At 61.4% G+C, this 165,779-nt stretch carries 160 protein-coding genes and 1 other RNA gene; 88 read left to right on the top strand and 73 right to left on the bottom strand.

Annotation, left to right across the window (positions count from 1 at the left end; genetic code table 11):
* Positions 1-14 precede the first annotated feature (14 nt).
* Genes HX807_RS14760 through HX807_RS14745 form a run of 4 tightly spaced genes read right to left on the bottom strand, consistent with a single transcriptional unit; the run spans position 15 to position 3,164 of the window.
* Positions 15-758: a penicillin-binding protein activator LpoB gene (locus HX807_RS14760; RefSeq protein ID WP_087693297.1), complete on the bottom strand. Its 744-nt coding sequence runs from the start codon at positions 756-758 to the stop codon at positions 15-17.
* A gap of 3 nt (positions 759-761) precedes the next feature.
* Positions 762-1,349: a penicillin-binding protein activator LpoB gene (lpoB, locus tag HX807_RS14755; protein WP_003214026.1), complete on the bottom strand. Its 588-nt coding sequence runs from the start codon at positions 1,347-1,349 to the stop codon at positions 762-764.
* 35 nt (positions 1,350-1,384) lie between these two features.
* Positions 1,385-1,756 carry a YcfL family protein gene (locus HX807_RS14750; RefSeq protein ID WP_003214024.1) on the bottom strand — a complete coding sequence of 124 codons (372 nt, stop codon included), beginning with the start codon at positions 1,754-1,756 and terminating at the stop codon, positions 1,385-1,387.
* Between the two features lie 10 nt (positions 1,757-1,766).
* Positions 1,767-3,164 carry a COG3014 family protein gene (locus HX807_RS14745; RefSeq protein ID WP_177050316.1) on the bottom strand — a complete coding sequence of 466 codons (1,398 nt, stop codon included), beginning with the start codon at positions 3,162-3,164 and terminating at the stop codon, positions 1,767-1,769.
* 307 nt (positions 3,165-3,471) lie between these two features.
* Between HX807_RS14745 and HX807_RS14740 the strand changes: the two genes are divergently transcribed.
* Positions 3,472-5,367 (top strand): cytochrome c/FTR1 family iron permease, encoded by a 1,896-nt coding sequence (locus tag HX807_RS14740; RefSeq protein WP_008439302.1) that lies wholly within the window; start codon positions 3,472-3,474, stop codon positions 5,365-5,367.
* Between the two features lie 2 nt (positions 5,368-5,369).
* A complete protein-coding gene (locus HX807_RS14735; protein WP_003214020.1) occupies positions 5,370-5,822 on the top strand; it encodes a YaiI/YqxD family protein in 453 nt (150 codons plus the stop codon).
* On the opposite strand, the gene elbB is transcribed toward HX807_RS14735, so the two are convergent.
* Entirely contained in the window at positions 5,819-6,484 is a 666-nt protein-coding gene (gene elbB / locus HX807_RS14730) for an isoprenoid biosynthesis glyoxalase ElbB (RefSeq protein WP_177050315.1), read from the bottom strand. The two genes, HX807_RS14735 and elbB, sit on opposite strands and share 4 nt — an antisense overlap.
* 115 nt (positions 6,485-6,599) lie before the next feature.
* Here elbB and HX807_RS14725 point away from each other — a divergent pair, with 115 nt between their 5' ends.
* On the top strand, positions 6,600-7,835 hold the full coding sequence (locus HX807_RS14725; protein ID WP_003214017.1) for a sterol desaturase family protein: 1,236 nt from the start codon (positions 6,600-6,602) through the stop codon (positions 7,833-7,835).
* On the opposite strand, the gene HX807_RS14720 is transcribed toward HX807_RS14725, so the two are convergent.
* Positions 7,816-8,454, bottom strand: coding sequence for a DedA family protein (locus tag HX807_RS14720; protein ID WP_003214015.1), 639 nt, complete (start codon positions 8,452-8,454; stop codon positions 7,816-7,818). The two genes, HX807_RS14725 and HX807_RS14720, sit on opposite strands and share 20 nt — an antisense overlap.
* 229 nt (positions 8,455-8,683) lie before the next feature.
* Between HX807_RS14720 and hemB the strand changes: the two genes are divergently transcribed.
* Entirely contained in the window at positions 8,684-9,697 is a 1,014-nt protein-coding gene (hemB, locus tag HX807_RS14715; RefSeq protein WP_003214011.1) for a porphobilinogen synthase, read from the top strand.
* Between the two features lie 18 nt (positions 9,698-9,715).
* Positions 9,716-11,944, top strand: coding sequence for a polyphosphate kinase 1 (ppk1, locus tag HX807_RS14710; RefSeq protein WP_003214009.1), 2,229 nt, complete (start codon positions 9,716-9,718; stop codon positions 11,942-11,944).
* Positions 11,945-12,130: 186 nt separating this feature from the next.
* On the opposite strand, the gene ppx is transcribed toward ppk1, so the two are convergent.
* The gene (ppx, locus tag HX807_RS14705; RefSeq protein WP_102370143.1) at positions 12,131-13,633 is read right to left on the bottom strand and encodes an exopolyphosphatase; all 1,503 of its coding nucleotides are present in this window, start codon (positions 13,631-13,633) and stop codon (positions 12,131-12,133) included.
* Positions 13,634-14,105: 472 nt separating this feature from the next.
* On the opposite strand from ppx, the gene HX807_RS14700 reads away from it, so the two are divergent.
* The 4 genes from HX807_RS14700 to HX807_RS14685 all read left to right on the top strand — a co-directional run bounded on the left by HX807_RS14700 (position 14,106) and on the right by HX807_RS14685 (position 18,673).
* The gene (locus tag HX807_RS14700) at positions 14,106-14,765 is read left to right on the top strand and encodes a DUF1120 domain-containing protein (protein ID WP_008438866.1); all 660 of its coding nucleotides are present in this window, start codon (positions 14,106-14,108) and stop codon (positions 14,763-14,765) included.
* A 123-nt stretch (positions 14,766-14,888) separates the two neighbouring features.
* The gene (locus HX807_RS14695; protein ID WP_207241471.1) at positions 14,889-15,605 is read left to right on the top strand and encodes a fimbria/pilus chaperone family protein; all 717 of its coding nucleotides are present in this window, start codon (positions 14,889-14,891) and stop codon (positions 15,603-15,605) included.
* Between the two features lie 7 nt (positions 15,606-15,612).
* On the top strand, positions 15,613-18,117 hold the full coding sequence (locus HX807_RS14690; RefSeq protein WP_256349469.1) for a fimbria/pilus outer membrane usher protein: 2,505 nt from the start codon (positions 15,613-15,615) through the stop codon (positions 18,115-18,117).
* On the top strand, positions 18,083-18,673 hold the full coding sequence (locus HX807_RS14685) for a hypothetical protein (protein WP_134327511.1): 591 nt from the start codon (positions 18,083-18,085) through the stop codon (positions 18,671-18,673). Before HX807_RS14690 ends, HX807_RS14685 begins: the two co-directional genes overlap by 35 nt.
* A 4-nt stretch (positions 18,674-18,677) precedes the next feature.
* On the opposite strand, the gene HX807_RS14680 is transcribed toward HX807_RS14685, so the two are convergent.
* Genes HX807_RS14680 through HX807_RS14665 form a run of 4 tightly spaced genes read right to left on the bottom strand, consistent with a single transcriptional unit; the run spans position 18,678 to position 21,525 of the window.
* Entirely contained in the window at positions 18,678-19,415 is a 738-nt protein-coding gene (locus HX807_RS14680; protein ID WP_003213999.1) for an amino acid ABC transporter ATP-binding protein, read from the bottom strand.
* The gene (locus HX807_RS14675) at positions 19,402-20,052 is read right to left on the bottom strand and encodes an amino acid ABC transporter permease (protein ID WP_003213996.1); all 651 of its coding nucleotides are present in this window, start codon (positions 20,050-20,052) and stop codon (positions 19,402-19,404) included. The genes HX807_RS14680 and HX807_RS14675 overlap by 14 nt, the downstream gene beginning before the upstream one ends.
* Positions 20,049-20,717 carry an amino acid ABC transporter permease gene (locus HX807_RS14670; RefSeq protein ID WP_003213995.1) on the bottom strand — a complete coding sequence of 223 codons (669 nt, stop codon included), beginning with the start codon at positions 20,715-20,717 and terminating at the stop codon, positions 20,049-20,051. Before HX807_RS14670 ends, HX807_RS14675 begins: the two co-directional genes overlap by 4 nt.
* A gap of 22 nt (positions 20,718-20,739) precedes the next feature.
* Positions 20,740-21,525, bottom strand: coding sequence for a transporter substrate-binding domain-containing protein (locus HX807_RS14665; protein ID WP_003213993.1), 786 nt, complete (start codon positions 21,523-21,525; stop codon positions 20,740-20,742).
* A 255-nt stretch (positions 21,526-21,780) separates the two neighbouring features.
* Here HX807_RS14665 and HX807_RS14660 point away from each other — a divergent pair, with 255 nt between their 5' ends.
* From HX807_RS14660 to HX807_RS14635, 6 genes are all read left to right on the top strand, one after another.
* Positions 21,781-22,476 (top strand): FadR/GntR family transcriptional regulator, encoded by a 696-nt coding sequence (locus HX807_RS14660; RefSeq protein ID WP_003213991.1) that lies wholly within the window; start codon positions 21,781-21,783, stop codon positions 22,474-22,476.
* Between the two features lie 121 nt (positions 22,477-22,597).
* Complete coding sequence (trxA, locus tag HX807_RS14655) at positions 22,598-22,927, top strand: thioredoxin TrxA (RefSeq protein WP_003213989.1); 330 nt, start codon at positions 22,598-22,600, stop codon at positions 22,925-22,927.
* 234 nt (positions 22,928-23,161) lie between these two features.
* Positions 23,162-24,421: a transcription termination factor Rho gene (rho, locus tag HX807_RS14650; protein WP_008438874.1), complete on the top strand. Its 1,260-nt coding sequence runs from the start codon at positions 23,162-23,164 to the stop codon at positions 24,419-24,421.
* A 156-nt stretch (positions 24,422-24,577) separates the two neighbouring features.
* A complete protein-coding gene (locus HX807_RS14645) occupies positions 24,578-26,563 on the top strand; it encodes an acyltransferase family protein (RefSeq protein ID WP_177050313.1) in 1,986 nt (661 codons plus the stop codon).
* Between the two features lie 89 nt (positions 26,564-26,652).
* The gene (ubiD, locus tag HX807_RS14640; RefSeq protein ID WP_008438879.1) at positions 26,653-28,119 is read left to right on the top strand and encodes a 4-hydroxy-3-polyprenylbenzoate decarboxylase; all 1,467 of its coding nucleotides are present in this window, start codon (positions 26,653-26,655) and stop codon (positions 28,117-28,119) included.
* Positions 28,119-29,087 carry a CDP-6-deoxy-delta-3,4-glucoseen reductase gene (locus tag HX807_RS14635; protein ID WP_003213981.1) on the top strand — a complete coding sequence of 323 codons (969 nt, stop codon included), beginning with the start codon at positions 28,119-28,121 and terminating at the stop codon, positions 29,085-29,087. The genes ubiD and HX807_RS14635 overlap by 1 nt, the downstream gene beginning before the upstream one ends.
* 151 nt (positions 29,088-29,238) lie before the next feature.
* On the opposite strand, the gene HX807_RS14630 is transcribed toward HX807_RS14635, so the two are convergent.
* Entirely contained in the window at positions 29,239-29,715 is a 477-nt protein-coding gene (locus tag HX807_RS14630) for a sn-glycerol-3-phosphate transporter (protein WP_177009072.1), read from the bottom strand.
* Positions 29,716-30,044: 329 nt separating this feature from the next.
* Between HX807_RS14630 and HX807_RS14625 the strand changes: the two genes are divergently transcribed.
* Entirely contained in the window at positions 30,045-32,438 is a 2,394-nt protein-coding gene (locus tag HX807_RS14625; protein ID WP_177050311.1) for a TonB-dependent siderophore receptor, read from the top strand.
* 40 nt (positions 32,439-32,478) lie between these two features.
* A complete protein-coding gene (locus tag HX807_RS14620; protein ID WP_003213974.1) occupies positions 32,479-33,132 on the top strand; it encodes a gamma-glutamylcyclotransferase in 654 nt (217 codons plus the stop codon).
* Here the strand turns inward: HX807_RS14620 and glpT are convergent.
* From glpT to HX807_RS14605, 3 genes are all read right to left on the bottom strand, one after another.
* On the bottom strand, positions 33,129-34,466 hold the full coding sequence (glpT, locus tag HX807_RS14615; RefSeq protein ID WP_003213972.1) for a glycerol-3-phosphate transporter: 1,338 nt from the start codon (positions 34,464-34,466) through the stop codon (positions 33,129-33,131). The two genes, HX807_RS14620 and glpT, sit on opposite strands and share 4 nt — an antisense overlap.
* A 220-nt stretch (positions 34,467-34,686) precedes the next feature.
* Complete coding sequence (locus HX807_RS14610) at positions 34,687-35,304, bottom strand: flagellar basal body-associated protein FliL (RefSeq protein ID WP_008438881.1); 618 nt, start codon at positions 35,302-35,304, stop codon at positions 34,687-34,689.
* Between the two features lie 76 nt (positions 35,305-35,380).
* A complete protein-coding gene (locus HX807_RS14605) occupies positions 35,381-36,358 on the bottom strand; it encodes an NADPH:quinone oxidoreductase family protein (protein ID WP_087693288.1) in 978 nt (325 codons plus the stop codon).
* Between the two features lie 149 nt (positions 36,359-36,507).
* On the opposite strand from HX807_RS14605, the gene HX807_RS14600 reads away from it, so the two are divergent.
* Positions 36,508-36,915 carry a flagellar basal body-associated protein FliL gene (locus HX807_RS14600; RefSeq protein ID WP_003213967.1) on the top strand — a complete coding sequence of 136 codons (408 nt, stop codon included), beginning with the start codon at positions 36,508-36,510 and terminating at the stop codon, positions 36,913-36,915.
* Positions 36,916-37,033: 118 nt separating this feature from the next.
* Here the strand turns inward: HX807_RS14600 and HX807_RS14595 are convergent, their stop codons facing one another.
* The 4 genes from HX807_RS14595 to HX807_RS14580 form a co-directional block, all read right to left on the bottom strand.
* On the bottom strand, positions 37,034-38,152 hold the full coding sequence (locus HX807_RS14595) for an ABC transporter permease (protein WP_003213965.1): 1,119 nt from the start codon (positions 38,150-38,152) through the stop codon (positions 37,034-37,036).
* A 1-nt stretch (position 38,153) separates the two neighbouring features.
* A complete protein-coding gene (gene rbbA, locus HX807_RS14590) occupies positions 38,154-40,874 on the bottom strand; it encodes a ribosome-associated ATPase/putative transporter RbbA (RefSeq protein WP_177050309.1) in 2,721 nt (906 codons plus the stop codon).
* Positions 40,871-41,836, bottom strand: a complete 966-nt coding sequence (locus tag HX807_RS14585) for an HlyD family secretion protein (protein ID WP_003213963.1) — start codon at positions 41,834-41,836, stop codon at positions 40,871-40,873. Before HX807_RS14585 ends, rbbA begins: the two co-directional genes overlap by 4 nt.
* A gap of 140 nt (positions 41,837-41,976) precedes the next feature.
* Complete coding sequence (locus HX807_RS14580; RefSeq protein ID WP_003213961.1) at positions 41,977-42,426, bottom strand: EVE domain-containing protein; 450 nt, start codon at positions 42,424-42,426, stop codon at positions 41,977-41,979.
* Between the two features lie 196 nt (positions 42,427-42,622).
* On the opposite strand from HX807_RS14580, the gene HX807_RS14575 reads away from it, so the two are divergent.
* The gene (locus tag HX807_RS14575; protein ID WP_003213959.1) at positions 42,623-42,772 is read left to right on the top strand and encodes a hypothetical protein; all 150 of its coding nucleotides are present in this window, start codon (positions 42,623-42,625) and stop codon (positions 42,770-42,772) included.
* 7 nt (positions 42,773-42,779) lie between these two features.
* Here the strand turns inward: HX807_RS14575 and HX807_RS14570 are convergent, their stop codons facing one another.
* The 4 genes from HX807_RS14570 to HX807_RS14555 all read right to left on the bottom strand — a co-directional run bounded on the left by HX807_RS14570 (position 42,780) and on the right by HX807_RS14555 (position 44,198).
* A complete protein-coding gene (locus HX807_RS14570; RefSeq protein ID WP_102370312.1) occupies positions 42,780-43,409 on the bottom strand; it encodes a 5-formyltetrahydrofolate cyclo-ligase in 630 nt (209 codons plus the stop codon).
* Positions 43,410-43,465: 56 nt separating this feature from the next.
* Positions 43,466-43,644, bottom strand: a non-coding RNA gene (gene ssrS / locus HX807_RS14565) — 6S RNA.
* A 30-nt stretch (positions 43,645-43,674) separates the two neighbouring features.
* On the bottom strand, positions 43,675-43,992 hold the full coding sequence (locus HX807_RS14560) for a cell division protein ZapA (protein WP_003213956.1): 318 nt from the start codon (positions 43,990-43,992) through the stop codon (positions 43,675-43,677).
* On the bottom strand, positions 43,989-44,198 hold the full coding sequence (locus tag HX807_RS14555) for a TIGR02449 family protein (RefSeq protein ID WP_003213954.1): 210 nt from the start codon (positions 44,196-44,198) through the stop codon (positions 43,989-43,991). Before HX807_RS14555 ends, HX807_RS14560 begins: the two co-directional genes overlap by 4 nt.
* Positions 44,199-44,337: 139 nt before the next feature.
* Between HX807_RS14555 and HX807_RS14550 the strand changes: the two genes are divergently transcribed.
* The 9 genes from HX807_RS14550 to gcvH all read left to right on the top strand — a co-directional run bounded on the left by HX807_RS14550 (position 44,338) and on the right by gcvH (position 53,715).
* Entirely contained in the window at positions 44,338-44,895 is a 558-nt protein-coding gene (locus tag HX807_RS14550; protein WP_003213952.1) for a YecA family protein, read from the top strand.
* Positions 44,896-44,915: 20 nt separating this feature from the next.
* Positions 44,916-46,238, top strand: coding sequence for a Xaa-Pro aminopeptidase (pepP, locus tag HX807_RS14545; protein ID WP_102370134.1), 1,323 nt, complete (start codon positions 44,916-44,918; stop codon positions 46,236-46,238).
* A complete protein-coding gene (gene ubiH / locus HX807_RS14540) occupies positions 46,235-47,422 on the top strand; it encodes a 2-octaprenyl-6-methoxyphenyl hydroxylase (protein WP_102370133.1) in 1,188 nt (395 codons plus the stop codon). The genes pepP and ubiH overlap by 4 nt, the downstream gene beginning before the upstream one ends.
* A complete protein-coding gene (locus tag HX807_RS14535) occupies positions 47,415-47,900 on the top strand; it encodes a DUF4442 domain-containing protein (RefSeq protein WP_003213946.1) in 486 nt (161 codons plus the stop codon). The genes ubiH and HX807_RS14535 overlap by 8 nt, the downstream gene beginning before the upstream one ends.
* A gap of 9 nt (positions 47,901-47,909) precedes the next feature.
* The gene (locus HX807_RS14530) at positions 47,910-49,127 is read left to right on the top strand and encodes a 2-octaprenyl-3-methyl-6-methoxy-1,4-benzoquinol hydroxylase (RefSeq protein WP_162835188.1); all 1,218 of its coding nucleotides are present in this window, start codon (positions 47,910-47,912) and stop codon (positions 49,125-49,127) included.
* A 95-nt stretch (positions 49,128-49,222) separates the two neighbouring features.
* A complete protein-coding gene (locus HX807_RS14525; protein WP_003213942.1) occupies positions 49,223-50,227 on the top strand; it encodes an extracellular solute-binding protein in 1,005 nt (334 codons plus the stop codon).
* Positions 50,228-50,424: 197 nt separating this feature from the next.
* Positions 50,425-52,041, top strand: a complete 1,617-nt coding sequence (locus HX807_RS14520; protein ID WP_177050307.1) for an iron ABC transporter permease — start codon at positions 50,425-50,427, stop codon at positions 52,039-52,041.
* Positions 52,042-52,197: 156 nt separating this feature from the next.
* Positions 52,198-53,280 (top strand): glycine cleavage system aminomethyltransferase GcvT, encoded by a 1,083-nt coding sequence (gcvT, locus tag HX807_RS14515; RefSeq protein ID WP_003213938.1) that lies wholly within the window; start codon positions 52,198-52,200, stop codon positions 53,278-53,280.
* 51 nt (positions 53,281-53,331) lie between these two features.
* Positions 53,332-53,715, top strand: coding sequence for a glycine cleavage system protein GcvH (gene gcvH / locus HX807_RS14510; RefSeq protein WP_087693282.1), 384 nt, complete (start codon positions 53,332-53,334; stop codon positions 53,713-53,715).
* A gap of 39 nt (positions 53,716-53,754) precedes the next feature.
* On the opposite strand, the gene HX807_RS14505 is transcribed toward gcvH, so the two are convergent.
* The 7 genes from HX807_RS14505 to HX807_RS14475 form a co-directional block, all read right to left on the bottom strand.
* Complete coding sequence (locus tag HX807_RS14505) at positions 53,755-54,897, bottom strand: DegT/DnrJ/EryC1/StrS aminotransferase family protein (protein WP_177050305.1); 1,143 nt, start codon at positions 54,895-54,897, stop codon at positions 53,755-53,757.
* A gap of 158 nt (positions 54,898-55,055) precedes the next feature.
* Positions 55,056-55,727, bottom strand: coding sequence for an outer membrane protein (locus HX807_RS14500; RefSeq protein WP_008438895.1), 672 nt, complete (start codon positions 55,725-55,727; stop codon positions 55,056-55,058).
* 160 nt (positions 55,728-55,887) lie between these two features.
* Positions 55,888-56,205: a DUF2388 domain-containing protein gene (locus tag HX807_RS14495; RefSeq protein WP_008438896.1), complete on the bottom strand. Its 318-nt coding sequence runs from the start codon at positions 56,203-56,205 to the stop codon at positions 55,888-55,890.
* Positions 56,206-56,274: 69 nt separating this feature from the next.
* Positions 56,275-56,721, bottom strand: coding sequence for an NfeD family protein (locus tag HX807_RS14490; RefSeq protein WP_008438897.1), 447 nt, complete (start codon positions 56,719-56,721; stop codon positions 56,275-56,277).
* Positions 56,722-56,731: 10 nt separating this feature from the next.
* Entirely contained in the window at positions 56,732-57,652 is a 921-nt protein-coding gene (locus tag HX807_RS14485) for an SPFH domain-containing protein (RefSeq protein ID WP_003213925.1), read from the bottom strand.
* A gap of 56 nt (positions 57,653-57,708) precedes the next feature.
* Positions 57,709-59,412 carry a GspE/PulE family protein gene (locus HX807_RS14480; RefSeq protein WP_177050303.1) on the bottom strand — a complete coding sequence of 568 codons (1,704 nt, stop codon included), beginning with the start codon at positions 59,410-59,412 and terminating at the stop codon, positions 57,709-57,711.
* Positions 59,413-59,496: 84 nt separating this feature from the next.
* Positions 59,497-59,835, bottom strand: coding sequence for a hypothetical protein (locus HX807_RS14475; RefSeq protein ID WP_102604088.1), 339 nt, complete (start codon positions 59,833-59,835; stop codon positions 59,497-59,499).
* A 127-nt stretch (positions 59,836-59,962) separates the two neighbouring features.
* Here HX807_RS14475 and HX807_RS14470 point away from each other — a divergent pair, with 127 nt between their 5' ends.
* Positions 59,963-60,433 (top strand): Lrp/AsnC family transcriptional regulator, encoded by a 471-nt coding sequence (locus HX807_RS14470; protein ID WP_008438902.1) that lies wholly within the window; start codon positions 59,963-59,965, stop codon positions 60,431-60,433.
* Positions 60,434-60,489: 56 nt separating this feature from the next.
* Here the strand turns inward: HX807_RS14470 and HX807_RS14465 are convergent, their stop codons facing one another.
* Complete coding sequence (locus HX807_RS14465; protein WP_177050301.1) at positions 60,490-61,857, bottom strand: inorganic triphosphatase; 1,368 nt, start codon at positions 61,855-61,857, stop codon at positions 60,490-60,492.
* Between the two features lie 158 nt (positions 61,858-62,015).
* Here HX807_RS14465 and argE point away from each other — a divergent pair, with 158 nt between their 5' ends.
* The 10 genes from argE (at position 62,016) to HX807_RS14415 (ending at position 72,456) form a co-directional block, all read left to right on the top strand.
* On the top strand, positions 62,016-63,164 hold the full coding sequence (argE, locus tag HX807_RS14460) for an acetylornithine deacetylase (protein ID WP_003213916.1): 1,149 nt from the start codon (positions 62,016-62,018) through the stop codon (positions 63,162-63,164).
* Positions 63,165-63,300: 136 nt separating this feature from the next.
* The gene (gene argA / locus HX807_RS14455; RefSeq protein WP_003213914.1) at positions 63,301-64,599 is read left to right on the top strand and encodes an amino-acid N-acetyltransferase; all 1,299 of its coding nucleotides are present in this window, start codon (positions 63,301-63,303) and stop codon (positions 64,597-64,599) included.
* Between the two features lie 593 nt (positions 64,600-65,192).
* Entirely contained in the window at positions 65,193-66,536 is a 1,344-nt protein-coding gene (locus HX807_RS14450) for an OprD family porin (RefSeq protein WP_134327499.1), read from the top strand.
* 273 nt (positions 66,537-66,809) lie between these two features.
* Positions 66,810-67,448, top strand: a complete 639-nt coding sequence (locus tag HX807_RS14445; RefSeq protein ID WP_003213910.1) for a peroxiredoxin — start codon at positions 66,810-66,812, stop codon at positions 67,446-67,448.
* Between the two features lie 317 nt (positions 67,449-67,765).
* Positions 67,766-68,359, top strand: coding sequence for an NADPH-dependent FMN reductase (gene ssuE / locus HX807_RS14440; RefSeq protein ID WP_003213909.1), 594 nt, complete (start codon positions 67,766-67,768; stop codon positions 68,357-68,359).
* 108 nt (positions 68,360-68,467) lie between these two features.
* Positions 68,468-69,436 (top strand): sulfonate ABC transporter substrate-binding protein, encoded by a 969-nt coding sequence (locus tag HX807_RS14435; RefSeq protein ID WP_177050299.1) that lies wholly within the window; start codon positions 68,468-68,470, stop codon positions 69,434-69,436.
* A gap of 25 nt (positions 69,437-69,461) precedes the next feature.
* Positions 69,462-70,610, top strand: coding sequence for an FMNH2-dependent alkanesulfonate monooxygenase (gene ssuD, locus HX807_RS14430; protein WP_003213905.1), 1,149 nt, complete (start codon positions 69,462-69,464; stop codon positions 70,608-70,610).
* 9 nt (positions 70,611-70,619) lie between these two features.
* Positions 70,620-71,408 carry an aliphatic sulfonate ABC transporter permease SsuC gene (gene ssuC / locus HX807_RS14425; RefSeq protein WP_008438905.1) on the top strand — a complete coding sequence of 263 codons (789 nt, stop codon included), beginning with the start codon at positions 70,620-70,622 and terminating at the stop codon, positions 71,406-71,408.
* Complete coding sequence (gene ssuB / locus HX807_RS14420) at positions 71,405-72,211, top strand: aliphatic sulfonates ABC transporter ATP-binding protein (RefSeq protein ID WP_008438906.1); 807 nt, start codon at positions 71,405-71,407, stop codon at positions 72,209-72,211. The genes ssuC and ssuB overlap by 4 nt, the downstream gene beginning before the upstream one ends.
* A 29-nt stretch (positions 72,212-72,240) precedes the next feature.
* Positions 72,241-72,456, top strand: a complete 216-nt coding sequence (locus HX807_RS14415; protein ID WP_003213899.1) for a molybdopterin-binding protein — start codon at positions 72,241-72,243, stop codon at positions 72,454-72,456.
* Positions 72,457-72,627: 171 nt separating this feature from the next.
* On the opposite strand, the gene HX807_RS14410 is transcribed toward HX807_RS14415, so the two are convergent.
* Positions 72,628-73,266, bottom strand: a complete 639-nt coding sequence (locus tag HX807_RS14410) for a TetR/AcrR family transcriptional regulator (protein WP_003213896.1) — start codon at positions 73,264-73,266, stop codon at positions 72,628-72,630.
* 252 nt (positions 73,267-73,518) lie between these two features.
* Positions 73,519-74,895: a glutamine synthetase family protein gene (locus HX807_RS14405; protein WP_003213894.1), complete on the bottom strand. Its 1,377-nt coding sequence runs from the start codon at positions 74,893-74,895 to the stop codon at positions 73,519-73,521.
* Positions 74,896-75,173: 278 nt separating this feature from the next.
* Between HX807_RS14405 and HX807_RS14400 the strand changes: the two genes are divergently transcribed.
* The 8 genes from HX807_RS14400 (at position 75,174) to HX807_RS14365 (ending at position 84,355) form a co-directional block, all read left to right on the top strand.
* On the top strand, positions 75,174-75,953 hold the full coding sequence (locus HX807_RS14400; RefSeq protein WP_003213893.1) for a gamma-glutamyl-gamma-aminobutyrate hydrolase family protein: 780 nt from the start codon (positions 75,174-75,176) through the stop codon (positions 75,951-75,953).
* 39 nt (positions 75,954-75,992) lie between these two features.
* Positions 75,993-77,351 carry a glutamine synthetase family protein gene (locus tag HX807_RS14395; RefSeq protein ID WP_003213891.1) on the top strand — a complete coding sequence of 453 codons (1,359 nt, stop codon included), beginning with the start codon at positions 75,993-75,995 and terminating at the stop codon, positions 77,349-77,351.
* A gap of 58 nt (positions 77,352-77,409) precedes the next feature.
* The gene (locus HX807_RS14390) at positions 77,410-78,774 is read left to right on the top strand and encodes an aspartate aminotransferase family protein (RefSeq protein ID WP_003213889.1); all 1,365 of its coding nucleotides are present in this window, start codon (positions 77,410-77,412) and stop codon (positions 78,772-78,774) included.
* A 207-nt stretch (positions 78,775-78,981) separates the two neighbouring features.
* Positions 78,982-80,076: a polyamine ABC transporter substrate-binding protein gene (locus tag HX807_RS14385; RefSeq protein ID WP_003213887.1), complete on the top strand. Its 1,095-nt coding sequence runs from the start codon at positions 78,982-78,984 to the stop codon at positions 80,074-80,076.
* A gap of 165 nt (positions 80,077-80,241) precedes the next feature.
* Positions 80,242-81,336: a polyamine ABC transporter substrate-binding protein gene (locus HX807_RS14380; RefSeq protein ID WP_177050297.1), complete on the top strand. Its 1,095-nt coding sequence runs from the start codon at positions 80,242-80,244 to the stop codon at positions 81,334-81,336.
* 75 nt (positions 81,337-81,411) lie between these two features.
* The gene (locus HX807_RS14375) at positions 81,412-82,554 is read left to right on the top strand and encodes an ABC transporter ATP-binding protein (protein ID WP_003195240.1); all 1,143 of its coding nucleotides are present in this window, start codon (positions 81,412-81,414) and stop codon (positions 82,552-82,554) included.
* Entirely contained in the window at positions 82,551-83,471 is a 921-nt protein-coding gene (locus HX807_RS14370; protein ID WP_003213882.1) for an ABC transporter permease subunit, read from the top strand. The genes HX807_RS14375 and HX807_RS14370 overlap by 4 nt, the downstream gene beginning before the upstream one ends.
* A complete protein-coding gene (locus HX807_RS14365) occupies positions 83,468-84,355 on the top strand; it encodes an ABC transporter permease subunit (RefSeq protein ID WP_008438909.1) in 888 nt (295 codons plus the stop codon). The genes HX807_RS14370 and HX807_RS14365 overlap by 4 nt, the downstream gene beginning before the upstream one ends.
* A gap of 144 nt (positions 84,356-84,499) precedes the next feature.
* On the opposite strand, the gene HX807_RS14360 is transcribed toward HX807_RS14365, so the two are convergent.
* The gene (locus HX807_RS14360) at positions 84,500-85,141 is read right to left on the bottom strand and encodes an HD domain-containing protein (RefSeq protein ID WP_003213877.1); all 642 of its coding nucleotides are present in this window, start codon (positions 85,139-85,141) and stop codon (positions 84,500-84,502) included.
* A 264-nt stretch (positions 85,142-85,405) separates the two neighbouring features.
* Between HX807_RS14360 and HX807_RS14355 the strand changes: the two genes are divergently transcribed.
* On the top strand, positions 85,406-86,371 hold the full coding sequence (locus HX807_RS14355) for a GlxA family transcriptional regulator (protein ID WP_003213876.1): 966 nt from the start codon (positions 85,406-85,408) through the stop codon (positions 86,369-86,371).
* Here HX807_RS14355 and HX807_RS14350 read toward each other — a convergent pair.
* Positions 86,349-86,702, bottom strand: coding sequence for a carboxymuconolactone decarboxylase family protein (locus HX807_RS14350; protein WP_134327497.1), 354 nt, complete (start codon positions 86,700-86,702; stop codon positions 86,349-86,351). The genes HX807_RS14355 and HX807_RS14350 overlap by 23 nt on opposite strands.
* A gap of 99 nt (positions 86,703-86,801) precedes the next feature.
* On the opposite strand from HX807_RS14350, the gene HX807_RS14345 reads away from it, so the two are divergent.
* Positions 86,802-87,704 (top strand): AraC family transcriptional regulator, encoded by a 903-nt coding sequence (locus tag HX807_RS14345; protein WP_177050295.1) that lies wholly within the window; start codon positions 86,802-86,804, stop codon positions 87,702-87,704.
* Positions 87,705-87,835: 131 nt separating this feature from the next.
* Here the strand turns inward: HX807_RS14345 and HX807_RS14340 are convergent, their stop codons facing one another.
* The gene (locus HX807_RS14340) at positions 87,836-90,199 is read right to left on the bottom strand and encodes a penicillin acylase family protein (protein ID WP_177050293.1); all 2,364 of its coding nucleotides are present in this window, start codon (positions 90,197-90,199) and stop codon (positions 87,836-87,838) included.
* A 239-nt stretch (positions 90,200-90,438) separates the two neighbouring features.
* Here HX807_RS14340 and HX807_RS14335 point away from each other — a divergent pair, with 239 nt between their 5' ends.
* Positions 90,439-91,524 carry a GNAT family N-acetyltransferase gene (locus tag HX807_RS14335; RefSeq protein WP_177050291.1) on the top strand — a complete coding sequence of 362 codons (1,086 nt, stop codon included), beginning with the start codon at positions 90,439-90,441 and terminating at the stop codon, positions 91,522-91,524.
* Positions 91,521-92,396 (top strand): hypothetical protein, encoded by an 876-nt coding sequence (locus HX807_RS14330; protein ID WP_003213870.1) that lies wholly within the window; start codon positions 91,521-91,523, stop codon positions 92,394-92,396. Before HX807_RS14335 ends, HX807_RS14330 begins: the two co-directional genes overlap by 4 nt.
* Here HX807_RS14330 and HX807_RS14325 read toward each other — a convergent pair.
* From HX807_RS14325 to HX807_RS14310, 4 genes are all read right to left on the bottom strand, one after another.
* Entirely contained in the window at positions 92,393-93,619 is a 1,227-nt protein-coding gene (locus HX807_RS14325) for a DegT/DnrJ/EryC1/StrS family aminotransferase (protein ID WP_177050289.1), read from the bottom strand. The two genes, HX807_RS14330 and HX807_RS14325, sit on opposite strands and share 4 nt — an antisense overlap.
* Positions 93,616-94,029: a multidrug efflux SMR transporter gene (locus HX807_RS14320; protein ID WP_008438917.1), complete on the bottom strand. Its 414-nt coding sequence runs from the start codon at positions 94,027-94,029 to the stop codon at positions 93,616-93,618. The genes HX807_RS14325 and HX807_RS14320 overlap by 4 nt, the downstream gene beginning before the upstream one ends.
* Positions 94,029-94,385, bottom strand: a complete 357-nt coding sequence (locus tag HX807_RS14315; RefSeq protein ID WP_003213864.1) for an EamA family transporter — start codon at positions 94,383-94,385, stop codon at positions 94,029-94,031. Before HX807_RS14315 ends, HX807_RS14320 begins: the two co-directional genes overlap by 1 nt.
* 107 nt (positions 94,386-94,492) lie before the next feature.
* Positions 94,493-95,077, bottom strand: a complete 585-nt coding sequence (locus HX807_RS14310) for a DUF6436 domain-containing protein (RefSeq protein ID WP_003213861.1) — start codon at positions 95,075-95,077, stop codon at positions 94,493-94,495.
* A gap of 111 nt (positions 95,078-95,188) precedes the next feature.
* Between HX807_RS14310 and HX807_RS14305 the strand changes: the two genes are divergently transcribed.
* A complete protein-coding gene (locus HX807_RS14305; protein WP_008438921.1) occupies positions 95,189-96,130 on the top strand; it encodes an alpha/beta hydrolase in 942 nt (313 codons plus the stop codon).
* A gap of 104 nt (positions 96,131-96,234) precedes the next feature.
* On the opposite strand, the gene HX807_RS14300 is transcribed toward HX807_RS14305, so the two are convergent.
* Positions 96,235-96,987: a DUF2059 domain-containing protein gene (locus HX807_RS14300; RefSeq protein ID WP_008438922.1), complete on the bottom strand. Its 753-nt coding sequence runs from the start codon at positions 96,985-96,987 to the stop codon at positions 96,235-96,237.
* Positions 96,988-97,118: 131 nt separating this feature from the next.
* On the opposite strand from HX807_RS14300, the gene HX807_RS14295 reads away from it, so the two are divergent.
* Positions 97,119-97,751 carry a 2OG-Fe(II) oxygenase gene (locus HX807_RS14295; protein ID WP_003213854.1) on the top strand — a complete coding sequence of 211 codons (633 nt, stop codon included), beginning with the start codon at positions 97,119-97,121 and terminating at the stop codon, positions 97,749-97,751.
* A gap of 2 nt (positions 97,752-97,753) precedes the next feature.
* Positions 97,754-98,248 (top strand): DUF523 domain-containing protein, encoded by a 495-nt coding sequence (locus HX807_RS14290; RefSeq protein ID WP_043226180.1) that lies wholly within the window; start codon positions 97,754-97,756, stop codon positions 98,246-98,248.
* 109 nt (positions 98,249-98,357) lie between these two features.
* On the opposite strand, the gene HX807_RS14285 is transcribed toward HX807_RS14290, so the two are convergent.
* Positions 98,358-99,137 carry a transporter substrate-binding domain-containing protein gene (locus HX807_RS14285; protein ID WP_003213851.1) on the bottom strand — a complete coding sequence of 260 codons (780 nt, stop codon included), beginning with the start codon at positions 99,135-99,137 and terminating at the stop codon, positions 98,358-98,360.
* 134 nt (positions 99,138-99,271) lie between these two features.
* Between HX807_RS14285 and HX807_RS14280 the strand changes: the two genes are divergently transcribed.
* Positions 99,272-99,712: a DUF4399 domain-containing protein gene (locus HX807_RS14280; protein ID WP_003213848.1), complete on the top strand. Its 441-nt coding sequence runs from the start codon at positions 99,272-99,274 to the stop codon at positions 99,710-99,712.
* Positions 99,713-99,773: 61 nt separating this feature from the next.
* On the opposite strand, the gene serA is transcribed toward HX807_RS14280, so the two are convergent.
* Positions 99,774-101,003, bottom strand: a complete 1,230-nt coding sequence (serA, locus tag HX807_RS14275; protein ID WP_003213846.1) for a phosphoglycerate dehydrogenase — start codon at positions 101,001-101,003, stop codon at positions 99,774-99,776.
* Between the two features lie 204 nt (positions 101,004-101,207).
* Between serA and HX807_RS14270 the strand changes: the two genes are divergently transcribed.
* From HX807_RS14270 to HX807_RS14255, 4 genes are all read left to right on the top strand, one after another.
* Complete coding sequence (locus HX807_RS14270; protein ID WP_102604101.1) at positions 101,208-102,602, top strand: FAD-binding oxidoreductase; 1,395 nt, start codon at positions 101,208-101,210, stop codon at positions 102,600-102,602.
* Positions 102,603-102,624: 22 nt separating this feature from the next.
* Positions 102,625-103,290, top strand: coding sequence for a fumarylacetoacetate hydrolase family protein (locus HX807_RS14265; RefSeq protein WP_003213842.1), 666 nt, complete (start codon positions 102,625-102,627; stop codon positions 103,288-103,290).
* 246 nt (positions 103,291-103,536) lie between these two features.
* Positions 103,537-104,466: an SdiA-regulated domain-containing protein gene (locus HX807_RS14260; protein WP_177050287.1), complete on the top strand. Its 930-nt coding sequence runs from the start codon at positions 103,537-103,539 to the stop codon at positions 104,464-104,466.
* Between the two features lie 117 nt (positions 104,467-104,583).
* Positions 104,584-105,498 carry an SdiA-regulated domain-containing protein gene (locus tag HX807_RS14255; protein ID WP_177050284.1) on the top strand — a complete coding sequence of 305 codons (915 nt, stop codon included), beginning with the start codon at positions 104,584-104,586 and terminating at the stop codon, positions 105,496-105,498.
* A gap of 118 nt (positions 105,499-105,616) precedes the next feature.
* Here the strand turns inward: HX807_RS14255 and rpiA are convergent, their stop codons facing one another.
* A complete protein-coding gene (gene rpiA, locus HX807_RS14250) occupies positions 105,617-106,288 on the bottom strand; it encodes a ribose-5-phosphate isomerase RpiA (RefSeq protein ID WP_008438935.1) in 672 nt (223 codons plus the stop codon).
* A 136-nt stretch (positions 106,289-106,424) separates the two neighbouring features.
* Here rpiA and ilvA point away from each other — a divergent pair, with 136 nt between their 5' ends.
* Positions 106,425-107,939: a threonine ammonia-lyase, biosynthetic gene (gene ilvA / locus HX807_RS14245; RefSeq protein WP_003213834.1), complete on the top strand. Its 1,515-nt coding sequence runs from the start codon at positions 106,425-106,427 to the stop codon at positions 107,937-107,939.
* A 40-nt stretch (positions 107,940-107,979) separates the two neighbouring features.
* Positions 107,980-108,393: a DUF2269 family protein gene (locus HX807_RS14240; RefSeq protein WP_102370118.1), complete on the top strand. Its 414-nt coding sequence runs from the start codon at positions 107,980-107,982 to the stop codon at positions 108,391-108,393.
* Positions 108,394-108,505: 112 nt separating this feature from the next.
* On the opposite strand, the gene HX807_RS14235 is transcribed toward HX807_RS14240, so the two are convergent.
* Entirely contained in the window at positions 108,506-109,162 is a 657-nt protein-coding gene (locus HX807_RS14235; protein ID WP_177050282.1) for an HAD family phosphatase, read from the bottom strand.
* Positions 109,163-109,305: 143 nt separating this feature from the next.
* Here HX807_RS14235 and HX807_RS14230 point away from each other — a divergent pair, with 143 nt between their 5' ends.
* Together HX807_RS14230 and ptsP are read left to right on the top strand one after the other, a co-directional pair.
* Entirely contained in the window at positions 109,306-109,785 is a 480-nt protein-coding gene (locus tag HX807_RS14230; RefSeq protein WP_003176750.1) for an RNA pyrophosphohydrolase, read from the top strand.
* A 22-nt stretch (positions 109,786-109,807) separates the two neighbouring features.
* Positions 109,808-112,087 carry a phosphoenolpyruvate--protein phosphotransferase gene (gene ptsP / locus HX807_RS14225; protein ID WP_003213828.1) on the top strand — a complete coding sequence of 760 codons (2,280 nt, stop codon included), beginning with the start codon at positions 109,808-109,810 and terminating at the stop codon, positions 112,085-112,087.
* A gap of 137 nt (positions 112,088-112,224) precedes the next feature.
* Here the strand turns inward: ptsP and HX807_RS14220 are convergent, their stop codons facing one another.
* A complete protein-coding gene (locus tag HX807_RS14220) occupies positions 112,225-112,971 on the bottom strand; it encodes an NRDE family protein (protein WP_003213826.1) in 747 nt (248 codons plus the stop codon).
* 89 nt (positions 112,972-113,060) lie between these two features.
* On the opposite strand from HX807_RS14220, the gene HX807_RS14215 reads away from it, so the two are divergent.
* From HX807_RS14215 to HX807_RS14205, 3 genes are all read left to right on the top strand, one after another.
* Positions 113,061-113,843, top strand: a complete 783-nt coding sequence (locus HX807_RS14215) for a sulfite exporter TauE/SafE family protein (RefSeq protein WP_003213825.1) — start codon at positions 113,061-113,063, stop codon at positions 113,841-113,843.
* A gap of 66 nt (positions 113,844-113,909) precedes the next feature.
* On the top strand, positions 113,910-114,722 hold the full coding sequence (gene lgt, locus HX807_RS14210) for a prolipoprotein diacylglyceryl transferase (protein ID WP_003213823.1): 813 nt from the start codon (positions 113,910-113,912) through the stop codon (positions 114,720-114,722).
* 51 nt (positions 114,723-114,773) lie between these two features.
* Positions 114,774-115,607 carry a thymidylate synthase gene (locus tag HX807_RS14205; RefSeq protein WP_003213821.1) on the top strand — a complete coding sequence of 278 codons (834 nt, stop codon included), beginning with the start codon at positions 114,774-114,776 and terminating at the stop codon, positions 115,605-115,607.
* Positions 115,608-115,731: 124 nt separating this feature from the next.
* Here HX807_RS14205 and cadR read toward each other — a convergent pair whose 3' ends face one another.
* Entirely contained in the window at positions 115,732-116,181 is a 450-nt protein-coding gene (gene cadR, locus HX807_RS14200) for a Cd(II)/Pb(II)-responsive transcriptional regulator (protein ID WP_017476559.1), read from the bottom strand.
* Positions 116,182-116,266: 85 nt separating this feature from the next.
* On the opposite strand from cadR, the gene HX807_RS14195 reads away from it, so the two are divergent.
* From HX807_RS14195 to HX807_RS14165, 7 genes are all read left to right on the top strand, one after another.
* Positions 116,267-118,537: a heavy metal translocating P-type ATPase gene (locus HX807_RS14195; protein WP_177050280.1), complete on the top strand. Its 2,271-nt coding sequence runs from the start codon at positions 116,267-116,269 to the stop codon at positions 118,535-118,537.
* A 16-nt stretch (positions 118,538-118,553) separates the two neighbouring features.
* A complete protein-coding gene (locus HX807_RS14190) occupies positions 118,554-119,417 on the top strand; it encodes a LysR family transcriptional regulator (RefSeq protein WP_177050278.1) in 864 nt (287 codons plus the stop codon).
* A gap of 212 nt (positions 119,418-119,629) precedes the next feature.
* Positions 119,630-120,706: a putative 2-aminoethylphosphonate ABC transporter ATP-binding protein gene (locus tag HX807_RS14185; RefSeq protein ID WP_177050337.1), complete on the top strand. Its 1,077-nt coding sequence runs from the start codon at positions 119,630-119,632 to the stop codon at positions 120,704-120,706.
* Between the two features lies 1 nt (position 120,707).
* Positions 120,708-122,432, top strand: a complete 1,725-nt coding sequence (locus HX807_RS14180; RefSeq protein WP_177050276.1) for a putative 2-aminoethylphosphonate ABC transporter permease subunit — start codon at positions 120,708-120,710, stop codon at positions 122,430-122,432.
* A 23-nt stretch (positions 122,433-122,455) separates the two neighbouring features.
* Positions 122,456-123,472 carry a putative 2-aminoethylphosphonate ABC transporter substrate-binding protein gene (locus HX807_RS14175; protein WP_102604111.1) on the top strand — a complete coding sequence of 339 codons (1,017 nt, stop codon included), beginning with the start codon at positions 122,456-122,458 and terminating at the stop codon, positions 123,470-123,472.
* A gap of 125 nt (positions 123,473-123,597) precedes the next feature.
* Positions 123,598-124,722, top strand: coding sequence for a TIGR03364 family FAD-dependent oxidoreductase (locus HX807_RS14170; protein WP_177050274.1), 1,125 nt, complete (start codon positions 123,598-123,600; stop codon positions 124,720-124,722).
* A complete protein-coding gene (locus HX807_RS14165) occupies positions 124,722-125,276 on the top strand; it encodes a phosphonate degradation HD-domain oxygenase (protein WP_177050272.1) in 555 nt (184 codons plus the stop codon). The genes HX807_RS14170 and HX807_RS14165 overlap by 1 nt, the downstream gene beginning before the upstream one ends.
* On the opposite strand, the gene HX807_RS14160 is transcribed toward HX807_RS14165, so the two are convergent.
* Positions 125,273-126,646 (bottom strand): DUF3482 domain-containing protein, encoded by a 1,374-nt coding sequence (locus HX807_RS14160; RefSeq protein ID WP_134327481.1) that lies wholly within the window; start codon positions 126,644-126,646, stop codon positions 125,273-125,275. The two genes, HX807_RS14165 and HX807_RS14160, sit on opposite strands and share 4 nt — an antisense overlap.
* On the bottom strand, positions 126,639-128,018 hold the full coding sequence (locus HX807_RS14155) for a DUF2868 domain-containing protein (RefSeq protein WP_177020253.1): 1,380 nt from the start codon (positions 128,016-128,018) through the stop codon (positions 126,639-126,641). The genes HX807_RS14160 and HX807_RS14155 overlap by 8 nt, the downstream gene beginning before the upstream one ends.
* A 90-nt stretch (positions 128,019-128,108) precedes the next feature.
* Here HX807_RS14155 and HX807_RS14150 point away from each other — a divergent pair, with 90 nt between their 5' ends.
* Positions 128,109-128,621 (top strand): dihydrofolate reductase, encoded by a 513-nt coding sequence (locus HX807_RS14150; protein ID WP_008438965.1) that lies wholly within the window; start codon positions 128,109-128,111, stop codon positions 128,619-128,621.
* 149 nt (positions 128,622-128,770) lie between these two features.
* Here the strand turns inward: HX807_RS14150 and HX807_RS14145 are convergent, their stop codons facing one another.
* Positions 128,771-130,162 (bottom strand): L-cystine transporter, encoded by a 1,392-nt coding sequence (locus HX807_RS14145; RefSeq protein WP_003213804.1) that lies wholly within the window; start codon positions 130,160-130,162, stop codon positions 128,771-128,773.
* A 241-nt stretch (positions 130,163-130,403) separates the two neighbouring features.
* On the opposite strand from HX807_RS14145, the gene HX807_RS14140 reads away from it, so the two are divergent.
* Positions 130,404-131,462, top strand: coding sequence for a phosphorylcholine phosphatase (locus tag HX807_RS14140; RefSeq protein ID WP_003213803.1), 1,059 nt, complete (start codon positions 130,404-130,406; stop codon positions 131,460-131,462).
* Positions 131,463-131,655: 193 nt separating this feature from the next.
* Here the strand turns inward: HX807_RS14140 and ilvD are convergent, their stop codons facing one another.
* The 4 genes from ilvD to HX807_RS14120 form a co-directional block, all read right to left on the bottom strand.
* A complete protein-coding gene (ilvD, locus tag HX807_RS14135; protein WP_003213802.1) occupies positions 131,656-133,497 on the bottom strand; it encodes a dihydroxy-acid dehydratase in 1,842 nt (613 codons plus the stop codon).
* 330 nt (positions 133,498-133,827) lie between these two features.
* Complete coding sequence (locus HX807_RS14130) at positions 133,828-134,286, bottom strand: transposase (RefSeq protein ID WP_003213801.1); 459 nt, start codon at positions 134,284-134,286, stop codon at positions 133,828-133,830.
* A gap of 212 nt (positions 134,287-134,498) precedes the next feature.
* Positions 134,499-135,695 carry an MFS transporter gene (locus HX807_RS14125; protein WP_003213800.1) on the bottom strand — a complete coding sequence of 399 codons (1,197 nt, stop codon included), beginning with the start codon at positions 135,693-135,695 and terminating at the stop codon, positions 134,499-134,501.
* Positions 135,696-135,927: 232 nt separating this feature from the next.
* Positions 135,928-137,124: a class I SAM-dependent rRNA methyltransferase gene (locus HX807_RS14120; RefSeq protein ID WP_003213799.1), complete on the bottom strand. Its 1,197-nt coding sequence runs from the start codon at positions 137,122-137,124 to the stop codon at positions 135,928-135,930.
* A 299-nt stretch (positions 137,125-137,423) separates the two neighbouring features.
* Between HX807_RS14120 and HX807_RS14115 the strand changes: the two genes are divergently transcribed.
* Together HX807_RS14115 and mutM are read left to right on the top strand one after the other, a co-directional pair.
* Positions 137,424-138,236 carry an HDOD domain-containing protein gene (locus HX807_RS14115; protein WP_173882995.1) on the top strand — a complete coding sequence of 271 codons (813 nt, stop codon included), beginning with the start codon at positions 137,424-137,426 and terminating at the stop codon, positions 138,234-138,236.
* Positions 138,237-138,257: 21 nt separating this feature from the next.
* The gene (gene mutM, locus HX807_RS14110) at positions 138,258-139,070 is read left to right on the top strand and encodes a bifunctional DNA-formamidopyrimidine glycosylase/DNA-(apurinic or apyrimidinic site) lyase (RefSeq protein ID WP_008438968.1); all 813 of its coding nucleotides are present in this window, start codon (positions 138,258-138,260) and stop codon (positions 139,068-139,070) included.
* Between the two features lie 133 nt (positions 139,071-139,203).
* On the opposite strand, the gene HX807_RS14105 is transcribed toward mutM, so the two are convergent.
* From HX807_RS14105 to HX807_RS14085, 5 genes are all read right to left on the bottom strand, one after another.
* The gene (locus HX807_RS14105) at positions 139,204-139,455 is read right to left on the bottom strand and encodes a YfhL family 4Fe-4S dicluster ferredoxin (RefSeq protein ID WP_003213796.1); all 252 of its coding nucleotides are present in this window, start codon (positions 139,453-139,455) and stop codon (positions 139,204-139,206) included.
* Between the two features lie 263 nt (positions 139,456-139,718).
* Positions 139,719-140,198, bottom strand: coding sequence for a pantetheine-phosphate adenylyltransferase (gene coaD / locus HX807_RS14100; protein WP_003176711.1), 480 nt, complete (start codon positions 140,196-140,198; stop codon positions 139,719-139,721).
* Positions 140,199-140,312: 114 nt separating this feature from the next.
* Positions 140,313-141,908: a GMC family oxidoreductase gene (locus HX807_RS14095; protein WP_177035302.1), complete on the bottom strand. Its 1,596-nt coding sequence runs from the start codon at positions 141,906-141,908 to the stop codon at positions 140,313-140,315.
* A 33-nt stretch (positions 141,909-141,941) separates the two neighbouring features.
* Positions 141,942-142,487 carry a twin-arginine translocation pathway signal protein gene (locus tag HX807_RS14090; protein WP_087693254.1) on the bottom strand — a complete coding sequence of 182 codons (546 nt, stop codon included), beginning with the start codon at positions 142,485-142,487 and terminating at the stop codon, positions 141,942-141,944.
* 28 nt (positions 142,488-142,515) lie between these two features.
* Positions 142,516-143,943 (bottom strand): coniferyl aldehyde dehydrogenase, encoded by a 1,428-nt coding sequence (locus HX807_RS14085; RefSeq protein WP_177050270.1) that lies wholly within the window; start codon positions 143,941-143,943, stop codon positions 142,516-142,518.
* A gap of 146 nt (positions 143,944-144,089) precedes the next feature.
* Between HX807_RS14085 and HX807_RS14080 the strand changes: the two genes are divergently transcribed.
* Both HX807_RS14080 and HX807_RS14075 read left to right on the top strand, forming a co-directional pair.
* Complete coding sequence (locus HX807_RS14080; RefSeq protein WP_003213791.1) at positions 144,090-144,761, top strand: TetR/AcrR family transcriptional regulator; 672 nt, start codon at positions 144,090-144,092, stop codon at positions 144,759-144,761.
* A 39-nt stretch (positions 144,762-144,800) separates the two neighbouring features.
* Positions 144,801-145,655, top strand: a complete 855-nt coding sequence (locus HX807_RS14075; protein ID WP_087693253.1) for a sulfurtransferase — start codon at positions 144,801-144,803, stop codon at positions 145,653-145,655.
* A 47-nt stretch (positions 145,656-145,702) separates the two neighbouring features.
* Here HX807_RS14075 and HX807_RS14070 read toward each other — a convergent pair whose 3' ends face one another.
* The 4 genes from HX807_RS14070 to HX807_RS14055 all read right to left on the bottom strand — a co-directional run bounded on the left by HX807_RS14070 (position 145,703) and on the right by HX807_RS14055 (position 150,272).
* Positions 145,703-146,698 (bottom strand): hydrolase, encoded by a 996-nt coding sequence (locus HX807_RS14070; RefSeq protein ID WP_087693252.1) that lies wholly within the window; start codon positions 146,696-146,698, stop codon positions 145,703-145,705.
* A 130-nt stretch (positions 146,699-146,828) separates the two neighbouring features.
* A complete protein-coding gene (gene rsmD, locus HX807_RS14065) occupies positions 146,829-147,434 on the bottom strand; it encodes a 16S rRNA (guanine(966)-N(2))-methyltransferase RsmD (protein WP_003213788.1) in 606 nt (201 codons plus the stop codon).
* The gene (locus HX807_RS14060; protein WP_003213787.1) at positions 147,434-148,924 is read right to left on the bottom strand and encodes a pitrilysin family protein; all 1,491 of its coding nucleotides are present in this window, start codon (positions 148,922-148,924) and stop codon (positions 147,434-147,436) included. The genes rsmD and HX807_RS14060 overlap by 1 nt, the downstream gene beginning before the upstream one ends.
* A complete protein-coding gene (locus HX807_RS14055; protein WP_003213786.1) occupies positions 148,917-150,272 on the bottom strand; it encodes a pitrilysin family protein in 1,356 nt (451 codons plus the stop codon). Before HX807_RS14055 ends, HX807_RS14060 begins: the two co-directional genes overlap by 8 nt.
* A 232-nt stretch (positions 150,273-150,504) precedes the next feature.
* On the opposite strand from HX807_RS14055, the gene ftsY reads away from it, so the two are divergent.
* The 4 genes from ftsY (at position 150,505) to rpoH (ending at position 154,585) form a co-directional block, all read left to right on the top strand.
* Complete coding sequence (ftsY, locus tag HX807_RS14050) at positions 150,505-151,914, top strand: signal recognition particle-docking protein FtsY (RefSeq protein WP_177050268.1); 1,410 nt, start codon at positions 150,505-150,507, stop codon at positions 151,912-151,914.
* Entirely contained in the window at positions 151,911-152,582 is a 672-nt protein-coding gene (ftsE, locus tag HX807_RS14045) for a cell division ATP-binding protein FtsE (protein ID WP_003213784.1), read from the top strand. The genes ftsY and ftsE overlap by 4 nt, the downstream gene beginning before the upstream one ends.
* Positions 152,579-153,601, top strand: a complete 1,023-nt coding sequence (gene ftsX, locus HX807_RS14040; RefSeq protein WP_003213783.1) for a permease-like cell division protein FtsX — start codon at positions 152,579-152,581, stop codon at positions 153,599-153,601. The genes ftsE and ftsX overlap by 4 nt, the downstream gene beginning before the upstream one ends.
* 129 nt (positions 153,602-153,730) lie before the next feature.
* Positions 153,731-154,585, top strand: coding sequence for an RNA polymerase sigma factor RpoH (rpoH, locus tag HX807_RS14035; RefSeq protein WP_003176698.1), 855 nt, complete (start codon positions 153,731-153,733; stop codon positions 154,583-154,585).
* Between the two features lie 135 nt (positions 154,586-154,720).
* Here rpoH and mtgA read toward each other — a convergent pair whose 3' ends face one another.
* Complete coding sequence (mtgA, locus tag HX807_RS14030) at positions 154,721-155,443, bottom strand: monofunctional biosynthetic peptidoglycan transglycosylase (protein WP_087693250.1); 723 nt, start codon at positions 155,441-155,443, stop codon at positions 154,721-154,723.
* Positions 155,444-155,517: 74 nt separating this feature from the next.
* On the opposite strand from mtgA, the gene HX807_RS14025 reads away from it, so the two are divergent.
* The 4 genes from HX807_RS14025 to trmB all read left to right on the top strand — a co-directional run bounded on the left by HX807_RS14025 (position 155,518) and on the right by trmB (position 157,762).
* Positions 155,518-155,895, top strand: coding sequence for a DUF423 domain-containing protein (locus tag HX807_RS14025; RefSeq protein WP_003213781.1), 378 nt, complete (start codon positions 155,518-155,520; stop codon positions 155,893-155,895).
* A 71-nt stretch (positions 155,896-155,966) separates the two neighbouring features.
* Positions 155,967-156,167, top strand: a complete 201-nt coding sequence (gene thiS, locus HX807_RS14020) for a sulfur carrier protein ThiS (protein WP_008434168.1) — start codon at positions 155,967-155,969, stop codon at positions 156,165-156,167.
* 65 nt (positions 156,168-156,232) lie between these two features.
* Entirely contained in the window at positions 156,233-157,027 is a 795-nt protein-coding gene (locus tag HX807_RS14015) for a thiazole synthase (protein ID WP_102370101.1), read from the top strand.
* A 9-nt stretch (positions 157,028-157,036) separates the two neighbouring features.
* Entirely contained in the window at positions 157,037-157,762 is a 726-nt protein-coding gene (gene trmB, locus HX807_RS14010; protein ID WP_003213778.1) for a tRNA (guanosine(46)-N7)-methyltransferase TrmB, read from the top strand.
* Between the two features lie 143 nt (positions 157,763-157,905).
* Here trmB and HX807_RS14005 read toward each other — a convergent pair whose 3' ends face one another.
* The 9 genes from HX807_RS14005 to HX807_RS13965 all read right to left on the bottom strand — a co-directional run bounded on the left by HX807_RS14005 (position 157,906) and on the right by HX807_RS13965 (position 164,645).
* Positions 157,906-158,229: a DUF3392 domain-containing protein gene (locus HX807_RS14005; RefSeq protein WP_003213776.1), complete on the bottom strand. Its 324-nt coding sequence runs from the start codon at positions 158,227-158,229 to the stop codon at positions 157,906-157,908.
* A 19-nt stretch (positions 158,230-158,248) separates the two neighbouring features.
* Complete coding sequence (gene hemW / locus HX807_RS14000; RefSeq protein WP_256343980.1) at positions 158,249-159,451, bottom strand: radical SAM family heme chaperone HemW; 1,203 nt, start codon at positions 159,449-159,451, stop codon at positions 158,249-158,251.
* Positions 159,448-160,044: an RdgB/HAM1 family non-canonical purine NTP pyrophosphatase gene (gene rdgB / locus HX807_RS13995; RefSeq protein ID WP_177022331.1), complete on the bottom strand. Its 597-nt coding sequence runs from the start codon at positions 160,042-160,044 to the stop codon at positions 159,448-159,450. Before rdgB ends, hemW begins: the two co-directional genes overlap by 4 nt.
* Entirely contained in the window at positions 160,041-160,475 is a 435-nt protein-coding gene (locus HX807_RS13990; protein ID WP_003213770.1) for a DUF4426 domain-containing protein, read from the bottom strand. Before HX807_RS13990 ends, rdgB begins: the two co-directional genes overlap by 4 nt.
* 21 nt (positions 160,476-160,496) lie before the next feature.
* Entirely contained in the window at positions 160,497-161,117 is a 621-nt protein-coding gene (gene metW, locus HX807_RS13985; RefSeq protein WP_003213768.1) for a methionine biosynthesis protein MetW, read from the bottom strand.
* A gap of 7 nt (positions 161,118-161,124) precedes the next feature.
* Positions 161,125-162,264 (bottom strand): homoserine O-acetyltransferase, encoded by a 1,140-nt coding sequence (locus tag HX807_RS13980; protein WP_008434158.1) that lies wholly within the window; start codon positions 162,262-162,264, stop codon positions 161,125-161,127.
* A gap of 230 nt (positions 162,265-162,494) precedes the next feature.
* Positions 162,495-163,082, bottom strand: coding sequence for a YggT family protein (locus tag HX807_RS13975; protein WP_003213764.1), 588 nt, complete (start codon positions 163,080-163,082; stop codon positions 162,495-162,497).
* 24 nt (positions 163,083-163,106) lie between these two features.
* Positions 163,107-163,925, bottom strand: coding sequence for a pyrroline-5-carboxylate reductase (gene proC / locus HX807_RS13970; RefSeq protein ID WP_177050266.1), 819 nt, complete (start codon positions 163,923-163,925; stop codon positions 163,107-163,109).
* Between the two features lie 33 nt (positions 163,926-163,958).
* On the bottom strand, positions 163,959-164,645 hold the full coding sequence (locus HX807_RS13965) for a YggS family pyridoxal phosphate-dependent enzyme (protein WP_008434154.1): 687 nt from the start codon (positions 164,643-164,645) through the stop codon (positions 163,959-163,961).
* A gap of 57 nt (positions 164,646-164,702) precedes the next feature.
* Here HX807_RS13965 and HX807_RS13960 point away from each other — a divergent pair, with 57 nt between their 5' ends.
* A complete protein-coding gene (locus HX807_RS13960) occupies positions 164,703-165,737 on the top strand; it encodes a type IV pilus twitching motility protein PilT (protein WP_177050264.1) in 1,035 nt (344 codons plus the stop codon).
* The last annotated feature ends 42 nt before the right edge of the window (positions 165,738-165,779 follow it).

The raw sequence follows: 165,779 nt of genomic DNA, 5'->3' as shown, positions 1-165,779 counted from the left end.
AGCGGGATTTTCGTTCAGCGCAGGATCTTCGGCGCTTCATCCCGTGGCAGGTTATTGCGCAATGCAGGCTGTCCAGGTGCTTCCTGATAACCACCGCCGAGTTGTTCGGCCAACTGCCGCGCCACATCCTCGCCCAACGCCTTCGACACTTCCCGCACCACGCGAGGCCGGTTCAGGCTCACGCGCACGTCACGGTTGTTCACCAGCTTGGTGTCCTGGCCTTCGCCCATGGCGGTAAACGCCGAGGTGATCTCAAAGGTGCGGGTGTTGATCAGGCTGAAATCCGCCACCAGCGTCAGGCCCAGCACCGCCGAGTAGCTGTTGGTGTGGTCCAGCGCGTTGATGTCCTGGGTGAAGTCGATGTCCGACAAGGTGCCGAACAGCACGTAGTCCGCACCCTTGAAGTTACCGGCCTTGATCCGCTTGATCACGTCATACACATCGCCCTTGGCGTCCGCGGTGTAAGGCGTGCCCTGCACCAGCTGGAACTGCCGCGACTTGAGGATTTCCCCCTTGATGTCGCCGCTGAACTTGCGCAGCTCGGTCTGCTCGATGTAGCTGGTACGACTTTCGTATTCGCTGTAGCTCGAGGCGCCGCTGGCGTTGTAGGCGCTGGCCTGGAAATTATTGCTGGCCGCGACCTGGTGGATGTACTCCTCCACGCGAGCCTCGTAGGCCAGGTCGGTTACCGCGATCTTCGGTGCGGCCGAGGCGCCAAAGGCGCACAGCAGGCCGATCATGCCGATCCATGCACGCATTGCTTAGCGCTCCGTGGTCTTGCGGATTTCTTTTTCGTCCATCCATTCGGCCAGGCCGCTTTCGACGTCGACCAGTTGCAGGCTGAACTTGTAGAACACGTCCTTGTAGTCCGAGCTGCGCTTGACGATGGAGCTGATGGAGCCTTCCAGGCGGTACTTGGCGGCGACCATGTTGCCGGTCTTGCTGACGGTCGACTTCTTGTACAGGCCGCTCTGGTTCTGCAGCTTCAGCTGGTCGACCTGGCTTTGCATGTCAGTGTTGTCGCTGGCGAAGCGGGCGGTGCCGGTCTTCATCAGCTGGGTCTTGATCGACGTGGTGATCTCGCGGGTATCGATGTACTCGCTGGTCTTGTTCTTCACGTCATACACCTGCACCACCGGGCGGCCTTGCAGGATGCCGGACTGGGCCAGGGAGCGGGTCATGCTTTCGGCGATCATCTGCAGGTCGGTGGAGCCGAACTCGTTGGTCACCAGTTCCACGGCCTTGCTGTCGCCGTAGCTGATGTTTTTACCGCCCAGGACTGGCGAGGTGTTGGCGCAGCCGCTGGCCAGGACGGCCACCACGGCGAGGAACGAGAAGCGTGCAAACATGGGGATGTCTCTCTGAAACTGAATGAGTGGGTGGATCAAGGCGTCTTCACTTCAAGGCGGAAGTCGGCAGCCTGGGGCAGGTTGGCGATGGCCGGCAGGAAGGTCGCCTGGTTTGCGTAGAGGTTCAGCACCTTCCAGGTCTCTTCATCACCCACCGGGAAACCGTCGGCACCCAGCCACGCGAAGCGGTAATACATCATCTGGTTGCTGCTGGTGATGTTGCTCAACTGCACCTTGGCGGTCAGGAAGCCGTTTTCCCGGGCGACCCGGATGGCGCCGACGGCGATGCCCTTGAACTTGCCCATCACCACGATCTTGCTCGCGGCGCTTCCGGGTTCCGGCGGTGGCGGGGTGGCGCAACCGGCCAGCAGGATCAGCGCCAGGGCGCCGAGGATGAAATGACGCATAGCGTGCTCCTTAAGGTTGTTTGAGAGTGGCGACGGCCTGGGGCGGATTGTTCTGCACCACGTGGGTTGCAAGACCGCCGGCGAAGACCTGGTTGCCGACCACGCGCAGGGTGATCACCTGGTAGCGTTGATCGGCCTTGACCGTCACCAGCGTGCCGCCCAGGGCGTTGGGCAGGCTGACCTGATGCTCGCCGTGCTTGAGGCGCAGGCGTGTCACCTGGGTCATGTCCGGCAGGGTGCGCCAGGTGCGGGTGTCGGCGCCTTCGGTGACGGCCGAGGCAATACCGAGTACCAGGCCCGCCATCGGGTTGGTCTTGTTCAGGTTGTTCTGGGTGATGCCGCGAGTGACGGCGCGCACGGTGGTGCGCAGGATGATCCCCGGCATGTCATCCCGCAGGGCGCGGCGGGACATGGCGGTGGTGCTGTTGAGGGCAGTGAGGTTCTGTTGCCGGCCGTCGACACCGATCTGGGCGAAGGGCGCGGTCGAGGTGTCGGGCTTGATCACCGGGAACGACAGTGGCGTGATCACCAGGTGGCCGTCGATGGGGATCGGCAACGGCAGGCGAATCGAGTCGCGGGCCGGCGCCAGGCCGCTTTGCACCACGATCAGCACGTCAGTCTCGTCCGCACCGACCTTGGATTTGTCCAGGTCGAGCAGGGCCTGTTCCAGCAGCGGTGTGTTGGGGCGCAGTTCGGCGGCCTTGCGATAACCCGGTGCGGCCAGGTCTTTTTCGCCCAGGGCTTCGTAGACGAAGCCGGCCAGGTAGTGGCTGAAAGCGCTCTGGTAGCTGTTCTTCAGGCCTACCACTTCAGGGGCATTGAGGCTTTCCACCGGGTAGCCGCGCAGGTCCTTGAACTGGGTCGCGATGCCCTGGCGCTCGGCCTCGTTTTCGCTCTTGAGGTATTCCTTGTCCCGCAGGTCCGCAATCACCGCTTCGCGTTCGTGGGTCTTCTTGATCTCGGTGCGGGCACCGTCGAAGTCATTCAGCGCCAGCAGGTTCAGGGCCATCTGGGTGGTCAGCATGACCTTTTCGTAGTCGTAGCCTTCGTAACGGCGGACCTTGTCATTGACCAGGAAGGCGCCGAACTGCGCGAGGTACTTGTCGGTGTCGAACTTGACCGACTCTTCCCACTTGTAGACTTGCAGGTCGGCGCTGCGCCAGGCGACCTGGCTGCCGGTCAGGTCGCCCTTGGCGCGCAGCAACTCACCCTTTTCGAAGTAGTAAAGAAGGTCCTTGTCGTCGCCGGTGTTGTTCTTCTCAAGCAGGGTCAGCGCGGCGTCGACGTTGCCGGTGGCCAACTGCTGATTGGTGGCTTGCAGCTCGGTGTCGTAGCTGCGAAACATCGAACAACCGGACAGCAAGGTCACTGCCGCGAGCGCGAGCGAGGTAAAGGCGCGAGATGCCATCGAAGAGCTTCTTCCCTGAACGTAATCGGCCGAATGTGCTGGTCGGGCCGAATCACCAATGGCAGGAACGAGTTGCGATCCGGCCAATTCCTCATAAAAAGAGGAGCTGAAATGCCATTTCGAAATAACGAAGGCGCGGCATTATAAGCTGCATTACTGGCAAAACAATGGCCTTTTGGATCCGATTTTTAGCTCGGATGCCACTACCTCAGTGTCGTTATCCCCATCCCCGAATCACTAACGCCTTGAGTCAAACCCCTTAAGGTTTGACAATGTGTTACTTCGTATTTCCCTTTGAGATTCATTCATGATTGCCCCCTTCCGTTTTCTTGCCTGGCTGGTGCTGCCGGCGTTGATGTCGTGCAGCTTCAACCTGCTGGCTGCGACTGCCGAGGGCGCCCCGCAGGCCCTGCATTTACTGGATTACATCGGTGCGGACTACCCGCCGACGGTGGAGGCGGGCAAGGTTATCGATGATTCCGAATACCGTGAACAGGTAGAGTTTCTCGGGGTGTTGCAGGGGCTGGTGGCCGATCTGCCGGAAAAGCCCGAGCGTGCCGAACTGATCAAAGGCGTGGATGAACTGCTGGCCGCCGTAACGGCCCATCAGGACGGCGCGGTGGTTGCGCACCAGGCCCGGCAATTGGGCGCCAAGTTGGCAGTGGCCTATGAAGTCAGCCAGGCCCCGGCCATTACCCCCGATCCGACGCGCGGTGCGCCGCTGTACGCGCAGAACTGCTCGGTGTGCCACGGCGCCACAGGCGCCGGCGATGGCCCCGCAAGCGTGGGCATGACGCCGCCGCCCGCCAACCTGCGGGACGCTGCACGCCTCGATCGCTTGAGCCTCTACGCGATCTACAACACCCTGGGTCTGGGCGTGGAAGGCACCGACATGCCGTCGTTTGCCGATCAACTGGACGACCGCCAGCGCTGGGACCTGGCGACCTATATCGCCGGCTTCACCGCCGACCCGGCTGCCGCGAACAGTGAAAAGTCCTTCAACCTCGCCGACCTCGCGCGCCAGACCCCCAACGAAGTGCTGGCTGCCGAAGGTCCCGGCGCAGTTGCCACCTTCCGCGCCCAGCGCGCCCAACCGCCGCAGGTCAAGCGTGGCCCGGCGCAGTTGCTTGATTACACCGCGGCCACCCTCGACAAAAGCCTCGCCGCGTTCCGCAATGGCGAGCACGAGCAGGCCTACGACCTGTCGGTAGCCGCCTACCTGGAAGGTTTCGAGCTGGTTGAAAGCTCCCTCGATAACGTTGATGCCAACGTGCGCAAGGACACCGAAAAGGCCCTGATGGCCTACCGGCAGTCATTGCAGGACGGCTTGCCGATCGAGCAAGTGCAGCAGCGCCTGGATGTGGCCAAGGGCAAGCTCACCGAGTCGGCCGGCCTGCTGGGCAGCGATGGCTTGAGCTGGTCCCTGAGCTACATCTCCGGTTTGCTGATCCTGCTGCGCGAAGGCCTGGAAGCGATCCTGGTGTTGGCGGCGATTCTCGCGTTCCTGCGTAACACCGGCCAGCAATCGGCGGTGCGCAGCGTCAACGTCGGCTGGGGCCTGGCGCTGTTGGCCGGCTTGGCGACGTGGGCGTTGGCGGCTTATGTGATCGACGTCAGCGGCGCCCAGCGCGAGTTGCTGGAAGGCTGCACGGCGCTGTTTGCCAGCGTGATGGTGCTGTGGCTCGGGGTGTGGATGCACGACCGCCGTCACGCGGCCGCCTGGCAGGACTACATCAAGAGCAGCCTGGTAGGCGGTGGCGGGCGCTTCGGTTTTGCGATGCTGGCGTTCTTCTCGGTGTACCGCGAGCTGTTCGAAGTGATCCTGTTCTACGAAACCCTGTGGTTGCAGGCCGGCCCTGCCGGGCACAACGCGGTATTGGCCGGTGGCGCCACGGCGCTGGTGCTATTGGTGGGCCTGGCCTGGGTGATTCTGCGGGGCTCGGCGAAACTGCCGCTGGCGCTGTTCTTCGGCATAAACGCGGCGTTGCTGTGCGCGCTGTCGGTGGTATTCGCCGGGCATGGCGTCAAGGCGTTGCAGGAAGCCGGGATCTTCGGCACCCGGCCGGTCGCGTTCTTTGACTTCGACTGGCTGGGCATTCACGCCGATGCCTATTCCCTGAGCGCCCAGGCCGTGGCGATCCTGGCGATTGTGGTGCTGTACGGTCGCAGCCGGCTCGCTGAAAAGCGCCGGGTGGTGGCTTAACCATGCGCGTGTGGATCGATGCAGACGCCTGCCCCCGGGCGGCCAAGGATCAGGTGGTGAAGTTCGCCCTCAAGCGCCAGTTCGAAGTGGTGCTGGTGGCCGGGCAGAGCCAGATCAAGCCGAGCTTCTCGTGCGTGAAGTTGATCGTGGTGCCCAGCGGCCCGGACGCGGCCGATGACTACCTGGTGGAGCACGCCGTGCCCGGTGACCTGGTGATCTGCAGCGATGTGCCGTTGGCCGACCGCTTGGTGAAGAATGGCGTGGCTGCGCTCGACCCACGAGGCAAGGAGTTCAGCCCGCAGAACATGAGCGAGCGGCTGGCGGTGCGTAACCTGTTTACCGATCTGCGGGAACAGGGCCAGATGGGCGGTGGCCCGCCGCCCCATGGGGACAAGGACAAGCAGGCGTTTGCCAATTCGCTGGATCGGATTCTGACCCGGCTGATGAAGGCCTAATCGTTCTCGTGGGTCAGTTCCAGCACCCGGTCCACCAGCTTGTTGATGCCTGACGCCACTTCGCTGATACGTTTGCCCAGCATGTAGGCCGGGGTACTCACCAGCTTGCGCGCCTTGTCTTCGACGATGTCGTCGACCGCGCATTCCTGGTGGGTGGCGCCCATCTTGTCCATGGCGGCTGCGGTGTCGGCGTCATTGCCGATGGTGCAGGTCACGCCTGGGCCATAGATCTTCGCTGCCAGCGCCGGCGAGATGCAGATCAGCCCGACGGGCTTGCCCGCTTCGGCAAACGCCTCGGCCAGTTCCAGCACCTGCGGGTTGACGCTGCACCCGGCGCCTTCCACGGCAAAGTTCGACAGGTTCTTCGCCGCGCCAAACCCCCCGGGCACGATCAGTGCGTCGAAATCCTCGGCGTTGGCCTCACGAATATCCTTCACCTCGCCACGGGCAATGCGCGCCGACTCCACCAGCACATTGCGCGACTCGCGCATCTCCTCGCCCGTCAGGTGGTTGATCACATGCAACTGGGCAATGTTCGGCGCAAAACACTGCACCTCGGCGCCGCGCTGGTCCAGGCGCAGCAGGGTGATCACGCTTTCATGAACCTCGGCACCGTCGTACACGCCACAGCCGGAAAGGATCACTGCAATCTTTTTGCTCATGGGCATTTCTCCTGATTCATGGCGTTAAATGTCTACTCATTTGTCACTCATTGCCAATGGGATATCCAGCCGCTACACCTACTCTAGATGTAACAATAATTGACCGGACTTGCCCATGGACTTCGTCCCTTACGCGGTACCGTTTTTCATTGCCTTGATCGTGGTCGAGCTGCTGGCCGACTACCGGCGCGGCCAACGCAACTACCGGGTGGCCGACGCCATCAACAGCCTCAGCACCGGCGTGCTGTCCACCACCACGGGGCTGCTGACCAAAGGGGTGGGCATCCTCACCTATGCCTTCGCCCTCAAGCACCTGGCGATCATCGAGCTGTCGGCCCAGAGCGTCTGGACCTGGGTGTTCGCCTTTGTGTTCTATGACTTCTGCTACTACTGGCTGCATCGCATGGGCCATGAGCGCAACATCCTCTGGGCCGCGCATTCCGTGCACCACCAGAGCGAGGACTACAACCTCAGCACCGCCTTGCGCCAGACCAGCACCGGCTTCCTGCTGAGCTGGATCTTTTACCTGCCGCTGGCCGTGCTCGGCGTGCCGCTGGTGGTGTTTATCAGCGTGGCGTCCCTCAACCTGCTGTATCAATTCTGGGTGCATACGCGGCATGTGCCGAAGCTCGGCTGGTACGAGTGGTTCTTCGTCACGCCATCCAATCATCGGGCCCACCATGCACAGAACGCTCTCTACATGGATCGCAACTACGGCGGGGTGTTCATTATTTGGGACCGCCTGTTTGGCTCCTTCCAGGAAGAAGACGATAACGAGCCGGTAATCTTTGGCGTGACCACGCCCTTGGCCAGTTGGAACCCGCTGTGGGCCAACCTGCAGTTTTATGCGCAGCTGTGGAGTGATGCACGGCGCACCGAAAGTGGGTGGGACAAGCTGCGGATCTGGTTCATGCGCACCGGTTGGCGCCCGGCGGATGTGGCGGCAAAGTACCCGATGGCCAAGCCGGACTTGAGCCAGTTCCGCAAGTTCGAGGTGCCGCTGGATGGGCGCCAACAGATTTACATCGCGCTGCAGTTTGCCGCGTACGTGGGTTTTGGCAGCTACCTGATGAATTTCGGCGAGGGCTTGCCGACCGCTGCCCTGGTGTTGGGCTGGAGCGCGATGGCATTGGGGTTGTTCACCCTGGGGGTGGCGCTGGAGAATCGCCCGTGGGCGTTGAAGGCTGAGCTGGTGCGCCTGGCACTGAATGTGCCTTTGGTGTGGCTGGCGCCGCTGGTGGGGCTGTGGCCGGCCAGCGCGTTGGGCTGGCTGGGCCTGGTCAGTTACAGCTTGCTCAGCGGCATCGGCCTCTACTGTTGCAGAGACCGGCTTACTCGACTGGCGTCGTAGGCTTTTCGGCTTTTTCAGGTTCGCCGGCCGCCAGGCGAACCTTCTCGGCGGCACAGGCTTCGCGGGTCAGGCGGGCGTTCTTGACGCGCCGGCGAATCCACAAGCCCAGGCCCAGCACCAGCAGTGCGCCCAGCACCCACAGCTCGTATTTCTTGACGCTGCCCAGCATGCCTTCCAGTACCGCGCCGAAATGGTAAGCCGCAGCGCCCAGCGCAGCGGCCCACACGGCGGCGCCAATCCCGTTGAGCAACAAGTAGCGACCCGGCGGGTAGCCCGACAAACCAATGGCCACCGGCATCACCGTGCGCAAACCGTAGACAAACCGGAAGCTCAGCACCCAGATGTCCGGGTGCTTGCGAATATGCTCCAGGGCCTTGTCGCCCAGCAGTTGCCAGCGCGGCTTGCGCGCCAACAGTTTGCGGCCGTGCTTGCGTCCCAGGAAGTACCACAACTGGTCGCCGGCGTAGCTGCCGAAAAAGGCAACGACCACCACCAGGTTGATATCCATGTATCCACGGAACGCCAGGAAGCCTGCGAGAACCAGGATGGTTTCGCCTTCGAAGAAGGTGCCTAGGAACAGCGCAAAGTAGCCGAAGTCATGCAGAAATTGTTGAAGCATGGTCTGGGTGCTGGCGAAATGAACGCGCAGCCTACGCCTTCGTGAACATTCATGAAAGTATCGAGATGTGTCACGAAGTGAACAATTCCTACATAAACGACGAATGCGACTACAGGTCGCACGCCGGTTGCCTTACGGCGCATGAGCTAACCACAACTGTAATTCCTTCGTCATAATGGCCGCTTATAACTGTCACGCTCGCCCGTCAAGCCGGGCTCAGGAGTCTGCCGTGAGCTTTACCCCCGCCAACCGCCTGTTTCCCGCCACTCGTCTGCGTCGCAACCGTCGTGATGATTTTTCCCGGCGCCTGGTGCGTGAAAACGTGCTGACGGTGAATGATCTGATCCTGCCGGTGTTTGTGCTGGACGGTGAAAATCGTCGGGAAGCGGTGGCGTCGATGCCGGGCGTGGAGCGCTTGACCATTGATTTGCTGCTCGAAGAGGCCGCGAGCTGGGTTGAACTGGGGATTCCGGCGCTGGCGCTGTTCCCGGTCACGCCGTCCGGGCTCAAGTCCCTGGACGCCGCCGAAGCCTGGAACCCCGACGGCATCGCCCAGCGCGCCACCCGCGCCTTGCGTGAACGCTTTCCGGAGCTGGGGGTGATTACCGATGTGGCGCTGGACCCGTTCACCACCCACGGGCAGGATGGCATTCTCGACGAAGAAGGCTATGTTCAGAACGACATCACCGTTGATGCGCTGGTAAAACAGGCCTTGTCCCACGCCGCAGCGGGCGCCCAGGTGGTGGCCCCCTCGGACATGATGGACGGTCGCATCCAGGCGATTCGCGAAGCCCTGGAGCTGGCCGGTCACGTCAACGTGCGCATCATGGCCTACTCGGCCAAGTACGCCAGCGCCTATTACGGCCCGTTCCGCGATGCGGTGGGTTCGGCGCTGAACCTGGGCAAGGCCAACAAGGCCTCGTACCAGATGGACCCGGCCAACAGCCACGAAGCCCTGCACGAAGTGGCCGCGGACCTGGCCGAAGGCGCCGACATGGTGATGGTCAAGCCCGGGATGCCGTACCTCGACATCCTTTATCGGGTCAAAGAGGAATTCAAGGTGCCGACCTTTGTCTATCAGGTCAGCGGTGAATACGCCATGCACATGGCCGCGATCCAGAATGGTTGGTTGAGTGAAGGGGTGATCCTTGAATCCCTGACTGCCTTTAAACGCGCGGGTGCCGATGGCATCCTGACTTACTTCGCCGCCCGCGCTGCCCAATTGCTTAGAGAGCAACACTAGCCCTCACAGGAACACTCGATGAATACCGAAGGACTCACAGAAGTTGCCGTAAAAGACGCTCACCCGGTGGTCGAACAAGCTACCGAGACCCCGCCGGAGCTGGAGCCGGCCCCGCCTGCCGTGGTGGCCGAAGCGCCCGCTGCCGCGCCGGTACCGGTGGTTGCGGTTACCAACCTGGATGACAGCAGCCTGTACATCCATCGCGAGCTGTCACAACTGCAATTCAACATCCGCGTGCTGGAACAGGCACTGGATGAGTCCTATCCGTTGCTGGAGCGGCTGAAATTCCTGCTGATCTTCTCCAGCAACCTGGACGAGTTCTTCGAGATCCGTGTCGCCGGCCTGAAGAAGCAGATCACGTTCGCCCGTGAACAAGCCGGTGCCGACGGCCTGCAACCGCATCAGGCCCTGGCCCGCATCAGCGAGCTGGTACACGGCCACGTGGACCGCCAATACGCGATCCTCAATGACATCCTGCTGCCGGAACTGGAAAAGCATCACGTGCGCTTCATCCGGCGTCGTCACTGGACCACCAAGATCAAGACCTGGGTGCGCCGCTACTTCCGCGACGAAATCTCGCCGATCATCACCCCCATCGGTCTCGACCCGACGCACCCGTTCCCGTTGCTGGTGAACAAGAGCCTGAACTTCATCGTCGAGCTGGAAGGTATCGACGCCTTCGGTCGCGATTCCGGCCTTGCGATCATCCCGGCGCCGCGCTTGCTGCCACGGATCATCAAGGTACCGGAAGAGGTGGGGGGCGCTGGCGATAACTATGTATTCCTTTCGTCGATGATCCACGCCCACGCCGATGACCTGTTCCAGGGCATGAAGGTCAAGGGCTGCTACCAGTTCCGCCTGACCCGTAACGCCGACCTGGCGCTGGACTCCGAAGACGTCGAAGACCTGGCCCGCGCCCTGCGCGGCGAGCTGTTCTCCCGTCGCTACGGTGATGCGGTGCGCCTGGAAGTGGCGGACACCTGTCCGAAACACCTGTCCGACTACCTGCTCAAGCAGTTCAACCTGAGCGAGACCGAGCTGTACCAGGTCAATGGCCCGGTGAACCTGACGCGCCTGTTCAGCATTACTGGCCTGGACAGCCACCCGGAGCTGCAATACACGCCGTTCACCCCGCAGATCCCGAAACTGCTGCAAAACAGCGAGAACATCTTCAGTGTGGTGAGCAAGCAGGACATTCTGCTGCTGCACCCGTTCGAGTCCTTCACCCCGGTGGTCGACCTGCTGCGCCAGGCCGCCAAGGACCCGCACGTGCTGGCTGTGCGCCAAACCCTGTACCGCTCCGGCGCCAACTCCGAAATCGTCGATGCGCTGGTAGACGCCGCGCGTAACGGCAAGGAAGTGACGGCGGTGATCGAACTGCGGGCGCGGTTCGACGAAGAGTCCAACCTGCAACTGGCCAGCCGTCTGCAAGCCGCCGGTGCGGTGGTGATCTACGGCGTGGTCGGCTTCAAGACCCACGCCAAGATGATGCTGATCCTGCGCCGCGAAGCCGGTGAGATCGTGCGCTACGCCCACTTGGGCACCGGCAACTACCACGCCGGCAACGCCAAGCTCTACACCGACTACAGCCTCCTGACCTCCGACGACGCCTTGTGTGAAGACGTCGGCAAGCTGTTCAGCCAGTTGATCGGCATGGGCAAGACCTTGCGCATGAAGAAACTGCTGCACGCGCCGTTCACCCTGAAGAAGGGCATGCTCGACATGATTGCCCGCGAGACCCAGTTCGCCCTCGAAGGCAAGCCGGCGCACATCATCGCCAAGTTCAACTCGCTGACCGATCCGAAGATCATCCGCGCGCTGTACAAGGCCAGCCAGTCGGGTGTGCGTATCGATTTGGTGGTGCGTGGCATGTGCTGCCTGCGGCCGGGCATCGCCGGGGTATCCCATAACATCCACGTGCGTTCGATCATCGGGCGCTTCCTGGAGCACACGCGGGTGTTCTACTTCCTCAATGGCGGCGAGGAGCAGATGTTCCTCTCCAGTGCCGACTGGATGGAGCGCAACCTCGACAAGCGTGTGGAGACCTGCTTCCCGGTGGAAGGCAAGAAACTGATCATGCGGGTCAAGAAGGAGCTGGAAAGTTATCTCACCGATAACACCCACAGCTGGAGCCTGCAGTCGGACGGGCGCTACGTGCGCAACACCCCGACCGGCAACCAGAACCCGCGCAGCGCCCAGGCGACGTTGCTGGAGAAGCTGGGCAGCCCGATTCTGACGGTGAACTAAAAACCGACGCGGTCAAAAATGTGGGAGCGGGCTTGCTCGCGAAAGCGGTGGATCAGTCGATGAATCTGTTGACTGACACTCCGCCTTCGCGAGCAAGCCCGCTCCCACATTTGTTTTGTGGCGTTGGATTGTTCCCACGCTCTGCGTGGGAATACATCCTGTGACGCTCCGCGTCACTCACTCATATCAGCGCACGTTCAGCGTGAACCCAACCCGCGTCAGCCACTCGGCTTCCTGGGCGAAATCCGCCTGGGTCAGCTGGTTTTCATCCAGCCAGTTCTTCGGGAATACCACGTCCAGGCTGTCGGCATTGGCCCGCAGGACCACTTGCGGCATTTCCTGGGTACCACGGATGTGGTGGAACAGGATCGCAAACCGCAGCAGCGCGCACAGGCGAATCAGCTTGATGCCCTCGGCACCGAACTCGGCAAACTTGTCCCGGGGGATGTTGCGGCGGTGGCCGCGTACCAGCAGCGCGAGCATCTGCTGGTCTTCACGGGAGAAACCCGCCAGGTCCGAGTGCTCGATCAGGTAGGCGCCGTGCTTGTGGTAATGGTAGTGGGCGATGTCCAGCCCCACTTCATGGACCTTGGCCGCCCAGCCCAGCAGTTCACGCCACACGCCGTCTTCCAGGTCCCAGTCCGCTGCGACCTGGTCGAAAGCATGCAGCGCCTTGCGTTCAACCCGCGCTGCCTGTTCCAGGTCGACGTGGTAACGCTCCATCAACGAGCTGAGGGTGCGCTCACGGACGTCTTCATGATGATGACGGCCCAGCAGGTCGTAGAGCACCCCTTCACGCAGGGCGCCATCGCAGTGGTCCATGCGTTGCAGTTCAAGGGCGTCGAAAATCGCTTCGAGAATCGCCAGGCCCGCCGGGAAAATGGTGCGGCGATCAGGCTTGATGCCTTCGAAGTCGATCTTCTCGGCATCCCCCAGCTTGAACAGCTTGCGCTTGAGCCAGGCCAGGCCTTCGGCGTTGACCTCGCCAGCGCCATGGCCGCCGGCCTTGAGGGCCAGGCCGATGGCGCGGATGGTGCCGGACGAACCGATGGCCTCATCCCAGGTCAGGCGGTGCAGGGCGTGCTCGATGCTCATGATCTCCAGCCGCGCCGCCGTATAAGCCTGGGCGTAGCGGGCCGGGGTGATCTTGCCGTCCTTGAAATAGCGCTGGGTGTAGCTGACGCAGCCCATTTGCAGGCTTTCGCGCAGCAGCGGCTCGAAGCGCTGGCCAATAATGAATTCGGTACTGCCACCGCCGATGTCGGCCACCAGGCGCTTGCCCGGAGTGTCGGCCAGGGTGTGGGACACGCCGAGGTAGATCAGGCGTGCTTCCTCGCGGCCGGAGATGACCTCTACCGGGTGCCCGAGGATCTCCTCGGCGCGGCGGATGAACTCGCCCCGGTTGCGGGCTTCGCGCAGGGCGTTGGTGCCGACGATCCGCACGGCGCCCGGGGGCATGCCGTTGATCAGTTGGGCAAAGCGCTTCAGGCAATCGAGCCCGCGCTGCATGGATTCTTCATTGAGCTGACGCTCGTCGTCGATCCCGGCAGCCAGCTGCACTTTCTCGCCGAGCCGCTCAAGGATGCGGATTTCGCCGTTCTGGGCCTTGGCCACGACCATGTGAAAGCTGTTGGAGCCCAGGTCGATGGCGGCGATCAGGGACAGATTCTTGGCTTGGGATTGCGGCATGGTTAAGGGGTCTCGGTCGATAACCTCGCCATCGTGCCACGATCAACCGCTGACGCCAACGCGTAGTGCTTCCGGAATTCGCTCATCGGTGTCTTGGAGGAAAATCTGCAGGATATGTAGGGCGATTCTTGATGCGCCTGGCGATTGTTCCGTAGGGCAAGTGGAGTAACGGAAATCTCCAGCTTTAATAGGCTTCCTGAATATGCCTACATGGCTGGGTTATTTGTTCCAGTCGATAATTAAGTCAGGACTACTGCAAGGATGATCTAAGGGGACATTGTTTTTTTACCGCTCTGACACTAGTTCAGGCGTCGTCTCATTCTTTCTTCGGGTGTTTACGAGAGAGACTGTCACTCGGCAATTAGGCCGTGGTGTTAACTATTTGTAGTTTGCCTATCAAGGTTGATAGCAGTTGGGCATGGAATAGCCCGGCGAACCACATGCACCTGAGAACTTCAGTGACAGGATGAACATGAACAGAACATTTGGTTTGGCAATAGTTGTCGTTGGCCTGGCGGTAAGCATGGGTACTCAAGCAAATACAAGTGGTGCCGGGAACCTGAGAGTCACCGGAACCATTAAACCAGCTGCATGCACGGTAAACCTGGGCGCCACAGGCGGCACCGTTGATTACGGTACGATCAATGCGTCGAGCATTCCGCTGACCTCTTTCTATCCTCTGCCGGAAAAGTCGCTGCCGTTAAACGTCAACTGTGGTGCGGCGGCTGCCCAGATGGCACTGTCCGTTACTGACTCACAAACAAACAGTGTCGTAAGGGGGATCCTGGGAACCGGCTTCACCGACAACCACAACTTTGGCCTTGGCGCGGTCGGAACCAGGAATACCGGTGGCTATTCGATCAGGCTCGCCACCTTGACCACTGTCGGCGCTACGCTGTACCCGCTTAGAAGGACAAGCTCCGGCGGTGCCTGGAGCACCAGTGACGGCAAGGTCGAAAAATCTCCTTACCAGCACTCCTGGAGCCGTAATAACAACACAACTCCAGCCGCGGTCTCTTCCGTTACCGGCACTCTCGTAGTCAAGGCTGTGATCAATCGCGGCGATGCACTGGATCTCAGCAGGGATATTCAATTGAATGGAGCTGCCACTTTGGTAGTAACTCGAATCTAACTCTATAAACATGGCCAGCATTTAGCAGGCGGTCGCGCACCGTGGCTTCGTGCTGGCTCTTTATATGCGTATAGGTATTTCGTGATTGTCAACGGTGCGTTATCTGGTTGCGGGTAGAGTTCGATGAGTCGTCTTTTAAATACAGTTAATGCTCTGTTCTGGTGTGCGAATCTTTATTTTTTAGTTTCTGGCAGTGTAAGAGCGGATGGAATGGAGCCGGAAACATCCGTTGTTATTCTTTATGAAGAGAACGGTGAAGCGACGATCAACGTAAAAAATACGGACGCTGGCCCTGCTTTACTTCACACAGTCATTCAAAACGTCCCGGAAGATCCGGAGACACTCTTGATCGTTACGCCTCCTATCGCCCGTGTCGAACCGGGCGAAACACAACTTGTGCGGTTTATCAGTACCTTGAAGCAGCCGCTCAAGACCCAGCGATTGAAGCGTGTCACCTTTGAAGGTATTCCGCAGGCCCGCGCCGAAGGGCGCTCGACCATTGGAGTGACCATTCGACAGGACTTACCGCTGATCCTGCATCCCCAGGGCTTGCCGCGGCATCAGGAGCCATGGAAGTTGCTGAAGTGGAAGCTGCGGGGTAATCGGCTGACGGTTCATAACGACAGTGCCTACGTGGTCCGGATGGGGCTGGAGGTGCACCTGCTGCCGTCGAGGCACCCGGCGATATTGCCGCGCACCTATATCCTGCCTGGCGAAGTGTTATCAACCCGCATCGAAGAGGCGGTGGCCCAGGTCAGCGGTGTCGAGATTCAACCGGCGACGGTCTACGGGTATTCGGCAACCGCCTACGAAGCCTCCGTTGTTGTCGAGGCGGGTTGAGCGGTCTATGAGAAATGCTACCCATGCAAACGATTGGAGCCTCTCTGTACGACCCATTCGAACCTCGGTTTCCCGGACTTGTATCGGCCTGGCAACGCTGTGGAGCCTTCCCGCCTGCGCGCTGGAGCTCGGATCGGGTTTTGATCTGGCGGTCTTGTCGGCGAACGGGATCGACCCGAAGGTTGCCCATTATTTTCGCAGTGCTGCGCGATTCCGCGAGGGCGTGCACGTGGTGGGGCTGCAGGTCAACGGCACCTCATTGGGCCTGGTGGAGGCACGCTTCGACTACCAGGGGCAGTTGTGTTTTACCCCGGTCCTGCTGGACAAGGCCGGGTTGCGGTTGCCAGCCGCGATTATTCGGCCGGGTATCGCGCCCGACCAGGCGTGTCATGACTTTCTCGGTGCTTACCCCGCGACCATCGTCAAGTTGCGCCCCGGCAGCGATGAGGTATCGCTGGTGGTGCCTACTCAGTCAATGCGCGAGGCCGAATGGGATGTCGGCAGTTTCTCCCAGGGCGGTATGGCAGCCTTGTTCAATTACGATGTGCAGGGATTCGAAGAACGCTTCAACAGCGGCTCTTCCCGCTCGGTTTCGGCCTACACCGAGGCGGGATTCAATATCGGCAACTGGATCGTCCGAAGCCGCCAATTCTTTGTCTCCGATAACGGCAAGCGCAGCAGCGATCATGTGAATGCCTACGCCCAACGCGATTTCGCGCCCCTGAAGTCGACCTTCCAGGTCGGGCAGATTTCCAGCAACAACCCGGTGTTCGGTGGGTTACAGCTGTCGGGTTTCCAGCTCTCGCCGGATGGCCAATCGCGCAGCCCGGGTGGCAGCAGCGTGGTGGTCGAAGGTTTGGCCCAGAGCCCATCCCGGGTCGAGGTGCGCCAGGCCGGGGTGTTGATCCATACCACACTGGTACCGGAAGGCCCGTTCACGTTGACCGGATTACCCATACTCAATGGCACCAGCGATCTTGAGGTCAGTGTCATTGGCACTCGCGGTGGCAGGCATGGGTTCACCGTCCCTGCCGCGTCCTTTGCGGGGGCGGTACCGATAGAGCCCGGTTATTACTTCTCCCTGGGCAAGGTGCGCGGGGCAAATCCGGGTGCCGGGGAGCCTCCGGTCGTGGCGATGGGCAGTGGGACCTGGGGATTGGGGCGCAACTCGTCACTGGGATTCGGCCTGTTGAGTACCGACGAATACCAGGCGGCGGGTGGCGTGTGGAGCAGTGTTTTTTTCCAGCACCTTTCGGTTGGCGTGCGCCAGAACCTGTCTCGCGATGGCCGGGACGAAGTTACCGGGGCCCGCAGCTCCGTCACCGTGGGAAGTCCGCTGTTCGCCGGCATTGAAATGACGTCGAGTGCCACTACCCAGACGCGGGGTTATCGCGAAGTACTGGAAGTGGGGCAGTCGACGCGGCGTGACCAGCGGGATGCCCGCTTCAAGGACCAATACACGGTAGGTTTGAGTTGGGTCGACCCGTCCCTGGGAGGCTTTTCCGTCAGTTATTCCCGCAGCTCGCAATTTGATGATCGCTCCGCCGAACACGTCTTTGCCTCATGGAATCAGCAGTTCAATGGCACCCAGGTGGCTTTGATTGCGGATTCCCGGATGGGCGGCTCTCGACCGCGCAAGGTCAAGAACACCGTTCGAGACGAGCGCAGCGATGTGTCGGATAAGGGGCTTTCGCTTCGGTTGCAGGTCACCGTGCCGTTCGGTGGGGATCGCCGCGTCACCTCGTATGCCAGTCGGCGGGGCGACAGGTTCGATCTTGGGACCGCCTTCAGCGATCGGGTCAACGACTATGTGAACTATGAAGTGGGGGTTGCGCGTGAGCAGGCGAGCCGTACACAGGCTGTTCACGCCCGCGTGAATGCCATGCCGCGTTACACCCAGATAGGGTTGGGTGTGCGACATGATTCATTGAGCACCGGGTATACCGGCCAATTGCAGGGCGGCGTGGTGGCCCACGACAGAGGCATGACGTTCTCGCCCTATGCCGTCCAGGACACCTTTGGAATTGTCTCGGTGGGTAATGTCGGGGCAGCCAAGGTTTCGACGCCGCAGGGGCCGGTCTGGACTGACTACCGCGGGCAGGCGGTGATCGCCAGCCTGCCTGCCTACCGCAGCAGCAATGTCGAGGTGCAAACCCAATCCCTGCCCAAGCGCATCGATCTGAAAAACGGCACCAAGGTCCTTGCGGCCGGACGCGGTTCTTTCAACACGATCGATTTCGAAGTAGTGAAAGTGCGCCGTGTATTGCTTGAGGTCCGTGACGCGCACGGCCAACCCCTGCCCCAGGGAGCCTCGGTTTTCGACAGCAACAATGCTTTCCTGACCAGCGTCGTGGGCGAGGGCATGGTCTTCCTTAACAGCCTGGATGAGTCGCGAGCGCTGAACATCTCCTTGCCAGATTCAAGCACCTGCTTGTTGCAACTGAACCTTGAGCCAGAATCCAATGACGACAAATTCTATGAAACAGGTTCGGCGGTCTGCCGTACCCTCTGAGCCGGTGGGGCCTTTTGACGGTGTACGCCTGCGTCATGGGCTTATCCTTTACCTGCTGCTGTTTGTCGTGGTGTTGGCCAATGAGGCGCGGGCAGATAACTGCCAGGTGTCCTTGAGCCAGCCCCGGGTTGATTACGGTCTGGTTCGCCAAGCCGAGCGGGGCCACCCACAGATCGCGCTGGGCAAGCGCACGCTTCGCCTGAACATGGCCTGTGAGGCGCCTGTATCCATGGCGCTGCGCTTTACGGGCGTACCCGCAGGCCTGGAGGGCTTTCGGTTTGGGCGCCAGGGGCATTTCACCCTGAGCCTGCAGTCCGCTCAAGTCGATGGAAAATCCGTTGAGCTGGTAATGCCGCACCTGTCTGAAGAGCCGGCGACCGGACGATTGCTGCCGGGCCATAGGCTTGTTGCACACGTAGCGGGTATGCCGGTGCATGGGCGCCGCTTCACCGCCCTGGTCAACGTCGAGACCTTCCTGCCTGCGGCTTTGCTGGCCGTCAGGGATGAAACGACATTTGAGGGGCAGGGCGGTTTTGAGTGGGCGCCCGGGGCCTGATGCCTCAGTCCGTGCGCTCCACCGAACCGATGAAGTTGGCCAGCTCGGCGGTCTGCGGATTGGCAAACAGGATTTTCGGGTCGCCCACTTCATGCACCTTGCCCTGGTGCATGAACACCAGCTTGTCACCCACTTCCCGGGCAAAACGCATCTCATGGGTGACCATGATCAGTGTCATGCCATCCTTGGCCAGTTGGCGCACTACGCTGAGCACTTCGTTGACCAGCTCCGGGTCCAGGGCCGAGGTGATTTCATCGCACAGCAGCACTTTGGGCGACATCGCCAGAGCCCGGGCGATTGCTACCCGCTGCTGCTGGCCGCCGGACAAACGATCGGGGAACGCGTCGAACTTCTCCCCCAGCCCAACGCGCTCAAGCATCTGTCGCGCCAATTGTGCGGCCTTGGCTTTCGGCACTTTCTGCACCACTTGCGGCGCAAGCATGACGTTTTCGCCCACCGTCAGGTGTGGGAACAGGTTGAACTGCTGGAACACCATGCCGACTTTCTGCCGCAGGGTGCGCAGGTCGGCGCGGGCGGCGTCGAGGTATTCGCCGTCGACCTCGATCACGCCGTCGTTGATCGACTCCAGGCCATTGAGGGTGCGCAGCAGGGTGGATTTGCCCGAGCCGCTGCGACCGATGATCGCCACCACCTGGCCTTCTTCGACACTCAGGTCGATGCCCTTGAGGACGTGGTGATCGCCGTAATACTTATGCAGGGCGGAAATTCTAAGCAGAGGCATGCAGTCTCCTTTCCAGGTAGCGCGCACTGAGGGACAAGGGGTAGCAGAGCAGGAAGTAACCCAGCGCCACCAGGCCATAGACCATGAAGGGTTCGAAGGTAGCGTTGGCGAGCATGCCGCCGGTCTTGGTCAGCTCGGTGAAGCCGATGATCGAGGTCACGGCGGTGCCCTTGACCACTTGCACCGAGAAACCCACGGTTGGCGCCACGGCAATGCGCAGGGCCTGGGGCAGGATCACGTAGCGCAATTGCTCCAGCGGGTTCAGGGCCAGGCTCGCGGACGCCTCCCATTGGCCGTGGGCGATGGAGTCGACGCAGCCACGCCAGATTTCGGCCAGGTAGGCGCTGGTGAACAGGGTCAAGGCAATCGCCGCCGCCAGCCAGGGCGAAATGTCCACGCCGAGCAAGGCGATGCCGAAGAACACCAGGAACAGTTGCATCAACAGCGGCGTGCCCTGGAACAGTTCGATATAGGTGCGGGCGACATTGCGCGGGAACGCCTTGGTGCTGATGCGCATAGTCATCACCAGCAAGCCGATCACGCCGCCGCCGATGAACGCCACCAGCGACAGCAGCAAGGTCCACTGCAAACCGGTGAGCAGGTTGCGCACGATGTCCCAGAACGAAAAATCACTCATCGGGCGTTCCTCATGACATAGCGCCGGCCGATCCAGTTCAGCAATTGGCGGATCATCAGCGCCATGCACAGGTAGACCAGGGTCGTCAGCGCATAGGTTTCAAAGGCGCGGAAGTTGCGCGACTGGATAAAGTTGGCGGCAAAGCTCAGTTCCTCGGTGGCGATCTGCGAGCAGACCGCCGAGCCGAGCATCACGATGATGATCTGGCTGCTCAGGGCCGGCCAGACCTTGCCCAGCGCGGGCAGCAACACCACATGGCGGAACGCCTCGAAACGTGTCATCGCCAGCGCGGCCGCCGCTTCCAGTTGCCCGCGGGGGATCGCCTGGATCCCGGCGCGGATGATCTCGGTGGAGTACGCCCCCAGGTTGATCACCATCGCCAGCACTGCCGCCTGCCATTCGGTGATTTTCAGGCCGAGGGACGGCAGGCCGAAGAAGATGAAAAACAACTGCACCAGGAACGGCGTGTTGCGGATCAACTCGACGTACACGCCGAAGATCCAACTGAACGGCTGGATCTTCCACGCCCGCACCACGGCGCCGACGATTCCCAGCGCCACGCCCAGTACTGCACCGATGGCGGTCAGTTCAAGTGTGAACAGCGCGCCGCGCAGCAGCAGATCGGTATTGGCCAGGACCGGCACAAAGTCGAATTGATAGGCCATAGGCTAACCCTCGTTACCGCGCTCAGAGATCAGCCGGCAGCGGCTCTTTGAGCCACTGCAATGCATTCTTTTCCAGGCTGCCGTCGGCCTTGGCCGCGACCAGGATCTGGTTCACCTTGTCCAGCAGCGCCGGCTCGTTCTTGTTCACGCCCACGTACACCGGCGAGTCCTTGAGCTTCACTTTCAGTGCCGGCACGCGCTTGGGGTTGCGTTCGCTGATGGCCACCATCACCACGTTGCCGCTGGCGATCAGGTCCACCTGGCCGGCGAGGTAGGCGGCGATGGTCGAGTTGTTGTCTTCAAAGCGCTTGATCGTCGCCTCTTTAGGCGCCACGGCGGTCAGCTCGATGTCTTCGATGGCGCCACGGGTCACGCTGATGGTTTTGCCCTTGAGGTCGTCAACGGTGCTGATCGGCGCATCGGGAGGGCCGAATACGGCGAGGTAGAAGGGCGCGTAGGCCTTGGAGAAGTCGATGACCTTCTCGCGCTCGGCGTTCTTGCCCAGGCTGGAAATCACCAGGTCGACCTTGCCGGTGGTGAGGAACGGGATGCGGTTGGTGCTGTTGACCGGGGTCAGTTCAAGCTTGACCTTCAGCTGGTCGGCCAAAAGCTTTGCGGTGTCGATGTCCAGGCCGCGGGGCTTCATGTCCGGGCCGACCGAGCCGAACGGCGGGAAATCCTGGGGCACGGCCACCTTGAGGGTGCCACGGGCGACGATATCGTCCAGACCGTTGGCCTGGGCGGGCGCCTGGCTCAGCATCAGGCTGGCAAACAGGGCAGTGAGCAGGGCGCTGCAACGCTTGGTCATGGCGACTCTCCGAAAAGGACGAAAGGATTTTCCGGTTTTTGCCAGTGCACAGCCCATGCCAGCACCGCCGTATTTCGCGCCAGAGCCGGTGGCTGTTGAGTCTTGGCGGTCTTACTGGTCTGAACAGTTACTGGGTTTTCTGCACCCTTTTCGAGCGCCGTCAAAACCGCGCGAGCCCCTTTGGGGCGTGGCTTGCCGGGCGCTGCGAATAGCTTTACAACTAGCCGCTCAGTTGACTGGAAACCTGAGTTTCTTATGAATTCCATCGCCCAAGCCGTACCGGAAGTGGCGCTACAGGCCATCCGCAAATTGATCGCTGACGAGGGCTTCGGGCCGGGTGATGCGTTGCCCTCCCAGCGCGACCTGGCGCTGCAATTGGGCGTGAGCCGGGCCTCTTTGCGTGAAGCCTTGTCGTCCCTCAGTGCCTTGGGCGTGGTAAGTGTGCAGCCGGGCAAGGGCGTGTTCGTGCAAGCGGCCGAAGAGCTGCCGGGGTTGGCCTGGCCGTTTACGGCACAGGCGACGCCGCTGGATATCTTTCAACTGCGCTACGCCCTGGAAGGTTTTGCGGCGGGGCTGGCGGCGGTGACGCTGACCACCGGGGAGTTGGACATCCTGGAAGATAACGTCGAGGCGATGCGCAAGGAGCTGAAGGCCGGTGATTTCGAGGCAGCCGCCCGGCTGGACTTCGAATTCCACCGGCGCATCCTGCTGGCCAGCGGCAATCAGGCGATGGTGAGCATCCTCAGTGCCAGTGCCGAGGTGTTCCTGGAGAGCCAGAAACTACCGTTCATCCGGCCGGAGCGGGCCATGGAGACCTGGCAGGAGCACCGCAAGGTCCTCCGTGCCCTGGCCCGACGCGCCAGCGGGGCGGCGCAGAAAAGCATGCAGGAACATGTGCGTAACGCGGCGTTGCGTACAGGGATTGCCTTCATCACTCCCGTAACCCCATGAGTTGGGCTATACCCAAACTCATGCGCCATCATAGGAAGAGTCAATCAGCTGCAGCTTCCTGAACGCGGGAAGGGCGGCTATGATGGGCAACGTTTTTTTTGCTTACAACCCGGAGACATCCATGAGCAACGATCTTATCAAGCACGTCACCGACGCGACCTTCGAGGCCGAAGTACTGAAGGCCCAGGGCCCGGTGCTGGTTGACTACTGGGCTGAGTGGTGCGGTCCTTGCAAAATGATCGCTCCGGTCCTGGACGACATTGCCACCACTTACGAAGGCAAGTTGACCATTGCCAAGCTGAACATCGATGACAACCAGGAAACTCCGGCCAAGCACGGCGTGCGTGGTATCCCGACCCTGATGCTGTTCAAGAACGGCAACGTCGAGGCCACCAAGGTCGGCGCGCTGTCGAAGTCCCAGCTGCAAGCTTTCCTCGACGCCAATATCTAAGCGTCCTCAAAAAGCCCCGCAATTTGCGGGGCTTTTTCGTGAAACAGGGCTAGACGCTCTGAAACTCAGGTGGTACATTCGGCCCCGCACTGGTTTCTCCACTGCCCCCTGCAAGCCGTCGCCGACGCTCTCCTTTTCGATTAGTACGCGATCCTGTCGCCTTCTCTGCGGCGCGGCCTCATTAAGCCAAAAGCTTAATTTCCCCCCCTCCATAAATGATTACGTCATTCCTATATGAATCTGACTGAACTCAAGCAAAAGCCGATTACCGAACTGCTCGAATTGGCCGAACAGATGGGCATAGAAAATATGGCCCGTTCGCGCAAGCAGGACGTGATTTTCTCCCTGCTGAAAAAGCACGCGAAAAGCGGCGAGGAAATCTCCGGTGATGGCGTGCTGGAGATTCTCCAGGACGGCTTCGGCTTCCTCCGCTCTGCAGACGCTTCCTATCTCGCCGGCCCAGACGATATCTACGTCTCGCCGAGCCAGATCCGTCGCTTCAACTTGCGCACCGGTGACACCATCGTTGGCAAGATCCGCCCTCCAAAGGAAGGCGAGCGTTATTTCGCCCTGCTCAAGGTCGACACGATCAACTACGATCGTCCCGAGAACGCGAAAAACAAGATTCTCTTCGAGAACCTGACGCCGCTGTTCCCGACCGTGCGCATGAAGATGGAAGCCGGCAACGGTTCCACCGAAGACTTGACCGGTCGTGTCATCGACCTGTGTGCCCCGATCGGCAAAGGCCAGCGCGGCCTGATCGTGGCCCCGCCGAAAGCCGGCAAGACCATCATGCTGCAGAACATCGCAGCGAACATCGCCCGTAATAACCCTGAAGTTCACCTGATCGTGTTGCTGATCGATGAGCGTCCGGAAGAAGTAACCGAAATGCAGCGCACCGTGCGCGGCGAAGTGGTTGCCTCGACGTTCGATGAGCCGCCAACCCGCCACGTGCAGGTTGCCGAAATGGTGATCGAGAAGGCCAAGCGCCTGGTCGAACACAAGAAAGACGTGGTGATCCTGCTCGACTCCATCACCCGTCTGGCCCGTGCCTACAACACCGTGATCCCAAGCTCCGGCAAGGTGCTTACCGGTGGTGTCGATGCCCACGCCCTGGAGAAACCGAAACGTTTCTTCGGCGCTGCGCGGAACATCGAAGAAGGCGGCTCGCTGACCATCATCGCCACCGCACTGGTTGAAACCGGTTCGAAGATGGATGAAGTGATCTACGAAGAGTTCAAAGGTACCGGCAACATGGAACTGCCTTTGGACCGTCGTATCGCCGAGAAGCGGGTGTTCCCGGCCATCAACATCAACCGTTCCGGCACGCGCCGCGAAGAGTTGCTGACCGCCGATGACGAACTGCAGCGCATGTGGATCCTGCGCAAGCTGCTGCACCCGATGGACGAAGTTGCGGCCATCGAGTTCCTGATCGACAAGCTGAAAACCACCAAGACCAACGACGAGTTCTTCCTGTCGATGAAGCGCAAGTAACACGACGCTTCGGTCAAAAAGGATGGCGCCCCATGGGGCGCCATTTTTTTTGTTTCTGGAAAAGGAGGTTTGGCTTTAGTGTGTGTCTGTTTAGAAACAAACTCGCGTGTGTGACTACACTCGCTGTCCATCCGATCAGGCAAATTACAAGATTTTATGACCATTCTCGCTTATCGCAGGGACATTGACGGCCTGCGTGCCATAGCTGTGCTCGCTGTTGTGCTGTTTCATTTTGGTGTACCGGGCTTTACCGGCGGCTTTGTCGGCGTCGACGTGTTTTTCGTGATCTCCGGCTACTTGATCACCTCGATCATCTGGCGCGAGCGTGAGGCCGGCCGTTTCAGTTTTGTCAGCTTCTGGGCCAGGCGAGCGCGGCGTATCCTGCCGGCACTGTTCGTGATGATGCTCGGCGCGCTGGTGGTGGGCTGGTTCCTGCTGGCTCCAAAGGATTACAGCGAGTTGGGGCGCTCGATACATAACCAGGTGGTGTTTATCTCCAACCTGTTTTTCATGCGTCAGGACGGTTACTTTGATGTGGCCTCCGATATCAAACCATTGCTGCATACCTGGTCATTGTCGGTTGAAGAACAGTTCTACATCCTCTTCCCACTGCTGCTGACACTGCTGTCGAGCCGGCTCAAATATTGGCGCACGGCGCTGTTCGTGTTGTTGCTGGTGTCATTCGGCATGAGTACATGGGCGGTGGCCCACGCTCCGGAACGAGCCTTTTTCCTGCTGCAGATGCGTGCCTGGGAGCTGTTGGCGGGTGCAATGCTGGCGGTAATGCCGGTACGCGAGTACCGCGCCAGCCCGGCGTTGGCGCAGGCCTTCAGCCTTGCCGGCCTCGGCCTGATCCTGCTGGCGGTCTTCGCGTATGACCCGAGCACGCCGTTTCCCGGCGCCGCAGCGCTGTTGCCGGTGGTGGGCGTGGTCTGCCTGATTTGGGCCAACGGCCAGCAAACTACCCTGACGAGCAAGCTGCTGGGTAGCCGCTTGCTGGTGGGGATTGGCCTGATCTCCTACTCCTGGTACCTGTGGCACTGGCCGGTGTACGTGTTTGGCAAGTACGCCAGTGTCGACGGGCTGGGCCCGTGGGAGCTTGGTGCACTGTTTGTGTTGAGCCTGGTGCTGGGTTATGCGTCCTGGCGGTTTGTCGAGGCGCCGTTCCGTGAACGTCGGCTGTTGGCAGGGCGCAAGCAAATCCTGGTGGCGGCGGGTATCGCGCTGCTTGGGGTGGGACTGCTCGGCAAAGGCCTGGTCATGACGAAGGGCTTGCCTTGGCGCCTGTCGCCCGAGGCGCTGCAATTTGCCCAGGCGCGCGAGTGGAGCCCGGACCTTATGGCCTGCCTGGTGGATGGTGGGAAAAATCGCCACCATGGATTTTGTCATTTCGGGCCTCAGTCCGCGCCGACGCGCGCGCTGGTCTGGGGCGATAGCCATGCCACGGCGCTGGTTCCGGCGTTGCGAGACGGCGCCAGCAAGTACGGTGTCAGCGTCACGCAGGCAGGTTATGCCGGTTGCCTGCCGTTTAATCGCAAGGAAAGCGTTCCGGGCTGCTTGACCTTTAACCAGCAGGTCACGCAGCTGCTCGGCAAGGAAACCTTTAGCGACGTGGTGCTGGTGGCGCGCTGGAGCCTGTATGTCTATGGGCAGCGCGATGGTGATACCGAGGCTTCGTTGCTGGACCCGGCGACCGGAACCTATGACCGCGCCTTCGCCGAGCGGCGCTTCGCTGAAAGTCTGGGCGCCCTTGTGCAGCAATTGCGCGCCAGCGGTCATCGGGTGTGGCTGGTCAAGGAAGTCCCCCTGCAGGAATTCAGTCCGCCTTACCGCCTGAGTCGCCTGGCGATGCTCGGCCGGCCCACCGACAAAGAAGGCATGCCCCTGGATGAGCACCTCCAGCGCCAGGCCTATATCAGCAGCGTATTCGAGCGCATGGCGGCGGCTGATCCCGGGGTAAAGGTAATGGATCCGGCGCCCAAGTTATGCAGTGCGAATGACTGGTGTCGCGTGGAACTGGACGGTCAGTCGCTGTACACCGACGACAATCACCTCTCGGCGGTTGGTTCGCGGTATGTCGAGGCGTTCCTTGAACCGTTGTTCAAAGCCTTGCGCAATGAAACCCAGGCATCGGCTCTTTGAGTCTGTGTCGTCGGCAATGCTGCTCAATAAGCTGCCAGCGACCGTAAGAGCAGGTAGGATGTACGCCTATTTTACGGGTGGCATGGTTAATGAAATTCAAGGATCTTCGGGATTTCGTGCAGCAACTTGAGCAGCGCGGAGAGTTGAAACGTATCCAGGTGCCGATTTCCCCGGTCCTGGAGATGACTGAGATTTGCGACCGCACCTTGCGCAACAAGGGCCCGGCGCTGCTGTTCGAAAACCCGGTGGGCTTTGATATCCCGGTGCTCGGCAACCTGTTCGGCACTCCCGACCGCGTGGCGTTTGGCATGGGCGCCGAGTCGGTCAGCGAACTGCGCGAGATCGGCAAGCTGCTGGCCTTCCTCAAGGAACCCGAGCCACCCAAGGGGCTCAAGGACGCCTGGTCGAAGCTGCCCATCTTCCGCAAGATCATCGCCATGGCCCCCAAGGTCGTGAAAGACGCGGTTTGCCAGGAAGTGGTGATCGAAGGCGAGGATGTCGACCTCGGCATGCTCCCCGTGCAGACCTGCTGGCCTGGCGACGTCGGCCCGCTGATCACCTGGGGCCTGACCGTCACCAAGGGCCCGAACAAGGACCGCCAGAACCTCGGCATCTACCGTCAGCAAGTGATCGGCCGCAACAAGGTCATCATGCGCTGGCTGAGCCACCGTGGCGGCGCCCTGGATTTCCGTGAGTGGTGCGAAAAGCACCCCGGCCAGCCATTCCCTGTTTCCGTGGCCCTGGGCGCCGACCCGGCGACCATCCTCGGCGCCGTCACGCCGGTGCCCGACAGCCTGTCCGAGTACGCTTTCGCGGGCCTGTTGCGCGGCAATCGCACTGAGCTGGTGAAATGCCGCGGTAACGACCTGCAAGTGCCGGCCACCGCCGAAATCATCCTCGAAGGCGTGATTCACCCGGGCGAGATGGCCGATGAAGGCCCCTACGGCGACCACACCGGCTACTACAACGAAGTCGACAGCTTCCCGGTGTTCACCGTCGAGCGCATCACCCACCGGATCAAGCCGATCTACCACAGCACCTACACCGGCCGCCCGCCGGATGAGCCGGCGATCCTCGGCGTGGCGTTGAACGAAGTGTTTGTGCCGATCCTGCAAAAGCAGTTTCCGGAAATCACTGACTTCTACCTGCCGCCCGAAGGCTGCTCGTATCGCATGGCCATCGTGACGATGAAGAAGTCGTACCCCGGCCACGCCAAGCGGGTAATGCTGGGTGTGTGGTCGTTTTTGCGACAGTTCATGTACACCAAGTTCGTTATTGTCACCGACGACGACATCAACGCCCGGGACTGGAACGACGTGATCTGGGCCATCACCACGCGCATGGACCCCAAGCGCGACACGGTGATGATCGACAATACGCCGATCGACTACCTCGACTTTGCTTCCCCGGTATCGGGCCTCGGCTCGAAAATGGGCCTGGACGCCACCCATAAATGGCCGGGTGAAACCACCCGCGAATGGGGCCGCGTGATCGTCAAGGACGAAGCGGTCACTGCCCGTGTCGATGCGCTCTGGAAAGAATTAGGAATAGATTGATGCGTGTAACCCTGCAGCCTTCCGGTGCGGTACTTGAACTGACGCCCGGCGAGCGGATCCTCGAGGGCGCGCGCCGCCTGGGCTACGATTGCCCCCAGGCCTGCCGCAATGGCGTGTGCCACGTGTGCGCGGCGCTGCTGGTGGAAGGCCGGGTGCAGCAAGCCGGTGAGGTGCGTGACCATGGCGAGTTCTATACCTGCATTGCCGAACCGCTGGAAGATTGCATTGTGTTGTGGGATGGCGTGCTGGCGCCGGGAGAATTGCCGGTGCGCAAACTGTCTTGCCAACTGAGTGAATGCGTTGAAGTGGGCGGTGACGTCTGGCGCGTGCGCCTGCGGGCTCCGGCCGGCAAGGCGGTGCGCTACCACGCCGGGCAGTACCTGATGATTGAGCGGGAAAACGGCGAGAAGTCGGCGTTCTCCCTGGCCTCGGCGCCCCACGCCGGGCGCGAGCTGGAATTGCACGTGCTGGCCCGGGAAGACAGCGCCCGCAGCCTGCTGGAGCAGTTGCAGCGCAACCAGATGGCCCGCATCGAAATGCCGTTTGGCGACACCCACCTGGCGGAACTGCCCGACGGGCCGCTGGTGCTGATTGCCGCCGGCACCGGAATGGCCCAGATGCATAGCCTGATCGAACACTGTCGCGCCAGTGGCTTCAAGCACCCGGTGCATCTTTACTGGGGTGTGCGTCGCCCCGAGGATTTCTACGACATCGAGCACTGGGACCAGTGGCTGCAACTGCCCAACCTGTTCCTGCACAAAGTGGTCAGCGACCTGTGTGGCTGGGAAGGGCGCTGCGGGCTGTTGCATGAAGCGGTGTGCGAAGACATCAGCGACCTCAAGGCCGTGCATGTCTACGCCAGCGGTTCACCGGCGATGATCTACGGCACCCTGGATGCGCTGGTCGAGGCCGGCATGGATGCACACCAGATGCGTGCTGACGTATTTGCCTACGCACCCCGCCCTTAACGTGTGGCGAGGAAGCTTGCTCCCGCTGGGCTGCGCAGCAGCCCCGAAACAGTCGCTGTGTTCTACCTGAAAGACCGCATGAACTTCAGGGGCCGCTTCGCGACCCAGCGGGAGCAAGCTCCCTCGCCACAGAAGCCTTTAAGCGGCTCGATCAGAAACGAACGCCCGTGGTCACCATCGCCGCATTGAACCCGAGCAACACCAGCTCGGCGGCGACCGGCCCGTAGTGGGTGCCCACCGAGGGGATGATCACCGGCGCTACCCCCAGTCCATTCAGCGGAATCTTGTCGCGGTACTTGCCGCGATAGCCCTGGATCAAACCCCCTGTCAGCTTCAAGTACACCGGGTAATCGGGCATGTCGTAGCGTTTGCCGGCATAGGCGTAGTACGAACGCTGGCTGAACGAGTTGCGAAACGTCGCCCCGCCATACACCAGGCCTGACGCTTCATTGCGCTCCAGGCCGATCAGGTCCTGGTTGTTGTTGTGGTCCTTGTCCGGCGCAAAATGCCGGGTGTAGACGCTCGTCTGGGCATACCAGAAGCCTTTTTCGTCCTGGGTCGGCACTTCCGCCGCCAGGGCGGTGGTGGCCTGTGCCAGGAACAACAGGCTGGGCAGTCGGTATTTCATGGAGTGACCTCGGTAGTCGATTCGGTTGGCGGCCAGGTGGGTCGTGACAGGCGCCTATTTTGAAGGCTCAGCGTGCCCCCAGGCTGAACCTGCGCTGAAACTACAGGGATTGAGGCAGCCAATCCTGATGAGCGGAGCGGCCTGGGCTTATGCATTCGCTTATTCTTTAAAGGTATTTAATTTGTTACATAAATATCATTAAGCTATATGCCAACGGACTACCGACTTTCTGCCAATAACCAATAAATGACCGCCACCGTCCGCCACACGGATCGATCGTACGAGCTCAGAGCATTGACGTTCTGGCTTTTGATTCCAAGGGGAGCGGTATGGGGAGCAACAAGCAGCACCTGCTGTACACGGCGATTTTGTCGGCTAATTTGCTGACCGCTGTGGGATTCAGTCCAGTGGCATCCGCCGAAACGGCCACTGCCGATGTACCCAAACTAGATACAGTCATTGTCACCGGCACCCGCGCCCAAGAGCGCACCGCCAGTGCCTCGTTGTCACCTATCGATGTGATTTCCGGCGACACCTTGCGCAGCACCGGCTCTGATGAGTTGGGCGCGGTGTTGGCCCGATTGATTCCTTCCATCAACTTTCCACGCCCGAGCCTGGTAGACGGTGCCGAACTGGTGCGCCCGGCGCAGCTGCGTGGCCTGTCACCGGACCAGGTGTTGGTGCTGGTCAACGGCAAGCGCCGCCACACCAGTGCCTTCGTCAATCTCGGCGGTGCGGTTGGGCGTGGCTCGGCGCCGGCGGATTTGAATGCGATCCCGTTGTCGGCGGTCGACCATATCGAGGTGCTGCGTGACGGCGCATCGGCCCGCTACGGCTCCGATGCGATTGCCGGGGTGATCAACGTGATCCTCAAGCATGACGACCACGGCGGCTCGATCACCAGCAAGTTTGGTGAGTACAAAAAGGGCGACGGTATCCAGCGCAACCTCAGCGGCAACACCGGTGTGGCGCTGGGCGATAGCGGGTTTATCAACATCTCTGCCGAAGGTGCCGACAACGATTACACCAACCGCGCCGGCAAGGACCTGCGTCCGGGCAGCGTTGGTTCGACGACCTACGGCCAGCGGGTGTTCCGCCAGGGCGAGCCGGCCACTGACCAGGGCAAGCTGTTTCTCAACTCGGAATATTCCTTCAGCGATGCGGCCGAGTTCTATGCGTTTGGCGGCTACAGCAAGACCCGCGGCGAGACGGCGGCGTTCTACCGGGCCAGTAACGCGAGCAACAACATTCCTGCGCTCAACCCCAATGGTTACCTGCCGTTGATTCGCGGTGACGTGGAAGACACGTCCCTGGCGGTCGGCCTGCGCGGCTTGTTGGCCTATGACTGGCACTACGATGTGTCGGTCAACTACGGCAAGAACCAGTACCAGATCGGTACCGAAACCATCAACACCTCGCTGGGCCTGGCCACGCCGCGCAAATTCGACAACGGCACGTTGGTCAATGACCAGAAGCAACTCAGCCTGGACCTGTCGCGGGAATTCAGCCTGGGCTGGTTGCCGTATCCAGTGTCGGTGGCGTTTGGCGGCGAATACCTGGACCAGGGTTACCAGATCAAGGCGGGCGACCCGGCGTCCTACTACCAGACCGGCAGCTCGGGCCTGGGCGGCTTCCGTGATTCCGACGCCGGCACCAGCACACGCCACAACTGGGCGCAGTACCTGGACCTGGAAACCAACTTCACCGAAAAACTCAGTGCCTCCGCCGCCGTGCGCCACGAGGACTACAGTGATTTTGGTTCCAACGTCAGCGGCTCGCTCTCGGCGCGCTACGACTTCACCCCGCAAGTGGCCTTGCGCGGCAGTGTATCCAACGGTTTCCGTGCGCCGTCCCTGGCCCAGCAAAACTTCGCCTACACCTCGTCGCAACTGATCGGCAACACCATCCAGGAAGCCGGCACCTTCCCGGCCAACAGCCAGGTGGCGCGCCTGCTCGGCGCTGAAGACCTGAAAGCCGAGAAGTCCCGCAACTACAGTCTCGGCCTGGTGCTGGAGCCGACCGACAACCTGACCGTGACCGCCGATGTCTACCGTATCGACATCAGCGACCGCATCAGCCTGTCCTCCAACCTGGACCTGAGCAAGAACCCGGCTGCGCTCGCGTATCTGCAGGCCAATGGCGTGGGCAACATCAACTACACCACGGTGCGCTACTTCACCAACGCCACCGACACCACCACCAATGGCGTCGACCTGGTGGCCAACTATCGCTACCAACTGGACAACGGTGTGCGCTGGAACAGCACCGTGGGCTACAACTACAACCACACCAAGGTCACCGACGTAAAAGCCAACCCGTCCGTACTGGATAGCCTGGGCGCGAGCCTGGTTCGGGTGGACCGTCGCGAGCGCATCGGCCTGCTGGGCGATACCACGCCACAGCACAAGCTGAGCCTGGGCAACGACCTGAGTTTCGGCAACTGGGCGCTGCACAGTAATTTGGTGCGCTATGGTTCATTCACCAGCTACCAGGCCGACCCGACCAACGACCAGAGCTTCAAGGCCGCCTGGCTGTTGGACCTGTCAGCCGACTACAAGCTGAAAAACTGGACCTTCACCGTTGGCGGCGACAACGTCACCGACAAATACCCGGAAAAACTCAATGCCTACGCCAGCAGTGGTGGCAATTTGGCATATAGCACTTTTTCGCCGTACGGTTACAGCGGCGCGTTCTATTACGGTAAAGTTGCTTACAACTGGTAACAGCTTCTCGTAACAACAAAGGAGACCTAAGCGATTTGCCATGACCGCCATTGAATCTGATCTTTTGCAATTGGCTTACCCTCCGCGGCTCGATCTGGGGCCGCAACTCACTCACGAACAGTTGATGAGCTCGATGCAAGCCACCATGGCTTTGCATAAGGGTGGGCCGGTCTGGCTATTCGCTTACGGTTCGCTGATCTGGCGGCCTGAATGTTCGTCGACACAGCGGATGCGGGCGCGGGTCCACGGTTATCACCGGGGCTTGTACCTGTGGTCTCATGAGCACCGGGGCACGCCGGAAATACCGGGGTTGGTGTTTGGCCTGGATCGCGGCGGCTCGTGCAGCGGGTTTGCCTACCGCTTGCCGGAAGATCAACTGGAGGCCTCGCTGTATGCCCTGTGGCAGCGCGAGATGCCGTATCCCTCGTACCGGCCGCACTGGCTCAGCTGTCGTCTGGAAGATGGCAGCCAGGTGCAGGCATTGGGATTTGTCCTGGAGCGGCACCTGCCCAGTTATGCCGGCAATTTGCCCGACATCGTGCTGAATCACGTGTTGCAAAGCGCTTGCGGGCGTTACGGCACTACGCGCGATTATGTCGAGCAGACCGTCAACGCCCTGCGTAGCCACGCCATGCCAGACAAGAATCTGGAGGCGCGGCTCAAGCGGTGTTCCAAAGGCTGTTCCGACGATTAACGTGCGGCACTGACGCTATTGGTATGCCACAAGGTGGGGATCAGGAACGCGATGGCCAGCAGGCACGCGCCGATCAGCAATACGAAACCACCGTCCCAGCCGAAATGGTCAACGGTGTAGCCCATGGCCGCACTCGCTGCCACTGAACCACCCAGGTAACCGAACAAGCCCGTAAAGCCCGCTGCGGTACCGGCGGCTTTTTTCGGTGCCAGTTCCAGCGCCTGCAGGCCGATCAGCATCACCGGACCGTAGATCAGGAAGCCGATGGAGAACAGCGCGATCATGTCGATCATCGGGTTGCCCGGCGGGTTGAGCCAGTAAACCAGGGTCGCCACGGTGACCAGGCCCATGAACACAATGCCGGTCAGGCCACGGTTGCCACGGAAGATCTTGTCTGACATCCAGCCGCACAGCAGCGTGCCCGGAATGCCCGCCCACTCGTAGAAGAAGTACGCCCACGAGGTTTTATCCACGTCGAAGTGCTTGGCTTCCTTGAGGTACGTCGGCGCCCAGTCCAGCACGCCGTAGCGCAGCAGGTAGACGAAGACGTTGGCGAAGGCGATGTACCACAGCATTTTGTTGCGCAGCACGTACTTGACGAAGATTTCCTTGGCGCTGAATTCGTCCTCGTGGCTGGCGTCGTAGCCTTCCGGGTAGTCGTTCTTGTATTGCTCGATGGGCGGCAGGCCCACCGATTGCGGGGTGTCGCGCATGGTGATGAAGGCAAATGCCGCCACCAGCAGGGCCACGGTGGCCGGCACGTAGAACGCCGCGTGCCAGTCGTTGAACCAGGCCATGCCCAGCAGGAACAGCGGGCCGATCAAGCCGCCGCCGACGTTATGCGCCACGTTCCATACGGAAACCACACCGCCGCGTTCCTTCTGCGACCACCAGTGCACCATGGTCCGCCCACTTGGCGGCCAGCCCATGCCCTGGGCCCAGCCGTTGATGAACAGCAGAATGAACATCATGGTCACGCTGGAGGTAGCCCAAGGTGCGAAACCGAAAATGAACATCACCCCGGCGGACACCAACAGGCCGAAGGGCAGGAAGTAGCGCGGGTTGGAGCGGTCGGACACCAGGCCCATGAGGAACTTGGACAGGCCGTAGGCAATTGCGATCGCCGACATTGCCAGGCCCAGCTGGCCACGGGTGTAACCCTCGTCGATCAGGTACGGCATGGCCAGGGAGAAGTTCTTGCGCAGCAGGTAGTACCCGGCGTAACCGAAGAAAATACCGGCGAAGATCTGCCAGCGCAGGCGTCGGTACGTGCTGTCTATTTTTTCTTCAGGCAGGGGCGCCTGATGTGCGGCAGGACGGAAGAAAGCAAACATTCAAGAGCTCCAGATTTCTTGTTTTGACTGCGGATGCGAATGTTACAGTTTCGTTACCGAAAATAGCACCGCCTCTTATCTGCGGGCATAGGAATTGAGTGCAATTGCATGTTCTTTTACGAACATGTCGCTTAGAGACAAGTGAGGGGCGTTTTCAGGAGGGGATGCCAAGAAGCTGTGGTGAGGGAGCAAGCTCCCTTACCACAGGCAGTGATTCGGTTCAGTTGCCGTTGGCGGCTGCGATATCACCTGGAAGCAGGTGTTCCTGGATCTTCTGGCTGCGGGATTCCACCAGTTGACCCTGGTCGTCGAAGCGCAACACGATCAGCCAGTCATACACATTTTCCGGCCATTTCTTCATGCCGGTCAGCGCCGCGCCGTCACCGCCGAAGGCCTCGATCAACTTGTCGATATGCCCGTGATGCCAGGCGATCAACACGGTCTGCGCCTGGTTGGACTTGCGCAGGGACTTCACCAGCTTGCCGACTTGATCGTCTGAGTAGGGTGTTTCAAGCGGGAGCTGCAGGCGCTGGGCCAGGGGTGTCAGGGTCAGGCGCGGGCGAGAGCTTTCCTTGCTGTCGCTGGTAGCGATCAGCCGCTGGGGCACCACGGAGATGCCGTTCAACAGCAGCGGGTCGAAATAGCTGGCGTAGGCCGCCGCCCGCTGTTCGCCCTTGGGGCTCAGCAACGGACCTTCATCGGGTTTTTCCGCATGGCGCACGATCAGCACCGTCACGTTGTTCAGCCCGCGTACATCCTTGCCCTCTTTATGGGCAAAGGCGTGAGCCGACACCATCATCAACAACCCCAGAAACAGCGCGCGCAGCGGTGTGACCATTATTCATTCCTGCCAGTGAGTGAGTGCCTCGGCCGATCATGGGCCCAGGCACTCCGCGGACAAAATGAAACAATAGTCAGCGTAGCTGCACCACGACCTTGCCCACAGCCTTGCGCTGGCCGAGGTCGTTGATCGCCTGCGCCGCCTGCTCCAGCGGGTACACCTGGGACACCAGCGGCTTCAACTTGCCCTCGGCGAACCAGCCGAACAGTTGCTGAAAGTTGGCGGCATTGTCCTGCGGCTGGCGCTGGGCGAACGACCCCCAGAACACCCCGACCACCGCCGCGCCCTTGAGCAGCGCCAGGTTTACTGGCAACTCAGGAATGCGCCCGCTGGCAAAGCCCACCACCAGCAGCCGGCCATTCCAGGCGATGCCGCGAATGGCCTGGTCAAACAGGTCGCCGCCCACCGGGTCGTAGATCACATCCACGCCGTTGCCGCCGGTAAGGCGTTTGATCTCGTCCTTGAGGCTGGCTTCGCTGTAGTTGATCAACTCATCGGCACCGGCAGCCTTGGCCACCGCCAGCTTGTCGGCGCTGCTGGCCGCGGCGATCACTCGGGCGCCCATGGCCTTGCCGATTTCCACCGCAGCCAGGCCGACGCCGCCGGAGGCACCGAGCACCAGCAGGGTTTCCCCGGGTTGCAGGTTGGCCCGTTGCCTCAGGGCGTGCATCGACGTGCCGTAGGTCATGCTGAAGGCGGCGGCGGTGTTGAAGTCCATGCTCGGCGGGATCGGCAGCACGTTGTAGCCCGGCACCGCGACCTGCTCGGCGAAGCTGCCCCAGCCGGTCAGGGCCATCACCCGGTCACCGACCTTCAGGTGGCTGACGTTCTCACCGACTTGGCTGATCACGCCTGCCGCTTCACCGCCCGGCGAAAACGGGAAGGGCGGCTTGAACTGGTACTTGCCTTCGATGATCAGGGTGTCCGGGAAATTGACCCCGGCCGCATGCACGTCCAACAGGATTTCGTTCTTCTTGATCGCCGGGCTTTCGACGTCTTCCAGCACCAGGGTTTCGGCGGGGCCGAAGGCTTTGCACAGCACAGCTTTCATCGGACTATTCCTTTTGGCGTGTTGGCCGATAAGTGTAGGTGGGCAGGGCGACGGGTCAACGAGCATGCCCCGGCCTGATAAGTCGCCATAAGCTTGTGCTCAGGGCTGCTAGCGTTATGCTACTGGGCAACCGAATTGAGGAATGAACTGTGAAAGCGTGGATCCTGTTGATGCTGGCCCTGACACTGCCGACGGCAGCCCTGGCCGAAGAAGCCAAAGAAGGCGAAGCGCCGAAGGTCAGCTATATCAGCCTGAGCCCGCCGTTTGTCGGTAACTACGGCCTGGATGGCACCGCGAAGCTGCGGGTGTTCAAGGCGGATATCGCCCTGCGGGTCACCGGTCCCGAGGCAGCCGCTGCTGTGAAAGCCAACGACGCGCTGATTCGCAACCAGTTGGTGGCGCTGTTTACCCAGCAGACCAACGACACCATGAGCAGCGTTGATGGGAAGGAAAAACTGCGCCAGGAAGCCCTGAAGCAGACCCAGCAAGTGATGAACGACGAAACCGGCAAGCCGCAGGTTGAGGATCTGTTGTTCAACAACCTGATCATCCAGTAAGCCGGTCGCTTCGCGCCCTTCGCGAGCAAGCCCGCTCCCACATTTAACCGCATTCTCATGTTAGAACTCGGTCAAGTGTGGGAGCGGGCTTGCTCGCGAAGAGGCCCTGACAGACACCTCAGGAAGCCAGGCTCTTCCTGAACCGCGCCAACGCCACCGCAAAGAACAGCAACCCAATCCCCGCCAGCGCCAGCAAGTCCGGCCACACCACATTCACACCCGCATCCCGGAACAGAATCGCCGCACTCAGGCTCACAAAGTGCGTCGACGGCGAGCCCTGCATCACCCATTGCAACCACTGCGGCATGCTGTCCAGCGGCGTGCTGCCGCCGGACAACAGCAGCATCGGGATAATCACCGGGATCGCCAGCAGGCCAAACTGCGGCGTCGAGCGGGCGAGGGTGGCGAGGAAGATGCCGAGGGCAGTACTGGCAAACAGGTACAGCGCCGTCACCAGCAAAAACAAAGTCAGCGACCCGGCCAGCGGCACGCCGAGCAAGCCTTTCACCACCACTTCCAGCGACAGCCAGGTGCACAGCACCACCACCAGCATGTTGCTCCAGATTTTCGCCAGCATGATTTCCAGCGCAGTCAGCGGCAGCACCAGCAAATGGTCGAGGGTGCCGTGTTCGCGCTCACGCAGCAGCGCGGTGCCGGTCAGCACGATGGCGAGGATGGTGATGTTGTTGACGATCTGGATCACCGCCAGAAACCAGCCGCCTTCCAGGTTGGTATTGAACAGCGCCCGGGTGGTCAGCAGCGCCGGCGCCTTTTGGGCGGCATCGGCCTGGTTGCCATAGGTCAGCAATTCCCGCTGGAAAATCCGCCCGATATACCCGGCACCCATGAATGCCTGGCTCATGGCCGTGGCATCGACGTTGACCTGCACCCCCGGCTGGCGCCCGGCCAACAGGTCGGCCTGGAAATTCGCCGGCACGTTGATCACGAAGGTGTACTGGCCGCTGTCCATCACCTTGTCCAGTTGGTCGTACGGCAACGGCACCGCCGCCTGGAATTCCGGCGGTTGCAGTGCTTCGGCCAGTTGCCGGGAAAGCGCGCTGTGGTCTTCATCCACAAAGGCCACGCTGGCGTTGTGCACACCGATCACCGAGCCGGCGGCGGGCATATAGATGGCGACGGTAAAGGCGTAGAACAGGAACAGCAGCAACACGCTGTCGTGGCGCAGGCTGGTCAGTTCCTTGATGCCGAGGCGCAGGATATGGGCGAACTTGTGCATCTCAGGCCTCCTGCTTCTTGAGCATGATCAGGCTAAGCCCGGTGAACCCCAGGAAAAACCCGAACAGCGCCAGGCACTGTGGCCATAGCTGACGCAGGTCCAGGGCCTTGGTAAAGGTGCCCACCGCAATGTCGAGGAAGTAGCCCGCCGGAAACAACATGCCCATCAACGCGGCGGCGCCTTCCAGGGACGAGCGCGGCACGATCAGCCCGGAGAACTGGATGGTCGGCAGGCTGGTGATGATCATGGTGCCGAGGATCGCTGCGATCTGGGTGCGGGTGAACGCGGAAATCAGCAGGCCCATGCTAGTGGTGGCCAGCACATACAGCAGGCCGCCGAAAGCCAGGGTCACGCCGCTGCCCTTGAACGGCACGCCGAACAGCCAGCGGTTCATCGCCACCAGCAGGCCCAGGTTGATCAGGCTCACGGCCAGGTACGGCGCCTGCTTGCCCAACAGGAATTCCAGGCGGGTCAGGGGTGTGGCGTAGAAGTTGGTGATGGAGCCCAGTTCCTTCTCGCGCACGATCCCCAGGGCCGTGAGCATCGCCGGGATAAACGCGAGGATCAGCGCCATCACGCCGGGACCGATAGCGTTCACGCTGACCACGTCCTGGTTGTAGCGAAAGCGGGTTTCCAGTTTGGCGGCGGCTTGCTGATTCAATGGTGTGCTGTTCAGTTCGGCCAGTTGTTGGAGGTTGGCCTGGTGCACGGCCTCGACATAATTGCGGCTGGTTTCCGCACGGAACGGCATGCCGCCATCGAGCCAGGCGGCCACGGCGGGTTGGCGGCCGGCGTAGAGATCGCGGCCGAACCCTGGCGGAATCTCCAGCGCCAGTTTGATTTCCGAGCGTTGCAGGCGTTTGTGCAGTTCGTTGGAGTCAGTGATCGGCGGCTGTTCGGCGAAATAGCGCGAACTGCGAAAGGCCTCCAGATAGGCGCGGCTTTGCGGCGTCTGGTCCTGGTCGTAGACGGCGAAGGCGAGCTTCTCCACGTCCAGGGATATGCCGTAGCCGAAGATCACCATCATGAAAATCGCCCCCAACAGGGCGAAGGCCATGCGCACTTTGTCCCGCAGCAATTCCTTGCCTTCGCGGCTGGCCACGGCCAACAGGCGGGCGACGCTGAACCCGTGTTTGCTGACGGGTGGGGCCATGGGTTCGCTGACGGTTTCGGAGGGCGCGGTGGCCGCTTCGGGCGCGCCTTGGGCCTGTTCCAAGCAGGTGACGAACGCTGCTTCCAGGGTTTCGCCGTGGAACTGCTGTTGCAGCGCGTCCGGCGTGTCGCAGGCCAGCACCTTGCCCGCGTGCATCAGCGAGATGCGGTCGCAGCGCTGGGCTTCGTTCATGAAGTGGGTGGACAGGAAGATCGTCACGCCCTGTTCCCGGGACAGTTCGATCAGCAGCCGCCAGAAGTCATCCCGCGCGGCCGGGTCGACGCCCGAGGTCGGCTCATCGAGGATCAGCACTTCCGGGCGGTGCAGCACCGCCACCGCCAGGGACAAGCGCTGGCGCAGGCCCAGCGGCAACTCGCCGGACGGCTGCTCGGCAACGTCGCCCAGGTCAAAACGCTTGATCAACTCGTCGATGCGCTGGCCGCTCCCGGCCTTGGGCAGGTCGAACAACTGCGCATGCAGCACCAGGTTCTGGCGCACGCTGAGTTCGCCGTACAGCGAGAAGCTTTGCGACATGAAACCCACGCGCTTGCGGGTGGCCAGGTCCTTGGCGTTGACCGGGTTGCCCAGCAGCGTGGCGGTGCCCTCGGTGGCGGGCATCAACCCGGTGAGGACTTTCATGGTGGTGGTCTTGCCGCAGCCGTTGGAGCCGAGGAAACCAAAGATCTCGCCCCGGCCAATCGCGAAGCTGACCTTGTTGACTGCCGTGAAGTCGCCGAAGCGCAGGGTCAGGTCGTGGGCTTCGATGGCGATGTCGGTGTTGTCGCTTTGCCGTGGCGGAATCACCAGGGGTTCGTTGTTATGGGCGCTGTCGCCCTGGAAATGGGTGAAGGCTTCGTCCAGTTTGCCGCTGGGCGTCGCGGCGGCGAGTTCGCTGCTCAGGCCGTCGGCGATCAGCTTGCCGCGGTCGAGCATCAGGCAGTGTTCAAACTGCTCGGCTTCTTCCATGTAGGCGGTGGCCACCAGCAGTGTGAGCTGCGGGCGTTCGCTGCGTACGGTTTCCACCAGTTCCCAGAAGCGTCGACGGGACAGCGGGTCGACGCCGGTGGTGGGTTCGTCGAGGATCAACAGGTCCGGGTCGTGGATCAGTGCACAGCACAGGCCGAGTTTCTGCTTCATGCCGCCGGAGAGCTTGCCGGCAGGTCGCTCGGCGAAACGCTCGAGGTCAGTGGCCAGCAGCAGGTTGTGCATGCGCTGGTCGCAATCGGCTTTTGACAGGCCGAACAGCGTGGCAAAGAACCGGATGTTTTCGCTGATGGACAGCTCGGGGTAAAGGTTACCGCCCAGGCCTTGAGGCATGAAGGCGATACGCGGGTACAGGCTGTTGCGGTGGCGGCGGTCTTCGATGGCGCCACCGAGTACTTGCAGCTCGCCCTGTTGAAGCTTTTTGACCCCGGCGATCAAGCCCAGCAGGCTCGACTTGCCGGCGCCGTCCGGGCCGATCAACCCGCAGCGTGTGCCGGCAGGCAGGCTGAAGGCGATGTCGATCAGCGCCTGTTGCTTGCCGTAGCGATGGTTGATCCCCGTGGCGTGCAGCGCCAGGCCGTTCATTGCAGGTTGGCCGGCCAGTCCAGGTCAGCGGTGCGCACATAGCCGGCGCCGGGCATGCCCGGTTTGGCTTGGGGCACGGCGCTTGGTTGGGTCAGGCGCAGCTTGACCCGGAACACCAGCTTCTGGCGTTCGTCGCGGGTTTCCACTTCCTTGGGGGTGAACTGCGATTTGGCGGCGACGAAGCTGATTTTCGCCGGCAGCGGTTGCTTCGGCAGGGCGTCGAGGACGATCCGCGCTTCGCTGCCCACGGTCAAAGCGCCTGTGACTGAAGCGGGCAGATACAGGTTCATGTATTGGTCGTTGGGGTCGATCAGCAGTAACACGCGACCACCCGCGCCGAGCACTTCGCCGGGTTCGGCCAGGCGTAGCTGGATGATGCCGTCGATAGGCGCCCGCAGGCTGCTGTCTTCGATTTCACTGGTGAGCTGGGCGACCTGAGCCTGGGCGGCGCCGATGGCGGCCTTTACCGAATTGACCTGGGCCTGGGCGGCGACCACGGCAGCGTTGCCGGTGTTTTGCCGGGCCTGCTGCTGGTCGATCAGCTGGCCGCTGGCGAAGCCGCGCTTGTACAGCTCCTGGGTGCGCTTGAGTTCCTGGCTGGCCAGCAGTTGTTCGCTCCGGCGCAGTTGCACATTGGCTTCGGCAGCAGCGAAATTCTCCCTGGCCCGCAGCACTTCGGCTTCGGCCTGGGCGCGCTGGGCTTCCAGGGTGCGGGTGTCCATGCGCGCCAGCAGTTGGCCCTTGAGCACCTTGTCGCCTTCGTCCACCCGCACTTCGGCGAGGCGACCGGGGATCTTGGCGGCGATCTGCACTTCAGTCGATTCCAGCCGGCCATTGCCCATGCTCAAGCCTTCGGGCAGGCGGTCTTGGGTGGATTGCCAATAGCCGAAGCCGCCGGCGGCCAGCAGCAAGACAATCAATGGAATGGCGAAAAGATGGGAGGTGCGGTGGTTCGTCGACATGGGTGCATCCTGCGGCGTTAGCGTCCTAGTTTGACCGATCCTGCCCGGAGGCCCTTGATGCGGGTCAAATGAAGCGCCAGCCTAACCCGGTTGGCGCGCAGATGCATGCGCCATGGGCGTGACCGCAGGGTTCTGCTGTTTCAGCGCAGGCCGAGTACGGCGGCCCATTGCTCGGCGGTGACCGGCATCACCGAAAGGCGGCTGCCTTTTTGCACCAGGGGCAACTCGGCGAGGGCGGTTTGCTGTTTCAGATAGCCCAGCCCCAGGACCTTCGCAAAGGTCTCGACGTGGGCAACATTGATCGCGCTCCACGGGTTTTTTTCAGGGCTGGCCTTGGCGTCGAAATAATGACTGTCGGGCTCCAGCGCGGTCGGGTCCGGGTAGGCTGCCTCGACGATTTTACCGATGCCGGCAATCCCCGGTTCCGGGCAGCTGGAGTGGTAGAAGAAGAACTGGTCACCCACCGCCATCGCCCGCAGGAAGTTCCGCGCCTGGTAGTTGCGCACCCCGTCCCACCGGGCCTCGCCGAGCTTTTCCAGGCCCTTGATGGACAGTTCATCGGGCTCGGATTTCATCAGCCAATAGGCCATGTTTTCGCTCCTCAAAAGTCGATTGGGAAAGTTGTCCTGCAATTTTATGACAAACCGACAGTCGGTTGGCGTCAAGGTTTGCGTGTTGGTTCACGTTAACGCAGAATGCCGGGGTTTTGAGCTTGACGCAGCTGGCACGGACTACTAATGGAACGTTGCTGTCATCGTGTGCAAGATGCCTGAAGGGGGGCAATCGATGAAACGCAAACCGGATTTACTATGGATTTTGGTTATTTTGTTCGGCCTGGGCGTTGTGACCACCGGCTATGCGCAGAGCTTGTGGTCGAACAAGACTGACGCACCGATTGAACTCGCACAGCAACAGCCGCAACCGTTCAAACGCTGACCCGTCTTCAAGGCGCTGCTGATTCCAGTAGCGTCTCTGCTATATACCAATCCTTATCGGTGACTGTGCCCTCAAGCGGTACATCCCAGCTTGCCTGTGCCAATCGTTCGACCTTCTGGCATTCATGGGCCAGGCCCAACAGCGTCGGCTTGCGCCAGGATTTCCGGCGGGCCATGTAGGCCAGGCTGCGGTCATAAAACCCGCCGCCCATGCCCAACCGTCCGCCCTCATCATCAAAGCCAACCAGTGGCAGCAGCACCAGGTCCAGCGCCCAGACCTTGCGTTGTCGGCTGGCATTTACCTGGGGCTCGAGGATGCGAAAACGGTTGGGCCTCAGCTTTTCGCCGGGGCGCACTCGCTGGAACACCATCTTGGTTCGCGGCCATGCACTGAGCACCGGCAGGTAAGTCGCCTTGCCCCGGCGCTGTGCAGCGCGCAGCAGCAGGCGCGGATCGATTTCACCGTCCGTCGGTAGATATAAGGATAGGTGTTTGGCCCGGCGAAACAGCGGGTGCTGTGCCAGTTGCCGATACAGGCCCAGGGCGGCCTGGCGTTGCTCGCTTGGCGTCAGGGCGCGGCGGGCTTTGCGCAGCATGCGTCGAAGTTGCGGGCGTGAAAGCGGCGCAGGTTCGGTCATGGTTTTCGGCTCATAAAACAATGCCAGTCCTGGGACTGGCATTGGATTTGGGAATCAGGCTCCCCGACAGAACCGCTGTCGACTTAGCCCTTGAACCCGAAAGTTCAAGGTGGAAGAAACAGTAGGCTTTAAGGCTTTCCGTCTAGCGGACATGCACACCAGCCCAACGTGTAACTTCCAGGGTAGTGCGAATCGGCTCAGGGACATCGCCGACTGGCAAGCACGCCAGGGAGTGGGGCGAGTATACCCGAAACCGACGCCGCAATCAGCCCTTGGGTGGCTCTGGATCGGTAGAAAGTACCAGATCGACCCGCTCCAGCAGGTCGCGCACCTGCTCGCGCGTCGAGCCGCTGGCCTGCACGTCAGGCCGTTCCTGCTTATGCAGCAGATCGTGGGTAATGTTCAGGGCGGCCATCACGGCGATGCGATCGGCGCCGATGACTTTGCCGCTGCTGCGGATTTCGCGCATCTTGCCGTCCAGGTAGCGGGCAGCGCTCACCAGGTTGCTGCGTTCTTCCTGGGGGCAGATGATCGAATATTCTTTGTCGAGAATCTGCACGGTGACGCTATTGCTTGAACTCATGAGTCTTGCTCCAGGGCCTTCAGGCGCGAAATCATCGATTCGACCTTACGCCGGGCGATTTCGTTTTTTTCAATGAGGTGAGCGCGTTCCTCGCGCCAGGTCTTTTCCTGAGCTAATAGGAGTCCGTTTTGGCTCTTAAGTTGCTCGACCCGGTTAATTAGCAGCTCGAGTCTGGCCATCAGCGCTTGCAGGTCGGTGTCTTCCATTGGGTTCCACTGGATTTTGTCTGATGAATGGCAACTGCTGGATAAACGATCTGACGCCCTTGATAGTCTTGGTACGTCTGCCGATGCTAGGATACAGCGCTTCATTCTAGACATTGCGCCGTCTGGCGCCTAGCTCACCATGCCCATTCAGAACTCCCCGTACGATGCTTTTTCCAAACTGCTGAGTTCCAGCGGTCATCCTTGCTCGCCTGCCGAACTGCACGGCGTGCTGCTGGGCCGCAGCTGCACCGGTGTCGGCTTTGATGCCGACAACTGGCTGGCCGACGTCGCCGAGCTGCTGGAAACCGAGCCTACCGAAAACGTGCGCAATGCGCTCATCGGCCTGCAAGAGATGGTTAAAGGCGAGCTGACCGGTGATGACGTCACCGTCGTCTTGCTGCTGCCTACCGATGACGCGCCGCTCACCGAGCGCGCCGCCGCGTTGGGCCAATGGTGCCAAGGCTTCCTCCACGGTTTCGGCGTGAACGCCGGCGGCCTCGACCTGAGCACCGATGCCCAGGAAGTGCTGCAGGACCTGGCCGCCATCTCTCAGGTGCAAGACGCCCTGGAAGAGTCCGAAGACGGCGAAAGCGACTACATGGAAGTCATGGAATACCTGCGCGTCGCGCCGCTGCTGCTGTTCACCGAGACCCGTAAATCGGCTGAGCCCGCTGCACCCAAGCCGTCGCTGCACTAAGAAAGGAAGCCCATCTGCCCATGATCCATATCCCCAAAGCGGAATACACCCGGCGCCGCAAGGCGCTCATGGCGCAGATGGAACCCAACAGCATCGCCATCCTGCCGGCGGCCGCGGTAGCCATCCGCAACCGTGACGTCGAGCACGTCTACCGCCAGGACAGCGACTTCCAGTACCTGAGCGGCTTCCCCGAACCGGAGGCGGTGATCGTGCTGATGCCCGGCCGCCAGCACGGCGAGTACGTGCTGTTCTGCCGCGAACGCAATGCCGAGCGCGAACTGTGGGACGGCCTGCGAGCGGGCACCGAAGGCGCGATTCGCGATTTTGGCGCCGATGACGCCTTCCCGATTACCGATATCGACGACATCCTGCCCGGCCTGATCGAAGGCCGCGACCGGGTGTATTCGGCCATGGGCAGCAATGCCGAATTCGACCGGCACCTGATGGAGTGGATCAACGTGATCCGCTCTAAAGCGCACCTCGGCGCCCAGCCACCGAACGAATTTGTTGCCCTGGATCATCTGCTTCATGACATGCGCCTGTATAAATCGGCGGCAGAAGTGAAGGTGATGCGCGAGGCGGCGCGGATTTCCTGCGCGGCCCATGTACGGGCGATGCAGGCCAGCCGCGCCGGGTTGCATGAGTTCAGCCTGGAAGCGGAGCTCGACTACGAGTTTCGCAAGGGCGGGGCGAAGATGCCGGCCTATGGTTCCATCGTCGCCTCGGGGCGCAACAGCTGCATCCTGCATTACCAGCAGAATGACGCGGTGCTCAAGGACGGCGACCTGGTGCTGATCGACGCCGGTTGCGAGATCGACTGCTACGCCAGCGACATCACCCGCACCTGGCCGGTGAGCGGCAAGTTTTCCGCCGAGCAGAAGGCGATTTATGAAATCGTGCTGGCTTCCCAGGAGGCCGCCTTTGCTGAAATCGCCCCGAACAAGCATTGGAACCAGGCCCACGAGGCGACGGTGCAAGTGATCACTGCCGGGCTGGTGAAGCTGGGATTGTTGCAGGGTGATGTCGACGAACTGATCGCCAGTGAAGCCTATAAAGCCTTCTACATGCACCGCGCCGGCCACTGGCTGGGGATGGATGTGCACGATGTGGGCGAATACAAGGTCGGCGGCGAGTGGCGGGTGCTGGAAGTCGGCATGGCACTGACCGTGGAGCCGGGGATTTACATCTCGCCGGACAACCAGAACGTGGCGAAGAAATGGCGTGGCATTGGCGTACGCATCGAGGACGACGTGGTGGTGACCAAGCAAGGCTGTGAAATTCTGACCGGTGGCGTGCCCAAGTCCGTCGCCGAGATCGAAGCATTGATGGCGAGCGCCCGATGAGCCGGGTCAACCTGGCGATTATCGGCGGCGGCCTGGTGGGTGCCAGCCTCGCATTGGCCTTGCAGGCCGGGGCCAAGGCCCGGGGCTGGAAGATCGTGCTGATCGAGCCGTTTGCCCCCGGCGACAGCTACCAGCCGAGCTATGACGCGCGTTCTTCAGCGCTGTCCTTTGGCGCGCGGCAGATCTATCAACGGTTGGGCGTGTGGCAGGAAATCTCTCGCCGCGCCGAGCCGATCAAACAGATTCATGTGTCGGACCGTGGCCGCTTCTCTACCGCGCGCCTGTCGGCCATGGAAGAGGGTGTGCCGGCGCTTGGCTACGTGGTGGAAAACGCCTGGCTGGGCCAATGCCTGTGGCAAGGGCTGGACAAGGACGTGGTCAGTTGGCGTTGCCCGGCGGAAGTTACGCGCATGGAGCCGCTTGCCGATGGCTACCGCCTGACCCTCAATGACGAAACCGTGCTGGAGTGCGACCTCGCGGTGCTGGCCGATGGCGGTCGCTCAGGTTTGCGCGAGCAACTGGGCATCGGCGTTAAAAAGCGGCCGTACAACCAGAGCGCCCTGATCGCCAACATCACCCCAAGCGAGGCCCACAACGGCGAGGCGTTCGAGCGGTTCACCGACGAAGGCCCGATGGCCTTGCTGCCGTTGCCGGACAACCGTTGCGCGCTGGTCTGGACCCGCATCGGCATGGACGCCAAGCGCCTGGCCGAGCTGGACGAACGCAGCTTCCTGAATGAACTGCAGGGCGTGTTCGGCTACCGCCTGGGCACCCTCAAGCAAGTCGGTGCGCGCCACCTGTACCCGCTGACGCTCGTGGAAGCGGAAGAACAAGTGCGCTCTCATCTGGCCGTACTTGGCAATGCCGCCCACAGCCTGCACCCGATTGCCGGTCAGGGCTTCAACCTGTCCCTGCGGGATGCCTACGCGTTGGCCGAGGCGCTGCTGGCCGGGCCGGCGATTCCGGGCGACCTGGCGACACTGCAGGCGTACCGCGAGCGTCAGCGCATGGACCAGAAGCTCACCGTCGGCTTCTCCGATCAGGTCACCCGCCTGTTTGGCAGTGCGCAACCGTTGGTCGCGCTGGGCCGCAACATGGGCTTGCTGGGCCTCGACTTGCTGCCGCCGGCCAAGCGCTGGTTCGCGCGCCAGGCCATGGGCCTGGGCACCCGTCCCGATGCGTGAGTGGCTGACCCGACGCCTGGGCAAGGCGCGGCTGTTGCGCTGGATCATGACTCTGTACCCGCCGTACCTCGGGGCCGGAGTTCGGGTGTTGCACATCGGCAGCGATTTCCGCGAGGTCAAGGTGCGCATGGGCCTGGGCTGGTACAACCGCAACTACGTCGGCACGCAGTTTGGCGGCAGCCTGTATTCGATGGTCGACCCGTTCTACATGCTGATGCTGATGGAGAACCTGGGCCGCGACTACATTGTCTGGGACAAGGCTGCCGCTATCGACTTTATCTCGCCGGGCAAAGGCCCGGTGTTCGCCGAATTTTCCATCGACCAAGCATTGCTGGACGAGATTCGCCAGCACACCGCCAGCGGCGACAAGTATTTACCGCAGCTCAAGGTACAGATTCATGACGGCTCCGGCACCCTGGTGGCGCGGGTCGACAAAACCCTTTACGTGCGGCGCAAGCTGCAATCGAGACAGGCTTAAAGCATGGACATGCGCGCAGATGTGCTGATTGTCGGGGCCGGAATGGTCGGAAGCGCCCTGGCGCTGGCGTTGCAGGGCAGTGGCCTGCAGGTGCTGCTGCTCGACGGCAGCCCGCTGAGCGTCAAGCCGTTCGACCCTCATGCTGCGTTCGAACCGCGGGTGAGCGCCTTGTCGGCCGCCAGCCAGCGCATCCTCGAGCGCCTTGGCGTGTGGGACGGGATTGTCGAGCGACGTGCCAGCCCGTACGGCGAGATGCAGGTGTGGGACGGCAGCGGCACCGGGCAGATCCACTTCTCGGCGGCCAGCGTGCATGCCGAGGTGCTGGGGCATATCGTTGAAAACCGTGTGGTCCAGGACGCCTTGCTCGACCGCCTGCACGACTGCGACCTCGGCCTGCTGGCCAATGCGCGCCTGGAACAGATGCGCCGCTCCGGCGATGACTGGCTGCTGACCCTGGCCGATGGCCGCACCTTGCGCGCGCCACTGGTGGTCGCGGCGGACGGTGCCAACTCGGCAGTACGTCGCCTGACCGGCACCGCTACCCGTGAGTGGGATTATTTGCACAACGCCATCGTCACCAGTGTGCGCAGCAGCCAGGTGCATCAAAAGACGGCCTGGCAGCGTTTTACCGACAATGGCCCGCTGGCATTCCTGCCGCTGGTGCGGGACGGGCAGGAAGACTGGTGTTCGATCGTCTGGTCGACCACCCCGAGTGAGTCCGAGCGCTTGATGGCGCTGGATGATGAAAGCTTCTGCCGTGAACTGGAAAATGCCTTCGAAGGCCGCCTGGGCAGCGTGATAAGCGCCGATCCACGGCTGTGCGTGCCGTTGCGTCAGCGCCACGCCAAACGTTACGTGGCAGAAGGCCTGGCATTGATTGGCGACGCGGCCCACGTCATTCATCCGCTGGCGGGGCAGGGCGTGAACCTGGGCTTCCTCGATGCGGCGGTGCTCGCCGAGGTGCTGCTGGCGGCCAACGAGCGCGGCGAGCGCCTGGCGGATGTGAAGGTGCTCAGCCGTTACGAGCGTCGGCGCATGCCGCACAACCTGGCGCTGATGGCGGCGATGGAAGGCTTTGAGCGGTTGTTCCAGGCCGATCAACTGCCGTTGCGCTGGCTGCGTAATGCAGGGCTGAAGGTGGTTGAGCAGATGCCGGAGGCCAAGGCGTTGTTTGTGCGTCAGGCATTGGGTTTGACCGGGGATTTGCCGGAGCTGGCCAAGGCCTGAGGGTGCTGTGCAACATCTGGTAACGGCTCCGTTGAGCGTTACCAAATGTGAGTCTTTATCATTTGCGCTCTTTTTGCAAATGAGAGACCGCACCCATGTTGGCACCCAAGCGCCTCCTGACTGCCCTGGCACTCACTCTTATCGGCAGCACCACCGTGCAGGCGGCCGATGAGGTCGTGGTCTACTCCTCGCGCATCGACGAACTGATCAAGCCGGTGTTCGACGCCTACACCAGGAAGACCGGCGTGCAGGTGAAGTTCATCACCGACAAGGAAGCGCCGCTGATGCAGCGCATCAAGGCCGAAGGTGAAAACGCCACCGCCGACCTGCTGCTCACCGTCGACGCCGGCAACCTCTGGCAGGCCGAGCAGATGGGCATCCTGCAGCCGTTCACCTCTGCGGTGATCGACAAGAATATTCCCCTTCAATACCGTTCTTCGGCCCATGCCTGGACCGGCCTGAGCCTGCGAGCGCGGACCATCGCCTACTCCACCGATCGCGTGAAACCGGGCGACCTGACCACCTACGAAGCCCTGGCCGACAAGCAGTGGGAAGGCCGCCTGTGCCTGCGCACCGCGAAGAAGGTCTACAACCAGTCGCTGACCGCCACCCTGATCGAAACCCACGGCGCGGCCAAGACCGAAGAAATCGTCAAGGGCTGGGTCAACAACCTGTCCACCGACGTGTTCTCCGATGACATTGCCGTGCTGGAAGCGATCAACGCCGGGCAGTGTGACGTGGGCATCGTGAACACCTACTACTACGGCCGCCTGCACAAGCAGAAGCCGGACCTGGCGGTGAAGTTGTTCTGGCCGAACCAGGGCGACCGCGGGGTGCACGTCAACCTGTCGGGCATCGGCCTGACCAAGCATGCACCGCACCCGGAAGCAGCCAAGGCGCTGGTGGAGTGGATGACCACGCCGGAAGCGCAGAAGATCTTTGCGGATGTGAATCAGGAGTTCCCGGCCAACCCGGCGGTGCCGCCGTCGGCGGAAGTGGCGACCTGGGGCAAGTTTGTGGCCGATACATTGCCGGTGGAAGTGGCGGGCAAGCGCCAGGCTGAGGCTATTCGCTTGATGGATCGCGCTGGCTGGAACTAGATACAATTTGCAAGGCGCCGCCGATCTAAATGTGGGGGCGGGTTTGTGTGGGAGCGGGCTTGCTCGCGAAGAGGGTGTATCAGTCACATATGCGTTGACTGACACGCCGCTTTCGCGAGCAAGCCCGCTCCCACACAAGCCCGCTCCCACATTGGTTAGCGCTGGCTTCAAGCTATTCATTCTCTGAGAATTAACCTTTGGCCCATCCCGCCCAACGCCGCTGGTACCTGCCGGTCTTCACCGTTGCCGCCCTGGTGCTGCTGCCGTTGAGCGTGCTGTTGCTGTCGTGGCAGACCATCGACCACCAGATCTGGTCCCACCTGTGGGAAACCCAGATGCCACGTCTGCTGGGCAACACCTTGACCCTGGTGCTGGGCGTCGGTGTGGGCGTTACGCTGCTGGGCGTCAGCCTGGCCTGGCTGACCAGCCTCTGCGAATTCCCCGGCCGGTGCTGGCTGGACTGGGCGTTGATGCTGCCCTTCGCGATTCCCGCCTATGTGCTCGCCTTCGTCTTCGTCGGCCTGCTGGACTTCTCCGGCCCGGTGCAAACCCTGCTGCGCGAATGGTTTGGTACAGGCTTGCGCCTGCCGCGTGTGCGCTCGACCAGCGGTGTGATCATCGTGCTGGTGCTGGTGTTCTACCCCTACGTTTATCTGCTGGCACGCACCGCGTTCCTCGCCCAGGGCAAAGGCCTGATGGAAGCGGCGCGTGTCTTGGGGCAGTCGCCGTGGCAAGCGTTCTGGCGGGTGGCCCTGCCCATGGCGCGTCCCGCCATCGGTGCGGGCGTGGCCCTCGCGCTGATGGAAACCCTGGCGGATTTCGGTGCCGTCTCGGTGTTCAACTTCGACACCTTTACCACCGCCATCTACAAGACCTGGTACGGCTTTTTCAGCCTCTCCAGTGCCGCGCAACTGGCCAGCCTGTTGCTGTTGGTGGTGATGCTGGTGCTGTACGGCGAGCGCCGCGCCCGGGGCGCCAGCCGGCCGAGCAACGAGCGACCTCGCGGCAAGGCGCTTTACCATCTGCGCGGGTTCAAGGCGGCGTTGGCCAGCGGTTGGTGCGGATTGGTGTTCGCCTGCGCGTTCGTGATCCCGATGCTGCAACTGGTGGCCTGGTTCTGGCAGCGTGGCCGTTTCGACCTGGACGAGCGCTACGCCGGTTTGATCGTCCATACCCTGTACCTGGGCGGTATGGCTGCCCTGATCACCGTCAGCGTGGCCCTGGTGCTGGCGTTCGCCCATCGCCTGGCGCCCACCCGGGCCATCCGCTCCGGCATCAGCCTGGCCAACGTAGGCTACGCGCTGCCCGGCTCGGTGCTGGCGGTGTCGATCATGTTGGCGTTCAGCTACCTGGATCGTGAACTGGTGATCCCGGTCTCCGGCTGGCTGGGGGGCGCCGGCAAACCGCTGTTACTGGGCAGTTTGTCGGCCTTGCTGCTGGCGTATCTGGTGCGCTTCATTGCGGTGGCCTACGGGCCGCTGGAAAACAGCCTGGCGCGAATCCGCCCGTCCTTGCCGGAAGCCGCCCGCAGTCTTGGGGTCAGCGGGCCGCGACTGTTTTGCAAAGTGTATCTGCCACTTTTGCTGCCGGGCACCCTGAGCGCGGCGCTGCTGGTGTTTGTCGATGTGCTCAAGGAAATGCCGGCGACCCTGCTGATGCGCCCGTTCGGCTGGGACACGCTGGCGGTGCGGATTTTCGAGATGACCAGCGAAGGGGAGTGGGCGCGGGCTTCGCTGCCGGCCCTGACCCTGGTATTGGTGGGGCTGTTACCGGTCATCGGGTTGATCCGACGTTCGGCGCGACGAATCGGTTAGGTGCCAGTCCTACGGCTTGAGGCTACAATGCGCGGCATTCGGTGCGGTCGATCTTTCAGATCGGGTTGCTGAACGCGGCTACAGGCCTTGTATTTCAAGGCGTGCGGCCCGAACGGCGACCGTCCGCACCTTCGCCACGCCCGGAAGGAGAAACCCATGGGACAGCGCACGCCTCTGTATGACCTGCATCTCGCCCTTGGCGCGAAAATGGTCGATTTTGGCGGTTGGGATATGCCTTTGCACTACGGCTCGCAGGTTGAGGAGCACCATCAGGTGCGACGCGACTGCGGGGTGTTCGATGTATCCCATATGACCGTGATCGATATCACAGGCCCCCAGGCCAAGGAATGGCTCCAGCATTTGCTGGCCAATGATGTTGACCGATTGCACGGCTGCGGCCGCGCGTTATACAGCGCCATGCTCAACGAGCAGGGCGGCGTGGTGGACGACATGATCGTCTACCGTACCGAGGGCGGTTACCGGCTGGTGGTCAACGCCGCCACCCGTGACCAGGACATGGCCTGGATGCAGGCTCGGCTCGGCAGCTATCAGGCCCAGCTCCGCGAGCGGCCCGAATTGGCCATGCTCGCCATTCAAGGCCCCCATGCCCGGCAAAAGATCGCTGAACTGGTGACCCAGTCCCGCGCCACCCTGATCCATCAGCTCAAGCCCTTTGAAGGCCTGGCTGACGGCGACTGGTTTATCGCGCGCACCGGTTACACCGGCGAAGACGGTCTTGAAATTGTCCTGCCGGCCGATCAGGCCCCGGCGTTCTTCAACGACCTGGTAGGCGCAGGCATTTCGCCCATCGGCCTCGGCGCCCGCGACACGCTGCGCCTCGAGGCCGGCATGAACCTTTACGGTCAGGATATTCACCAGGACGTCTCGCCCCTGGCAGCCAACATGGCCTGGAGCATCGCCTGGGAGCCGGCCGAGCGGGATTTCATCGGCCGCGCCGCCCTGGAAGCCGAAAAGGCTGCGGGTGTGAAGTCCAAGCTGGTCGGCCTGGTGCTGGAAGAGCGCGGGGTTTTACGCGCTCACCAGGTGGTTCGTATCGCCAATGTTGGCGAAGGAGAGATCACCAGTGGTAGTTTCTCTCCTACGCTAAGCAAATCCATTGCCCTGGCGCGTGTGCCGTCGGCGACTGCTGACCGGGCCGAGGTGGAAATCCGCGGCAAGTGGTACCCGGTTCGGGTGGTCAAACCGACGTTCGTGCGCCATGGCAAAACATTGATCTAACTTTTCCGGCGGGCCAATGGCCGCTGACATTTTTCCTTGAGGACACAGACTATGAGCGATATCCCTGCCGACCTGCGTTTTGCCGAAAGTCACGAATGGGCCCGTCTGGAAGCTGACGGCACCGTGACCGTCGGGATCTCGGACCATGCCCAGGAAGCATTGGGGGATGTAGTGTTCGTTGAGTTGACCGAAGTCGGCAACGTGTTCAAGGCGGCTGACCAGGCCGGCGTGGTTGAATCGGTGAAGGCCGCTTCGGATATCTACTCGCCAATTGCTGGCGAAGTGATCGCGGTGAACGACGCCTTGAGCGGTGAGCCAGAGCTGTTGAACTCCGACCCTTACGGCGCCTGGATCTTCAAGCTCAAGCCAAGCAACCCGGATGAACTGAAAAAATTGCTGGACGCTGCCGGCTACAAGGCTGCCATCGGCGAGTGATCCCGCTGCGGGAGCCGGCAATCGGCTCCCGCAAAGGTTTTATCCGCGTTTCAATACTGCTTTTACCGCCGCTACCGAACGCTCTACGTCCGCCTTCGTCATCGCCGTGAACATCGGCAACGACACAATCAAACGCCCCACTTTTTCCGCTACCGGGAACATGCCTTCCTTGAATCCCTGTGCCTTGTACAAGCTCAGCAGGTGGATCGGTGGGTAGTGATAGCCAATGCCGACGCCATGGGCCTGCATCTGCTCCATGAACGTGGCGCGTGCGGGCAGGCCGTCCTGACGCTCCGGCAGTACCAGCTGGAACAGGTGCCAGTTGCTGTTTTCGAAGTCTGCCGGTGGCAATTGCGCACCGTACTGCGCTTCAAAATCACTGCCGAAGCATTCGAAATAGTGACGCGCCAGTTCCTGGCGGTGGGCAGTGATCTTCTCGATATGGGCAAACTGGCCCAGGCCGATGGCTGCTGCGATGTCGGTCATGTTGAACTTGCCGCCCAACACATCCACGTCGAGGCCATCGAAGCCGGTGCGGGTCACGCCCTGCAGGCGATATTTTTCCGCCAGGCGCGCTTCTTCAGCGTTGTTCAATACCAGGCAGCCGCCTTCGGACGAGGTGATGTTCTTGTTCGCCTGGAAGCTGAACGATACGAAATCGCCGGTAGCGCCAATGCGTTGGCCATCCCAGCTGGAACCCAGGGCCTGGGCTGCATCTTCGACGATGCGCAGGTTGTACTTGTTGGCCAGCGCGTAGAGCAATGGCATGTCCAACGGCAGGCCCGCCAGGTATACCGGGATGATTGCCTTGGTGCGCGGTGTGATCGCGGCTTCTACCTGCGCCAGGTCGATATTGCGGGTCACCGGGTCGATGTCGGCGAACACCGGCGTGGCACCGACTTCCAGAATCACGTTGGCCGTGGCTACCCACGAAATCGGGGTGGTGATGACTTCGTCACCAGGCCCGATACCGGCGATGCGCAAGGCAATCTCCATGGTGCAGGTGCCCGAGTTGAAGGTACGCACCGGGCGCCCCCCAAAATATTCCGACAACTGCGCCTCGAACGCCTGCACTTTCGGCCCGCTGGTGATCCAGCCGGAGCGCAGTACGTCGCCTACCGCCGAGATGGTGGCTTCATCAATGGTGGGCTTGGAGAACGGCAGAAAGGGCAGTTGGCTCATGACGTTGAAGGCATCCGTTTCAGAAGGCGATGAGAAAAAAGCATATCAATGCCGGGCATGGTTGCACGGCTCGACTGAATATAGCCTGTCGTCTGTGAATGAATCGTCCCGCCTGAAACAAAAAATGCCGCCTCGGGAGCGGCATTTCAGCATCGGTGTCAGAAGGCAACGCGTGCCTCAAGAAACACGTTCTGCTCTTTGAGCTTGCCTTTGAGCTGTTCGTCCCGGGCGTTTATCCGATTGGCGAACGTGTTGTAGCCGGTCTCGATCCCGCCCATGTCCACGTAACGCCAGCCGGTACCCAGGGTCAGGGTTTCGCTGACCTTGGCATCCAGCCCCAGGCCAACGCTGTAGGCGAAGTTGTATTGGCGATTGCTGGCGAAACGGCGGGTGTCGTTGGTCTGGTAACCCTCGGCGTCAACCTGGGCCACGCCGACTCCCGCCATACCGTAGAACGACAGCCATTCATTGATCGGGATGTTTTTATAACCGTTGAGCATCAGGCGCTGGCTGTCGGTGCGCAGGCTGTTGACGTTGGCATTGAACGGTGCCCAATGGGATTTGAAGGTCGAGTGGCTGGGCATCGTGTATTCCCCCTCCAGGCGCCAGCCATCGGCAAAGGCATAGCCCACGGCGAATGAGCCGGTGAACGTCTTGCTGCTGTCGGGGGCTTCTACCCGGTGGGTTACGCGTGGGCTGGTCAGCAGTGAGCTTGAGAGATTCTGCCGGGCGCTGTTGAGCTTTGCCGACCCGTACCAGCTTTCTGCCTGGGCATAAGGCGTGGCAACCGCGGCGAGCAGCAGGGCGTAGGAGAGTTTTTGCATGGTCATCGATTCACTCAGTCTGAAGGGAATCGATAGCTTGTTGCCGGGCGCGCCTGCAACTCGACAGGACTTTTCCTGTTCAGATGCGGAATCGCCAGCGTCTGGCGTAGGAAGTCAGGGCAAAAAAATGCCGCTCTCGAGGAACGGCATTTTTTATGCGGCGGTATTACTCGGAAGCAATGGCGTTTTTTGCCAGGATTGCGTTCGCCAGGTCCATATCCGTGGCCTTGAGGCCAGGGTTATCGGCGCGGACTTTCTGCATCGCAGCTTCCAGGTATGGGCCACGGATGTTGCCGTCACTGGCGACGAAGCTACCGGCGTCGTCCTGGGCGGCGACTACCATTTTGTGGTCCTTGAAGGTCAGGTACGTCGAGCCGGTCGTGGCACCCGATGAGATGACATTACGCCAGAAGCTGTCGGCCATGGCTGAACCGACAGGAAGGGAAAGCACAGCGAGGGTTGCGACAGCATATTTTAGACGCATGATGGGTGACTCCGACTGGGTTATCTGAACAGTTTGATTGTAGATAGCCCAGCCGAGTTCCATGGATGACTAAACAGTTTCAACCTGCAAAATCACGCCTTCCTGACCAATGACACGTACGTGTGCCCCAGCCGGCGCGTCCGGCCCGGATGCCATCCACACACCGTCACCCACCTTGATCTTGCCACGGCCCTCGACGATGGCCTGATGCACCACAAAGGTGCGACCAATCAACTCGGAGCCGCGCATGTTCAGCCCCGGCTGGTCGCTGACCTTGGCGCTGCTGCGCTGGCGTCGCCACCAGTACACCGCCGTGAGGATCGACAACACGGCGAACAGCAGCAGTTGCCACTCCAGCCCCAGGCTCGGCACCAGGAACTTGATCACGCCCACGGCTGCCGCGGCGATGCCCATCCACAGCAGATAACCACCGGCACCGAACACTTCAAGGATCAACAGCACCGTGCCCAGTGCCAGCCAGTCCCAAAACGAAAGGTGCTGCAGGAATTCCCACATGGTGCGTGCCTCAGGCTTTCTTGTTGTCGAAGGTTGCCTTGACGATTTCGCCGATGCCGCCGACTGCGCCAATCACCTGGCTGGCTTCCAGCGGCATCAGGATCACCTTGCTGTTGTTGGCCGAGGCCAGCTTGCCCAGTGCGTCGATGTATTTCTGGGCGACGAAGTAGTTGATGGCCTGCACGTTACCGGTGGCGATGGCTTCCGATACCACTTGAGTGGCGCGGGCTTCGGCCTCGGCCTGACGTTCGCGGGCTTCGGATTCCAGGAAGGCGGCCTGACGACCACCTTCGGCCTCCAGGATCTGCGCCTGCTTCTTGCCTTCGGCGGTCAGGATCGCGGAGGCTCGCAGGCCTTCGGCCTCGAGGATCTGCGCACGCTTGATCCGCTCGGCCTTCATCTGGCCGGACATGGCGGCCATCAGGTCGGCAGGCGGGCTGATGTCCTTGATCTCGATCCGGGTGATCTTGATGCCCCACGGTGCGGTGGCTTCGTCGACGGTGCGCAGCAGTTTTTCGTTGATGCCGTCACGCTGGCTGAGCATCGCATCCAGCTCCATGGAGCCGAGCACGGTACGGATGTTGGTTTGCAGCAGGTTGCGGATGGCGTGTTCGAGGTTGTTCACCTCGTAGGCAGCCTGGGCGGTATTGACCACCTGGAAGAAGCACACGGCGTCGATCTGCACCGTGGCGTTGTCAGCGGTGATGACTTCCTGGGGTGGGATATCCAGCACGCTTTCCATCACGTTGATCTTGCGACCGATGCGGTCCATGACCGGAATGATGATGTTCAGGCCGGGCTTGAGGGTGTTGGTGTAGCGGCCGAAGCGCTCGACTGTCCATTGGTAACCCTGCGGGACCACCTTGAAACCCATGAAGAGGATGGCGACGGCCAAGCCTACAAAAAGAAGCAGTACGGTTCCGATCTGCATAACGATTCCTTGTCTGGTGACGGTGAAGCGAGGTTTTTCCGATTGTAACGGTGTTGTCACGGATAAGGACGGATTACCGCGCCATCGATCAAAGGATTTGTTTCTGAATCCCCAGGCGTCACTCGCAGTACCTCTTCAAGTGTTGTCAGTCCTGCCATTACCTTGCGCATACCGGCGGACCGCAAGCTGCACATTCCCTGGTCAAGGGCCGCCAGACGCAGGGCCTGGAGGTCGGTGCCCGGGCTGACCAGGGCCTTGAGGCGATCGTTCATCAGCATGATCTCGTAGACCCCGGCTCGACCCCGATAGCCACTTTCCCGGCACTCGCCGCAACCCACTGCCTGATGGACCTGCCCGGCTTGCCGCTTGCAGTGCGGGCACAACAGCCTGACCAGGCGCTGGGCCATCACCCCCAGCAGCGTGGCATTGATCAGGTAATAGGGAATGCCCAGTTCCAGCAAGCGGCTGATGGCGCCGGGCGCATCGTTGGTGTGCAACGTCGACAGCACCAGATGCCCGGTCAGGGCGGCCTGGATCGCCATTTCTGCGGTTTCCAGGTCGCGAATCTCGCCGATCATGATGATGTCCGGGTCCTGGCGCATCAGGGCGCGGATGCCGCTGGCGAAGGTCAGGTCGATGTTGTGCTGCACCTGCATCTGGTTGAAGGCCGGCTCCACCATCTCGATCGGGTCTTCGACGGTGCACAGGTTGACCTCGCGAGTGGCCAGTTGCTTGAGCGTGGTGTACAGCGTGCTGGTCTTGCCGGAACCGGTAGGGCCGGTGACCAGGATGATGCCGTTGGCCTGGCCGGTCATGGATTGCCAGCGTTGCAGGTCGTCGCTGGAAAGTCCCAGTTGCTGGAAATCCTTGTGCAGCACCTGCGGGTCAAAAATTCGCATCACCAGCTTTTCGCCGAAGGCTATGGGCAAGGTTGACAGGCGCAGCTCCACTTCCCCGCCCGTGGGGCTTTTGGTCTTCACCCGGCCGTCCTGGGGTTTGCGTTTTTCCGCCACGTTCATCCGGCCCAGGCTTTTCAGGCGGCTGACCACCGCCATCGTCACCTGGGATGGGAATTGATAGACGTCATGCAGCAGCCCGTCGATGCGAAAACGCACGCGCCCCTGATCGCGTCCGGGTTCGATATGGATATCACTGGCCCGCTGGCCAAAGGCGTACTGCAACAGCCAGTCGACGATGTTGACGATGTGCGCGTCGTCGGCGTCGGGCTCCTGGTCGCTGGCGCCGAGATTGAGCAGTTGTTCGATATTCGGCGCGCCGGAGGTTTTTTGATCAATGGCGCCGCTGACCGATTTCGCCAGTCGGTAAAACTCCACGGTGCAGCGCTGGATCTCCTGGGGATTGGCCAGCACCCGCTTGATGGAGCGCTTCAACACCTGAGCCAGGCCGGCTTCCCAACTGCACACGTAAGGCTGGGCACTGGCGACGGTAACGCTGTGGGCGTCGACCGCAACGGCCAGGATCTTGTGGCGCTGGGCAAAGGCATAGGACATCAGCGGCACCACCGCCGCGACGTCGATTTTCAACGGGTCGATACGCAGGTAGGGCTGGCCGCAGTGGCGGGCGAGCCATTCGGTCAGCATTTCCAGAGACGGCCCCTGGCTGGCAATGCATTCCAGGGGATGCAGCCCACTGTTCGCCGGTAGAGCCAGGTCGGCGGGCACCAGGCCCTGGTCGATCAGGGCAGGCAACAACTGATGGGTTTCCAGCCAGCGATCCTGCGGATTTGGCGCAACGGACATGGTGACGTTCCTGGGCAACGATTAGGCGTAGTCCTCAGGCTAGTCACGCTTTGCGCTTCGGCCTCCGGGGTTTATTGCAGGCTTTTACTGAGCGGCCGCCTGGACCGCCAGAGGCCGCGCAGCATCTGCCGGGCGCAGCTCCAGCGAGCACACACTGATCAGGTTACGAAGTTTTTCGCCGATCACCTGGGCCCGGTGCCAGCTCAGGCCATCCATCACGATATCGATCGCCAGCAGGTCGTCTTCACGCTGCACGCTCACCTGACGTGGCACCAGGAACTGCAGGGCAAAATAGTTGAGCACCCGGCACAACACGTCGGGTTCAGCCTCGGCGAGGATTTGATAGTGCGCCTGGCAGTGGGCATTGCTGACGGCCCAGGCGTCAACGCGTTGGGCGGGGTGGGAGGCTTCGACGACGTGCATGATGATTCTCCGGATTCGACTGGAGAAATTTTTGCATTCGTCGCGGGAGATTTCTTATCTAAAACAGCCTGTATTGGCTTATAAGAGAATCATGTAATTCTTTAAATCATGATTAATGGGTATTTCTATGCACGCTGAATTGGACGTGTACGACCGGCGCATTCTCGCGCTGTTGCAGGAAGACGCTTCGCTCTCCAGCGCGCAGATCGCCGAAAAGGTCGGCCTGTCGCAGTCGCCGTGCTGGCGCCGGATTCAGCGGCTGAAAGAGGAGGGTGTGATTCGCGGCCAGGTCACCCTGCTGGATCGCAAGAAAATCGGCCTTAATACGCAGATTTTTGCCGAGGTGAAACTCAACGCCCACGGCCGTTCCAACTTCACTGAATTCACCGAGGCGATTCGCGGTTTTCCGGAAGTGTTGGAATGTTATGTGCTGATGGGGGCGGTGGACTTTTTACTGCGGATCGTCACGTCGGACATCGAGGCGTATGAGCGGTTTTTCTTTGAGAAGCTGTCGATGGTGCCGGGGATTCAGGAGGTCAACTCGATAGTGGCCTTGTCGGAGATCAAGTCCACCACGAGTTTGCCGGTGTTGCGCTGATAGTTGTCTTGGCCTGATTTTAGTGAAGAGGGAGCAAGCTCCCTCGCCACAAGGTTTTACAGGCGCAGCAGGGTTTTCCAGGCGCGATTCTGATACACCGCAATCGCCTGATGCATCCGCGCATCCAGCGACTCATCGGTGATCGGCTGGTTGGCCAGGTGCGCCAGCTTGTTCAGCTCGCCATACAAACGGTCCAGCTCGGCGATATCCAGCACCTGGCGTGCATGGTGCAGCCAGGCCAGGATGCGTTCGATACGCGGCAGTTGCTCGGCCAGGTCTTCCGGCTGTTGCTGGTAGCGCGGCAGTTGCAGGGCAACGGCGTCATCGGCCAGCAGGCGCGGCAGCCAGTTGGCCAGCTGTGCAGCGCCCTGGCGATTGCCACGCACGTTGCGATCCGCGGCCCAGGTGCGGGCCAGCAGCCAGCGGGAAGTGGTCAGGGAGAACAAACCCCAGCGCACGTCTTCCAGTTCTTCGGCGAACTGCTCCGGCGCGGCCTTGCGGATGTCTTCATCGTCGTCACCGGCCTGGACCAGCGGACGCCAGTCTTCCAGCAAGGCGTCCAGTGCGGCGCGCAATTCGCTGGTGGACTGACGCGGTGCGGCCTGGCCGAGGCTGCCGAGCAGGGCCCGCAGTTCGCCGAGGTTTTCCACCCAGTCCTGCAGCAGGCGCCAGTGGCCGTTGAAACGGTATTGCTCGGCCAGGCGCTGGCTGCTGCCCAACAGATGCCACATGACGGCAGCAAATGCGTCGTCCAGCGGCATTTCGGCGTGCAGCAGCGGTGCCGGCAGGCTCAGGGAGTAGCTGCTGGCGTCGAACAGGCGATAGCCACGCTCGGCCTTGCTGATATCGCACGGCATCAGCGCCAGGGTCGCGGCCAGTTCAGCGGCCAGCTCCAGCAGGGCGGCCGGGTCGCCTTCGCGCAGTTCCAGTTCCAGCTCGCAGATTTCTTCTTTCTGCTTGCCGGCAACCACGTGGCCCAGGTCCAGGGCGGCTTCGATCACCACCTTGGCCTTGCCGCGGCCCCAGGCGATTTCAGCGCGTTCGCGGACGAAATCGGTGGTGAAGATCGGCTTGAGGGTCTTTTTGTCCAGCTCGGCCAGTTGCTCGGGCCAGCATTCGCCGTCGAGTTTCTTCACGTCGAGCTTGGCTTTGGCCAGGTCCCAGTTGTACTCATTGCGTTCCGACAAGCCGGCGACGCTCTGGCCACGGGTCTTGAGGGTCTGGATCACTTCGTCGCCGTCTTTGCGCAGGCGCAGGGCCACTTTGGCCTGGGCCAGGTCGCGTTCCGGGGTGTCGAAGTACTGGTTCATCAACTCACGGCGTTCCCAGCCACTTTTGTTGCGTTTTTTCAGTAACGGGTGCTCACGCAGCGCGGCGAGGGTTTCGCGGCTGACACGGAGCTTGATTTCGGTTTCTTTCTGCATGGCCGGAAAATCCAGGATCGGGAGCGCAGCCGGGGAAAAGAGTGGCTGCCAAGGTCGTGCAGTGTACAGGACTGAGCCCGGCAACGTGCCGCAACGGTTTATTGTGTCACTCAGATAGCTCTATGATGGGGTTCGTCCGGGAAGTTGAGAGACAGCGCATGCCTTTACCGTCCATGAAAGAACAATTCGCCGCGCTGATTGCCGCGCCTTCGGTCAGTTGTACCCAGGCCTCTCTCGACCAATCCAACCGCCCGGTCATCGATTTGCTCGCCACCTGGCTGGCAGACCTGGGCTTTGCCTGCGACATCCAGCAGGTCAGCCCAGGCAAATTCAACCTGTTGGCCAGTTTCGGCACCGGCCCTGGCGGCCTGGTGCTGGCGGGCCACAGTGACACCGTGCCGTACGACGGCGCCCTATGGCAGACCGATCCGCTCAAGCTGACGGAAGTCGACGGCCGCTGGGTAGGACTGGGCAGCTGTGACATGAAGGGCTTTTTCGCCCTGGTGATCGAAGCCGTCCAGCCGCTGCTCGACCAGCCTTTCAAGCAGCCGCTGCTGATTCTTGCTACCTGCGATGAAGAAAGCTCCATGGCCGGTGCTCGTGCACTGGCCGAGGCGGGTCGTCCCTTGGGCCGTGCGGCGGTGATCGGTGAACCCACCGGCCTCAAGCCCATCCGCTTGCACAAGGGCGTAATGATGGAGCGCATCGATATCCTCGGGCGCAGCGGCCATTCGTCGGACCCAAGCCTGGGCCACAGTGCCCTCGAAGCTATGCACGACGCCATTGGCGAACTGCGTGGCCTGCGCCTGGCCTGGCAGCGCGAATACCGCAATCCGCAGTTCAGCGTGCCGCAGCCGACCATGAACTTCGGCTGCATCCACGGTGGCGACAACCCCAACCGCATCTGCGGCCAATGCTCCCTGGAATTCGACCTGCGGCCCCTGCCGGGCATGGATCCCCAGGTGCTGCGCGCTGCCATCCGGCAGAAGCTTGAACCCTTGGCCGAGCGCCATCAGGTGAAGATCGACTATGCGCCGCTGTTCCCCGAAGTGCCGCCGTTCGAGCAGGCCGAGGATGCAGAGTTGGTGCGGGTAGCTGAACGACTTACCGGTCATCGCGCCGAAGCAGTGGCGTTCGGCACCGAAGCGCCTTATCTTCAGCGCCTTGGTTGCGAGACCCTGGTGCTTGGCCCTGGCGATATCGCCTGCGCCCACCAGCCAGGCGAGTACCTTGAAATGTCACGCTTGACGCCTACAGTGCGTCTATTGCGTGAACTGATTCAACATTACTGCCTGACACCTGCATAAATTAACCCCTGCCCATCCGTACATAGAAGGAGAGCGAGCGTGTCGCCAAGCCTGTTCCGACGATAACCAACAGCCCGCTGTGCGTTTTTGCGATTCATCCTTTTTTGGCTGCTTTTTATTACAGGCCCAGGTTTTTATGCCCGAATACGTCAATTGGCTTCGTCACGCTTCGCCTTACATCAATGCCCACCGGGATTGCACTTTTGTCGTCATGCTGCCGGGCGATGGTGTAGAGCACCCGAACTTCGGCAATATCGTCCACGACCTGGTGCTGCTCCACAGCCTGGGCGTGCGACTGGTGCTGGTCCACGGTTCGCGCCCGCAAATTGAAACCCGCCTCGCCGCCCGCGGCCTGACCCCGGCTTACCACGAAGGCTTGCGCATCACCGATGCCGCAACCCTGGAGTGCGTGATCGATGCGGTCGGCCATCTGCGCATTGCTATCGAAGCGCGCTTGTCCATGGACATGGCCTCTTCGCCGATGCAGGGCTCGCGCCTGCGGGTGGCCAGCGGCAACCTGGTGACGGCGCGCCCGATCGGTGTGCTTGAAGGCGTCGACTATCACCACACCGGCGAAGTGCGCCGGGTCGACCGCAAGGGCATCAACCGCCTGCTGGACGAGCGCTCCATCGTGCTGCTGTCGCCGCTGGGCTACTCGCCTACCGGCGAAATCTTCAACCTCGCCTGTGAAGACGTCGCCACCCGCGCGGCCATCGACCTGGGCGCGGACAAGTTGCTGCTGTTCGGTGCCGATCTCGGCCTGATCGACGAGCACGGCCGCCTGGTGCGTGAATTGCGGCCGCAACAGGTGCCCGCGCACCTGCAACGCCTGGGCAACAACTACCAGGCCGAATTGCTGGACGCGGCCGCCGAGGCTTGCCGTGGCGGCGTAGGGCGCAGCCACATTGTCAGTTATGCCGAAGATGGTGCCTTGCTGACCGAGCTGTTCACCCGGGACGGCGGCGGTACGCTGGTGGCCCAGGAACAGTTCGAACTGGTGCGCGAAGCGGCGATTGAAGACGTCGGCGGGTTGCTGGACCTGATCAGCCCGCTGGAAGAGCAGGGGATTCTGGTGCGCCGTTCCCGTGAAGTGCTGGAGCGGGAAATCGAGCAGTTCAGCGTGGTGGAACGTGAAGGCATGATCATCGCCTGTGCGGCGCTGTATCAGATCGCCGACTCCGACGCAGGGGAGCTGGCGTGCCTGGCCGTGAACCCGGAGTACCGCCATGGCGGTCGCGGTGACGAACTGCTGGAGCGCATCGAGACCCGTGCCCGGGCCCAGGGTTTGAAGACGCTCTTCGTGCTGACGACCCGTACCGCCCACTGGTTCCGCGAACGTGGTTTTGTGCCGAGCACGGTGGATCGCCTGCCGTCGGCGCGGGCGTCGTTATACAACTATCAGCGTAATTCGAAGATTTTCGAAAAGGCGTTGTAAGCCTGAAGGGGCGAGGGGGCAATCCTCTCGCCTGTCACTTCGGCGAGTCATGCTCCTCGGCGGATGCATCGGCCCTGAACACAGGGTTTGCCGATTTATACACATAACTGACATCAAAGTGACATTATCACCGGGTACGGTGAGGTGGATTGTTGGGACGGCAGAAAAGTTTCATCGATACAAAAACTGTAACAAATTGACGGAATGATGTGCGTTTGGCCATGATGGCGTCGCGTTTTTGATCGTGAGTGACGTATGACCCCGTTTGGTCAACACAAAACGATCTAAAAAAGCGCAAAGACATACTCTTTCGGAAAACGCTTATGGAGCGGCATCGCCTGTCGGCTTGACCGTCCCATGGAAAGCGTTATTCCTGAATGGTATGAAAAAGGACGAAACAATTCTTTTTGGGTGTATGAAAAACTCATTACCCTGCAAGGACCAAATTAACTGCGGTTAGACGAAAGTAGTAGACACACAAGGTTACGATTGACTTGTCAGTCACTATCCGGTGCTAATCGCGCATCTGTGGATCGAGGGCGTCAGACCCGAGACCTAAGAAATACAAAAATTAGAAATGAGAGGAGCGGTACATGAAGAAGTCGACATTGGCGTTGGCTGTGACCCTGGGTGCAATCGCCCAGCAAGCAGGCGCCGCAGGTTTTATCGAAGACAGCAAGGCAACACTGGGTCTGCGTAACTTCTACATCAACACGGATAACCGTGATGGTGCTCCAACATCCAGCAGCCGCAGCAAAAACGCCGAATGGGGCCAAGGCTTCGATCTGCGTTTCATCTCGGGTTTCACCCAAGGCACTGTTCAGTTCGGTGTTGACGCTATTGGCCTGTATGGCCTGCGTCTGGACTCCAGCCGCGCAAATCACGGTAACTACAGCGGCACCGCTTCGGGCGGCACTGTGTTCCCGAGCGACGGCAATAAGGCAGTCAATGATTTCGCCAGCCTGGGTGTGACCGGCAAGGTCAAAATCTCCCAGACCGTGGCAAAATTGGGCACCCTGCAGCCAAACAACCCGGTGATCAAGACCAACGACGGTCGCCTGTTGCCTCAGACCTTCCAGGGCGGCGAGATCGTTTCTAACGAAATCAAAGACTTGACTCTGACTGCTGGCCAAATCGAGTCCGCCAAGGGCCGTAACTCCAGCAACAACGAAAACCTGTCGATTGCTGGCGCGAACAAAAGCTCCAACTATGACACCGGCAAATTCAGCAACAAGTTCTACTACGCCGGTGCTGACTACAAGATCACCAAGGATCTGACCGCTTCGTACTACTTTGGCGAGCTGAAAGACTTCTACTCCCAGAACTTCCTGGGTCTGGTACACAACTGGGCAATCGGCCCGGGCGTGCTGAAAAGCGACCTGCGTTACTACCGCAGCCGCGATAATGGCGCGAATGCCAATACCGCTGGCTACTACACCTCGGGTTACTACACCGACGGTGCCCGCCCTGCGACCAGCGGCAAGGTTGACAACGACCTGTACAGCTACCTGGCGCTGTATTCGGTTAACGGCCACACTTTTGGTGGCGGTTACCAGTACACCAAGGGCGACAGTGACTTCCCTTGGCTGAACCAAGGTGACGGTTCGTCGAACAGCACCACCACCGACATGCAAATCCAGAAATTTGCCCGTGCTGGCGAACGCACCTGGCAAGCTCGTTACGCGTATGACTTCGCCAAGGTCGGCCTGCCAGGCCTGACCGCTGGTGTTGTCTACCTCAAGGGCAGCAACATCCAGACTACCACCGGTGACAAAACCGAGTGGGAGCGCGACTTGACTCTGGCTTACGTTGTTCCAGAAGGCCCGCTGAAAAACCTCGGCGTTGCGTGGAAAAACGCAATGTGGCGCACCGATGTTGCGACTCGTGACCAGGACGAAAACCGCCTGATCGTCAGCTACTCGATCCCGCTGTTGTAAGAGCGTAAAACCTTGCCCGGCGCAATGCCGGGCAGGGTGCTTTACTTTTCAAGCCGGGCTCAACCCCCGCAAGCCCGTCCTGAACCCCTCTTTGTACAGCGTCTCAAGGCCTTCTCGAACCTTGAAGCGGATGTTGATCCACGCCCGTTGCCAAGTCCAATGAACAGATTTTTAATATTCCTTTATCGTCTAGATAAATCGATATTTATTCTTTTTAAATAATCCGCGACACAGGCACAGTGGGCTCCATAAGTACTCATCAGGAGCCACACCATGAGCCTCAGACTGGGCGACATCGCCCCCGACTTTGAACAGGATTCCAGCGCCGGCAAGATTCGCTTCCACGAGTGGCTGGGCGATAGCTGGGGCGTGCTGTTTTCCCACCCGGCGGACTTCACCCCGGTGTGCACCACCGAGCTGGGTTTCACCGCCAAGCTCAAGGATGAATTCGCCAAGCGGGGCGTCAAGGCCATTGCGCTGTCGGTGGACCCGGTGGACTCCCACCACAAGTGGATCGAAGACATCAACGAAACCCAGAACACCATCGTCAACTTCCCGATCCTGGCCGACGCTGACCGCAAGGTCTCCGACCTGTACGACCTGATCCACCCGAATGCCAGTGACACCCTTACCGTGCGTTCGCTGTTCGTGATTGATCCGAACAAAAAGATTCGCCTGACCATCACCTACCCGGCCAGCACCGGTCGCAACTTCCACGAAATCCTGCGGGTGATCGACTCGCTGCAACTGACCGACAACCACAAAGTCGCGACCCCGGCCAACTGGCAGGACGGTGACGAAGTGGTGATCGTGCCGTCGCTCAAGGACGAGGAAGAGATCAAGAAACGCTTTCCGAAGGGTTACCGGGCGGTGAAGCCGTACCTGCGGCTCACCCCTCAACCGAATCGCTGACACACAACCACATGTGGGAGCGGGCTTGCTCGCGAATGCGCACTGTCAGTTGATGCATCTTTGAATGACACACCGCTTTCGCGAGCAAGCCCGCTCCCACACTTGCGCGCATTTCAAGTCTCACATAGCAGGGGTTTTAAGGCCGTTTCGACGGCCTTTTTTTATGCCTGCGATTTAGTCGGCAGCATATGCATTTAAAGAATAAACAAATGAAAAAATAAGATTTATAGATATATAAATTGGCTGATATGGTCTGTCCCATCTTGGCGCCATCGCCACATAGCGAACCGCCGACACTTTCCAAAGGAATTTCCTACATGCTGGTCGTAACACTTGGTGGTAGCCCCAGCCAACGTTCCCGGTCCGGGGTCTTGCTGGATCACACCCGCAACTGGTTGCAGCAACAAGGCGTGGAAGTGGTGAGTTATCAGATACGGGACTTCCCGGCCGAAGACTTGCTGCACGCGCGGTTCGATAGCCCGAAAATCATCGACCTGTTGCAGCAAGTGGCGAACGCCGATGGCCTGGTGATCGCCACGCCGGTGTACAAGGCTTCGTTTTCCGGCGCGCTGAAAACCATCCTCGACCTGCTGCCTGAACGCGCCCTGGCCCACAAAATAGTGTTGCCGATGGCCACCGGCGGCAGCATCGCCCACATGCTCGCGGTGGACTACGCGCTGAAGCCGGTGCTGTCGGCATTGAAAGCCCAGGAATTGCTCCACGGGATTTTCGCCGAAGACAGCCAGATCGCCTACGGCGAAGGCAGCGCCCAGGCGCAACTGGTGCCGGTGCTGGAACAACGCTTGAGCGAGGCCCTGGAGACGTTCTACAGCGCCATGGCCCGCCGCCCGAAACCCCTTGATCCCAATGTGTTGAATGAACGTTTGTTGAGTGCTCGCTGGAGCATTTAAGCCTCACCCAGCTTTACCTGGATTCAACAAGTACTACTCACCTTACTCAGCCGCCAACGGCCAAGCAGGTGCAGCCAACCCCCTAATCGTATATTTGGAGAGAGCGCCATGCGCACTGTCATCTTGCGTCGTGGTCTGGTCGCACTGTTTGCTGCGGCTGTGTCCTTCGGCGCCATCGTTCAAGCCCAGGCCGCCGAAACCTTGCGGATCGGCTATCAGAAATACGGCACCCTGGTGCTGCTCAAGGCCAAGGGCTCGCTGGAAAAGCGCCTGGCCGAGCAGGGCGTGCAGGTGCAGTGGACCGAGTTTCCCGGCGGCCCGCAGCTGCTGGAAGGGTTGAACGTAGGCTCCATCGACTTCGGCGTGACGGGTGAAACCCCGCCAGTGTTCGCCCAGGCTGCCGGTGCCGATCTGCTCTACGTCGCCTATGAACCGCCGGCGCCTACCAGCGAAGCGATCCTGGTACCGAAAGACTCGCCGATCAAATCGGTGCAAGACCTCAAGGGCAAGAAAGTCGTCCTCAATAAAGGCTCCAACGTGCATTACCTGCTGGTACGTGCCCTGGAAGATGCCGGCCTGAAATACACCGACGTGCAGACCGTGTTCCTGCCGCCCGCCGATGCCCGCGCCGCGTTCGAGCGTGGCAGCGTCGATGCCTGGGTGATCTGGGACCCGTACCAGGCAGCCGCCGAGAAGCAACTGCAAGCCCGCACCCTGCGTGACGGCACCGGCATTGCCGACAACCATCAGTTCTACCTGGCCACCAAGCCGTACGCCGAAAAACACCCTGACGTGATCAAGACGCTGGTGGAAGAAGTCCGCGCCGTGGGCGAATGGTCCAAGGCCAACCCGGAACAAGTCACCGAACAAGTTGCTCCGCTGCTGGGCCTGCCGGCCGACATCACCCTGACCTCGGTAAAACGCCAGGGCTACGGTGCGCAGTTCCTGACGCCTGAAGTGATCGCGGCGCAACAGAAAATCGCCGACAGCTTCTACCAACTCAAATTGATCCCCAAACCCTTGAGCATCAAGGACGTGATCTGGACACCACCTGCCGCCGTTGCCAAAGCGCCGTAATCCGACTTCTTCAGGAGACAACTCCATGAGCCTCAATATTTTCTGGTTTCTGCCTACCCACGGCGACGGCCATTACCTTGGCACCGCCGAAGGCGCTCGCGCCGTAGACCACGGTTATCTGCAGCAAGTGGCCCAGGCGGCCGACCGCCTTGGCTTCGGCGGGGTACTGATCCCCACCGGCCGCTCCTGCGAAGATTCGTGGCTGGTGGCGGCGTCGCTGATCCCGGTGACCCAACGCTTGAAATTCCTTGTCGCGCTGCGCCCCGGGATCATTTCCCCGACGGTGGCTGCGCGTCAGGCCGCGACCCTGGATCGTCTGTCCGGCGGCCGGGCGTTGTTCAACCTGGTGACCGGTGGAGACCCGGATGAATTGGCCGGCGACGGTTTGTTCCTGAGCCATGAAGAGCGTTACCAGGCGTCGGTGGAGTTCACCCGCATCTGGCGCCGCGTACTGGAAGGCGAGACCGTCGATTACGACGGCCAGCACATCAGCGTCAAAGGCGCCAAGTTGCTCTATCCGCCGATCCAGCAACCGCGTCCGCCGCTGTATTTCGGTGGCTCTTCCGAAGCGGCCCAGGACCTGGCAGCCGAACAAGTGGAAATGGTCCTGACCTGGGGCGAGCCTCCGGCTGCGGTGGCGGAAAAGATTGCACAGGTTCGCGCCAAGGCCGCCAAGCTCGGGCGTACCCTGCGCTTCGGCATTCGCCTGCATGTGATCGTGCGTGAAACCAACGCCGAAGCCTGGCAGGCCGCCGACAAACTGATCTCCCACGTGGACGATGAAACCATCGCCCGCGCCCAGGCGTCGTTGTCGCGCTTTGATTCCGTAGGCCAGCAACGCATGGCCGCCTTGCACGGCGGCAGCCGCGACAACCTGGAAGTCAGCCCCAACCTGTGGGCGGGCGTAGGCCTGGTACGCGGTGGCGCCGGCACGGCACTGGTGGGCGATGGCCCGACCGTGGCCGCGCGGGTGAAGGAATACGCGGACCTCGGTATCGATACCTTTATCTTCTCCGGCTATCCACACCTGGAAGAGTCGTATCGCGTAGCGGAGTTGCTGTTCCCGCATCTGGACATCGAGCGTCCCGAGTTGCCGAAAGGCGCCGGCTACGTCAGCCCGTTCGGCGAAATGGTCGCCAACGACATTCTTCCCAAAGCTGCGTCCCAGAGCTGAGGCGCCGCCATGAACCTTGAAAAGTTAAGTCATCGATTGGCGCCCTGGGCGCTGCCGATCCTGTTGCTGGCGGTATGGCAGCTGTCCGTCTCGGCCGGCTGGTTGTCGACGCGCATTCTGCCGGCACCCAGCGCGGTGATCGAAGCAGGTGTCAGCCTGGTGCGCAGCGGCGAAATCTGGACCCACCTGGCCATCAGCGGCTGGCGTGCGGGCCTGGGCTTTGTGATCGGCGGCAGCATCGGCCTGACCCTGGGTTTTATTACCGGCCTGTCGACCTGGGGTGAACGCCTGCTGGACAGCTCGGTGCAGATGATCCGCAACGTGCCGCACCTGGCGCTGATCCCGCTGGTGATCCTGTGGTTCGGCATCGACGAGACGGCGAAGATATTCCTGGTCGCCCTCGGCACGCTGTTCCCGATCTATCTCAATACTTACCACGGCATCCGCAACGTCGACCCGGCGCTGGTGGAAATGGCCCGCAGTTATGGCCTGTCCGGTTTCAGCCTGTTTCGCCAAGTGATTTTGCCGGGCGCCTTGCCTTCGATTCTGGTGGGCGTGCGCTTCGCGCTGGGCTTTATGTGGCTGACGTTGATCGTCGCGGAAACCATCTCCGCCAGTTCCGGTATCGGCTACCTGGCGATGAACGCCCGGGAATTCCTGCAGACCGACGTGGTGGTTCTGGCGATCGTGCTTTACGCGGTCCTCGGCAAGCTGGCAGACCTGGCGGCGCGAGGCCTGGAGCGAGTCTGGCTGCGCTGGCACCCGGCTTATCAAGTGAATAAAGGAGGTGCGGCATGACCGCTCAACAACCTCCACGCCTGCTGCGGGGCATTCCCCTGGCAGTGCGCAAGTTGCGCAAGGCTTTCGGCGCGCGGGAAGTGCTGAAGGAAATCGACCTGCATATTCCTGCCGGTCAATTCGTGGCGGTCGTGGGCCGCAGTGGCTGCGGCAAAAGTACCTTGCTGCGCCTGCTGGCCGGGCTGGACAAAGCCAGCGGCGGCGAACTGCTCGCCGGCTCCGCGCCGCTGAGCGAAGCGATTGAAGACACGCGGTTGATGTTCCAGGAAGCGCGCCTGCTGCCGTGGAAAAAGATCATCGACAACGTGGGCCTTGGCCTCAAGGGCAACTGGCGCCCGCAGGCACTGGAAGCGCTGGAAGCGGTCGGCCTGGCCGAGCGCGCCAATGAGTGGCCGGCGGCGTTGTCCGGTGGCCAGAAACAGCGCGTGGCCCTGGCCCGCGCCCTGATCCACCAACCGCGCCTGTTGCTGCTGGACGAACCGCTGGGGGCGCTGGATGCCCTGACCCGGATCGAGATGCAGCAACTGATCGAGAACCTCTGGCAGAAGCACGGCTTCACCGTGTTGCTGGTGACCCACGACGTCAGCGAAGCCGTGGCCATTGCCGACCGGGTGATTTTGATCGAAGACGGCGAAATCGGCCTCGACCTGCACGTGGAACTCCCACGTCCGCGGGTGCGTGGCTCCCACCGCCTGGCGGCGCTGGAAACCGAAGTGCTTAACCGTGTGTTGTCGCTGCCCGGCACCCCGCCGGAACCCGAACCTGTTTCACCGCTGCCTACGCAATTGCGTTGGGCTCAATAACTCACTTGTCTTACACAGGAATAACGACCATGACTATCAAAGCCATCAACGTGCGTAACCAGTTCAAAGGCACCATCAAGGAAATCGTCGAAGGCGACGTGCTGTCGGAAATCGACGTACAGACCGCGTCCGGCATCGTCACTTCCGTGATCACCACCCGCTCGGTGAAAGAGCTGGAACTGGTGATCGGCAGTGAAGTGATTGCCTTCGTGAAATCCACCGAGGTGTCGATCGCCAAGTTGTGATCAATGGTTCGCACAAACCCCGAAGGTGAAAGCCTGTCGGGGTTTTTGTCGTTCTCAAGATTGCTTTCGCGAGCAAGCCCGCTCCCACATTTGACCGAGTTCTACCTTTGGAATACGGTCGAATGTGGGAGCGGGCTTGCTCGCGAAGAGGCCCGGACAGGCAACAAAAAATCAGAGCGCAGCCACCCGCTTGGGCAAGAACGCCGGCAGATAAAGCCCCACATACGCATCAAACACCCGCATGCCTTCCTCGGCCATGCGCGGGGTGATTTGCCCGTGCTGATGCACCGAGCGCGCGTAGACGCGGTCGCTCAGTTCCAGGGCCAGGGCAAACACGTCGACATCGGCGGGCAGGCTCGGCACCTCGAAGTGCCGGTTGAACACCTCAAACATCAGGTTTCCCAGCTCCAGGTCGTGCTGGCGGTCGGCCTGTGTCACTTCGGTCAACCCGTGCTGGGCCAGGATCAATTGGCGGGCGGCGGCGTCGTTGCTGTAGATGCTGAGCATGCGCTGCTCCACCACGCAGGACAGGTCGCGCCAGTGCTTGAGTGAATCATGATCGATGGGCGCCTGAATGGCCGCGCGAAAGGCCGCATGAACGTCAGCGGTCAGCGCCTCCAGCAACGCCGGCACGCTGGCGAAGAAGTGATACACCGATGACGGTGGAATCTGCGCCCGCTCGGCCACGCTGTAGATCGACAGGCTGGCCACGCCTTCGGCGGCCAGCAAGGTGCGGGCGGCATCGAGGATCGCGTCGATCCGGGCCTGGCTGCGGGCGCGGGGTTTGCGAGGAGTGGCAGGGCGATTCATTGAAGTCTCCTACAGGGCAGCGGGCATTGTACGCAGAGCCACTGGATGATCCATACCCTGTGGCGAGGGAGCTTGCTCCCGCTGGACTGCGCAGCAGGCCCAAGACCTGCACCTCGGTTCCGCCTGAAAGAACCCGGTGTTCTTATTGGGGCCGCTTCGCAGCCCGGCGGGAGCAGGCTCCCTCGCCACAACAGCCATAAAAAAACGCCGTAGGCCAAAGGCCTGCGGCGTTCTTTTTAGCCCGGCAACCGCTTACACGGTATGCAGGTACCAGTTGTACTCAAGGTCGGAGATGGAGTGTTCGAACTCCTCCAGCTCACTTTCCTTACAGGCGACGAAGATATCGATGTATTTAGGATCGATGTACTTGGCCATCACCTCGCTGTCGTCCAACTCGCGCAGGGCATCACGCAGGTTGTTCGGCAGGCTCTGTTCGTTCTGCTCGTAGCTGTTGCCTTCCACCGGTGCGCCAGGCTCGATCTTGTTGGTCAGGCCGTGATGCACGCCCGCCAATACCGAAGCCATCAGCAGGTAAGGGTTGGCATCAGCCCCGGCCACACGGTGTTCGATACGTACGGCGTCGGACGAGCCGGTCGGTACGCGAATCGCCACGGTGCGGTTATCCAGGCCCCAGCACGGCGAGTTCGGCACGTAGAACTGTGCGCCGAAACGACGGTAGGAGTTGACGTTAGGGCACAGGAACGCCATTTGGGCGGGTAGGGTCTCCAGCACACCGCCGATCGCGTGACGCAATGCGGCGTTCTGCTCGGGATCCTCGCTGGCAAAGATGTTCTTGCCGTCCTTGTCCAGGATCGAAATGTGCACGTGTAGGCCGTTGCCTGCCTGGCCCGGGTAAGGCTTGGCCATGAAGGTGGTGTCCATCTCATGGTCGTAGGCGATGTTCTTGATCAAGCGCTTGAGCAGTACCGCGTAGTCGCAGGCCTTTATAGGGTCGGCAACGTGGTGCAGGTTCACTTCGAACTGCGCCGGGGCACTTTCCTTGACGATGGCGTCGGCAGGGATGCCTTGCTCTTTTGCACCTTCCAGAATGTCCTGGAGGCAGTCGACGTATTCGTCGAGGTCGTCGATCAGGTAGACCTGTGTCGAGTGCGGGCGTTTGCCGGAGATCGGCGAGCGGGGCGGTTGTGGCCGGCCATTCACGTTCTCCTGGTCAATCAGGTAGAACTCCAGCTCGAATGCGGCGCAGATGGTCAGACCGAGGTCGTCAAATTTGCTTACAACTTGGCGGAGTACTTCGCGAGGATCGGCGAAGAAAGGTTCACCTTCGAGTTCGTGCATGGTCATCAGCAGTTGCGCGGTTGGGCGCTTTTGCCAGGGTTCATTGCACAGGGTGTCGGGGATTGGATAACAGATTCGGTCAGCATCACCGATGTCCAGACCCAGGCCGGTGCTTTCCACCGTTGAGCCGTTGATATCCAGGGCAAATAGAGAGGCAGGCAGGTTAATGCCCTTCTCGTAAACCTTGTGGAGGCTGGTGCGTTCGATGCGCTTGCCGCGCACCACACCATTCATATCCGCAATTAGAAGGTCTACGTACAGAACCTCAGGATGATCCTTAAGGAACGCGTTCGCTTCGTTAAGCTGAACGGCACGCGGGGGTACCGACATGATGCAACACCTTTGTTGTTAAAAATATCAATCATTGATCTCTTCGGGTTTCAGTCAACCCGAACGGCATGCCGAAGTCAAGCGAGGCCTTTTTTGCCCTAAAAAAGCGCCGTGAGGGCTTTTTTGGGGCTTTTTGGGGCAATTTTTTGGGATTGGGGCTCTTGGAACCAGCACGTTTGAGCGGGCCGTGTTGTATTTTTTACGGGGGTGTTGTGTAAAAAAATGAACAAGGCTAAGCTCGATTCAAACCCATAACAGCAATAATACCGGGGTGCTTCATGTCTCGCCTGCCGTTAATCGGCGTCACCGCCTGCTCCAAACAGGTCGGTCTGCATGCTTATCACATCAGTGGCGACAAATACGTCCGTGCAGTGGCCACCGCTGCCAAGGGCTTGCCGTTGATTATTCCGTCCCTGGCGGATCTGCTCGACCCGGCCAATATTCTTGACGGCCTGGACGGCATTCTATTTACCGGCTCACCTTCCAATATCGAACCCTTTCACTACGACGGTCCGGCCAGCGCGCCCGGGACTGCTCATGATTCTGCACGGGACCAAACCACTCTGCCGCTGCTGCGTGCAGCCATAGCGGCCGGTGTTCCGGTGCTGGGGATTTGCCGTGGCTTCCAGGAAATGAACGTGGCGTTTGGCGGCAGCCTGCACCAGAAGGTTCATGAAGTGCCGGGCATGATGGATCACCGCGAAGACGACACCCAGCCGCTGGACATCCAGTACGGCCCGGCACATCCGGTAACCATCTCCCCGAATGGGGTATTGGCAAGCCTGGGCTTGCCGTCGACGATCCAGGTCAACTCGATTCATTCACAGGGCATTGATCGCCTGGCGGCCGGTTTCCAGGTCGAGGCCACCGCGCCGGATGGCCTGATCGAAGGCTTTTCAGTGCCCGCGGGCAAGGCTTTTGCTTTAGGAGTGCAATGGCACCCCGAATGGCAGGTAAGCTCTAACCCGCACTACCTCGCAATCTTCCAGGCATTTGGCAATGCCTGTCGAAAGCGGGTGATGCAACGCGACGCGGATGCTGCGTCAACTTACGCCTGACCTTTAATGGATGTCAGGAAACACAGCCCAGAGGCATTTATGAGTAACAACCTCGACCAGCTCACCGATTGGTTGAAAGACCACAAGATCACAGAAGTCGAATGCATGATTGGCGACCTCACCGGCATCACCCGGGGCAAGATCTCGCCGACCAACAAGTTCATCGCCGAAAAAGGCATGCGCCTGCCCGAAAGCGTTCTGTTGCAGACCGTGACCGGCGACTATGTCGAAGACGACATCTATTACGAATTGCTCGACCCGGCCGACATCGACATGATCTGCCGCCCGGACGAGAACGCGGTGTACCTCGTGCCCTGGGCCATAGAGCCTACGGCCCAGGTGATCCACGACACCTACGACAAGCAAGGCAACCCGATCGAGCTGTCGCCGCGCAACGTGCTCAAGAAAGTCCTCAAGCTCTACGCCGATAAAGGCTGGCAGCCCATCGTGGCGCCGGAGATGGAGTTCTACCTGACCAAACGCTGCGAAGACCCGGACTTCCCGCTGCAACCGCCGATTGGCCGCTCCGGTCGCCCGGAGACTGGCCGCCAGTCCTTCTCTATAGAAGCGGCCAACGAATTCGACCCGTTGTTCGAAGACGTCTACGACTGGTGCGAATTGCAGGAACTGGACCTCGACACGTTGATCCACGAAGACGGCACGGCGCAGATGGAAATCAACTTCCGTCACGGCGACGCACTGTCCCTGGCCGACCAGATCCTGGTGTTCAAGCGCACCATGCGCGAAGCGGCGCTCAAGCACGACGTGGCAGCCACCTTCATGGCCAAGCCCATGACCGGCGAGCCCGGCAGCGCGATGCACCTGCACCAGAGCATCATCGATATCGCCACCGGCAAGAACGTGTTCTCCAATGAAGACGGGACCAAGAGCGAGCTGTTTTTGCACCACATCGGCGGCCTGCAGAAGTTCATCCCCGAGCTGTTGCCGCTGTTCGCCCCTAACGTCAACTCGTTCCGCCGCTTCCTGCCCGACACCTCGGCGCCGGTCAACGTGGAGTGGGGCGAAGAGAACCGCACCGTTGGCCTGCGGGTTCCGGACGCCGGCCCACAAAACCGTCGGGTGGAAAACCGCCTGCCCGGTGCCGACGCCAACCCGTACCTGGCGATTGCCGCCAGCCTGCTGTGTGGCTACATCGGCATGGTCGAAGGCATCAGCCCAAGCGCGCCGGTGGTGGGCCGTGGTTACGAGCGCCGCAACCTGCGCCTGCCGCTGACCATCGAAGACGCCCTGGAACGCATGGAAAACAGCAAGACCATCGAGAAATACCTGGGTCACAAATTCATCACAGGCTACGTCGCGGTCAAGCGGGCCGAGCATGAAAACTTCAAGCGCGTGATCAGTTCGTGGGAGCGGGAATTCCTGCTCTTCGCCGTCTGATGCGCCGGGCGCGCCCTTCAAACGGCGCGTCCTCACCTGAAACATCTAGGAGATTGGTATGTCCAGCAACAACCCGCAAACCCGTGAATGGCAAGCCTTGAGCAGCGATCACCACCTGGCGCCGTTCAGCGACTTCAAGCAATTGAAAGAGAAAGGCCCACGGATCATCACCAAAGCCCACGGCGTTTACCTGTGGGACAGCGAAGGCAACAAGATTCTCGACGGCATGGCCGGCCTGTGGTGCGTGGCGATCGGTTACGGTCGCGATGAACTGGCTGATGCGGCCGCCAAGCAGATGAAAGAACTGCCTTACTACAACCTGTTCTTCCAGACCGCCCACCCGCCGGTGCTGGAACTGGCCAAAGCCATCTCCGATATCGCCCCACAAGGCATGAACCATGTGTTCTTCACCGGCTCCGGCTCCGAAGGCAACGACACCATGCTGCGTATGGTCCGCCACTACTGGGCGATCAAAGGCCAGCCGAACAAGAAAACCATCATCAGCCGCAAGAATGGCTACCACGGTTCAACCGTGGCCGGCGCCAGCCTGGGCGGCATGACTTATATGCATGAACAAGGCGACTTGCCGATCCCGGGCATCGTCCACATCGCCCAGCCTTACTGGTTCGGCGAAGGCGGCGACATGAGCCCGGAAGAATTCGGCGTGTGGGCGGCCAACCAGCTGGAAGAGAAGATCCTGGAACTGGGCGTGGACAACGTCGGTGCCTTTATTGCCGAGCCGATCCAGGGTGCCGGTGGCGTGATCGTGCCGCCAGACAGCTACTGGCCGCGCATCAAGGAAATCCTCGCCAAGTACGACATCCTGTTCGTGGCTGACGAAGTGATCTGTGGGTTTGGCCGCACCGGTGAGTGGTTCGGTAGCGATTTCTACGGCCTCAAGCCCGACATGATGACCATCGCCAAGGGCCTGACCTCCGGCTACATCCCGATGGGCGGCCTGATCGTGCGCGACGAAGTGGTCGCCGTGCTGAACGAAGGCGGTGATTTCAACCACGGCTTCACCTATTCCGGTCACCCGGTGGCGGCAGCGGTAGCCCTGGAAAACATCCGCATCATGCGCGATGAACAAATTGTTAAGCACGTGCACGACGAAACGGCACCCTATTTGCAAAAGCGTTTGAGGGAACTGGCTGATCACCCGCTGGTGGGTGAAGTTCGCGGTGTGGGCATGCTCGGTGCCATCGAACTGGTTCAGGACAAGGCAACGCGCAAGCGTTATGAAGGCCGTGGTGTTGGCATGATCTGCCGCACGTTCTGCTTCGAGAATGGCCTGATCATGCGCGCCGTGGGCGACACCATGATCATTTCGCCACCGTTGGTGATCAGCAAGGCCGAGATAGACGAGTTGGTGACCAAGGCGCGGCACTGCCTGGACCTGACTTTGGCGGCATTGCAGGGCTAAATGCTAGGCTCAGAACGCAGCGCCTGTCGGACGCTGCTTCTGGGGTGTTAGAAAAGCGGGGCATTGGTTGAAAGCCAGCCCCTGAACTTGCCAGACTGTCGCCCTGTTTTGTCGCCCTTAGACGGGCTGCGAAACACGTTGTAATTAAAGAACGAACGTGGCCCAAAAAAGAAAAAATTGGAGCATGACCGAATGAAGGCATTAGGTTTGAAGAACGCTGGCAAGACCCTCCTGGCCTTGTCCCTGATGGGGGCCATGGCAGGCGCGGCACACGCCGACGATAAAGTGCTGCACGTTTATAACTGGTCCGACTACATCGCACCGGACACCATCGCGAACTTTGAAAAAGAGTCCGGGATCAAGGTGGTCTATGACGTGTTCGACTCCAACGAAACCCTGGAAGCCAAGTTGCTGGCAGGCAAGTCCGGCTACGACATTGTCGTGCCGTCGAACAACTTCCTCGCCAAGCAGATCAAGGCCGGTGTTTACCAGGAACTGGACAAGTCCAAGCTGTCGAACTACGACAACTTGAACAAGTCCCTGCTTAAAGCCGTGTCCATCAGCGACCCGGACAACAAGCACGCCTTCCCGTACATGTGGGGCTCGATCGGCATCGGCTACAACCCGGAGAAGGTCAAGGCCGCACTGGGCATCGACAAGATCGACTCGTGGGACACCATCCTCAAGCCGGAAAACCTCGCCAAGCTCAAAGGCTGCGGTGTGAGCTTCCTCGATTCGCCAACCGAAATGCTGCCAGTGGCACTGCATTATCTGGGCCTGCCGACCGACACCCAGAAGAAGGAAGACCTCAAGCAAGCCGAGGCCCTGTTCCTCAAGCTGCGTCCTTCGATCGGCTACTTCCACTCGTCCAAGTACATTTCCGACCTGGCCAACGGCAACATCTGCGTAGCCGTGGGTTATTCGGGTGACGTGCAACAGGCCAAGTCCCGCGCGGCTGAAGCCGGTGGCAAGGTCAAGGTTGCCTATGACATTCCGAAAGAAGGTGCCGGCAGCTTCTATGACATGGTCGCCATCCCTAAAGATGCCGAGAACGTCGACGCTGCCTACAAGTTCATGAACTACCTGCTGAAGCCGGAAGTCATGGCGGGCATTACCAACAGCGTACGTTTCCCGAACGGTAACGAGAAAGCTACCGCGTTGGTCGACAAAGACATCACCAGCGACCCAGGCATTTATCCGCCAGCGGACGTGCAAGCCAAGCTGTATGCCATTGCTGACTTGCCGGCTGCTACTCAGCGGGAAATGACCCGCAGCTGGACCAAAATCAAATCGGGCAAGTAAAGCCGCTTTGATACCTGTTTTGCTAACTGCCGCGATGCGCGCGGTGGTTAGCGAAACAATTAAATGACAGAAAGTTTTGCCGGATCGGTTTATCGAGGGTAAGTTGCGCGCCGGTTTTGTTGCCGGGCAACAACTTCGGGCCCAACTATTTAAGAGGACCTCCACTTGCCAATTTCTTTATTTCGCAAAGCCTTGCTGGTGGGTGCAGGTATCACGCTGGCTGTCAGCGTGCAGGCCGCGCCGACTGTGCATATTTATAACTGGTCGGACTACATCGGCCCGGACACCCTGGCCAACTTTGAAAAGGCCACCGGCATCAAGCCGGTCTATGACGTGTTTGATTCCAACGAAACCCTGGAAGGCAAGTTACTTGCCGGGCGTACCGGGTATGACGTGGTAGTGCCGTCGAACCACTTCCTTGGCAAGCAGATCAAGGCCGGGGCGTTCCAGAAAATCGACAAATCGCAACTGACCAACTACGCCAACCTCGACCCGGCGTTGCTCAAGCGCCTGGAAAAGAACGATCCGGGCAACCAGTACGCCGTGCCGTATCTGTGGGGCACCAACGGTATTGGTTACAACGTAGATAAAGTCAAAGAAGTGCTGGGCGTCGACAAGATCGACTCCTGGGCCGTGCTGTTCGAGCCGGAAAACATGAAGAAGCTGGCCACGTGCGGTGTGTCGTTCATGGACTCGGCGGATGAAATGCTGCCGGCGGTGCTCAACTACATGGGCCTCAACCCCAACAGCACCAACCCTGAAGACTACAAGAAGGCTGAAGAGAAACTCCTGAAAGTGCGTCCCTACGTGACCTACTTCCATTCTTCCAAATACATCTCGGACCTGGCCAACGGCAACATCTGCGTGGCGGCCGGTTTCTCCGGTGATGTGTTCCAGGCCAAGGCTCGTGCAGCCGAGGCGGGCAAGGGCGTGAACATCGCCTATGTGATTCCGAAAGAAGGCGGCAACCTGTGGTTCGACGTGCTGGCCATCCCCAAGGATGCCACCAACGTCAAAGAGGCCCTCGCCTTCATCAACTATTTGCTGAAACCTGAAGTGATCGCTCAGGTCAGTGATTACGTCGGTTACGCCAACCCTAACCCAGGGGCGGACAAACTGATGGAGCAATCGATACGCACCGACGAAGCGGTTTACCCACCGCAGGCGGTTCTCGACCGGACTTTTGTCAACTTCGAGCTACCCCCGAAAGTGCAACGTTTGATGACCCGTAGCTGGACCAAGGTCAAGACGGGCAAGTAAGGCTTAACGCTCAAACTATCCAAGGCTGGCCCGTATTGGGCGAGCTGCACTCTTTTTATTCTGGGAGTTTCGTAAATGGCAGTTGCCTCCGGCGCCTATAAGAAAGCCCTCGAGGGCGACCAGACACCGAAAAAGGTGCTGGTCAAAATCGACCGGGTCACGAAGAAGTTCGACGAGACGATTGCGGTGGACGATGTGTCCCTGGAAATCAAGAAAGGCGAAATCTTCGCCTTGCTCGGCGGATCGGGTTCGGGCAAATCCACCTTGCTGCGCATGCTCGCAGGCTTCGAGCGCCCAACGGAAGGACGCATTTACCTCGACGGTGTGGACATCACCGACATGCCGCCGTACGAGCGGCCGATCAACATGATGTTCCAGTCCTACGCCTTGTTCCCCCACATGACCGTGGCCCAGAACATCGCGTTTGGCCTGCAGCAGGACAAGATCCCCAAGGCCGAGGTCGACGCCCGTGTGGCCGAGATGCTCAAGCTGGTGCAGATGAGCCAGTACGCCAAGCGCAAGCCGCACCAGCTGTCTGGCGGCCAGCGTCAGCGGGTGGCGCTGGCGCGTTCCCTGGCCAAGCGTCCGAAACTGCTGCTGCTCGATGAGCCGATGGGCGCACTCGACAAGAAGCTGCGTTCGCAGATGCAACTGGAACTGGTGGAGATCATCGAGCGCGTGGGCGTGACCTGCGTGATGGTGACCCACGACCAGGAAGAGGCCATGACCATGGCCGAGCGCATCGCGATCATGCACCTGGGCTGGATCGCCCAGATCGGCAGCCCGATCGACATCTATGAAACGCCGACCAGCCGCCTGGTGTGCGAGTTCATCGGCAACGTCAACATCTTCGACACCCAGGTGGTGGACGACGCCGAAGGCCACGCGGTACTCAAGTGCCCGGACCTGGACCGCGATATCTACGTCGGCTACGGCATCGCCACTTCGGTGGAAGACAAGTCGGTGACCTACGCCATCCGCCCTGAAAAGCTGCTGGTGACCACCGAAATGCCGACCTGCGAGCACAACTGGTCCAGCGGCAAGGTGCACGACATCGCCTACCTCGGCGGCCATTCGGTGTTCTACGTCGAATTGCCGAGCGGCAAGCTGGTGCAATCCTTCGTGGCCAACGCCGAACGCCGTGGCCAGCGCCCTACCTGGGGCGACCAGGTGTACGTGTGGTGGGAAGACGACAGCGGCGTGGTACTTCGCTCATGAACATGAAGAAGTTCAAACGCCAGCTGCAACGAATAACCCCCGGTGGCCGGCATGTGGTCATCGGGATCCCTTTCCTCTGGTTGTTCCTGTTCTTCATGCTGCCGTTCTTCATCGTCTTGAAGATCAGCTTTGCCGAAGCCGACGTAGCGATCCCGCCTTACACCGAGATCTACACCTTCGTTGAACAGAAACTGCAGTTGGTGCTGAACCTGGCCAACTACGGGATGCTGGGCGATGACGAGTTGTACATCGCGGCGTACCTGGGCTCGCTGAAGATGGCGTTTTTCAGCACCATCCTCTGCCTGCTGATCGGCTACCCGATGGCCTACGCCATTGCCAGCGCACGCAAGGAAATCCAGACCGTGCTGGTGCTGCTGATCATGATGCCGACCTGGACTGCGATCCTGATCCGGGTCTATGCGTGGATGGGCATCCTCAGCAACAACGGGTTGCTCAACGGCTTCCTGATGTCCATCGGGTTGATCAACGAACCGCTGCAGATTCTCAACACCAACATCGCGGTGTATATCGGCGTGGTCTATTCGTACCTGCCGTTCATGATCCTGCCGCTGTACGCCAACCTGGTGAAGCACGACCAGAGCCTGCTGGAAGCCGCGTCGGACCTGGGTTCGAGCACCTTCAACAGCTTCTGGAAAATCACCGTGCCGCTGTCCAAGAACGGCATCATCGCCGGCTGCATGCTGGTATTTATCCCGGTGGTGGGCGAGTTCGTGATCCCGGAACTGCTGGGCGGTCCGGAAACCCTGATGATCGGTAAAGTGTTGTGGCAAGAATTCTTCAACAACCGTGACTGGCCGGTGGCGTCTGCCCTGGCGGTGGTGATGCTGGCGATCCTGATCGTGCCGATCATCCTGTTCAACCGCAGCCAAGCCAAAGAGATGGAGGGCAAGATATGAAGCGCGTCAGTTTCTCAAGCTTCATGCTGGTGGCGGGGTTGCTGTTCATCTACCTGCCGATGCTGATCCTGGTGATCTACTCGTTCAACGAATCCAAACTGGTGACGGTGTGGGGCGGTTGGTCGATCAAGTGGTACGTCGGCCTGTTGGACAACACCCAGTTGATGGGCTCGGTCGGTCGCTCCCTGGAAATCGCCTGCTACACCGCGATTGCGGCGGTGGCACTCGGTACATTGGCGGCGTTCGTGCTGACGCGCATCAGCCAGTTCAAGGGCCGCACGCTGTTCGGCGGCCTGGTGACGGCGCCGCTGGTGATGCCGGAAGTGATCACCGGCCTGTCGCTGTTGCTGCTGTTCGTGGCCATGGCGCAGATGATCGGCTGGCCGCAGGAACGTGGCCTGGTGACCATCTGGATCGCCCACACCACGTTCTGTTCGGCGTATGTGGCGGTGGTGGTGTCGGCGCGCTTGCGTGAGCTGGACCTGTCGATTGAAGAGGCAGCCATGGACCTGGGTGCGCGGCCGTGGAAGGTGTTCTTCCTGATCACCATCCCGATGATCGCGCCGTCGCTGGCGGCGGGCGGCATGATGTCGTTCGCGCTGTCGCTGGATGACCTGGTGTTGGCCAGCTTCGTGTCGGGGCCGGGTTCGACCACGTTGCCGATGGAAGTGTTCTCGGCGGTGCGCCTGGGGGTTAAACCCGAGATCAACGCCGTGGCCAGCCTGATTCTGTTGGCGGTGTCGATCGTGACGTTCCTGGTGTGGTTCTTCAGCCGTCGTGCCGAAGAGCACCGCAAGAAAGCGATCCAGCAGGCGATTGAAGAAGCGGCTGCGGATGGTTGGGAGAAGCCGGCGGATTCGCGTCGGGCTCCAGCGCCGGTCTAATCAGGTAGCCCTGAAGAAACCGGATCAAAAATGTGGGAGCGGGCTTGCTCGCGAAAGCGCAGTGTCAGTCACCGGATGTATTGACTGATCCACTGCCTTCGCGAGCAAGCCCGCTCCCACATTTTGATTGCATTCCAATTCGGGTTAAGCAGTCCAAGGCGACTTGCGAATCACCTCGACGAAATTCATCGGCTTGAACCCCGGCTCCTGATCCACCAGCACATCGGTCTTCACGTTGCCAAACGTGGTCTGCGGGCGATGGCGCAGGCCGTCGGCAAACGCGCAGATGATGCACTCCTTGAACCCTTCACCCCGTGGATGCGCATGCACCACCGCTTCGCGCTGCACGCTGGTAAACGCCGCGTACTCCATTCCCAGCACATCCATTTCCACGCCCGCGGTCACCAGCGCCACGGTTGGACGCAAGTGCTTGGGCACCCCCGGTGTGGTGTGCAGGGCGATGGACAACCACACCTGTTCGATGTCGTCATCGCTCAACCCGTAAGGCTTGAGAAAGTCCGCCGCCGCGTTGGCGCCGTCCACTTCAAAGCGTTCGTCGTCACTGCGGTGACCTTCCACCAGGCCCAGGTCGTGGAACATCGCGCCGACGTACAGCAACTCCGGGTTATAGGCCAACTGCTGGCGCTCGCCGCTCAATGCGCCGAACAGGAACACCCGGCGGGAGTGGTGGTAGAGCAGGTCGGATTCGATGTCGCGGATGTATTCGGTGGTGGCCTTGGCCAGGGCGCTGTCCGGGATCTTGATGCCGGCGATGGTGGTGCTCATGGTCGTTCTCCTCAAGAAAGCGCCGGGTGGCGCCGATGAGTCCAGTCTGGTCGCGCGCCCGCGAAGGGGCCATCGCGTCGAGGATGCGATCCCGGCCAATGTGCCGCGATATCGCGCCAAGGCTATGCGCGATCAAATGTAGGAGCTGGCTTGCCTGCGATAGCATCACCTCGGTATACCTGCTACACCGAGGTGTCTGCATAGCCGGCAAGCCAGCTCCTACAAGGGTTGTGTTTATTCAGTTAGAAAAAGGTGTTTCTGCTCATGGGCAAAACCGTCGCCATCCTGATCTTCCCCGGCGTCCAGTCACTGGACGTGACCGGGCCCCTGGATGTGTTCTGCGAGGCCAACCGTTTTCTGCCGCCCGAGGCGCATTACCAGCTGGAGGTGATTGGCCTGGGGCACGGCAACATGGCCTGTTCCAACGGCTTGTCCTTGCAGGCACACCGGCATTTCAGCGAGGCCCTCGAGCCTTACGACTTGTTGTTGATGGCCGGCGGGCCGCAGCTGCCCTTCGAGGATTTCGGCCCGGTGTTCAATCAATGGCTGCGTGACGCCAGTGCGCGAGCCCGGCGCTTCGGCTCCATCTGCAACGGTGCCTTCATGCTCGCCCGCGCCGGGTTGCTGGACGGGCGCACCGTCACCACCCACTGGGGCGACGCTGCCGATCTGGCCGCCTTATGCCCATCGGCCCAGGTCGAAGCCGACCGCCTCTATGTGCAGGACGGCAACCTCTACACCTCGGCCGGGGTGACGGCGGGCATAGACCTGTCGCTGTACCTGCTGGCCCAGGACCACGGCCCGGAAGTCGCCCTCAGCGTGGCCAAGCGCCTGGTGGTGTTCACCCAGCGTTCCGGCGGGCAGTCGCAGTTCAGCCCGTTCCTGACACCCCACGCGCAAGCCACCTCGGCGGTGGCGCTGGTGCAGCTGTATGTATTGGCCAACCTGACGGGCGACCTGACCATCGCCGACCTGGCCAAAGCCGCCAACATGAGCGCGCGCAACTTCTCGCGGGTATTTGCCCGGGAAGCGCAGATCACTCCGGCGGAGTTCGTCGAGCGGGCGCGGGTGGATGCGGCGCGGGTGATGCTCGAAAGCACCCACGCACCGCTCAAGACCGTGGCGTATCAATGCGGCTTTCGCGATGCCCAGCACATGCGCAGTGTGTTCAATCGCCGGCTGGGCGTGACGCCGCAACAATTCCGGCTTAATTTTGCGGCGCCGGTTTGAGCGTGTCATAGGCTTCCAGGGCGCGCAGCGAGTAGATATACGCCGCGCCGGCATTCAGCGAGATCGCGGTGGCCAGGGTCGCGGCCACTTCTTCGCGGGTGGCGCCGGCCTTGATCGCCGCGTCGGCATGCACGCCGATGCAGCCGTCACAGCGGGTGGTGATGGCCACGGCGATGGAAATCAGCTCACGGGTCTTGGCATCGAGGACGTCATTTTCCTCGGCTGCTTCCCCCAGCGCCATGTAGGCTTTGACCATCTTCGGGTTGCTCTTGCCCAGCGTGCCAAAGGCTTTCTTCACGGTAGGCAGCAAGTCGGACCAGTTATTGAACATCGTGTTAACTCCTGAACGGGTTGGGTGTGAAGCCAGTGTGCGCGGTTCAGGTTTGGCGCTTTTGTTCGATCCACTCACCTTTTTGACCGATGCTCGCAAATGAACTCCATCGACACCCTCATCGCGTTGGCCAACCTGCGGGGCAGCCTGGACTTGCGTTGCCAGTTCCAGGGCGCCTGGGCCATGGACCACGAGCCCGAGCCGATGGGCGTGGCGCCGTATCACATTGTGCTGGCGGGCACGTGCCGCGCCGAATTGTCCGGCGGGCAGCAGGTGACGCTGGAGGAGGGCGACATCCTGTTGATGCCCGGTGGCGCGACGCACCTGGTGCGCAGCCAGGGCGCGCGGGTAAAGCCGATGGCGCAGACCGTGATCGAAGGCGGCTTGCTGCCGATCCATCGCCTGGGCGGTGAGCAGCCGGACGTGGACATGCTCTGCGGCAGCTTTCGCTACAACCGCCAGTCGTTGCTGTTCAGTGCGTTGCCGGACTACCTGGTGGTGTCCAGCCGGCAATGGCAGGCCGATGGGCAGCTGGCGGCATTGATCGCACTGCTGCGCAGCGAGGCGGACGGGCAGCGGCTGGGGGCGCGGTTTTTCATTGATGCGCTGTCGTCGGCGTTGTTCACCCTGATCCTGCGGGCATGGCTGACGCAGCAAGCGCCGGTGGCGGGCACCTTTGCCTTGTTGACCGACAAACGCCTGGGCAAGGCCTGGCAGGCGATGCTGGCGGATCCCGGCCATGAGTGGACCATCGACAGCCTGGCCAGCGCCGCGTCGATGTCCCGGGCGACCTTCATGCGTGGGTTTGTCAAAGTGGCAGGCGTGTCGCCGTGGGTGTTGCTGACGCAGTTGCGTATGGAGCTGGCGTTCAACCTGCTGCATCAGTCGCGGCTGAGCCTGACGGATATTGCCGCTCGGGCGGGGTATCAATCCCAGGCGGCGTTCAGCAAGAAATTCAAGGAAACCTACGGTGAGGCGCCGGGGCGGCTGCGTACCCGCTAGAAGCAACAACGCAGATCAAAATGTGGGAGCGGGCTTGCTCGCGAATGCGGAGTGTCAGTCACCAGATGTATTGACTGATCCACCGCATTCGCGAGCAAGCCCGCTCCCACATTGATTTTTTGTTTCTTCAGTTATTGCGGTGTCCGGGCCGGCAACAGCTTGAGCGTACTGCGGGTATTCGCCGTCACTTCCTCATCATTGAAATGCGCCTGCTCATACCCGCCTTCGATGTACGTTTCCGCCTGATCGGAATAGTGCTTGTCGAACGGCACACCACTCTGCCCGACCGGGTTGATGGTCAGCCCATGTGCGGCATCGGCGAAATCAATCAGGCGTCGGGTCGACGGCCCGTACGTCACCGGCCACGGCGCCGGGCCGATCTGTGCGGATTGGTTGTTGGGCACTTCATGGGTGCCGGGAGCGGCAAACGGGCCTACGTTGACGATCTTGTCCAACGGCTTCTGCGAGCCCAGTGGATGGCCGTGGGTCAGGGTGTGGGCCTTGCCCCATTGCCACTGCGATGGGTCGTCACCAAAGGTCGCCTTGAGGTGTTGCAGGCTGTTGTCCCAGGCAAGCTTGACGGTCTCGGCGCGGTGGCCATCCCACCACGGCGAATCCGCTGAAGCGGCCAGGCGCGGCAAGGCTGCGTCCACTACCCGGGTGGTGAGCAAGGTCTTGAACATCCCATCGCCCAGTTTCGGGTGGAACGCCGCGTCAGTGAGGTTGAACAGGAACTGGTTGAACAACGTGGCACTGGTGGAGTCCAGCGGGTAATCGCCTTTCCAGGCTGCCAGTTGCTCCACCAGCTTCAACTGCGCCGGGTCCTTGACCACGTCACGCAGCACCGGCAGCAGCGGTGCCAGCAGCCGTGGCCCGTAGGCGGTGGTGGTGCCGAGCTGCAAGGCCTGGCTGTTGTCCACGTCCCATTTCACGCTGTTGTCGCTCAGTTGCGCGTTCAACTGCTGGCCACGGTCTGCCAGGTTGTAATACCCGGGGATCGGCATGCCGATGGGTGACGCGGGCTGGGCATTGGCGGACACCACATAACCGCGGGCCGGGTTTTCTTCCTGGGGGTTGGCGCTGAATGGGTAGAAACCGAGCTTGTCCGCCTGGGCGGTACTGCCGTCGAGGATAAAGCCCGGGTTGACCCCGGCCGGGCGGATCGGCAATTGCGCCGCCGCCCACCAGCCGATATCGCCCTTGGCATTGGCCCATACGATGTTCAAGCCAGGCGCCTGGACCTTGGCCGCCGCCGCACGCGCTTTGGCGAGGGTATCGGCACGGTTGAGCTGATAGAAACCGTCGAGGATCGGGTTTTCGGTATCCAGGAATGCCCACCACATGGCAATCGGCGTCTTGCCGGCATTCTCGCCGAGCACGTCGTTGATGATCGGACCGTGGGGCGAGGTGCGCAGCGTCAAGGTTACCGGGTCCTGGCCCTTGACCGCGATCTGTTGCTCGCTGCTGGTCATGTCCACCCACTTGTCGTGGTACCAGACCTGGTTGGGGTTGTCCGGGTTGACCTTCTCGGCGATCAGGTCGAGGTCATCGTTCTGGAACATGGTCAGGCTCCAGCCGAAATCCTTGTTGTGGCCCAGGAACGCCACCGGCACCAGCGCGTTGTGATAGCCGTAAAGCTCGAAGCCCGGCGCCGACAGCTGCGCCTCGTACCACACCGACGGCACCGAGAAACGGATATGCGGGTCACCCGCCAGCAACGGTTTGCCGCTCTTGGTGCGGCTGCCGCTGATGGCCCAGGCGTTGCTGCCTTCGAACTGCGGCAGGCCGTTGTCGGCCATGGCCTGTTCGCTCAACTGGGCAATGGCGCCGAGGTCTTTCCAGTCACCGGCCGCCAGGTTCAGCGCGCCCTTGGGCTGCCAGTCGAGGTCGAAGACCTTCAGGTAGTCGTTGCCCAACTGATCGCGTACGTAGGTCAGCAAGGGTTCGGTGCGAAAGGCTGCGGCAAAGCTGTAGGCCAGGTAGCCGGCGACGCTGATGGTGTCTTCGGCGGTGAACGGGCGCTTGGGGATGCCCAGTACGTCGAACTCCATGGGTTTGGCGTGGCTGTCCTGATACTGGTTGACCCCGTCCAGGTAGGCTTGCAGGGCCTTCCAGGACGCAGACTCATGGTCCATGTGTTCGACGTAGCTCAAGGCGCGCTCGCGAATGCGCAGGCTGCGAAATAGCTTGTCGGTCTCCAGCAACTTGGGGCCCAGCACCTCGGCCAGCTCGCCACGGGACAGGCGCCGCATGATCTCCATCTGGAACAACCGGTCCTGGGCATGCACGTAGCCGAGGGCACGGTACAGGTCGGTCTCGTTCTCGGCGCGGATATGCGGCACGCCTCGGTCGTCGTAGCGCACCGTGACCGAACCTTGCAGATGGGCCAGCTCCACCGTGCCCTGGCGGGTCGGCTGCTTGCTGTACACGTACCAGCCGGCGCCAACCATAAGGGCTACGAGCAGGATGGCCAGCGCGGTCAGGATGCGTTTCATGGGTTGTCCCTTATTAGTCGGTCACCGTGAAGATTCGGGCAGTTTAGTGGGTTTGGCGAGCGCTGCGGAAAATGCTCTCGGGTTCGTGCTCCCTGAACCTGAGCTGCATGAAGTGGGGGTTCTGAAGTGGGCCGCGGGTGGGCGGAGTATTATGTTTACTCTGTTACATGAAACCAGCGGCGCGATGATTCACCCCGTCATCCGGGCGCGCCTTTGCTATCACTTTCGGAATGCAATTTATGACAGATCCCAGCCGTGCACAGGTGCCTTATGCCTGCTGCATGGAAACGCCATCGCTGATCAGCAATTTTTTGCGATACCCGCCGGTGGGTTTCACTGCCCAGCTGTCAGCACAGGGACTGCCGTACTTTTTCACCCGGTTCGACCTGCAGACCACCGCCGACGATGAGCTGCGTAGCCGCCTGCGCAGTTGGCCGGGGTACCGTTTGTGGCAGTCATGGCTGCATATCGACACCTGTTTTATCGGCACCACGGTCAGCGAATATTCCCCGTTCCCGCTGAACGTACCGCCACAGGACATGGCGCAATGGCTGCAAGAGGAATGTGCACCGCAACGCAAGCTCACCATCGTCAAGGATGTGCCGCTGGATTCTCCGCTGCTCAGCGTTGAGGACAATCGCTACGCACACGCGTTGATCGAGGCCTGCACCCAGCGCGGATTCATCAATGTAGAGGGCCAGGCGCTGGCCTATGTACCGATCGACTTCAGCTCGACGGATGAGTATCTGTCGCGGTTGTCCCACAGCCGTCGCCGCAATATCCGCCGCAAGCTACGCAGCCGTGATGAGCTGCGCATCGAGATCCTGGACACCGGCGATGCCCGCTTCAGCGATGAGCAATGGCAGCAGGAACTGTATCGGCTGTACAAGGCGGTGTACGCACAGAGCGAAATCCACTTCGACCTGCTTACGCCCGAATTCTTCATCCAGCTGCTAACCGATGCCGACAGCGGCGGGCATGTGTTCTGCTACTGGGACGAGGACGAACTGGTTGGCTATAACCTGTGCTACCAGCAAGACGGCAAGTTGCTCGACAAGTACATCGGCCTGAACTACCCGCTGGCGCTGGAGCACAACCTGTACTTCGTCAGCTGGTTTGTGAACCTGGAGTTCGCCCTGGAAAAGGGCCTGCAGTTTTATGTCGCGGGGTGGACCGACCCGCAGGTCAAGTCCAGCCTCGGCGCCAAGTTCACGTTTACCCGCCATCTGGTGTGGGTGAGGAACCCGCTGCTGCGCAAAGTGATGAACCGTTTCCGGCACCATTTTGAAAGCGATACCCAGTGGCAGCAGGAGCAAACCGCATGAGCCAGGCCCGTCCCGCATTGATCCTCGATTTTGACGGGGCCGTGAATAACATTCCCGGCGCCCTTACCCTGCCGTTGCAAGCCTGGCAGGAGAAAATCCGTTTCGGCTGCCGCTGGGCGCAGTTCAAGGAGCTGGAGAGCGCCCTGCACGCGCAGATGCCCAGCGATTACGGCTGTGTGTTTACCGGCAGCGGTGATTATCACCACCTCAGCCAGCTGTTGTTGAACCGTCTTCCCACCCAGCAAAAGATCCAGCTGATCATTTGCGATAACCACCCGGACAACATGCGTTATCCGTTTGGTATCCATTGTGGGTCCTGGGTCTACTGGGCCAGCCGCCTGCCGCAAGTCGAGCACGTTCACGTGCTGGGCATTGGCTCGCCGGACATTTCCCTCAAGCACGCCTGGGAGAATCACTGGTCGCCGCTGGTGAAACGCAAGCTGACCTACTGGAACACCAACGTCGATACCCGCTGGTTGAACTGGATCGGCGCAGGCCGCAGCAATCGTGCATTCACCAGCGCGGACGAGTTGATGAGCGCGTTCCTGGCGCAGCTCGACCCTTCGCTGCCGGTGTATCTCTCCATCGACAAAGACGTGCTGAGCCCGCAGGTGGTGAATACCAACTGGGACCAGGGCGAGTTTCTGGAGAAGCATTTGAATGCGCTGATCGACGCCTGCCACGGCAGCATTATTGGCGCGGACATTACCGGCGACGTGTCCGCCTACCACTACCAGAGCAAGTTCAAGCGCTGGCTGAGTGCGTCGGATGGCCAGGAAGAGTTGCCGGAAAACCAGGTGGTGATCTGGCAACAGCAGCAGAATGAGCTGAATGCGCGCTTGTTGACCCGTATCGATCAAAGTTGGGCCTAGCGTTTAAGAATCCGCCGCAGATGATCCAGCACTTGCTCGAACAGCTCGTCCGTCAGCCAGTGGCTATTGCTGATCGACAGTGTCTGGGCGGCGAAGCTTTGCGCGCGGGGGATATCGGCGCCTTGGCGTAACAGCGGGGTGAGTGCCGGGTAGCCCGGCAATACGTGGATGAACAGGCGGGTCACGCCCAGGCCTGCCGTCCACAGCTGCGCCATCGCGGTATCGCGGGTTTGTGCGCTGGGCATCACCACCATCAGGAACGGCCAGGTGCCTTGCTGGCCCGGGCTGTCGGTCAACACCGACACGCCGGGCAAGCTGCTCAGCTGCGCCACGCGACGCAAGGCCCGCAGGCGGCCTTGCTGCAAATGCTCGGGCAAGCGTGCCAGGGCTGCGGCGCCGACCTTCTGGCGATAGCCGCCGAGGCGGTGCAACGGAATATCGTTGACGGAAAAGTCGTCGCCTACCGCCGCCACTTCATCGCCCCGCGCCAACGCCGCCCGCAGCGGCTTGCCGTACACGTACTTCAGCCCGCGGGGCTGATACGCCGCGGCATAGCCCCACAGCTCGGCGCTGCGTTGCACTTCCCAGCGCAGGCTGAAGGGCAAGTCCTGCCGGCATTGCTGGTGCAACGCCTGATGCAGCGCCGGATCCCGGCTGAACAACACACCGCCTTCAGCCGTCGTCAGGCCTTTGCCCAGTGCCATGCTGAAAAAGCCGATGTCGCCTTTCAGTCCGACGCTTTTTCCATCATCCAGTGCGCCCATGGCTTGGGCGGCGTCTTCGATCACCGCAATGCCGAGTGGCTCGGCAATGCGCTTGGCAGCCTCCACATCCGCCACACGCCCGGCCAGGTGAGTGACGACGATCGCCAAGGTGTTTTGGTTGCACAGCTGCGCCAGCTGGTGTTCGTCCAGGTCGATGCTGCCGGGCTGCAGATCGCACGCCACCACGCGCAAAGGCGGGCAGTGATGGGCCGCCAGGGCCACCAGCGGGCAGGTATAGGCCGGCACGATAAGCTCGGTGCGCCCCGGCGTGCGCTGCTGCAACACCCGCAGCGCCATGATCAGCGCGGCGGTGCCGGAGCAGGGCAGGGCCGGCAGCGGGATGTCGAGCTGTCGGGCCAGGTCGCGGGCCAGGTCGCCCGAGCGGTTGAACAAGTCCTGCCAGCGCAGGGGAAGCCCCGCCGTTGGCGGAATCTCCCGCTGGCTGACAACGGGCGTCATGACGCCAGCGTCTGCGAGGGTTCGGCCTCGACGGTCTTGCTTTCTTTGTCTTCGCTACGCGCCAGGCACAGTATGCCCGCAATGATCAGCGCGCCGCCGACGATTTTGGGCAGGGTAAGGGTGTCGTTGAACAGCCACACGGAGATCAGCGTCACGCTGATCAGCTCCAGGTGTGACGCCGCAAACGCCGGGCCCACCGGGGCGTATTTCAACAGCGTCATCCAGGTGAAAAACGCGCCGATGTAGCCCACGAATGCGCCGTAGATCCATGGCGCACCGAACACGCGGATCAACCAGGCGGCGTCCATCGTCAGCGGTTCGGCATGAATCGAGGCGAACTTGAAACTGACCTGCGCCAAGGTATCGAAAATGATCAGCGACAGAAAACCGAGGATATAAAACCGTTTCATTACTCAAACCCCACGACGGTCACGCCACAGGCGATCAGCATGATGCCGATCAACCGCCATTTGCTCAGGCTTTCCTTGAACAGGAAACGCCCCGCAATCATGATCACGACAATATTGATGGAGCCCAGCATCACCCCGACCGACAACGGCACCAGTGTCAGGAAGGCCAGCCACAGCACGAATTCGAACACATAGCAGATGATGCCCAGCCAGATCCACGGACGCTTGAGCATATGGCGCCAGTGGGCCATGCCGTCATGCTCGGCGCTGGCTGAGGCTGCGGCTTTGAACGCCAACTGGCCGGACGTATCAACGATGACGTTGAGTATCCAGAGGATGATGGTTAATTGGCTCATGTGTTCCCGTGTCGTCTGCTTGTACGGCTCGTTGCTTACGATACAGGAGCGTGCCGATACAGTTGTTCGAGTTTGTCGAACGAACAGCGTCTGTTCAGCTTGCCGGGTCAGGGTGGAGACGTTTCCCCGTTCCACTCGCAATAACAGCCCACCGCCAGGGTGTGGGTCGCATTGACCTCGCGTCCGCCTTCGAGGGCTTGCAGGATCGGCTCGATAAAGCTGTTGCTGGAGTTACACGTCAACCCTTCGCTGTAGGGCCCGAAATACGCCAGCTTGCCGCTGCGGTCCCAGATGCCCACGGCAGGGCTGGCCGGCAGATGCTGGGCACCGGGCACGGCCTTGAGGGCCTTCATCGAGCCCAGGGTGGCGGGCAACTGCCCGTGGCTGCCGGCTTTCTGCAGGGAATAGAACTCCACGCCCTGGGGGGCGTACTGCTCGATCAACTCGCCAAGGTGCTGCTGGTTGCCGACATTGCACGGGCAGGCGGGGTCCCAGAAGTGCACCAGGCGGATCGGGCCCGGGCCGGCAAGCTCGGCCGGCAGGCTCAGGCTGTCACCGGAAAACACCGCCGTATGCTCACTGAATGCCCGCAGGTAGCGTCCCTGGAACCAGTCATACGCCGCCCACAACACCCCGGCGCAAATGATCACGATCAGGCTGGCGAAGAGGGTGGTGCGGTAGGGCTGTCGCATTTGGATCAATCCTCGGAGGACGCGTAGCTTGCCATGCTTGCCCTGACAGATGAATATCGCGGCTCGATATTCATCTGTTCAATGCGTTGAAGCCACAGTCTGGAAGTTCTTATGCCCGTTACGTTTGACCCTGATCATCTACGCGAAAGCTTGCGCCCACTGGTGGACGCGCAGCCGCTTTCAGCCGAGGCCCGGGTCTACCAGCGCTTCTACGGCCTGGACCTCGCTGCCCGCAAGGTGCCCGCGACAAGCCGCCTGGGGCGGTTTGCGGTGGATGGGTTCGACGTGGTCTGCCAGGTGTGGTGGCCACCGGTGCCGGTGGCGACGATGTTCCTGTTCCATGGCTTCTACGACCATATGGGCCTGTACCGGCATGCCGTGGACTGGGCGCTGGACCAGGGTTTTGTGGTGATCGCCTGCGACTTGCCGGGCCATGGCCTGTCCAGCGGCGAGCGGGCCAGCATTGATGACTTTGCGGTGTACCAGGACGTGGTGCAGGCGTTGTTTGAACAGGCCAGGGCGCTGCAATTGCCGCAGCCGTGGCACTTGTTCGGGCAAAGCACCGGCGGCGCGATTGTGGTGGATCACCTGCTTAGCCATGGCGTCGACAGCCCGGCCCAGGGCAAGACGTTCCTGTTGTCACCGCTGGTGCGGCCCCGCGCCTGGGGTTGGTCGCAGCTCAGCTATTACCTGCTCCGGCCGTTCGTCAAAGGCATTGCCCGGCGCTTCAGCGATAACACCAACGACCCGCAGTTCAAGCCGTTCCTGGAGGCCGACCCGTTGCAGCCACGGCAGTTGCCGACTGCCTGGGTGGGCGCCCTGGCGCGCTGGATCAAACGTGTTGAAGCGGCGCCACGCAGCACGCGGCGGCCGTTGATCGTGCAGGGTGAGGAAGACATGACGGTGGACTGGCAGCACAACCTGAAGGTGCTGCGCAGCAAGTTCGACCAACCGGAGGTGTTGATGCTGCCGCGTGGCAGGCATCACTTGGCGAATGAGATTCCGGAGATTCGGCAGCAATACTTCGGGTTTCTCACCGACCACCTGAAATAACGCAATCCAAATGTGGGAGCGGGCTTGCTCGCGAAGGCGGTCGATCAGTTAGCATAACCAGTGACTGGCACACCGTCTTCGCGAGCAAGCCCGCTCCCACAGGGTTACTGCGCCAGGCTCGAGGTGCTTTGGCCGACCGCCAGCCCGGCGCGAATCGCCGCCAGTGCCGCCTTGTAGTACGCCTTGCCCTCCGGCGACTCCGCGAACGTCGCGAACTCTTCCAGCTCCGGGTCGGACAAATCCCGGTAGACGTACAACAGCGTGTTGTTCAGATCATTGCCAATCTGCTGCATCAGGCGCTCACGCTGGCCGTTCAACATGCCCTGCGCCTGGCCGCCGCCCAACAGCCCGGGGATCATCTGGCTCAAGCTGTCGGCCGCCACGCCGGCAATCGCCAGGCTGACTTCAGCCCCGGCTTCCCGCGCAGGCAGGGCCTGGGCCAGGTGGCCGATGATCAGGCTGCGGGTGGCATCGGCTTCCATGTGCGGCAAGCCCTGGGCGTTCTTCGCCAGTTGATCGCGGCGGGTGGCCAGCAACTCGGCGGCGACAATCTTGCGGCCCAGCGGCGACTGGAAGAAGGCCAGTGCCGGCTTAGGGTCCGCCAAATTCTTGCGCAGTTGCGCTTCGGCGCGCTGGTCTACCGACTGGGGCGCGAAGCGTTTATTGCTGTTGTCCACCAGCGCCTGATACACCGCCGGCGGCAGGCTGTTGCGGTAGCGTTGCTGGGCGGCACTGAGGGCGTCATTAAAATGCGCGCGCTGGTCTGCCCAGCCGGCGACCTTGTACAACTGGTCATGGCTGTCTGCCCAGGCGGGCAAAACGCAGAACATCAGCAAGGAAAAAAACAAACGACGCATATGGACTCCTGTCAGTCGGCCACTATTGTCCGTGTCGGGCGTAGGATTTGTCGAGAAATCCTATCGGTCACCTGACTAAAGTGTATTCAGACGCTCGGCGGCTCTGTCGGATTCACAGGCGTATGGATACTATGCGCGCCATGCCCATACCCTCCGATCACCCGCTGCTGTTACGCATTGTCGATGACCTGGCCGCACAAGGCTGGTCGCAGCAGAATATCTTCCTGCCCGAGGCTCTGACCCTCGAACTGGCGGCTGAGTGCCAAAAACGCGCCGCCGAAGGTGAATTGGCGCCCGCGGCGGTCGGACGGGGGCCTTCCCAGGAGATTCGCGAGGGCATCCGGGGTGACCATATCCAGTGGCTGGAGCCGGGCGAAGTGGTGGCCTGCGATAACTACCTGGAGCTGATGGACAGCCTGCGGGTGGCGATGAACCGTGGCCTGTTCCTGGGCCTGGAAGACTTCGAAAGCCACTTCGCGATGTACCCCCCGGGGGCGTTTTACCTCAAGCATGTGGACCGTTTTCGCGATGACGACCGGCGCATGGTGTCGGCGGTGATCTACTTGAACAACGCCTGGCTGCCGGAACATGGCGGCCAGTTGCGCATGTACCTCAAGGGCGACGTCGAATACGATGTGGTGCCCACCGGCGGTTGCCTGGTGGTATTCCTGTCGGGGGAAATCCCCCATGAAGTCATGCCCGCCACCCGCGAACGCCTGTCCCTCACCGGCTGGTTTCGCCGGCGGGGCAACGAGCCGTTTTGATGATGCAAAAGATTCTGGTCAGCCGCTGCCTGCTGGGGCACCGGGTACGCTACGACGGAGGGGCCAGCGGGCCTTTCGACCAACTGGCCGCGTGGCAGGCCGAAGGCCGGGTGGTTGCCGTGTGCCCGGAAGTGGCGGGTGGCTTGCCGACGCCACGGCCGTCTGCCGAAATCCCGGGCGGGCAGGGGATTGACGTGTGGGAAGGCCGCGCCCAGGTGCTGACGGCCCAGGGGGAAGACTTCAGCGAAGCCTTCCTCGATGGCGCCCGCCAGGCATTGGCGCTGGTACAGCGTCACAATATCCGCGTCGCCGTACTCAAGGCCAACAGCCCGTCGTGCGGCAATCTGCTGACCTATGACGGTACCTTCACCGGCGTAAAGGTCACCGGCGAAGGCGTGACGGCGGCGTTGCTCAAGCGCCATGGGGTACTGGTGTTCAGTGAGCTGGAGTTGCCTGAAGCGGCAGTGGCCCTGGCAAAATGCTCAAGCCCGACATAGATCAACATGTGGGGCGGGCTTGCTCGCGAAAGCGCAGTGTCAGTCACCCGATGCTCAAGCCGAGCCACCGCATTCGCGAGCAAGCCCGCTCCCACATTGACCGAGTCGTTTATTCGGCCTTTTTCACCGGCTTGCTCGCATCCATCCCGAACCACTTCTCCGACAGCGCCGCCAGCCGGCCATCGGCCTTCACTCGTTGCAGGGCCTTGTCCAGGCTGGCCTTGAACGCCGGGTTACCCTTCTGGAACGGAATCGCCAGGCTTAGCGTCGGGCCGACGTCTGCGCCTTCCTTCACTGGCAGCTGGCTGTCGCGAATCGCGTAGGGAATCAGCAGCCGATCACTGATGGCGGCATCGATCTGTTGATCGGCAACGTCCTTGATCGGCTGCCTGGCATCGGCATAGCTGCGCAAATCAACGCCCTCGGCGGTGCGCGCCTGCTCCACAAACTGGCTGCCCTGGGCCACGCCCAACGCCTTGCCCTTGAGCGCCGCAAAGCTGCCCAACGGGCGCTGTTCCTGCTTGCGCACGATCAGCTGTGCGCTGGAGTAGCTGTAGGGCTCGCTGAAGTCGAAACGATCCGCCAGTTCAGGAGTCATAGCGATATGGTTGATGGCCACGTCGTACTTGGCGCTTTCCACGCCGGGCAGCAACTCGGCGGCATCGACGGTGATAAAGGAGGGGCGTACGTCCATTTCCTTGGCCAGCAACTCACCCAGCTCCACTTCAAAACCGGTGAGTTTGTCGCCTTCCTTGAAGTTGAAGGGCGGGGTGTTGGCTTCCATTGCGATGCGCAGTTCCCCGCGGTCAAATACATCGTCGATCAGTTCGGCATGGGCCAAGGGACTTGCAAGGGGCAGTAAAAGTAACAGGCCAGGCAGGAAACGCATGGTCGCTCCTAAAGAATTCGAATGAGCGAAGCGTTGTTCAGGCTCGCTTTGCTATGGTGTTGAATGCCTTGGACAGCAATTTGTCGCGAAGTTGTCATAACCCTACAGATTTCCCGGAAAAACTGGAGAAGTGAATGAAAGCCTTTTTGACCCGTGCAACCCTGGCCAGCCTATTGCTGGGCGCTTCGATGCTGGCGACCGCTGCTGATGGCATCCCGCGCAGTGCTCCACCAGAAGGTGCCAAAGTGTTCATCGTGTCGCCCAAAGATGGCGCCACCGTCGATAAAACCTTCACCGTGAAATTCGGCATGGAAGGACTGAAACTGGCCCCGGCCACCAGCCAGGACCCGGGCACCGGCCACCACCACCTGCTGATCGACCAGAAAGAATTGCCGGATGCCAGCGTGCCGATCCCGGCCACCGATACCGTGATCCACTACGGCAAGGCACAGACCGAAACCGAGCTGACCCTCACCCCAGGCAAACACACGCTGCAACTGGTAGCCGGCGACAAACTGCACATGCAGTTCAACCCGACTGTAGCCTCGAAAGTCATCACGGTTAACGTCAAGTAAGATTTGTTCAGACAAAAAAAGGGAGACCCAAGGGTCTCCCTTTTTTATGCGCGTTTAGCGATTAGAACAACACGCGGCTACGGATAGTGCCGTTGATGTGCTGCAGCTTCTCTTGCGCCAGGTCCGAATACTCGGCGTCTACGTCGATAACCACGTAGCCGACTTTCTCGTTGGTCTGCAGGAACTGACCGGAAATGTTGATGCCGTTTTCCGCGAAGACCTTGTTGATCTCCATCATCACGCCAGGGATGTTCTGGTGGATGTGCAGCAGACGGTGCTTGCCAGGGTGAGCCGGCAGAGCCACTTCCGGGAAGTTGACCGAGGACACCGACGTACCGTTGTCGCTGTACTTGACCAGTTTCTCCGACACTTCCAGGCCGATGTTGGCTTGGGCTTCAGCGGTGGAGCCGCCGATGTGCGGGGTCAGGATCACGTTGTCCAGGCCACGCAGCGGGCTTTCGAAGATGTCGTCGTTAGAGCGCGGCTCTACCGGGAACACGTCGATGGCGGCGCCGATCAGGTGCTTGTCCTTGATCGCGTCGGCCAGGGCGTCCAGCTCGACCACGGTGCCGCGTGCAGCGTTGATCAGGATCCCGCCCTTCTTGATGGCGCGGATTTCCTTCTCGCCGATCATCCACTGGGTTTCAGCGGTTTCCGGTACGTGCAGGGTCACGATGTCGGACATGCCCAGCAGCTCGGTCAGGCTCGACACCTGGGTGGCGTTGCCCAATGGCAGCTTGGTCAGGGTGTCGTAGAAGAACACCTGCATGCCCAGGCCTTCGGCCAGTACCGACAACTGCGTGCCGATCGAGCCGTAACCGACGATACCCAGCTTCTTGCCGCGGATTTCGAAGGAGTTGGCTGCGCTCTTGATCCAGCCGCCACGGTGGCAGGAAGCGTTCTTCTCGGGAATACCGCGCAGCAACAGGATCGCCTCTGCCAATACCAGCTCAGCAACGGAGCGGGTGTTGGAGTACGGTGCGTTGAACACCGCGATGCCGCGCTCGCGCGCTGCGTTGAGGTCGACCTGGTTGGTGCCGATGCAGAAACAGCCGACAGCTACCAACTTCTTGGCGTGATCGAAGATCTCTTCGGTCAGCTGAGTGCGGGAGCGAATGCCGATAAAGTGCGCGTCGGCGATCTTTTCCTTGAGCTGGGCTTCCGGCAGAGAACTGGTGATGTACTCAATGCTGGTGTACCCGGCGGCCTTCAGGACTTCGACGGCCGATGGGTGGACGCCTTCCAGAAGAAGGAACTTGATCTTGCTCTTATCGAGAGAAGTCTTGCTCATCTGCGTAAACCTGTATCCCGGAGAAAAATGGCAGGGAATCGAGCAGCGCAAGCTGACCCGGACGGCAGGAAAGCCGTCACCGCAGAACGCCCTTGGGCACTATCCTGCGGGGGCGGTATGCTAGCATACGTGCCCCGCTAAACACCCATTCCTGCGACGTGAAGCGTTCTCAGGATGACCATGAATTGTTCGAGAGTTCTGTCGATGACCCATCCTGCCCTGATTGATGAGCTGAAGACCCTGGTTGAGCCTGGCAAGGTCCTGACCGATGCTGACTCCCTTGAGGCTTATGGCAAGGACTGGACCAAGCATTTCGCGCCGGCCCCGGTGGCCATCGTCTTCCCGAAGACCACCGAGCAGGTGCAGGCCATCGTCCGTTGGGCCAATGAGCACAAGGTCGCGCTGGTGCCGTCCGGTGGCCGTACCGGCCTGTCGGCCGCTGCCGTCGCTGCGAATGGCGAAGTGGTTGTGTCGTTCGACTATATGAACCAGATCCTCGACGTGAACCTCACCGACCGCACCGCCGTGTGCCAGCCGGGCGTGGTCACCAAGCAATTGCAGAACGTCGCCGAAGAAAAAGGCCTGTACTACCCGGTGGATTTCGCCTCGTCGGGTTCCAGCCAGATTGGCGGCAATATCGGCACCAATGCCGGCGGGATCAAGGTCATTCGCTACGGCATGACCCGTAACTGGGTCGCCGGTATGAAAGTCGTCACCGGCAAGGGCGACCTGCTGGAGTTGAACAAAGACCTGATCAAGAACGCCACCGGCTACGACATGCGCCAGCTGTTCATCGGCGCTGAAGGCACCCTGGGCTTTGTGGTCGAAGCGACCATGCGCCTGGACCGGGCGCCGAAAAACCTCACCGCGATGGTGCTCGGCACCACCGATTTCGACTCGATCATGCCGGTGTTGCACGCCTTCCAGAGCAAGCTGGACCTGACCGCCTTCGAATTCTTTTCCGACAAGGCCCTGGCCAAAGTCCTCGGTCGCGGCGACGTGCCGGCGCCGTTCGAATCCGACTGCCCGTTCTACGCGCTGCTGGAATTTGAAGCGACCACCGAAGAAGTGGCCAACGATGCCCTGGCCACGTTCGAACACTGCGTCGAGCAGGGCTGGGTGCTGGACGGCGTGATGAGCCAGAGCGAAACCCAACTGCACAACCTGTGGAAGCTGCGCGAGTACATCTCCGAGACCATCTCTCACTGGACGCCGTACAAGAACGACATTTCGGTGACTGTGTCGAAAGTACCGGCCTTCCTGCAGGAAATCGACGCGATCGTCGGCGAACACTACCCGGACTTCGAAATCGTCTGGTTCGGCCACATCGGGGACGGCAACCTGCACCTGAATATCCTCAAGCCGGAAAACCTGAGCAAGGACGAGTTCTTCGCCAAGTGCGCCACCGTCAACAAGTGGGTGTTCGAGACCGTGCAGAAGTACAACGGCTCGATCTCCGCCGAACACGGCGTGGGCATGACCAAGCGCGATTACCTGACCTACAGCCGTTCGCCGGTTGAAATTGAATACATGAAGGCAGTGAAAGCGGTGTTCGACCCGAACGGGATCATGAACCCGGGCAAGATTTTCGCTGTTTAACAGTCCCTGAAGGAGTCGGTCCATGAGCTACCAGCACAAGTATGTCGACGGCACCAATATTCACTTTCCCCTGGGGAAGGTGGTGTGCATCGGGCGTAACTACGCCGAACACGCCAAGGAACTGGATAACCCGGTACCGACCGAGCCGCTGCTGTTTATCAAGCCCGGCAGTTGCGTAGTGGCACTGGAAGGCGGTTTTGCCATCCCTACCGAGCGCGGTTCGGTGCATTACGAAGCGGAAATCGCGGTGTTGATCGGCAAGCCGTTGTCGGCCAAACCGAGCCGCGAGGAAGTGCTGGACGCCATCTCCGGCTTCGCCCCGGCCCTGGACCTGACCCTGCGGGACAAACAGGCCGAGCTGAAAGCCAAGGGCTTGCCGTGGGAAATCGCCAAGTCGTTTGACGGTGCGGCGGTGATTGCCCCGTTCGTGGTCGGCAGCACTTTCCCGGATGTGACGGATATTGGCATTCGCCTGACCATCAACGGCGAAGTGCGCCAGGACGGCAACAGCGCGATCATGCTCAACCCGATCATCCCGATGATCCAGTACATGGCCGGCTGCTTCTCGTTGCAGGCCGGGGATGTGATCCTCACCGGTACGCCGGCAGGCGTGGGCCCGCTGAATGTGGGCGATGAACTGGTGCTGGAATTGCCGGGTGTGAGCCGCTTCGAAAGCAGCGTTCGCTGAATACCTGGCGAAACGCGGTCAAAAATGTGGGAGCGGGCTTGCTCGCGAAAGCGGTGTATCAGTGACAGATTCAGTGACTGATACTCCGCATTCGCGAGCAAGCCCGCTCCCACATTTGATCTGTGTACTGCCACCCAATCGGGTTTTTGCATTTTTTTCACACCCCATCCGGATAATCCTCAGCCTCCTGCGCGCGGACCTTGTGATCCTGTGCTATCCCCTAAAGCTGACTTTCTGGAAAGCGTAATGGCCGTGCCTCTCCCCTCTGTAAAACCCACGTTGCGTTCACGCCTTGCCATGCGCTGGTATTCCTGGCTGTTCCTGGCCGGCGCGATCATTTACGGCGTGGCCTGGGCGATGCATTGGGATGACCGTGGCGTGCTGTGGGTGGCGGAGGGCTTCGAAACCCCGGCCGAGCGCCTGGAAAGCGTCTGGCTCCCGGACTACCACGCGGTGATCGACGCCAAGCTGCTGCCTGGCATGGAGAAGGACGAAGCCTCGGACCTCACCTACAACCCGCTGACCAAGACCCTGTTCTCGGTGATGGGCAAGAACCCGTTCCTGGTTGAACTGACCCTGCAAGGCGACGTGCTGCGCAAGATGCCGCTCAACGGCTGGAACAACCCGGAAGGCGTGACCATGATGGAAAACGGCCTGATGGCCGTGGTCGATGAGCGCCAGCACAGCCTGACCATCGTCAAGGTCGACCCGCAGACCCAGCAGTTGAACAAAGCCGACTTCCCGTCCTATGACCTGGGCCCGTCCAAGGACCAGAACAAAGCCTTTGAGGCGGTGACCTGGGACAAGCGCAACCAACAGCTGATCCTCGGCGAAGAACGCCCACCGGCCCTGTTCACCTGGAAAAGCGACGGCAGCCAGACCCTCTCCGGCGCCAAGCAAAAGCTCGCCAGCACTGAACTGGACATGCGTAACCTGTCGGCGCTGACCGTCGACCCACGTACCGGCCACCTGCTGGCGCTGTCGGCGGACTCCCATCTGTTGCTGGAACTGGACGAGAAGGGCGAGCAGGTCAGCTTCATGACCTTGCTGGGTGGCTTCAATGGCTTGAAAAAGACCATCCCGCGTGCCGAAGGCGTGACGATGGATGAGAACGGCACGCTGTACATGGTCAGCGAGCCGAATCTGTTCTATCGCTTCGAGAAGCAGGCGCAGTAGTTCGATTACGTCAGATTTCTCTCTATCTGCGGCATCCGCCAGACACCCGGGGCGTTTAAGTTTAAATTCAGGCGACCGTGATATTCATTCGCCAGTTTTTACTCTGAGCCCCGCCCGATGCGTCGACTTGCCCGCCCCAAACCTGCTTTTTTTATCCTGATCCTGATCGCCCTCGTGGCGTGCGGTGTGGTTGCCCAGCAATTGCGCCTGTTCGAGCGTGCCTGGTTCAACTGGCAATCCTGGCGCAATCCCGCCGGGGAGCACTCCATTGGCCTTGGGGATTACCGGGTGGCCCTGGAGGCGCAGGTGATCGACGGCCTCAACGATGATGTCTCGGCACTGACCTTTGATCCGGTGCGCAACAGCCTGTTTACCGTGACCAACAAGAACGCTGAGCTGGTCGAACTGTCCCTGGACGGCAAAATCCTGCGGCGCATTGCGCTGGTGGGGTTTGGCGATGCCGAGGCCGTGGAGTACATCAGCGACAACACCTACGTGATCAGCGACGAACGCCAGCAGCGGCTGATCAAGGTCCACGTGGATGACGACACCCAATTCCTCGATGCCGCCGACGCCGAGCAAATGACCCTCGGCGTGCACCTGGGCGGCAACAAGGGCTTCGAAGGCCTGGCCTATGACTCGGTGGGCAAGCGCCTGTTTGTGGCCAAGGAACGCGACCCGATGCTGATCTACGAGGTCCACGGCTTTCCGCATTTCAAACCGGAAAAAACCTACTCGGTGCACGTGATCAACAACCCCAAGCGCGATGCCGGGTTGTTTGTGCGCGACCTGTCGAGCCTGCAATACGACGAGCGTAGCGGTCATCTGCTGGCGCTGTCGGATGAGTCATTTTTGGTGCTGGAACTGGATATCGACGGTCGCCCCCTGAGCAGCCTGTCGCTGCTCAAGGGGCGCCATGGCCTGAAGCAGCGCGTGCCTCAGGCCGAGGGGGTCGCCATGGACAACGACGGCACGTTGTACATGGTCAGTGAGCCCAATCTTTTCTATGTATTCAAAAAAACCAAGTCTTGAGTCATGTGCAGAACAAATGTGGGAGCGGGCTTGCTCGCGAATGCGGTGTATCAGGCGCCATATTCAGTGACTGACACTGCGCATTCGCGAGCAAGCCCGCTCCCACACGGGTTTTGCATTACGCCTTAAGCGTTTTTACGCCTTCCGGGGTGCCCAGCAGCAGTACGTCAGCCGGACGGGCCGCAAACAAGCCGTTGGTGACGACGCCGACGATCGCGTTGATCTGGCGCTCCAGTTCCACCGGGTTGGTGATCTGCATGTTGAACACGTCGATGATGATGTTGCCGTTGTCGGTCAGCACACCTTCGCGGTACACCGGGTCGCCGCCCAGTTTCACCAGTTCGCGGGCCACGTGGCTGCGGGCCATCGGGATCACTTCCACCGGCAGCGGGAACGCGCCGAGTACCGGCACCAGTTTGCTGGCGTCGGCGATGCAGATGAAGGTCTTGGCCACGGCCGCGACGATCTTCTCGCGGGTCAGGGCTGCGCCGCCGCCCTTGATCAGGTTCAGGTGCGCGTCGCTTTCATCGGCGCCGTCGACGTAGAACTCCAGGTCGCTGACGGTGTTCAGCTCATACACCGGGATACCGTGGCCCTTGAGCCGCGCAGCGGTGGCTTCGGAGCTGGCAACCGCGCCGTCGAACGCGCCCTTGTGCAGGGCCAGCGCATCGATAAAGCAATTGGCGGTGGAACCGGTGCCGACACCGACGATGCTTTTATCGTCGAGTTTAGGAAGGATTAAATCGACGGCGGCCTGGGCCACTGCCTGTTTGAGTTGATCCTGGGTCATGCGGGCTCCGGAACGGGCGGGGAGTAAAGAGGGGCGCGAGTATAACCCAACAAAACCTCGGTTTTCGTGTGGTCGCCCGGCCAAACGCTGGGTTAGACTCCTTGGCCCTGCCCAACCCGCCCAGTGATGCTTTCCGATGCTTGAACAGTACGTCAAAAAGATCCTCACCTCGCGCGTTTACGACGTTGCCGTAGAAACCCCGCTGCAGACCGCCCGCCAGCTCTCCGAGCGGCTGGGCAACAAGGTCTGGCTCAAGCGCGAAGACTTGCAGCCGGTGTTCTCGTTCAAGATTCGCGGTGCCTATAACAAGCTGACCCAACTGAGCGCCGAAGAACGTGCGCGCGGCGTAGTCACCGCTTCGGCGGGCAACCATGCCCAGGGCCTGGCCCTGGCGGCCAAGGTGCTGGGGGTCAAGGCCACCATCGTGATGCCCAAGACCACCCCCGAGATCAAGGTCGAAGGCGTGCGTTCCCGTGGCGGCAAAGTGGTGCTGCATGGGGATTCTTTCCCGGAAGCCCTGGCGTATTCGCTGAAGCTGGTCGACGAAAAAGGCTACGTCTACATTCACCCCTACGATGATCCGCACACCATTGCCGGGCAGGGCACCGTGGCGATGGAGATCCTGCGCCAGCACCCGGGGCCGTTGGACGCGATTTTCGTCCCGGTGGGCGGCGGCGGCCTGATTGCCGGTATCGCGGCCTACGTGAAATACCTGCGGCCCGAGATCAAGATCATCGGCGTCGAGCCAGACGACTCCAACTGCCTGCAAGCCGCCATGGCGGCGGGCGAGCGCGTGGTACTGCCTACCGTGGGCATCTTCGCAGACGGCGTGGCGGTGGCGCAGATCGGCCAGCACACCTTCGACATCTGCAAGGACTACGTGGATGAAGTGATCACCGTCAGCACCGATGAAATCTGCGCGGCGATCAAGGACATCTACGACGACACCCGCTCGATCACTGAACCCGCCGGCGCCCTGGGCGTGGCGGGTATCAAGAAATACGTCGAGACCCGTGGCATCACCGGGCAAACCCTGGTGGCCATCGATTCCGGGGCCAACGTCAACTTCGACCGCCTGCGCCATGTGGCCGAGCGCGCCGAGCTGGGGGAAGGCCGCGAAGCCATCATCGCCGTGACCATCCCCGAGAAACCGGGCAGCTTCAAGGCCTTTTGCGAAGCCGTGGGCAAGCGCCAGATCACCGAATTCAACTACCGCTACCACTCAGGCCGCGAGGCGCACATCTTTGTCGGCGTGCAGACCCACCCGGAAAACGACCCGCGCAGCGCGCTGATCGCCAGCCTCACCAGCCAGGGTTTCCCGGTGCTGGACCTGACGGAAAACGAACTGGCCAAGCTGCACATCCGCCATATGGTCGGCGGCCATGCGGCGCACGTCAGCGACGAGGTGGTGTTCCGCTTCGAATTCCCGGAACGTCCGGGGGCACTGTTCAACTTCCTTAACAAATTGGGCGGGCGCTGGAACATCTCGATGTTCCACTATCGCAACCACGGCGCCGCCGATGGGCGCGTGGTGGCGGGCCTGCAAGTACCGGCGGACGAGCGTCACCTGGTGCCGGCGGCGCTGGAGGCCATTGGCTACCCGTACTGGGATGAAAGTGATAACCCGGCCTACCAGCTGTTCCTCGGTTGAGCGACTACGCTGACTGGGCGGCCTTCAAGGAATCGAGAACATGGAAACGCTGACCACCCTTAAAGTTATCCACATCGCGGCCACGGTGTTGCTGCTGCTCAGCGGCCTCGCCCTGGCAGTGCTGGCCTGGCGCAAACGCAGCGCGGGGCCGGCCTATACCGTGCAGCGGCCGTGGGTGTTTGTGTGGTTGTTGATGGGCATTTGCGTGGTGAGCATGCCGTTCACCGGCTGGTGGCTGGCGCACCTGATCGGCTGGCCGCTGGGGCAAACCTGGATCCTGGGTTCCAGCGTGATCTACACCGTGGCGGCGCTGAGCTGGTTCTGGCTGGTGGTGCGGCTTAATCGGCTGCGGCTGGGCGGGGCGGGGAGTTTGAACTTCACCGTGGCGCTGGCGGTGGTGAGCCTGGTGGGGTTTGTGGCGATTGCCGGGTTGATGGGGGCCAAGCCGGTTTAAGGCTTGAGACCGAGTTGCCTCCATTCGCGAGCAAGCCCGCTCCCACATTTGACTGCATTCCAAAGGTGGAACTCGAGCAAATGCGGGAGCGGGCTTGCTCGCGAAAGCTTTATCAGCCGCGCAGGGTGATCACCGGCCAGCCACGCTTCTCGGCTTCAGCCCGCAGATTCGGATCCGGATCCACTGCCACCGGGTGGGTCACCTGCTCCAGCAGCGGCAGGTCATTCATCGAGTCGCTATAGAAGTAGCTGTCCTCCAGGTTGTACCCGGTCTCTTCCAGCCAACGATTCAAGCGCGTCACCTTGCCCTCACGGAAGCACGGAATATCTGTGCTGCGCCCTGTGTAGCGCCCGTCTTCCATCTCGCATTCCGTCGCAATCAAGGTTTCAACCCCCAGCCGCTCGGCAATCGGCGCCGTCACAAAACGGTTGGTCGCGGTGATGATCACCAGCTTGTCGCCCGCCGCCCGGTGCTTGGCCAGCAACTCAACTGCCTTGGGCAGCACGATCGGCTCGATGCAGTCGCGCATGTAGTCGCGATGCCATTCATCCAGCTGGGCCATCTCGGTGCGGCCGAGGATTTCCAGGCAGAAATTCAGGTACTCGGCGTTATCCAGCTTGCCGGCCAGGTAGTCCTGGTAGAACTCGTCGTTGCGGGCCTTGTAGGCCACGGCGTCGAGAATCCCGCGTTCACAGAGGTAATCGCCCCAGGCGTGATCGCTGTCACCCCCCAAAAGCGTGTTGTCCAAGTCGAATAAAGCCAGGCGCATTGCAGTTACTCGCTGAAAAGTCTGTAAAAAGGCGTCCAGAATACGGTCTTTTCACAAGAGTGCACATAAGGTAAGCAGCCTCGTTGCCGCTGTATCAATCTTTGTGGAACAATGCGGTGACATGCGTTTGCGAGGTTGTTGCCGTGATCGACCCCGATGGTTTCCGTCCTAATGTCGGGATTATTCTTACGAATGATGCCGGACAGGTGCTATGGGCTCGCCGTATCAACCAAGATGCCTGGCAGTTTCCTCAAGGCGGAATCAACCCCGACGAAACCCCTGAAGACGCCTTGTACCGTGAGTTGAACGAAGAAGTAGGCCTTGAACGTGAAGATGTGCAAATTCTGGCCTGCACCCGAGGCTGGTTGCGCTATCGTTTGCCGCAACGTCTGGTGCGTACCCACAGCCAACCGCTGTGCATCGGCCAGAAACAGAAATGGTTTCTCCTGCGCCTGATCTCCAACGAGCAGCGGGTGCGGATGGATTTGACCGGTAAACCGGAGTTCGATGGCTGGCGCTGGGTCAGTTATTGGTATCCGTTGGGCCAGGTGGTGACATTCAAGCGCGAGGTTTATCGTCGCGCTCTTAAAGAGCTTGCCCCGCGCCTTTTAGCGCGCGACTGACGACGGAGTTCGACCCCGAGCCATGCTCAATACGCTGCGCAAGATCGTCCAGGAAGTTAACTCCGCCAAGGATCTCAAGGCGGCGTTGGGGATTATTGTGTTGCGCGTCAAGGAAGCCATGGGCAGCCAGGTCTGCTCGGTTTACCTGCTGGACCCCGAGACCAACCGTTTTGTCCTGATGGCCACCGAGGGCTTGAACAAGCGCTCCATCGGCAAGGTCAGCATGGCGCCCAATGAAGGTCTGGTGGGCCTGGTGGGGACGCGTGAAGAACCCCTGAACCTCGAAAACGCGGCCGATCACCCGCGTTATCGCTACTTTGCCGAAACCGGTGAAGAGCGCTACGCCTCGTTCCTCGGTGCGCCGATCATTCACCACCGCCGCGTTGTCGGCGTGTTGGTCATCCAGCAGAAAGAACGCCGCCAGTTCGACGAAGGTGAAGAAGCCTTCCTTGTGACCATGAGCGCGCAGCTCGCCGGGGTTATCGCCCACGCCGAGGCCACCGGTTCGATTCGCGGCCTGGGACGCCAGGGCAAGGGCATCCAGGAAGCCAAGTTCGTCGGCGTGCCGGGTTCGCCGGGTGCTGCTGTCGGTACCGCCGTGGTCATGCTGCCGCCCGCCGACCTGGACGTGGTGCCGGACAAGACCGTCACCGACATCGACGCCGAAATCATCCTGTTCAAGACCGCCCTCGAAGGCGTGCGCAATGACATGCGCACCCTCTCGACCAAGCTGGCCACCCAGCTGCGGCCTGAAGAGCGGGCGTTGTTCGACGTGTACCTGATGATGCTCGACGACGCGTCCCTGGGCAGCGAAGTCAAGGACGTGATCAAGACCGGCCAGTGGGCCCAGGGCGCGCTGCGCCAGGTGGTCACCGATCACGTCAACCGTTTCGAATTGATGGACGACGCCTACCTGCGCGAGCGCGCCTCGGACGTGAAGGACCTCGGTCGCCGTCTGCTGGCCTACCTGCAGGAAGAGCGCTCGACCACGTTGGTGTACCCCGACAACACCATCCTGATCAGTGAAGAACTGACCGCCACCATGCTCGGCGAAGTGCCGGAAGGCAAACTGGTGGGCCTGGTCTCGGTACTGGGTTCGGGCAACTCCCACGTCGCGATCCTGGCGCGGGCCATGGGCATTCCGACGGTGATGGGCCTGGTGGACCTGCCGTATTCCAAGGTCGACGGCATCGAAATGATCGTCGACGGCTACCACGGCGAGGTCTACACCAACCCCAGCGAAGTGCTGCGCAAGCAATACGCCGAAGTGGTGGAAGAAGAACGCCAGCTGTCCCAGGGCCTCGACGCCCTGCGGGAACTGCCCTGCGTGACCCTAGACGGCCACCGCGTACCGCTGCTGGTCAACACCGGCCTGCTGGCGGACGTGGCACGTGCACAACAGCGCGGCGCCGAAGGGGTGGGCCTGTACCGCACCGAAGTGCCGTTCATGATCAACCAGCGTTTTCCGAGTGAGAAGGAGCAGCTGGCGATTTATCGCGAGCAATTGTCCGCCTTCCATCCGTTACCGGTGACCATGCGCAGCCTGGACATTGGCGGCGACAAGTCACTGTCGTATTTCCCCATCAAGGAAGACAACCCCTTCCTCGGCTGGCGCGGTATTCGCGTTACCCTCGACCATCCTGAAATCTTCCTCGTCCAGACCCGCGCGATGCTCAAGGCCAGCGAAGGCCTGAACAACCTGCGCATCCTGCTCCCGATGATCTCCGGCACCCACGAGCTGGAAGAAGCCCTGCACCTGATCCACCGGGCCTGGGGCGAAGTGCGCGACGAAGGCGCCGACGTGCCGATGCCGCCGATTGGCGTGATGATCGAGATTCCGGCGGCGGTGTACCAGGCCAAGGAGCTGGCGCGGCAGGTGGATTTCCTGTCGGTGGGTTCCAACGACCTGACCCAGTACCTGCTGGCCGTGGACCGCAACAACCCGCGGGTGGCCGACCTCTACGACTACCTGCACCCGGCGGTGCTGCAAGCCTTGCAGAACGTGGTGCGCGACGCCCATGCCGAAGGCAAGCAGGTGAGTATCTGCGGCGAGATGGCCGGTGACCCGGCGGCGGCCGTACTGTTGATGGCGATGGGCTTTGACAGCCTGTCGATGAACGCCACCAACTTGCCGAAGGTGAAATGGATGCTGCGCCAGATCAACCTGAGCCGGGCGAAGGAGCTGCTGGCGGAGTTGATGACTATCGACAACCCGCAAGTTATCCACAGCTCGCTGCAATTGGCGCTGAAGAACCTTGGGTTGGCGCGGATGATCAACCCGGCGTCTGCAAAGAGCCTCTAACCGGATTTCAGAGCCTGTCCCCAATCGAAATGTGGGAGCGGGCTTGCTCGCGAAAGCGGTGCATCAGTCAGCTTATGTATTGGCTGACACGCCGCCTTCGCGAGCAAGCCCGCTCCCACATTTGGTTTGCGTGAGGTTCAGATTTTGAGTTCAACTTCACCCAACTGTCCGCCATAGGGCCCAAAACTGCGCTCCACGATATGCCGCGTCCCGTCGGCATTCACAATCAACGCCGTACTCGCCCGCGTCCCGTAACTGGGACTGGCAATAAACACACTCGACAGCAAACTCTCCGTCGCCAAGCCCACGCCGGTGTCCGGCAAGTCAGCAAACGGCGCGGTCTGCGGGTCGCTCAAAATCCCCAGCAAGGCTTCAGGCTGCGGATCGTCCAGCACTTCTGTCAGCGCCGCCTTGGCCTTCAACAACTTCGGCCACGGCGTATCCAGCCCTGCATTGGATAACCCATAAACCCCCGCCACCAATGGTGTCGGCGCAGATTCCTTGGCGTTGTAATGCCAAAGCTCGTCCCGTGTCCCGACCAGCAGGTTAAACCCGGCATATTCAATCGATCTGCCATTAACGTCGGCCAAATAGTCGTCAATCGACAGCGAACCGCTGAGAAAGCGCGCCACCAACTCACCCCGCGACTTGCGCGCCGGCGGCTGGTGCGGGTCACGGATATTGGTCAGCGCCGCAAAGCGCCCGTCTGCGCCAACTCCCAGCCAGGTCCCGCCCGCTTCCTGGTCCCTGCCCGCGTAAACATGGGGCGCATCCAGCCACTGGGCCAACGGCAAACTGGGCCGGGCATAAAATTCATCACGGTTGGCCGCGACGATCAGCGGCTGGGCGTGGCCCGGCCGCCAGGCGAAAACAATCAGGCACATAAGGCGATCCCTTTGTGTTTTGCCCACTCTACCCATAGAACCCTGTGCTTTGCATCCGTTAACATGCCGGTCTGTTTTCGGGGGCTCCCATGGAATTTCTGCTGTATTTGCTGCTGGGATCCTGCGCGGGCATGCTCGCCGGGCTGTTCGGCGTGGGCGGCGGCATCATTATTGTGCCGGTGCTGGTGTTCAGCTTCACCTTGCAGGGCTTCGATCCCGCGGTGCTGACCCACCTCGCTGTCGGCACGTCCCTGGCGTCTATTATCTTCACGTCGGTGAATGCGGTGCGTGAGCATCATCGGCGCGGCGCCGTGCGCTGGCCGATCTTCGTATGGATGGCCGTGGGTATCCTGCTGGGCGCGGGCGTTGGCGCGCTGACCGCCGAGGCGATCTCCGGGCCGCATCTACAGAAAATCATCGGTGTGTTCGCCCTGGTGATCGCCGTGCAGATGACCCTGGAGCTCAAGCCCAAGGCCAGCCGCCAGGTGCCGGGCAAGCTTGGCCTGACCCTGGCGGGTGGCGTGATCGGCTGGTCGTCGGCGATTTTCGGCACCGGCGGCGGTTCGTTGACCGTGCCGTTCCTGACCTGGCGCAGCGTGCCGATGCAGCAGGCAGTGGCCACTTCGTCGGCCTGCGGCTTGCCGATCGCCCTGGCCAGTGCGTTAAGTTTCATGATTCTGGGCTGGCATGATCCGCTGCTGCCCGATCATAGTCTCGGCTTTGTGTACTTGCCGGCGCTGCTGGGCATCGCCCTGACCAGCATGGTGGCGGCCCGTTTCGGCGCGCGCCTGGCGCACCGGTTGTCGCCGCGCTTGCTCAAGCGGCTGTTCGCCGGGCTGCTGTTTTGCGTAGGGCTGAATTTTTTGCTGTAACGCAGGCTTAATCGCGCACCGGCATGGTCCGATGCGCCATGACTATTGATTTAATGAGGAGTCGCAATGCTGCCTTACCCGCAGATCAACCCGGTGGCCGTGGCCATCGGTCCGCTGCAAATCCACTGGTACGGGTTGATGTACCTGATCGGCATCGGCGGTGCCTGGCTGCTGGCTTCCCGGCGCCTGAACCGTTTCGACCCGACCTGGACCAAGGAGAAGCTCTCCGACATGGTGTTCTGGATGTCGATGGGGGTCATCGTCGGCGGACGCCTGGGTTATGTGCTGTTCTACGACCTGCCAGCCTACATCGCCAACCCGACGCTGATCTTCGAGGTGTGGAAGGGCGGCATGGCGTTCCACGGCGGGTTTGTGGGGGTGATGATCGCCGCCTGGTGGTTTGGCCGGCGTAACGGCAAGTCGTTCTTCCAGTTGATGGACTTCGTCGCGCCGTTCGTGCCGATTGGCCTGGGTGCCGGGCGCATCGGCAACTTCATCAACGCCGAACTGTGGGGCAAGCCGACTGACGTGCCGTGGGCCATGGTGTTCCCGCCGTTCAGCGACCCGGCGCAATTGCCGCGCCACCCCTCGCAGCTGTACCAGTTCGCCCTGGAGGGCGTGGCGCTGTTCCTGATCCTCTACATCTTCTCGCGCAAGCCACGCCCGACCATGGCCGTTTCGGGGATGTTCGCGTTGTTCTACGGGATCTTCCGCTTTATCGTCGAGTTCGTACGGGTGCCGGATGCGCAACTGGGCTACCTGGCGTGGGGCTGGGTGACCATGGGTCAGATTCTCAGCCTGCCGATGATCATCGCCGGCCTGGGCCTGCTGTGGTGGGCTTACAATCGCCCGCAAGGCATCAAGAACACCGCGCTTTAAATTCGAACGCCGGGGCCCGAGGGTCCCGGCTTCAACGATACAGGTATACACATGAAGCAATATCTCGAACTACTGAACGATGTCGTGACCAATGGCCTGACCAAGGGCGACCGCACCGGCACCGGCACCAAGGCCGTGTTTGCCCGTCAGTTTCGGCATAGCTTGGCCGACGGCTTCCCGCTGCTGACCACCAAGAAGCTTCACTTCAAAAGCATCGCCAACGAATTGATCTGGATGTTGAGTGGCAACACCAACATCAAGTGGCTGAACGAAAATGGCGTGCGTATCTGGGACGAATGGGCCACCGAAGACGGCGACCTGGGCCCGGTGTACGGCGAGCAGTGGACCGCGTGGCCCACCAAGGACGGCGGCAAGATCAATCAGATCGACTACATGGTTGAGACGCTGAAGACCAACCCCAACAGCCGCCGCATCCTGTTTCACGGCTGGAACGTCGAGTACCTGCCGGACGAGACCAAAAGCCCGCAGCAGAACGCCCGGGACGGCAAGCAAGCGCTGCCACCTTGCCACCTGCTGTACCAGGCGTTTGTGCATGACGGTCATCTGTCGATGCAGTTGTACATCCGCAGCTCAGATGTATTCCTCGGCCTGCCGTACAACACCGCGGCCCTGGCGTTGCTCACCCATATGCTGGCCCAGCAGTGCGACCTGATCCCTCACGAGATCATCGTCACCACGGGCGACACCCATGCCTACAGCAACCATATGGAACAGATCCAGACCCAGCTGGCGCGCACGCCGAAGAAGCTGCCGGAACTGGTGATCAAGCGCAAACCCGCGTCGATCTACGATTACAAATTCGAAGACTTTGAAATCGTGGGCTATGACGCTGATCCGAGCATCAAGGCCGATGTAGCGATCTAAAAGCGATCTCGGTCCAAATGTGGGAGCGGGCTTGCTCGCGAATACGGTGTATCAGAAACACATTCAGTGGCTGACACACCGCTTTCGCGAGCAAGCCCGCTCCCACATTTTTTTGTGTACACATTCAATGCCCGTGGCTTCTGCCCACATGTGAGGGCTCAGCCTCGCTGGCCGCGACACTCCCGCTGACTTCCAGCCGCTGCAAAATCCCGCACTGATCCAGATCCGGCCCGCCGCCACAGCGCTGGCGCAGGTCGAGCAACTGTTCCTGCAACGCCAGCAGCCCGTCGATCCGCGCCTTGACGTGGTGGATATGCTCGTCGATCAATGCGTTCACGCTTTCGCACTGGTCCTGAGGACTGTCACGCAGGCCCAGCAGGCTGCGAATTTCCTCAAGGGTCATGTCCAGGCTGCGGCAGTTGCGGATAAACACCAGCCGTTCGGTGTGCGCCTGGGTGTACAGCCGGTAATTACCGTCACTGCGCGCAGGCGGCGGCAGCAGGCCTTCTTTCTCGTAATAACGGATGGTTTCCACCTGGCAATCCGTCAATTTTGCCAATTCGCCGATCTTCATCGCAGCAATCTCCTAAAGGATGCTTGACCCTATAGTGGCTACAGGGTCTTTACTTGGCAACAGGCACCTTTACGGACGCGACAGAATGAGCGATTCCATCCACACCCCGCACAAGCACGACCATGATCATGACCACGCGCACGATCACGGCCCCAAGCTCAAACCTGTGCAGAAGCACGACCATGGCAGCCATGGCGATTCCTGCTGTTCCAGCAAGGCCGCGCCGGCGCTGGTGAAGCTGACCGAAGCCCCGACAGCGGGCTCGCGGCTGAGCACCTTCCGCATCGAAGCCATGGACTGCCCCACCGAGCAGACGCTGATCCAGAACAAACTGGGCAAGCTTGCGGGTGTGCAGCAGCTGGAATTCAACCTGATCAACCGCATTCTGGGCGTCACCCACGACCTGCCGACGACCGCGCCGATCATCGACGCCATCAAGTCCCTGGGCATGCAGGCGGACCCCATCGAAGAAGGCGTCGCCCCGGCTGAGCCGCCGGCGAAGAAGCACTGGTGGCCGCTGGCCGTGTCCGGCGTGGGTGCGTTAGGCGCCGAAGTGCTGCACTTCACCAACGCAGCCCCGACGTGGGTGATCGCCCTGGTCGCGCTGATCTCGATCTTCAGCGGCGGCCTCACCACCTATAAAAAGGGCTGGATTGCCCTGAAGAACCTCAACCTGAACATCAACGCCCTGATGAGCATCGCCGTGACCGGCGCGATCCTGATCGGCCAGTGGCCGGAAGCCGCGATGGTGATGTTCCTGTTTACCGTGGCCGAACTGATCGAAGCCAAGTCCCTGGACCGCGCGCGCAATGCCATCAGTGGCTTGATGCAGATGACCCCGGAACAGGCCACGGTTCGTCAGGCCGACGGCAGTTGGGTTGAACAGGATGTCAAAATCATCGAACTGGGTGCCATCGTGCGGGTTCGTCCCGGCGAGCGTATTGGTCTCGACGGTGAAGTCACCTCCGGCCAGTCCACCATCGACCAGGCGCCGATTACCGGTGAAAGCCTGCCGATCGAAAAGACCGTGGGCGACAAAGTCTTCGCCGGCACCATCAACCAGGCCGGCTCCCTGGAATACAAAGTCACTGCAGCCGCCAACAACTCCACCCTGGCGCGGATCATCCACGCCGTGGAACAGGCCCAGGGCGCCCGCGCGCCAACCCAGCGTTTTGTCGACACCTTCGCCAAGGTCTACACCCCGGCGGTGTTCATCTTTGCCCTGGGTGTGGCGTTGATTCCGCCGCTGTTCATGGGCGGTGTGTGGTTTGAATGGGTCTACCGAGCACTGGTATTGCTGGTGGTCGCGTGCCCATGTGCACTGGTGATTTCCACCCCGGTGACCATCGTCAGCGGCCTGGCGGCCGCGGCGCGCAAAGGCATCCTGATCAAGGGCGGTGTGTACCTGGAGGGTGGCTACAAACTCGACTACCTGGCCCTCGACAAGACCGGCACCATCACCCACGGCAAGCCGGTGCAAACCGATTACCTGGCGCTGTTCCCGAACATGGAAGACAGCGCACCGGCTCTGGCCGCGAGCCTGGCCGGGCGCTCCGATCATCCGGTGTCCCTGGCCATCGCCAACGCGGCTGTGGACAAAAACCTCACCGTGCACACTGTGGATAACTTCGAGGCCCTGACCGGGCGCGGTGTGAAGGGCGAGATCAATGGAGAGATCTATTACCTGGGCAACCACCGTCTGGTGGAAGAGCTGAACCTGTGCTCGCCGGCCCTGGAGAAGAAGCTCTTCGCCCTGGAAAAACAAGGCAAGTCCGTGGTCCTGCTGCTGGACAAGTCCGGCCCGCTGGCGCTGTTCGCCGTGGCCGACACCGTGAAGGACACCAGCCGCGAAGCCATCCAGCAGTTGCATGACCTGGGCATCAAGACCCTGATGCTGACCGGCGACAACACCCACACGGCCAAGGCGATCGCCGATCAGGTGGGTATCGACCAGGCCCAGGGCGACTTGTTGCCCACCGACAAACTGCAAGCCATCGAAGCGCTCTACGCCAAGGGCCACCGGGTCGGCATGGTCGGCGACGGCATCAACGACGCCCCGGCGCTGGCCCGTTCCGAGATCGGGTTTGCCATGGCTGCTGCGGGTACCGATACCGCCATCGAGACCGCCGACGTGGCCCTGATGGACGACGACCTGCGCAAGATTCCAGCATTCATTCGGCTGTCGCGGCAAACGTCGAGTATCCTCAAGCAGAACATCGCCCTGGCCCTGGTGATCAAGGCGATCTTCCTCGCGGTGACCTTCCTTGGGATGGCCACCATGTGGATGGCGGTGTTCGCCGACATGGGCGTGAGCCTGCTGGTGGTATTCAATGGTCTGCGCCTGCTGCGCAAATAGTCGATGAGAGGGTGGTGTGCTGAGTGCCGAGCTGAAGGCGTTTTACATGGTCGCCCGCCTGGGCAGCATTACCCAGGCGGCGAAAAAGCTCGGGCTCAGCCAGCCCACGGTGACCACCCAGATTCGTCACCTGGAAAGCCAGTACTCGGTGGAATTGTTCTACCGTGGCGGGCGCCGCCTGACCGTCAGCGACGAAGGCGCGCGGCTGTTGCCGATGGTCAAGGCGCTGTTGCAGCAGGAAGCGGACATCGAGTTTTTCCTGCGCAACAGTGGCCAGGTACAAGGGGCCTTGAGGATTGCCGCGACGGCACCTTATTACATCCTCGACCTGGTCAAGACCTTCCGCGAGCGGCTGCCGCAGGTCGAGGTTTCGGTGGAGATCGGCAACTCCCAGCAGGTGCTGGAAGCGCTGGATGACTACCGCGTCGACGTCGCCGCCTCGTCCCAATTGCTTGAAGACCCGCGCCTGATCCGGCGGGTACTGGGCATGGACCCGCTGGTGCTGGCGGTGCATCGCAATCATCCGCTGGCGGTGCTTGAGCATGTACCGCTGACCGCGCTGGCCGGGCATACCTTGCTGATGCGCGAGCCGGGGTCGACCACCCGTCGATTGACCGAAGAGATGTTGCAGGGCGCCGGAGTGAGTTACGGGCCGCTGCTGGAGATCGGCAGCCGGGAATCGATCCGTGAGGCGGTGTTGCGCAATATCGGCATCAGCATCATTGCCCGCCAGGAAGTGCCCCACGACCCGCAATTGCGCGTGCTGACCATCGAGAGTGCGCCGCAGATTCCCGAGTATTTGTACTGCCTCAAAGAGCGAAAGGGCGCGCGGTTGCCGGCGGCTTTCCTGGGGTTGGCCCAGGAAATGTCCCCTCTCTGATCGTTCCCACGCTCTGCGTGGGAATGCCGGCCTGGACGCTCCGCGTCCGCTCTTAAGGTCGTGACGCGGAGCGTCACAGGATGTATTCCCACGCAGAGCGTAGGAACAATCTGTCGGCACAACCCAAATCCACCAATACCACTATCGCCACGTTTTGCCTTTCTGCCACAAGAGGGACGCATTGCCTGCCTAGGATGACCTTCATCAGTTTGATGAGGTGCTCCATGAACACAGCCATGACTAATCCCGGCGCGCCAATGAAGGTGCGCGGTGTACAGAAACGCTTCGGCGCCTTCACCGCGCTGGATAACGTGTCCCTGGACGTCGCCGCCGGCGAACTGGTGTGCCTGCTGGGCCCGTCGGGCTGCGGCAAGACCACCTTGCTGCGCTGCATCGCCGGCCTGGAACGCCAGGACAGCGGCGAGTTGTACCTCGGCGACCGCGATGTTTCCCTGCTGGCACCCCAGGCACGGGACTACGGCATTCTGTTCCAGTCCTACGCGCTGTTTCCCAATCTCACCGTCGAAGCGAACATCGGCTACGGCCTCACCGGCAGTGGCCGCGATGAAGTGCGCAAGCGTGTCGGGCAGATGCTCGAACTGGTGGGTTTGGTGGGCAGCGAAAAGAAATACCCCGGCCAACTTTCCGGCGGCCAACAACAGCGTGTGGCACTGGCTCGCGCCCTGGCGCCGGCGCCGTCCTTGCTGCTGCTGGACGAACCCATGTCGGCCCTCGACGCCCGGGTGCGCGAGCATCTGTGCACCGAGCTGCGCCAACTGCAACGTCGCCTGGGCATCACCACCCTGATGGTCACCCACAACCAGGACGAGGCCATGCTGATGGCCGACCGCATTGCCGTGATGAACAACGGCAAGGTCGAGCAGTACGCCACGCCCCAGGAAATCTACGACCGCCCGGCCACACCGTTCGTGGCCGAGTTTGTCGGCCAGGGCAACTGGCTGCCGTTCAGTCGCAACAGCGCCAGCCACGCTCAGGTTGGCGGCATGAACATGCGCCTGGCGGACAACGCAGGCGTCGCGAAATCGGGCCGTCTGTTCTGCCGCCCGGAAGCCATCAGCGTCAACCCGCCAGTGCATGAAGAAAACCTGTTCCCGGCCAAGGTCCGCGAGATCACTTTCCTCGGCAACCGCTGCCGCATGAGCTTCGAGCTGGACCAACTGCCCGGCCATCCGCTGCTGGCCGAATTGGCCCCGGAAGCCATGCCGCGCCTTGGCGCCCAGGACATCTGGGTCGCGCTGCCCCCGCGCAGCCTGCAGGTGTTTGCCTGAGATGGCCCGCGATATGACTCTGCCGATACCCGATAACGTGGCTTGTCAGGTTTCCCGTGCCGAACTCGGCGACCGTATTTTTGTAGTCGGCGGCAAGCTGCTCTGGCTGTGCCTGCTGGGCGTCGCCGTGCTGATGCCGCTGCTGGCGATCTTCTGGCGCGGCTTCAGCAGTGAAGCCGGGCAGGGCGGTGGCCTGGTGGCGGCGCGGGAGTTGGTCACCAGCGACAATTTCCACTGGTTGCTCGGTAACAGCCTGAAGGTTTCCGGCAGCGTTGCCGCCATCGTCGTACCACTGGCTTATCTGTTTGCCTACGCTTTGCAACGCACGCTTATTCCGGGCAAGGCGATCTGGCGCGGCATGTCGCTGCTGCCGTTGATGGCACCGTCGATGCTGCCCGGGATTGCGCTGGTCTACCTGTTCGGTAACCAGGGCATGCTGCGCGGGCTGCTGTCGGACAACATCTATGGCTTCTGGGGCATCGTCCTCGGCGAAGTGATCTACACCTTTCCCCATGCCTTGATGATCCTGTTGTCGGCGCTTTCCCTGGCGGATGCACGTTTGTTTGACGCCGCATCGAGCATGGGCGCGAGTCCCGCCCGGGCGTTTCGCAGCATCACCTGGCCGGCGACGCGCCAGGCCGTGTTTGCCGCGTTTTGCCTGGTGTTCACCCTGACCATCACTGACTTCGGCGTGCCCGTGGTAGTCGGTGGCGACTATCAAGTACTGGCGCTGGAAGCCTACAAAGCTGTGGTCGGGCAGCAACAATTTGGCCGCGGTGCTTTGATCGGCATGGTCCTGCTGCTGCCGGCGCTGTTCAGCTTCGGCGTTGACGCCTGGCTGCGCCGCCGTCATGGCGACTCCATGAGCGGCCGCGCCCAGGTGTTCCAGCCGGCGCCGTCGAAACTGCGGGATGGCTGCTACCTGGCCATCGTCCTGCTGATCTGCGCGATCCTGTTGCTGGTGTTCGGCATGGCGGTCTACTCGTCGCTGGTGAAGTTCTGGCCCTACAACCTGTCGCTTTCACTGGCCCACTACCAGTTCGAGGACACGGCCGGCGGCGGTTGGCTGGCCTACCGCAACAGCATCACCATGGCCCTGCGCACTGCATTGATCGGCAGCGTGCTGATCTTTACCGGCGCCTACCTGATGGAAAAGACCAGGGGCCAGAAGGGCCTGAACCTGGCGCTGCGCATGCTCAGCTTCGTGCCGATGGCGGTGCCAGGGTTGGTGCTGGGCCTGGGCTACGTGTTCTTTTTCAACCTCAACGGCAACCCGCTGCATGTGCTCTACGGCACCATGACGCTGCTGGTGGTGTGCACCATTGCTCACTATTTGACCACCGCCCAAATGACCGCCACCACGGCCCTGCGTCAGTTGGACGCCGAGTTCGAAGCCGCCGCGCTGTCCCTGAAGGCGCCGCTGTACCGCCATTACCTGCGGGTCACCGTGCCGATCTGCCTGCCGGCGCTGCTGGACATCGTGCGCTACCTGTTCGTCTCGGCGATGACCACCGTCTCCGCCGCGATCTTCCTTTACAGCCCCGACACCATCCTCGCCGCCGTCGCCGTGCTGAACATGGACGACGCCGGCAACGTCGGCGGTGCGGCGGCCATGTCGACCCTGATCCTGTTCACCTCGGCGGGCGTGTCCTTGCTGCTGGCGTGGGCCTCACGCGGCTTGTTGCGCCGCTCCCAGGCCTGGCGCCAAACCGCGCCCGGCCAATAATTCACCCATAAAGGAACTGCACCATGTTCAAGCCCCTGGCGTTAGCCGCTGCTGTGCTCACTGCGTTCAGCCTGAATGCCTTCGCCGCCAAGACCGAGTTGACCGTGTACACGGCCCTCGAAGCCGAGCAATTGAAGACCTACAAACAGGCCTTTGAAAAGGTTAACCCGGACATCGAGATCAAATGGGTGCGCGATTCCACCGGCATCATCACCGCCAAGCTGCTTGCCGAAAAAGCCCGCCCGCAGGCTGATGTGGTCTGGGGCCTGGCAGCTTCCAGCCTGGCGATTCTCGATCAGCAGGGCATGCTGCAAAACTACGCACCGGCAGATTTGAGCAGGATCGGTGCGAACTACCGCGACGCCGCCAACCCGCCGGCCTGGGTCGGCATGGACGTGTGGGCTGCGACCATCTGCTTCAACACCGTCGAAGCCGAAAAGCAGGGCCTGAGCAAGCCGGTGAGCTGGCAGGACCTGACCAAGCCTGAGTACAAGGGCAAGATCGTGATGCCCAACCCGGCCTCGTCCGGCACCGGTTTCCTGGATGTGAGTGCCTGGTTGCAGACCTTCGGCGAGAAGCAGGGCTGGCAGTACATGGACGACCTGCACCAGAACATCGGCCAGTACGTTCACTCCGGTTCCAAACCCTGCAAGCTGGCGGCCTCGGGTGAGTTCCCGATCGGCATTTCCTTCGAATACCCGGCCGTTCAGCTGAAGCGCCAGGGCGCACCGCTGGACATCATCCTGCCGAAAGAAGGCCTGGGCTGGGATATCGAAGCCACTGCCGTGATCAAGGGCACTGCCCACGCAGACGCGGCACAGAAACTCGCCGACTTCTCCGCCAGCCCCGCGGCGATGGAGCTGTACAAGGAAAACTTCGCGGTACTGGCCCAGCCGGGCATCGCCAAGCCGCAGACCGAGTTGCCGGCGGACTACGAGCAGCGGTTGATCAAGAATGACTTTGCCTGGGCGTCGAAAAACCGCGACAGCATCCTGACCGAATGGCGCAAGCGCTATGACGGCAAGTCGGAAAAACAATAACCACCGATCGTTCCCACGCTCTGCGTGGGAACGCTGCTCTGGACGCTCTGCGTCCGCTTTTGTAGTCGTGACGCGGAGCGTCACAGGATGCATTCCCACGCGGAGCGTGGGAACGAGAGGTCTTCATGACACAACTGCTGATCATCGGCGCCGGCATCCTCGGCCTGTCCCATGCCTTTGCCGCTGCCAAACGCGGCCTCAAGGTCAAGGTCTTCGAGCGCAGCGCCACCCCGCTGGGTGCTTCCGTGCGCAACTTCGGCCAGGCACTGGTCACCGGCCAGCCGCCCGGGCCGATGCTCGACCTGGCGCGGGAAAGCCGCGAAATCTGGGGCCAGTGGGCGCAACTCGCCGGCATCCAGCTCAAGCGCAACGGCTCTTATTTGTTCGCCCGCACCGAAGCCGAAGAACACTTGCTTGAAGCCTTCTGCGCCGGTCGCGCGCAAGAACACGGTTATCGCGTCAAGTTGCTGCAAGGCGCCGCCCTGCACGAGCTGTACGGTGGCCAGTTCGCCCATCACCGCGCTGCGCTTCACGGCCTGGATGATCAACAACTGTATTCGCGCGAGGCTATCCCGGCGCTGATCAACTACCTCAGCCGCGAACTGAGCGTGGAGTTTCATTTCTCCACCCTGGTGCGCGACATCGAGCCCGGCCAGGTGCACACCACTGCCGGCTCCTTTCGCGGCGAGCAGATCATTGTCTGCTCCGGTCACGACTACCAGACGCTGCTGGCCGAGCAGATTGCCGAACTCAACCCGCAAATCTGCCGCCTGCAAATGCTGCGCGCCCGGCCAGTGGTGGAGTTGAACCTGCAACACGCGCTGCTGACCGGCCTCAGCTGCGTGCACTACGGCGCCTTCGCCGACTTGCCGGAAGCCGCGCCGGTACAGGCCGAAATTCTGCGGGATGTACCGCACCTGCATGAAAACGGTATTCACCTGCTGATCAGCCCGACACCCTATGGCGAACTGATCATCGGGGATTCCCACCATTACGGCAGCGATCCTTCCCCGTTCAACGCCGAACAGGTGGACAACTGGATGATCGAACTGGCCGAACATACCCTGGGCTGCAAGATCCAGGTCGTGGAGCGCTGGCAGGGCGTCTATGGTTCCCGTGGGCCGGGGCCGTTCTCGTTCACGCGGGCGGCGCCGGGGGTGAGCGCGGCGTTGATGCACACCGGCGTGGGCATGAGCGTTGGGCCGGCGATGGCGGAGCGCAATATCACAGAGTTGTGGGGGAGCGCGTGATGAACGCAGAGCAGGCAATCGCCGAGGTCTTCGGCCTTTACGAACAGCACGGCACGGCTGACTACATCGGCGAACCGGTCTCGCAGATCGAGCACATGTCCCAGGCTGCGCAGTTGGCCATGGCTGAGGGCTTCGATGATGAAGTGGTGCTGGCAGCGTTCTTCCACGATATCGGGCATATCTGCGGCCAAGGTGGCGAGAACATGGGCGGTTATGGTGTGGTCAGCCATGAACGGCTGGGCGCCGATTATCTGCGCCGGGCGGGCTTCAGCGAGCGCCTGGCAAAACTGGTGGAATACCACGTGCAGGCCAAGCGTTACCTGACCTTCAGCCAGCCGGACTACTACGCGCGGTTGAGCGAGGCCAGCCGCCGCACCCTGGGTTACCAGGGCGGCGTGATGACCGCCGAGGAAGCCCAAGCGTTCGAGCAGGACCCGCTGTGCGCCGTCAGTCTGCGCATGCGTCACTGGGATGAACAAGCCAAGGAAATGCACGTGCCGGTGCTGGACCTTGAAGTGTTGAAATCCAAGGCCCGGCAATTGTTGGCGGCTTAGGTCTCGTCCAGGCGCTGGGCCAGGGCTTCGATCTGTTCCTGGCGTTCGGCCTGGCTCAATTTGGGGTGCGGGTTGAGGGACGACCATTGCGGATGAGCCCGGGCCTTGTTCAGGGCTTCGGGCAATTTGCCTTCGCGCCAGGTCTTGTCCTGTGGCGTGTCGACCTTGATGCTGTGGATCGCCGCATGGCCCCGCAGGTTCAGGGCCTTGAGCAGTTGCCGCTGGCGCAGGGCCAACAGGCGCAGCACGCTGTCGTCGACGGTCAGCTCGCGCTGGCCCTTGATCTTGCCCAGCAGGCGGCTGCCATAACTGCGGGCAGTTTGCAGCGCGCCTCCCGCGATGGCTCCGGCGAGGGCGGCGGCGCCGAGGGTCAGGCCGCCTACGAGTAGATCCACACCTGCACCGGCCGCCGCGCCGGCTGCGATACCGCCACCGACCCGCACGCCCAGTTGCTTGAGGGTCTCGGGGTTGAACAGGTCATCGCCCCAGCGCCCGTCCAGCAGCGGTAAATCGCTGGCGGCGGCGTCCTGCGGGCGGAAGCCGAACAGCTTGAGCAAGGCTTCCACGCAACGCTGTTCGCGCTGGCGCACGGCTTTGCGCAGTTCGCTGATGGCTTGCTGTTCTACCTCGGCTTCGCTGACCACGCTGCGGCGGCAGGCGGCGCAGTCGATCAGCAGTTCGGCGATCAGCCGCGCCGCACTTTGCTGGCGGGCCTGGCGCTGGGCTTCCTGATCAAGGATCAGCCGTTCCAGTTGCCCACGGGAGTTTTCCAGCAGCAGGGCGAGGCTTTCATAGAGCCGGCGCTCGCCGTCTTCCGGCGGCGCGACGCTGTCGAAACGCACCAGCGCGTGCAGGCCGAGGCGGGCGAGGGCTTCGCGCCAGTCCGGCTCGCGGTGGTCGGCGCTGCTGACAAAATTGAGCACCGGCAGCAACGGCTTGCCACAGCTGGCCAGCACTTGCAGCTCATCGCGGTACTTGGCCAGCACCGGCTCCCGGGCGTCTATCACATACAGCCCGGCGTCGGAGGCGAGCAGTTGGCGCAGCACCTTGGCTTCCTGTTCGAAGCGTTGCCGGGCCTCGCTGCCTTCCAGAAAACGCGCCAGCCGTGCCGGGCCGTCGAGGCGTTCGCCGGGGCGGTCCAGGCGTTCGAGGTAATCGAGCAGGGCGATGGCATCTTCCAGGCCCGGCGTGTCGTACAGCTCCAGCAAGGCTTCGCCGTCCACCGACAAGCGCGCACCTTCGACATGCCGGGTGGTGCTGGGACGATGGGAGACTTCACCAAAGCCGACGTCTCGCGTGAGCGTGCGCAGCAACGAGGTCTTGCCGACGTTGGTGTGGCCGACCACCGCAAGTTTCAGGGGCTTAGTCATGACCGGTCTCCAGCCAGGTGAGCGGCGCGCAATCGGCGAACGGTATCTCCAGTTGTTGCAAGGCCGTGTGCCAATCACCCAGGCGCTCAGCATCCAGGGCTTGGCCGGCGGGCGCTTGCAGCAGCCAGACCCGAGTGGCGGTGGCGCTGCGGGCCAGTTCGGCAATCAGCGCGAGGCTGCCGCGATCCGGCGAGCGCCGCGGGTCGCAGGCAATGGCCAGGCGTGCGGGCGGGAAGCGGGTGAGTTGCTCCAGCAGCTTGTTGCGGGATTCACGGCTGTCGAGGATGCCGGCGTCCTTGACACTGGCCGGGAGCTTCGGCGGCCATGGGCGCTGGTCGTCCAGCTCAATGGCCACCAGCAGGGCGCCGTCGCTTTCCAGTTCACTGACGCCGCCGGTTACGTGGTGCAACTGTTCGGGCGCCGCATCGTTGACCCCAAGCCGTTCGCTGCTGGGCATCAATCGTTCACGCAGTTGGCTGTAGCCGGGCAGGTTAAGGTCGAGGCTCAGGGCGGCGCGCCCGCGTTTCCAGCGCCACAGGCACAGCAGCGCGAGGATCAGGCGCGGCAGGATGCCGTATACCAGCAGCACGCCCACCAGCCAGGCGGCCCAGGCCTGGCGGGCGCTTTCGATATTCAGGGCGGCATCGCCGCTGGCGCGGATCATCTCGACAGTGGGCACATTGAAGCCGAGCAAGGCGGGCAGGGCGCCGAGGGTTTGGGTCACGGCGACAAAGGTGTCCGCCCGCAGGATGGTGGTTTCCCACACAAAGCCGTAGCGCCGGGTGGCCAACAGCGTCAGCAGGATCACCAGGGCGCTGAGCAGGGCCAGCAGCCACAGGCTGTTGACCAGCACACCGACGGCCCAGCGATTGAGTTTGCGCCGTTGCAGCAACAGCAGCAGGGCGGGCGCCAGTTGCGCGGCCTTGGCGTCGCGGGCGAGTTTTTCGCTGAGCCATAACCACAGGCGGCCGAGGCTGGCGCTGTGTTCACCGGCAAACAACAGGCCCAGGGCCCAGCTCAACAACAGGATCAGGTTCAAACCCAGCAGGCTGCCCAGGGCCCAGAACACATTGACCGGCGCCAACCCGTTGCCCAGCGCGGCAAACGCCAGGCCGGCGCCGCTGATAATGGCGACTGCCGCCAGCAGGATCAGCGCCAGGCGCGCACCTTGCAGCCAGCGGGTCAGGGCGGCGGTCAGGCCATCGCGTTCGGCCAGCCACAGCGCGCGGTTTTGAATGCGCGTGGGCAAATCGCCGCCGGCGCTGCGGGCCAGGCGATTGGCTTCCTGGTCTTCCAGGGCGCCCGCGTGTTCCTCGCGCAGGCGCACGGTCTCGGTCAGCCAGAGTGTTTGCAGGGGGTTCAGAGCTGTCACGCGCCGTCCTGTTGAGCCAGTGAGTCTGGAGCATAACCGCTGGAACGCCGGTTGGGGTATGCCGCGCGCGGCTCTGGTATTCTCGTCGCCATGAAAAAAACTCTCCCTTTAAGCCTGATCGCAGCCCTCGGTGAAAACCGTGTGATCGGCGTCGACAACAGCATGCCCTGGCATTTGCCGGGGGATTTCAAATATTTCAAGGCCACCACCCTGGGCAAGCCGATCATCATGGGGCGCAAGACCTGGGATTCCCTGGGGCGACCGTTGCCGGGCCGGTTGAACATTGTGGTCAGCCGTCAGACCGACTTGGCGCTGGAAGGTGCGGAAGTTTTTCCGTCACTGGACGCGGCCGTGGAGCGGGCTGAGGAATGGGCCAAGGCGCAGGGCGTGGATGAGCTGATGCTGATCGGCGGCGCGCAGTTGTATGCCCAGGGGCTGGAGCAGGCGGACCGCCTGTATTTGACGCGGGTGGCGTTGAGCCCGGACGGGGATGCGTGGTTTCCCGAGTTTGATTTGAACCAGTGGAAGCTGGTGTCGAATGTCGAGAATGCGGCAGAGGGTGATAAGCCGGCTTACAACTTCGAAGTCTGGGAAAAAGCCTAAAAATTCATGTGGCGAGGGAGCTTGCTCCCGCTGGGCTGCGAAGCGGCCCCGAAAGCTGATCCCTCAATCTCTCAGAAAACTCGGTCGCCTGCTTTGGGGCTGCTGCGCAGCCCAGCGGGAGCAAGCTCCCTCGCCACAACGTTCAGCCGTTAAGCCTGTGCCAGCTCCGCATGCTCATCCGCATTCAACAGCTCTTTATCCGTCTGCTGCATGATCTGGCTGGTAATCGCCCCCGCCGTCATCGAACCGTTCACGTTCAATGCCGTACGGCCCATGTCGATCAGCGGCTCAACCGAAATCAGCAGCGCCACCAGTGATACCGGCAAGCCCATCGCCGGCAGCACGATCAGCGCGGCAAACGTCGCACCGCCGCCCACGCCCGCCACACCGGCCGAACTCAAGGTCACAATCGCCACCAGGGTCGCGATCCACAGCGGGTCCAGCGGGTTGATACCCACGGTCGGCGCAACCATCACCGCCAGCATCGCCGGATAAAGGCCGGCACAACCGTTCTGGCCAATCGTCGCGCCAAACGAGGCGGCAAAGCCGGCGATGGACTGCGGGATCCCCAAACGACGGGTCTGCGCTTCAATGCTCAGCGGGATGCTGGCGGCGCTGGAGCGGCTGGTGAAGGCAAACGTCAGCACCGGCCAGACCTTGCGGAAGAACCGCAGCGGGTTGATCCCGGCCAGCGACAGCAGCAGGCCATGCACCACAAACATCAGGCCCAGGGCCAGGTACGACACCACCACAAAACTGCCGAGCTTGATGATGTCTTGCAGGTTGGAGCTGGCGACCACTTTGGTCATCAGCGCCAATACGCCGTACGGGGTCAGCTTCATCACCAGGCGCACCAGGCGCATCACCCAGGCTTGCAGGGTGTCGATGGCGTTGAGGACTTTCTGGCCTTTTTCCACGTCATCCTTGAGCAGTTGCAGCGCGGCAACCCCGAGGAATGCAGCGAAGATCACCACGCTGATAATCGACGTCGGCTTGGCCCGGGCCAGGTCGGCGAACGGGTTCTGCGGGATGAACGACAGCAGCAGTTGCGGGATATTCAGGTCGGCGACCTTGCCCGCGTAATCACTCTGGATCACTTGCAGGCGGGCCATTTCCTGGGTGCCGGCCACCAGGCCTTCGGCGGTGAGGCCGAACAGGTTGGTCAGGCCGATACCGATCAGCGCCGCGATTGCCGTGGTGAACAGCAGCGTGCCGATGGTCAGGAAGCTGATCTTGCCCAGGGACGAGGCGTTATGCAGGCGGGCCACGGCGCTGAGGATCGAGGCGAACACCAGCGGGATCACGATCATTTGCAGCAACTGCACGTAACCGTTGCCGACCAGGTCGAACCAGCCGATCGAGGCCTTGAGCACCGGGTTGCCGGCACCGTAGATCGCGTGCAGCACCACACCGAAGATCACGCCGAGGACCAACGCGAACAACACCTTCTTGGCGAGGCTCCAGTTGGTTCGGCGGGTTTGTGCCAGGCCCAGCAGCAAGGCCACGAACACCAGTAAGTTGAGAATCAGGGGCAGATTCATTGAAGCTCCGTTGAGAAGGCAGCCAATCGCAGGAGCCTGCGATTGCGAACCGGCAAGCCTAACAGCTTGAAATATATTGATTTAATAACGTTATCGCATGGTGACTGTCGTTTTTGGAATAAGCGGGTGACGCGCAGGCGTATGGCATTGGCGCGATCACGACGAAAGCGGTCGCGCTCGGGCGATAACTGTCATACAGATTTGTTAGCGTCGATGTCTTTCACTCAGGGAGAAAACGCACATGAAGCTAGCGCCGAAACTGTTTGCCGCCGCGCTGTGCCTGGGCCTCGCGAGCCAGGCCTTTGCCGCCACCGAGTTGAAACATTGGCCTGCGGCTGCCGCCAAGCAACTGGACACGATGATTGCCGCCAATGCCAACAAGGGCAACTTCGCGGTGTTCGACATGGACAACACCAGTTACCGCTACGACCTTGAAGAGTCGTTGCTGCCGTACCTGGAAAACAAGGGCCTGATTACCCGCGACACCATGGACCCTTCCCTGAAGCTGATCCCGTTCAAAGACACCGCTGACCACAAGGAAAGCCTGTTCAGTTACTACTACCGCCTCTGCGAAGTCGACGACATGGTCTGCTACCCGTGGGTCGCGCAGATTTTCTCCGGCTTCACCCTCAAGGAACTCAAGGGCTACGTCGACGAGATGATGGCGTCGGGCAAGCCGGTGCCGGTCACCTATTACGACGGTGACGTGGTCAAGAACATGGAAGTGCAGCCGCCGAAGGTCTTCACCGGCCAGGCTGAGCTGTTCAACAAGCTGATGGAGAACGGCATCGAGGTCTACGTGATGACCGCCGCTTCCGAAGAGTTGGTGCGCATGGTCGCGGCCGATCCGAAGTACGGCTACAACGTCAAACCCGAGAACGTCATCGGCGTGAGCACCTTGCTCAAGGACCGCAAGACCGGCGAGCTGACCACCGCCCGCAAGCAGATTGCCGCCGGCAAGTATGACGAGAAGGCCAACCTCGGCCTGGAGCTGACCCCGTACCTGTGGACCCCGGCCACCTGGATGGCCGGCAAGCACGCGGCGATACTGACCTACATCGACGAGTGGAAAAAACCGGTGATCGTCGGTGGCGACACGCCGACCAGTGACGGCTACATGCTGTTCCATGACGTGGACGTGGCCAAGGGCGGCATCCACCTGTGGATCAATCGCAAGGACAAATACATGACCCAGCTCAACGGCATGATGGCCAAGCACGCTGCGGCCCAGGCCAAGGAAGGGTTGCCGGTGACGGCGGATAAAAACTGGGTGATCGTCAAGCCGGACGAGATTCAGTAATTACGGCTGGACTCGGTCAAAAATGTGGGAGCGGGCTTGCTCGCGAAGGCGGTGGATCAGCCAGCTTATTCAGTAACTGGCATACCGCAATTCGCGAGCAAGCCCGCTCCCACAGTTGATCTTCTTTGTTTGGGGAATTATCTCCAGACAAAAAAATGCCCCGCACATGGCGGGGCATTTTTACGGGCGAGGTTTACAGACCGTCAAGCATCGCCTTGTTACGCACAGCACCCTTGTCGGCACTGGTGGCCAGCAGGGCATAAGCCTTCAAGGCGGTGGTGACTTTGCGCGGACGCTTCTCCACCGGCTTCCAGCCTTTCTTGTCCTGCTCGACCCGGCGTGCCGCCAGTTCTTCATCGCTGATCAACAGGTTGATCGAGCGGTTCGGAATGTCGATCAGCACCTTGTCGCCATCCTGCACCAGGCCGATGGCGCCGCCCGCAGCAGCTTCCGGCGAAGCGTGGCCGATGGACAGGCCCGAGGTCCCGCCGGAAAAACGGCCGTCGGTCAGCAAGGCGCAGGCTTTGCCCAGGCCCTTGGATTTCAGGTACGACGTCGGGTACAGCATCTCTTGCATGCCCGGGCCGCCTTTCGGGCCTTCGTAACGGATGATGACGATGTCGCCTTCCTTCACTTCGTCAGCGAGGATGCCGCGTACCGAGCTGTCCTGGCTTTCGTAGATCTTGGCGCGGCCTTCGAACACGTGGATCGACTCGTCGACACCGGCGGTTTTCACGACGCAGCCATCCAGGGCGATGTTGCCGTACAGCACGGCCAGGCCGCCCTCTTTCGAATAGGCATGCTCGACACTGCGGATGCAGCCGTTTTCACGGTCGTCGTCGAGGGTTTCCCAACGGGTCGACTGGCTGAACGCGGTCTGCGTCGGGATGCCGGCCGGGCCGGCCTTGAAGAAGTGATGCACGGCTTCGTCAGTGGTTTGGGTGATGTCCCACTTGGCGATGCCTTCGGCGATGGATTTGCTGTGCACGGTCGGCAGGTCGGTGTGCAACAGGCCGCCACGGGCCAGGGAGCCGAGGATCGAGAAGATCCCGCCGGCACGGTGCACGTCTTCCATGTGGTACTTCTGGATGTTCGGCGCGACTTTGCACAGTTGCGGCACGTGGCGGGACAGGCGGTCGATGTCCCGCAGGTCGAAGTCGATCTCGGCTTCCTGGGCGGCGGCCAGCAAGTGCAGGATGGTGTTGGTGGAACCGCCCATGGCGATGTCCAGGGTCATGGCGTTTTCGAACGCCTTGAAATTGGCGATGTTGCGCGGCAACACCGACTCATCGTTCTCGGTGTAGTAACGCTTGCACAGCTCGACGATGGTGCGGCCGGCTTGCAGGAACAGCTGCTCGCGGTCGCTGTGGGTGGCCAATGTGGAGCCGTTGCCCGGCAACGCCAGGCCCAGGGCTTCCACCAGGCAGTTCATCGAGTTGGCGGTGAACATGCCGGAGCACGAACCGCAGGTAGGGCAGGCGCTGCGCTCGTATTCCGCGACCTTCTCGTCAGAAGCGCTGGAATCGGCGGCGATGACCATGGCGTCCACCAGGTCGAGGCCGTGGGAGGCGAGCTTGGTCTTGCCGGCTTCCATCGGGCCGCCGGAGACGAAGATCACCGGGATGTTCAGGCGCAGGGCGGCCATCAGCATGCCGGGGGTGATCTTGTCGCAGTTGGAGATGCACACGATGGCGTCGGCGCAGTGGGCGTTGACCATGTACTCCACGGAGTCGGCGATGATCTCGCGGCTCGGCAGGGAATACAGCATGCCGTCATGGCCCATGGCGATGCCGTCATCCACGGCGATGGTGTTGAATTCTTTCGCTACACCGCCGGCGCGTTCGATCTCGCGGGCGACCAGTTGGCCCAGGTCCTTGAGGTGGACGTGGCCGGGTACGAACTGGGTGAACGAGTTGGCAATCGCGATGATCGGCTTCTTGAAGTCGTCATCTTTCATCCCCGTGGCGCGCCACAGTGCGCGGGCGCCGGCCATGTTGCGGCCGTGGGTGGATGTTTTCGAGCGGTAATCAGGCATTGGAGCACTCCGGGCGGCTAATCAAGTACTAAAGGGGAGTGAGCTTCTAATTGACGACTGGAACACCCGAAAAATGGCCGTGTGTCCGGAAGTTGCCACTCGCGTCGCGGGATCGCCGCTTGCTTGGGCCTCGAGCTCATAAACCCGCCGGGGGATGACTGGCGATGAATAGGTCCGATTCTACACCGCTGGCGGCCGGAGGGAATGGCCGTCTACCTGTAGGAGCGAGCTTGCTCGCGAAAAACGTCAACGGTAACGCAGCGCTATCAGGTGGTCCGTGTCGTCTGTTGGTTTTTCGCGAGCAAGCTCGCTCCTACAGGGTTGCGTATTTCACAGCCACATGGCGTCCCAGAGCGGATAGTCGCCGATACGCTCAACCAGCCCTGCTCTTAATGGATTGGCGACGATGTATCGAGCTGTTGCTTTCAGGTCATCTTCCCGGCGTAGCGCCCGATCAAAGTAGCCCTTTTGCCAAAGTGTCCCGTGGCAACTCCTCGCTTTGTTAATGGCGTGGGCACTTCGCGACTTGGTAATCCGCATCAGTCTCGGCAAATCGCCGTTGTGCAATTCCACCAGCCAATGGAAATGGTCCGGCATCACGACCCAGGCCAGTGAGGTCGCCTCGCCGTCGTCCTGAGCCTTTCTGAATTCGCGAACAAGCAGGCGACCAATGCGCCAGTCCTGGAAGACCAGCTGTCGTTGATGGGTGACGGCGGTGAGCAGGTAAATGCGGCCGGATTCCGAATAGCGGCCTTTACGCAGCCGATGGGCGTTTTGCTGGGTGGACATTCCTTCGTCCTCTTCGTGTGGGTAGAAGAGAGACGGTAGGAGGCAACAGTGTCTATTGGCGTTTAAACACTGGTTCTGAATATGTCATGCCTTCTGTAGGAGCGAGCTTGCTCGCGAAGAACGTCAACGATAACGCAGCACTATCAGGTGGCCCGTGTCGCCTATATGTTTTTCGCGAGCAAGCTCGCTCCTACAGTGGGAGTGGGAGAGCGTTAGCGTCCGACTCTGATGTTCGTCACTACGCCCCAAACGCTGAGCACGATGAAGCTGATGGCGATGGTCATCAGCAAGTTGTCTCCGGCTTGGGCGAGCGCGGCGCTGCTGACGGCGGCGGTGATGAACATGATGCTGTTGCCGGCCGACGCGGCGGTGCCGGCGCTGCTGGAGAACAGCAACATGGCCGCGGAAATCGCGGCGGGGCGAACCAGGGTCACGGCCAGGGCGCTGATCAGCATCGGGATCAGCAGGGTGATGGTGGTCATGGCCTCATAGCTGATCACCAGCGTCAGCAATACGCCTGCGATCCCCAGCAGGCCCAGCCCGAGGTTGATTTGTCGCGTGAGGGAGATATGTTTCTGCAGTGCAGTTGCTGCAACGCCGCCCAGCAGGTAGGCAACGCCATACACCATCAGCACTACCGCGTACTGGTATTCGGACAGCTTCAACTCATCCATGAAAATCAGCGGTGTCACGCTGATCAAGGCGAAGTAACACGCGAATACCAACGCGGCGATCCACCAGTAACGGATGAAGTCCCGGTTGCTTGCGATGGATTTCAGCGTGGCGATGATCGAAACAGGGGCTCTTTCAGGGCTGGCCGCCTTGGACGGCAATATCAGCCAGGCATGGATAAACATGCCTAGCGCCATCACCGCAAATCCATAAAAGCTGCCCTGCCAATCAAATGTGGTTTGCAGCCAGGAGCCGAGCAGCGGCGACAGCGCAACGAACGATCCGCTCAGGGTCATGTAGTAGATGCGGATGCGGGCGCGATCCTGCTCTTCGAAAAGGTCTTCAACCAGCGCATGGCCGAGCACAAAAAAGCCACAGCCGATGGCCTGGACGGCGCGAAACAGCAGGAAACTCGGGTAATTCGCCGCCAGTGCGCAGCCGATCGAGCCTAGAGTGGAAACCACGATGCACCCCAGCAGCACTTCCTTGCGCCCGAATTTATCTGAAAGCGGGCCGGCGATCAGTTGGGAAATCGCAAAAACCAGAGTGAACAGGCTGATGGATAAGGCGACCTCAGCAGTTGAGGTATCGAACTTCGCGGCCAGGGCTGGAAAGGAGGGCAGCAGGATATTGATCGGGAAGAAGCTGATCAGCGAGATGCAGGTGATGAGGATGAAGCGCGAGCGTTGTTGGCGTTTTACGTCGCCATGGGGTGGCGAATAAGAGGACTCAGACATTGTTTTTATTTTCCGGAGTAAAACCAGAAACCGATACTAGTCTGCGAAACGGGGAATTCAATCAAAAGTGTTGTGGGAGGCCAAGCCCATGATGGTGTGTGTTGCCGTTGTAGGAGCGAGCTTGCTCGCGAAGAACGTCAACGATAACGCAGCGCTATCAGGTAGCCCGTGTTGTCTATTCGTCTTTCGCGAGCAAGCTCGCTCCTACAGTTGATCCGGTTCCAATTGGGCGTTAGCTGTTCGGCAACAACCGGCAAGTAATGCTCTTGATATACCGGGTCTCGGCAATCGCCGGGTGCACCGGGTGGTCCGGGCCCTGGCCGCCGCGTTCCAGCATCTGGATGTTGCGATCCAGGTGACGGGCGCTGGTCAGCAGGATGTTTTGCAGGTCGTCTTCCGGCAAGTGCATCGAGCACGACGCGCTGACCAGGATGCCGTCCTTGCTGAGCAGGCGCATGGCTTGCTCGTTCAGGCGGCGGTAGGCGCCTTCGCCGTTCTTCATGTCTTTCTTGCGCTTGATGAAGGCAGGCGGGTCGGCCACGATCACGTCGAAACGCTCTTCGCTGGCTTTCAGCTCTTTGAGGGCTTCGAACACGTCGCCTTCGATGCAGGTCATTTTCTCGGCAACGCCGTTCAGTGCCGCGTTGCGCTCCACGCCGTCGAGGGCGAAGGCGGAGGCGTCGACGCAGAACACTTCACTGGCACCGAAGGCGGCTGCTTGCACGCCCCAGCCGCCGATGTAGCTGTACAGGTCGAGTACGCGTTTGCCTTTGGCATACGGGGCCAGGCGGGCGCGGTTCATGCGGTGGTCGTAGAACCAGCCGGTCTTCTGGCCCTGGATCACCGGCGCTTCGAACTTCACGCCGTTTTCTTCGAGGGCAACCCACTCCGGCACCAGGCCGAACACGGTTTCGACGTAGCGGTTGAGGCCTTCGGCATCACGCGCGGCGGAGTCGTTCTTGAACAGGATGCCGCTTGGCTTGAGCACTTGGGTCAGTGCGGCAATCACGTCTTCCTTGTGGGCTTCCATGGTCGCCGAAGCGATCTGCACCACCAGGATGTCGCCGAAACGGTCGACCACCAGGCCTGGCAACAAGTCGGAATCGCCGTACACCAGGCGGTAGAACGGCTTGTCGAACAGGCGGTCACGCAGGGACAGGGCGACGTTGATGCGGTGTACCAGCAGCGACTTGTCCAGCGGCAACTTGATGTCGCGGGACAGCAGGCGGGCGCAGATCAGGTTGTTCGGGCTCATGGCCACGATGCCGAGGGTCTTGCCGCCGGCTGCTTCCAGGATCGCCTGGTCGCCTGCCTGGAAGCCGTGAAGAGGTGTGGCGGCCACATCGATTTCGTTGCTGTAGACCCACAGGTGGCCGTTACGCAAACGACGATCGGCGTTGGCTTTGAGACGCAGGCTTGGCAGGGACATGACGTCGCTCCGGAAAAAAGAGCGGGAGTATACCGTGTTGTGCAGTACTTGGCGGTGCCGCCGGACATGTGGGAGCGGGCTTGCTCGCGAAAGCGGAGGATCAGTAAACCCATTCCGTGGCTGACACACCGCTTTCGCGAGCAAGCCCGCTCCCACATTCGGTCCGGTTTCAGTTCGGGTTTTTGAGGTGTCAGCCTGGTTGCCATAAAGGTTAGAATCGCCGCCTAGTCCAGAGTGTGCCCCCTATGTCCCAAGAGCTATCCGCCGAACAGATCCAACAGAGCCTCCAAGGCATCAGCGTGCCGCCTCAACCGCAAATCATGGTGGATTTGCAGATGGAGCAGTACATGCCCGATCCGGACCTGGAAGTGATCGCCCGGCTGATCGCCCAGGACCCGGGCCTCTCCGGCTCGCTGCTGAAGATCGTCAACTCGCCGTATTACGGTCTGAGCAACAAGATCGTCTCGATACAGCGCGCGGTGAACCTGCTGGGCAGCCGCTCCATCGTCAACCTGATCAACGCGCAGTCGATCAAGGGCGAGATGAGCGACGACACCATCGTCACCCTCAACCGTTTCTGGGACACCGCCCAGGACGTGGCCATGACCTGCCTGGCCCTGGCCAAGCGCACCGGCAGCCAGGCGGTCGATGAAGCCTACGCATTGGGGCTGTTCCACGATTGTGGCGTGCCGTTGATGCTCAAGCGTTTCCCGAACTACATGAGTGTGCTGGAAGAGGCCTATGCCAACGCCGGCCCGGAGTGCCGTGTGGTCGACACCGAGAACCAGGCGTTCAACACCAACCATGCCGTGGTGGGTTACTACACCGCCAAATCCTGGCGCCTGCCGGAACATGTGACCGATGCCATCGCCAATCACCACAATGCCCTGGCGATTTTCAGCGACGAGTCCAACCACAAGCCGCAGCTGAAAAACCTGCTGGCGATCCTGAAAATGGCCGAGCACATTTGTGCGTCGTACCGCGTGCTGGGCAACCAGGTGGATGACCATGAGTGGAACGCCATCGGCCCGCTGGTGCTGGACCATATCGGCCTGTCGGACTACGACTTCGAGAGTTTGAAGTTGTCGATCCGCGAGCTGGGCGCGCACTAACCCTTTTTCCAAGAGGTACACATGCCCGAGTTACCGGAAGTCGAAACCACCCGGCGCGGAATTGCGCCGCACCTGGAAGGCCAGCGGGTCAGCCGTGTGGTGGTGCGTGAGCGGCGCCTGCGCTGGCCGATCCCGGAAGACCTGGATGTGCGGCTGTCCGGGCAACGCATCGTGCTTGTGGAGCGGCGGGCCAAGTATTTGTTGATCAATGCCGAGGTCGGCACGCTGATCAGCCACTTGGGGATGTCGGGCAACCTGCGCCTGGTGGAAGCCGGCAGCCCGGCGGCCAAGCATGAGCATGTGGATATAGAACTGGAGTCGGGCCTGGCCCTGCGCTACACCGACCCGCGACGCTTTGGCGCGATGCTCTGGAGCCTCGACCCGCTGAACCACGAGCTGCTGATCCGCCTGGGGCCGGAGCCGTTGACCGACCTGTTCGACGGCGAGCGGCTATTCCAGCTGTCCCGTGGACGCTCGATGGCGGTGAAGCCGTTCATCATGGACAACGCGGTGGTGGTGGGGGTGGGCAATATCTACGCGACGGAGGCGCTGTTTGCCGCCGGGATTGATCCGCGCCGGGAAGCCAAGGGCATTTCCCGTGGGCGTTACCTGAAGCTGGCGATCGAGATCAAGCGCATCCTGGCGGCGGCCATCGAGCGCGGCGGCACCACGCTGCGGGACTTTATCGGCGGCGACGGGCAGCCGGGGTATTTCCAGCAGGAATTGTTCGTCTATGGCCGTGGTGGCGAGGCGTGCAAGGTCTGTGGGACTGAGTTGCGCAACGTGATGCTGGGGCAGCGGGCGAGTGTGTTTTGCCCGAAGTGTCAGAGCTGACAATTTGTGGTGCTGCTGATGGCCTATTCGCGAGCAAGCCCGCTCCCACATTCGACTGCATTCCAAAGGTGGAACTCGGTCGAATGTGGGAGCGGGCTTGCTCGCGAAGGGGCTTAATGAAGCGCCAAGGGACTTAGGCTTTGCCGGTAATCAACCGGTACTTCTCCATCAGTTGCTCTTCCGTTTCCGGATGAGCCTCGTCCAGCGGAATGCAATCCACCGGGCAAACCTGCTGGCACTGGGGTTCGTCGTAGTGGCCGACACACTGGGTGCACAGGTTGGGGTCGATCACATAGATCTCTTCACCCTGGGAAATGGCAGCGTTCGGGCACTCGGGTTCGCAGACGTCGCAGTTGATGCAATCGTCGGTGATGATCAGGGACATGGAAACTCCTGCCAGGGCTGTCAGCCAAGGCATCTGAAAACTAATGCGCGCAATTGTGCCGCATTGGCGCCCCTGTGGCGAGGGGGCTTGTCTGTGGTGAGGGGGCTTGTCCCCCGTTGGGGCGCGAAGCGGCCCCGAATCAGGCGAACGGGTTTTACCTGAAACTACGCGGCGTCTTTATTGGGGCTGCTTCGCAGCCCAACGGGGGACAAGCCCCCTCGCCACAGACAAGGCCCTCGCCACAATAAGCCCAAAGACCAGAATTACTTCTTGAAGCGCAACGTCAGCGCATCCGCCACAGCCGGGTGCACGAACTTGGTGATATCCCCGCCCAACGCCGCGATTTCCCGGACCAACGTCGAGGAAATGAACGAATAACGTTCCGAAGGCGTAAGAAACAGGCTTTCCACGTCCGGCGCCAGTTGGCGGTTCATGTTGGCCAGCTGGAATTCGTATTCGAAGTCCGACACCGCCCGCAGGCCGCGCAGGAACACATTGGCGTTCTGTTCCTTGGCGAAGTGCGCCAGCAGCGTCGAGAAGCCGACCACTTCAACGTTGGGCAGATGCTTGGTGACCTCACGGGCCAGCTCCACGCGCTGTTCCAGGGGAAACAGCGGGTTTTTCTTGGGGCTGGCAGCGACCGCGATAATCACATGGTCGAACAAGCGCGAGGCGCGTTCGACCAGATCGCCATGGCCCTTGGTGATTGGGTCGAAGGTACCTGGGTACAACACTCGGTTCATCGCGTCGTCCTGGCGGAGTCCGTTGGGGAACCGGATGGTATCGCAGCCATCCCGGTCGGCCAAGTCAACTTATTCAGAAGAAAGCACTATAGACACCGCGAATACCCGGTTTTTTCAGGCCGTTTTCAGACGTTCGGCCAATGCCGTCGCCAGTTGCGCCGTCAATCCATACACCGATAACTGCGGGTTAGCGCCAATGCTGGTGGGGAATAGCGAGCCATCGTGGATCGACAAGTTGCGCAGTTGATGATGGCGCCCAAGGCTGTCGGCCACGGCGTTTTTCGGTTCTTCCCCCATCGCGCAACCGCCCATTACATGAGCGCTGCCGAGCCGGGTTCGGTGCAATTCGAGGTTCAACCCGTCGATCATGCTGCGGGCTTCAGCCAAGGTGTTCACGTAGCGCGCATCGCCGTGCAGCGGCATCACCGACTTGGCGCCGCCGGCAAACTGAATCTCCGCCATGCTGTGGAATGCCCGGCGCAGGCCGTCCCAGGCGTAGGGCGAAACCTGATAATCGAGCACCGGTGTGCCATCGCCGCGTAATTCGACTGTGCCACCCGGGCTGTCGGGGTGGAAGCCGTCCCGCAGCAGCGCCAGCATGGCGTGGGTTTTCGGCAGTTGACCCATGTCCAGCGCGTTCTGCGTGCCGTAGCCGCCGAGCAAGGTGCTGGCCAGGCCCGGATGCAGTGGCGGTACTTCGAGCTTGTAGGACATTTTGCCGGTAGTGCCGTCCTGCCATTGGAAGTGATCGGAATAAATCGACTGCGGCGCGCCGTAGAACGGGTTGATCACCTCGTCGAACAACCCGGCGGAAAAATTCACCAGGTGTAAAAAGGTTCGCTTGCCCAGGCGCGAGTGGGGATCGGGTGCGTCCGAGCGCAGCAGCAGCGCCGGGCTGTTGATGCCGCCGCCGGCCAATACGTAATGCTTGGCTTTGACTGTGATCTTGCGGCCGGTGGGTGCCACGCAATACTGATCCATGGCCACGCATTCGAGGCTGGTGATGGTGTCGCCGCTGAATTTCAAGCGTTCGGCACGGGCCAGGTACAGCAGCTCGCCGCCTTTCTCCAGGGTGGACGGAATGGTGGTCACCAGCATTGATTGCTTGGCGTTGACCGGGCAACCCATGCCGCAATACCCCAGGTTGAAACAGCCGCGCACATTGCGCGGGATCACGTGCCAGCTGTAGCCAAGCTTTTCGCAGCCCTTGCGGATCACGTCATTGTTGGCATTCGGTGGCATGGCCCAAGGCGCGATGCCCAGGCGTTGTTCCATTTTTTCGAACCAGGGCGCCATCTCGGCGCTGCTGTGGCCCTTGACCGCGTATTCGCTGGCCCAGTGGGCGAGGGTCGGGTCCGGGGTGCGGAAGCTGGAGGTCCAGTTGATCAGCGTGGTGCCGCCGACCGCTCGGCCCTGCAGGATGGTGATGGCGCCGTCCTTGCTCATGCGCCCGATGCCTTCCTGGTACAGGGTGGCGTAGGCCTCGTCCTCCAGCAGCTTGAAGTCGTTGCTGGTTTTCAGCGGGCCTTCTTCGATCAGCAGCACCTTGTAGCCGGCGGCGCTGAGGATTTCGGCGGTGGTGCCGCCGCCGGCGCCGCTGCCGATGATTGCGACGTCAGCCTCCAGGGTCAGGTCCTGGTCGAGGGCGGCGCCATTGTGGGTCTTCCAGCCGCGGGCCATGCCATCGCGGAACAGATCAGGTACGGGCATCAGGGTCGTCTCTTGTTTTTATCGGGATGCGAATCAGATTTTCGGTGGGCCGGGGTAGCCGCAATGCGCCCAGGACTCGGGGCGGAAATACCAGGCCATGATCACCAGCTTGAGCAACGAGCCCTGGCCCATGCGCAGCAGGTTCAGGTAGCTGTTTTCCCAACGGTGCAGGAAGTTGCGGATCTGTTCGCCGCTGGCGTTTTCCCAGCTGCCCCACACCCCGGTCAGCGGCCCACGGGTGACGGCCATGCCCAATACGTCGAACAGTTGCTGGGTCAGCTTGAACATCTCGGGCGACAGGTGTTGCAGGCTGAAGTCGAGCTTTTTCAGGGTGTCGTCGATCCCGGCCACCACTACCTCGGCGCTGGCCACGCCCTCCAGCAGCACCGGAATCACTGCCCGCAAAAACGGCAGGTCACTGCTGCGCAACATCGCAAAGCCGCTGGCCGGGGTGCTGCTGGAGCAGCCGCTGAGGCTGGCGCCCAGCCCGGCGGTGGCCAGGAAGGCGCTGGCGCACAGGCCGAGTTTCAAGACACCGCGCCGTGACAGCGCGGGTGATTCAGTCAGGCTAGGGTTCATTCTTATTGTTATCCCGGTGATGGGTTTGTTAGCGGACGAACAGCTTCTGGATCAACTTCTGGATGGATTTGCCATAGGGCGGGTAAATCAGCTTGGCCGCGTTCAAGCGTTGCTTGATCAGCACGCCCTTGGCCTTGCTGAACGTCAGGAAACCTTCATGACCGTGGTAATGGCCCATGCCCGACGGGCCGATGCCGCCGAAGGGCATGTCGTCCTGGGCTACGTGCAGCAACGTGTCGTTCAGGCACACGCCGCCGGAATGGGTTTCGTGCAGTACGCGGTTCTGTTCCGCCTTGTTGTAGCCGAAGTAATACAGCGCCAGTGGGCGAGGGCGCTGATTGATGTAGGCGAAAGCCTGGTCGAGGCCGCGATACGGCACGATCGGCAGCACCGGGCCGAAGATTTCGTCCTGCATCACGGTCATCTCGTCGCTGACATTCAGCAGCAGGCTGTGGGCCATGCGGCGGTCCTGGCCCTGGTCGTACAGCGGGACCAGGGTGGCACCCTTGTCAGTGGCGTCTTTCACGTAGCCGTTGAGCCGGGCCAACTGTCGTTCGTTGATGATGGCGGTGTAGTCCGGGTTGTCGGCCAGGGTCGGATAGAACCCGCGAACCGCCTTGCTGTAGGCCTCGACGAAGCCGTCTACACGGTCTTCCGGCACCAGCACGTAGTCCGGCGCCACGCAGGTTTGCCCGGCATTCAGCGCCTTGCCGAAGGCGATGCGTTCGGCGGCGTCCTTGAGCGGCACGTCGGCGGAAACAATCGCCGGTGATTTGCCGCCCAGTTCCAGGGTGACCGGCGTCAGGTGTTCGGCCGCCGCGCGCATCACGTGCTTGCCGATGCTGGTGGCGCCGGTGAACAGCAGGTGGTCGAAGCGCAGCTTGGAAAACGCCATGCCCACTTCAGCCTCGCCGAGCACCACGCACACCAGGTCCTCGGGGAAGATCTTCGCCAGCAGCGCCTTGAGCAACTGGCCGGTGGCGGGGGTGGATTCGCTGAGCTTGAGCATCACCCGGTTGCCGGCCGCCAATGCACCCACCAGCGGGCCGATGGCCAGGTACAGCGGGTAGTTCCAGGGCACGATCACCCCGACCACACCCAGGGGTTGATAGATGACCTTGGCGGACGCGGGCTGGAAGGCAATGCCTACAGCGCGGCGGGAAGGTTTCATCCAACCCTTGAGGTGTTTGCTGGCGTAGTGAATGCCATGCAGGCTGGGCATCAGTTCGGCGAACAGGGTTTCGTCGGCGCTGCGGTGGCTGAAATCACTGCTGATGGCGTTGATCAGCGCCTGGCGCTCGTCACTCAACAGCTCGCGCAAGGCCTTGAGCCATTGCTGGCGCTGGGCGGCCGGCGGCATCGGGTTGGCGGCGTAGGCCCGACGTTGGGCGTCGAACAGTTCCTGGAGTTGGTCCAGCGCCTGGGAATCTTGCAGGTAGGCAACGTTGGCAGACATGGCGAAGTTCCCGATTGTTATTGGAATGCTTCAGTTTTTAGAGTCATTGCTCTAAATTGTCAAATAACATTGCACAACGTGCCGATTTATCCGGACAAGGATAGTCCGTAAGATGCCGCCATCACGGGTCTAGAAGTTGATTTCCCATGGCACCACGAGTAAAGACCAGCGAGCGCATTGTGCAAACCAGCCTGGAGCTGTTTAACCAGCAGGGCGAGCGCAGTGTCAGCACCAACCATATCGCTGCCCATATGGAAATTTCCCCGGGCAACCTGTACTACCACTTCCCCAACAAGCAGGCGATTATCGCGGTGCTGTTTCGTGAGTACGAAGCGTTGGTGGACAGTTTCCTGCGCCCGCCCCAGGGCCGTGCGGTGACCGTGGAAGACAAGCGCTTCTACCTGCAGGCGGTGCTGGCCGGCATGTGGCGCTACCGCTTCCTGCACCGTGACCTCGAACACCTGCTGGAAAGCGACCCGGAGCTGGCCACCGGCTATCGGCGGTTCTCCCAGCGTTGCCTGATCCAGGGCGCAGCCATCTACCAGGGGTTTGTCGATGCCGGCATCCTGAACATGGACCCGGTACAAACCGAAGCCCTGACCCTCAACGCCTGGATCATCCTCACCTCATGGGTGCGCTTCCTGTGCACCACCAATGAAAAGTCCACGCACCTGAGCGCTGAGGCCATCAAGCGCGGTGTGTACCAGGTGCTGGTGCTGGAAGCCGGGTTTATCACCCCCAAGGCCAAGGACGCGGTGGATGCACTGTTCAAAGAGTTTTACGTGCCGTTGAATCAGGCGCTGGAAGAAGTGAAGTAGGATGTTTCCCGAACGCTAACCTAGCCACAGGAGTCAGTCATGCCGCTTGCCCAACTGATCAGCCCCCAGCAACTGGCCGAGCGCCAGAAGTCCGGCGGGCTGGTGATCCTCGATTGCCGCTTTGCCCTGGAAGACCCGGACTACGGCCTGTGCAGCTACGCCGAAGGGCATATCGAAGGGGCGCAGTATGCCGATCTGGAGCGCCACCTCAGCGGGCCGATAATCAAGGGCGTGACCGGTCGCCATCCGTTGCCGGCGCCGGATGCGTTTATCCGGCAACTGCGGGCATGGGGCGTTAACGCCGACAGCGATATCGTTTTGTATGACGACGGCCCGGGTGCCTATGCCGCCCGTGCCTGGTGGCTGCTGGCCTGGCTGGGCAAGCGCGACGGTGTGTTCATCCTCGATGGCGGCCTGAAAGCCTGGCACGCGGCGGGCTTCCCGTTGAGCCTGGATGCGCCGGTGATCGAGCCCGGCACCTTCAGCGGCACGCCGGACAACCACCTGCAACTGGACGCCGAACACCTGCAGAAACGCCTTGGCCAGCCCGGCCTGACCCTGATCGACGCCCGCGCCCAGCCGCGTTTTCGTGGTGAAGTAGAGCCGATCGACCCGGTTGCTGGGCATATCCCCGGCGCGCAATGTGCCGCATTCAATGAAAACCTGGGCAGCGACGGCCGTTTCCTGCCGGCGGACCAGCTCAAGCAACGCTTCGCCGCCAAGCTGCAAGACCGCTCGCCGGATGACCTGGTGGCCTACTGCGGCTCCGGCGTGACTGCCTGCCACAACCTGTTTGCGCTGTGCCTGGCGGGTTACCCGTTGGGCAAGTTGTACGCGGGGTCGTGGAGCGAGTGGATCACTGATCCAAAGCGGGAAGTTGCAACAGGCGACTGAGGTCTGCCTGACCCGGTCTGAGCCAAAGTGTGGGAGCTCCCACATTTTTATCGGCGTTGTGTCAGTAGCCACTCCGGGATTCTTCGTTCCAGGTAGTAAGTTGGCTGTTTCAGCGAGCCATCCACAAACCCGACATGCCCGCCCTTGGCCAGCAGTTCGAACTCGGTGCAATCCGACAGTTCGCTGGCCTCGGGCAGGCTGTGGGCGAACACGAACGGGTCGTCCGCGGCCTGGATGATCAGGGTTGGTGTGCGAATGCCCCCGAGGTAGTAGCGGCTGGAGGCGCGGCGGTAGTAGTCCTCGGCACTGAGGAACCCGTGCAGCGGCGCGGTGACGCGGCCGTCAAAGTCCCAGAACGTGCGCATCTTCTCCAGCGAGCCCAGGTCGGCGAGGGTTTTCAGGCCTGCCTCGCGGCCATCCTTGAGAAACCGGCTTTGTTTGACGCGGATATAGGCCAGCATTTCGCGCATGAAATGCTTCTGATAAACCCGAGAAAAGCCCAGGCCAATGCGATCGGCGCACTGATCCAGGCGAAACGGTACCGACACGGCTGCCGCACCTTGCAGCCCGCAGGCTTCGCCGGTTTCGCCCAAGTACTTGAGCAGCACATTGCCGCCCAGTGAATACCCCACCGCATACAGCGGCGCCAACGGGCGCTTGGCCCGCAGGTGAGCGATGGTTTCGGCCAGGTCTTCACTGGCGCCGGAATGGTAGCTGCGGGCAAGCAGGTTGGGTTCGCCGGAGCAGCCACGCCAGTTCAGCGCGACGCTGGCCCAGCCTTGGGTTGCGAGGGCTTTTTGCAGGCCGGCTACATAGGGCGAGTTGGACGAACCGGTCAGCCCGTGCAGTACCAGCACCAGCGGGGTGGTTGCGTCATGGGGCCCATGCCAGTCGAGGTCGAGAAAATCGCCGTCTGCCAGCCACAGCCGTTCGCGCTGGCGTTCGATGTGCGTGGTTTTGCGCCACAGCGGTCCCCACAACGTTTGCAGGTGCGGGTTGCCGAGGCCGAAGGCGGGGGAGAAGCGGTCGAGGGGCGGAGTCATGAAATTCTCGGTGCCGAATGGGCTTGCTCCAATCATTGTAGGAGCGAGCTTGCTCGCGAAAAACTCAAGATCACCGCGTTCCCCTGGTTTCCCGCGTCATCGTTAACGATCTTCGCGAGCAAGCTCGCTCCTACACGGTTCGTTGCCACAACGCGTAATACACCCGCCCGGATTTCTGCTCGCGGTGCAGGCGCCACGTGCCCGGCAGGCCGAGTGTGGACGGTGCGGTTTCGCTTTCAGTGTAGATCCAGGCATCCGGCGCCAACCACTGACGCTCTTCCAGCAGCGCACATACAGTCGGCAGCAGGTTCTGGTTGAACGGCGGATCAAGAAACACCACATCAAACTCACGGGCTTCCTGGGTTTCCAGGTAGCGCAACGCGTCAGCCGTCTGCACTTGCCCGGTGGTGCAACGCAGGGTGCCCAGGTGTTCCTTGAGGCTGGCGACCGCCACATTGCTGGCATCCAGCGCCTGGCCCAGCGCCGCGCCACGGGACAGCGACTCCAGGAACAGCGCGCCGCTACCCGCGAACGGGTCCAGCACCTTGGCCCCGGCGATATACGGCGCGAGCCAGTTGAACAGGGTTTCACGCACGCGGTCTGGCGTCGGGCGCAGGCCCACGACATCAGGGAAGCTCAGCTTACGGCTGCCCCACTCTCCGCCGATGATGCGCAGTTGGCCCACACCGTTGTGAACGTTGTGGACAGGTTTTTTGGGACGGGATGGACGGGCCATTAATGCTCCGGAACCCCGAGCGGTTGCTCGGCGGGTTTATCAGTGGGGGGCGGTAGTGGCTTTTGCGCAATCGTCGGGCCGGCGGTCACGATGACCATCTTGTCGGCACTCAAATGTTTGTTCAAAGCAGCTTTGACCTGGTCAACGGTCAGCGCCTGGGATTGTTTCATGAAATCTTCCAGGTAGCTCAGCGGCAGGTTGTAGAAACCCATGGCGCCCAGCTGCCCGACGATATCGGCGTTGCTCGCGGTGGACAGCGGGAAGCTGCCGGCCAGTTCGCGCTTGGCGTCATCGAGTTCTTTCTGCGTCGGGCCGGTCTTGAGGTAGTCGGCGAGTACGTCCTGCACCAATCGCAGCGTGCCGGCGCTCATTTCGGCGCGGGTTTGCAGGTTGATCATGAACGGGCCGCGTACCTGCATCGGCGAGAAGCCGGAGTATACGCCGTAGGTCAGGCCGCGTTTCTCGCGCACTTCGCTCATCAAACGGGTGCCGAAGCCACCGCCGCCGAGAATCTGGTTACCCAGGGACAGCGCGGCGTAATCCGGGTCGGCACGGTCGATACCCAGTTGCGCCAGCAGCAGGGTTGTCTGCTTGGACGGGAACTCGATGTGGGTGGTGCCAGCCTTGGGCTCGACCGGTTGGGCGATTTTCGCCAGCGCCGGGCCTTTTGGCAGGGACGCGGAAACCTTGGCGGTCATGGCTTCGGCTTCGGCGCGGGTCAGATCGCCGACTACAGAAATCACTGCGTTGCCGGCGGCGTAGGCCTTGGCGTGGAAGTCCTTCAATTGCGCGAGAGTCACCTTCGGCACGCTCTCGGCGTTGCCTTCGCTCGGATGGGCGTAAGGGTGGTCGCCATAGAGCTGCTTGAACAGCTCGATGCTCGCCAGTTTGCCGGGGTTCTGTTTCTGGTATTCAAAGCCGGCCAGCAGTTGGTTCTTGATGCGCGCCAGAGAGTCTGCCGGGAAGGTCGGCTTGCCGATCACGTCGTCAAACAGTGACAGGGCGGCGTCACGCTTGTCGCTGGCGCTCAGGCTGCGCAGGGAAACCAGCGCCATGTCGCGGTAGGCGCCATTGCTGAAATCAGCACCCAGGCCGTCGAAACCGGCGGCAATCTGGCTGACGTCCTTGCCCGGCACGCCTTCGTTGAGCATTGCGTTGGTCAACAGCGCCAGGCCTGGTGTTGCGCCGTCCTGGCTGCTGCCGGCGGCGAACAGGATGCGCATGTCGAACATCGGCAGTTCATGGGCTTCGACGAACAGCACCTTGGCGCCTTCGGCGGTGGTCCAGGTTTGCACGTCGAGCTTGCGGTTGGTCGGCGCCTTGTCGTCCAGCTCGGCCAGGGATTGCAGCTTGTTGGCGGACTTGGCCTGCTCCAGCGCCTGGCTGGCGACGGATTCGCTGGGGCGCAGCAAGTACACCGCGCAGGCCGCAGCCAAAGTCACCACGATCAGGCCGGGCAGCACCAGGCGGTTGTTTTTACGTTCACTCATGAGCGGTCTCCTCAGGCAAGACATGGGCGACGCTGAGACGTTCGCGGGTGAAATAGGTGCGTGCAGCTTTCTGGATATCTTCGGCGGTGACGCTTTGCAGCTCGGCCAGCTCGGTGTCCATGAGTTTCCAGGACAGGCCCACCGTCTCCAGGGAGCCGATGGCAGTGGCTTGGCTGGTAATCGAGTCGCGCTGGTAAACCACGCCGGCGATGACCTGGGCGCGGATACGCTCCAGTTCTTCAGCGCTCGGTGGCTTGGCCTTCAGCTCATCCAGCAGGCGCCAAAGGCCGGCTTCAGCCTGGGCCACGGTCTTTTTCTTTTGCAGGTTCGGTGTGGCAGTCAGGGTGAACAGGCTGTCACCGCGGGTGTAGGCGTCGTAGCTCGACGAGCCGCCGGACACCAGCTCTTCGCCGCGCTCCAGTTGTGTCGAGATGCGCGCGCTATAGCCGCCGTCCAGCAGGGCCGAGATCAGGCGCAGGGCGTTGACCGAGCGTTTGTCTTCAGCGGTGGCCAGGCTCGGCACGTTGAAACCAAGGATCACGCTCGGCAGTTTGGTCTGTACATGCATAGTCAGCAGGCGTTCACCGGGCTCGGCCAGCTCCAGCGGGATTTTCGCCGGGGGGACGTCGCGCTTGGGGATCGGGCCGAAATAGCGCTGGGCCAGGGTTTTGACTTCATCCGGGGTTACGTCGCCCACCACTACCAGGGTGGCGTTGTTCGGCACGTACCAGGATTGGTACCAGTGGCGCAGCTCTTCAACCTTCATGCGGTCCAGGTCGGCCATCCAGCCGATGGTCGGCGTGTGGTAGCCGCTGGCCGGGTAGGCCATGGCCTTGAAGCGCTCATAGGCCTTGGACATCGGGTTGTCGTCGGTGCGCATCCGGCGCTCTTCCTTGATCACCTCGATCTCGCGGCTGAACTCGTCGGCCGGCAGGCGCAGGCTGGCCATGCGGTCGGCTTCCAGCTCGAAGGCGACACCCAGGCGGTCACGGGCGAGCACTTGGTAGTAAGCGGTGTAGTCGTCGCTGGTGAAGGCGTTTTCTTCGGCGCCCAGGTCACGCAGGATCAACGAAGCCTCGCCGGGGCCGACCTTGGCGCTGCCCTTGAACATCATGTGTTCCAGGGCGTGGGACAAACCGGTCTGGCCCGGGGTTTCGTAGCTGGAGCCCACCTTGTACCAGACCTGGGAAACCACCACCGGGGCGCGATGGTCTTCGCGCACGACGACCTTGAGGCCGTTGTCCAGGGTGAATTCGTGGGTGGGTTGTGGGTCGGCAGCCAAAGCTGAAAGGGGCAGACAAACTGTGCTGAGCAGCAGGCCTGCGGCGCGGCGGGCTAGAGCATTCATTCGTTTTTAAACCTGTTGGGCTGCCCGCTTGGTCTTAGCGTCGGCGGGCGAGGAGGTGCTAGGATACTGGTCCGACCTAGGGACGGCCACTATGGCTGTCTTGTTAAGGCTCTATTTAGGCCTTACAAAATGTTGCGCATGAACGAGCTGGCTAAAAAACAGTCTGTTACGCATCGAATTTTATTTACCGGCACGCCCCCTGGCGCGTCGCTACCTTGAGATAGCCGTCTCCATGTTTGGTTCCAACGACGACAAGAAGACCCCAGCTGCGGCTGGCGAGAAAAAAGGCCTGTTCGGATGGCTGCGCAAAAAGCCGCAGGAAACCGTCGTCGAACAGCCGCAGGTTCAAGCTGAACCGATCCCCGAATCCATAGTAGAAGCCGAACCGGTTGCCGAAACCCCGGCCCCGGTGGTGTTGCCGATGGCCGAGCCGGTGTTGCAGCCCGTGGTTGAGCCAGAACCTGCGCCAGAGCCAGAGCACAAGCCATGGCTGGTGTTGCCGGTGGCAGAAGAGCCTGTAGCACTGGTTGAAGACGAGCAGGCCGCGCATGTGACGCCGCCGATTCCGGCCCTCGTGGAGCCTGCGCCCGTTGTGGTCCAAGCGCCGCCAGTGGTTGAGGTGCCTGCACCGGTGGTCGCCGAACCTGTTCCGGTCGCCGTCGCCGCGCCAGCAGTCATCGAAGAGCCTGCTGTTCCTGCCGAAACCGGCAAGACCGGTTTCTTCGCCCGCCTCAAGCAAGGCCTGAGCAAGACCAGCGCCAGCATCGGCGAAGGCATGGCCAGCCTGTTCCTCGGCAAAAAGACCATCGATGACGAGCTGCTGGAGGACATCGAAACCCGCCTGCTGACCGCCGACGTGGGCGTCGAAGCCACCGCCGTGATCATCCAGAGCCTGACCCAGAAGGTCGCGCGCAAGCAGCTGACCGACGCCGATGCGCTCTACAAGTCGCTGCAGGCCGAGCTGGCCAACATGCTCAAGCCGGTGGAAGCGCCGCTGATCATCGATACGCAGAAAAAGCCGTTTGTGATCCTGGTGGTTGGCGTCAACGGCGCCGGCAAGACCACCACCATCGGCAAGTTGGCGAAGAAGCTGCAACTGGAAGGCAAGAAAGTCATGCTCGCCGCCGGTGACACCTTCCGTGCCGCCGCCGTGGAGCAATTGCAGGTCTGGGGCGAGCGCAACAAGATCCCGGTCATCGCCCAGCACACCGGCGCCGATTCGGCCTCGGTGATCTTCGATGCGGTGCAGGCCGCCAAGGCGCGCAACATCGATGTGCTGATCGCCGATACCGCCGGTCGCTTGCACACCAAAGACAACCTGATGGAAGAGCTGAAGAAAGTTCGCCGCGTGATCGGCAAGCTCGACGCCGACGCGCCCCACGAGGTGTTGCTGGTGCTGGACGCCGGTACCGGCCAGAACGCCATCAGCCAGGCCAAACAATTCCACCAGACGGTCCAGCTGACCGGCCTGGCATTGACTAAGCTCGACGGCACGGCCAAGGGCGGTGTGATCTTCGCCCTGGCGAAGCAGTTCGGGTTGCCGATTCGTTACATCGGCGTCGGTGAAGGCATCGACGACCTGCGCACTTTTGAAGCCGAACCCTTTGTACAGGCACTGTTTGCCGAGCGGGAGCGTTCATGATTCGTTTCGAACAGGTCGGTAAACGCTACGCCAACGGGCATGTCGGCTTGCATGAGCTGAGTTTCCGGGTGCGTCGCGGCGAATTCTTGTTTGTGACCGGCCATTCGGGTGCCGGTAAAAGTACCTTGTTGCGCCTGCTGCTGGCCATGGAACGCCCAACCACCGGCAAACTGCTGCTGGCGGGCCAGGACCTGGCAACCATCAGCAACGCACAGATTCCATTCCTGCGCCGCCAGATCGGCGTGGTGTTCCAGAACCACCAGTTGCTGTTCGATCGCACGGTGTTCAACAACATCGCCTTGCCGTTGCAGATTCTCGGTCTGTCCAAGGCCGAAATCGTCAAGCGCGTGGATTCGGCCCTGGAGCGCGTGGCGCTGTCGGACAAGACCGACCTGTACCCAGGCGACCTGTCCACCGGCCAGCAACAGCGCGTCGGCATCGCCCGCGCCATCGTCCATCGCCCGGCCTTGCTGCTGGCGGACGAACCCACCGGTAACCTCGACCCGCGCCTGGCCGCAGAAATCATGGGCGTGTTCGAAGACATCAACCGCCTGGGCACCAGCGTGCTGATCGCCAGTCACGACCTGGCGCTGATCGCCCGCATGCGCCACCGCATGCTGACCCTGCAACGCGGCCGCCTGATCGGTGACGGGGAGGCTGGGGTATGAGTGCAACACGCAGCCCGAAGGTTTCCGAGCGCGTCGCGCCAAAGGCGGCCGACCCGCAGCCACAGAAGAAAAAACGCGACGAAGACGATGGCCCGGATTTCGGCACCCTGGTGCATGCCTGGATCGAAAGCCACCGTGCCAGCCTGGTAGACAGCCTGCGCCGCCTCGGCAAGCAGCCGATCGGCAGCTTTTTTACCTGCCTGGTCATGGCCGTGGCCTTGAGCCTGCCCATGGGCTTGTCATTGCTGCTGAACAATGTCGAGCGCCTTGGCGGTTCGTGGCAGCGGGCGGCGCAGATTTCCCTGTACCTGAACCTGGATGCCAGCGCCCAGGACGGTGAGTCCCTGCGCGACCAGATCAAGGGCATTCCGGGTGTGGCCGAGGCTGAGTACATCAGCCGCGATCAAGCCCTGGAAGAGTTCCAGCAACAGTCCGGCCTGGGCGAGGCGCTCAAGGAGTTGCCGCAAAACCCGCTGCCGGGCGTGGTGCTGGTCACCCCGAACGAGGTCGACAAGACCACCCTGGAAGCCCTGCGACAAAAACTCGCAGAGCTGCCGAAGGTCCAACAGGCACAACTTGATCTAGTCTGGGTAGAGCGGTTGGCCGCGATTCTCAAGCTGGGCGACCGGTTTGTGTTCGGCCTGACGGTGTTGCTGGTGTCTGCATTACTTTTGGTGATAGGCAATACCATTCGTCTTCATATTGAAAACCGCCGCACCGAGATAGAAGTGATTAAACTCGTCGGCGGCACGGACAGCTATGTGCGTCGGCCTTTTCTGTACATGGGCGCGCTGTATGGCTTCGGTGCGGGAATTTTGTCCTGGGGCGTACTGGCTTTTGGCCTGAACTGGCTGAACGACGCGGTGGTGGGGCTTGCCGGTTTGTACGGCAGCGATTTTGCCCTGGCCGGCGTGCCGGCAGCCGATGGTCTGTCATTGTTGCTTGGGGCAGTGCTCTTGGGGTATATCGGTGCTTGGATTGCGGTCGCACGGCATTTACGTGAGCTGGCACCGAAGTAGTTAATGTCAGGGTAATGTGGTTTCGTTTGTATTGACCGTATCAGTGGTTTAGGGAACTTGTCCTACGGTTCCCGGTCAATTTTCGCAGTGCTGAACTGCACGAGTTATGTGAGTCGGAGGTTTTTTCGTATGACCACTTCTTTGCAACCTGCTTATGCTCTGGTCCCGGGTGCGAACCTGGAGGCCTATGTGCACACGGTCAACAGCATTCCATTGCTGACGCCCGAGCAGGAGCGTGAACTGGCCGAGAGTCTCTACTATGAGCAGGATTTGGGGGCGGCTCGGCAGATGGTGCTCGCCCACCTGCGTTTTGTCGTACATATCGCCCGTAGCTATAGCGGCTACGGCCTGGCCCAGGCTGACCTGATTCAGGAAGGCAACGTTGGCCTGATGAAAGCCGTGAAGCGCTTCAACCCGGAAATGGGTGTGCGCCTGGTGTCGTTTGCTGTGCACTGGATCAAGGCGGAAATTCACGAATTCATCCTGCGCAACTGGCGCATCGTGAAAGTCGCGACCACCAAGGCCCAGCGCAAACTGTTCTTCAACCTGCGCAGCCAGAAGAAACGCCTGGCGTGGCTGAACAACGAAGAAGTGCATCGCGTGGCCGAAAGCCTCGGCGTAGAGCCACGTGAAGTGCGCGAGATGGAAAGTCGCCTGACCGGCCATGACATGGCCTTCGACCCGGCCGCCGAAGCGGACGACGACAGCGCCTTCCAATCGCCGGCCAACTATCTGGAAGACCACCGGTACGACCCGGCGCGTCAGCTGGAAGATGCCGACTGGAGCGACAACTCCAATCACAACCTGCACGAAGCGCTGGAAGTGCTGGACGACCGCAGCCGTGACATTCTCTACCAGCGCTGGTTGGCAGAAGAAAAAGCCACGCTGCACGACCTGGCGCAGAAGTACAACGTGTCGGCCGAGCGGATTCGTCAGCTCGAGAAGAGTGCGATGAACAAGCTGAAACTGTCGATCGCCGCCTGACACAGGTAGCTAGGACAGCGCGATCGAAATGTGGGAGCGGGCTTGCTCGCGAAGGCGGTGGATCAGTCACCTAAAGTATTGACTGGCACACCGCTTTCGCGAGCAAGCCCGCTCCCACTTTTGTTTTGTGGTGGGTCAGTCAGCCCAAGGCGCCTTGCGCGAGTTGTTCAGCTCATTCAAATAGCTGTCGCCACCCAACTGACTCATCTGCTGCCGAATCCACGCCGCCCGTCGCGCGACATACGACGTTGGATGGCTGGCACTCCACACCCGCGGGTTAGGCAACACCGCCGCCAGGTAGCTGGCCTGCTGGCGGGTCAGCGCCTTGGCGCTCACGCCAAAGTGATGCCGCGCCGCCGCTTCGGCGCCGAACACGCCTTCATCCCACTCCACGCTGTTGAGGTACACCTCAAGAATTCGCTGCTTGGGCCAGAGAATCTCGATCAGCCCGGTAAACCAGGCTTCCAGGCCCTTGCGGAAATAGCTGCGGCCGGTCCATAAAAACAGGTTCTTCGATACCTGCTGGCTCAAGGTGCTGGCGCCACGAATCGAACCGCCACGCTCGTTATGCTGCAATGCCGCCTGGATCGCGCCGAAATCAAAACCCCAATGTTGCGGGAAGCGCTGGTCTTCGCCGGCCATCACCGCCACTTTCAGCTCGTCGGAGATCTGATCCCACGGCACCCACGTGCGCTGTACGTCAATCGGCTCGCCGTCGACCCAGGACTCGACCTTGCGCTCAACCATCAGCGCAGTGCCCGGTGGTGGCACGAAACGGAACAGCAGCACCAGCAGCACGCTGCCGATGGCAAACCACTTGAGGGCTTTGAGAAAACGCTTGAAGAGGAGACGCAGCATAGAGATGGCTTGGCCGAACCCGTTGAGCGGGCCATTATACAGACCCTGCCCCCTGAGTCTGACTGGAGTTCCTCATGTTGCGTGGCTTTCTGATGCTGGCTGCCTTTTTCGGTTTCACCGGCGTCGCCCTGGGCGCGTTTGCCGCCCACGGCCTGAAAAACCGCCTGAGCGCCGAGTACCTGGCGATTTTCCACACCGGCGTGACCTACCAGTTGGTGCACACCCTGGCGCTGTTCGGCGTGGCACTGTTGGCGGCGCACATTCCGGGCAGGCTGGTGACGTGGGCGGGGGTGTCCTTTGCCGTGGGCATCCTGCTGTTCTCCGGCAGCCTGTATGTGCTGACCATGACCGGCATCAGCAAGCTCGGCATCATCACCCCGTTTGGTGGCCTGGCGTTCCTGCTGGGCTGGTTCTTCCTCGGTTTGGCGGCGTGGCGTCTACAGGCTGCCTGACCAAGGGGCTTGGGCCAGCAACGCCAATCACGCTAGAATGCTGGCCCCTAAAAACGATGGCGGCCCGTGGCATGCGCATTCAGTTGAACGGCGAACCCTTTGAACTGCCCGACGGTGAAACCGTTGCGGCCCTGCTGACCCGTCTGGACTTGACCGGACGCCGCGTCGCAGTGGAGCTCAACCAGGATATCGTCCCGCGTAGCCAGCACGTCGAGACCGCGCTCACCGAGGGTGACCAGGTCGAAGTGGTCCACGCCATCGGCGGCGGCTAGCCGTCCGGCGCTCCAGGGCGCCAACCCGCATTCTGCAGAACCTCACCCCAACTCGAGGATTTCCCATGAGCATCGTTCGTAGCGACAAGCCTTTCGTCCTGGCCGGTCGTACCTTCCAGTCGCGTCTGCTGGTCGGCACCGGCAAGTACCGCGACATGGAAGAAACCCGCCTGGCCATCGAAGCCTCGGGCGCCGAGATCGTTACTTTCGCCGTGCGCCGCACCAACCTCGGCCAGATCGAGGGCGAGCCGAACCTGCTCGAAGTGCTGTCGCCGGATCGCTACACCTTCCTGCCGAACACCGCCGGTTGCTACGACGCCATCGAAGCCGTGCGCACCTGCCGCCTGGCCCGTGAGCTGCTCGACGGCCACAACCTGGTGAAGCTGGAAGTGCTGGCCGACCAGAAAACCCTGTTCCCCAACGTGATCGAAACCCTCAAGGCCGCCGAGACCCTGGTCAAGGAAGGCTTCGACGTGATGGTCTACACCAGCGACGACCCGATCATCGCCCGCCAACTGGCCGAAATCGGCTGCATCGCGGTGATGCCGCTGGCCGGTCTGATCGGTTCCGGCCTGGGTATCTGCAATCCGTACAACCTGCAGATCATCCTTGAAGAAGCCAAGATCCCGGTGCTGGTGGATGCGGGCGTGGGCACTGCCTCCGACGCCACCATCGCCATGGAACTGGGTTGCGATGCGGTGCTGATGAACTCGGCCATCGCCCATGCCCAGCAGCCGGTCCTGATGGCTGAAGCCATGAACCACGCAATTGTCGCCGGCCGCCTGGCGTACCTCGCCGGGCGCATGCCGAAAAAACTTTACGCCAGCGCCTCCTCGCCGCTGGATGGTCTGATCAAGTAAGAGCCATTGATGACTGAATCAAACGAAACGCCGAACACCCTGGAAGAAGGCGACGAGTCCAAGCACCGCCGCATCAAGAGTTTTGTGATGCGCGCCGGTCGCATGACCGAGGGCCAGCAAAAGGGCCTGGAGCAGGGCACGCCGCTGTTCGTCCTGCCGCTGGCAGACGCGCCGGTGGATTACGACCAGGTGTTTGGCCGCTCGGCACCACGCTCCCTGGAGATTGGCTTCGGCATGGGCCATTCCCTGCTGGAAATGGCCGCGGCTTCGCCGGAGCAGGATTTTATCGGGGTTGAAGTACACCGTCCGGGTGTTGGCGCGCTGCTGAACGGCGTGCTGACTCAGGGCCTGACCAACCTGCGGGTCTACGACTGCGACGCGATCGAAGTGCTCAACCGCTGCATCGCCGACAACAGCCTCGACCGCCTGATGCTATTCTTCCCGGACCCCTGGCACAAGAGCCGCCACCACAAGCGCCGCATCGTCCAGGCTTCCTTCGCGGAACTGGTGCGCAGCAAGCTGAAAGTGGGCGGCATCCTGCACATGGCCACCGACTGGGAACCGTATGCCGAGTACATGCTGGAAGTGATGAACGTCGCCCCTGGCTACCGCAACCTGGCGGAAGACGGCAAATGCGTCCCGCGCCCGGCCGAGCGGCCGATCACCAAGTTCGAACGTCGCGGCGAGCGACTCGGGCATGGGGTTTGGGATTTGAAGTTCGAGAAAGTGGACTGATAAGTCCCAGGCTTGAAATGCAGTAAAAAATGTGGGAGCGGGCTTGCTCGCGAATGCGGTAGATCAGTCGACATTTACGCTGACTGACACACCGCATTCGCGAGCAAGCCCGCTCCCACATTTGTTTTGTGCCGCGCTTAAGGTCAGCGGCGATCCGCCACCACCCCAATCAACACCAGCACCACCAACAACACCGGCGCCAGGCTGTAGTTGTTGAACTGGCTCAACCCGCGAACAATCCACGGCGTGGCATAGATCAGTGCTGCACCGCTGCCGATCATGCACACCAGCGCCATCAGCGGCACGCGCAGCGCACCCGCGATGCTGCCCAGCCGTGCTTCGACCCAGCCCTTGATGTCGGCGCCAAACAGCACCAACAGGCAGCCTACCAACGCCAGGGAGATTTCCGACAGGTTGCTACGGCTCCAGCGGGATACGGTGGCGAGCAGGTCGAGTACCAGATCCATTTGATTTCCTTAAGAGCAATCAGCTCAAAAACTTCTGCAGCAGGTCATTGAGAAAGAGTTGCCCGCGGTCGGTGGCCGCCAGGCGTGACGGTTCGACCTGCATCAGGCCACTTTGTTCTGCCTCGCGGCGAGCTTCATCGAGGCTGGCCAGTTCGAGGCCGGTACGCTCGGCGTAAAGCCTGGCTTCGACGCCGTCGGTGAGGCGCAGGGCGTTCATCAGGAACTCGAACGGTAACTCTTCGTTGGTCAGTTCTTTCGCGCCGGCCTGGTAGTTTTTCGCCGGGTTGAGGTAGTCCTTCGGTGCCCGGGTTTTCCAGGTGCGCACGATGCGCCCATCCGGATGGCTGAGCTTGCCGTGGGCACCGGCGCCGATGCCGATAAAATCGCCAAAGCTCCAGTAGTTCAGGTTATGCCGCGCCGGCCGGCCCGGTTGGGCGTAGGCCGAGACTTCGTACTGGGCGTAACCGTGTTCGGCGAGCAACGCCTGGCCGGCTTCCTGGATGTCCCACAGGGTGTCGTCTTCCGGCAGCACGGGCGGCTGGTTCCAGAACACGGTGTTGGGTTCCAGGGTCAGTTGATACCAGGACAGATGCGTGGGCTTTAGGGCAATGGCCTGGCGCAGGTCGCCCAGGGCGTCCTCCAGGGACTGATCGGGCAAACCGTGCATCAAGTCCAGGTTGAAGTTGTCGAACCCGGCCTGGCGCGCCATGCCGGCGGCACGCACGGCTTCGTCACCGTTGTGGATGCGGCCCAGGGCTTCGAGTTTTTCCTGCTGGAAACTCTGGATGCCAATCGACAGCCGATTGATCCCCAGCTTGCGGTACGCCACGAACTTCTCTTGCTCGAAGGTACCGGGGTTGGCTTCCAGGGTGATCTCGATATCGCCGGCAAACGGGATGCGCGCTTCCACGCCCTTGAGCAACCGGCCCAGGGCAACGGCGCTGAACAGGCTTGGGGTGCCGCCGCCGAAAAAGATCGAACTCAGCTCACGGCCGTACACCGCGTGCAGGTCCTGATCGAGGTCGGCCAGCAACGCGTCGACGTACTCTTCCTCCGGCAGCACCTTGCTGGCGGTGTGGGAGTTGAAGTCGCAATAGGGGCATTTGCGCACGCACCACGGGATGTGGATATACAGCGCCAGGGGCGGCAGGTGAGGCAGGGCCGCCCGAGGTGTTTGCGCGCCACCGAGAATCAGTGGCTGCGCGGAGGTGTTCTGAGTCATTTCATGCCCAGGCGCTGGCGCAGCAAATCCATTGCGCGGGCGCGGTGGCTGATCTGGTTCTTGTCGGCCGGGCTCAGTTCGGCACTGGAGACGTTGCGCTCCGGCACCCAGAACAGCGGGTCGTAGCCGAACCCGTGCTCGCCGCTGGCCGCATGCAGGATGCGACCATGCCACAAGCCTTCGCAGAGGATCGGCAATGGATCATCGGCGTGACGCACCAGGGCCAGCACGCAGACGAACTGCGCGCCGCGCATCGCGTCGGGCACGTCCTTGAGGGCGTCCAGCAGCTTGGCGTTGTTGGCCGCGTCGCCTTTACCGTCGGCGTAACGTGCCGAGTAGATGCCAGGCGCGCCGCCCAGGAAGTCCACGGCCAGGCCCGAATCGTCAGCCAGTGCCGGCAGGCCGGAAATACGCGCGGCGTTGCGGGCTTTGAGGATGGCGTTCTCGACAAACGACAGGCCGGTCTCTTCCGGCTCTACCTGGCTGAACTCGCCAATCGAGCGCAGTTGCACCGAGTCGCCGAGCATGGCCTGGAGTTCTTTGAGCTTGCCGGCGTTATGGCTGGCCAGTACGAGTTGAGTAAGGTTCATCATTGCGCCGGAAACAGTTCCTGGTTGAAACTGAAACCGTGGGCTTTGCCACCGGTTTCAACGTTGATGGTGAAAATCTTGGTTTCCTGCTGCGGCACCGGGTACTGGGCGACGTAAAGCGTAGAACCTTTCTGGGTAATTTTCTTGAACGTCAGCATCTCGCTCTTGCCGCCCAGATCCTTGATTGTGCCGGTAACGGTGGCGTCTATCGATTCGACGCCCTTGTTTACGAACACATTGATCATGCCCAGCTCTTTGCTGCGTACGATCCCGGCTTCCTGAGCCATTTCCGGCGTCAGGAAGCTGGTGGTCAGGGTGTTGTAGTGCACCGTGATATCGCCGAATTCTTTCTGACGATTACCATCGATAACATCCGCCGCCATAGCGCTGACGCTCAGGCACGCGGTGAGTAGAAAAACAGCCAGGCGACTCATGATCGTCCTCCTTGAAAATGGTTAGACGGCAATCTGGTGGTCCGTCAGGCCCGGGCTGCTGACCCGGTAGATCCCGATCTCACCCAGCAGGTTGGGCCATAGCTTACTCGCCCAGCCGTGACGATGCTGTTGATCGACGGCAAGGCGGTTGATGACTTTGGCTTCGCGCTCGCCGCACAGCGCTTCGAAGTCTTCAAAGGTGCAGAAGTGGATGTTGGGCGTGTTGTACCAGGTGTACGGCAGGAAGTCCGACACCGGCATGCGGCCCTTGGTGGCCAGGTACCAGCGGCAGCGCCAGTGGCCGAAATTGGGGAAAGTAATGATGCACTGGCGGCCGACGCGCAACATTTCGTCGAGGATCCGGTCCGGGTAGTGCACGGCTTGCAGGGCCTGGGTCATGACCACGATGTCGAAGCTGTTGCTGGCAAAGTTGCCGAGGCCCTTGTCCAGGTCCTGCTCGATCACGTTGATGCCCTTGGCCACGCACTGGGCGATGTTGTCCGGGTCGTTTTCCAGGCCATAGCCGGTGACTTGCTTGTTGTCGCGCAGCCAGCTCAGCAGTTCGCCATCGCCGCAACCCAAGTCGAGCACGCGGCTGCCGGCGGGGATCCAGTCTTGGATGATTTCCAGGTCGGCTCTCATGGCGTTCTCACAGTGCTATTCGGTTCATGTAATTGCTAAAAGCCTGCAAGTAACGCGGGATCGGGATCAGGAAGGCGTCGTGGCCTTGCGGTGCGTCGATCTCCAGGTAGCAGACGTCTTTCTTCGCGGCCATCAGCGCATCCACCAATTCCCGCGAGCGGGCCGGGGAGAAGCGCCAGTCGGTGGTGAACGACATCACGCAGAACTTGGCGGTGGCCGCCTCGAAGGTGCGCGCCAGGTCATCGTCGAAATTCGCCGCCGGGTCGAAGTAGTCCAGGGCCTTGGTCATCAGCAGGTAGGTGTTGGCGTCGAAACGCCCGGAAAACTCCTCGCCTTGATAACGCAGGTAGCTCTCGACCTGGAATTCGACGCTGTGGAAGTCGTAGTTGAGCTTTTCGCTCTTGAGGCCTCGGCCGAATTTTTCGCCCATGGAGTCATCCGACAGGTAGGTGATGTGCCCGACCATGCGCGCGAGCATCAGCCCGCGCTTGGGGATCACGCCCGCTTCCTGGAACGAACCGCCGTGGAACTCCGGGTCGGTGAGGATCGCCTGGCGCGCCACTTCGTTGAAGGCGATGTTCTGCGCCGACAGCTTGGGGGCCGAGGCGATGGCCAGGCAATGGCGCACGCGGTCCGGGTAGGTGATGGTCCATTGCAGGGCCTGCATGCCGCCCAGGCTGCCGCCGATCACGGCGGCCCATTGGGCGATGCCCAGTACGTCGGCCAGGCGCGCCTGGCTGTGCACCCAGTCTTCCACGGTCAGCACCGGGAAATCGGCGCCAAACGGCTTGCCTGTTTCCGGGTTGAGGCTGCTGGGGCCGGTGGAGCCGTTGCAGCCGCCGAGGTTGTTCAGGCTGACCACGAAGAACTTGTTGGTGTCGATGGGCTTGCCGGGGCCGATGCAGCTGTCCCACCAGCCGGGCTTGCGCTCGTCCATGCTGTGGAAACCCGCAGCGTGGTGGTGGCCGGACAGGGCGTGGCAGATCAGCACGGCGTTGCTGGCCGTAGCGTTCAGTTGGCCGTAGGTTTCATAGATCAGGTCGTAGGCGGGCAGCGAACGGCCGCAGGCCAGGGCCAGCGGTTCGCTGAAGTGCGCCACTTGGGGCACGACCAGTCCAACAGAATCGGGGGGGAAGGCAGTTGGCATCGACCCTGCTCTCGTTTAAATGAGGCGTAAGTCTAAAGACCGCTGCACCCAGCGGCAAGCAAAGGCCTGCGGCTGGTGTTTTTAAGGCTTTTTGTGGCGAGGAAGCTTGCTCCCGCTGGAGCGCGAAGCGGTCCCGGTCCGGTTGCCGCGATTTTGCATATGCAACGCGGTCGGCCGTTTTGGGGCTGCTGCGCAGCCCAGCGGGAGCAAGCTCCCTCGCCACATTGTCGTCAGATCAGACCGAACAGTTCTTTGGGCATGAATGCATAGAACGCCAAACGTGGAATCACCCAGCTTTGCAGCAACTGGATCGCGATAAACGCGAAGATCGGCGAGATGTCCAGGCCACCCAGGTTAGGTACCAGGCGACGGAACGGTGCCAGCACCGGCTCAGTGATCTGTGCCACCAGTTCGGCACCCGGGCTGCGGCTGCCCGGAGCGACCCAGGACAGGATCACGCTGATGATCATCGACCAGAAAATGATCTTCAGGAACAGCGAGAAGATCCCGATCAAGGCCCACGGCAGCAACAGCAGCGTGGTGGCCTGATAGCCATTGAGCAGCAGGATGACCGCGAACAGCAGGATCTGCAGCAGCAGCGCCAATACCAGCGACGACATGTCCAGGCCGAACAGGCTCGGGATCACCCGGCGCAGAGGCTTGAGCAGCGGCTGCGTGGCCTTTACCACGAACTGGCACAGCGGGTTGTAGAAGTTCGCCCGCACCAGTTGCAGGATAAAACGCATCAGCACGATCAGCAGGTACAGGCTGCCCAGGGTCTGGATGATGAAAATGGCAGCGTCATTGATTCCGAGCATGTTTGATTCCTATGTAGGGGACGACTATTTGCCCAGCTGCTCGGCCATTTCGGCCGAACGATGTGCTGCGGCACCCAGTGCTTTTTCCACCAGGGCTTCAAAGCCCCCGGCCTGGAACGATTCGATTGCCGCCTGGGTCGTGCCGCCGGGCGAGGTCACGCGACGGCGCAACTCGGCCGCGTCGACATCGCTGGTCACGGCCATCTGCGCGGCGCCCAGTGCGGTCTGCTCGGCCAGTTGCTCGGCGACTTCCTGCGGCAGGCCGAGTTTCACGCCAGCGGCGGTCATGGCCTCGATCAGCAGGAAGAAATACGCCGGGCCACTGCCGGAGACGGCGGTGACGGCGTCCAGTTGCTGCTCTTGTTCCAGCCACACGGCGAGACCTACGGCGGACAGCAGCTCTTGTGCCTGGTCGCGCTGTTGGGCAGTGACTTCGGATGTGGCGTACAAGCCGCTCACGCCCTTGCGCAGCAGCGCCGGGGTGTTGGGCATGCAACGCACAATCGGCTGGGCGCCGAGCCAGTGGGTCATGCTGGCGCAAGTGATGCCGGCGGCGATGGACACCACCAGTTGATGGGGCTTGAGGCTTGGGCGCAGGCTTTCGCACACGGCTTTCATGGCTTGTGGCTTGACCGCCAGCACTACCACGTCCACGCCTTCAATCGCTTCTGCGTTGTCGGCGAAGGTGTCGATGCCGTGCTCGGCGCTGACGCGGGCGCGGGTGTCGGCGCCCGGGTCGCTGGCGCGAATCTGTTGTGCTTCCAGGCCCTTGGCCCGCAGGCCGCCGATCAGGCTGGCCGCCATGTTGCCGGCGCCGATAAAGGCAATACGCGTGTTGCTCATGACAGGTCCTTACTCAGATGGAAGTCAGCCATTTCACGGCTGGCCATAGTCGCGGGCACCAAACAGGGCGGTACCGATCCGCACCCAGGTGGCCCCTTGGGCGATGGCCGACTCAAGGTCATGGCTCATGCCCATGGAAAGTGTGTCGAGCCCCAGGTCGAGGCTCGCTTGCAGGTCGCGCACGGTGGCGAAGGCTGCGTCTTGCTCTGCACGGTCGTCGGTCGGCTCGGGAATCGCCATCAGGCCGCGCAGCTTCAGGCGCGGCAGGGCGCTGATGGCTTCGGCCAGGGCGGGCAGGTCGGCGGGTGTACAGCCGGACTTGCTGGCTTCGCCACTGACGTTGACCTGGATGCAGATATTCAGCGGCGGCAGGTCAGCCGGGCGTTGTTCGGACAGGCGTTGTGCGATTTTCAGGCGGTCCACGGAATGCACCCAGGCGAAGTTCTCGGCGATCGCACGAGTCTTGTTCGATTGAATGGGGCCGATGAAGTGCCAACTCAAGGGCAGGTCGGTTAATTCGGCCTGTTTGCCCAGGGCTTCCTGCAGATAGTTCTCGCCAAAGTCACGCATCCCGGCGGCATAGGCTTCGCGCACGGCCTGTGCGGGTTTGGTCTTGCTCACGGCCAGCAGGTGCACGCTGCCTGCGTCGCGCTGCGCGGCCTCGGCGGCTGCCCGGATCCGCTCGGAAACCAGGCCGATGTTGTCTGCTATGGTCGACATTCAAGTTGCGCCCGTGGATATGGAGTCCGCGGCATTCTACTGGAAATGGAAAGCCCTATGGATATCACTGAACTGCTGGCCGCCGGCGTACGCCTGCGGGCCTCCGACCTGCATCTGTCGGCGGGGTTGGCGCCGATGCTGCGAGTGGATGGCGAGATCTGGCCACTCGATTGGCCTGTACTTGCGCCGGTGCAAGTGGCGGCGTTGCTCAGCCCTTTGCTGAACAATCACCAGCAAAAGGATTTCGAAACATCTCTTGAAACGGATTTTGCCTTCGAGTTGCCCGAGGTGGCGCGGTTTCGGGTGAATGTGTTCCAGCAGCACCGGGGCATGGGCGCGGTGTTTCGTACCATCCCCTCAACCGTGCAGAGCCTGGAACACCTGGGGTTGGGCGAGGTGTTCCGGCGCATCGCAGACTTGCCACGGGGGCTGGTGCTGGTCACCGGGCCGACCGGTTCCGGCAAGTCCACCACCCTGGCAGCGATGATCGACTACCTCAACACCCATCGTCGCCAGCACATCCTCACCCTTGAAGACCCGATCGAGTTTATCCACCAACCGAAAAATGCCCTGATCAACCAGCGACAGGTGCATCGCGATACCCACAGTTTCTCGGCGGCCCTGCGTTCGGCATTGCGGGAGGACCCGGATGTGATCCTGGTTGGCGAATTGCGAGACCTGGAAACCATTCGGCTCGCGCTGACGGCGGCGGAAACCGGGCACCTGGTGTTTGGCACGTTGCACACCACGTCGGCGGCTAAAACCGTGGACCGGGTGGTGGATGTGTTTCCGGCGGGGGAAAAGACCATGGTCCGCTCGATGCTCTCGGAGTCATTGCAGGCGGTGGTGTCCCAGGTGCTGGTGAAGAAGGTCGGCGGCGGGCGGGTGGCGGCTCACGAAATCATGCTCGGCACACCGGCGATTCGTAATTTGATCCGCGAGGACAAGGTGGCGCAGATGTATTCGGCGATCCAGACGGGTGGGGCGCTGGGGATGACGACGCTGGACATGAGTTTGAAGGCGTTGGTCAGCCAGGGGCTGATCAGCCGGGAACATGCCCGGGAGAAGGCGAGGGTGCCTGGGGATATTTAAGGTCGCGTGGGCGATGAAAAACTAATGTGGGAGCGGGCTTGC

The sequence above is a fragment of the Pseudomonas sp. D8002 genome (assembly GCF_013385695.1).
GTDB lineage: Bacteria > Pseudomonadota > Gammaproteobacteria > Pseudomonadales > Pseudomonadaceae > Aquipseudomonas.
This window is presented reverse-complemented; position numbering and strand designations above follow the sequence as displayed.

Bases quoted from the DNA above. Each gene is read 5' to 3' on its own strand.
- HX807_RS14760 (WP_087693297.1), bottom strand. From the start codon at position 758: ATGCGTGCATGGATCGGCATGATCGGCCTGCTGTGCGCCTTTGGCGCC.
- lpoB (WP_003214026.1), bottom strand. From the start codon at position 1,349: ATGTTTGCACGCTTCTCGTTCCTCGCCGTGGTGGCCGTCCTGGCCAGC.
- HX807_RS14750 (WP_003214024.1), bottom strand. From the start codon at position 1,756: ATGCGTCATTTCATCCTCGGCGCCCTGGCGCTGATCCTGCTGGCCGGT.
- HX807_RS14745 (WP_177050316.1), bottom strand. From the start codon at position 3,164: ATGGCATCTCGCGCCTTTACCTCGCTCGCGCTCGCGGCAGTGACCTTG.
- HX807_RS14740 (WP_008439302.1), top strand. From the start codon at position 3,472: ATGATTGCCCCCTTCCGTTTTCTTGCCTGGCTGGTGCTGCCGGCGTTG.
- HX807_RS14735 (WP_003214020.1), top strand. From the start codon at position 5,370: ATGCGCGTGTGGATCGATGCAGACGCCTGCCCCCGGGCGGCCAAGGAT.
- elbB (WP_177050315.1), bottom strand. From the start codon at position 6,484: ATGAGCAAAAAGATTGCAGTGATCCTTTCCGGCTGTGGCGTGTACGAC.
- HX807_RS14725 (WP_003214017.1), top strand. From the start codon at position 6,600: ATGGACTTCGTCCCTTACGCGGTACCGTTTTTCATTGCCTTGATCGTG.
- HX807_RS14720 (WP_003214015.1), bottom strand. From the start codon at position 8,454: ATGCTTCAACAATTTCTGCATGACTTCGGCTACTTTGCGCTGTTCCTA.
- ppk1 (WP_003214009.1), top strand. From the start codon at position 9,716: ATGAATACCGAAGGACTCACAGAAGTTGCCGTAAAAGACGCTCACCCG.
- ppx (WP_102370143.1), bottom strand. From the start codon at position 13,633: ATGCCGCAATCCCAAGCCAAGAATCTGTCCCTGATCGCCGCCATCGAC.
- HX807_RS14700 (WP_008438866.1), top strand. From the start codon at position 14,106: ATGAACAGAACATTTGGTTTGGCAATAGTTGTCGTTGGCCTGGCGGTA.
- HX807_RS14695 (WP_207241471.1), top strand. From the start codon at position 14,889: ATGAGTCGTCTTTTAAATACAGTTAATGCTCTGTTCTGGTGTGCGAAT.
- HX807_RS14690 (WP_256349469.1), top strand. From the start codon at position 15,613: ATGAGAAATGCTACCCATGCAAACGATTGGAGCCTCTCTGTACGACCC.
- HX807_RS14685 (WP_134327511.1), top strand. From the start codon at position 18,083: ATGAAACAGGTTCGGCGGTCTGCCGTACCCTCTGAGCCGGTGGGGCCT.
- HX807_RS14680 (WP_003213999.1), bottom strand. From the start codon at position 19,415: ATGCCTCTGCTTAGAATTTCCGCCCTGCATAAGTATTACGGCGATCAC.
- HX807_RS14675 (WP_003213996.1), bottom strand. From the start codon at position 20,052: ATGAGTGATTTTTCGTTCTGGGACATCGTGCGCAACCTGCTCACCGGT.
- HX807_RS14670 (WP_003213995.1), bottom strand. From the start codon at position 20,717: ATGGCCTATCAATTCGACTTTGTGCCGGTCCTGGCCAATACCGATCTG.
- HX807_RS14665 (WP_003213993.1), bottom strand. From the start codon at position 21,525: ATGACCAAGCGTTGCAGCGCCCTGCTCACTGCCCTGTTTGCCAGCCTG.
- HX807_RS14660 (WP_003213991.1), top strand. From the start codon at position 21,781: ATGAATTCCATCGCCCAAGCCGTACCGGAAGTGGCGCTACAGGCCATC.
- trxA (WP_003213989.1), top strand. From the start codon at position 22,598: ATGAGCAACGATCTTATCAAGCACGTCACCGACGCGACCTTCGAGGCC.
- rho (WP_008438874.1), top strand. From the start codon at position 23,162: ATGAATCTGACTGAACTCAAGCAAAAGCCGATTACCGAACTGCTCGAA.
- HX807_RS14645 (WP_177050313.1), top strand. From the start codon at position 24,578: ATGACCATTCTCGCTTATCGCAGGGACATTGACGGCCTGCGTGCCATA.
- ubiD (WP_008438879.1), top strand. From the start codon at position 26,653: ATGAAATTCAAGGATCTTCGGGATTTCGTGCAGCAACTTGAGCAGCGC.
- HX807_RS14635 (WP_003213981.1), top strand. From the start codon at position 28,119: ATGCGTGTAACCCTGCAGCCTTCCGGTGCGGTACTTGAACTGACGCCC.
- HX807_RS14630 (WP_177009072.1), bottom strand. From the start codon at position 29,715: ATGAAATACCGACTGCCCAGCCTGTTGTTCCTGGCACAGGCCACCACC.
- HX807_RS14625 (WP_177050311.1), top strand. From the start codon at position 30,045: ATGGGGAGCAACAAGCAGCACCTGCTGTACACGGCGATTTTGTCGGCT.
- HX807_RS14620 (WP_003213974.1), top strand. From the start codon at position 32,479: ATGACCGCCATTGAATCTGATCTTTTGCAATTGGCTTACCCTCCGCGG.
- glpT (WP_003213972.1), bottom strand. From the start codon at position 34,466: ATGTTTGCTTTCTTCCGTCCTGCCGCACATCAGGCGCCCCTGCCTGAA.
- HX807_RS14610 (WP_008438881.1), bottom strand. From the start codon at position 35,304: ATGGTCACACCGCTGCGCGCGCTGTTTCTGGGGTTGTTGATGATGGTG.
- HX807_RS14605 (WP_087693288.1), bottom strand. From the start codon at position 36,358: ATGAAAGCTGTGCTGTGCAAAGCCTTCGGCCCCGCCGAAACCCTGGTG.
- HX807_RS14595 (WP_003213965.1), bottom strand. From the start codon at position 38,152: ATGCACAAGTTCGCCCATATCCTGCGCCTCGGCATCAAGGAACTGACC.
- rbbA (WP_177050309.1), bottom strand. From the start codon at position 40,874: ATGAACGGCCTGGCGCTGCACGCCACGGGGATCAACCATCGCTACGGC.
- HX807_RS14585 (WP_003213963.1), bottom strand. From the start codon at position 41,836: ATGTCGACGAACCACCGCACCTCCCATCTTTTCGCCATTCCATTGATT.
- HX807_RS14580 (WP_003213961.1), bottom strand. From the start codon at position 42,426: ATGGCCTATTGGCTGATGAAATCCGAGCCCGATGAACTGTCCATCAAG.
- HX807_RS14575 (WP_003213959.1), top strand. From the start codon at position 42,623: ATGAAACGCAAACCGGATTTACTATGGATTTTGGTTATTTTGTTCGGC.
- HX807_RS14570 (WP_102370312.1), bottom strand. From the start codon at position 43,409: ATGACCGAACCTGCGCCGCTTTCACGCCCGCAACTTCGACGCATGCTG.
- HX807_RS14560 (WP_003213956.1), bottom strand. From the start codon at position 43,992: ATGAGTTCAAGCAATAGCGTCACCGTGCAGATTCTCGACAAAGAATAT.
- HX807_RS14555 (WP_003213954.1), bottom strand. From the start codon at position 44,198: ATGGAAGACACCGACCTGCAAGCGCTGATGGCCAGACTCGAGCTGCTA.
- HX807_RS14550 (WP_003213952.1), top strand. From the start codon at position 44,338: ATGCCCATTCAGAACTCCCCGTACGATGCTTTTTCCAAACTGCTGAGT.
- pepP (WP_102370134.1), top strand. From the start codon at position 44,916: ATGATCCATATCCCCAAAGCGGAATACACCCGGCGCCGCAAGGCGCTC.
- ubiH (WP_102370133.1), top strand. From the start codon at position 46,235: ATGAGCCGGGTCAACCTGGCGATTATCGGCGGCGGCCTGGTGGGTGCC.
- HX807_RS14535 (WP_003213946.1), top strand. From the start codon at position 47,415: ATGCGTGAGTGGCTGACCCGACGCCTGGGCAAGGCGCGGCTGTTGCGC.
- HX807_RS14530 (WP_162835188.1), top strand. From the start codon at position 47,910: ATGCGCGCAGATGTGCTGATTGTCGGGGCCGGAATGGTCGGAAGCGCC.
- HX807_RS14525 (WP_003213942.1), top strand. From the start codon at position 49,223: ATGTTGGCACCCAAGCGCCTCCTGACTGCCCTGGCACTCACTCTTATC.
- gcvT (WP_003213938.1), top strand. From the start codon at position 52,198: ATGGGACAGCGCACGCCTCTGTATGACCTGCATCTCGCCCTTGGCGCG.
- gcvH (WP_087693282.1), top strand. From the start codon at position 53,332: ATGAGCGATATCCCTGCCGACCTGCGTTTTGCCGAAAGTCACGAATGG.
- HX807_RS14505 (WP_177050305.1), bottom strand. From the start codon at position 54,897: ATGAGCCAACTGCCCTTTCTGCCGTTCTCCAAGCCCACCATTGATGAA.
- HX807_RS14500 (WP_008438895.1), bottom strand. From the start codon at position 55,727: ATGACCATGCAAAAACTCTCCTACGCCCTGCTGCTCGCCGCGGTTGCC.
- HX807_RS14495 (WP_008438896.1), bottom strand. From the start codon at position 56,205: ATGCGTCTAAAATATGCTGTCGCAACCCTCGCTGTGCTTTCCCTTCCT.
- HX807_RS14490 (WP_008438897.1), bottom strand. From the start codon at position 56,721: ATGTGGGAATTCCTGCAGCACCTTTCGTTTTGGGACTGGCTGGCACTG.
- HX807_RS14485 (WP_003213925.1), bottom strand. From the start codon at position 57,652: ATGCAGATCGGAACCGTACTGCTTCTTTTTGTAGGCTTGGCCGTCGCC.
- HX807_RS14480 (WP_177050303.1), bottom strand. From the start codon at position 59,412: ATGTCCGTTGCGCCAAATCCGCAGGATCGCTGGCTGGAAACCCATCAG.
- HX807_RS14475 (WP_102604088.1), bottom strand. From the start codon at position 59,835: ATGCACGTCGTCGAAGCCTCCCACCCCGCCCAACGCGTTGACGCCTGG.
- HX807_RS14470 (WP_008438902.1), top strand. From the start codon at position 59,963: ATGCACGCTGAATTGGACGTGTACGACCGGCGCATTCTCGCGCTGTTG.
- HX807_RS14465 (WP_177050301.1), bottom strand. From the start codon at position 61,857: ATGCAGAAAGAAACCGAAATCAAGCTCCGTGTCAGCCGCGAAACCCTC.
- argE (WP_003213916.1), top strand. From the start codon at position 62,016: ATGCCTTTACCGTCCATGAAAGAACAATTCGCCGCGCTGATTGCCGCG.
- argA (WP_003213914.1), top strand. From the start codon at position 63,301: ATGCCCGAATACGTCAATTGGCTTCGTCACGCTTCGCCTTACATCAAT.
- HX807_RS14450 (WP_134327499.1), top strand. From the start codon at position 65,193: ATGAAGAAGTCGACATTGGCGTTGGCTGTGACCCTGGGTGCAATCGCC.
- HX807_RS14445 (WP_003213910.1), top strand. From the start codon at position 66,810: ATGAGCCTCAGACTGGGCGACATCGCCCCCGACTTTGAACAGGATTCC.
- ssuE (WP_003213909.1), top strand. From the start codon at position 67,766: ATGCTGGTCGTAACACTTGGTGGTAGCCCCAGCCAACGTTCCCGGTCC.
- HX807_RS14435 (WP_177050299.1), top strand. From the start codon at position 68,468: ATGCGCACTGTCATCTTGCGTCGTGGTCTGGTCGCACTGTTTGCTGCG.
- ssuD (WP_003213905.1), top strand. From the start codon at position 69,462: ATGAGCCTCAATATTTTCTGGTTTCTGCCTACCCACGGCGACGGCCAT.
- ssuC (WP_008438905.1), top strand. From the start codon at position 70,620: ATGAACCTTGAAAAGTTAAGTCATCGATTGGCGCCCTGGGCGCTGCCG.
- ssuB (WP_008438906.1), top strand. From the start codon at position 71,405: ATGACCGCTCAACAACCTCCACGCCTGCTGCGGGGCATTCCCCTGGCA.
- HX807_RS14415 (WP_003213899.1), top strand. From the start codon at position 72,241: ATGACTATCAAAGCCATCAACGTGCGTAACCAGTTCAAAGGCACCATC.
- HX807_RS14410 (WP_003213896.1), bottom strand. From the start codon at position 73,266: ATGAATCGCCCTGCCACTCCTCGCAAACCCCGCGCCCGCAGCCAGGCC.
- HX807_RS14405 (WP_003213894.1), bottom strand. From the start codon at position 74,895: ATGTCGGTACCCCCGCGTGCCGTTCAGCTTAACGAAGCGAACGCGTTC.
- HX807_RS14400 (WP_003213893.1), top strand. From the start codon at position 75,174: ATGTCTCGCCTGCCGTTAATCGGCGTCACCGCCTGCTCCAAACAGGTC.
- HX807_RS14395 (WP_003213891.1), top strand. From the start codon at position 75,993: ATGAGTAACAACCTCGACCAGCTCACCGATTGGTTGAAAGACCACAAG.
- HX807_RS14390 (WP_003213889.1), top strand. From the start codon at position 77,410: ATGTCCAGCAACAACCCGCAAACCCGTGAATGGCAAGCCTTGAGCAGC.
- HX807_RS14375 (WP_003195240.1), top strand. From the start codon at position 81,412: ATGGCAGTTGCCTCCGGCGCCTATAAGAAAGCCCTCGAGGGCGACCAG.
- HX807_RS14370 (WP_003213882.1), top strand. From the start codon at position 82,551: ATGAACATGAAGAAGTTCAAACGCCAGCTGCAACGAATAACCCCCGGT.
- HX807_RS14365 (WP_008438909.1), top strand. From the start codon at position 83,468: ATGAAGCGCGTCAGTTTCTCAAGCTTCATGCTGGTGGCGGGGTTGCTG.
- HX807_RS14360 (WP_003213877.1), bottom strand. From the start codon at position 85,141: ATGAGCACCACCATCGCCGGCATCAAGATCCCGGACAGCGCCCTGGCC.
- HX807_RS14355 (WP_003213876.1), top strand. From the start codon at position 85,406: ATGGGCAAAACCGTCGCCATCCTGATCTTCCCCGGCGTCCAGTCACTG.
- HX807_RS14350 (WP_134327497.1), bottom strand. From the start codon at position 86,702: ATGTTCAATAACTGGTCCGACTTGCTGCCTACCGTGAAGAAAGCCTTT.
- HX807_RS14345 (WP_177050295.1), top strand. From the start codon at position 86,802: ATGAACTCCATCGACACCCTCATCGCGTTGGCCAACCTGCGGGGCAGC.
- HX807_RS14340 (WP_177050293.1), bottom strand. From the start codon at position 90,199: ATGAAACGCATCCTGACCGCGCTGGCCATCCTGCTCGTAGCCCTTATG.
- HX807_RS14335 (WP_177050291.1), top strand. From the start codon at position 90,439: ATGACAGATCCCAGCCGTGCACAGGTGCCTTATGCCTGCTGCATGGAA.
- HX807_RS14330 (WP_003213870.1), top strand. From the start codon at position 91,521: ATGAGCCAGGCCCGTCCCGCATTGATCCTCGATTTTGACGGGGCCGTG.
- HX807_RS14325 (WP_177050289.1), bottom strand. From the start codon at position 93,619: ATGACGCCCGTTGTCAGCCAGCGGGAGATTCCGCCAACGGCGGGGCTT.
- HX807_RS14320 (WP_008438917.1), bottom strand. From the start codon at position 94,029: ATGAAACGGTTTTATATCCTCGGTTTTCTGTCGCTGATCATTTTCGAT.
- HX807_RS14315 (WP_003213864.1), bottom strand. From the start codon at position 94,385: ATGAGCCAATTAACCATCATCCTCTGGATACTCAACGTCATCGTTGAT.
- HX807_RS14310 (WP_003213861.1), bottom strand. From the start codon at position 95,077: ATGCGACAGCCCTACCGCACCACCCTCTTCGCCAGCCTGATCGTGATC.
- HX807_RS14305 (WP_008438921.1), top strand. From the start codon at position 95,189: ATGCCCGTTACGTTTGACCCTGATCATCTACGCGAAAGCTTGCGCCCA.
- HX807_RS14300 (WP_008438922.1), bottom strand. From the start codon at position 96,987: ATGCGTCGTTTGTTTTTTTCCTTGCTGATGTTCTGCGTTTTGCCCGCC.
- HX807_RS14295 (WP_003213854.1), top strand. From the start codon at position 97,119: ATGCGCGCCATGCCCATACCCTCCGATCACCCGCTGCTGTTACGCATT.
- HX807_RS14290 (WP_043226180.1), top strand. From the start codon at position 97,754: ATGCAAAAGATTCTGGTCAGCCGCTGCCTGCTGGGGCACCGGGTACGC.
- HX807_RS14285 (WP_003213851.1), bottom strand. From the start codon at position 99,137: ATGCGTTTCCTGCCTGGCCTGTTACTTTTACTGCCCCTTGCAAGTCCC.
- HX807_RS14280 (WP_003213848.1), top strand. From the start codon at position 99,272: ATGAAAGCCTTTTTGACCCGTGCAACCCTGGCCAGCCTATTGCTGGGC.
- serA (WP_003213846.1), bottom strand. From the start codon at position 101,003: ATGAGCAAGACTTCTCTCGATAAGAGCAAGATCAAGTTCCTTCTTCTG.
- HX807_RS14270 (WP_102604101.1), top strand. From the start codon at position 101,208: ATGACCCATCCTGCCCTGATTGATGAGCTGAAGACCCTGGTTGAGCCT.
- HX807_RS14265 (WP_003213842.1), top strand. From the start codon at position 102,625: ATGAGCTACCAGCACAAGTATGTCGACGGCACCAATATTCACTTTCCC.
- HX807_RS14260 (WP_177050287.1), top strand. From the start codon at position 103,537: ATGGCCGTGCCTCTCCCCTCTGTAAAACCCACGTTGCGTTCACGCCTT.
- HX807_RS14255 (WP_177050284.1), top strand. From the start codon at position 104,584: ATGCGTCGACTTGCCCGCCCCAAACCTGCTTTTTTTATCCTGATCCTG.
- rpiA (WP_008438935.1), bottom strand. From the start codon at position 106,288: ATGACCCAGGATCAACTCAAACAGGCAGTGGCCCAGGCCGCCGTCGAT.
- ilvA (WP_003213834.1), top strand. From the start codon at position 106,425: ATGCTTGAACAGTACGTCAAAAAGATCCTCACCTCGCGCGTTTACGAC.
- HX807_RS14240 (WP_102370118.1), top strand. From the start codon at position 107,980: ATGGAAACGCTGACCACCCTTAAAGTTATCCACATCGCGGCCACGGTG.
- HX807_RS14235 (WP_177050282.1), bottom strand. From the start codon at position 109,162: ATGCGCCTGGCTTTATTCGACTTGGACAACACGCTTTTGGGGGGTGAC.
- ptsP (WP_003213828.1), top strand. From the start codon at position 109,808: ATGCTCAATACGCTGCGCAAGATCGTCCAGGAAGTTAACTCCGCCAAG.
- HX807_RS14220 (WP_003213826.1), bottom strand. From the start codon at position 112,971: ATGTGCCTGATTGTTTTCGCCTGGCGGCCGGGCCACGCCCAGCCGCTG.
- HX807_RS14215 (WP_003213825.1), top strand. From the start codon at position 113,061: ATGGAATTTCTGCTGTATTTGCTGCTGGGATCCTGCGCGGGCATGCTC.
- lgt (WP_003213823.1), top strand. From the start codon at position 113,910: ATGCTGCCTTACCCGCAGATCAACCCGGTGGCCGTGGCCATCGGTCCG.
- HX807_RS14205 (WP_003213821.1), top strand. From the start codon at position 114,774: ATGAAGCAATATCTCGAACTACTGAACGATGTCGTGACCAATGGCCTG.
- cadR (WP_017476559.1), bottom strand. From the start codon at position 116,181: ATGAAGATCGGCGAATTGGCAAAATTGACGGATTGCCAGGTGGAAACC.
- HX807_RS14195 (WP_177050280.1), top strand. From the start codon at position 116,267: ATGAGCGATTCCATCCACACCCCGCACAAGCACGACCATGATCATGAC.
- HX807_RS14185 (WP_177050337.1), top strand. From the start codon at position 119,630: ATGAGGTGCTCCATGAACACAGCCATGACTAATCCCGGCGCGCCAATG.
- HX807_RS14180 (WP_177050276.1), top strand. From the start codon at position 120,708: ATGGCCCGCGATATGACTCTGCCGATACCCGATAACGTGGCTTGTCAG.
- HX807_RS14175 (WP_102604111.1), top strand. From the start codon at position 122,456: ATGTTCAAGCCCCTGGCGTTAGCCGCTGCTGTGCTCACTGCGTTCAGC.
- HX807_RS14170 (WP_177050274.1), top strand. From the start codon at position 123,598: ATGACACAACTGCTGATCATCGGCGCCGGCATCCTCGGCCTGTCCCAT.
- HX807_RS14165 (WP_177050272.1), top strand. From the start codon at position 124,722: ATGAACGCAGAGCAGGCAATCGCCGAGGTCTTCGGCCTTTACGAACAG.
- HX807_RS14160 (WP_134327481.1), bottom strand. From the start codon at position 126,646: ATGACTAAGCCCCTGAAACTTGCGGTGGTCGGCCACACCAACGTCGGC.
- HX807_RS14150 (WP_008438965.1), top strand. From the start codon at position 128,109: ATGAAAAAAACTCTCCCTTTAAGCCTGATCGCAGCCCTCGGTGAAAAC.
- HX807_RS14145 (WP_003213804.1), bottom strand. From the start codon at position 130,162: ATGAATCTGCCCCTGATTCTCAACTTACTGGTGTTCGTGGCCTTGCTG.
- HX807_RS14140 (WP_003213803.1), top strand. From the start codon at position 130,404: ATGAAGCTAGCGCCGAAACTGTTTGCCGCCGCGCTGTGCCTGGGCCTC.
- ilvD (WP_003213802.1), bottom strand. From the start codon at position 133,497: ATGCCTGATTACCGCTCGAAAACATCCACCCACGGCCGCAACATGGCC.
- HX807_RS14130 (WP_003213801.1), bottom strand. From the start codon at position 134,286: ATGTCCACCCAGCAAAACGCCCATCGGCTGCGTAAAGGCCGCTATTCG.
- HX807_RS14125 (WP_003213800.1), bottom strand. From the start codon at position 135,695: ATGTCTGAGTCCTCTTATTCGCCACCCCATGGCGACGTAAAACGCCAA.
- HX807_RS14120 (WP_003213799.1), bottom strand. From the start codon at position 137,124: ATGTCCCTGCCAAGCCTGCGTCTCAAAGCCAACGCCGATCGTCGTTTG.
- mutM (WP_008438968.1), top strand. From the start codon at position 138,258: ATGCCCGAGTTACCGGAAGTCGAAACCACCCGGCGCGGAATTGCGCCG.
- HX807_RS14105 (WP_003213796.1), bottom strand. From the start codon at position 139,455: ATGTCCCTGATCATCACCGACGATTGCATCAACTGCGACGTCTGCGAA.
- coaD (WP_003176711.1), bottom strand. From the start codon at position 140,198: ATGAACCGAGTGTTGTACCCAGGTACCTTCGACCCAATCACCAAGGGC.
- HX807_RS14095 (WP_177035302.1), bottom strand. From the start codon at position 141,908: ATGCCCGTACCTGATCTGTTCCGCGATGGCATGGCCCGCGGCTGGAAG.
- HX807_RS14090 (WP_087693254.1), bottom strand. From the start codon at position 142,487: ATGAACCCTAGCCTGACTGAATCACCCGCGCTGTCACGGCGCGGTGTC.
- HX807_RS14085 (WP_177050270.1), bottom strand. From the start codon at position 143,943: ATGTCTGCCAACGTTGCCTACCTGCAAGATTCCCAGGCGCTGGACCAA.
- HX807_RS14080 (WP_003213791.1), top strand. From the start codon at position 144,090: ATGGCACCACGAGTAAAGACCAGCGAGCGCATTGTGCAAACCAGCCTG.
- HX807_RS14075 (WP_087693253.1), top strand. From the start codon at position 144,801: ATGCCGCTTGCCCAACTGATCAGCCCCCAGCAACTGGCCGAGCGCCAG.
- HX807_RS14070 (WP_087693252.1), bottom strand. From the start codon at position 146,698: ATGACTCCGCCCCTCGACCGCTTCTCCCCCGCCTTCGGCCTCGGCAAC.
- rsmD (WP_003213788.1), bottom strand. From the start codon at position 147,434: ATGGCCCGTCCATCCCGTCCCAAAAAACCTGTCCACAACGTTCACAAC.
- HX807_RS14060 (WP_003213787.1), bottom strand. From the start codon at position 148,924: ATGAGTGAACGTAAAAACAACCGCCTGGTGCTGCCCGGCCTGATCGTG.
- HX807_RS14055 (WP_003213786.1), bottom strand. From the start codon at position 150,272: ATGAATGCTCTAGCCCGCCGCGCCGCAGGCCTGCTGCTCAGCACAGTT.
- ftsY (WP_177050268.1), top strand. From the start codon at position 150,505: ATGTTTGGTTCCAACGACGACAAGAAGACCCCAGCTGCGGCTGGCGAG.
- ftsE (WP_003213784.1), top strand. From the start codon at position 151,911: ATGATTCGTTTCGAACAGGTCGGTAAACGCTACGCCAACGGGCATGTC.
- ftsX (WP_003213783.1), top strand. From the start codon at position 152,579: ATGAGTGCAACACGCAGCCCGAAGGTTTCCGAGCGCGTCGCGCCAAAG.
- rpoH (WP_003176698.1), top strand. From the start codon at position 153,731: ATGACCACTTCTTTGCAACCTGCTTATGCTCTGGTCCCGGGTGCGAAC.
- mtgA (WP_087693250.1), bottom strand. From the start codon at position 155,443: ATGCTGCGTCTCCTCTTCAAGCGTTTTCTCAAAGCCCTCAAGTGGTTT.
- HX807_RS14025 (WP_003213781.1), top strand. From the start codon at position 155,518: ATGTTGCGTGGCTTTCTGATGCTGGCTGCCTTTTTCGGTTTCACCGGC.
- thiS (WP_008434168.1), top strand. From the start codon at position 155,967: ATGCGCATTCAGTTGAACGGCGAACCCTTTGAACTGCCCGACGGTGAA.
- HX807_RS14015 (WP_102370101.1), top strand. From the start codon at position 156,233: ATGAGCATCGTTCGTAGCGACAAGCCTTTCGTCCTGGCCGGTCGTACC.
- trmB (WP_003213778.1), top strand. From the start codon at position 157,037: ATGACTGAATCAAACGAAACGCCGAACACCCTGGAAGAAGGCGACGAG.
- HX807_RS14005 (WP_003213776.1), bottom strand. From the start codon at position 158,229: ATGGATCTGGTACTCGACCTGCTCGCCACCGTATCCCGCTGGAGCCGT.
- hemW (WP_256343980.1), bottom strand. From the start codon at position 159,451: ATGACTCAGAACACCTCCGCGCAGCCACTGATTCTCGGTGGCGCGCAA.
- rdgB (WP_177022331.1), bottom strand. From the start codon at position 160,044: ATGATGAACCTTACTCAACTCGTACTGGCCAGCCATAACGCCGGCAAG.
- HX807_RS13990 (WP_003213770.1), bottom strand. From the start codon at position 160,475: ATGAGTCGCCTGGCTGTTTTTCTACTCACCGCGTGCCTGAGCGTCAGC.
- metW (WP_003213768.1), bottom strand. From the start codon at position 161,117: ATGAGAGCCGACCTGGAAATCATCCAAGACTGGATCCCCGCCGGCAGC.
- HX807_RS13980 (WP_008434158.1), bottom strand. From the start codon at position 162,264: ATGCCAACTGCCTTCCCCCCCGATTCTGTTGGACTGGTCGTGCCCCAA.
- HX807_RS13975 (WP_003213764.1), bottom strand. From the start codon at position 163,082: ATGCTCGGAATCAATGACGCTGCCATTTTCATCATCCAGACCCTGGGC.
- proC (WP_177050266.1), bottom strand. From the start codon at position 163,925: ATGAGCAACACGCGTATTGCCTTTATCGGCGCCGGCAACATGGCGGCC.
- HX807_RS13965 (WP_008434154.1), bottom strand. From the start codon at position 164,645: ATGTCGACCATAGCAGACAACATCGGCCTGGTTTCCGAGCGGATCCGG.
- HX807_RS13960 (WP_177050264.1), top strand. From the start codon at position 164,703: ATGGATATCACTGAACTGCTGGCCGCCGGCGTACGCCTGCGGGCCTCC.